Origin of the sequence: Alcaligenes pakistanensis (genome assembly GCF_014652815.1) — a bacterium.
GTDB lineage: Bacteria > Pseudomonadota > Gammaproteobacteria > Burkholderiales > Burkholderiaceae_B > Alcaligenes > Alcaligenes pakistanensis.
In genome coordinates this window covers 842,570-1,073,255 of sequence record NZ_BMZN01000001.1, presented here as the reverse complement: position 1 = coordinate 1,073,255, position 230,686 = coordinate 842,570, and the positions used below count along the sequence as shown (strand labels likewise).

The following is a 230,686-nucleotide window of genomic DNA, read 5'->3' as shown; positions in this document are numbered from 1 at the left end:
CCTGTTGGTGTTGTGCAGCTTGCTCACCCGCTCAGGCTATTTCATGTTTGGTGATTTGCTACCTCTGACCGAACGTATGCGGCGCGCCTTGCGCTTTGCTCCGGTAGCTGCTCTGGCAGCGATCATTATCCCGGAACTTTTGCCTTGGGCTTACGGCGACACCCCCCGATTGGATATTAAAGCTCTGGCTAGCCTGGTGGCTGTGCTGGTGTTTGTCCGTACCCGTAACGCTGTTTGGGTAATTGTGGCCGGGATGGTGGCGTTCTGGCTGATACGTGCCGTGATGCCTTGAAATCCTGACCCGAAAAACTGACTCCGTGTTACTGCTGCACCAGCAGGCGGGTATAAGTTAAAATAGGATTGTTACAAATGCTTGCCGCTCGTGGCAAGCCGACTTTTTGCGTACATGACAGATAAAACTCCTTCGACCTCCAATGACCTTACGTTTGCTGATTTCGGTCTGCACCCTGGAATCTTAAGCGCCGTTACCGACGCTGGGTATTCCAAGCCTACGCCTATCCAGGCTGAGGCGATTCCCGTGGTGCTGGCTGGCCGTGATGTCATGGGAGCAGCCCAGACAGGTACAGGTAAGACGGCAGCCTTTTCCTTGCCTATCCTGAATCGCCTGATGGCGCATGCCACGACCAGCGCTTCACCTGCGCGGCACCCGGTGCGCGCTTTGGTGCTGACGCCTACCCGAGAACTAGCCGACCAGGTGGCTGAGAGCATTGCGCTCTACAGCAAATCGGTCCCCTTGCGTTCGACGGTGGTGTTTGGTGGTGTGGATATCGGCCCGCAGAAAGAAGCGCTACGCCGTGGTGTGGAAATTGTTATCGCTACGCCAGGCCGTTTGCTTGATCACGTCGATCAACGCACGATCAATTTAAGTCAGGTCAGCATTCTGGTGCTGGATGAAGCTGACCGTATGCTGGATATGGGCTTCTTGCCCGATCTGGACCGTATTGTTTCTTTGTTGCCCAAGAGCCGTCAGGGTCTGTTGTTCTCGGCGACCTTCAGCAAAGAAATCCGCAAGCTGGCTCGTAACTTCCTGAATGATCCTGTTGAGATCGAAGTGGCGGCTCGCAATGCCACCGCTTCTACCGTGACCCAGGTGGTCTACCCCATGTCGTCGGACGACAAGCGTCGCGCTGTGCTGCATCTGGTCAAGACCAAAAAGCTGACCCAAACTCTGGTCTTCTCCAACACCAAGATTGGTGCCGGGCAACTGGCCCGCTTTCTGGAGCGTGAAGGCATCAAAGCTGAATCCATCCATGGCAACAAAAGCCAGCTGGAACGGATGAAAGTTCTGGAAGCGTTCAAGAATGGAAGCGTTGACGTGCTGGTGGCAACCGATGTGGCCGCGCGTGGTCTGGATGTGGCAGGTATGCCTTGCGTGATCAACGCAGACTTGCCTTACAACGCAGAAGACTATGTGCACCGTATTGGTCGTACTGGTCGTGCGGGTGCGTCGGGTGAAGCGATCGCCTTGATGTCCCCAGACGAAGAACACTTGCTGCAAGACATTGAAAAGCTGATCGGGACGGCAGTACCACGTTTGAAGCTGGATCTGCCTTCCGTAGCATCGGCTCGTTCGAACTCCAATCGCCCAGAGCGTGGCGAGCGTCGTTCGTATCAGCCGCACACGCCACCAGTGGACGAGTTCTTCCTCAAACCGTACGAGCCATCCACGACGGCAGCATCCAAACCTGCCGTGTCTACCGCTGCCAATACCGCGCGCAAACGCTCTGTAGGTGTGTTGTTAGGTGGCGGCCGCTACTAAGGCGCGCAAATCGCCTGGCCCGGCATCAATGACTGGGCTGCGTTCTGAGATGCTTTGCACCAGACGCTCCAGATGTTCGATATGAGGCAGCATGGGACCGTAAAATACGGTCCCATTTTCGTTTTGAATCAGCAAGGTGGGAAAGTCTTCGATATCTTCGTCGCCCACCAGCTCGGGCTGCTCTTCAATATCGATCCAGATCAGGCAGGCATCAGGAAACTGTGTGGCCAAAGCCTCAAAAGTCGGCTGGTACTGTTGGCAAGTTTTGCACCATTCGGCACAGAAACAGGCAATCAGTAAAGCATCGGGGTCCGCTTGCAGGTGGGCCGTCAGAGCGGATAGATCGTGTTGGGCGTTGAAAAAGGCCATAATTTCATACAGACAAAAAGAAGCGACTGTGTCTATGATACTCGGGTAATTGATTTTGCTTAGCAGGAGCAGTATGTCCGTCTCTTCGTCTGCCCCGTCACGATCGGGCCCTGCTGGCAACTGGGCCAGCGTTTCTACCGCCTTCAGGCGTTCCCTGGTGTCGCAATTTCAGCCACGCATGCTGATTGCCTTGGTCATGCCATTTCTGATCATGTTTGTCGGCCTTATTTTGCTGAGCTGGCTGCTGTGGACGCCTATCCAAAACTGGTTATTAGAGCTGCTGGGAGGCTGGAACGCCTTTGAGTCAGTGGATCAGTGGCTGGTGGGGCTAGGCCTGTTTTCGCTCAAAGTATATTTGGCGCCGCTGCTGGCGTTGGGCATATTGCTGCCTGTGGCCGGCGTGCTAGGTTTGATTATTGCTGCTGTGTTGGTCATGCCTTTGGTATTGGGCCATTTGCAGCAAAAAGACTATCCCGATCTGATTAAGCAGGGCCATAACGCTACGGTCTACAGCGTCTGGAATGCGGTTTGGGTGGGCGCTTTGTTTCTGGTGGGATGGCTAGTCACTCTGCCTTTGTGGATTTTTCCGCCTTTTGCTCTGATTTTGCCTGTGTTGTGGTGGGTCTTTGCTTTGACCCGTATTTTGCGAGTGGACTCCCTGGTGGAGCATGCCAATGTGTCAGAGCGCAAATTCCTGTGGTCCCGCCTGAACAGTCAATATTGGCTGATTGGCCTGATCTTTGCCTTGTTGAACCTGATCCCGCCAGCTTGGCTGGTCTTACCTGTGTTCTCGGCCCTGGTATTTGCTCACTTCTCTTTGGAAAACCTCCGTCGTCTGCGTCAGCAAGAGGCAGCTGCGGTCTCTGATTTGCTTATTGACCATGACAACTAAGGATCAAGCCATCATCCGTCTGATTATCATCGGCGACGAAATCCTGTCGGGACGTCGCTACGATAAACACTTTTCAAAACTGATTGAGCTCTTGGGAGCCCGAGGCTTGCAGTTGGGGGGCGCCCAGATTATCCCTGACGATCTGGATACGATTGCCGCTACCCTGGAGCGCAGTTTTGCGACCCCGGATATTGTGTTTTGCTGTGGTGGAATTGGCGCTACGCCAGATGACCAGACTCGCCAGGCCTCTGCCAAAGCCTTGGGTGTGGCCTTGGAGTTACATCCCGAAGCTGCCGCCTTGATTACTGAGCGTTGTGCCGAAAACGAGCGCAATGGCGTGGGAAGTGCTGATATGTCCCTGCCGGAGAATCAGCAGCGTTTGCAAATGGGTATGTTCCCGCAAGGGGCGGAAATTGTGCCTAATAGCTACAACAAGATCCCCGGGTTTTTTATCCGCAATCACACCTTTATGCCGGGCTTTCCGGTCATGGCCTGGCCCATGATGGAATGGACCTTGGATACCCGTTACCGGGAACTACATCATTTGACTCATCGGGTGGAACATTCTTTTTTGGCTTTTAACTTGCCGGAGTCCCGGATTACACCGGCTATGGAGCACATTGAACTGAACTGGCCGGGTGTGAAAGCATTTAGTTTGCCCAGTGTGGGCGAGTCCGGTGGGCAGCCCCATATTGATCTGGGCGTGAAAGGGGAACCAGAGCCAGCCGCTGAGGCCTTGGCCTATCTGCGGCAGCAAGTTCTGGACCTGGGCGGGAGTCTGAGCCCTGCGCTAAAATAGCGCTTGCCAAGCGCACAGCCATTTCATATTATGGAATTTGTTGCGCTGCATCATAATTCTGCTAATAATGACAACAAATTCCTTTACGCCTTCTAGCGCGTCGTCCAGCAATGGTGGTCAGATGTCGATCCAGGTTCTGGAGCGCGCCATGGTTCTATTGGACGAGCTGGCCAAGCAATCTGAGCCGGTCGCCTTGAAGAATCTGGCCGCCGCAACGGGGCTGCATACGTCGACCACTCACCGTATTTTGAATGATCTGGTGGTGGGGCGTTATGTCGAGCGCGTAGATAGCGGTTTGTACCGTCTGGGCATGCGCTTGCTGGAATTGGGTTCGCTGGTTAAAGGGCGCTTGAACGTACGTGCGGCCTCTCTGGCTCCCATGCGCGAGCTGCATAAATACACCGGACAAACGGTGAACCTGTCATTGCAGCAAGGCGATGAAATTGTCTACGTGGAGCGTTCCTGGAGCGAGAGCTCTGGCATGCAGGTGGTACGCGCGATTGGGGGACATGCACCTTTGCATCTGACCTCTACTGGCAAGCTGTTTCTAGCTTCCTGGGAGCCGCGTCAGGTTCGGGCCTACGTAATGCGTACCGGCTTGGCAGGTGCTACTCGAAACAGTATTACCCAACTGGAATTGCTGGAGCGCGAATTGGCTCAAGTTCGTCGCTTGGGTTATGCCCGCGATAACGAGGAGCTGGAAATGGGTGTTCGTTGTATTGCTGCCGGCGTGTATGACGATACCGGCAAGCTCCTGGCGGGCCTGTCTCTGTCTGCTCCCGCCGAGCGTTTGCACGACGACTGGATTCCCGTTCTGCTCAGCACCGCTGCCAAAATTTCCGAAACTCTGGGATACGACACACAGCGCTAAGTCTGTGTTTTTACGCTGTTTATACGGTTTGACGATAAGCTCAACACTGTTTTGTTGCAATGCAGCAAATCTCGTTGACTTTGCTTTGGATAGCGCTTAAAGTGGAATTGTTGCGGTGCAACATGGAAGGTTTGCCTTGCGTAGTTTCGAATGGGCCGGGCCTTCTTTAGACCCTTGTCTGCTAACACTGACACTAATTTCACGCTGGCTTAACCCAGTCCGCGTATCTCCAAGGAAAACATCATGAGTGCTATTCCCCAAAACGTATTGGAATCCCAACAAGCTACCTTGAACAATCTGTTCGCTGCTCAAGGCCAATTGCTGCAAGGCTTTGAAAAACTGGTTGGTTTGAACCTGAACCTGCTGCGTAGCTCTTTTGAGCAGGCTGCTGGCCAGTCCCAACAAGTTATCAACGCCAAAGACGTGCAAGATGTTGTGGCCCTGTCGCAAAGCGCTGTTAAGCCTAACGCGACCCAGGCTCTGCAGTATGGCAAAAACGTGTACGACATTTTCTCTGATTTGCAACTGAACCTGTCGCGCATCGCTGAAGCCCAATTGGCCCAAGGCCAGCAACAAGCTTCCGAAGCAATTGATCAGTTGGCCAAGAATGCGCCTACCGGCACTGAAAGCGCTGTTGCTTTGCTGAAGTCCTCCTTCGCGACGGCTTCCAACGCTGCCGAGACCGTGGTTAAGGCTGCCCGTCAAGCTGCTGATGCTGCTGAAAGCAACTTCCAAGCCGCTACTAACGCCAGCTTGAAAGCCGCTGCTCAAGCGACTGAAGCCGGTAACAAAACGGTTGAAGCCGCCGCTGCCGCTGCTGCTGCCTCCGTCAAGAAGTAAGCGTTTGCTTGCTGCCTGGATCAGGCGCTAAAAAAGAAGCCAGCTCATTGAGCTGGCTTTTTTATCGCCTGCTGCCCACGCAAGGTGGGCAATCTGCGTTTACAGGGCGCGAATGCACTCGGAAATCAGTGTCGGGCCTTTGTAGATCAAACCCGTATACAGCTGAACCGCTTGTGCTCCAGCCTGAATCTTCTCTTGGGCCTGACGGCCAGATTCAATGCCGCCCACCCCAATAATAGGGAAATCGGGGCCTAGCTGCTCACGCAGGCGGCGGATTACGTTCAAGGACAATTCATGTACGGGTGGGCCGGACAAACCACCTTGCTCCTGGCTATGGGGCAAGCCCTGGACCGCGTCGCGCGACAAAGTGGTGTTGGTGGCAATAATGCCGTCCAAGCCTTGGGAAGGTACGGTGTCCGCAATGGCATCAATTTGCGATTGATCCAGATCCGGCGCAATTTTCACCACGATAGGCACGTAGCGCTTGTGCTCATCTGCCAGCTCGGTGCGTAGTGCTTGCAAAGCACCGAGCAAGCGGGCCAGCTCGTCCTGGGCTTGTAGTGCACGCAAATTTTGTGTGTTGGGTGAGGAGATATTGATGGTGACGTAATCCGCATGAGGGTAGACCGCCCGCAGACACGTCAGATAGTCCTGGTCTGCTTGTTCGATGGGGGTAGTCGCGTTCTTGCCGATATTCAGGCCCAGAATGCCGCCCTGGGCGCGAAACTGGCTGCGGCAGACGTTCTCAATAAAAGTGTCCAGGCCATGATTATTAAAGCCAAAGCGGTTGATCAGGCTGTTGGCTTGCGCCAAACGGAACAGACGCGGCTTGGGATTGCCCTGTTGTGCCTTGGGGGTGACGGTGCCTACTTCTACAAAACCAAAGCCTAAGGCACCCAGGGCATCAATATGTGCGCCATTTTTATCCAGACCAGCAGCCAGACCGACGGGATTGCGCAGCTTCAGGCCCATCAATTCCAAGGGCTTGCTGGGCAGATCTTTCAGCAGCTTGCCTAGAAAGGGCGTCTGGTGGGCACACTGCAAGGATTTCAGAGTCAGTTCGTGAGCGTGTTCAGCATCCAGACTGAACAGCACCCGGCGAGCCAAAGGATAAAGGCTGAATAGGGCAGACATGGGGATCGATAAAAGAGGACGTTAAGCCAGCCATTCCCAACGACCTTTCATTAGGAGTTGGTAGGGGCGAAAGCGGGTTTTATAGGCCATTTTACGGCTTTCTTCGATCCAGTAGCCTAAATAGAGCCAGGGCAGGGATTGTTGACGGCAATAGTCCAGTTGCCAGAGCACCGCATAAGTGCCCAGGCTGCCGGTATCGTCGGGATCAAAAAAGGTATATACGGCGGAAAGCCCGTCTTGCAGCACGTCGATAACCGCCACAATTTTTAAGGTGCCGTCCGGTTCGCGAAACTCCAGCAGGCGTGAGGTCACATGGCTGGCCAACAAAAACTGGGCGTATTGAGACTGGTCGTCTTCGTCCATACCCGCGCCAGGGTGACGGCTGGCCTGATAGCGTCGGTATAGCTCGTAATGCTCGGCATTCCAGTGCAGCGGCAGGTCTTGCACGATGAGATCCCCGTGGCGCTTTTTAACGCGGCGCTGGGTACGATCGGGTTGAAAGTGCAGGGTGTCGCAGCGCAAGGGCAGACAGGCGCGGCACTGATCGCAGTAGGGGCGGTAAGTAAAGGTGCCACTACGCCGAAAGCCCTGTTGGACCAGTTTGGAGTAGACCGTGTCGTTGATCAGGTGCGCAGGGGCGGCAACCAGGGAGCGGGCCTGTTGCTCAGGCAGGTAGCTGCAACGATAGCTGGCGGTGGAATAGAATTGCAGCGTTTGGGGACTGGGTGCTTTGGGATAATTCATGCGACTCTGCCAAGCGTGATAGAGCCATTATGGGATGCTCGCGCCTGCCTAGCAAGTTGGGGGCCAGCCTAACGGTAGAGTCCCACGTGGCCAAACCGGACTGGGCTGGTCTTTGGCCCAGGCCAGGGCGTCTAAGAAATCCTCGCGTGGAATAGGGCAGGCACCCAGGCTGGCCAGATGGCTAGTCTCTTGCTGGCAGTCTATATAGGGCACGTCAGCGAATTTCAGAAAATCCACCAGATGCGCCAGGGCAATCTTGCTGGCGTCCGTGTGCAAGGCAAACATGGATTCGCCAAAAAAGAAGCGTCCCAGATTTACGCCATACAAACCACCCACCAACTTGCCGTCCATCCAGGTTTCTATGCTGTGGGCATAGCCGGTATGGTGCAAATCGGTATAGACCTGCTGAATGTCCGGGCTGATCCAGGTGCCGCTGACGCTGCGCTGGGCAGCGCACTGCGCGATGACCTGTTCAAAGGCCAAGTCGCAAGTCACGCGGATGGCGGGGTTTTCTTGATTTTGCTGGCGCGCGATCTGTCGCAGTTTTTTACCCAGCGAATGTGAGATTTTGAAGTGCTCTACCTCCAGCACCATGCGCGGATCGGGGGACCACCACAACACCGGGTCGCCGGGGCTGTACCAGGGGAACATGCCCTGGCTATAGGCTTCCAGCAGACGGGGAACACTTAAATCCAGTCCAGCGGCGACCAGCCCTTCGGGGCTGGCGTTTTCGGGGCTGGGCAGGGCCTGATCAGGAGCGACCCATACAAGCGTCATGGTCAGTCGTGGTCGCGGGGGGCGATATCAAATTCGTGGATCTGGAAGCGGCCCGCTTTATGATCAGCTACGTAACGCTCCAACGTGGCGGTTACGGTGCGAAAAGCCAGATTGTCCCAAGGGATATCGTCTAGATGGAAAAAGCGTGCTTCCAGGGACTCCGGGCCGGGGTCCAGCACGTCGCTGGTGACTTTGGCCAGATAGTACGCATGTACTTGTTCTGCGTAAGGCACGCTGATCACAGTAAAGAGGGGGCCGGGTTCGACCTGGGCACCGGCTTCTTCAGCCATTTCGCGCAAGGCGCCTTGTCCCAGTGTTTCACCAAGCTCCATAAAGCCGGCGGGCAAGGTCCAGGTGTTGTAGCGCGGCTCGATCGCACGACGGCACAGCAGAACCTGATCGTCTTTCCACATGGGCACTATGCCAACCACATTACGTGGGTTCTGATAGTGAACAGCGCCGCAGTTTTCGCAGACATCGCGCATGCGGTTATCGTCCGGAGGCACCAGACGAGTCAGTTTGCTGCCGCATTGATTGCAGAAGCTTTGCGTGCGGGGTGCGGGAAAGTAAAAGGAGGCAGATGGCTGGGTCATGCAGATTCTGTGAGGGCAGTTCAAGTTGGATCGGGCTCTGGCAAAACAATATACGCCAATTCTTGGGCGGGCGACACGCAGGAAGACCAGACTGTCAGGGTACAGGCCTGGGGGTAGGCCGGTAAGTGCCAGCCTATGCTGTGATGAGGCTGCTCCAGGTCAAGGCTGTCCAGCCCTTCTTGTTCTTGATTGCGTAGCTGGTCGAGCAGGGCGGGTATATCGCGACCTGCCAGTAAGGCTGGCCCTACAGATGTACGCAGGTAAAGCATGCCTTCAGCGCTGATGTACCAGGCGTGGATGTCTTGAATCCGGCGGCCGGTGTGATCTTGCAAATGGACTCGATCCTCGGCCAAGGACACAATCAGGGGGGCGGCGTCCAGGCGGATATAGACTCGCTGCGGGCCGTTTTGTATAAACCAGCGACCGTGCTTATCCGACTGATAATTACGATTGAAAAAATCCAGCAAACCTTGGTGCGCGATGCGCTCGCCCGCTTGTTCCGGATGCTGGTTGGCAGCGCCTGCCGGGTGATGCCGCCAGTGACCGGCCTGATCCAAAGAGATATAGCCGCTGACAGCGGGCACATTAGGCCACTTCTTCATGGCAGCAATAACGGCGGCATCCATACGGTGTTCAGTTTTCCTGGGATGAAAATAAAGGGTGGTCACCGTATCGGTGCCACCCCTGAATATAGAGGGTCAGCCCAAAGGCTGGCCCCTGAGTAAGGCGGGTATCTGCCTTAAGCCATATAGCTGCGCTGACGTATGTCGGGAATCCCGTGTGAGAGGGGCTTTTCAACTTTGATTTCCGGAGTCTTGTCGCCCTGCAGGGCTTTGGACAGTAAATGGGACAATCGTTCGCGCACGTCTTGGGGCACATGGTTAAAGACGCCCGAGAGCCACTCTATGTAATAAGGCAGCAGGTGTTCGCACAGCTCTTGTCCGGCCTCAGTGAGTTTAACAGTGAGCACTCGGCGATCCGAGGTATTGTTTTGGCGCACCAGTAGCTGCTGCTGTTCCAGCCCGTCAAGCAGACCGGTAATGGTGGCGCGGGTGACGCCGGCCTGTTCAGCCAGTAAGGCTGGGCTCAGGCCCGAAGGCTGGCGACTGAGCAAGAAGAGCAGGACCAAACGGCCTTCGGAAAGGCCAAATTCGTTCAAAACGATGCTAGAGGCGCGATTAATGCTGGAGGCCAGCGACAGAACGCGTAAACACAGTTCAATATCCTCGGTTTTAGGATGGGCCTGGCGTTGGGATTCGCCCAGGATAGTTTGATATTTCAGATCGAGTAATTTCATAGTGCTGTGCCGTTGAGTAGTGCGCGGCAAGAGCAGTAGTTATTTAGAAAGAATCAACAAAACCCAATTTAAACGGGTTTGCTTTCTTTTATTACTGAGCCGCTGCTTTTAATGTGGAAATTTATCTTATTTTTTAATTCCATTTTGATTGATTTAAACATCTTTTATTGATCAGGAATTTTCATTTAGTAAAATAAGACGGGTTTTTTTCAGTATAAGCGGCTATGCATTTATAGAATAGTCTTAAAGCCTGTGTATACTCTTTCGCCTTCCTGTTTTTCTCAAACTGCAAGGTTTCCGGACTTCAAACCCCGGTGGGCAAGCTCATGACTTTTGATCGTGTGTTGTGAGTCTTATGGCTTAAAGGCATCAAAATGATGCAAGCACGCAACGCTCGTGCTCAAAGCGCCAGACTCTTGCTACTGACAAGATGAGCGAGCTATATCGGAGATACGCCGTTAAATTAAGCTGCTTTTTCACTGTCAGTCAGCAAGGGCGGGCGGCACAAACCAAGAAAAACCGTAAAACGACGCGCATGGGTGCGCGCCGCGTTTACAATGTTCACAGCGCTTCCCGAGCTCGACGATGCCTTCAAAAAAGGCGGTTGGATCATTCACCCCGCTTGGCGGATTGCAATAGAGGCCCGTTTTTTACGGGCCTTTGCTTTCCAGATTTGGATACAAGCATTATCCAAAGCTTATTAGCGGTATTTGCCAGCATGTCCCCGAGCCCCTGCCCAGTTCGCAAGAAATGGCAGGGCTTTGTTCCGTTTACAGTCCGGGATCGAGTATGAGGCGTATCAGAAAAGTCTTGCTATCGTTATTAAGGAAACGAAGGAATTATGAGTCAGTTCCGTATCGAACATGATTTGCTGGGAGACCGCCAAGTCCCCGCTGAAGTCTATTATGGTGTTCACACCTTGCGTGCCAAGGAGAATTTCCACATTACCGGTACGCCTATTTCAACTTACCCGGAACTGATTAATGCTCTGGCGCTGGTCAAGCAGGCAGCTGCTCAGGCCAATTTCAAACTGGGTTTGCTGGAGCAGGATAAGCACGACGCCATTGTGGCCGCCTGTCAGGCTGTACAAACTGGCCAGTGTCACGAGCATTTCGTGGTAGACATGATTCAAGGTGGCGCTGGTACTTCGACCAATATGAATGCCAACGAGGTCATTTGTAATCTGGCCTTGGAACATATGGGTCACCAGCGTGGCGAGTATCAATATCTTCACCCTAATGAAGATGTGAACATGGCCCAAAGCACCAATGACGTCTACCCAACGGCTTTGCATCTGGCAGCGTACCGTTCGCTGGATCCGCTGTTTGCCGCCATGGAGCGCCTGCGTGATGCCTTCTTGCAAAAGTCCGCGGAATTTTCCACGTACATGAAGATTGGCCGCACTCAGCTGCAAGATGCGGTGCCCATGACCTTGGGTCAAGAGTTCAACGCCTTTGCCACCATGATTAACGAAGACATCGTGCGCCTGAAAGAATCGCGCAAACTGATGTGCGACGTGAATCTGGGCGGTACGGCTATCGGTACGGGTATCACTGCCCACCCCGATTACGCTCAGCTGGCGGTTGCGGCCTTGTCCGATCTGTCGGGTGTTCAACTGCGTGTTTCCGGTGACTTGATCGAAGCCACACAAGATTGCGGCGGTTTCCTGCACTTGTCGGGCGTGCTCAAGCGTGCGGCTGTCAAACTGTCCAAGCTGTGCAATGACTTGCGTCTGCTCTCGAGCGGTCCTCGTGCTGGTATGGGTGAAATTTGCCTGCCTGCCGTGCAAGCCGGTTCGTCCATCATGCCCGGTAAAGTCAACCCTGTGATCCCGGAAGTGGTCAACCAGGTTGCCTTTGAAGTGATCGGCGCTGATATGACCGTGACAATGGCCGCTGAGGGTGGTCAGTTGCAGCTGAACGCGTTTGAGCCTGTGATTATTCACTCCCTGTTGCGTAGCATGGCCTTGTTGAGCAATGCGTGCGACACGCTGACTCAGTTCTGCGTGGTGGGTATTACAGCCAACCGTGAATGCCTGGAAAGCAATATCGAGCGTTCTATTTCCCTGGTAACTGCCTTGAACCCGATTATCGGTTACAAAGCGGCGACCTCGGTGGCCGCCGAAGCCTTCCAGACAGGTGCCAATATTCGTGACGTGGTTCTCAAGCGTGGTTTGATGGATGCCGAGACCCTGAACGAAGTGTTGCGTGCCGAATCGCTGATCCAACCTCGTGATCTGCGTGCTGCTGACCCAGCCTGAACCAATCTGAACCAGGCCTGATCTGGCCCTTCTTGGCCGACGCCGGTTTTAGTTTGGGAAGCCTCCATCTTGGAGGCTTTTTTCTGCCCGCTCGCTGCTGACAAGAGGGATACTGTGGCCTTGTCCACATGTAGGAGCAGCAGGGGAATATGGAGTCGGTTTATTTGGCAGTCGCCTTTGGCGCCATTGTGGCGGGTTTTGTGCAGGGTTTGTCCGGCTTTGCGTTCGGCATGGTGGCCATATCCTGCTGGGCCTGGTTTCTGGAGCCGCAACTGGCCGCAGTGCTGGCGGTGTGCGGTGCCTGGACTGGTCAGATGATTGCCGCCTTTACTCGGCGGCGGACCTCTTACTGGCAGATTCTGTTGCCCTTTCTAGTAGGGGGGCTGGTCGGCGTGCCTTTGGGAACCTATTTGCTGCCGTTTCTGGATGCCGCCGTATTCAAGGCGTTTCTGGGTACCTTGATGGTGATCTGGTGTCCCATCATGCTGATGTCCAGTCGTTTGGGCCACGTACGGGTACGCAGTCGTCTTGCCAATGGTGTGGCTGGTTTGATTGGTGGCGTCATGGGTGGCCTGGGCGGGATGACCGGAGTGATTCCTACCTTGTGGACCACTATGACGGGCCTGCCTAAAGACGAGCAGCGGGCTGTTATTCAGAATTTCAATCTGGCCACCTTGTCCATCACCTTGCTGGCGTATATCGCTTCAGGCGCGATTCTGCCGTCCATGTTGCCCTCGATAGGGTTGGTGATGCTGGCCGTGCTGATTCCTGTATTGGCCGGGGCACGCCTGTATGTCGGCATCAGCCAAAGTACTTTTCGTGCCATTGTTTTAAGTCTATTGACCCTGTCCGGGATTGCCATGCTGGTGTCATCCGTGCCACAACTGCTGGCGCGATAAGCATAGTGGTTTAGGCCTCTAGGGTAATGCTCTATATCGGGTAGGAGGCCGGCCCGCGCATAATAGCTATCGGCATTGGGGACGCATTTCGGGTTCCCGCCCACTGGAGCAGAGCCTGTGAGAGTTCTGGGATTTCAATTGTTGTTTGGTGATCACTTGGCACGCAGTGTGCGCGGGATATCCTGCGCCCCCCCTTGCAAGGCTTAAGTCAAAGTTTCAGGGCGTTTTGACGCCATTTTGATTTGATTACCTGATTACGTTGGAGTCTGCTATGACTGACTTGTTTGAAAATCCAATGGGCCTGATGGGCTTTGAGTTCATCGAATTTGCTGCTCCCCAGCCTGGCATCATGGAACCTGTCTTTGAGATGATGGGTTTCACCAAAGTAGCGGTACACCGCTCCAAGAAAGTCTCCCTGTATCGCCAGGGCGAGATCAACCTGATCCTGAACGAAGAACCCAAGAGCCACGCGGCTTACTTTGCGGCCGAGCACGGCCCGTCGGCCTGCGGCATGGCGTTCCGGGTGCGTGATGCGCAGCAAGCGTATGAACGTGCGCTGGAACTGGGGGCTCAGCCTGTCGATATTCCTACCGGGCCGATGGAACTGCGCTTACCTGCCATTAAAGGCATTGGGGGGGCGCCTTTGTACCTGATCGACCGTTTTGGTGAAGGTAACTCCATCTATGACATCGACTTTGTGTACCTGGAAGGCGTGGACCGTCATCCCGTGGGGGCAGGTTTGAAAGAGATCGATCACCTGACCCACAATGTCTACCGTGGTCGCATGGCGTACTGGGCTCAGTTCTACGAGCACCTGTTCAATTTCCGCGAGATTCGTTACTTCGACATCAAGGGCGAATATACCGGCCTGACCTCCAAAGCCATGACGGCTCCCGATGGCAAAATCCGTATTCCCCTGAACGAGGAATCGTCCAAGGGCGCGGGCCAGATCGAAGAGTTCCTGATGCAGTTCAACGGCGAAGGCATCCAGCACGTCGCTTTCCTGACCGACGATTTGCTCGCTTCCTGGGACAAGCTCAAGGCCATAGGCATGCGCTTTATGACTGCGCCCCCACAAACCTATTACGAAATGCTGGAAGGCCGCTTGCCTGAGCATGGCGAACCTACCGCAGAGCTGCAAAACCGGGGCATCTTGCTGGATGGCACTTCGGAAGGCGGCCACCGACGTTTGCTGTTGCAGATTTTCTCGGAAACCTTGATGGGCCCAGTGTTCTTCGAGTTCATTCAGCGCAAGGGCGATGACGGTTTTGGCGAAGGCAACTTCAAGGCCTTGTTCGAGTCTATCGAGCGTGACCAGCTGCGTCGCGGCGTGCTGCAGGCTGATTAAGCCAGTTCTGTTCTGGCGCCAGACGGCGCTGGCAGCGAATCTGTCCCCACTGTGTGGCATCTTGCCGCACAGTGGGGATTTTTTTTGGCCCGTTTATTCTTGTCTGTTCCGAGACGGCTGCAAGATTCTGAACAGCTCCAGCATCAGGTCCGACTGGGTAATCATGCCCACCAGCTCTTTATGATCATTGACCACCGGCATATGACGATGGCGGCCCTGGCTAAATAAAGGGATCAATTCGGCCACGGACCAGTTTGCATTGGCTGTTACTGCAGGCGTAGTCATGATTTCGGCTACCGTAGGTGCCGAACGCTGCCGGGGATTTAAAAAACGCTTGAGTCGCTGGCGCAGATTATCGGGCTGATCCAGCCCGGCACGCTGTAGAAAGTCTGACAGAGCCAAAATGCCAATTACATGCTTGTTCTGGTCCAGCACCGGTAGCGCTTTGATTTTGCGCTCGCGCATCATGTCCCAGGCTTGCTGTAAAGGTGTGCTGACCTGGCAGGACAGGGGCGAATCATTCATCAGGGTTGCGCAGCGGCGTGTACCCAGATTGCGTCGAAAGGCTGACTGATGCACATAGCTGACCAGCTTTTCCAGATCATCGTGGCTGATGTTCAGCGTCTGGTTGTAATGGCTTAAGGCGGCATCGTAATCCTGATCGGTAAAGCGCGCCGGCGTTGCTGCAGGGCGTGTGGCTAGTTTATGCACCGGTGGATAAGCCACCCCCGTCAGGCGGTTGTACAACATGCCCAACAGAATCAGTACGCAGGAATCAAACAGCACCGGGAACAGCACAAAGTCGTAATTTTGAATGCCATTCAGGGCGGGGAAGACCGCCATCGCCAAGCTAGGCGGGTGGACGCAGCGCAGGGCCAGCATGATGGGCATGGCTACGCACACGGCCATCGTAATGGCTGCAATTGGATGAGGCAGAAAGATGGCGCATGTGATGCCTGTCAGCGCACCCACCAGATTGCCCAACAGAATGTTCCAGGGTTGGGCCAGCGGGCTGGTCGGCACCAGAAAGATCAGCAAGGCGCTGGCGGCCAGAGACGCGACCAACCAGTGATGGGTGTGCGCAAAATCCGACAGATACAGGCTTAGGGAGGAAACAATCAGGACGCTAAGCGTGGCGCCCAGCGTGGCACGCAGCATTTCAGGGCGTGCAATAGCCAGCGACTTGGGGCGCAGGCTATCAAACCAGAGACGAAGTAAAGCAGGCATACCCACCAGGGTGAAGTAGGGAAACAGCCTTAAATAATACTGCTAAAGCCCGCCTCAGGGCTTGGCCACTTGCTGGATACCCGGAATGATCGCGGGGCCTTTGCGCTCAGTGGCGATCTGCTGGGGCACCGCATCGACCGTGATCACAATGTGGTCACGCTGCAGGGAATCCAGCAAGACGCCGGGTGCCAGCTCCTGGCCGGGGCGATACGCGCGTACGGTTTGTTGATTAATGCTGAGCAAGGCTGCGCCATCTGTCCCGTTGACAATCATGCCGTGCAAACGCAGCTCGGGCAGGGCGGTATTGCCACCAAACCACTGCGCCAATTGGTGGGTGCTGATCTGTGCTTGATGATCAACATCCAGGACGGGAGCAATGCGGTCTCCTGACGGTGACCACAAGTTGATCAGCAGGTTGATCAGAGCCAGAGCAATGCCGGCCTGACATAAACGCAGCCAAAGATGTGACGGAAATATGGCGGAAATAATACCCATTTAGACTGCATCGCATAGTGCTTTGGTAGACGGCCGTTGCGGCTGTCTTAAGGGCTCTCATTGTGCGTGTGCAGCATGAAGCCCGTATGACAAGAGCTCGGTTTTTTTTGGGTGACTCATTCCTTTCATGTCTCGATCTACTTTCTCTCGCCGTTCGGCTCCCACGCTGGTCGGATCGGTTCAGTCCCGCGCTCAACAAGGTTTTTCATTGATTGAGGTGATGGTGGTGGTGGTCATCATGGGCATCATGGCCGCCTTGGTCGTCCCCAGCCTCATGGATCGCCCCGATCAGGCCCGCGCCGTGGCGGCACGGCAGGATATCGCTGCGCTGACTCAGGCGCTCAAGCTGTATCGCCTGGATAACGGCCGTTACCCCACGACAGTGCAAGGGCTGTCCGCTTTGCAGCAGCGGCCTGCTCAACCGCCTGAGCCCCGTAACTGGCGCTCCTATATGGACCGTCTGCCTAACGACCCCTGGGGCAATCCGTATCAATATTTGCAACCCGGTGTCCATGGCGAGATTGACGTGTTCTCGCTGGGGGCGGACGGTCAGGCCGGTGGTACGGGCAGCGATGCCGATATAGGCAACTGGGATTGATGTGGCACAGCGGGGCTTTTCCTTAATCGAGACTCTGGTGGTCTTGCTGATCGTGGGCATTGTCAGCAGCGCAGGTTTAAGTGTGCTGGTTTTGGACCGGGATCAGGGCATACAGCGTGAAGCCCGCCAACTGGCCCTACGCTTGGCTGAGCTGCAAAGCTATGTCCGTGAAAGCGGTCGCAGTGTGGCCTGGACTGCGGATCAGCAGGGCTACCGTTTCAGTCTGATGCCGGATGCCAGTGATGGGACCAGCCCTACGCCCGGCTGGGTTCGCGATCAGGCCCGCTTTACTCAATTGTTTCCCCAACGATCATGGACACTGGCGTCGGTGCGCGTGCGTTTGGAGCCACAAGGGCCGTGGGTCTTTGTGAATGAATGGTTGTCTGCACCGCGTCAGCTGGAGCTCGATGATGGTCACGAGGTTCTGTATCTACGCAGCGACGCGACCGGCCGTTTTGATGTGCAGTCATGAAAGAGCGCGGCATGAGTCTGATCGAAGTCCTGATAGCACTGGCCATTGTGTCGATCGCCCTGACGGCAGGTTTGCGAGCCCTGGGCCTGAGCGCTTCGGGCAGCCAGGCCATGCATGAGCGCAGTTTGGCTTTGTTAGCCGCCGATGGGGTGGTGGCAGAAATACGCTTACGTCGCCTGTTTCCCGAGCCGGGTGACACCGTGGTGCCGTGCCCACAAGGTAATTTGGCATTGCAATGCAGGCAGACAGTGCAAGCCACGGCCAACCGTTTCTTTCGCCAGGTGACGGTGCAGGCTTTTGTGCCTAAAGGCCCAGTTCTGGCCGAGCTGCACGCGACAGTGGCGTCCCTGCCATGACAGATCCTGGTCAGGAAGGATTCACTTTGGTGGAAATGCTGGTGGCCTTGACCATTATGGCCTTGATCAGCCTGATGTCCTGGCGGGGCCTGGATGCTGTGCTGCATGCCGATGAGCAGTTAAGCCGACAAGCGCGCCAGACCCAGGCCTTGTTCAATACCTTGTCCCAAATGGGGCGAGATCTGGAGTTGCATCTACCCGCCGCGCCACGCCCTGCTGATCCCTCCGGCGCGATGGCAGTTTTGCCTGCCAGCATTCATTGGCAGGCGCAGGGTGAGGGGCCGGCCATCTTGATGATTGAACGCCGAGCCGAAGCCGGAGCAGGAACTCAGCAGATTCAATGGCGTTTGCAGCAAGGCGTGTTGCAGCGGGCCATTGCTCCAGCGGGCACGGTGTACCCCTTGCCAGAACTGGGGCCCTTACAGAACGTGCTGGAGCAGGTGACTGCCTGGAATGTACGCATCTGGATTCCAGCGCGTGGCTGGCAAAGCTGGCCTTGGCCGGAGCAGGCAGGAGCTGCCGCAACAGGTATAGAGCTGACCGTGCAGCTGGAAGGGCAAGAGCTACCCTACCGCAAAGTGGTGATGCTGCTATGAAACGCGCGTCGCAACAAGGGATGGCGGTCATCAATGCTTTGGTCGTGGTGATGGCGGTGTCGATTGCCACCATGGGTATTGTGCAGCGGCAAAGCGGCTTAGCTATGCAACTGGCCAGCGAACGCGACTATCTGCAGGCGAGCTGGCTGTTGCGTGGTGCGCTGGACTGGGGCGTGCTGGTGCTGCGACTGGACTCTCAGCGTTCAGCCGTAACGCACAAAGGCGGACTGTGGGCCCAGGCCTTGAGCGAATTAAAGATAGAGACTCCGGATAAGAGCCGTGCGGCCTATTTTTCCGGCTATATGCAGGACGAGCAGGGCAAATTCAATCTGGCTTTGTTGCTGCGTGATGGCCGTGTTCAGGCCCGTTATGTACAGGCCTTGGAGCAATTACTGAGAAGTGTGCAGCAGCCACCAGCTTTAGCGTTGGAATTAGCACAGCGGCTGGAGCGGGCGCAGGCTGGGCAGGCTCCATGGCCCTCGCATTTGCAGGACTTCTTTCCCAATGCAGGCCAGCAGGCCAAGCAGTTGGAACCGTATCTGAGTTATTTGCCGCAGGCCAAATCCTTGAATGTGAATACCGCCAGCGCCCCGGTGCTGGCCGCCGTGCAGCCTTCGGTAAGCCTGGTGGAGTGGCGTGGCTTGTTGGAGCAGCGCGACCGAGGGCAATGGTTTCGGGATCAGGCGGATGTGCAGGCCCGTTTGCAGCGTCAGGAGGCCCTGGACGGGCAAGAGCTGACCGTACGCAGTGAATGGTTTTTATTAAGTGGTGAGTTGCGACTTGACCATAGCCGGGTGGCGACCCAGGCCCTGATTAACAGGGCAGCGGACCGCAGCCGGATTGTCTGGATTCGTTGAAGTGATGAGCAAAGTATTGCGTATTTATGTGGACTCCCCGCCCCGGCTGGATCAGCCCTTGGACTATGTGTTGCGGGACAAGCGCGCCAAGGTGTTGCGCCGGGGGCGGGGGAGTGGGCAGGAGCTTAAGTCCTTGGCCCGCTCCTTGGAGCTGGTATTGCCACCGGGTATGGCTACCGTGACCGAAGCGCGGATTCCATCAGTCAGTGCTTCGCGGAGGCAGGCGGTGGCTTGTAGTGCGGTGGAACCGATGTGCTTAAGCCCGATTGAGCAGGTTTGGGTTGCTTGCGCCCCAGCCGGGTCGTCGGGGATGAGCGAGCTGGCCTGGACGGAACGCACGCCATTGCGGGCTTTGGGTGAGCAAGCACGTCAGATTGGTCTGCCAATCAGCGCCGTGTATGCCTGGTCTGCGGCTCATGAGCAAGATAGGCAGGGACTCAGCCAGACGGTGATGATGCCCGCGTGTTCTTTGTTGATGCCGGATATGGCCTCCACGGGGGGCAGCAGTGTGTTGCGACAAGGCGTTTGGTGGACCTTGGCGGCCTTATTGAGCTGGACATTGGTGTTGCAGCAGCAGGCACAAACGGTACGCACGCAGATGCGGCAAGTGCAAGTTCAGATGGAGCAGGCGGTTCGGCAAGCCTTGCCGCATTTGCCCGTTATTGTCGCCCCCTTGACGCAAGCTAGACAGCATCGCGATGCCTTGCTGGCTGAGAAAAGCCCTGCGTCCGCCCCTTTTGATCGTTTGTTGATGGCCAGTGCTGTGCAGTGGCCAGATCTTCAAGGACAGGTACGTGCCTTGAATTTTAAAGATCAGCAATTGGCCTTGAGTTTGGCCAGTGAATTACCCGTCCAGCCTTTGTCGGCCGAATCCGAACTGGAGTGGAAGCAGGGTGAGTCGCCCCGGCAGTGGGAAATTGGTTTTGCCAAGGCGACACCGCCAGCCACCCAGCAGGGGGCGCAGCGATGAGTAAGTTCACTGCCTTGAAACCTATGTGCCTGACCGTGCAGAACAAGCTGGCGATTGCCCGGCAGCATTGGCAGGCCTTGAGTCGGCGAGATCAGCTGGCTTTGTCCTTGTTGGGCGGGCTGCTGGTGTTGACGCTGCTATGGCTGCTGCTTTTGCGCCCGGCGGCTCGTGATCTGGCCTTGGCTCGCCAAGAGCTGCCACGTTTGCAATACGAGTTGGCGCAGCTGCAAACCGTGTTGGAGCAAGTTCAAACCCTGGATAAGGAGCTGGTGGCCCCTGCTGATGCACAAGGGCAGGACAAAGCTTTGCAGCGTAGCTTGCTGACCTTGGGCAGCCAATGTCAGCAGGAAGAAACACAAGCTGAACTGCAGGTGTTGACCTGTCAGGCAGTCGCTGCCCCGGCCTTGATGGACTGGTTGCTACATGCGCCCCGCGTGCTGGGTTTTTCGGTGCAGGAAGTCAGTGTGCATCGTTCGGTGGTCGATAGCCGTGAGCGGGCGGGTTTGCTGGATGGCCGCATTGTGTTGCGAGCAGGAGAGCCATCATGAAGAAACTGGGAAAGATCGCTGCCTGGGTATTGCTGATGGTTTTGCTACTGCTGTTCACCCTCCCGTTTTTACCCGCGCGCCTGATGTTGGCCTGGCAGCCGGAGCAGTCACCTTTGCGGCTGGAAACAGCACATGGAACCTTGGCATCGGGACAGGGCTTGTTGGTGGTGGGCTCGGGCCTGCTGGCCCGTACCGTGCCGGGCCCGATCAGCTGGCGTTGGCGTCTGACGCCCTGGCCACAAATGGAATTAAGCCATGCCTGGCTGGATCAGCCTGTGCGGCTGCAGGTCAGTTGGCAAGGCTGGCGTATCTCAGGACAAAGCCTGACAGTTCCCGCGCCCGTATTAGGGCGTTTGCATCCCTTATTGCAGACCGTCCAGCCGCAAGGTCAGTTGCAACTGCGCTGGCCTAGTCAGGCTCTTGCCTCGGGCACCGGGCCTTTGCTGGAACTGGACTGGCGCGGCGCGCGCTCGGCCTTGGCCGCTCAGGCTGAGCTGGGGGATTACCAATTAGTGCTTAGCCGTCAGGCCAAAGGCGTGCAACTGGCCCTGCGTACCTTGGCGGGGGATTTGACCTTAGCCGGCCAAGGCGAGTGGGGGCCGGGCGGCGGGCAGTTTGAAGGACGCGCGCAAGCCAAGCAGGCCGGCGATCAACGTTTTAACGACTTATTAGAGGCCTTGGGGCCTCAGCGTCAGGGTGTGACCCATTGGCGAATAGCCACAACGATTAGCAAGCAGGAATAACGATATTTTGACTATGAGTATCTTGACTAAGCGACTTCCTGGGCTGCGGCCTCGCTTTCTTCTGAGCCTGGGCGCGGCGGTGCTGTTAAGTGCCTGTGCCAGCAACGGTCAAAAGCCCGAACCTGGGCCAGACCCTTCTTCCTTTTTTGCTTCGGTCGGTAAAGCTCCGGTGCGCAGTACGCAGGCCGATCCGCGCTTTGCCAATAACCCGACTCCCTCGCCCGCCGTGACACGACGGGTTCCTCAACGAGTAGGGGGCAGCGCTGCTCCCATTGATTTACCAGACCCGGCCGAATTCCCCCAAGGCAATGACATTACGCTGAATTTTGTGGATGCCGAGCTGGATGGTGTGGTGGCGGCCTTGGCACGGTTTACGGGCCAGAACTTCATCGTGGACCCCCGTGTAAAAGGCCAGCTGACCTTGGTGTCCGAAGTACCGGTTGATGCCCGTACCGCGTACGAGATGTTGCTGTCGGCTTTGCGTATGCAAGGCTTTGCTGTGCTGCGTAATGGCAAAGTCAGTCGTGTGGTTCCCGAGGCCGAGGCACGCCAACAAGGTGGAGCTGTGCGGGCGGCAGGCAGTGGGGCCAGCGGCAGTGGCGAGCTGGAAACTCGTGTCTTTACCTTGCGTTATGAAAATGCCACCGCTTTGGTGCCCGTTTTGCGGCCCATGATTTCCCCCAACAATCCGATCAATGCCTACCCGTCCAATAACACGCTGGTGGTCACTGACTATGGCGATAATCTGGATCGGATTGCACAGGTGATTGCAGGGATTGATACGCCGGCTGGTTTGAATACCGACATCATTCCGATTGATTACGGTGTGGCACTGGATGTGGCCGCATTGGCCTCGCAAATGCTGGATACGCCTGGCAACGATGTCGCGCAGCGCATTACTGTGGTGGCTGACCCGCGTAGCAATTCAGTGCTGGTGCGCGCCGGTAGTCCCGCCCGTCTGGATTTGGCACGTGACCTGATTCGACGCATCGATAGCCCGGAAAGCAATAAAGGCAATTTGCATGTGGTCTATTTGCGTAACGCTCAAGCCGTTCAGCTGGCCGAAGTGTTGCGTGCTGCGCTGACGGGGCAATCAGGCTCGGACAGCTCTGCGGGCAGTACTCAGCAGTCCAATAGCTTGGCACCTAGCACCAGCCCGACTTCCTCCACGGCCACCAAGGCGATGGATACCAGTGCAACTGCGGGCCAGTCGCAAGGTGAAATGGGTTTGAGCGCAGCCAATAATGCCAGCGGAACCGTCGCCTTTAGCGCTGGTGGTGCCACGGTTCAGGCCGACCCATCCACAAATACCTTGATTATTTCGGCTCCCGATCCGGTTTACCGTAGCCTGCGTGAAGTGATCGATCAGCTGGATCAACGCCGCGCCCAAGTGCTGGTGGAAAGTCTGATCGTGGAAGTGAATGCGGAAGATGCCGCCGAGTTTGGTATCCAGTGGATGACCGGCGGCGGCAATATCGCCGATGGCGGTTCGGGCTTTGTGGGCGGTGCCAATTTAGGCGGTAGTGGTATCACCAAGGCCGGGGCGACCACGCTGGATTCGCTGGCGGCAGGTTTAAGTCTGGGCGTTGTGAAAGGCACGGTGAATGTGCTGGGTCAGCAAGTCGTCAATCTGGGGGTGTTGGCACGCGCACTGGAACGTCAGGGTGGCACCAATATTTTGTCCACGCCTAATTTGATGACACTGGACAATGAAGAGGCCAGCATTATGGTGGGCCGCACCGTCCCCTTTGTGACGGGGCAATACACCACGGCTGCGGATGGCGCCAGCAACCCCTTTCAAACGATCCAACGTGAAGATGTGGGCCTGACCTTGAAAGTTCGCCCGCAGATCTCTGAGGGCGGCACCGTCAAGATGGCGCTTTATCAGGAAGTCAGCAGCATCGATACGGCGATGTCCGTGTCGGCCAATTCCCCCGTTACTCGCAAACGTGCACTCAGCACCAATGTGCTGGTGGATGACGGCCAGATTATTGTGCTGGGTGGCTTGCTGGAAGACTCTATTGAAGACGGCACGCAGTCCGTACCTTTGCTGGGCGATATTCCGCTGGTGGGCAATCTGTTCAAGTACGAAAAACGCAAGCGCACCAAAACCAATCTGATGGTGTTTTTACGCCCCCACATTGTGCGTAATGCACAAGACAGCCAAAGCCTGTCTTTGGACCGCTACAACTATATGCGTGCCGTACAGACGGGCCTGCCGGATCGCTCCACCTGGTTCCATCCTGATGCAGGCCATATGGTTCTGCCACAAGCGGGCGGTGCTGTGGATCTGCGAGAGTCCTTATGACCCGCCTGCCGTACTCCTGGGCACGTCAGCACCGGGCGGTGCTGACGCAACAGCAAGGGGTGGGCACGCTGGTCATTAGTGAGCGCACGCCGGATTGGGCTTTGGTGGAGTTGCGGCGGCGCTATCCCGAACTGGACGTGCGCTCTGTGCCCGATGCAGAGCTGGATACCCTGATTGATGCCAGTTACGCGCAAGGTGATGATGCCGCCAGCGTGGTGGATGCCGCCGCTAATGAGGTGGACCTGGATCGCTTGATGCAGGAGCTGCCTGCGGTCACCGACTTGCTGGAAAACCAGGACGATGCGCCGGTGATCCGCATGATCAATGCCTTGTTCACCCAGGCCGTGCGCGATGGGGCCAGTGATATTCACTTGGAACCTTACGAAACCCATTCCGTTGTGCGCTACCGGGTGGATGGTCGCTTGCGCGATATTGTCAGCCCAAGGCGAGCGCTGCATGGGGCGTTGGTGTCGCGAATCAAGATTATGGCCAGCCTGGATATTGCTGAAAAACGCTTGCCGCAAGATGGTCGTATTGCTTTGAAAGTGGGCGGACGGGCACTGGATTTACGGGTGTCTATCTTGCCGACCGGACACGGTGAACGGGCGGTAATGCGCTTGCTGGACAAGTCTGCTGGACAACTGGAGTTGGAGCGGCTGGGCATGGCCCCCGATATCCTGACGCAACTAGATGAGCTGATTCACCAACCACACGGCATTGTGCTGGTAACGGGGCCTACCGGTAGTGGTAAAACCACCACCCTGTATGCGGCCTTGGGCCGGGTAGATACGGCCCGCAGCAATGTGCTGACGGTGGAAGATCCGATTGAGTATGATTTGCCGGGGGTCGGTCAAACACAGGTCAACCCCCGGATTGAATTGAGTTTTTCACGAGCCCTGCGAGCCATTTTGCGGCAAGACCCGGACATCATCATGATCGGGGAAATCCGCGATTTGGAGACGGCGCAGATTGCCGTGCAGGCTTCGCTAACCGGTCATCTGGTCCTGGCAACCTTGCACACCAACGATGCCGTGTCCGCTGCGACTCGTTTGGTGGATATGGGGATAGAACCTTTCTTGCTGGCTTCGACCCTGCGCGGGGTATTGGCGCAGCGTTTGATTCGCAAACTATGTCGACATTGTCGAGAGCCCGCCGAAGACGGGCGGTATCACGCCAGCCCTGGGGGTTGCGAGCATTGCGCCCACACCGGCTATCAGGGCCGTACCGGCATTCACGAGCTTTATCGGATTGATGAGCGTGCTCAATATTTATTGAATGCGGCGGGGGCGGAGCCCGCCTTGCGTCAAGCGGCGAGGGAGTCCGGCATGCGCAGTTTGCGTGAAGATGCCCAGCGTTGGGTGGAGCAGGGCATCAGCACCTCTGACGAAGTATTGCGCGTGACACGCGAGTTATAGGCGGGTAGCAAACGATGGGTACCTATCACTACGAAGCGGTGGACCAGGCCGGACGCAGCGAGCGCGGCGTGCTGGAAGCAGAGAGCGAGCGTTTGGCGCGGCAGCAGCTCTTGGGCCGAGGCTTGTTGACCGTGTCCCTGAAGGCTGGACGCAGCCGTGCAGCGGCCCGTGCCCGCAGTGCGGGTTTACGGCGCACCGAGTTGTCCTGGATGACTCGTCAATTAGCCAGTCTGGTTGCCGCGGGTTTGTCACTGGAAGCCAGCTTGGGTGTGGTGATAGAGCAGGCTAACCGCCGCCCTTTGGTACAGCTACTGACGGCCTTACGCGCCGATATTCGTGCAGGCGAAAGCTTGAGTGATGCCTTGACCAATCACCCGCGCGACTTTCCAGAGATCTACCGGGCCTTGGTGCGGGCGGGGGAGCAGTCGGGCGAGCTGGAGCAGGTGCTGGACAGGCTGGCCAGTTTCATTGAAGACAGCGGTGCCTTGCGGGGCAAGGTGCTGACAGCGTTTATCTATCCCGCCATCGTCAGCCTGATTTCGGTAGCGATGGTGGTGTTTTTGCTGAGCTATGTTGTCCCCCAAGTGGTGGGTGCCTTTACTCAGGCCAAGCAGCAATTGCCTATGCTGACTCGCGTCATGATCAGTGCCAGCGATCTGCTGCGTGAGTGGGGTGGTGTGCTGCTGATCGCGCTTTTGTTGGCTGCAGCGCTGGCGGTTTTTTTGCTGCGACAGCCAGCCTTCAAGCAAGCTTTTCATCGGCGCTTATTACGTGTTCCTGTTCTGGGGGGATATTTATTAGGTGTTGATACGGCTCGTTTTGCGGCCACCCTGGCGATTTTGGCAGGCAGTAATGTCGCCCTGCTGACGGCCTTGGAAGCGGCCGGACGCACCGTCTCTAACTTGGCTCTGCGTGATGCGGTGAACCAAGCCGCTCTTCGTGTGCGAGAAGGTCTACCTTTGGCCTCGGCCTTGCAACGCAGTGCGTTGTTCCCACCGTTATTAGTGCAACTGATCGCCAGTGGAGAAAAAACCGGTGAACTGGCCCCTATGCTGGACCGCGCCGCGACCACTTTGTCGACCGAGCTGGAGCGCAAAGCGCTGACCATGACCGCCTTGCTGGAACCCTTGATGATTCTGCTGATGGGTGGTTTGGTGCTGCTGATTGTGTTGGCCGTCATGCTGCCGATTATTGAAATGAATCAGTTGGTGCAGTAAAGCAGCTGCGTCATCTATGACGGCTTTGACGAAGGAGAATGCCGCCAGCGCCAGGCTAGGCTAGGCGGCAGTGTTTTTTGTTTGTTAAACCCCTAGGGATATGATCCTTACGGTAAGGACAGGGCCTTGATTCGGCGAATGGTCCTGGGGTGTACGGCATATTTTTCCGCAATGATTTCCAAGGGAACTTGATTGCTTATCGCATCAAGTGCTTCTTTATGTTGTGCAGGAGACAGCGCTGGACGTCTTCCGAGTGGCCTGCCATTGGCACGTGCTGCGGCCATCCCAGCCCGGGTGCGTTCGCTAATCAGTGATCGCTCAAATTCGGCCAATGCAGCCATCATGTGGAAAAGTAATCGGCCCCCTGATGTCGTGGTGTCTATGTTTTCAGTCAGAGAGATGAAATGAATATTCTCTTTTCCCAAGCGATCTATTGTGTCTACCAAATAGCGAAGCGATCTGCCCAGTCTATCTAAACGCCAAACAATCAAGGTGTCTCCGGGTTTCAGTCTTTTCTGAAGATGATTCAAACCGGGGCGCATTGTTTTAGCACCGGATATTCCTTTATCCGTATAGATATGATCACAGTTCACCTTTTTCAAAGCGGCTGTCTGTAGGTCCAGGTTCTGATCCTGTGTTGAAACGCGTGCATACCCATATTTCTTACTCATAATACCCATCTTCCTAGCGCAAAGCGCGGCCCCCTTTCTCGAACACATCTCAGTGCAATCGACGTTAGTAAATTCAAGATGGTCTAGTGGGATTTTGGCCACGCGATGTCAAGTTTTACTAACCACATGCATACCTGCTGCCACGTAAAGGGCGATTAAGGTCGCTCGTACTGCAATAAAAACTATTACGTATATTTCTATTAACGCTGTGTTTCAGATGCAGATACTGATTAAGTGTTAGTGGCCGCCGGATGTGTGTCAACACGCAGCGGGTCCGGGCCGGTGCACTTTCTGAAGAACGTTGCGGGTTGCACAAAGCAAGCGTCAACAATGGTTAAGAAAAGGCATAAATAGGCTTGAGATTTTGACAAGAAGCCTCCTTTTAGTCCCAACCGAATAGCGCATCGAAATGATCCTTTTCAGCGTAGTTTCCACGTAAAAACGTGACTATTTGTTATGGAATGGATGTTGACATAAAGGAGGCTTTTTGGCCGCTTCTGGCTTCAAAGCCAGGCGCTGATTGAGGGCCAGCACCTAGAGTGCCAACTGACGATGCGGAGCGCGTAATGGGCGCTGCATCGCTTGAGTCCTTGTCTTGCTGGTTGCAGCAAGTTACTCCTTCGGGTAATTACCTGCTTCTGGGGCTGCGCAGCTCGGAGTCGTTTGCCCAGGCGTACGACATAGCCCTGTTTCGGCAAGCTTTTTTGTCTGCTATCCAAGAGCGGCTGCGCCCGTATGGTGTCGCGCGCCATGACATTTTGGTGCTTGATCAGGTGGTGCTGATCGGCCTGACTGATTGTCATTTGTCCACCCAGTTTGATAAGGACCTGTTTCTCGAACGGGTCAAAGCGGCGCTGTGCTATGAGCCTGTCAGCTGCGGTTCGGACAAGGTTCTCGTCAATGTCGTGCTGGCTTGGGTAGAGGCATCACGTGATTATCCGGTTTGCCCCGCATATCTTCGTTCGCTGGCCAGTACGATTGCCTTCTCTGAGCTTGAGCCCCAACTGGGCGAACAGACTCGAAATGATATGGATCTGGCAACTCGTTTCTTCGCGGATATGCGAGACGAGAAGGTTGCCCTGTCATTCCAGCCGGTTGTTTTTGTCGAGAATCCTCAGCAAGTTCTGTATTACGAAGTGCTGTTGCGATGGGCAGGCTCTGACGGCTGTATCGAGCCTGTGTCTTGTGCACTGCTTGTCCAGGCCATAGAGCGGCTGCGCTGCACAGAGCGGCTGGATGCCAGCGTTCTCTGGTCCGTTGTGCAGGTGCTTGAGCGTCATCCTGACATTCATCTCGCGTGCAATATTTCTCCCTTGTCTTTGCAGTATTCGCCCTGGTGGCGACTGCTTATCTCCGTACTGGACAAGGCTCCGCAGCTGGCGAGTCGTTTGACCTTAGAGATCACAGAGACAGCCGCTGTATTTGATCAAGAGGCTGCTGCCAGTCTGCTTCGCATGTTGCGAATGTCGGGCTGCAAGCTTGCCATCGATGATATTGGGGCCGGGTTCAACACCCTGGATCTTGCCCGGCAGGTCCGCCCTCACATCATAAAAATTGATAAAGCTCTTGTGCATCAGGCACGAGACAAGGATGGCATCGCTGTCCTGAATTCTTGGGTTCATGCCTCGCGAGGCATAGGCCAATACGTCATCGCCGAAGGAATTGAGACGCCCCTGGATTTCCAGCTGAGCGTCGATGCCGGCGTGCACGCCGTCCAAGGCTACTTAATCAAGCCCCCATGCGTCCAGCCCCCTTGGGAGGGGGCGGAGCCTTGCTGCGTCCGAGACAGTTTCAACCCTAGCCACACCAACTTTGCACTCAACAAATATTCCTCAAAGGATCAGGAACAGAGATGAATCACGTCTATAAAACCATCTGGAATGAGCAAACTGGAACATTTGTTGCCGTTTCAGAGAATAAGAACGCTAGAGGCAAGCGCAGTTCTTCTTGCACCAGCGCAAGCAAGCGACCCTCGTTTCTGGTCCGCATGGGCGTGGCTGCCTTAGCTGCTGGCGCTCTGGCTACGGGAAGTGCTTGGGCAGATGTTGTGACGCCTAACGACGGTCTGGATAACCGGATTGATTTCACGACTCCTGGTGGGGAAATTCGCTTTACAGGTGGTGGCAGCATTGTGGGTTTGACCAGCCTGACGGTTGCCGGTGTCTTGGATGCCGATCAAATTACGGTGGGCGGTGAAAGCGTGGCTACCAACGCACAGCTGAACGCAACTTCTGCTGATGTAGCCGCCAACTCCGGCAAGATCAGCACATTGGAAGGTCAGCTCGCTGGTAATGAATCCACCCTTGCGGATCATGAGAGCAGGATTGCGTCTAATGAGACGGCTGTCGCTGGTCATGGCACCCGAATTACAGAGAATGAAACGGCCATCGCTGCTCATGACAGCAGAATTGTGGCTGTCGAAACAGGGCTTGTGACGGTCAACGAAAGCTTGACGGCATTAGGTGTGGATGAAGCGAATCCGGGCGTTAAGTATTTCCGTGTGAACTCGCAGGAACCCGATTCTGAGGCCAACGGCGAAGAATCGATTGCCATAGGTCCCGATTCCAAAGCCGAGGGTGATCGCAGTTTTGCTGCGGGCCAGGGAGCGTTGGCCGATGGTGAGAGCGCAATTGCGCTGGGCGACGGAGCGACCACCGCCAGCGGGGCAGGGAGACCTAAACCGGATGCGGCGATCGCTATTGGGAAGGACAGCCACAGTAGTGGCGTCGCAGGTATTGCTGTGGGCCGTGAGGCGCAGGCGGCGGGCAATCATGCCCTGGCTCTGGGTACGCAAGCCCAGGCCAGCGGCGCCAACGGCATCGCTCTGGGCCAGGGGGCTCAAGCCGATGCGGAAAATAATATCTCTATTGGTAATGAGGCTGGCCAGGCGACCGGCAATCATTTGCCTGGCGATCGTTCCCACAACATCGCCATTGGTCAGGCCACCGGTCAAAACGTCAAAGGCCAGTTCAATGCGGTGATTGGCGACAACGCCGGCAATAGCGTGGACGGCAATCAGAACGTGGCAATGGGTAAGGGCGCTGGTTCAACCGTGACAGGAGATGACAATATCAGCCTGGGTACGGATGCCAACAAGGGCCGCACGTCGAACCGTGCGGTTGGTATTGGCATGAACGCTAATGCGGAGACAGAAGGTATCGCTATCGGTTATATGGCTGAGGCCGGTAATACTGGCGTAGCAGTAGGTCGTCAGTCGATAGCACAGGGAACGGGCACGGCCATCGGTCCAAACGCACATGCCGATAGTGGTTATGTGGCTTTGGGTTTGAATTCTTATGCCGCTCAAAGCGATGTCTCTGGCACGGGACGGTTTACTAACCGGGCGTTTAACGGTAGTGCTGTTTCCGTGGGTAGCAGCCAGCCGGGCTCTGAGACTACACGTCGAATCGTCAACGTGGAGGACGGGGCCAATGACACCGATGCTGTGAACGTACGCCAGCTGCAAGCGGTTGTGGACCAGGCAGCATTTGGTGGTGCTGTTGATTACGATCAACTGGCCGAGAAGATTGGCGATGACTGGGGGGAACAGATTGCCGAGAGCAAACCGCGTTACCTCAGCATCAATGATGGTGGTGTAGACAAAGGCAACAAGAACAATAACGGTGCTGCCGCTACTGCCATCGATTCGATTGCTATCGGGCCAGACGCCACGGCCAAGGAGCGCGACTCGGTCGCCATCGGGCATAAGGCCGGTGCTGAAGGAGCGTCCGCTGTTGTACTGGGTCACGACATCAAAGGTCTGGGTGCGAATTCAACCACTATCGGTAACTCGCAATCCGAAGCACGTGATGAGAGCGGGGTGGCCATCGGCACTCACGTGGTCAGCCGTGACAAGAACTCCATCGTTATTGGTCGGGATTCCTATTCCGACCGTCAGGCAAATGGTCCCTCTGTAGAAAACTCGATTGTGATCGGTACCGAATCCAGCTCTACGGCAGTGGAAGGGATCGTGATTGGGAAGAACTCGGTGGTGAATGCCGCTCGCGGCATTGCCCAAGGTAGCAACGCAGAGGCAACGGCCAATGATGCCATGGCCTTTGGCACACGCTCGCGGGCTACTGCCGGTAACTCGCAAGCAAGCGGTACGGATGCCAAAGCCTTGGCGACGCGCGGTATTGCAGTGGGCAATAATGCTCGCTCTGGTCAGGCTAATCCTGATGTCGAGAACCAGGACAAGAACCGCGACTCCATTGCGCTGGGCACAGACTCCGTCGCTGAGTTCAATAGCAGCATCGCAGTAGGTCGGGAAGCTCAGGCCACAGCTGACTACGCACAGGCACAAGGTAAGGGAGCTCATGCCTTTGGCGAGGACTCAATCGCACAGGGCCGTGACGCTTGGGCTATTGAACGGCAGGCAATAGCTCTGGGTGCGGATTCCCGCAGCACGGCGGAGCGTGCTGTCGCGATTGGTCAGGGTGCTCGGGCGGGTAACGCACGCTCAGTCGCTCTGGGCGATGGCGCCGAGACGGCAGGCGCTGTGGGCACGCTGAATGCCTCGTTGAACGGGCTGAGCTACGGCAACTTTGCGGGTGATCGTCCTATTGGTACGGTCAGTGTGGGTAAGGAGCAGGAAAAGCGCACTGTGACGAATGTGGCCGCAGGCCGGATCAGCGCCAGTAGCACGGATGCGATTAATGGTAGCCAGTTGTATGCCACCAATCAGGTGTTGGGGAATGTAGCTAACACCACGAAAAACATCTTGGGCGGCAATGCGACGCTGGCGCCGAACGGTAGCCTGAACATGAGCAATATCGGTGATACCGGCGAAAACACGGTTCACGATGCAATTAAATATGCCGCTCAGGGTTGGAATGTCAGCGCCAATGGGGCAACTGCCGAGAATGTGAAGCCTGGTGGTTCGGTGGACTTCAGCAATGACGATGGCAACATCACGGTTGCCCGTACCGGTACTGATCTGGCTTTCAATCTGGCAGATGATCTGACAATCGGCAACAGCATTACCGTAGGTGACACGGTGATCAATGGCGACAGCGTCACTGTGGGCGATACGGTCGTCAACGGCGATAGCATCACGACCAACAACCTGACCGTTCAGGGTGAAACCCACCTGGGCGATAACTTTGTGGTCAACAAGGCGGGCGATGTCATCTACAAGGGCAGCGAAGTCGCGACCCAGACGGATGGCTTGAGCTTTGCAGGCAATACCGGCAGCACAATTGCCAAGACTTTGGGCGATGACACACCGTTGACCCTGTCGGGCGAGTTGGCTGCAGGTGGCGACGCGACAGGTGCAAATTTGCGTGTCGACAGCGACGGTAACAAGCTGAATCTGGTTATGGCTCAGGATCTGACGGATCTGAACAGTATCACCATCAATAACGGTGGTCCGGTGCTCAACAGTGACGGCATCAATATGGGTGGCAAGAAGATCACTGATCTGGCTGCTGGCACTGACGATACCGATGCGGTCAATGTGTCGCAGTTGAAGGATGTTTCAGAGGTCGCTAACGCAGGTTGGAATGTCAGCGCCAATGGGGCAACTGCCGAGAATGTGAAGCCTGGTGGTTCGGTGGACTTCAGCAATGACGATGGCAACATCACGGTTGCCCGTACCGGTACTGATCTGGCTTTCAATCTGGCAGATGATCTGACAATCGGCAACAGCATTACCGTGGGCGATACGGTCATCAATGGCGACAGCATCACGACTACTAATTTGACCGTTGAAGGCGAAACCCACCTGGGCGATAACTTCGTGGTCAACAACGCAGGCGATGTCATCTACAAGGGCAGCGAAGTTGCAACCCAGACGGATGGTTTGAGCTTCGCGGGTAATACCGGCAGCACAATTGCCAAGACTTTGGGCGATGACACACCGTTGACCCTGTCGGGCGAGTTGGCAGCAGGTGGCGACGCGACAGGTGCAAACCTGCGTGTCGACAGCGACGGCAATCAGTTGAACCTGGTTATGGCTCAGGATCTGACGGATCTGAACAGTATCACCATCAATAACGGTGGTCCGGTGCTCAACAGTGACGGCATCAATATGGGTGGCAAGAAGATCACTGATCTGGCTGCTGGCACTGACGATACCGATGCGGTCAATGTGTCGCAGTTGAAGGATGTTTCAGAGGTCGCTAATGCGGGTTGGAATGTCAGCGCCAATGGGGCAACTGCCGAGAATGTGAAACCCGGTGGTTCAGTCGACTTCAGCAATGACGATGGCAACATCACGGTTGCCCGTACCGGTACTGATCTGGTTTTCAATCTGGCAGATGACCTGACAATCGGCAACAGCATTACCGTGGGCGATACGGTCATCAATGGCGACAGCATCACGACAACTAATTTGACCGTTGAAGGCGAAACCCACCTGGGCGATAACTTCGTGGTCAACAACGCAGGCGATGTCATCTACAAGGGCAACGAGGTCGCGACCCAGACGGATGGTTTGAGCTTCGCGGGCAATACCGGCAGCACAATTGCCAAGACTTTGGGCGATGCCACACCGTTGACCCTGTCGGGCGAGTTGGCTGCAGGTGGCGACGCGACAGGTGCAAACCTGCGTGTCGACAGCGACGGCAATCAGTTGAACCTGGTTATGGCTCAGGATCTGACGGATCTGAACAGCATCACCATCAATAACGGTGGTCCGGTGCTCAACAGTGACGGCATCAATATGGGTGGCAAGAAGATCACTGATCTGGCTGCTGGCACTGACGATACCGATGCGGTCAATGTGTCGCAGTTGAAGGATGTTTCAGAGGTCGCTAATGCGGGTTGGAATGTCAGTGCCAATGGGGCAACTGCCGAGAATGTGAAACCCGGTGGTTCAGTCGACTTCAGCAATGACGATGGCAACATCACGGTTGCCCGTACCGGTACTGATCTGGTTTTCAATCTGGCAGATGACCTGACAATCGGCAACAGCATTACCGTAGGTGACACGGTGATCAATGGCGATAGCGTCACTGTGGGCGATACGGTCGTCAACGGCGATAGCATCATGACCAACAACCTGACCGTTCAGGGTGAAACCCACCTGGGCGATAACTTTGTGGTCAACAAGGCGGGCGATGTCATCTACAAGGGCAGCGAAGTCGCAACCCAGACGGATGGCTTGAGCTTTGCAGGCAATACCGGCAGCACAATTGCCAAGACCTTGGGCGATGACACACCGTTGACCCTGTCGGGCGAGTTGGCTGCAGGTGGCGACGCGACAGGTGCAAACCTGCGTGTCGACAGCGACGGCAATCAGTTGAACCTGGTTATGGCTCAGGATCTGACGGATCTGAACAGCATCACCATCAATAACGGTGGTCCGGTGCTCAACAGTGACGGCATCAATATGGGTGGCAAGAAGATCACTGATCTGGCTGCTGGCACTGACGATACCGATGCGGTCAATGTGTCGCAGTTGAAGGATGTTTCAGAGGTCGCTAATGCGGGTTGGAATGTCAGCGCCAATGGGGCAACTGCCGAGAATGTGAAACCCGGTGGTTCGGTGGACTTCAGCAATGACGATGGCAACATCACGGTTGCCCGTACCGGTACTGATCTGGTTTTCAATCTGGCAGATGACCTGACAATCGGCAACAGCATTACCGTAGGTGACACGGTGATCAATGGCGACAGCATCACTGTGGGCGATACGGTCGTCAACGGCGACAGCATCACGACCAACAATCTGACCGTTCAGGGCGAAACCCGTCTGGGCAACAACTTTTTGGTCAACAACGCGGGCGATGTCATCTACAAGGGCAGCGAAGTCGCGACCCAGACGGATGGCTTGAGCTTTGCAGGCAATACCGGCAGCACAATTGCCAAGACTTTGGGCGATGACACACCGTTGACCCTGTCTGGCGAGTTGGCGGCAGATGGCGACGCGACAGGTGCAAACCTGCGTGTCGACAGCGACGGCAATCAGTTGAACCTGGTTATGGCTCAGAACCTGACAGATCTGAACAGCATCACCATCAATAACGGTGGTCCGGTGATCAACGGCGACGGCATCAATATGGGTGGCAAGAAGATCACTGATCTGGCTGCTGGCACGGACGATACCGATGCGGTGAATGTGTCGCAGTTAAAGGAGGTATCAGAGGTTGCTAACGCAGGCTGGAATATCAGCGCCAATGGTGCTGATGCCGAGAATGTGAAACCCGGTGGCTCGGTGGATTTCAGCAATGAGGATGGCAATATCAGCATCATTCGTGATGGCACTGATCTGGCCTTCAATCTGAATAAAGACATTGATCTGGGCTCGGATGGCAGCCTGACCACGGGCAATACATTGGTCAATAACGATGGACTGTCAGTTGATGATGGCGCTGGTAACAAGACTGCCACGACAGCCGCAGGTACCACGGTAAGCAATGCGGCCGGTGATACGACAAGCGTGGGCGCTGGTTCGATCTCTGTGGCGGATGCCGCCGGTAATAGCACCACAATTGGCAGCACGCAGATCGTGGTGGGCGGGGGCAATCCGGTCATCATCAATGGCGATACAGGTCGGATTAATGGCCTGACCAACACCACATGGGACCCCGATAACTACACCAGCGGCCAAGCAGCCACCGAAGACCAGCTCAAGCGAGTCAGCGATGTCGCCAGCGCAGGTTGGAATGTGACTGATGAGCAAGGTAATAGCGCCAATATCGGTCCGAACGGTCAGGTGACTTTTGTAGGCGATAAAAACGTCACGGTTGAGCAGACGGGAACCGAAAATGAAGGTCAGCTTGAAGTCAAACTGAACAAGGATATTGACCTTGGGACTGACGGTAGCTTGAAGACCGGAGACACAGTGGTCAACAACACCGGCGTTGCCGTAGGCAGCGATGTTCATCTGGGTAGCACAGGTCTGACGATTAATAATGGTCCCAGCATGACCTTGGGTGGCATCAACGCGGGTGATCTGCGCATCACCAATGTGGCTGCCGGCATTAATTCTTCGGATGCCGTCAATTACGGACAGCTGCAGCCCATCGAGTCGTTTATCGGCCTGGATGGAAGTGGTTCGTTTGCCTACAACGGTAGCCAGCATACGTCTCTGAAAGATGTGCTCGACAGCATGCACTGGAATGTTGAAGCACCTGCCCCAGGCAAAGAGGACGGTGGTAATGCAGGTGGCTCCGATGGCTCTGGTTCAAGCGGTGGTGGCAATGGTGGCTCAGGTGGAAATACACCGATTCACAATGGCAACACCGTAGGTTTTGTGGAAGGCGACAACATCGTTATTTCCAAGACTGACAGAGTTGATGATGCAGGAAAAACCATTGGTACGGATATCACGGTGGCTGTTTCCCAAGACTTGAAAGTCAACTCGATTACTGCGGTGAATGTTCACGCTGATGAAATTCAGATCAGTAATGGTGGCCCGATCATTAACGAGAACGGCATTGATATGTCTGGCAAGCAGATTACCAATGTGGCGGCAGGCGTGAATGAGACAGATGCGGTGAACGTGGGGCAATTGCACCAAGTTGCCGGCAACCTGCAGGGGCAAGTCAATAACCTTCGTCACGATATCAATCGTCTGGATAAGCGCTTAAGTGCAGGTGTGGCCGCAGCGATGGCAACGGCGTCATTGCCCCAGGCTTATTTGCCGGGCAAACACATGATGTCCATGGCTGGCGGCACCTGGCGTGGAGAGTCGGGGATGGCCATTGGCTTCTCCGGTATTACCGATAACGGTAAATGGGTCTACAAGCTTTCGGGCAATTCAACATCGCGTGGTGATTACGGCGGCGCGGTGGGTGTTGGCTACCAGTGGTAAACCGGCTCTGACCACATGATGCATCGGTCCGCTCGGACCGATGCGCAGCACATACTTTTGAAGGAATTCAGATCATGAAAAGAAATTATTTGTGGGCTGCTTTGTTAAGCAGTCTGGCTCTGGCCGGCTGCGGGACCTTAAGTCAGGTTGACGCTGAGGGTCAGACAGACAAGCCTGTCTTTCCTGAAATAGACAAGACGACTTTTCAAACGGGCTCTTATCCGAACATCGACAACCTGCGCCAGGTTCAAGCCGGTGTGACGCGCGATCAGCTTTATGACTTGCTAGGTCGTCCGCATTTTGCCGAGGGCTTTAAGGTGCGGGAATGGGATTATCTATTCCATTTCAATACCGCCCAGGGCATCAAGACGTGTCAGTTCAAGGTGTTGTTTGACGAGGATATGTTGGGACGCAGTTTTTATTGGCAGCCTAGTGACTGCGCCTCTGTCTTGGATCCCGCCCCGAAAAAGGTATCCATCCAGCCATTCTCGCTGTCCGGGGATGTGGCCTTTGCGTTTGGCAGTGCGGCCTTGACCACGGCGGGACTCAGCACGATTCGCGATATTGCGGGTCAGCTCAAGCAAATGTCTGATGTGGAGCAACTGACGGTTTCTGGTCATACCGATCGGATCGGGAGCGCGGCATCGAATCAGCGTTTGTCGCAGCAGCGTGCCCAGGCCGTACGGAATGCTTTATCGGCCCAAGGCATTCCAGCGGCTGTGATTCAGACACAGGGGTTTGGGCAGGACAGACCTTTGGTGAATTGCGATCAACAGATACGCAGCGATTTGATTGCCTGCCTGGCACCCAACCGTCGCGTTGATATTGCAGTTCAGGGCCAACGCTAAGTTGGATGCAGTAACCATGCAAACACCCAGCGTCGCTGGGTGTTTGTCACGATTGAGATAAAAATGAAGATTCTGCTCAAATTAGCAATATTGGCATTGTCAGCTGGCCTGGCTGCCTGCCAACAGACCGCCCCGCGTCGTGTCCCCGAACCTGTTGATCCAGCGCCCCCTGTCATACAGAGCTCGAACGTGCCGGCGGCACCTACAGCCTCTGCGGCAACCGCATCCCGCACGCAATCCCCAACGGTGATTACCTTGCATCTGGCGCAGGAGAAAGCGGAAGCGCCTTTGGTCGCCGTTGATGTTGGCGGAACCTCGTTGTATGCATTGCCTCAACCTGTTTTGACACAAGCCGATCTGTTGCGGGTCACACCTGTCACGGCCCAAGGACAGCGCACATTTATTTTGTTAGAGATGAATCAACGTGGCCTGTCGAAGCTACGCAGTGTCACGGCCCAAGCGCAAGGCCACTATCTTCTTTTAAGTGTGCAAGGGCAGTTAGCGAGCGTTGCCCGAATCAGTGAAACGATCTCCGATGGACGTTTGATGATTGGGACTCAGAATGCCCAGCATACACAGGCCATTCTTAAATTGATGCAGGGTGGTCAGTGATAACAGGACTGCGTATAGCGCACTATGTATGACTTTGACGTGGTTTTTCTGCTGATTGCACAACCTGCCTCCTTGCGTGTGGGCGATATGCTGGGCCTGCATGATTACCTGGCGGGCTCAGGGATGTGCACGACAGTGGCAACCAGCCCTACTGACCTCGCTACAATCGGAAAACGCCTGCGCATTATCGTCATCGATGGCGAAGGAGACAGCGATTTTGATGTTTATGCTGTGGTAGCGGCGATGCGTCAGTTGGATAATGTAGCGATTGTTCTCTTGGCTGATGAGACTCCCATGGCCAGGGAACGCGGCTTATATGCCGGTGCTGATATTTGTTTGCCTGCCTGGGTTGCTAATGCCGATTTTTTTAGATCTGTCATCGAGCTGGCGAGCGGTCAGCCGCTTACTCCAAGCAGTGATGAGAGAGTGGCGCTTAAAAGAAAGCGACCACGGCGCAGACATTATCTTGGCCTACATCCCCGGTCTCGGTATTACCGATAAATGAAGCAATATGGCTGACTGAAGACTCGCTGCTCAGGCATCACGTAAACGAAAAAAACCCCGATGCCAAATCCAGGCATCGGGGTAAAAACGTGCGCGTGGTGCGCACGCGCACATCGTCAGACTATAGATTCAAAGCATTCAAGATTTACAGATAGGCCGGGATTCCCAGGGCGGGGTCACTGACGCCGTGTTCACCCGACTCCACTCGGCCGGCAAAGCGACGGTAGTAGCTGGGGTCGCTGCTGCTGCGCACGACAAAGTCATACCAGTGGCCGCTGGGCTTCAAGGTCCAGGACTGTTTGGACTGCTTGCCCGGCTCAACCGCCACTTCCCATGGGCCGTCTTCGCGGTAAGCCATGGACTGGATAGTAAAGGTGCAGGCAGACTGGCCGCCGTTCATCATTTCCAGATAGACGTCGCCCTTGGAAATTTCGTAGCAGACGCGGATTTCGGGGCGGGCGGCTTCGGCTTGGCTCAGCACGCTGACATCACCGCGGAAGTGACGGTGAAAACCGTTGGGGCCCAATACCCACAGGTCGTAGTGACCCAGATTATTGGCTTGCACGTCCCAGACATCGTCCAGAATCTGGTCGGGAGAAACCATGTAGCGGCGTGGAATACGGTCCAGGTTCAGCTTGTCGTAGACGTGGAAAACAGCCGCTTCTTTACCGGTGTTGGAGAACAGCAACTGCACGCCTTTTTCGCTGTCGCAACGGGCACTGACGTGCAGCTCGTAAGGCAGGGCGCGGGAAGGGCGCACGCCAGTTTGTTGTACGGGAATGCGCTGGTTGTCGACTGGCTGTGGCACTTGGGCCAGACGTTCCTGGGCGCTACGAATGGAGTCGGCATCCTGACGGCTGCGACGGCCATTTAGCGTAGGCAGGGGTTCGTCGTTCGGGCTGGCAAAGTTGAAAGCGGTGGTCAGGTCACCGCAGACGGCACGGCGATAGGGGCTGATGTTGGGCTCCATCACACCAAAGCGCTGTTCCATGAAGCGGATCACGGAGGTGTGGTCAAACACTTGCGAGTTCACCCAACCGCCACGGCTCCAGGGCGAGATCACATACATAGGGACACGTACGCCGGGACCGAAAGCTTTACCGTCACGGGGTGGCTGACCTGACAGACCCTTAGGGCTGGGGTAGTTGTAGTACTCGAAGGCGAGCTGTTCTTCGCTTAGCGAGGTCTTGCCCGCGGGTTTGCCGGTGACTGGGTCAATGGATGGCACGGAAGGCGAAGGTACGTGGTCAAAGAAGCCGTCGTTTTCGTCAAAGTTGACCAGCAAGACGGTCTTGCTCCAGACCTCGGGGTTGGCGGTCAGGGCGTCCAATAGTTCTTGTGTGTACCAGCCGCCTTGCACGGGGCTTGATGGGCCGGGGTGCTCGGAGTAGTTTGCCGGCGCGACGACCCAGGAGATCTGTGGCAGATTGCCTTCTTCCACGTCCTTGCGCAGCTGACCGAAGAAGCCGCCATCGGGCATGGTGTTGGCGATGCCTTTGTAGAGTGGGTTGCCAGCATCATCAGCGGGCTCGTAAGGCGTGTTGGTAGGTTTGCCGGATTGTTCGTTGGCACGACGATATTGCTTGAAGCCCGCCAGCGAGTTGTCCGTGAAGTTGTCGGGCAGGTTTTGGTACACCTTCCAGCTGATCCCCGCTTCTTCCAGACGTTCGGGGTAGGTTTTCCATTCATAACCCTGCACCGAAGAACCCAGGCTATCCCAGGCATTGTTCACCGTACATTCACCGCTGCCCGAGGGGCCGTTGGTGCCTGTCCACAGGAACATACGGTTGGAGTTGGTGCCAGTGTGCATGGAACAGTGATAAGCATCACACAAGGTGAAGGCATTGGCCATGGCGAACTGGAAGGGCACTTCCGCTTCGCGGTAGAAACCCATGGAGTGGCGATTCTTGTGCTTGGGCCAGAAAGCCATGCGGCCATGATCCCAGGCGGCCTGGCCGTCGGACCAGGAGTGCGGTGTGCCGTTGACACGCTGGGCATTGCCCTTGGTGCTGTCCAGGTGATAGGGCATCACGGTTTCAGTAGAGCTGACGTTTTGCTGCCAGACGTTGCGGCCATTGGGCAACGGAATGGTGAAGCGGTCACCAAAACCACGCACGCCTTTCAGGGTGCCGAAGTAGTGGTCAAACGAACGGTTTTCCTGCATCAGAACAATAATATGCTCGACGTCTTTAATGGTGCCCGTTTTGTTGTTGGCGGGAATAGCCAACGCTTTGCGGATGCTGGGAGGAAAAGCAGCCAGGGAACCTGCAGCCAGGCTGGCGCCTGTCATATTGCGTAGGAAGGAGCGGCGTGAAGTCATTGTGCTTAATCTCTTAGTCAATCAAGGGGCGCATTTGAGTTGCGGCGCAGGTTCGGGATTGGGCTTGCCAGGTTCGGTAGGATCTTCGGGCGAGCCGGGGCCTTCCGAGCCGCCGTTGTCACTGCCGCTACTGCACGCAGCCAGCAGGCCGCAGAACATCAGCAAAACAGACGCGCGTTTTATGCGCTCAAAGGTGAGTGAAGTGTTCTTGGGAGTCATGGAAATTCCTTGCGTGGCGATCAGGGTTGGAGGCTGGACAGAGGCTGGCGCGATTCAAAAATGCTGGTCAGTTCGTCCGTGCTCAGGGCGCGGTCCCACATGGCCAGTTCGCCAAAATCCATATTGATGTCGCTGCGTCCCCAGCGTTTGTAGTACTGGCCGGTAACGTCTTCGTTCAAACCCAATTCACCGGTGCCAGTGCCGCCCAGTGCTTGCAGCGTGCGCGCTTCCAGGGCGACGGAACCGAACTGCGCGCCTTTCTTGGGATCGAAGACGTGGCCCAGCATCTTGCCTTCGGCCTTGTCGATGACCACGGCCACATAAGCCCATTCATCGGGGGTGATGTTGTAGCCTTGGCTCTCGTTGCGGCCACCACCGTAGCCGGTGTTAAAGCGGATGTCGCAACCGTTGGCGTTGAACAGACCCAGCGCAAAACCGGGGTTATTGCCCGAGTCGTAGTTCTTGTTGGCCATGATGGAAGCGCCATAACCCTGGCAGTTGTTGGGGGTGCGCAGCCAGAAACCGATGGTCATTTGCTGCACGCTGGCTAAGCTGAACAGGTCGCGGCTCATGGACAGGCGGTAGCCCCGGTTGCCATTGCTGTCGGCGTTGCTGCCGACGATGCGCAGGCCACCTTTGGGTGTGCTGGGGTCCAGGAAGTCACCGGCAATCAGCTGGCCGGCAGGGATGGCTGGCGTGGCGGTTTGCAGGCTGCTGCCGCCTTTGCTGTCGGTAAAGGGTTGGGCGCTGAAGGTGTAGTAGCTGCGCAGGCCGTTTTTAAGGGTGTCGGCCAGTTTGGGAGGCGGCTGGTAGCCCACTTCTGCTTTCAGGGTAGAGGCGGCTTGGCCCACTTGAACCGAGTAATACAAAGAGTAGGTTTGAGCGGTTTCTGATGCTGGCAGTGGATCGGAGTATTGGGTGGAGCCGGCGGGCAGGGTGGCAATCAGTTTGCCGTCGCGCATTACCTGGATTTCTTGCGAAGTCTCGCCTTGCAAGGCCCAGCTCAGGTCCACCATGTTCTTGTCCGCAGGCTTGCTGAACGCCAGATTGTGCACGCGGCTATCGGCTTGCAAGGACGAGCCACGGAAGCGGTACGGCTCGCTTTGGATGGCCAGGTGCGACAGGACGGTAGGCGCAATATCGATGACTGCGGCCAGGGTATTCATGTCTGTGCTGCTGGTGACTTGGCCGTCGATGGCAGGCAAGGAAGCCAGGGTTTTATTGGTGGCAATAAAGCTGGTCTTGTTGCGGTTGAATTGTGAGCCGGTGGTGCCACCGAATTCGTCCAGGCCGTAGCTGGTGGTCAGTATCAGCAACCAGTCCTCGGAGGCGTCAGCCTGTTTGCGTTGTTCAATGATCGCCAGCAACTTGTCCAGAGCGACCAGCGATTCTTGTACGGCTTGTTGATACGCTGGGCTACCCAATCCGCCTTGGGTTGCGGCGCGGGCTGGGGCCTGGATCTGGGCCAGAATCAGAGACTTGCCTTCTTGCAGGTATTTCTGGGTTTGTTCGCTGACACAGCTGTCGGAGTCCGTACAGTTGGCGGCTTCGATGATGCGGCCTTCCTGAAGGTCCTGGCTCCATAGTGTGCGGTAGTCGGCTGTGCTCAAGGCCATGGCCGCTTGTGGTGGCGTGGAAGCCAAGGCGAGCAGGGTGGGGGCATTCAGCTCGGGGCTGTTGGTGCCCACGCCACGCAGGCCGTGTTGGTCTGCCCAGACGCCGGTAATCAGTGATGCCCAGCCGGGCAGGGGCAAGGTGCGCTGTTCGCTGGGGGTGCCGACATAGCCGCCGGTTTGGGCGGGGGCGATGGTCAGTGATTTCAGGGCTGGATGTTGTCCTGCCTGGCGGGCTTGTAGCAGGGCTTCGTAGCTTAGGCCGTCTATGGTGACGATCAGGGCTTTTTTGCCGCCCAGGGCTTGGGGTTTGTCACCGGGTTCTACGGTGGGGTTTTCTGGGTCTACGCCAGGGGTGCCAGGGCTATCGCTGCCGTTGGAGCCGCTGCCGCAAGCGCTCAGCAGCAGGGCCAGTGACAGTGAGATCCCGGCTTGCTGCATGCGCTGCAAAGCCGGGGACTTGGAAGGACGGGGAGAGAAGGTCATACAGCCACTCGTGTAGAGGATGGGGAAAGAGAGGCCAGACTGTGCGTGGGGTGGGCGGCCCAGTCGGCATCGGATCAGGACAGGAGGCAGTGTAGGAAGGGCGTGTGACTGCCTTGTTAAGGGATGGCTAAATCCGCCGATGATTGGATTGTGTTTTATGGGATGGGGGGCTTGGGGCGGGAGGGACGGGCGGTGGAGGGCTGGCTGGCTGCGGCTTGCCGGAGAGATGGCGGTTTGATGGATGGTTTGTTACGGGAGGTGGGGTGTGGCGTTCTTTAGGCGGGTTCTTATGTTTTAAGTGTGAAGTTGTGGCAGGCAGGTGGGAGATGTCTGTGCGTGATGGGTGGGCGTCTCTTGCCGGGATCGCTCTAAGAGCTCTCCAAGCGGCTCGTAGTCACTTACTGTGAGGAAGGTCGGAATGACTGTTTGTGCCTTCTCTCATAAATAAAAATTAGGTTTTGAGTGTGGGCTGGCTTTAAAAAATCATCCTAAAAGAGGGTTTTTAAAGCCAGCAAGCCAGCAAGCCAGCCAGCCAAGTAAGGGGATGGGGGAACCTGCTGGTCAGCGAGTGGAGATATAGGTCGGCCGGTTCAGCGTGGTCGACGGGGAAGCAGGGTCGGTGTGGGCAGGTTTTACCGTGTTTTCAGTGGCTGTGTTGGAAAAGCCAGCATGGTGGGTTCGGCCAGTCCTGTTAGTACTTGGACAACGGCTCGGGCCTGTTCGATTGGTGCGCTGCTGATGAAGGCGCTGCTACCTGCTTGTGTTTGGCTGTTCAGGCAATGGGCTTGTTCCAGGCGGCGGTATACCTGGGCGGCGACGGCGAAGGAGGGTTCCAGGATATGGAAGCGTGAGCCGCTGATGGCTTCGATAGTAGGCCGTAAAAATGGGTAGTGTGTGCAGCCCAGCACCAGTGTGTCGGCTTGGCTTTGCAGGGCGGGCGCCAAGCGTTCCCGCAGTTCGGCTTCGATTTCGGGGCCCGAAAGCTGCAGGGTTTCGACTCGGTCGGCCAGTCCAGGGCAGGGGATACGGATGATTTCTATATCGTTGGCGTAGCGCTGGATCAGGTTTTGCAGTCCGCTGCTGTCCAGTGTGCGGCTGGTGGCCATCAGGGCGACGCTGCGGCTGCGGCTTAAGGCAGCAGCCGGTTTGATGGCCGGCTCGATGGCGATGATGGGAATGCTCAGTTTGGCGCGCAATGTGGGGGCGGCGACCAGGGTGGCGGTATTGCAGGCAATAACCAGGGCTTTGCAGCCTTGATCTACCAGAATCTGTGCCATGCGCAGGGTACGCTCTACGATCCACTCCGGGGAGCGGTCGCCGTAAGGGGCGCATTGTGAGTCGGCCAGATACAGCAGGTTTTCCTTGGGCAAGGATTGGCGTAAGGCCAGCCAAATGGACAGGCCGCCCACGCCCGAATCAAACAAGCCTATAGGAGCTTGAACAAGTGAAGAGGGTGTGGATGGACTCATGGTGCTGGACGATTCTTGTGGAGCAAAGCTCGTATTATGGCGCTTTTGTTGGGTTTGGAGCAGGGGCTTGAGTGGCTTGGACTTAAGCTTAAGGTATCTAGTGGAAACGAGAGTGCTTGGATGTGGGCAGCTTGAGGCAAGCCGCCCACAACGTGTTTTTAAGCCAGTTGCTTTAAGACGCCGCCTACTGCATCGAACAAGGAACTGATCTGCGCGGGTGTGCTGGTGAAGGTGGGGCCAAACTGCAGGGTGTCGCCTCCGAAGCGTACGTAAAAACCTTGCTTCCACAGTTGTAGACCCGCCTCGAAAGGACGGATGGCAGGGTCGCCATTGCGCGGTGCCAATTGGATTGCTCCAGCCAGGCCGCAGTTGCGGATATCGACCACGTTGGGGCTGTTGCGCAACTGGTGCAGGGTTTGCTCAAAATGTGGAGCCAGCTCGGCAGAGCGTTGCAGCAGGTTGTCTTGTTCCAGCAGCTCTAGCGCGGCCAGACCAGCAGCACACGCTACCGGATGGGCGGAATAGGTATGGCCATGGCTGAATTCGACGGCGTGTAAGGGCAGGTCCTGGCTCATAAAGGTCTGATAGATTTCCTTGCTGGCAATGACGGCACCCATGGGAATGGCCCCGTTGGTCAGCTGTTTGGCCATGGTCATCAGATCAGGGGTGACGCCAAAGTATTCAGCTCCGGTGTTGGTGCCTAAGCGGCCCAGGCCGGTAATGACTTCATCAAACACCAGCAAGATGTTGTGCTGATCACAAATCTGGCGCAGGCGTTGCAGATAGCCGGTGGGAGGGACCAGCACGCCCGCCGAGCCGGAGACGGGCTCTACAAAAACAGCGGCGATGGTGCTGGCATCGTGCAGTTCGATCAGTTTAAGCAGCTCATCGGCCAGGGTAAGACCGCCGGTTTCAGGTTGGCCGTGTGTGAAGGCGCAGTCTGCTTGCAGCACGTGGGGCAAGTGGTCGGCGTCCATTAACTGGCCAAACATTTTGCGGTTGCCGCCTATGCCACCCAGGCTGGTCCCCGCCACGTTGACGCCGTGATACCCACGAGCACGGCCAATCAGGCGGGTCTTGGTGGCCTGGCCTTTGATGCGCCAGTAGGCACGCACCATTTTGACGACGGTGTCCGTACATTCAGAGCCGGAGTTGGTGAAGAACACGTGGTCCAGGCCTTCTGGGGTGAGCTGAGTCAGCTTGTCGGCCAGTTGGAATGCGGCGGGGTGTCCAAACTGAAAGGCGGGAGAGTAATCCAGTTGCCCCAGTTGGCGATGCACAGCCGCCTGGATCTCATGGCGCGCATGGCCTGCACCACAAGTCCAAAGCCCGGACAGGCTGTCAAAAATCTGGCGACCGTCCTGGTCGTACAGCCAGTTGCCTTCGGCTTTGACGACCAGGCGTGGGTCCTGCTGAAAGTGCCGATTCGCGGTAAAGGGCATCCAGTGAGACTGGAGATTGAGTTCACTGGTGATCTGCTGGGGCGCAAAGTAGGGTGAGTTCACGTCGGTCTCCTCAAGGCGGTGAATACCCCCAGTGTAGGGAGCTAAGTTGTTGAGTAAAATACGTTTTTATTCAACTTCACTTATTGTTTTACTCACCTATATGCATCTGAAAGGACTCTTGCAGGTTTCCGATTTTGATTTGCGCCTGCTGCGTGTGTTCAGAACGGTGGTGCAAGTGGGCAGTTTCTCGGCCGCAGAGGGTGTGCTGGGGATTACGCGCTCGGCCATCAGCTTGCACATGAGCGATCTGGAAAAGCGCCTGGGGGGAATACGGCTGTGCCAGCGTGGCAGGGCGGGTTTTGCCTTGACGGAAGAAGGTCGACAAGTGCTGCGGGCCAGTGAAACCTTGATGGCGGCAGTGGAAAACTTCCGTAGCGAGGTTAATCAGCTGCATTCCAGTTTGCGGGGCGACTTGAATATAGGTTTGATGAATAGTTTGATCTCGCAACCACACATGCACATTACTTCCGCCTTGCGTACCCTGCGGCAAAACAGTGATGCGGTGCGGGTACACATCAGCATGAGTACGCCGGGGGAAATAGAGCGTGGCTTATTAGAAGGTCGCTTGCATATGGGCGTGCTACCCGAAACCAATGCGCTAAGTGGGCTGGAGTACCGCACTTTGTATGCCGAGCCTTATTTCCTGTATTGCTCCTGGGAGCATCCTTTGTTCCGCGTGGCGCAACAAGGGGCCGTATCGTCTGCGGATTTGCGCGCTGCGGCTGCTATTGCACCTGCATATCGGATGAGTTCGGAAGCTATTTCCCAGCACCAGGATTTGAATTGTGTGGCGACGGCTAGTGATCGGGAAGGTATCGCCTTTTTGATTTTGACCGGTGAGTACATCGGCTTCTTGCCCGAGCATGTGGCGGCCCGTTGGGTGGAAAAGGGCCAGATGAGGGCGCTGGAGCCGCAGCAGCGTCAGTTCACGATTCCTTTATCGCTGGCCATGCGCAAGGATCGACGCGCGCATGCGATTGTGGATTACTTTTTGAGTGCGCTGGACGCGGTTGCGCAGAGTTGAAATGGCCAGCTTGTAGGCTGGCCCTGTGCTCGTTGGGTGTCCCCGGAGTTTGTGTTTATGTAGGGCCGGCCCGATTCCACAATAAGGTGCCCATGCCCAGTTTGCCACCGACTACCACAGGATCACGGGTGATCAGTTCCAGCGCTCCTTCTGTGAATCGTGCCAGTCTTGGCTGGGGCACGTCCACCCAATCCGGGTATAGGGACATATCCACAAAATGGGTTACACATTGGGCCGCTTCATTTACCTCAAACGTACCTGCATAGGCCAGATAACTGTCTACCAGGCTTTGGCACGGGTCTTGCACTGTTCTGTCACTGCTGCCCAGTTGGGCGGCCATGTAGCCTGTTCCCGTATAAATCAACATGCCAATCGGCTTGGGTCCTAGGCCCGGATAGGAAGGCGAGCCATCCGAGGGCACAAAATTAAACGACATCAGTTTCCAGACACCAATCAGTTTGCTACGTAGGATATGCGACATCAAAAACTCCTGAATAGTCGGTTTTTTTCTGTAGTAAAACCGTTTCATAATGAAGTTTTTGTCTATATATCTCAATGTGTTAGTGATTCTTATTTGCTATCGACCAGCCCTACGGGTCTTTATTTTTTAAGTGGCAATGGCTTGCAAAGATGCCCCAAAATTTCTAAGGCATGACTGCTTTGCTCCGTCCACGGGTGTCCAAAATTCAAACGTAAGCAATGGCTGTAGTGTTGAGTGGTGGAGAAAATGGAGCCCGGTGCCAAACTGATGCCTTGTGACAAGGCCTGGCGATGCAGATCCAGGGTCTGCACGCTTTTTTCCAGTTCTACCCATAGAAAGTAGCCGCCCTCGGGGCGAGTGGCTCGGGTGCCGGCGGGAAAGAAGCGGCCTAAGGCCTTGGAGAACTGCTCATACTGGTTTTTCAGCTGCGTACGCAGGCGGCGCAGGTGCTGGTCGTAGGCCCCTTTTTCCAGATAACTGGCCAAGGCCAGTTGCGTGGGAACGGGGGAGGTCAGCGTCGTGGTCAGCTTGGCTTTGGCGACTTCACGGGTATAGCGTCCTGGCACGGCCCAACCAATGCGATAGCCGGGTGCCAGGGTTTTGGAAAAAGACGAGCAATGCATCACCAAACCTTGGCGGTCAAAGGCTTTGGCTGGGCGGGGGCGTTCGGTGTCAAAGTAAAGCTCGCCGTAGACATCGTCCTCGATCAGGGGAATTTCATGGCGGGCTAGCAGCTCGACGAGCTGTGCTTTTTTGGCGTCCGGCATCAGGCTGCCCAACGGGTTCTGAAAATTGGTCATCAGCCAGCAGGCTTTGGGGGCATGGCGCACGATGGCCTGCTCCAAGGCATCCAGATCAATGCCCTCACGCGGGTGGGTGGGCACTTCCAGAGCCTGCAACTTCATGCGTTCCAGCGATTGCAGCGCCGCGTAAAAGGTGGGGGACTCCACCAGCACGATATCGCCCGGCTGGGTGACGGCCGCCAGGCACAGATTCAGTGCTTCCAGAGCACCATTGGTAATCACAATATCGTTGGCATTGATGGCCATGCCTTGAGCCAGATAGCGCAAGGCAATCTGCCGACGCAAGGCGGCGTGGCCTTGGGTCAGATCATCCAGACTGGCTAAGGGATCTTGCTGCTTCAGGCTGGCCGACAGGAAGCGTCCAAGTCGTTCCAGCGGAAAGAGCAGCGGGCTGGGAAAAGCGGACCCCAAAGGGGCGACAGAGCGCTCTGAACTGGACTGCAAGATCGCCATGATCAGGTCGCTATTGTTGACGCTGGTGGCTTGCAAAGGGGGCTGGGAAGCTGTGTCGGCTTCCAGTGTGTGAGGGGACAGATTGGTACAAACGTAATAGCCCGAGCGTGGCCGGGCCTGGATCAGCCCCTGTGCTTCCAGGCGGTAGTAGGCCTGAAAAATCGTCGAGGCACTGATCTTGTGCTGGTCCATTAGCTGGCGCACAGAAGGCATGCGTTCGCCAGTGGCAACGGTGCCATCCAAGATCGCTTGTGCCAGCTCTTTGGCCAGACTTTCATATAGTTTCATGGGCAGATGTAGTCAATCTGATAGGGTAAATAGTCAAAATATGGTTTTTCTATTATCTGATGGGTAGGCTTCCAAACACAAGCAAATAGCGGTTCAGGCGGTTTTTTGGAAAACTGATAGGGTTTTTGAAGCGTTAACTGATTCTTGGAATGCTCTGTACCGACGGGTAGCCTTGCCGGGTGTTTTCGTCCGTGCCCTCGTGGGGTGCGGCCCTACCTAATCAGAGGAATACCATGAACCCGACGGCACTTTTGCTTGCCGCATTCATCCTGTCGATTGCTGGGCTTTTTGCCTTTATCTGGTCCTTGCGCAAGGGCCTGTTTGATGCTGACGTCAGTGGTGCACGCACTATTTTCAATAAGGGCGAAATTGGCCGGCCCGAAGAACCGTCTGCTGGCGAGGCGCAACGGCAGGCGCTCAGTCTGGCAGCCGCCGACCATCTGGCAGAGAACCATGGCCAGCAAACCAGTGCGGTGGAAATGGCCGCACGCGAACAGGCAGACCGCTCCAGCTCCTTGCCTGCTTTTTTGTTGATTGTCTGTGCGGTGGTCTGGTTGGTGGTGGCCTCTTTTGCCGGACTGATCAGCTCGTTGAAATTGCACTGGCCCGAGTTCCTGGGTGACGTGTCCTGGTTGAGTTTTGGCCGTCTGCGTACCATTCACCTGAATGGCGTGGCCTATGGCTGGGCGCCCATGGGCTTGTTGGGGCTGACGATCTGGATGTTGCCGCGCTTGCTGCAGACGCCTCTTCTGGGTGGCCGTTTGGTAATTGTCGGTGGCCTGGTTTGGAACGCAGCTTTGGTCGCAGGAATTGGGGCTTTGGCTATAGGCTTGAATGCCGGTATGGAATGGCTGGAAATTCCCTGGCAGATCGGTGTGCTGTTCGCCTTTGGCGGCATGATGATTGGTATGCCTTTGGCTTTGATGCTGTCGCAGCGCAAGGTCAAGCACTTGTACGTGTCAGTCTGGTACATCGGGGCGGCCTTGTTCTGGTTCCCGATTCTGTATCTGGTTGCTAAGGTTCCAGGCGTGCACTTTGGCGTGGAGCAGGCCACCATGAACTGGTGGTTTGGGCACAACGTGCTGGGTTTGTTCTACACCCCCATGTCGATTGCGGCCATTTACTACTTCCTGCCCAAGGTGATCGGACGTCCTGTACGTTCCTACAACCTGTCTTTGCTGGGGTTCTGGACGCTGGCCTTTTTCTACGGTCAGGTCGGCGCACACCATTTGATTGGCGGTCCGATCCCTGAGTGGCTGATTACCTTGTCTATTGTGCAAAGCGTGATGATGGTGATCCCGGTTCTGGCCTTCTCGGCTAACCAGCACTTGACCCTGAAAGGTCACTTCAGTGCGCTGCGCCACTCGCCAGTTCTGCGCTTCATTGTCTTTGGCGCCATGATGTACACCGCCGCCTCCCTACAGGGCTCTGCGGAAGCTCTACGCTCGCTGAACTCCATTACACACTTCACACACTTCACGGTGGCTCACGCTCACCTGGGTATGTACGGCTTTGTGACCATGGTGATTTTTGGTGGCGTGTACTTTGCCTTGCCGCGCATTCTGAATACTGCCTGGCCCCGTCCTGCCTTGATCTCCTGGCACTTCTGGTTGGTGGTCGCTGGGTTTGCGGTTTACATGATCACGCTGAGCATTGGCGGTGTGTTGCAAGGTTTGGCTTTGTTGGACCCAACGCGTGGCTTCATGGAGTCGGTAGCTGTCACGATGCCTTGGTTGCAAGGTCGTTCCATCGGTGGTGCCTTGATGACCTTGGGTCACCTGGTATTTGCTCTGCACGTCTTGCTGATGGTTGTGAAGTCGGGTGCTTTTGCGTTGACCGAGTCTCGCTCGGAGACGGTGCGCCGTACCGCTGAGCTGGAGGTCTGAGAACATGGAAAACGAACTGAAGTTGATTGTCGGGTCCATGGTGACCCTGTCCCTGGCGACTGCCGCCATGATTGTGGTGCCCTTTTTGCAACTGAAAGATGAGCCTGCGCCCGATGGCTTGTCGCCCTATACCAGCCAGGAACTGCGTGGCCGGGCGGTGTATCGCGGTAATGGCTGCATTACTTGCCATACGCAGCAGCCCAGCACGACCGGGGCCGGTGTCGCGGACGCCAGCCGTGGTTGGGGGCGCGCCTCGGTAGCGGGGGATTATCACTACGACGATCCACCTTTATTGGGCACCATGCGCACGGGACCTGATTTGTTCAATATTGGTGTGCGTCAGCCAAGTCAGGATTGGCATTTAGGGCATTTGTATGATCCGCGTGCTTACTCACCGGGTAGCAATATGCCGCCCTACCGTTTCTTGTTCGAGGCCAAAGACCCCGATCAGGTGCAGCCCAATGAGCGGGTTGTCAGCCTGCCGCCGGATGTGGCGCCTGCGGGCAAGGTGGTGGTCGCGCTACCAGAGGCTCTGGATCTGGTGGTGTATTTGCAGTCGCTCAAGCGCGTCTACCCGATCTTGAGTGCGAATGCTGTGGAGCGTGAGGAATGAGCAAGCCAGTGCAAAGTCGTCAAAGCGAGAATGCCGATCCTCATGAGCAATACAACCCGGTGCCTCGCATCGTGATTGTGGTGATTTTGGCTTTGCTGACCTGGGCGGTGTATTACATCGTCTCGGCTCAGCCTAATAGCTCTCCGCGTCTGGGAGACCAGCGCCCCTTGGCGGTGTTGGCTCCTGCTCCTGTCAGTGCGTCAGCGGATGGCAAGCAGTTGTATGCCAATGCTTGTGTGGCTTGCCATCAGGCAACAGGACAAGGCCTGCCGGGGGTGTTTCCTCCTTTGGCAGATTCGGAATGGGTGAAGGGGGAGCCTGCGGTTTTGACTCAGCTGGTGCTGCATGGCATTAACGGGCCGATCACGGTGAAAGGGCAGAAGTATGAGGGGGCGATGCCCGCTTTTGCGGAGCAGTTCAGTAATGCGGAGTTGGCGGCTGTGCTGAGCTTCATTCGCCATGAATGGGGCAATGATGTGGAGGCTATCACTCCCGAACTTGTTGCCCAGGCGCGCGCTGCCAGTGTGGATCGCAGTCAGCCTTGGCAGGGGGAGCAGGAATTGCAGGGCTGGATTGCAGCGCAGTAAGACGCTGGGATGCCTTTGGAAGGAATCAATAATTAGAAGCACGTTTTGAAACGGTAGCACGCCGGGAACAGGCCCCCGGCTTTTGAACCGATATCTCGCCCGACCCCAGGGTTGAAGATGTCGGTTCTTTTTTTGTTGTTGAGTGTCTCGGTGAGGGACGCCGCTTGGACTTGACTACTTGCCGATGCAGAGCACCGGCAAGTGCTCTGCCCGATGCCCCGTTGGAGACCTAAGTGGTGGCGTCTCAGAGACCAGTCTCATCATTCAAGGATCGATCTTATCCCTGCTAAACCACACCAAAAAAAGCACCTTAAGTCGCTTTTTTCCGTAACGTCAGCCACAAGCCAGCCAGAATAGCCACCAGCCCCAATCCAGCCCGAGCGGCCAAGGTGTTCCCCAGAACCAGGAAGTCCAACCCGGCTGTCACCACAGGAACCAGATAAAACAGGCTGGTGACATTAACCAGATTTCCACTGCGGATCATGCGATAAAGCAGCAATTGGGCCAACACGGAAATCACCAGACCCAGCCAGACCACCGGCCCCCAAAAGCCCAGCGTGTTTTCCCAGCGTATCTCTTGTCCCAAACCCAGAGACACCAGAACAAACAAGCTTAGAGACAAGGCGTATTGCAAAGGCATGCCCTGCAAGGCACCTACCGGTTGACGCTTTTGAACAATGGTGCCGACCGTAATGCTGAGTAAAGCGGCAATCGCAAAGACCAAACCGATTACGGACAAACGGCTGACAATCAGGCTTTGATACACCACCAGGATCAGACCAGTTAAAGACAGGGCTAAACCGGCCACACGGGTCAGGGAAAAACGCCGCTCTGTCAAAGCCAAAGTCAGAATTGGCTGGACGCCTAAGATTGTGGCCAGCAGACCCGGCGTAATCCCCTGGGCTAGGGTTTCAAAATAGAAAAACGAATACAGCCCGATCATCAGCAAACCACTGATGGCCGGGAGCAAACGTTGCCCTTTCGGTGGCAGCCAGCCGCCATTGAAGTGACCCAGCAGAACCACCATAGGCAGGGCGATGGTAAAGCGCAGGATCAGCATGGCCATGACTGAGCCATGATCTAAACCCACACGCGTGAAAATACCCGCACTGCCCCAAAGCAGCACGAACAAGGCAATAGCACCCCCTTGGGCGCGAGAAGAAGAAATCATGATGTTCTTTATCTGTCTAAATAAATTAGATTTGTCTGCAAAGACATTCCAGGCGCATCAATAGCGCAGGAAAAAAAGAGAAAGTCTTAGGAGCAGACGCTGTAGACGCGTGTGTCGACGACAAGGTCGGACACGACTGCGGCTTGATTGACGACGCCCGGGGCGACGACAGTCAACAGCAAGACAGATGGAGGAGAGCCCGCCCGCAGCGACGCGACCCGCGATAGGGGCAGAGTGCTTAGCAAAGAGGATGCGGGGCGGTTCATGGAATAAGAATCAGATCGTTAAATCGATGAAAGACTGTAGCACAACTTATATTTAGGACGCCAATAGTCAGCCGCTAGGGTAATCGCTAGTACAGACGATAGACCGGGCTATGTAAGAATTGCACCGACCGCGATTTCAGATCGCGGTGACATTTCCGAATTGAAACGACATCTGCTGCCAATGTTGCCAGCGTTGATGTTGGGCAAAAAGGCCCAGACTGGTTCATCCCTTGAATCGGTCTGGGCCTTTTTGTTCGCCCGAAATAAATCCGGTCTCGTAGTTAGGTCGCGAACTATTTTTTGGAGGCTTATGCCATGTTGGGTGTTGCGCTTTTCTTTATTGGGGCTGTGCTGATTGTGAATGGTGTGGGTTTGACTGGACGTATCGAAAGTCGTGACCTGGCCCCCTTTAACTTGCTGGTGGGGCTACTGGCCCTATTCATTAATTTGCTGGGTCTACAGCGCGGCGAACAAGCCGCCGACTACTTTGCCGTTGCCGGCGGCTTGCTGTTCGCTTTCACGTATCTGTATCTGGCTGTTGTGCAGTGGTATGGCTTGAAAGGAGCTGGTTTCGGTTGGTATTGCCTGTTCGTGGCCATCAGTGCGCTGGCTTTTGCCTGGACGGCTAATGATCCGCGTTTGATCGCCATGTGGCTCTTGTGGTCCAGCCTGTGGTTCTTGTTTTTCCTGGCCTTGGGCTTAGGCAAGACCTTACGTATTTTGCCTGCGTACACGATTTTGATTGGTGCAGTGACGTGCTGGTTGCCCGGTACCTTGTTGCTGATGGATGCCTGGTAATCAAAGCCAAAATGGAACGCCAGTTGGGAGCCAGAGTAATGCAGTATTTTGGAGTAACCTGATGCTCGCTCGTAGTGTTTATTGGCAGGTCTGTCGACCTGCGCCTCTACCATGCTAGACAGGAGATGGACTTTGGCTCACAACGACCCCGTACGCGTCGGCGTTCTTTATTCCGCAACCGGCATGACCTCCACCATTGGCCAGTCGCAATGGCAGGGGACCAAACTGGCGATTGACGAAATCAACGAGGCTGGAGGCCTGCTGGGACGCGAATTGGTCGCCGTTTGCTATGACCCGGCTTCCAAGCCCTCATGCTATGCCGAACAGGCCGAGCGGTTGATTGTGCAGGATCGCGTCAATGTGATTTTTGGCGGCTATATGTCCAGTAGCCGCAAGGCGGTGATCCCGATTGTAGAAAAGTGGAACAAGCTGCTGTTCTATCCCACCTTGTACGAAGGCTTTGAGTTCTCAGGCAATGTGATTTATACCGGGGCTGCGCCTAATCAGAACAGTGTGCAGCTGGCGCATTTCATGACCAGTAATTTCGGGGCGCGGGTCTATATGATTGGCTCGGACTATATCTACCCCTACGAGTCCAACCGCATCATGCGCGAGCTGGTGATGCAGCATCCCGACAGCAAAGTGCTGGGTGAGCATTACCTGCCACTGGATGCCAGCGAAAGCGATTACAGCCGCATCATGCAGGACATACGCGACAAGCAGCCGGACTTTATCTTTTCTACTGTGGTGGGGGATTCCACGGCCAACCTGTATCGCGCGTATGCCAATGCTGGCTTTAACCCGCAGACCATGCCCATTGCCAGCCTGACGACCTCGGAGGCGGAAATAGCGCAAATGGGTGCCGAAATTGCCTGTGGGCATTTCACGGCTGCCCCTTATTTTCAATCCATCGAGTCGGATGTCAATGCGCGTTGCCTGGCCAGTTTACGCAAGCGCTTTGGGGCCGACTGCCACCCAAACCTGTGTTGGGAGGCGGCCTATTCACAGATGTATTTGTTTGCCAATGCGTACCGACAATCGGCCAGTGATGCGATCGGGGATTTGCTGCCTTACCTTCTGGGCAGTGAGCTCGACGCACCTCAGGGGCGGATCAAAGTCGATCCCAATAATCACCACACTTGGCTTTACCCACGGATTGGGCGCATTAACGCCGATGGCGAATTTACGATTGTGCGGCAGGCAACGCGCCCCGTCTCGCCCGACCCGTATCTGGTCACCCATTCGCTGGGCGACTGGACTGCCAAGCTGGATACTTTGGAGACATAAAGCGTGGCCAACTCCTCTTCCTTCGGTGATGAGCCGGCAAACAAGCCCCTGCGAGCGCGGAATCGTTTTCCGCACGCCACCTCGCCGCAGTTAAAGGAACTACGGCAATTAACGATGGTGGTCATGCACCCCGATGATAGTGATGGCCGTTTGCTGACCCAGCAATTGCAGCGTATTGGGTGTTCGGTCCAGACCATCTGGCCGCCCACGCAAAACCTGCCCTCTGGGACAGATCTTGTGTTTCTGGCCGTCCAACCGGACTTGTTGCACCTGCGCCTGGATTGGGTGTGTGATGAGGAAGCGCCCACGATTATTGCGGTGGTTAACTATGAGAACCCCACGATTGTGTCAGCGGTGCTGGATTTGAATATTCAGGCAATTTTGCCTTCGCCCATTCGCTCGTTTGGTTTGTTGTCTACGGTCGTGTTGGCCCGGAAATACCATAAGGAACTGCGCCAGCAGCGTCGCCTGATCAGCAAGCTGCAGACCAAACTGGTGGGGCAGCGTCATGTGGCACAAGCCAAGACGATCTTGATGCGAACCCATCAGGTTTCCGAAGATCAGGCTTACGATTTGATCCGTGAGCAAGCCATGAACAAACGCAGCACGATTGAAGATATTTCGATTGCTATTGTGAACGCCAGCGAAGTGCTGTCCCTGGGGCAGAAGCGCGCTTCTTTGTCGGGGAACTAGGTGGGCGGTATTCCTGGTTCGATTGGATGCGGTGGCAGGTAGGCATACCAAGCATCGCGTGTGTGAATCGAGACGCAGCCGCTGCCTGGCAAAAGGTAATCGGTCCAAGGCAAGAAAGTAAAGGCAGAAACATTCCCCGTTTTTTTTATATCTACAATAGCTTTTTTTTGTAGAGCACTCTGCTGCCAAGCGTAAAGATGATGAGCATTCAGCAATATGGACAAACTGGGGCTGCTCCAGCTGTGACCCAGGAGCAGCGCGCGGCCTGGGTTCAGTTGAAAAAAGACCGGGATCAGCTTAGTGAGCAAGTCGGCGTTCTGGAGCGTGGTCACCAGGACTTGCAGAGGTTTTTGCTCAAGGCGCGACGCAACAGTTGGATTGCCTGCACCGTAGTTTCTCTTTGTACTGCCGCTGCCTGGTTTCTGGATGCCTCGGTATGGCTACGCTGGTATGTGTTGCCGATTACTTTTTTCGGCTGTGCTTTATTGTGGTTCGGCGGTAGGTTTCTGGACCGGCTGATGCATAGCAAGATTGCTCGTTTGTCCCTGTTTCTTGAACAGACAGATGAGCGCATAGAAAAGGGGCGGCCCATCTTTGAGACAGACCACCCCCAGACCGATCAGCCTTGAAATTACTCAGGCATGCTCGGCGTAGCAACTCCCCAACCCAAGGCCTGATACAAGGCAATCATGTTCAGGTAAGAACCGGTTTCAGCCATCGCTAGTTCCTGACGAGTCTGGTTCAGACTGCGCTGGTTTTCCAGCACTTGCTGATACGCTCCCGCCCCCACTTCATAGCGCGTCAAGGCACGCTCATGGGCATTTTCCAGATGCGAGGCCGCCCGCGTCAGACTAAGCAGGCTTTCCTGGTGTTGAGTCAGCCTTTGCAAAGAGCCCTGAATTTCTTCCTGGGCCTGTAGCAACACTTGCTGATAGTGCAAACGCGATTCGTCAGCCACGGCTTCCATGCCACGCAAGCGCGCTTTGGCATGACCTAAATGCAGGGCAGGCCACTGCATCGCAGGCGAGACATCGAACGCTCGTGCGGCATTGCCCAGATTGCTGCCCCGCAGGGCAAAAAAGCCAATAAAGCCAGCCAGATCCAAACGGGGATAAAGTTCGGCAGTCGCTGATGCGACCTCGTGCGAGCTTGCCAGGATCTCTTGTCGGGCAGCACGGACATCAGGCCGGTTGAACAGCATGGCATTCACATCACCCAAAGGCAGGGAGGTAGCCAAAGGTGCTTTGGCGCTGGGCAGCGGCGTGTCAATGGGCTCAGCTTCGCCACCGCTCAAGACCTGAATGCGCAGGCGAGCCAGCGCCAGGTCACTGCGTAGTTGCGGCAGCAGGGTTTTAGCCCGCTCCAGACCGGCCTTGGCATTGTCCAGATTCTCGGGCAGTTCCCGGCCCAGTGATACGCCTGCCTGGACCAGCTGGAGGGTATGCTCCCAGCTTCGTACATCGTCCTGCGCCAAGGCAAGCCGTCCTTGCAGGCCTTGGGCCTGCACATATTGGCGCGCCAGTTCTGCGACCATGGCCTGACGAGTCAGTTCCAGTTGATCTGCGCTGGCCTCACTGCGTGCCTGGGCAGAGAGGGCCAATTGTTCCACGCGGCCAAACAAGTCGATCTCCCAGGTGGCTTGCATACCTAAGCGCCAGTTCTCGGTAATCCCGTGGTCAATAGAGCCATCTGCCGCTGTAAATTGGGCACCGCTACGGTTATAGCTGGCCTGGGCGGTCACCGCGGGCAGTCTGTCATGTTGGCGCTCGTCGATCAGGACGCGGGAGGCTAGCCAGCGGGCTTGTGCCTGGGCAATATCCAGATTGTGATTCAGGGCCTTGGTAATCAAGGAGTCCAGCTGCGGGTCTTGCAGTAAAGTCCACCAGTTCTCGCGTTGTTCAGGGGCCTGCGCAAACTGGCTGTTCCAATTGGTTGTTGCCAGAGTGGAGGCGGTGGGGATGGATGTATCCAGCCCTACGGCGCAACCGCTCAGGATCAGGCTGGGGATCACCAGTCGCAGCGCACGCGCCACAGGGGCGAGCCTGTTTGATAAAGCATGTGGCCTCATGATGCGTGTTCTCCAGTGGAAGCTTGCAGGGCTTGAGCCAGGTCGCGCGCTCGCGGGGTATCGGCTTGGCGAGCGTGGTCACGCGCCAGCAAGGTATATAAAGTCGGCAGGATGAATAGAGTGAAGACCGTACCGATCAGCATGCCCGAGACCAGCACAACGCCCAGGCCAAAGCGGCTGCTGGCACCTGCTCCCGAGGCAAACAAGAGCGGCACCAGACCAAAGACCATCGCCCCAGTTGTCATCAGCACGGGCCGCAAACGGATGCGAGCGGCTTGCAAGATGGCTTCTGGTTTTTTCAGGCCCTCTTTGAATTGCAGCTCATTGGCGAACTCCACCATCAAGATGCCGTGCTTACTGATCAGCCCGACCAAGGTCAGCAAACCGATCTGGGTGTAAATATTGAGTGTGCCCAATCCCAGCGCCAAAGGCAGTAGCGCTCCACACAAGGACAAGGGGACGGTGACCAGAATAATGATGGGGTCCACCAGGCTTTCGTATTGAGCGGCCAGCACCAGGTAAATCACTACCAGCGCGGCCAAGAAGGCCCACACCAGAGACTGACTTTCCTGGGTGAACTGGCGCGATTCTGATTGCCAGTCATGCGTGAAACCGGCGGGCAATTGGCTGGCGATTTCATCTAGATAAGTGACGGCCTGACCCAGTGTGACGCCGGGCGCAGGAATGGCCTGCAAAGTGGCTGCGTTTTGCTGATTGAATTGACGCAGGCTATTTGGCTCGACTTCACTGTGAATCTGAACCATAGCCGACAAGGGCACTAACTCGCCATTGGCACTGCGTACAAATTGGCGTGTCAGAGCTTGGGCTGTCAGGCGCAGCTCACGCTGGCTCTGTGGAATGACGTCGTAAGAGCGCCCATCCAACGAGAAGCGGTTCAGGTAGTTCTCGCCCACCAGCACAGCCAGGGAGTCCGCAATGTCGCGCAAACTAATGCCCATGCTGGCGGCTTTGCTGCGGTCAATCTCTACGCGGGAAACGGGCTTGTTGTAGTCCAGGTCGCTGTCCACCACTACAAACAAGCCGCTTTCACGAGCCTGCTGCTTCACTTGTTCCATGGTGTCGTACAGGCTGCGATAGTCGCCGGGGCTACGCAAAACCAGTTGCACGGGCAAACCGCCGCTGGAACCGGGCAGGGGAGCCAGTTGGAAGGCAAAAATACTACTGCCGGCAATGTTGCTGACGCGTCCTTGCAACTCGCCCTGAATGGCGCTGGCATCGCGGTCGCGCTTACCCCAGTCTTCCAGGTTGATTCCGCCAAAGCTGGCGGCGGGGCCATCGGTGCCCACAATCAACCAGGTGCTGGCGGCTTCATCAAGTTGCCGGTAAGTGTCATCCAGCAATTTGGCATCGCGTTCGGCATAGGCCAGATTGGCGTTTTGTGGGGCTTTAACCGCCGTTAAGACGCTGGCCTGATCTTCAATCGGGGCCAGTTCGCTGTGCGTCATTTGGTACAGAACGGGCAGGCTGATAAAGACCAGCAAGGCGAGCGCAGCAGTAATCCAGCGATGCCGTAAGGAACGAGCCAACAAGCTGCCATAACGTTGCGACAGGCCATCAAAAAAGCGCTCTGCCAGATAAGCCATACGGCCCTCATCTTGTTGAGCGGGAAGCAGTAAGGAACTCATCACGGGGGACAGGGTTAAAGCCACCACGCCAGACACCAACACAGCACCTGCCAGGGTCAGGGCAAACTCTTTGAATAACGCACCCGTCAGGCCACCCATCAGGCCAATCGGGGCATACACAGCGGCCAAGGTCAGCGTCATGGCAATGACAGGCCCGGCCACTTCGCGGGCACCTAGTAAGGCTGCCACGACGGGCGAACGTCCAGCACTGATGTGACGGTGTACGTTCTCCACCACCACAATGGCATCGTCCACGACCAGACCGATTGCCAACACCATCGCCAACAAGGTCAGCAGATTGATACTGAAACCAAAGGCCAGCATCAAGCCAGCCGCACCCAGCATGGACAAGGGAATGGTCGCCAGGGGAATCAGCACGCTGCGAAAAGAGCCCAGGCACAGGTAGATAACCAGCACCACAATCAGCATGGCTTCCGTCAGGGTTTTGAGTACTTCATCAATCGAGGCCTGAATAAAACGGGCGGTTTCAAAGGCCAGTGCCACCTCGACACCGGGGGGCAGGGTCGCTTCAATAGCGGGCAGACGGTCTCGGATGCCGTCCACAATGCGTAAAGGGTTGCCGCCGGGAGTGGGGAACAAACCCAGGTGTATCGCAGGCAAGCCGTCCATCAAGGCGCTGGTCTCGGTGGATGCTGCGCCCAGTTCCACCTTGCCGATATCGCGCAGTCGCACCAAAGAGGTGCCGTCTTCCCGCACAATCAGATCCTGGAATTCCGCCACGCTGGTCAGGTCTGAGTTCAGACGGATATTGCTGAGCACATGCTGGCCTTTGACCATGCCGGGGGCGGCTTGGTAGTTATTGGCGCGCACGGCTTGAGCAATGTCGGCGGCCGTCAGCCCGTAACCGGCCATGCGGTCCGAATCCAGCCATAAACGCATAGCTAGTTTCTGACCACCAAAGGTTTGAATCTTCGCCACACCATCAATGGTGGAGAACATGGGCTCCACCACACGCGATAGGTAGTCGCTAAGTTCCGGGATGGAAAGGGTAGTCGTGGAAAAGCCCACATAGGCCACGGCCGTGGAGTCCCCGGAGGAGCGTTCCACAACCGGGTCATAGGCCCCTTCGGGCAGGCGATAGCGCACTTGACTGACCTTGCTCATGACTTCAGTCAGAGCCTGGGTAGAGTCGCGGTTCAGCTCCATGCGCAAAGTCACCACACTGCGGCTTTGCACGGAGTTGGAGGACAGGTAGTCCACGCCTTCCACCGAGGCCAAGGCCTGGGCGATAGGTTGAGTCACAAAGCCTTGCATCAGTTCTGCGGAAGCACCGGGGTACTCGGTGCTAATCGTGATGGTGGAGTTCTCCAATAAGGGGTACTGCCGGATGGGCAGCTTTTGTAAAGAGAACAGGCCCAGCATCAACAGCAAGGCGCTGACCACCAGGGCAAGCACCGGCCGACGAACAAACAAGTCGGTAAAGCCGGGACGGGAAGCGGTGTTCATACGGGCTCCTTATCCTTGGCGGTCTGCACGATGGAGCCGTCCTGAATTTTGATCTGCCCAGCGCTGACGACTTTGTCGTCTGCTGTCAGCCCGTCGGTAATCTCGACGCGTTCGTCCCATTGCTCGCCGGTTTGTACCGAGACGCGCCGTACTTGCCACCGCCCTTGGTCCTGCGGGGTAGCGACAAAGACGGTCTGGCCGTAGGCAGTGTAGGTCAGTGCTGTTTCTGGCACGGTCAGCACGGGGGCTTGGGCGGGTCGTGTCAACTGGACGCGGGCATACATACCGGCTTGCAGACGATGTTCGGAGTTGGCCAGCACGGCTTGCAGACGCACGCTGCGTGAATCACCAATTAACGGGTCGATGGCGTTGATCTTGGCCTCGAAGCTTTCACCGGGCCAGGCATCCACCTGTATGTGCAGCACTTGGCCCAAGCTCAGGTCTGGCAGGCTGTGTTCAGGCACGGTCAGGTTGACGCGAAGCTGGCTGTCATCAACCAGGCTGGCAATGGTTTGGCCCGGTTGTAAATAATGGCCCTGATGCAGACTGGTGATCCCTATGCGGCCTGAGAAGGGGGCGGCAATCTGTTTCAAGGCGAGTTCAGCACGCTGGTATTGCAGTTGCGCCTGGGCTACGGCGTGATCGGCCTGCGCCTGGTCCAGCTGTTCCTGGGTGGCGGCCTGCTGCTCTTTCAATTTACGCACACGTGTCAGTTGAAGAGCGGCCTGTTTTACCTGTGCCTGCTCCCGACGTACGCTGGCCTGTTCCAGTTCATCATTCAGCAACACCAAAGGTTGTCCGGCCTTGACGGTCTGTCCAGAAGTGAAGTCAATCTTGCTAATTCGACCGTTGCTTTCGGCGCTAAGCAGCACCTGCTGCCAGGCTTCCAGTGCTCCCACGGCATGCAATAAACGAGGCGCGGCCTGGGACTCCACGCTGGACAATTCAACGACTGCGGGCGGGTACGCAGCACCTGCCTGGGCTTCTGATGAGGCAGGCAGCACACGCCAGCCTATGGCTATTACGCCGGCCAAAACGGGGATGATGATCCATGTACGACGCGAGTTCATGCTGCCTGCCCTCCCAGAAAGGCAGAGCGCCATAGTGGCAGTTTGTTCGGACGGGTCTGGCTTGATCGCCGGTCCCCTTGCGACCAGTCTTCAGGTTTGAACAAAGCGAGCAACAGGGGCAGAAAGGATTGCAGCAGCCATGACAGGGGTCTGGCAAACAGAGTCCAAATACGAGTAGGCATGGCAGGTTCCTGTGACAAGAAAGACGGCAGCCAATATGGCTTGCCTTAATGAGGTACCTGGACTATAAAACCTCAAGTTAACTTGAGGTCAAGGGGTGGGGGAATGGCAAAAACAATCGATTTCAGCCGTGCGCTAACGGTAGGCGAAGTGGCAAAACGCAGCGGTGTACCTGTGTCCACCGTGCATTTTTACGAGTCTAAAGGCTTGATTGCCAGCACCCGCAACAGTGGTAACCAGCGCCGTTTTGAATCGGTGGTCTTGCGTTACATTGCGATCATCAAAGTGGCGCAGCGCACCGGGATTCCGCTGGAGGAAATCCATGATGCGTTACGTGGTTTGCCACCGGGCAGCAAGCCATCGAGCAAGCAATGGCGGGCCATGTCCAGCCGTTGGCAAGACAAACTGAATGATCGTATTGAGCAGTTGACGCGGCTGCGTGATGAGCTGACCCACTGTATTGGCTGTGGGTGCTTGTCGATGAGTGAATGTCCCTTGCGCAATCCGGCCGATATTCTGGGCCAGCAAGGGCCCGGCCCCCAGATTCTGGAACGAAAACTGGAGGCCGGGGTAGAGGTTTAAGTTGGGTCGGGCGACTGCGCGTAGAGCGCGGTGGCCTCGGAAGTGACCAGAGACTGATAGCGCTCGAAGTGGTTCAGGATATCGTTAATGACCTGGCTGGAAGAGAGGCCCATCAAGTCGTAACCCCGACTGCCATCGGCAAATACGGTCCGCACTTGCCACTCTTGCGGGCGGGTTTGCTCATTGCGAGCCGCTGCTGCCGTAAAGCTGGCAACCCGGCGTGCTCCTAACTCCACACCATAGACAAAGTTACGCTGGTTATCGGCCTGAATGGTCAGTTGGGCTTGATCTTGCGTGCCAGTTTCCAGGTTTACATTCAAGCCACGCTTGCCCAGTTCTTCAGCCACAGCCTCTAGGGCAGGCAGAACCGTCTCGCCCAGAAAACGTCGTGCATCACGTTGGTTGGGAGTGTGCAGAATTGTCGAGAGGCGTCGACGCCAGGACACCTCCGACCCTGGTGCTGGCCCAGATAGCGGCCCTTGTCGGCGCTGGCGTGACATATCCGCCTTCATACCTTTGAATAGCCCTATGATCAATAAGAACATGATCACGGCAAAGGGTAGGGCACTAACTAGCGTGACGGTTTGCAAGGCAGTCAGGCCGCCTGCCAGCAAGAGCAAGGAAGCGGTGGTGCCTTCCAGCGCGCACCAGTAAATGCGCTGCCAGACGGGCGCGTCTTCCACGCCACCGGCGGCCAGTGTGTCGATCACCAGCGAGCCGGAATCGGCCGAGGTCACAAAGAAGATGGCAACCAGAATGATGGCCAGAGTCGAGGTGACATTGGACCAGGGCAGGTATTCCAGAAACTCGAACAAGGCGACCGAGGCATTGGCCGCTGCGTCTTGTGCCAGCTGACCACCCGCTACCGTCATATCCAGGAAGATGGCAGTATTGCCAAATACAGTCATCCAGAAGAAGGTAAAGACCGTGGGTACCAGTAACACGCCCAGAACAAACTCACGTACCGTGCGGCCACGCGAAATGCGGGCAATAAACATGCCGACAAAAGGCGACCATGCAATCCACCAGGCCCAGTAAAACAGGGTCCAGGCTTTCATCCAGCTTTGTCCGCGAAACGCTTGTGTACTAAATGAACGGGCGAAGAAGTTATCGAGATAACCGCCAATATTCTGTACAAAAGCATTCATCAAAAAGGCAGTTGGGCCCACAGCGAGCACAAACAGCATCAAGGCAATGGCGACCAGCAAGTTCAGTTCAGACAGGCGGCGAATACCGACGTCCAATCCACTGACGACTGATAAGGTTGCCAGCGCGGTTACCACCACAATCAGGATGATTTGCAGCCAGGTTTCCTGGGGCCAGCCAAATAGATGCTCCAGACCGGCATTGATTTGAAGCACGCCCAAACCCATGGAGGTTGCAATCCCAAATAGCGTGCCGCAGACTGCAAAAATATCGACGCTATCGCCGATCCAGCCTTCGATGCGCTTGCCAAATAGGGGATACAGACCCGATCGTATGGTTAAAGGCAGGTTGTAGCGAAAGCAGAAATACGCCAGCGACAAACCTACGACCGCATAGACGGCCCAGGCATGAACGCCCCAGTGAAAGAAAGTGATGATCTGCGCCTGATGGGCGGCTTCCACTGTGCTGGCCAGCCCGGAAGGCGGGGCCGAGAAGTGTTGCAGCGGTTCGGCCACGGCAAAGAACATCAAGCCAATGCCCATACCGGCGGCAAATAGCATTGCCATCCAGGTTAGATAGGGGTAATCCGGTTCTGAATCATCCGGCCCTAATTTCAAATTGCCGTAGCGGCTTAATGCCAGATAGATAACGGCAAAGAAAAAGAGGGCGACAGCCAGGATATAGAACCAGCCGAAACTTTTGATGACCCAGTTTTGTAACTGTTCAAAAATAAGTGCGGCGTCTTCAGGGAAAATGATCCCGATCAGCAAGAAGACCAGGACGATAAAGGTAGATCCCCAGAACACCCGTGGATGTAGCGTGCTTTTAAAAGGCAGCCCCATGTCATGCTCCGTTTGTAACTAAGAGGGCAACAGCTTAACGAGAACGACTGCCTGTTGAAAGGTTTGTTAGATTAGGAAATATTTGCTCAGGCTCGGAAAGGATCTATTGGCAAAATCAATTCCTGATGCCCCGCCTGACGAGTTAATTCCAATTGGTGCAGCACACTGGCACTGGCGGTATGCACCGCAGAATGCAGGTCTGCACCCAAAATAAGGTGAGCCAGCAAGGTAGAGGCGAACAGGTCACCGGTGCCTTTGGCAGCGCAATCCACACGAGGATGGCAGAGCAGGGTGTCAGCGCGTGGCTCCTTGCGAGCCAGTAATAATTTGATCTGGCCCTCTTGCCAGGATTCGGGCGCGGCACTGGTGGCAATGACCCATTCAGTGCGGCCATTGAGCAAGGTATGTGCGGCGGCCGAGCTGGCCTCGACAGTGTCGCAAGACTGCTTAGTCAGCAGCGAGAGCTCGTAGTTATTGGGGGTCAAGCCGTTGGCCAGAGGCAGTAAGGTTTCGTGATAAGTCTGAATCAGGGCCGGGTCTACATAGACGCCCACATCCAAGTCACCAATAACCGGGTCCACGATGACCAGTATGTCTGGATGCTGTTGCAGTATCTTTTTGAGCCAACGAGCAATGATGACGGCCTGGTTCGCACTGCCCAGATAACCGATTAGCACAGCCCGCACTTTATCCAGCGCACCGCGCAAAACCAGATCGTCTAGAAAACCTTCCAGCCATTCGTCGGGTACGGCGCCACCGTGAACCGAGGGGTACTGTGGGTTGTTGCTCAGCAACACAGTGGGAACGGCGGCGACTTTAAAGCCGTGTCTACGCAAAGTCGGGCCGGCAACATTGTTGCCCACCCGACCGTAGACGACTTGAGACTGAATGGAAACGACATCCACATGGTAGGGATGTCGTTCCCGATCAACAAAGTTTACTGCTGTGTTCATGCAGCGCAGTCGGCCTTAGTGGCTTGTTTAAGTTGGCTGAGCCAGTTGCTCAGGACCGTGCCAGCGGCGGCGTGCAGACGTTTTTGCACCGCCATGGCTTCCAGACGCAGCATTTGAGGATCGATATCCGCTTGGCCCAACTCGTTGGCATGACCAACCAGCCAGCGTTCCAGCTTGCTGGTGTCGGCTTCCAGGTGAAATTGCAGGCCCAGTACTTGGGTTCCGAAGGAGAAAGCCTGGTTAGCACCGACATCCGTGCTGGCCAGGTGAAGGGCGCCATCAGGAATATCGAATTGATCTCCGTGCCAATGCAGAACCGGAATGCTACCAATAGCGGCCAGCGGCGACTCTTTGCCAGCCTCGCTGAGCTTCAAGGGGGAAAAACCAATTTCCTTCACGCCCAATGGGTACACATTGGCTCCCAGGGCGCGCGCAATCAGTTGTGCGCCCAGACAAATACCCAGCAAGGGTTTGCCAGCCAGCAGGAACTTGTTGATCAGTTCCAGCTCATCGCTTAGGAATGGGTAAATTTTTTCGTCGTAGGCGCCGATAGGCCCGCCTAATACAACCAGCAGGTCAGCGTCCTGTTCACCCACGTGACGCAGTGACTCGACGGATGGGTCAATGTAGTGCACTTGGTAGCCCTGTTCAATCAGAACAGGTTCCAGCGTGCCCAAGTCTTCAAAATGGATATGACGCAGTGCGATGACTTTCTTCATAAGAGTTTCTTTCAATCCAGAGGGTAAGGATGTCAGCTTGTGGTACCGATGTCTACATTAATGGCACCGGATAGTGGGAAGGTGCAACACGCCAAGGCATGGCCCTGAGCCTTGTCCTGATCGCTCAGACAAAAGTCAGGTTCTGCGCGGTATTCACCATCCGAGATCTGTACCCGGCACGCCCCGCAAATGCCTGAACGGCACTGACTGCGGATGGGGACATCGGCGGCTTCCAGCATTTCCAGCAAGCTGCTGCCTGGTTCGGGCGAGATTGTCTGCCCCGTGCTGCGTACATGAAGTTGTAGTGGAGCACTGCCGGCGTCGGGCAAAATCTCTATCCCGGATTTGACGGGCGGAGAGAAGGCCTCGATCAACATATGCGAGATAGGGTGTGCCTGAATGGTGTATTCGCGCAGCGCCTGGGCAAAGCCGTGGCTGCCGCAAATAACCACTGCCTGCGGATCCTGCAACAGCTCCAGGTTTTCAAAAGAGGGTCGGCCCACTTTGAAATGAGCGCTGTCACGGATTTTTTCTTGCGTGACAAACACCGTCAGCGTGAACCAGCTGCTAGTCAGATCCAGTTGCAGCAGTTCGTGCAAGAAGGGGATGTCGGCAATGCGGGCAATGCTCAGCAATAAATGCACGTTGGGGACAGGCAAGCCGTCAGTGGATCGGGCGGCCAGTTCACGCAGCAGGGCAATGGGCAGGGTAATGCCGATGCCACCTGCGATCATGGCGATACGCTCGTAACCCACAATAGAGTCCACCGAGATATCACCCGCCACATATTGCAGGGGCACATTCATGCCCTCGCGCAAGGTGGCGTGCAAGTGATCGGAGACGCTGTTGCGCCCCGATCCTTTGACGGCAATTTCAATCAGGTCTGGATCGGCCATACGGGTGATCGAATACATACGCTGTTGAAGGGTGCCGCCGGTATCGGGGTAGCTCAGGGCGACATGCTTGCCCGCCTGCAAGGCATTCAGGAAATCAAAGTGACCACTTTGCACTCGCAATGTGAATACTTTGACGTTCCCGGCCTCTGGGCGAACGGTTTCGCAGCGCGCCTGAATCATGGCTGTCATTGCAGCGCCTCCTGTTGCTCGGCTTCAGGCTGGGCCTTGCCAGATTTGCTGTTCAGGCCAATGCGCTCGATCAGGCTTTCCACTGAACCGGTGTAGACGCCAATCTCGTTGGAGTCGCCGGTGTCGTGCAAAATGTCGCGAGCGTTCGGGAAGTTCACCATGGAGAAGACTTTTTCCCAGGCGCCCATTTCGTTATTGGCGAACATCTCTACGGTGCGCAAAATAATGGCGCGCATGTGCTCACGCTCTTTCTGGCTCAGGCCGTGAATAATGTCCGAGGCGACAAAGCTGAACACACTGGAATGGCTCCACTCGTCCATGGCGTGGGTGCGGGTGACTTCATGGCACACGGTCTGGATGCTCTTGTCCTCGGCCATGGTCTTCAGATAGTCGGTAATCAACGTCTCGGAGGCGCAGGCAATGGAGAAGCGAGTCAGGCGACGCTCGGACTCAGAACTGCATTGGCTCAGGATGTCATTGCGCCACTGCACCAGGTTGAAATTGGTGAAGTCCAGGGGCTGCAGAGCGCGCATGGAGTAGATGTAGTTGCAAGCCATGATGGACATGCGAGTGTGCAGGGCTTCGTCCAGCAAAGCCTGAGACATCACGTCTTGCAGCAAATTACGGTTGGCACTGGGTGGTGGGGTTTTGATGATGTCTTCGCAAGAAGGCGTCACCACATTGCACTCAACGTAAATCGTTTTCAGGTTGTAGATACCCCAGGCGTAAGACAGGCACTGCGATTTCAATTCCTCAGGAGCTTCCAGCCAAGCCTGATGTTCGCGGAAAGGCAGCAGGCATTCGCTAAAGTCGGCCTTATTGGGATCAAAGGCCAGATTGTTGTAATCGGGCAGTTCCTGATTTACGGCCGCACGGTTTTTCCACAGTACAGACAGCTTTTGCAGCATATTACGTACGGCATCATCGGTTTCGTAGCTTTTGATTGTCATTTCAAACTTCCTTGCTGTTGAGTGCGATCTGTTCGAAATGAGCAGATCGTTTCTTTATTCCGCCTGTCTTTATTTCCATATGGAAATTCGCAGGCTTAAAAGGATCTTCTGATTCTTTATGCGCCGGACCTAAAAAGACCCGTGGCCGGGTCTGTTAAAGCCTGGGGAATCAGCGCGGTTGAACTGCCGTTAAAGCAATTGCGTTTCCTGTAGTCATGGGAAAACTGGGAAAGATGTTTCTCGCGCACAGATTGAAAAAAGTGATAATCTGCTTGAGCGTTTAGAAGTATGGGCGTTGAGTATTCGTTGGCTGCATTCTAATGATCCTATGACAATAAATGACAGACCATTTCAAGATCATTTAACAGACCACTTAATAATAAATATTTGAAGCTTGTTTTAATTCTTGACTGAAATTATCGGGATAGGCTTTGGGCCTGTGTTTCAGCGGGTTTTTAATGTTTTATGCTTTGAATGTTTATTTAAATATAAATAATTAAAAGTGGTCTGGTGAATTAATTTTTAATGGACTGTTTGATAGGACGATAAACAGAATAGGATGTTTATCTTTCGCCCTTGGTAACGTCATGCCAAGGGTTGCGCTTTTGTCCTCGTGTCTGGAAAACGATCACGACCTTGACGTGGCCAATATCGAAACAGGAACTCCCATGAAGAGTCTTGCCGGTGGCGACACCCACCACCTGCCTCTGGTGGGTTCGCAATTTCTGCAGCAAAGCGATCGCAATCTTTGGGACATCATCGAAGCCGAACGGCGTCGGCAACAACACACCATTGAGCTGATCGCGTCCGAGAATTACCTGAGCCGATCCGTGCTGGATGTACAGGGTTCCCTGCTAAGCAATAAACAGGCACAAGGCTATCCAGGGCAACGGATATACGGCGGGTGCGAGCAGGCGGATCAAACAGAAGAGTTGGCCATTGAAAGGGCCAAATCCGTTTTCAGGGCGGCGTATGCCAATGTGCAGGCGCACTCGGGCAGCCAAGCCAATCTGGCGGTGTATTTAGCCTTGTTATCGCCAGGGGATACCATCTTGTCGCTGGATCAATGTGCCGGCGGACACATGAGCCACGGTTCCCATTTCAATGTGTCCGGACGCTGGTTTCAGACCTGCTCGTATGGGGTGGATCGCCAGACACAATGGGTGGATATGGATCAGGTTCGCGCGTTGGCTCACAAGGAGCGACCACGCCTGATTATTGCGGGTGGCTCGGCCTATTCGCGTACCCCTAATTTCGCCGAGTTCCGAAATATCGCCAACGAGGTCAATGCTTATCTGATGGTGGATTTGGCCCATAGTGCCGGGCTGGTGGCGGCGGGTTTGATGGAGTCGCCGGTTAGCCATGCACACGTCACCACGTTTTCTACACATGGCACATTGCGCGGCCCGCGCGGCGGCATTATTTTGTGCAATGAGCCCAAGTTGGCGGAGCGTTTGAATCAGGCTGTGTATCCGGGGCTGCAAGGAGGGCCTTTGCTGAACATCATGGCCGCCAAAGCGGTCGCCCTGGGAGAAGCAATGCATCCGTCCTACAAGGCCTACGCACAATCGGTCATTACCAACGCCCGCAGTTTGTGCCGGCGTCTCTCGGAGGGGGGCCTGACCGTGGTGTCGGGCGGCACAGACTGCCATTTTGGCGTGGTGGATTTGCGCCCCTGGGATCTGTCGGGGCCATTGGTAGAACGGGTGCTGACACAGCTGGGCATCAGCTTGAGCAAGCATCGGGTGCCTTATGAGCAGCTAAGCAGCGCGTATTCCGGTATACGAATCGGTAGCGCTGCCTGTACAACTCGTGGGCTGGGCGAGGACGATTTCAAAGAAATTGGCGACATGATGCTGGCCTTGCTGGGCGGCGTGCGTAGCGGGGTGCGTAACCCTCGAACCGAGAATGCTATTTTGGAAGGGGTCGCCGACCTGAATCGGCGATACCCCTTGATGTACTGATTCTGGCCCGCTCAGCCTTTGCCCTGACGTAGGGCGTTGGCCAGACGTAACATGGCTGATTCAATTTCATAAGCGGTTAAAGAGGCATAACCTAATAACCAGCCTTGTTGTTTTTCTTCCCCAATATACAGACGGCTTAAGCCTGGCAGTTGCACACCTGCGCTTAACGCGCGACGTAAGGTGTGTTCTTCCGACCAGCCGGGCTCCAGAAAGCAGGGGATTTGCAGCCCGCCTTCGGGCCGGGCGGCACGGACGATGCCTTGCAAATGCTGCTCGATTGCTTCCAGCATGATTTCCCGCCTGCCCGTGTAGAGCTTGCGCATGGCACGGATGTGGGAGTTGTAATGCCCATCTTCCATAAAGCGTGCCAGCGTCAGTTGCAGAATTTGTGGCGTATGGCCATCCATGATGCTGCGTGCCTGGGTGAAGGGTTTGACCAGCTCGGGCGGCAGGGCCATATAGCCCATGCGTAGCCCCGGATACAGGGTTTTGCTGAAGGTACCCAGGTAAATTGTGCGCTGGTATTTATCCAGGCCCTGTACACAAGCGGTAGGCAAGCCATCGTAGTGAAACTCGCTGTCGTAATCGTCTTCCAGGATCCAGCGGCCATTTTCAGCGGCCCAGCGTATCAGTTCCAGACGACGTTCGAGGGATAGGGTGGCGCCTGTGGGATATTGATGTGAAGGCGTGACATAAATGCAATTGGCGCCACTGCGATCCTCATGCAGCAGCTCGGTGCGTAAGCCCTGCTCATCCACACCGATAGGCACGACGCGGGCCTCGGCGGCCTCAAAGGCTTTGCGTGCACCAAAGTAGCCGGGGTTCTCGACCAGAATGGGCTTGCCCGCATCCACCAGCAATTGAGCGCAGAGAAACAAGGCTTGGCGCGTGCTGCTCAGAATCAGGATCTGGTCGGCAGAGACCTTGGCGCCGCGTTCCAGATTCAGGTAGACGGCAATCGCTTTACGCAGGGACTCAGTTCCTTGCGGATCACCGTGCAACAGGATATTGGCCCGAAAGTCCTTCATGGCTTGGCGTTGCAAGCGTTCCCACACGTCGGTGGGGAAGTTGCGGGTTTCGGGCAGGCCAGTGGCAAAAGCCTTAATGGTTTGCTGGTCGGCAATGCCGCCACTTTCAAATACGGCGCGGCCGCGACGGCTTAAACCTGTGCCCGGTTCCATAACACTACGTTTCAGGTCCTGGGCCTTGATGCGTCGGTAGGCGCTGCCACGCAGCTCTGTGCCCACCGATTCGGACACATAGCTGCCCGAGCCTTCGCGTCGCACGATAAAGCCGTCGCGGTGCAGCTGGACATAGGCATTTTCAACCGTATCGCGTGCCATGTTCAGGGACTTGGCCAGGGAACGTGTGGCAGGCAGCTTGACCCCTGGTCCCAAGGCTCCATCCAGAATCAGTGCCCGCAAAGCACGCTGAATGCGCTGGTGAAGATCCAGGGATTGAAGTTCGTCATCATTAAGACGCATCTTCAAGGTGTCCAGTTCAAACGAACGCGTCATGCGGTCTGCTCCAGAGAATAATAATGGTCTGACTAGTCAGACCATTGTGCTCGTAGACTTGATTGTCATTGCCGAAATAGGGGGGGCCTGTTCCGGCGTTCAGGTTTGTACAGGATCTCAGCAAGTATGTCCCGACCCTTTAATTTCAGCGCAGGGCCCAGCGCCCTGCCAATGGATGTTCTATTGCAAGTACGCGACGAACTGCTTGATTTTGCCGGCACAGGTTTGTCTGTAATGGAAATAAGTCATCGTTCCCAGCCCTTTATGGAGTTTGCTCAGCGCAGCGAGGCGGCCTTGCGGCGCGTGCTGGGTGTGCCATCGGACTATCACGTCTTACTCTTGCAGGGTGGTTCGTACTTGCAGTTTTCCCAGATTCCGATGAACTTGCTCCATAAAACAAACACCGCGGACTATATCCACACTGGTCTGTGGTCTGAACAAGCCGCCAATGCCGCCAGTCAATATGGAGAAGCAAGAATCATAGCCAGTTCCTGTGACACTGGATTTGATCGTATTCCTGAGATTAATGAATCTAATATTAATCTGGATGCGGCTTACTTGCATTACACAGAAAATGAAACTGCACAGGGCTTGCAGTTTTCAGAACCACCTGCCTCGCCTATTCCTTTAGTCTGTGATGCGTGCTCCAGTTTGATGTCCAAACCGCTTGACATTTCAGCGCACGATTTGGTTTATGCCTCGGCCCAGAAAAATATGGGAATTGCTGGTGTCACCGTGGTTCTGCTTAATCCCGCTATTTTAGACAAACCTTTGCCGGGCACGCCACAAGCGTTGGATTTTTCCATACAGGCAAAAAAACAATCCTTGCTAAATACGCCATCTACCTTTTCCTGGTATGTGTTGGGGCTGACTTTGGAATGGATTGAACGAGTTGGTGGCGTCAATGTATTACATGAAATAAATAAGAAAAAATCAAAATTACTCTATGAGGTTATTGATCAAAGTGAAGGTTTCTATATCAATAATGTTTTGCCTGACTATCGATCTATCAATAACATTCCATTTTATATTTCTGAAAATAATTTAAATATTTTATTTGCTGATACAGCACAGAAAAATGGTTTTCATGGATTGAAAGGGCATCAATCAACGGGGGGCTTGCGCGCCAGCATCTATAACGCCGTCACCTTGGATGCGGTGCAGGCGCTGGGGGAGTTCATGCGCGAGTTCGAGCGCACGCACGGCTAAGGCGTGTGCCTGCTTTTACAGAGCGGCCAGCAGATTGGCTGCGCCTCAGTTTGCAATCTTTAAGGAAAATGTATGTACGACAACACACTCAGCTTGGCTGAATTCGACAAGGAATTGGCCCAGGCCATCCAGGGCGAAGAAAGCCGTCAGGAAGATCACGTAGAACTGATCGCTTCGGAAAACTACGCCAGCCCTCTAGTGATGCAGGTGCAGAACTCGGTGTTCACCAATAAGTACGCTGAAGGCTATCCCGACAAGCGTTATTACGCAGGTTGCGAATTTGTGGACGTGGCCGAGCGTTTGGCCATCGAGCGCCTGAAAGCCTTGTTCGATTGCGACTACGCCAACGTACAGCCCCATGCCGGGGCCCAGGCTAATACCGCCGTGTTTCTGGCCTTGCTCAAACCCGGCGATACCGTCATGGGCATGAATCTGGCCCAAGGTGGTCACCTGACACATGGCAACCCCATCAATATTTCGGGACGTCTGTACAACATCATTCCTTACGGGATCGACACTGAAACCGGCTTGATTGATTACGACGAGATGGAACGCATTGCGATAGAGACCAAGCCCAAAATGCTGATTGGTGGTTTTTCAGCGTATTCACGCGTGAAAGATTGGGCGCGTATGCGACAGATCGCGGACAAGGTGGGAGCCTGGTTCTGGGTGGATATGGCCCACGTGGCTGGTTTGGTTGCAGCGGGTGAATACCCCAGCCCCTTGCCTTACGCGCATGTGGTCACCAGTACGACGCATAAAACCCTGCGCGGCCCACGCGGCGGCGTGATCATGGCCAAAGGGCAGAGCGAGGACTTCTACAAACGCCTGAACTCAGCCGTTTTCCCTGGTGTACAGGGTGGCCCCCTGATGCACCTGATTGCGGCCAAAGCCATTGCCTTCAAAGAAGCCTTGCAGCCCGAGTTCCGTACCTATCAACACAATGTGGTGCGCAATGCTCGCGCGATGGCAGCGGTGCTGGTGCAGCGCGGTCATAACATCGTGTCGGGTGGCACCGATAATCACATGATGCTGATTAATCTGTCGGCCAAACCTTATACCGGCCAGGAGGCTAGCGATGCTTTGGCGGATGCCTATATCACGGTGAACAAGAACTCGGTGCCCAACGACCCACGATCACCGATGGTGACTTCCGGTATCCGTATTGGGACGCCTGCAGTGACGACGCGCGGCTTTGACGTGGCAGATTGTGAGCAGTTGGCACATTACCTGTGCGATGTGCTGGATGCCTATGAAGCTGGTACCTTGGATACGATCAAACACGATATTCGCGAGAAAATCGTTACCTTATGTCGACGTTATCCGGTGTACCAAGTGCAGACGGAACCAGCACAGCTGTGATCCGTGCGCATGTCTGTCCCCGCTTGCTATGAGGATGTTTTTTCTATTTAGGGAAGATGCCTAGTAGTGGCAGGACCGGTTTCATGAAAAAAGCCCAACTATTTGCAGTTGGGCTTTTTCGTGTTGGGCTTGGAGTAGCAAGGTGCGTGGATTTGCTGCGTTTCTAGGCTGCAAGGTGTGTGTTTGCGACGCGGCAGCAGTCGAGTGCAACGCGGCAATACACAGTGGTTTAGCCCCGCTGGCTCCAATCTCCATACCCTTTAGCGCGCAGCTCACAAGCTGGGCAGTGCCCGCAGCCATATCCCCAATCATGCAGGGTTTCCCGCTCATTCTGATAGCAGGTATGGCTGTCTTCGCGAATCAGGTTTACCAAGGCATCCGAGCCCAGCTTGTGGGCCAGTTCCCAGGTATCTGCCTTGTCCAACCACATCAACGGTGTGTCTACTGTTAACGGACGTTCTATCCCCAGGCTCAAGGCCACTTGCAAGGCTTTAAGCGTGTTGTCTCGACAGTCCGGGTAGCCCGAAAAATCAGTTTCGGACATACCGCCCACCAGCGTATCCAGCCCCCGCCGGTAGGCCAAGGCACCAGCCAAAGTAAAGAACAGCAGGTTGCGGCCCGGCACAAAGGTGTTGGGTAGCCCGTCTTCCTGCATGGCGATCGTTATGGATTCGGTCATGGCACTGCCGCCTATCTGGGCCAGAACGCTGGCATCCAGCACATGATCTGTCCCCAGGCGTTGCGCCCAATGCGGGAATTGCTGGCAAAGCTTTTCTCTTAAGGTCTGACGGCATTGCAATTCGACCTTGTTGCGCTGGCCGTAGTCAAAACCTACGGTTTCTACAAAGGCAAAGCGATCCAGTGCCCAGGCCAGGCAGGTCGCAGAATCCTGTCCGCCTGAAAATAAAACCAAGGCTCGGCGGCTGGGGTGCAGCGGCTTCATGCTTTGACCTGTGCGGTGCTTAAGGCGCGGCGCTTCATGGAGCTGATCAGGGAGTTGAGCAGCACGCCATACATGGGCACAAAGAGCAGCAGGCTGACGGCCAGCTTGATGACGTAGTCGACGATGGCGATCTCGCCCCAGTGCTCGGCCATGAAGGGGTTGCTGCTACGCCAGAATGCGATGCCGAAAAAGGCCAGTGTGTCCAGGGCCTGCCCAAAGATGGAGGCCGCCGCAGGCGCAATCCACCATTGTTTGTAGTCTCGGCGGATGCGGTCAAACACCTGTACGTCCAGCAACTGCCCCAATACGTAGGCGGCAAAACTGGCCAAGGCTATGCGGAACACAAAGCTGTTGAATTCGCCCAGTGCCTGCAAGCCGCTGAACTGGCCTTCATGAAACAGCACGGAGACGACATAAGAGGCGATCAACGCCGGAAACATGGCGCGGGTAATGACGCGGCGTGCTTCGGACTTGCCCATCAAGCGGACAGTCAGATCAGTGGCTAAAAAGACAAAAGGAAAGCTGAAGGCTCCCCAGGTGCTATGAAAGCCGAACAGTTCAATGGGGAGTTGAACCAGATAATTGCTGGCAATCACAATAAAAATGTGAAAGGCAATTAGAAGACGCAAATAGAACGACAGCCGTGAAGACGGCACAGTAGGCAGAGTCATGTCTGAACCTTTTTGGTGGATGGGGTGAGGGAACCCATTGAAAATGGACTGCAACCGGCAATTGTACGGGCAGTTGCTGTTCGAGGGAATGCTAGTTGGAAACAAGTGTAGCGCGGCCATCAGCTGCGTTTATATGTTTAGCTTGATGAGGCTTATGGTGAAAGGGCCGACAGGGCAAGCTAAGGAGTGGCTGCGCGGCCCTTTCATTGGCCCGACCATCAGAGCTGCTCGGGCTTGCGCGGCCTGACTCAGACAGGCGCAGGCTGCAGGCGCTCTATTAATAAGCGTTTGTGCAAGAGACGGACTTCTTCCAGCGGGACGGGCGAGTTCTGCGGGCCTAGAACCAGCAAGACCATCAACCACATCAGGGAAGGGGAGGCGGCCAGGGTGTAGTCGGAGGCGCTCACGTCGGGACGGATGAGACCTCGCTCTATGCCCAGCTTAAAAAAAGCCTGATTGGCCGTGTGGTTCTGGTCCAGGAGCTGCTTGCCCCAGTAATGCGCCAGATCAGGCACGCGGCCGCTTTCGGTCATCAGCAGTCTGAACATGGCTTGCACGTCCGGGCTGGACAGACGTTCGTACAGCTGATTGAGGTACTCATCCACGATACAGGACAAGGTGTCTGCATCAGAGGTGTCGGACAGCTCGAAGGTATTGCCATCGGGCGGCAGCAAAGTGCTGTGGAGCATGTCCTCGAACACGTCATCCTTGCTGCTGTAGTGCGCGTAAATGCCGGATTTGGAAATCCCGGCTTTCGCGGCAATCCGTTCCAGGGACGTACCCAGATAGCCTCGGTGTGAGAATTCTTCAAACGCGGCTTTCAGAATTTCGCGTTTACGCTCCGCCGAGGGCAAGTAACGTCGCTTCGTGGTGGTTTCGTTTTTTTGAGGTTTATTTTCGTGCGTGTCGGTCATGTCATCCTGTGGGGATGGGCAGGGCTATGGGGCCTTGCAGTATATCAGGCCGCTTGTCCCAGGCTGGCTCCAGGCCGCGCCAGATACCGCTTTGGCGTCGTGCGTGAGGACAGGCTTGTTTTGTCATCTGCCCGTAGAAATAATAGAGCTGTTGTGTGTTGGATGAGCGGCTTGTTTCAATAGATTGCACGGCCTTTGTTATTTTTTTAAAGCCTGACTTTTTAGGAAAGGTTTATTTATTTTCATGCCGATTTTTTATTTCCCCATTTCAGATCAAGCACGTTATAACAGCTAATGAAGTGTGGTCAGATCATTCTTTATCTGACAAGAGCTTGATCTAACGCAAGGATTTTTTATAGGCCTCTGTTAAACGGCCTGCATGCAAAAAGTTTAGACGTAAACTGGTGTATTATTAAAAAAGACCAAGCAGTCGTATCTGCTTTTTCCTTTATATGTACTTTTTGCGGAGTGGCAATGGTAAGCAGGCAGTCCATCGATCAGACTGAGCATTTAGACGCATCCGCACGAGCCGCCTGGGCACGTATCTGGAGCTCCATCTCCCCCGAATCGCAGCTCCTGGCTTGGATGGATTGGGTACGCCATCTGTCTATCAGCCCCGGCAAACAAGAACAATTACGTCAGTTGGCCCTTAGTCAGTGGGAACAGTTGTTCCGTGATTGGAGCGAGGAACTGGCTGCTTCTGCCCGAACGACTGCTCCAGCATCGACGCCTGCTTATACCGACCGCCGCTTCTCTGACCCTGCCTGGGATCGCTGGCCTTTTAATTTGTTGCGCCAAACGTATCAAGCGCAGCAGCAATGGTGGCAAAGCGCCACCGAGGGCGTGGCCGGTGTCGAGCCCCATCATCAGAAGATGGTTGCCTTCGGTGCCGAGCAATGGCTGAACATGTTTAGCCCCAGCAATTTCGCCCTGACCAATCCATTAGTATGGGATAAAACCCTTGCCGAACAAGGGGATAACTTCAGTCGTGGCTTGGAGAACTGGCAGCAGGATATGCAAGCCCAGTCCGCTGGCGAGCCCCCGGTCGGCACCGAAGATTTCAAGGTGGGACAGGACGTAGCAGCGACGCCCGGTAAGGTCGTTTTGCGTAACGAGCTGGTTGAACTGATTCAATACACGCCCACCACCAAACAGGTTCATCCAGAACCGATTTTGATCGTGCCTGCCTGGATCATGAAGTACTACATCCTGGATTTGTCCGAGCAGAATTCACTGATCAAATACTTGGTGGATCAAGGGCACACAGTGTTTTGTCTGTCCTGGAAAAACCCCGAGGCGGCGGATCATGCGTTTGGGATGGACGACTATATCCGCCTGGGCTGGACAGCTAGCCTGGATGCGGTCAATGTCATTGTTCCCGGTCAAAAAATTCATGCTACAGGCTATTGCCTGGGGGGCACCTTGTTGTCCATTGCGGCTGCCGGCATGGCACGTGATGGTGACGAGCGCCTGGCTTCCTTGACCTTCTTTGCGGCACAAACGGATTTTTCCGAACCCGGCGATTTGTCTTTGTTTATTGATGAAAGCCAGGTAAGCATGCTGGAAGCGCAGATGGCCGACGAAGGGTATTTGCGCGCTAATCAGATGGAAGCCGCATTTCAAATGTTGCGCTCGGCTGATTTGCTGTGGGCGCCCATGGTCAATAAGTATTTATTGGGCGAACGTCGTCCTTTGAACGATTTAATGGCCTGGAATGCAGACGCCACGCGTATGCCTGCCACCATGCATTCGCAATACTTGCGCCGCATGTATTTGAATAATGATTTAAGTCAAAATCGATATCCGCTTGAAGGCCGTATTGTTTCTCTGGCACAAATCAATTTACCCACTTTTTGCGTGGGTACGGTCTCTGATCACGTCGCACCTTGGCGTTCTGTTTACAAGCTGCACTACCTCGTGCCAGCCGAGATCACCTTTGTCTTGACTACTGGCGGGCATAACGCCGGGATTGTCAGCGAGCCAGGCCATCCGCGTCGTAATTATCAGATCAGTACCCGAGCCGCGGGCACTGCTCCCATCCTGGTTGACGAGTGGCAAGCACAGGCAAGCTCGCATCCCGGTTCCTGGTGGTCTGCCTGGGCTGAATGGCTGAAAGCCCGTTCTGGCGCACCCGTCAAACCGCCACAAATGGGTGCCGCCAAACAAGGCTTTGCGCCGTTGGACCCTGCACCCGGCCAATACGTATTAGTGAAGTAAGCAGTCAGGTCATACAAGCTTGCTAAACAGTGGGCTTGTCGCTCTGTTTTATGTCGGCGATAGGCGCGAGCCTGTCGCTGACGTGCTGTTTTGCCTTGACGGCAGTTTCCCTTTTTCTCATTAGGCATTTTTTCCAATGGCCCCACAGACCTACGATTTGAGTATCAAGCACCGAAGCGCTGCGCGTCGCCCTCATTTCGCGCTGGCTGCCTTGCTTGTCACCCTGGCCGGTTGTGCCTCGATGGCACCCGATTACGATCAGCCGGCTTCTCCCGTTCCGCAAACTTATGCAGACCTGTCTGCGGGGCAGGCCAACGCGGTGCGTGCTCGCGATTTGGCTTGGCGTGAGTATTTTAAAGATCCGGTTCTGAACAAGCTCATTGAAACTGCGTTGGCTAGTAACCGCGATATGCGCGTGGCGGTGTTACGGGTGGATGAGGCCCGCGCCATGCTGAATTTGCAGCGTAGCGAACGCTTTCCCGAATTCACAGTAGGCGGTCAGACAGCTCGCTCGCGGGTGCCAGGGGACATGAATGCCAGTGGCCAGCCTGTGACAGGGGGCGATTACCGCGCCCAAGTCGGTTTGACCAGCTGGGAGCTGGACTTGTGGGGGCGGGTGCGCAGTCTGGAAGATGCAGCCTTGCAAGGCTGGCTAGCCACGGAAGCGGGCCGACAAGCGGTGCATGTCGCTTTAGTCTCGCAAGTAGCCAACAACTATATTGTGGTGCGCGAGTTAGACGAGCGCGTACAGATTGCCCGTAAAAGCGTAGAGACTCGTCAGGAGTCCTACCGGATTTTCTCCCGTCGCTATGAAGTTGGTGCCACCTCCAAACTGGACGTCACCCAGGTGCAAACCTTGCTGACCCAGGCCCAGTCCATGTTGGCCCAGCTGGAGCAGCAACGCGCAGTGCAACTGCATGCTTTGCAGCAGCTCTTGGGGGCAGATCCGGGTGTCTCCCCAACCGGTGCCCCCTTGAACGAAAACATCATGCTGGCCGAACTGGCTCCTGGCTTGCCATCGGATTTGATGATGTGGCGTCCCGACATTATTGCGGCTGAACACAAGCTGCGTGGGGCCAACGCCAATATTGGCGCCGCACGGGCAGCTTTCTTTCCACGTATCGCCTTGACTGGCAATTTTGGTACCGCCAGTGCGGAGCTGGATGGTTTGTTTAACTCCGGCAGCAAAGCCTGGATGTTCGCCCCCACCATCTCCTTGCCCATTTTTGATGGCGGACGTCGCAGCGCCAATCTGGATGTTGCTTACGTGCGTCGCGATATGCGTGTGGCGGAGTACGAGAAAGCCATTCAAACCGCATTCCGTGAAGTGTCTGATGCTTTGTCGACACGCCATTGGCTGAGCCAGCAGTTGGAGGTCCAGTTGGTCGCCCGTGGGGCGCAGACCGAGCGCGCCCGTCTGGCACAAATGCGTTACGACAATGGTTCGGCGGCTTACTTGGAAGTGCTGGATGCGCAGCGTGACTTGCTGGATGTTGAGCAGCAAGTGGTGCAAACGCGTCGCGCTCTGCTGGCCAGCCAAATTGCCATGTATAGCGCCTTGGGCGGTGGGCTGGACCCCTCCGATCCCCTGACCAATACCCATAACTCCTCTAATTCGGATCCCTCCTCGAGCCAGCTATGAGCAAACAATCTTCTTCTTTGAAAAAAAATCTTGTCCCTGTCCTGATCATTGCCGGGGTTCTTGGTCTGGGATGGTGGGCATGGCAGAAAATGTCCAATACCGGTCCGGGAGATGGTTTTGTCAGCGGCAATGGCCGTATCGAAGCCACCGAGATTGATATCTCCACCAAGTTTGCCGGTCGTATCCAGAGCATTGCCGCCCACGAGGGCGACTTCGTGAAAGAAGGCGATGTGTTGGCCATCATGCAGCAAGACAGTCTGGAAGCCGCTCGGGATGAAGCCGTGGCCGGTTTGCGCCAGGCTGAAAATAATGTGGCTGCGGCTCAGGCTCAGGTTGTTCTGCGCGAAAGCGACGCTATCGCCGCCAAGGCCATGGTTGGTCAGCGTGATTCGGAACTGGATGCTGCACAGCGTCGTCTGGCCCGCTCAACCACCTTATCTAAAGAAGGTGCCGCCTCGGTACAGGAACTGGACGATGACCGGGCCCGTGTGCGTGGTGCTCAAGCAGCGGTCGCGGCCACTCAGGCTCAGGCTAACGCTGCTGTCGCTGCTATTAACGCCGCCAAGGCTCAATTGGTCGGCGCGCAGTCTGCGGTTGAGGCCGCTACGGCTGCCGTTGCCCGTATCGAAGCGGATCTGCGCGACAGCAAGCTGGTCAGCCCCCGCGATGGCCGTGTGCAGTTCCGTGTGGCTCAACCCGGTGAGGTGTTGGGTGCCGGTGGCCGTGTGCTGAATGTGCTGGATCTGTCCGATGTATACATGACCTTCTTCCTGCCCAGCGAAGTAGCCGGAAGAGTGGCTTTGGGTACTGAAGTACGTCTGGTGCTGGACGCCATCCCCACTACCCCGATTCCTGCCACCGTATCCTTTGTGGCCAGCTCGGCACAGTTCACCCCCAAGAGCGTAGAGACGGCGTCTGAGCGTCAAAAATTGATGTTCCGCGTCAAAGCCCAGATTGCGCCCGAGCTGCTGAAAAAGCATTTGGAGCAGGTCAAGACCGGCTTGCCCGGTGTAGCCTGGGTCAAGCTGGACCCCAATGCCAGCTGGCCCGAGTCGCTGACCTCTACCTTAACGGAGTAAACCATGCCCAAGCAGCAAGCGGCGGCCGTTGCTCGCATTGTTGAGCTAAGTCAGCGTTACGGCGACACGCTCGCACTGGATCGTTTAAGCCTGGATGTTCCTGCCGCTTGCATGGTCGGATTGATTGGCCCTGACGGCGTTGGTAAATCCAGCTTGCTCTCCTTGCTGGCCGGCGCCCGTGTGATTCAGGAAGGCCGTATTGAAGTGCTGGGTGGCGATATGGCTGAAAAAAGCCATCGCGATCAGATTTGCCCGCGTATTGCCTATATGCCACAAGGTTTGGGCAAAAACTTGTACCCCACCCTGTCGGTGGAAGAAAACCTGCAGTTCTTTGGTCGCCTGTTCGGGCATGATGCGGCCGAGCGTCGTCGCCGTATTGATGATTTAACGCGTAGTACTGGTTTGCATCCCTTTCTGACCCGTCCGGCTGGCAAGTTGTCGGGCGGTATGAAGCAAAAGCTGGGTTTGTGCTGCGCCTTGATTCACGACCCGGACTTTCTGTTGCTGGATGAACCCACCACTGGCGTGGACCCCTTGGCCCGCAAGCAGTTCTGGGACTTGATTGAGCGCATTCGTATTGAACGCCCCAGCATGAGCGTGATTGTGGCCACGGCCTATATGGACGAGGCCCAGCGTTTTGACTGGCTGGTCGCCATGGACGATGGCCAGATTCTGGCGACCGGCTCACCCAAGGAATTGCTGGAGCGCACCGAAAGCAAAAGCCTGGAGCAGGCCTTTATTCGCCTGCTACCCGAGGACAAGCGCAAAGGGCATAAAGCGGTAGAAATCCCCCCCCTGGATGTGGATCCTGACGATATTGCGATCGAAGCCGAAGGGCTGACGATTCGTTTTGGTGACTTTACCGCCGTCGATAGTGTGTCTTTCCGCATTCGGCGTGGCGAGATTTTTGGTTTTCTGGGCTCGAATGGTTGCGGCAAGTCCACCACTATGAAGATGCTGACCGGACTCTTGCCTGCCTCTGAAGGCCAGGCCTGGTTGTTCGGTCATGAGGTCAATCCTAAAGATATTGATACCCGCCGTCGCGTGGGCTATATGTCGCAGGCTTTCTCCTTATACAGCGAGCTGACAGTCCGGCAAAACCTGGTGTTGCATGCCCAGCTATTTCACGTGCCGGACGACGAGGTAGAAGGGCGCGTTGCCGAAATGGTGGAGCGTTTTGAATTGGGGCAGATTCTGGATCGCCTGCCCGATGCGATTCCTCTGGGGATGCGTCAGCGCCTGTCCTTGGCCGTGGCCATGGTGCACAAGCCAGAGCTGCTGATTCTGGACGAACCGACCTCGGGCGTGGACCCGGTGGCTCGTGACAACTTCTGGCGCTTGCTGATTGAGCTGTCCCGCCGCGACAAGGTCACGATTTTTATCTCGACCCACTTCATGAACGAGGCAGAGCGCTGCGACCGCATGTCCATGATGCACGCCGGCAAAGTTCTGGACAGTGATACACCGGCCAATCTGGTGAAGAAACGCGGCGCTGCCGATCTGGAAGAAGCCTTTATTGGCTACTTGCTGGAAGCCAGTGGCCCCGAGCCGGAGATGGAGCCCGCTACTGAAAAAACGGTGATTGAAAGCGAGCAAGAGCACACCGAAACACGGTCTCGCTTTAGTCTGCAACGCCTTTTGAGTTACACCTGGCGTGAAACACTGGAGCTTCGCCGCGACCCGGTGCGTGCCACACTGGCGTTGGCCGGATCGTTGATTCTATTGTTTGTGATGGGTTTCGGGATTACGCTGGACGTAGAGGATTTACGCTACGCCGTGCTGGACCGCGATCAAACGTCCATTAGCCAGAACTACACCTTGAACCTGTCCGGTTCACGTTATTTTCTGGAGCAGGCCCCACTGACGGATTACCAGGATCTGGACGACAGGATGAGGCGCGGCAAGATTGCTCTGGCCATTGAAATCCCGTCCGGTTTTGGGCGCGATGTACTGCGAGGTAGCAAGCCGGAAATTGCCGCTTGGGTGGATGGTTCCATGCCAACCCGTGCCGAAACGATTCAAGGCTATGTCAAAGCAATGCACCAGCAATGGCTGGTGACCCAGGCCAAGGAACGTTTGGGGGCAGGAGCTTTGGTGGTACCGGCCACTATCCAGGATCGTTATCGCTACAACCCGGACGTGAAGAGTTTGCCTGCCATGGTACCCGCGGTGATTCCGGTGCTCTTGCTGATGCTGCCCGCCATGCTGACCGCTTTGTCGGTGGTGCGTGAAAAAGAGCTGGGTTCCATCATCAACTTGTACGTCACGCCAGTTACGCGGGTGGAGTTTTTGCTGGGCAAGCAAATCCCCTATATCGGCTTGGCGATGGTCAACTTTTTATGCATGTGCTTATTGGCGATCACGATTTTTGATGTGCCCATTAAAGGCAGTTTCCTGACACTCAGTGTCGCCACCTTGATGTTTTGCGTGATCTCTACCGGTATGGGGCTACTGGCTTCCACGGTGACCCAGAGCCAGATCGCCGCCATGTTCTTTGCCATGATCGGCACCATGTTGCCCGCCACGCAATTGTCCGGTTTGTTGAACCCGGTGTCCTCCATGGAGGGGATCAGCCGTTGGGCGGGCGAGATTTATCCGGCTACGCATATGTTCAATATCAGTCGTGGGGTATTTAACAAGGCGCTGACCTTCTCGGATTTGCATGGTGCGTTATTCGCTTTGCTGTTGGCGATTCCGGTGGTGTTGGGCGCGGCCGTCATGCTGCTGAAAAAGCAGGAGAAGTGAGATGAGAAAACTCAAGAATGTGCTGTTGCTGGGTCGCAAGGAGCTATGGAGTCTGGCGCGTGATCCCATGATGCTGCTGCTTATCGTGTATGTGTTCTCGGTCTCGATCTACACCTCGGCAACCGCCCAGCCAGAAACTTTGAACAATGCGCCTATTGCCATTGTGGATCAGGATCAAAGTCCTTTGTCGGCTCGCATTACGTCGGCCTTTTATCCGCCGGAATTCATTCACCCGCGCATGATTGAGTACGGTGAAATGGACTCAGGCATGGATACGGGGGAGTTCACGTTTGTGCTGAATATTCCTCCTAATTTTCAGCGTGATGTGCTGGCCGGCCGCAACCCCGAAGTGCAATTGAACATTGATGCCACCCGTATGAGTCAAGCCTTTACAGGCAACAACTACATCCAGCAGGTGGTGATGGGCGAGGTCAACGAGTTTGTGCGGCGATATCGCAGCATTGATACCTTGCCGGTGGATTTGGCCTTGCGTGTGCGCTTTAACCCAACACTGGAAAAAGCCTGGTTTGGCAGTATTGCCGAGGTCATCAACTCGGTGGCTATGTTGTCCATCATCCTGACTGGGGCCGCGCTGATTCGGGAGCGTGAGCACGGCACTATCGAACACTTGCTGGTGATGCCCGTCACGCCGGGCGAGATCATGGCATCCAAAGTGACGGCGATGGGCCTGGTTGTGTTGATTGCGACGGCGGCGTCCTTGAATTTTGTGGTGCGCGGTCTGCTGGGAGTGCCCATTGAAGGCTCTATTCCGTTGTTCTTGTGCGGGGCGGTGCTGTGTCTGTTTGCCATGACATCCATGGGTATTTATCTGGCCACCTTGTCGCGCAGTATGCCGCAGTTCGGCTTGCTCCTGATGTTGACTTTGCTACCGATGAACTTGCTCTCGGGGGGGCGTACCCCACGTGAAAGCATGCCGGAAATTGTTCAAAACCTGATGCAACTGGCCCCCACCACACATTTCGTGTCCTTAGGGCAGGCCATTTTGTTCCGCGGTGCGGGTATTGAAACGGTATGGCCACCCTTTTTAGCTTTACTGGTGATTGGGACGGCCTTGTTTGTCCTGTCACTACGGCGTTTTCGTAACACCATCTCTCAGATGGCGTGATGGACCGAGTCCCGTTGTGGGACGTATTTTCCCCTTAAGGAGATTTCGATGAGCATGGAAACACTTCCCCTGGATCTGTACAAGGCCAATGTTGAATTGCAACTGCGTATCACTCGCCTGCTGCAGGAAGGTGGTCATCGCTGGCTGGAGTCTGTACAGAAAAGCAATATGAGAAGCATGGAGCAAACCACAGCTGAAATTGAAGGTTTGCTGCAAACCGGTAATTGGCAGTCCTTGGCCACTTTGCCGGCCGACACCTTCTGGCGTTTGTTCCAGCATGGGGTCAACGATAGCCAGACCATCAATCAGTTGGCAATTCAGAACCAGACCGAGTTCACGACGGGTTTGCAGGCAGCGCTTGAAGCCTGGCAAAAGTCGGTTATTGGCGTTGCAAGCAACACCAGCGCCGCCGTGCCGGTTATGGATATTTTCAAGCAGTGGGGCGCACCGTGGGCAAATGCTGCCGGCGCCTCTGACACTAAAAAGGGAGCATAAGCGGTATGTCTACGGTTAAACGCACGGCGTTGGTGACAGGTGGTATGGGCGGTCTGGGTCAAGAGATCGCCCGCGCTTTGCAGGATGCAGGACATCACGTTTTGGTGACGCATTCGCGTAGCGAGGCGGATGCCCAGGTCTGGCTTAAAGAGCAAGCCGATGCAGGCTATGTGTTTCAGGCCTATCACGTAGATGTTGCCGACTTTGAGTCGTGCCAGCACATGGCGCAGGCCATTGAGAAGGACGGCCTGCAAGTCGATATCCTGATCAATAACGCCGGTATTACGCGTGATGGCACTTTCCGCAAGCTCAGCAAAGACAAGTGGGATGATGTCCTGCGCGTCAATCTGGACTCGGTGTTTAACGTGACCAAGCCCTTTATTGACGGCATGTTGGAGCGTAGCTGGGGCCGAGTAATCAATATCTCGTCCATTAACGGCAGCAAGGGGCAGTTTGGGCAAACCAACTACTCGGCTGCCAAGGCCGGGATGCATGGTTTTACCAAGGCTTTAGCCCAGGAAGTAGCGCGCAAGGGGGTGACGGTAAACACGGTATCTCCCGGTTATCTGGCCACACAGATGGTCATGGCGGTGCCTGAAGAGGTGCGTAACAGCATTATCGCGGGCATCCCGGTGGGCCGTTTGGGCCAGCCCGAGGAAATAGCCGCCCTGGTCACGTTTATTGCCAGCGAAAGCGCTGGGTTTATGACAGGTAGTAATGTCGCCATGAATGGCGGCCAGCATATGTACTAGGCCTGATTCTGATCGGCTGCCACCTGTATCGGCCCGCTTGTCGGGCCTGCGACTAATGAAAGGAATGGATATGCACAAAGATATCGCTATTGTTGCTGCGACTCGTACCCCCATCGGACGCTTTCAAGGGGGGCTGTCCACGGTGCCCGCCCACGACTTGAGCGCACAACTGATTCGCGCCGTGCTCCAGGGCACAGGTGTTGCCGCCGAGCAGATTGATGAGGTTATTTTGGGCCAGATCCTGACAGCAGGAGCCGGGCAGAATCCGGCTCGTCAGGCGGCGGTCAATGCCGGTCTGCCTTATGAAGTTCCTGCCATGTCTTTGAACAAGCTGTGCGGTTCAGGTTTGAAGGCGGTACATCTGGGTGCTCAGGCGATTGCCTTGGGTGATGCGGATCTGGTGCTGGCCGGTGGTCAGGAAAGCATGAGTCTGGCACCGTTTGTGGTGCATAAAGCGCGTACCGGTTTGGGTCTGGGCCACGCCACCATGGACGACACCTTGCTGCGCGATGGTTTGACGGACGCCTTTCATAACTACCATATGGGTATCACCGCAGAAAATCTGGCGGAGCGCTATGGCATCAGCCGTGAACAGCAAGACGCGTTTGCGGTGGAGTCCCAACGCAGGGCGGTGGCGGCAATGGAAGCCGGACGATTCAAGGATGAGATCACTGCTATCGACGTTCCTCAGCGTAAGGGCGATCCCGTTCGCGTTGAAAATGATGAACAGCCGCGTGCGCAAACAAGTTTGGAGTCTTTAGGCAAGCTGCGTCCCGCCTTCAAAAAAGACGGCACGGTAACGGCGGGTAATGCGTCCACCATCAATGACGGCGCAGCCGTGCTCTTGCTGGCCAGTGCCGACAAGGTCAAGGAGTTGGGCCTGCCTGTATTGGCATGGATTCGTGGTTGGGCCAGCACGGGCGTAGACCCCGCCATCATGGGTATTGGTCCTGTGTCGGCCAGCCGCAAGGTCTTGAAGAAAGTGGGTTGGGACATTGACCAGTTGGATCTGATTGAAGCCAACGAAGCCTTTGCAGCGCAGTCGCTGGCTGTGGCTCACGATTTGCAGTGGGACATGAGCAAGGTCAATGTGAATGGTGGTGCGATTGCTTTAGGCCACCCCATTGGTGCATCCGGTGCGCGCGTGCTGGTGACGTTGGTTCATGAGCTGCGTCGCCGTGGTGGGAAAAAAGGCTTGGCAACCTTGTGCATCGGGGGCGGTCAAGGCGTGGCCATTGCCATTGAGGCCGCTTAAGCAATTAGCAGATTGAAGGGAGAAGATGATGACAGATAAGTCTCGTGACGACAGCACGGCTTGGTCCCCATGGACGACGAATCCCTGGAACCTGGGTCAGACCGTCTCCTCGTACTTTGTGGACGCCTGGCAGCGTGCCATTCTGTATGCCGATATCGAGCGTCAGGTTGGGGATCAGTACCAGGCCCAGCGCAAGGTGGAGGTGCCGAATGTGCTCAACTTCCCGGCTGAACTGGTCATGTCGGGTCTGACTCTTCCCCGACCGGTTAACTATCTGATGGTGCGTATTCAGGCACCGGAAGATCAGCCCACCGATCCCAGCAAGCGCCCCTTTCTGGTGGTCGATCCCCGTGCCGGTCATGGCCCGGGGATTGGGGGCTTTAAGTCTGACAGTGAAATTGGTGCTGCGCTACAAGCGGGGCATCCTTGCTACTTTGTGGGCTTTTTACCCGACCCCGTCCCCGGCCAGACGGTGGAGGATGTGATGCGTGCCCACGCGGCTTTTGTCAGCAAAGCGGCCGAACTGCATCCTGAAAGCCAGGGCAAGCCGGTTGTCATTGGCAATTGCCAAGCAGGCTGGCAGGTCATGATGGCAGCGGCGGTATGGCCCGAGTTGTTTGGCCCGCTGATTCTGGCGGGGGCTCCTGTGTCCTATTGGGCTGGGCGAAATCCCATGCGCTATGCCGGTGGTTTGCTGGGCGGTAGCTGGCTAACGGCGATGACGAGCGATCTGGGCAATGGCCGTTTTGATGGCGCCTGGCTGGTCAAGAATTTTGAGAATCTGGACCCCGCTAATACCTTGTGGTCCAAGCAGTACAACGTGTACGCCAAGGCGGACACCGAGGCCGAACGCTATATTGGCTTTGAGAAGTACTGGGGCGGCTATGTGTTTCTGAACGATGTGGAAATGCAGTACATCGTGGATAACTTGTTTATTGGCAACAAGCTGTCTACGGCGCAATTAATGACCTCGGACGGCATCCGTATCGATCTGCGCAATATCCGCTCACCCATCGTGGTGTTCAGCTCCTTTGGTGACAATATCACGCCGCCTGCTCAGGCTTTAGGTTGGATTACTGACCTCTACCTGGACGACGATGACGTGCGCAGTCACGACCAGACCATTGTCTACACCACCCATGATCGGATTGGGCATTTGGGTATTTTTGTGTCGGGCAGTGTGGGTAGCAAAGAACACCGTAAATTCGCCAGCACCATTGATCAGATTGATCTGTTGCCCGCAGGCATTTACCGGGCAACCGTTGAGGAAACGCCCGATGACGATACCTTGTTGAATGACCCCTACTTGATGTCGGTGCGCCAAAGTAATTTGGCTGAAATTGCCGAGATTGTGCAGCCTGATCCCGAATCAGACCGCCGCTTTGCCGCAGCAGCGCGCCTATCGGAAATCAATCTGGCCTTTTACAAGAGCACCGTGCAGCCTTGGGTTAAAGCCTTTTCCACGCCGTATACCGCTGCGCTCTTGGAGGCGGTGAATCCCATGCGGCTGTCTTATGAATCCTGGACCAGTGCCAATCCTTTGGCCGCCACGATTCATGAATGGGCCGAGCGTATTGGCGAACAACGTCAAGCCGTGGAGCAGGACAATCCTCTCCTGGAAGCGCAGGAGAATTTTTCCGATGCGATGGAACGGGTGTTGAACAATTACCGTGACCGCCGCGACAGCATTTACCAGATCTGGTTCGACACGGTTTATGGCTCGCCTTTGATGATGGCCCTGGCAGGCCATGCACCCGGCGAATCCACACCAGCACGTCCACACCCAGGCAGCTCGCCCGAGCATCTGGCTTTTGTACGCCAGCAAATGCATAGGCTGGACGGCTTGCTGAACGAAGGAGGATTGCTGGAAGCTGCACTGCGAGGTTTGTTCCATATCGTCAAGCAGCGTGACAGTGTGGACGAGCGCTATCACCATGCCGCCATGCGCTTGCGCGAGCAGTACGACACCGGCAAGGTGGATATTGAAAAAATGCGTGCGGCTATCCGGGAGCAAGCGCTGGTTCTGGCCCATCACGGTCATAAGGCGATCGAAGCGATTCCGCACTTGTTAAGTGGGCATACCCCTGAAGAAATACGTTTGGTGGCGTCTTTGATCAAGAAGCTGATTACGGCAGTTGATGAGCAGGACGCGCCACCGGAGGCGGTCGTCAAGGCCTCTGAAGAAGTGCTGGGCTTGTTTGAGGCTGCGGCCAAACAGCAAGAGCAGGCTGGCCAGTCGGCTAATGCGGATACTAAGCCGGTAGTTAATACGGCCACCAAGACGGCAGCCAAATCAAAGACGGCTCCATCGGCAGGCAAAACGCAGCCAGCCGCTAAAGCCGCTGCAAAACCGGCCGTGGCAGAGCCAGTGAAACCGGTTGTGAAGTCGGCAGCAAAGCCCTTGGCCCAAACCGCAGCGGACGTTCCCGCTAAAGTCCGTGAGACAACGGCTAAGCCTGTAGAAAAAGCAGAAGCCAAGACCGCTGCGCCAAACAAGGTTCCTGCGGCTCCTGCTAAAGCAGCGGCTGAAAAAGCGGCTCCCGCTTCTGGTGTTTCATCTGTTAGCGCCAAATCGCCAGCTAAAACATCGGCATCCCAGTCTGCCACGGCGAACACCGCAGCAGGCCCCAAGCAGGGCGCCGCAAAGGGCTCGGGGGCCGTCAGCAAGTCAGCCAGCACCGGCGGTGCGGCAGCTAGGAATCGTCAGCGCAAATCCTGAGATTGAGCGCGAGTGAATTTTTGAAGGAGTTTCGACCATGAAGTATTCATTTTCCGGCCAATCTGTTTTGGTGACAGGGGCCGCTTCTGGAATTGGTGCAGCGACGGCCCGCCTGCTGGCTGCTAACGGATTGTCTGTGGTGGTTTCCGATGTGCAGGCGGATGCCGTCCACGCGGTAGTGGCTGAAATCACGCAAGCGGGTGGTCAGGCCGTTGCCAATGTAGCGGACGTAACTCAGCACGAACAGCTTGAAGCCGCGGTTCAATGCGCCATCGAGCATTTTGGTGCTTTGCACTTTGCCGTCAACAACGCTGGCGCCGGTGGCGACTCAGGTCCTGCAGGTGAAATGGATCTGGACGCTTGGCGCCGTGTCATCGACATTAATCTGAATGGTGTAGCTTACGGTATGCGCTATGAAATCCCTGCCATTCAGGCTGCGGGTGGCGGCGCTATCGTCAATATGTCGTCCATTATGGGCGTCGTCTCGAACCCCACCTTACCCGGCTACAACGCCGCCAAACATGGCGTGGTTGGTTTGAGCCGTTCTGCCGCACTGGAGTATTCCTCCAAAGGTATCCGCATCAATACTATTCATCCCGGCTATGTAGATACGCCGATCTTGTCTGGCTTTGATGATGAAGCGCGTGCTGCTCTGGTGGCTCAGCATCCAATTGGTCGTTTGGGCCATGCCGACGAGATCGCACACGTGATTGCTTTCCTGCTGTCTGATGGCGCGAGCTTCATGACTGGCGCTTGCCTACTAGCCGATGGGGGCTATACGGCTCGTTAAGCCTTGGTCTGTCTTTTGCCAGACTCGTCTGTTTATGATTGCTGTTCCTGAGGAGGGAGTTGCGGCGATTTGAGAAAGACCAGCGACGAGCCCAAGAGCAGCAGGCAGATCAGGCCGGACAAAATATTGGTGCCGCTCCAGCCCATGAGACTGAGGAGGAAGGCCGGAGCGAAAGCACCCAGTGTGGCAAGAACGGACACGGCCAGATCATTCAAACCCTGCACTTCCAGAAAGCAAGATTTGCCTTCCAGTTTACTGGTCAACAAGGCGCTGCCGCCTATATAGGTGAAGTTCCAGCCTAGGCCCAGAATCAATAAAGAGATGCTCAAGGCGGTGTAGCCCTGGGCGACGATATTAATGCCGCAGCTTAGCAAGAGCAGCAGAATGCCGCTGATGGCAACGGCTTTCAGGCCAAACTTCTGGATCAGTATGCCGGTGAAAAATGAGGGTGCGAACATGGCCAGCACGTGCCATTGAATGGCAGTGCTGATGTCGGAAAAGTGAACATGGAGGTGAGACAGGTGCATGGACGCCTGGATCATCAGCAGATTCATGATGCCATAGCCAATTGCAGCAATACCGATCACGATCACCAACGTTTTGTCGTGTAGCACTAGTTTCAAGACTTGTCCGCGGCTGGACCGTTTAACGCTTGGGCTACCGGACGGTTTCACATCCTTGATGAACAGATTCAGTATCAGCGTGACGATAGCCAGCACCGTGAAGGCTGCATAGCAGGCAGCAAAATCCTGTGCAAAGCTGCTGGTTTTCAGGTTGCGAATCAGCAAGGGGCCGAGCAAGGCTGCAATTACGCCTCCTGCAACGACCAGAGAAATGGCACGTGGCTTTAACGTAGCGCTCAAGCCGTCGCTTGCCGCAAAACGGTTGAAGTTGGCAAAGGCGATATACATCCCTAACAAGGCATGTGAGGCCACCAGCAAGGAGAACTGCTTCATCTCGATTGCACCGTAGCCGACCACGCCGGAGGCAGCCAGGGGCAGGGTGGCCAGCAGAAAAGACTTTTTCCGGCCTATGGCTGCCATGACTCTGGAGGCGGGCAAGGTGAAGAGCATCACAAACAAGAACTGAAAACCGTAGGGCACGGTCGACTGCCAGGGCTCTGGGGCCAGGCTGCTGCCTACTATTGCCGCCATGGTGACGGACATGACGGCCGTTGTCAGGTTGATGGATTGGGCCAGAAAATAGAGGTAAGTTCTGAAGGGAAGTCGAATGGCTGTCATGGCGCGAGAGTTGGAGAGGTGTGGGAGGGCTCATCTTGGAAGTTTGTGATTTTGTCTCTATAAAAAGCTGCCGTCTCGAACAGTGGCGGTACTATTCTGAAAACTGTTAGTAAATTTCTTCTAACAGTCAGAGAGGGTCGCGGGCATGGATTTTTATGAGCATCTGAAGGCAGGCATTCTCAAAGGCGATTGGGTAGTGGGGCAGCAATTGCCCTCGGTGCGCAAGATGATGAGCCAAGAGGGGTTAAGCCACCACACGGTCGTCAGCGTGTACACCCGTCTGGTGGGTGAAGGGATGTTGGAAGCTCATCAAGGACGTGGCTATTTTGTGGCTCGCTGGAGCGCTTTAAAGGAGCAGCTCCCTATCTTGTCTTCGGAAGCGCCTTTGGACCCCTTGCTCAAATTGCTGCAGGCCAAGCCGGAGCAATGTAAGTTGGGCTGCGGTTGGCTGCCTTTGCCTTGGCGCGATACTGATGCTTTAGCCAAAGCAATACGCAAGACAGCGCGTTCGGGGCGTAGTGGGCTGGTGGAATATGGAGATATTCAAGGCTACCTGCCCTTGCGTAAGCAGCTGTCCATCTTGTTGCGTCAAACTACGTCGATCGAGGTTTCTCCGCAGCAGATTTTGACGACGTTGGGCGCTACCGAGGCGCTGGATTTGATTTCCCGGACCTGGATTAGCCAGGGCGACGCTGTGCTTGTGGATGAGCCTTGCAGCAGCAATCTGATCCAGCTGATTCGTTTATGTGGCGGCGTGCCGATTGGGGTGCCGCGCTTGGCGGACGGGCCGGATGTAGCAGCCCTGGATCAGATTTTGCAGACGCATAAAATACGGGCCTTTTTCTGCAATAGCACCTTTCATAATCCGACAGGCGGGGGCTTAAGCGCCAAGGTCGCATTTGCTGTGCTCAAGCGCGCGGTGGAGCATGATTTTCTGATTGTTGAGGATGATGTTTACGGAGATTTCTTTCCTGGCGTGCGGCAGACTTTTGCTGCTTTGGATGACTTTGGGCATGTTGTTTATATAGGCAGTTTCTCCAAGTCCTTGTCTGCTTCTTTGCGGATCGGGTATTTGGTTTGCGGGCCGCAGTTGCTGGAGCCTTTGCTGCGCTTGAAACTGCTTACCAGTGTGGCTGTACCGGGGTTCTGTGAGCGCTTTGTGAATACGATTTTGGCCGATGGAACCTATGCCAAGCATACGCAGGCAATTCAGCGTCAGTTGATGGCGCATCAGCACATTGCTCAGAAGGTATTGGCGCAGTATGGCTGGGTGTTTGATGTGCAGGCACAGGGGGGAATGTTTTTATGGGTGGGGCATCCTGATTTGCCGGATCTGTCAGCCTATATCGCGCGGCTGGAGCAACAGGGGGTGCTGTTAATGCCTGGGGATGCGTTTGCCGTTGATGCAGATTTCAGGTGTAGGACGCGCTTGAATGTGGCGCATTTGACTGAAAGAGTGTTTGCTTGTCTGGACCTACAAAGATGAATGCTTTTGAATGGTAAGGACGAGGTCAAGGGACTGATCTTCTGAACATGTGGTGACCCTCTCGCCGTATGAGACATAGGCATATGGGTCAAGATGCTTAGATCTAGACCGTTGGCTTGTGATTTAACGTAGTGAACCGGCCCCACCTGCCTATGCAATACAGGAGAGGCCGGGTAGTGCTTAAGGTTTCAGAACGGGTTGGTGTCCTGCCAGTGGTTTCATGTTTTCCACGGCGTAAGCCACGTTCAGGATGCGGGCTTCCTCAAAGGCGGGGCCGATGATTTGCAGGCCTACGGGCATGCCGTCGGAGATACCGGCGGGCACCGTGACGGCCGGCAGACCGGTCAGGTTGCTTGGGCCGGTAAAGCGGATGCCTTCGTCGATGAAGTCCAGGGTTTTGCCGTTGATGTTGACAGTATCGGTGCCGATGTTTGGAACCTGGCAAGGCAGGGTGGGGGCGATGATGACGTCTACGTCTTTGAAGGTAGCGGTGAATTGCTGCTTCAGGGCACGGCGAACTTGCTGGGCTTGCAGGTAGTCGATACCGCTGAACAGTTCGCCCAGTTCAAACAGGAAGCGGATGTCGCCACCAAAGTCGTCGGGGCGTTTGATCAGGTCCTGGTGGTGGATGGTCGCGGCTTCGGTCAGGCTGACCGCCAGTTCGGCCCATTCGGAGTGGCGCAGTGCGGGCACTTTCAGGGGAACGATGGTGGCGCCTTGTTTTTCCAGGTCGGTCAGGCGGTCGCGGATGACTTTTTCAATACCTGAGTCCACGTTTTTGAAGAAGTAGTCTTCGATGATGCCGATGCGCAGTCCTTTGACGTTGCCGTTCAGAGCGCTCAGGTAGGAGCCGACGGGCACGTTGGCGCAGGTGGGGTCGCGGGGGTCAAAACCAGCAATCACTTCCAGCATGGCGGCAGCATCTGCCACGGTCTTGGACATGGGGCCGACGTGGTCCAGCGTCCAGGCCAGGGGGTAGACGCCGAATTTGCTGACGCGGCCGTGGGTGGGTTTCAGGCCGACGATACCGCAAGCGGCCGATGGGATACGGATGGAACCGGCGGTATCAGTACCCAGGGTGTTGTAGGAGCTGTGGGAGGCCACGGCGGCACCTGATCCACCGCTGGAGCCACCGGGCACACGGTCGGCATTCCAGGGGTTGTGGACGGCACCAAAGTGCGGGTTGTTATTGTCGATGCCCCAGGCGTATTCGTGCATGTTCAGCTTGCCGGTGAAGATCACCCCGGCATCGCGCAGCTTGGTGGCCACGGTAGCATCGTCTTTGGAGACAAAGTCTTTGTGAATCTTGGAGGCCATGGTGGTGACCTCGTTCGCAAAGTAAATATTGTCTTTCAGTGCCAGGGGCACGCCGTGAAAGACGCCTTTGTACTTCCCGCCCATGATGTCTTGCTCGGCTTGTTTGGCGCTCTTTCGGGCCCCTTCGGCCGTAATCGAAATATAGGCGTTGGTCTGTTTGTTGGACTGCTCGATGTAGCTCAACAGGTTGTCGGTGACTTCGACCGGGGAGACGGCTTTGCTGCGCAATTTTTCTGCCAGATCAATGACGCTCAGTTCAAGCAATTCTTTATTCATGGTGGTCGCCTCCGGCCAGGTGTTTGATTGCTACGTCTGCATCGTCAAGGGCGATGCCATCCAGATTGCCTTTCATGGCCTGGATCGCGCGCCATTTGGCCTCCAGTTTCTCCAGATGCTGGGGGCTGGGATGTATCCCTTTTGCGGCCAAGGCGTCTTTCACACTTACCGTCATTTGTCTTCTCCTTGTGGTGGTCAAAACAGGCATGCACAAACGACGCGCACAAAAAAAGCCCCACCCCTTTGTGAAAGGGAATGAGGCTTTATTGCCTGCATGTCGCTGGCAACTTTGGCAGCGCATGCATCTGTTTTGGCAGACGAGGATGTCTGCTTATTTAATCTACAAAATCTGTTCCGGGAAAAATACTAGGGTTTTCCAGCGGCTGTCGGTTCGAGCCAGGCGGCTTTTCCTATCCCTAAGCGGGTGTAGCGCACTTTCTCCCAGGGTACTATGCTGCAGTCTGGGGGCAACGCTGAGAATCTGCTTTTCGCATGCCCGTGATAGTGCACACCTGAGGGAAAGGAATAAAAAAGCGGAGCCTGTTGGCTCCGCTTTTTATTGTTGTTCAGGTTTCTGTTGCCAGCGTAAATAGGCGTTGCGGGTCTGGGCAGATACGGACTCCAGCACTTTCTGATGCGTGACTTTGTGGCGTGCCAGCAAACGAGCATCGGCCACTGTGCGGGATTTGCAGAACCAGTGGCAGCTGTGCTGAAACAGATACAGCTCGGCGGACAAATGATAAGCCCGGCTTTTAAGGTCCAACTGCTCGGGATTGTCCACCACATGACGTAGCCCGACGGCATGAATCTGCAAGAGCTGGCGAAAGTCGCGTGTCATGGCAGGTAGAAAACGCTCGGCATAGGGCACGCAAATAGGCAGCATGCCGACACGAGTTTGCTCCGCAGGTTCTTTTTGCAGCAGATCCGCCAGCGACTGGATTTGGGTGGCTACGGCGTGTTCAGTCTGGGAAAACATTTCCAGCACTTGCAATTGACGCGCCGAGTCCTGCTCTCCAATGGCGCGGGTATAGCCGTTGGTCAGCGTTTCCATATGGCGCTCCAGCTGGAAGCTGCTCAAGTGGCGGCCTAAAAGGATAATGCGCCCGCGCTGATACCGTGCCCGCACAAGGTGCAGAGCAATGGCGGCGATCAGAAGAAGTATGACTGTATCCATCTTTTTTTGTCCGTTCGGAGCCTGGCATCTTGTTGTTTAGTTAGCCGCAGGGAAAAGCAAAGCTTGCCCTGTAGAAAAAACACTGCCAAGGAGGGGCGACCATTGTATCCAGTCAGCACATCAGAACGGCCATGCGGTGGACCGTTCTGATGGCTGCCTATGTACCGGTTGCTGTGGCTTTATTTGTCTTCCACAAAGCGCATCCGAAAGAGACGGCCTTTGATATTGGTGCTGGCAATACGGTCAAAGTATTGGCGGGCAATCCGGCGATCCAGTGCCACGTAGGAGCGGGCGTCAGTAATGGCAATCTTGCCGACCTGATCGCCTTTCAGGCCTACATCGCGGGTCAGGGCACCGAGCAGATCGCCCGGGCGCAGCTTGTCCTTTTTACCGCCCTGAATCTCTAGCGTCATCATGGGGGCTAGCAGCGGTTCTTTGGATTGGGCACGCAATGTTTTCAAGTTACCCCACTTCAGGGCGCTGCCTTGGTACTGCTCGATCGCGGTGGCCGAGTGCATTTCATTGCGTGAAACCAGATTCAAGGCCAAGCCTTTTTGATCACCACGACCACTGCGGCCGACACGGTGAATATGGACTTCCGTATCTTTGGTGACGTCCGCGTTAATGACGGCTTCCAGGTTCTGAATATCCAGGCCACGAGAGGCGACATCGGTAGCCACCAGCACAGCACAGCTTTGGTTGGAAAACTGCACCAGTGTTTCATCGCGATCGCGCTGTTCCAGGTCGCCGGTCAGGGCCAGGGCTTTGATGCCTTCGGACTGCAGTTCTTCCACCACTTCCTGACAACGTATTTTTGTGTTGCAGAACACCAAGGTAGAGGCGGGGCGGAAATGCTCCAGCAGCGTAACCACCGCGGACACGCGCTGCTCGGGATGCACTTCGTAAAAGATCTGCTCGATCTGGCTGGAGTCGTGCTGAGCTTCTACTTTGACTTCAGCAGGCCGGTTCAAAAAGCGAGCGCTGAGCTTGCGGATGTTCTCAGGGTAAGTGGCTGAGAACAATAAGGTTTGGCGGCGCTGAGGGCAGTGCGACGCAATCGCCACGATGTCGTCATGGAAACCCATATCCACCATGCGATCGGCTTCGTCCAGCACCAGTGTTTTCAGTGCGGCTAAGTCCAGATTGCCACGCTCCAGATGGTCCTGGATACGCCCAGGAGTACCAACCACGACATGGGCACCGTTGCGCAGGGCTTCAGTTTGGGGGCGCGAGGGCACGCCACCACACAGGGTCAGCATGCGCACATTGGGGATTTGGCGAGCCAGGCGGCGCAGCTCAGTGGTGACTTGGTCAGCCAGTTCGCGAGTGGGGCAAATCACCAGGGCCTGGGGGACGAGCTTGCCGGGGTTCAGCGTTTGCAATAGCCCCAGACCAAAGGCAGCGGTCTTGCCGCTGCCGGTCTTGGCTTGAGCAATCAGATCGCGGCCTTCCAGAATCAGTGGCAGGCTTTGCTCCTGAATGGCCGTCATCTTTTCAAAGCCCAGGCTATCCAGGGTTTCGAGCAAGGCAGGAAGCAGGGGGAGGGTACTGAAAGAGGTAGAGGGCACGATGGGGGAGCTCACAAAAACTGCCTGAAATAGAAAGAATGGCTATTGTAGCTGGGCGCTGGACTGGGCAGGGGCAGTGCTGTGGTTTTTAGCGCTGTAGGGGCTTGCTACTCGGCGTCTGGAGCCGCGTTGGGGGTGGCTGGGATTGCGGGGCAAGCCACACGCAGCAGCTTACGAAAACGCTCGCACTCCATGTGCGAGGGGGCCTGGCATTGGGCAACATGACGCAGCATATGGCTCAGGGTCTTCATACGACGAACCTGGCGATCAATTTCATCGGCGCGTTGTTGCAAAGTGGGGCGTGGGAGATCGGAAGGTGTGTCTTTATTGAAAATTCTGCCTATTTCTTCCAGCGAGAACCCTGCCGCTTTGCCTAAGGAGATCACCGCTAGTTGTACCAGGGTGTCCTCGCTATATTGGCGCCGCAGGCCGTTGCGGGCTGGGGACTGGATCAAGCCAATTTCCTCGTAATAGCGCAGCGTGGAAGTGCTGACTCCACTGGTTTTGGATAAGACCGCAATATCAATGAGTTTCATGCTTGACCTCAAGTTGACTTTAAGTTGCATAGTAGGTGAACACCCCTCTGACAACAAGAAGTTAGACATGAAAAAACAAATGATATGGACGGGCAGCACGGGTTTGCTGCTTGCTTTGGCTGGTTCTATTTTGCTGGCCTCTTTAGGGACCAGCATTGTCACGGTGGCCTTGCCCGCCCTGAGCCGGGTATTTTCAGCGGGTGTCCAGCAGGTGCAGTGGGTCGTGCTGGCGTATTTGCTGGCGGTGACAGTCACGATTGTTCTAGCGGGTCGTCTGGGCGACTTATATGGGCAGAGGCGTGTCTTGTTGACGGGTTTGGCGCTGTTCACCTTGGCCTCGGCACTGTGCGCCGGGGCTCCAGGCCTGGGGTGGCTGGTTGTCGCCCGCGCACTGCAGGGGTTGGCAGCGGCCATTCTGATGTCATTGCCCTTGTCCATGGCTAAAGGTTTGGTGCCTAAAGCGCGGCTGGGAACGGTCATGGGCTTGATGGGAGCCATGTCTGCCATAGGTACAGCTTTGGGGCCTTCCTTGGGAGGGGTGGTAATCGGTGCTCTGGGTTGGCGTGCCGCCTTTGTCTTGCTGGGCCTGGCTGGGTTGGGGTTATGGGTATTGGCCTTACGCGGTATTCCCAAGGTAAAAGCAGCAGGCGACTCTGCTCAAGGCATGGATTGGGCAGGCAGTGTCTGGCTATCCATCACTTTGCTGTGCTTCTCTTTACTAGCCACTGGCGGCAAGGTGGGGCTGGCCATCCAGCCCTGGATGTGGCTGATTCCTGGTGTCGTGTCGCTGTGGCTGTTTATCCGAACCGAGCGGCAGGCGGCTCGCCCTTTGGTGCCTGTCGCTTTGCTGGGGGAACGCGCGTTGGTGAGCTCGCTCAGCATGAATCTGCTGGTGGGGGCCATTATGATGTCTACCCTGGTGGTCGGGCCATTTTTTCTATTTTTTGGGCTGGGTTTGAAAGAGGCTGAAACCGGCATGGTGATGGCGATGGGGCCATTGGCGGCTGCCTTGTCCGGGGTTCCTGCAGGGCGTATTACGGATCGTTTTGGAGTGCATCGAACCCTGATGTTGGGTTTGCTGCAGTCGGGTATGGGGCTGTGCTGCTTTGCCATTTTCCCCCACTTTATGGGGGTGGCAGGCTACGTCATCGCGCTGGTTTTGATCACACCCGGTTTCCAGCTATTTATGGCCGCCAATAACACGGCAGTCATGGCTCGGGCTGCCGAAGAGCATAAGGGGCTGCTGTCGGGTTTGCTGGGCCTGTCGCGCAATTTGGGTTTTATGGCCGGGGCTTCTTTACTCCCGCTGGTCTTTGCCTCTTTATTGGGTGATCAGGTGGTGGCGGACAGCTCTGCACAGGCGATTAGTCGTGCCTTTTCCATTACCTTCCTGATTGCCGCAGGACTCTGCGTATTGGCGATTGTGCTGGCTTGGTGGGGCAGGTCATCGCAGCGCGCCTCGGCGTCTTGTTAACAGGCAAAAGACATCAAGTGATGCTGTTGCTCAGGTCTAACGGCATGGCCGGGCAGCCTTGGCTGCCCCATTATCTGAAAGCGCCGTTTTCCGGCGCCCTGCATCAGGCTTTACGCGATGCGCCTAGGCGTTCTGACAAACGGTTGGCCAGCTTGCGCATGGCTTCACCGGCACGACGCTGTGCAGCTTCATCGGCTTCCTGAGTCAATAAGCTGACGGCCACACCCGCTACCGCTGCCCGGTTATTGGAATCAAATACCGCTGCTCCAAAACAGTGCATGCCATCACGCACGCCACAGGCGTCTACGGAATAACCCAGTCGCTGTACGTCGCTCAATTCCACCATCAAATCATCTTTGTTGCGTGGGCCATGTGCCGTTAGCGGCTCGGGCCAGGAATGGTTCAAAGCCTGTTCCAGATCCTGCCCTTGCAAGGTGCTCAGCATGGCCTTGCCAGTAGCGGTATAGACCGCGGGCAAACGCATCCCGGCACGGAAGGTGAAACCCAAAGGCCGGGTTCCGTTGCGGCAGGCGATATAGACCACATTTTCACCATCCAGAATGGACAGAGTAATGGTCTCCTCGGGCAGGACGCGCATATCGTCCCAGGCCGCAAAAAACTCTTGCGTCAGATCCAGTTGAGACAGGAAGGCATTTGCCCAGCCCATCACGTGTGTTCCCAAGGTGAAACTGCCATTTTCCAACTTACGGATCAGGTGCAGGTCCAGCAAGGTGGTGCAAAGACCATACAAGGAACTTTTGGGCATACCCAGGCGTTTGACCAGGTCCGTAAATGACAGGGGCTCCGGCGAGGCCGCCAATTCGTCCAGCACGGTGACTGCACGTACTACAGCCGGAACCAGTTTCTTCTCTTCCACTACGACTAACTCCATAACAACACACAGGAAGTCCAATAAGCCCGGATGGACAGGGCTGAACTCGGGAACAGGGGTGAGATTTGCTAGCGCTACATTGTGCCCTCAAATACCCCAAAACAAAAAATACGGTGACTGACGGTATGCGGGTAAACCCGTAAGCCGATTCGTTGACGCCACGATTTTTCGGCTCCTATAATTCTATCAAGTTCACTATAAGAGAAACAGGTTCAGCATAATGAACAATATCGCGACATCATTGATTAGCAAACTGAAGGATCCCAGCCTGGCTAAAGATCAGTCCTGGACCGCTCAGGGTTGGGTCTCGGCAGGCGACGGCAACACTTTCGCCGTTCTTAATCCCGCTACGGGCGAGTGCCTGGCCAATGTCGCCAGCCTGGCCACAGCAGAAATCGAATCGGTCGTCAGCGATGCTGAAGTGGCCCAGCGCGAGTGGAAGGCACGCAGTGGGCACGAACGTGCCAAGCTGTTGCGCGCCTGGTTCGATGCCATGGTTGCCAATGCGGATGACCTGGCCACCATCATGACCATGGAACAGGGCAAACCCTGGGCCGAGGCTCGTGGCGAAGTGCTGTACGCTGCCTCCTTTGTGGAGTGGTTCAGCGAAGAAGCCAAACGTGTGTATGGCGACGTGATGGGTCACCCTCAGTCGGACAAACGCATTGTGGTGGTCAAGCAGCCTGTAGGTGTGTGCGCGGCCATTACTCCCTGGAACTTCCCCGCCGCCATGATTACCCGCAAGGTGGCTCCTGCTTTGGCAGCCGGTTGCAGCATTATTGTTCGCCCAGCCGACCTGACTCCCCTGACCGCCGTGGCGTTGGCCGTACTGGCCGAGCGCGTGGGTATTCCTGCCGGTGTATTCCAGTTGGTTACAGGCCAGTCCCGCGTAGTCGGTGCTGTTCTGACGGCCAGCCCCATCGTGCGCAAGCTGTCCTTCACCGGTTCCACCGAAGTAGGCCGTTTGTTGATGGCGCAATGCGCCCCCACCATCAAGCGCCTGTCGCTGGAACTGGGTGGCAATGCCCCGTTCATCGTGTTTGATGATGCTGACCTGGACGCCGCTATTGAAGGCGCCATGGCTTCCAAGTACCGCAACAGCGGCCAGACTTGTGTGTGTGCCAACCGCTTCCTGGTGCAAGACGGTATTTATGATCGCTTTGCCAAGGCCTTGAGCGAACGTGTTGCGACCCTGAAAGTGGGTAACGGCATGGAAGAGGGCGTGGAACAAGGTCCGCTGATCGAACAAAAAGCCGTCAACCGCCTGCGTGAGTTGATTGATGATGCCGTCGAGCACGGTGCCAACGTTTTGCAAGGTGGCACACCTCACGCCTTGGGCGGCACTTACTTCTCGCCCACCGTTCTGGGTGACGCAACGCCCGCCATGCGTGTGGCTCGTGAAGAATTGTTTGGCCCTGTGGCGCCTTTGTTCCGCTTCAAAGACGAAGCTGAAGCGATCGCGATGGCCAATGACACCGAATATGGTCTTGCCGCCTACCTGTTCACCCGCGACAACGCACGTGCCTGGCGCATGGGCGAAGCGCTGGAATACGGCATGGTCGGCGTCAATACCGGTTTGATTTCCAACGAAGTGGCTCCTTTTGGGGGTGTCAAGCAATCCGGTCTGGGTCGCGAAGGCTCCCGCTACGGGATCGACGAGTACCTGGAAATCAAATACATGTGCCAGCAGCTGTAAGTTGATACATACCCGCGCCTAGCGCAGCGAAGGGGCCGCTCTCTCTGTAGAGGGCCCCATCAGCAGAAACCCACAATAAGTTAAATAAGGAGACGCTATGTCTATCCTGTCTGCAACCCCACGTAAATTGACTTTGGCCCTGACACTGGCCACTGCTGGCATCATGGCCAGCACGACAGCCACCGCGGATGATGTCAAACCCATCAAGATTGGTGTGGTCACTTTCTTGTCCGGCGCTGCCTCCGGTCCTTTTGGCGTACCAGCCAAAAACGCCGCCGAGCTGACCGCTGCTCAACTGAACGAAGGCAAACTTCCCGCCCCTTACAACACCAAGGGTCTAGGTGGCGCACCGATTGAACTGGTCTTTATCGACGAGAACGGTGGTACCGCCAAGCAGGTGAGTGAATACCGCAACCTGGTTCAGCAACAGAACGTGGACATCGTGGTTGGCTACATCTCCTCGGGCGATTGTCTGGCCGTGGCCCCTGTTGCTGAAGAGCTGAAAAAACTGACGCTGATTTTCGATTGCGGTACTCCTCGCCTGTTTGAAGATGCCAGCTACCAATACGTGTTCCGTCCCGTGGCCCACGCCACGATGGATAACGTGGCGGCGGCCCGCTTTGTGCTGGAGCGCAACCCTGAACTGAAGAGCTACGCCGGTATTAACCAGAACTACGCCTGGGGCCAAGACGCCTGGCATGACTTTGAAGGCACCTTGCAAGCCCTCAAACCTGGTGTAGAAGCCAAGACTTCGCAAATGCCCAAGCTGGGTGCGGGTCAGTACAACGCTGAGATTTCGTCCTTGATGGCCTCCCGTCCTGAAGTGATCCACTCCAGTTTCTGGGGGGGTGATCTGGAAGGCTTTGTCGTTCAGGCTCTGCCACGCGGTTTGTTCCGCAACACCTTGACCGTGTTGACGGCTGGCGAAACGGCGACTCACCGTGCCAATAACCAGATCCCAACCGGGACGCTGATTGGTGCCCGTGGCCCCCACGCTGCCTTTGCGCCAGACAATGAATTGAACCGTTGGTTGCGTGCCAGCTACCGCGAGCAGTTCAATGCTGACCCTAGCTACCCGTCCTACAAAATGACGCAAACGCTGCTGGGTCTGAAAGCCGCTTACGAAAAAGCCCAGGCTGCCAACGAAGGCAAAGCGCCGTCCACCGAGCAGATTGTTACGGCCTTTGAACACCTGACCTTTGAAAGTCCATCGGGCGATGTGAGCATGTCCTTGGGTAAAGGTCACCAGGCTGTGCAAGGCACCACGTTTGGGGTGGTGAAAAATGACAATGGCGTCATCAGCTTTACCGACCTGCGTCACTTCAAACCTGAAGAAGTAACTCCACCCGAAGGCGTGAAGTCTATCGATTGGATCAAAGGCGGTTTGAAGTACTGATCTGCGCATGCGTCCTGATTAGGACGCTGCGCTGGAAAGCCGGGCATGTCAGTACGTTTTACGTGCCCGTTTCTACCGCCGGGCTGCTTCTACGGTAAACACCTCTCTTAGTTGGGAGGCCAGCCGAAGATGCAGCCCGGGGGTATGTTTTACCGCCGGACCGTTCCTTAGGTTTAACGCTTCCTTCTTGAGGAAGCCAAGCAAAGGCGCGGTGCGGAGGCATTTTTATTCCATTTCCACAGAAACCGACTATGTCTCTTCTTTCTGCTGCCCTAATAGATGGCATCATGTACGCCGCCTGGCTGTTTCTGGTCGCGGTCGGACTCACGCTGATCTATGGTGTGATGAAGATCCTGAACATGGCCCACGGCAGCCTCTATACCATTGGCGCCTATACCGCCGTCACCATGGTGACGCAGTGGCTCTCTACCGATCAAAGCCCTTACGGCAGCTATCTGATGCTGATCCTGGCCGCGGTGATTGCCGGTCTGGTGCTGGGTCTTGTCATTGAATATGGCTTGCTGCGCTTCTTCTACCAGGAAGAACCTGTTGTCTCTTTGCTGATTACCTATGCGGTCTTCCTGATTCTGGAAGATACCGTCAAGCTGGTCTGGGGCGTTGATCCTTACGTGATCGCCGAGCCTTACGGCCTATTGGGTAACGTTGAATTCGGTGACTTGTTCTACCCCACCTACAGCTTTGTGATTGTTGTGGCTGCCATTCTGGCGGGCCTGTTCCTGACCTTGTTCCTGAAGTATTCGCGTCAGGGCCGTATTTTGCTTGCTGTGATTCACGACCGCGAAGTCAGTCAGGCCATGGGTATTAACGTGCAACGTTACTTCTTACTGACTTTTATTGCCGGTGCCACGCTGGCCGCTTTGGGTGGTGCGTTGACGGCTCCGACTATCTCTGTTGCTCCCGGCATGGGTGTCGAGGTCATTGTGATGGCCTTCGCCGTGGTCGTGATCGGTGGCCTGGGTTCTTTGCCCGGTGCCGCGCTTGGCGCGGTAATTGTGGGTCTGGTGCGCTCCTTTGCTGTGCATTACTGGCCTGAAATCGAACTTTTCTCCATCTACGCGGTAATGGCACTGGTGTTGGCCGTCCGTCCTAAAGGATTGTTTGCTGCTGCCGAGGCCCGAAAGATATGAACAAGACCAACATTACGCTTAAGCAGGGCATGATTGCCCTGGTTGTTACGGTGGCCGCCCTGATTGTGGGTTTTGGCTTGCCAACCTGGCAGTTTCTGATCACTGTTGCACTGGCCAAGGGCTTGGTTGCCCTGGGTGTGGTGCTCTTGCTGCGTTCGGGTTTGGCCTCCTTTGGGCAAGGCCTGTACTACTGCATCGGCGCCTATGGTGTCGGTATGGCCATGAACTATCTGGACTGGCGCGAAACTCTGGTCCTGCTGCCGTTCGCTGCGGCCTGCGCGGCTTTGCTGGCCTGGGTGCTGGGTTTCTTGCTGGCTCGCTACCGCGACATTTTCTTTGCCATGCTGAGCCTGGCCTTGTCCATGATCATGTACGGCCTGCTGGTACGTAACCCCAGCCTGGGCGGCAGTGACGGTTTTAACGTGCACGCTCCCTCGTTTATGTGGGGTGCGTTTGCAGAAACCCTGTCGCGTCCCGGTGTGTTTGTGCTGACCGTGGTGCTGGTGGGCGTTGTGCTGTGGGCCATGCAAGGCTTCTTGCGCAGCCGCGCTGGTCGTCTGGGCCCAGCGATCAAAGACAATGAAATCCGTGTTGAATACCTGGGTGCCTCGGCTTACCGCAATATTCACCTGAGCTACGTGCTGGCTGCCGCTTTGGCCGGTCTGGGCGGTGCCCTGTCCTCGCTGAGCATTGGTCACGTTGATCCTGAACTGGCATTCTGGACTACATCTGGCGAGTTCATCTTTATTGCTGTGCTGGGCGGTACTCGCAATGCGTACGCTCCTTTCCTGGGTGCCTTGAGCCTGGAATTGATCCGCACCTTGGCTTACCAATACGCGCCTAACACTTGGCAGATCGTGATGGGTGTCAGCATGTTGGCCCTGATTGTGTTCTTACCCGGTGGCTTGATCAGTATCTTGAACCGTCGCAACACAGCGGCGACCACCACCGATTCTTCTTCACCGACAGGGGCCCGCTAATGAGTCAGTCACCCTTGATTTCTGCTAAAGGTTTGTGCAAGCAGTTTGGCGCTGTCCACGCTGCGCGCGATATGACCGTTGATATCCATGCGCAAACCATTACGGGCCTGATCGGTACCAATGGCGCAGGTAAAACCACCTTTGTGAACATGTTGACCGGCTATATGAAGCCGGACTCCGGCAATATCTTTTTTGCCGGCCGTGAGATCACAGGTTTGCCGCCCCGGGAAGTGACCCGTTTGGGCATCGCTCGTTCCTTCCAGATTCCCCAGTTGTTCACGTCCTTGAACGCCTTGGAAAACGTGGAAATTGCCCTAGGCGTGGCCCGTCAGCCGCTGTCGCAAGCCGGTGAAATTCTGGAACGCTTTGGCCTTAGCGCTTTTGCACAATCCCTGGCAGGTACCTTGCCAGAAGGCATTCGCAAGTTGCTGGATATCGCTTTGGCGATGGTGGCCCAGCCTAAAGTGCTCTTGCTGGACGAGCCCACTAGCGGCGTGGCCAGCGACGAAAAATTTGAAGTCATGGACCGCGTCATGAAGGTGGTACGTGATGCAGGCGTAACCGTTCTGTTCGTCGAGCACGATATGGAAATTGTGCGCCGCTACAGCGATCGCGTGCTGGCGTTTTACGACGGCACCATTTTGGCCAATGGCACTCCTGATGACGTGCTGGCCCATGAGCAGGTCCGTGAATACATCATCGGCGAGCCGGTGGGACGCAATAAACAAGAGGCCGACAATGTTGCTTGATGTCAAAAATCTGGATGTACGTATTGGCCCCACCAGTATTCTGCGTCAGGTGAACCTGCAAGTGCGCCAAGGCCAGATCGTGGGTCTGGCTGGTCGTAACGGTGCGGGTAAAACCACGCTGATGCGTACCGTGATGGGTTTGCTGGCAGTGGACAATGGCTCGATCATGTTTGATGGCCAGGAACTGGCCAAGATGCCTGCCTACCGTCGCACCAGTCTGGGTATGGGCTTTGCTCCCGAGGATCGCAGACTGATCCCCGAGCTGAGCGTGGAGGAGAACATCCGTCTGCCCGCCTGGGCCTTGAACTCCAAGGATATTGAAGAGCGCCTGGATCGTGTCTGGCGCATCATTCCTGAATTGAAAGTCTTCGGTCCACGCCGTGCTTTGCAATTGTCGGGTGGTCAACAAAAGCTGGTCGCGATTGGCCGTGCCTTGATGACTGCCGACAAGCTGCTGTTGCTGGACGAGCCGTTTGAAGGTGTCGCCCCAGCGCTGTCCAAGCGTATTGCAGAAGTCGTGGGTGAGCTCAGCAAAGAAGGCTTTAGTGCTTTGTTGTCCGGTGCTGACTTGCAGCACGCGGGCAATGTGATCGATTACACCTACCGGATGGACCGCGGCCGTATCGAAGTACCGCAGCCCGCCATACCATAAGGAGAAAGCCCATGTCGGCATTCGAGTTCAGAACCACCCCCGCTATTTATGTTGAAAGCGGAGCCGCTGCCCGGCTCGGTCAAATCCTGCGCAAGCGTTTCTCGCAAGAACGCGTTTGTCTGGTGACCGACCGATTCCTGCACGAAAGCGGCTTGCTGGATCCTGCCCTGGCTGATCTGAAAGCCAATGGCTGGACCGTGGAAGTGATTGACGATGTTATTGCCGATCCTCCAGAGCACATTGTTTTGCAGGCGACCGAACGCGCCCGCCAGGCCAAGACAGAAATCGTCGTGGGTCTGGGTGGTGGCTCGTCTATGGACGTAGCCAAATTGTTGGCTGTCCTGCTGGCTTCGGATCAGCCCCTGCAAGAGATGTACGGTATTGATAAGGTGCGCGGCTCGCGTCTGCCGCTGGTGCAGATCCCGACCACGGCGGGAACCGGCTCAGAAGTAACGCCGATTTCTATCGTGACCACCGGAGAGACGACCAAGTCTGGCGTGGTGGCTCCCGAGCTGTACGCGGATCTGGCCATTCTGGACTCGGAACTGACCTTGGGCCTGCCACCGCGTATCACAGCGGCGACCGGTATCGATGCCATGGTGCACGCCATCGAGGCTTACACCAGCCGCATCCTGAAAAACCCGCTGTCGGACAACCTGGCCAAGCAAGCCCTGCGCCTGATTGGCAACAAGCTGGTGCATGTTTGTCGTAACGGCCAGGATGCCGCCGCACGTCAAGACATCCTGCTGGGTGCAACGTTGGCTGGTCAGGCTTTTGCGAACGCTCCTGTGGGTGCCGTGCACGCATTGGCGTACCCGATCGGCGGTATTTTCCACGTGCCACATGGTTTGTCGAACTCGCTGGTTCTGCCTCACGTGCTGCGTTTCAACGCCTCGGCTGCTGCGCCGCTGTATGCCGAGCTGGCCGAAGTACTGATGCCCGGCATTCAGGGCGATGACACGTCCAAGACCGAGGCCTTCATCAACTTCATGGAACAGATCGCCATTGATACCGGCATCGAGCGTCAGCTGCGCGAAGTGGGTATTAAAGAAAGCGACCTGCGCCATATGGCTCAAGAAGCCATGAAACAAACCCGGTTGCTGGGTAATAACCCCCGCGACGTGACCGAAGAAGACGCTTTCGCGATTTACAGCGCCGCGTTCTGATAAACCGCTAACAGCGGAAACCTTTGCCTGAGTCTGGTGTTGTGCCGACTCAGGTTTTTTTTGCGGGTTTGTTTTAGCCCTTCAGCTTCTAAGTCTCAAATATTATATTTTTAAGGGTTGATGATTGCTTGAACGTTTGCTGATTTGTCAGCAGTCGACTGAGACTTGAAGGTAAATGCTGACAGAGTGAGGGCTATAGGAAATGGTGATAGTTTGAAGTGGTGAGGAACTTGCTGCATCGGTAGATGAATCGGCCAGAGCCTAACGTCTGCTTACAAGAGCGGGCCGTACGCTTCAGCTCAATGCGGGTCTGACGCGCATTGAGCGTACTAAACTATTTGGGTTTTGCAGGGCATAGCCTAGTTTTTTTCCGTGCCTTGACGCTGTCAGCGATGGTGATTTTCCATATGCTGTCATTGTTGAATCGACTGCTTTTTATTCACCATGATTGCGATACCTCTTTCTTCTATACAAAATCGGCGGACTCTGACGTTATGTCTGGCCGGCGCGGTGCTGGGCCTGCTTGAATGGGGTTCGTTCATCAGCTTGATGGACTCAGATCTGCAGCAAGAGCACATTTGGATCTCCTTGCTGTTAGGGATGGGGATCTTTGGTGTGGCGGCCATGTCGTTGTTGATGCACTTGCCCTTGTCTAAGTCCTTGGCAGCAGCGTTGGGATTAGCGGTGGGCGGCGTTGTTTTGTCCTTGCAGGGCTTAGGCGGATACGCGGATGTAGACAGTTTTTTATTGGCGCCGCAGATGGGGGTTGCGCTCAGCTTGTTGTCGAGCATTACGCTGCCCTTTATAGCCGTGATGGTAGAGCGTCGTCGGGATTGGCGTAATTACCGCCGCCTGTTTGAGGTCAGCTGGTCTATGGTGTGTTCCTGGGCGGTGGCGATGCTGTTTTGCGGCCTGGCCTGGGGAGTGTTGATGGCCAGCCACGTATTGCTCAGTTTTGTGGGCATTACCTTTCTGGCAGATGTTCTGCTGGAACCGGCTGTCGCGGCTGTGGTGTCTGGAGCTTTGGTAGGAGCGGGCCTGGCGATATCGTCCGAGTCGGATGGCTATCTATCGCCGCTTATTTTGCTGAAACTGCTGCGTTTGCTGACTCCCGTCTTGCTGGTGGTGATGGTGGTCTTTATTGTGGCCCTGCCTTGGCGTACAGGTGAAGGCCTGCCCTTGGCGGCGATATGTGTAGCGGCGGTATTGGGGGCGTCTACCTTGGTATCTGCCGTGGTGGCCGATGAAGACGCCAATGCCAGTGCAACGCCCTTGTTGCGTGCTTCGGCTCGCTTGCTGGGCATGGTCATGCCCGTTGTGGCGGCGGCGGCTTTGTGGGCGGTGGTGGCACGCGTTGCCCAGTACGGCTGGACGCCTGCGCGAGTCAGTGCGATGACAGGGGCGCTTGTCGCTGCGGCTTATGGTTTGAATTATTTTTGGGCAGCTTGCCATACCAAGGATTGGATGGCCCGAGTGCGTCGCTCCAATATTTGGATGGCGATAGCCTTGATCGTCCTGGCGGTGCTGTGGCTGTCTCGTATTTTGTCTCCCGAGTCTTTGTCAGTTACCTCGCAGTTGGAACGTTTTAAGTCAGGTGAACTGGCCGCCGCCGATTTCCCTGAGGTGGAAATGAGGTTTAGATGGGGCTTGCCGGGACAAGAGGCGCTGCGCTCTCTGGTGGAGCAAGGTTTGCTGGACGTAGAGTTAGAGGAGGAGGAGTCTGGGCCTCCATCCCCGGATCAGACATCTGAGGTCTGGGAGTTCAGCGAAGAGCAGGCCAAGCAGATTTTGCTGGAAACCATGCCCAGCTCACCGGCCAATCACCCCTTGCTCAAACCTTTTATTGAGCAATACCCGGGGTGGGACATCGCCTATCTGGCCAGATCCTGCCTGAGCAAGACTCCTGCAGGCCACCCGGATTGCTTGCTGGTATTTGCGGACTTGCTGCCTTCAGTACCGGGAGACGAGGCCATCATCCTGGCTAGCGATACCATGGTGAATGGCGTGACGTTTGCCATGGCAGAGGATGGCAACTGGAAGCGCGCTACCGCCTTTAATCCCGGTTTGATCGAGGAAAAAATGGCCACTGTTATTGATGGCATTCATGCGCACGGGGCGGTGATTCAACCCGCGCCTTTCAATGTCTTGAAACTGCCTGGCGGCGCTATTCTTGGCGTGACGGAGAGCCCTTGATGGGCTGCTCGGATAAGGCTGACAGCCTTGGTGTCTTTATATAAGAAACATCACGGCTGGGCAGCGATGCGCAGCGCAGGTTTTAACGACGCGGCCAGCATTTGTCCGTGGTTCAGTTCGGTAAAGTTTTCATAGCTGACGTTCAGGCCTGCATCCTGCAAGTGTTTCGCATAATCCTGCGTTGACCATTGAGTCGCCGCATTGTTCATGGATGTATTTCTGCGTTGCCCACCTACCATGATGGCGATTTGCTTGTCTTTGGCCAGTGCGGTATCAAAAGCCTGGGCGGTCTTCACCAACATGCCGTCGTGCCACCACAGGGAAGGGTCGCCCGCGACGTAACGCTGGTACAGATCCGGATGGGTAAAGAGGGTGTGCAGCGTGAACAGGCCACCATAAGAGTGACCCCATAGCGTTTGGCGCGAACGATCAATAGGCTCACGTTCTTCTACGGCGGGCTTGATATGCGTTTCTATATAGTCCAGAAAAATATCCGCACCGCCACCTAAACGGCCCCGCACTTCCACTGTTTTGCTGACGCCGTTTTCCGTGACGGGAGGTGTGTAGTCGAAGGAGCGGGCGAGCACATCGTGACGGGCTTCGGTGTCGTAGCCAATGGCCACTAGTACCGGAGCTGACAGCGCGTCTATGGTTTTCAGATCGTCCACATCAATGCTGGCCATGGCGGCATTGCCGTCCACCATATAGATCACCGGAAAACCGCGGGCAGGGGCCGGGCGGTTTGGGGTGCCTATCTGTATTTTGTAATGCCGCTTGCCGTCTTCCGAGGCCATGACCAGCGTTTCAAAACGATAAAGGCTTTGTTGCTGCTCCACGATGGTGGGCCCCACGGTTTCGTTCCAGGGCCGGGTGCTTTGGCTTTGTTGGGCGTGGGCGGGTAACGTGAACGCCAGGCAGAGCGTGGCGGCACTGATCAGAAGGCGGGGCAGGGAAGTCTTCATCAAGGTCAAATCATAGAAGTCTAAACGGGAATGATTCCCATTATAGGGCTTGATGAAGAATAGGAAACAAACGCTCGGAAAACAAATCGTATCTAGATCATTAGGCGGCCTAGGGTTTATCGGCACAGGCAAGCAGCGGCCAGCCTGCTGTCTTCTGGCAGCAGGGTAAAAAGCGAAAAAGCCTGAGTCTGCATTGAGCAAACCCAGGCTTTGATATCTGCCTGATTCTTTATCTATAGAGCCTGATCTGGAAGGGCAAAGGGATTGAGCCCCGTGCGTCCATAACCTTCTTCCGTGGCTGCATCATCCAACACTAGTGTTGCCAAATCATCTGCAACAGCTTCAGCATTGGGATCACGTTCCTGCGAGATGACTTTCAGATAGCTATGGCAGTGGCCGCAGCTCTCAGCACGTACGATGGCTTCTGTCGTGTCAAAGCTTAGGTAGTCCAGATCACCGGCGTCGGCGCAGTTAGTGCATTTGGCACGAACCATATGCCAGTCGCACTCGCACAGGGAGCAATGCAAATAGCGCAGGCCTTGGCGGCTGCCTTTGTGGATCAGGCTGGCTACAGGCGCACTGCCGCAGACCGGGCAACTGGCGGATTCCTCGTCATTGATGATGGGCAGAGGCACTGCCCGTGCAGCCAGTGCCACTTCCAGAGACAAGGCGGCCCAAAGAAAGGGAGCCAGTGCCGGGGAAACGGCATCAAACTGATTTTGGGCCAAAGCCAAACCTGCATCCAGACGAGCCTGAGAGCTCATGGCGCGAAGGGCATCCAGATGCGGGCTAATAGCGGCCGAAGCATCGGGAGCAAGCTGGGCAAGCAAGGCATTTACATGGGTTTCCCAGGTGCCCTGACGGGCAATTTCTACGGGATCAACTGCCGTGGCATCCGAATGGCTTTGTTGTGAAACCGTTGCCTGTGCCTGGGCAATAGTCGCAGCCAGGAGCAGATATGCTTGCAGCTCGTGTCCTTGTGCCAACTCGTGTAATCGGGCAGCACGAGCGGTGTAGATTTCATGCAATTCGGGCTGCAAGATCGGATCAAAATGCCGGGTTGATTCTTCCGATGGAACGCTGCGGCTGATAGGGACTTCCTTCATGCTTTGCCTTCCTTAACGTCGGTGTCTTTAGCCTTAAGTTCTTCATGCCAGCGGTCATGGTGATGACGGATCCAGGCCTTGGAGACATAGCCTGTCACCATGCCAGTGATAGAGCCACGCACCCAGATAGCCAGATAGATATGACCCAGGATCAACAGAATCAAACCAATTCCGGCCACTGAATGAATTAGGATAGCCAGCCGCAACACAGGGATGGAAAAGAACTCTGCAAAGTAAGCCCGCCACATGATCAGGCCCGATACCAACAGCGTGACAATCGAGAGCATGATCAACCAAAACAGCACTTTCTGGCCGGCATTGTATTTACCGATTCTCAACGGCTGTGTGGCATTGTTCAGCACCACGCTTTTGACGTTGCGAAACCAAATCAAGTCGGTTTTTGCGGGCAGGTTGTACTTCACAAAGCGCACAAACATATAGCAAAGCCCGGCGAAGACCGCGATACCCAGGAAGGGATGCAGCACTCGAGCTAGTTGCGGTGTGCCCAGAAAGGAGCTCAGCCAGGAAAAGGACGGGTAAAACCAGGACAGCCCCGATGTTGCTGCCAGGAAAAAGCACAGCACGACCGCCCAATGACACAGGCGCTCGGGAAACTTGGTGCGCAGAACAAGATTATTTTTCTTGGCCATGGTCGCCTCCTTCAATTGCTTTGCTGTCCTGTTGCGGCTCGTCTGCGTGTGCTTCTTCGTCTTCGTCGATGCTATTGGGGCCGACACCGATAAAGTGGGCGGCCATACCGGCTACGGCAACTGCTCCGGCGATGGCAGCAGCGGGTTTGAGTACGTCTTTCCAGCCACCAACGACAGAGCTGATTTGCGGGTCTTTGGGCAGACCGGCATAGCGTTGGGGGTCATCAGCGTGTTGCAGCACATACATGACGTGGGTGCCGCCTACTCCTTGAGGATCGTAGAGACCGGCGTTTTCATAACCGCGCTCGTTCAAGTCCTCAATACGGCTTAGCGCCAGATCCTTCATTTCCTCTTTGGAGCCAAAGGCAATGGCGCCGGTCGGGCAGGTTTTCGCGCAAGCAGGTGCTTGGCCCACGCTAACGCGGTCCGAGCACAGCGTGCATTTGTAGGCTTTATTATCTTTCTTGGAAATGCGCGGCACATCGAAAGGACAGCCAGCCACGCAGTAACCGCAACCCACACACAGGTCCGACTGGAAATCCACAATGCCGTTGGCATATTGAACAATCGCGCCTGGAACCGGGCAGGCTTTCAGGCAACCGGGGTCTTCGCAGTGCATGCAGCCGTCTTTGCGGATCAGCCACTCCAGCTTGCCGGCCTCGTCCTCGTGTTCGGTGAAACGCATCAAGGTCCAGCTGTCGGGGCTCAGATCGCGGGGGTTATCGTAGACCCCGACGTTCTCTTCCACTTCGCCACGCAAGTCGTTCCACTCATTGCAGGCAACCTGACAGGCTTTGCAGCCGATGCAGATGGACACGTCAATCAGCTTGGCGACTTCCATCTGGTGGTCACGTATCTGCGGTGCAGGCGTGACGGAGTTGGTGGCCGAGCGGCGCACTATGTTTTGCGAATTCATGCCGTGGCTCCCTGCATTTTCTCGACGTTGACCAGAAAGGCTTTGAACTCCGGTGTTTGCGTATTGGCATCGCCCACGCCGGGAGCCAGAGTATTGGCCAGAAAGCCTTTGCGGGTTTCACCTTCAAAGCCCCAGTGACAGGGGATACCAATTTGCTGCACTTGCTGACCGGCTACGGTCAAGGTGCGCATGCGTTTGGTGACCACGGCCTTGGCGGTGATGTAGCCGCGTTTGGTCGTTATTTTGACGGTGTCGCCGTGCTTAATGTCTTTTTCAGCGGCCAGTTGCTCGCCAATTTCCACGAATTGTTCAGGCTGCAACATGGCATTCAGGTAGGAGTGCTTGGTCCAGTGCCGGAACAACTCGGTGATGGAGTAAGTGGTGGCTACATAGGGGTAGTCGTGACGATTCCCCATCCGTTCAGCATCGTTGGACAGAATCCGCGCCGTCGGGTTATGCGTCACCTTTTCATGCAGCGGGTTTTTGGCGATGGGGCTTTCTACCGGCTCGTAATGCTCTGGGAAGGGGCCATCATTAATGCCTTTTTCCGAGAACAAGCGGCCCAGACCTTCAGGCAGCATGATGAAGGGCGTAGCAGGACTGCCAGGAGGCAGGTTGGCCGGAAAGTCAGGTACATCGGCTCCGGTCCATTGCTTGCCATCCCAGTGCAGGATTTGACGTTGAGCATCCCAGGGGTTGCCCATTTCATCCATAGAGGCGCGGTTGTACAGAATGCGCCGGTTGGCAGGCCAAGCCCAGGCCCAGCCGGGGGTGTTGCCCAGGCCAGTATCAGTATTGTCCCGGTTGGCCATCTGGTTACCCTTGTCCGTCCAGGAGCCGGCAAACACCCAGCAATAGCTTTGCGTGGTGCCGTCGTCGCGCAATTGCGCGAAGCTGTCCAACAATTGGCCCTTGCGCAGGATCTGCTTGCCACTCTCGTCAAAGACATCAGCCAGCGCATAGCCATTGGCTTCTTTGGCGACTTCTTCCGGATGCGGGAAATGGGGGTCGTGATAGGTATCCGTGTCCCACGTCATGCTCAGAACTTGCTCAGGACAGGCTCCGCCTTCTTCTTCGTACAGGCGGCGTAGTTCCATCATGATTTCGCCCAGAATATTGGGGTCGTGACGAGCAATACCTGGAGGCTCTTGTCCAGCGTAGTGCCATTGCAACCAGCGGCCCGAGTTCACGATGGAACCGTCTTCTTCCGCAAAGCAGTTAGATGGCAGGCGGAACACCTCCGTCATGATTTCTTCGGTCTTGACGTCGTTGAACTGGCCTTCATTGCGCCAGAAGTTCGAGGTCTCGGTGACCAGCGGGTCCACGATAACCAGGAATTTCAGCTTGGACAGCGCCTTGGAGGTCTTGTTCTTGTCTGGCATGGCGGCCAGCGGGTTGAAGCCTTGCGCGAAGTAACCGTTGACCTTGCCCTCGTACATCATGTCGAAGTAGGCCAGCATGTCGTAGCTGCGATCCCATTTGGGCAGCATGTCAAAGGCAAAGTCGTTGTCTGGTGTGGCGTGCTTGCCGTACAGATTCTTCAGCAAAGAGATGAAGAACTTTGGCGTGTGCTTCCAGTAATTGACCTGTCCGGGCAAGACATCTTTGGGCGTGGTTTCGTCCAGATATTGCGCTAGAGTTTGCTGGCTGTCTGAAGGCAGATTCATATAGCCGGGCACACGCAAAGACAGCAGGCCCAGGTCGGTATAGCCCTGAATATTGGAGTGACCGCGCAGGGCGTTCACGCCGCCCCCCGCCATGCCAATATTGCCCAGCAACAGCTGAATCATGGCCGCACCACGAATAATCTGTGCACCGCCGGTGTGGTGTGTCCAACCCAAGGCATAGAGCCAGGTCAGGGTTCTGTTTTTGGCCGAACAGGAGCCGATGACTTCGGCAATCTGCAGGAAGTCGGCTTGTTTGACACCGGTAATGTTTTCCACCACTTCGGGGGTGTAGCGATCCACGTGCGCTTTCAATAACTGCAGCACGGAGCGGGGATGCGTCATGCTCATGTCGCGCATCACCTCGCCGCTTTCATCCAGGGCGTAGGTCCAGGTGGATTTGTCGTACACCTTGGTTTGTGGGTTAAAGCCGGAGAACACGCCTTCGTCGAAGGCGAAGTCGTCACGCACAATCAGGCTGGCGTTGGTATAGGAGCGCACGTAGTCGTGCTGAATCTTGTCGTTCTCCAGCAGCCAGCGCACCATGCCCATCAAAAAGGCCGTGTCGGAACCGGCGCGGATCGGCGAAAAGATGTCCGCAACCGCAGCAGTACGGTTAAAGCGCGGGTCCACCACGATGACCTTGGCCTTGTTCTTGATCTTGGCCTCGATCACCCATTTGAAGCCGACCGGGTGTGCTTCGGCGGGGTTACCGCCCATCACAATCACCACGTTGGCGTTCTTGATGTCCACCCAGTGATTGGTCATGGCACCGCGCCCAAAGCTGGGCGCTAAAGCCGAGACTGTGGGAGCGTGACAGAGCCGCGCCTGACAGTCGATCCCCAACATACCCAGGGCACGAGTGAATTTGAAATCCAGCAAGCCGGTTTCATTGGATGCGGCAGAAGAGGCCAGAAAGCCCGAGGACAGCCAGCGGTTTACCACTTGGCCTCGTTCGTTCTTGGCAATGAAGTTGGCGTCGCGGTCGTCTTTCAAGAGGCGGGCAATCCGTTTGGTTGCGTCGTCCCAGCTGATCTTGACCCATTCCTTGGAACCGGGCGCCCGGTATTCGGGGTGCAGGAGTCGGTTCTTGGAATGGATCATATCCAACAGGCCTGCGCCTTTAGGACAGAGTGAGCCACGGCTGACCGGGTGATCCGGGTCGCCTTCTATATGAAAGATACGGGGTTTCGCATTCTTGGAGCCATCGCCCATCGAGTACATGAGGATGCCGCAACCGACCGAACAGTACGTACAGTTGTTGCGAGTCTCTTTGGCGCGCAGGAGCTTGTAAGGCCGAACGGCTGCGGGAACTTGAGCGGCGGCTGTCGACAGTCCCATCGCGGTCGCAGACAGCGCAGCTGCCCCAGCACCAAGAATTTTGAGAAACTGACGCCGACCAAAACTTGGCACGGTGTTATTCATGAATGATTTTCTTGAAAAAAGTGGTATGGCAAAAGGATCACTAATTGCCGGGTCGCATTATAGCAGGATGCATATAAGCTGATTGTGCGGGCCTAATGCTCTGGTTCTAAGCGCAGATGGTTTTTCGGACAGATTGGAATAAGGCGTTACGGGTACCGGGCCTAGTGCTGGCGAATTACTCTTGCCAGGTAGTAAAGTGCGAGGCCGCTAAGAAGCATGGCCGGGGCAGCCCATAGCATGCCGCCACTGGTCAGGTTGTCTCCCTGTGCAGTCAGGCAGCTGGAAGCGGCTGCTTCTATGCACTCTTTATATTGGTAATAGCGCTCGTAAAAAAGCCACCAGAAAAAACCTGCCAAGATAGAAACAATAATCAGAATAAGGATGGCTTTAAAGTGGCAGGCAGGGCTGGGATTCATGCTTGGAAATACGGAGCGATAAGAGGGCTGAAAAAAGGTGGTTGTATCTTTCCGCTGTTTTACTTGATTCTTGCTGTATTGATAATAAATCGTTTGGAAATAGAGGTGGATCAGTGTGTGGATCACTGATGCAGTGGCCAGCCTTAGGGCTGCGGTGGCGGAATAAAACCGTGTTAATTCAAGGCTGTTGTAGGGTGTTCTCAGCTTTTGAAAGTCGTCATATAGTTGATAATGTGTGCTATTCTCAATTGGCTTTTTATACTTTACAGTCGCAATTCACTCTACTGCCTTACACCTGGTACGAGCTTGGTAAGGGCAGCTTTCTGTCTACACTCCCATGATCAGATTCACGGTATCGGACTTTGACCGACTCGGCAGTCCTGCTGGATTCCGCTATCGTCTGCCCTATTACGAAGGCCCGGATCGGGGTAGGGAGCAGCTCTGCATTGCCGAAGGGCGAGTGCAGCACTATGAGGTCCGGCCGGGTATCAAACTCGTGCTCTCGGATATTGTGGCGCACCATCATTACGAGTCCAGTTCGATCACCGCCCCGCAGTTCTCTACCATTGTGATGCTGCAAGGCCGGGCGCAAGCTCAGCTTGCCAGCCAGGACAAGCTTAGTCTGGTGGCGCAAAGCGGGGTCAGTATTGCACATAGCGATGCGGTCACCATGACGGGCGTGCATCCTGCCGGGCAGCGCCTGCGCAGCATCAATATTTCCTTGGGCTCAGCGGAAAGTGTGGATGACCCGCGCTTGGTCGATATGCTGGCCAAACTGATGGGACCGTCCGGGCTGCGTATGCAGCAATGGACAGTCCCCCCTCATTTGCTGAATACGCTGGAGCAACTGATAGACAGCCCTTGGCAGGGCGCTATGCACCATCTGCTATTGGAAGGTGTCAGCCTGCAAGTGCTGGCCCATGCTTTGGATGGTATGACCTACAAGCCAGCCAAAGATTCTCCTGCAATGGCCCGTGATCGACAGCTGCTGGAACGGGTACGAGAGCGTCTCTATAACGCGCCGGGTGAAGATCACAGCTTGGCGGATCTGGCCAAGTTGGCTTGCATGAGCCCAAGTACGTTGCGGGTGAAGTTTCAGGCGACGTATCAATGTTCGGTATTTGCTTGGCTGCGTGAACGTCGCTTGGAATTGGCGCGAGACTACTTGGCTCAAGGTTGGAGCGTGCAGCAGGCGGCTCATTTTGTGGGATACCGCCATGCCACCAACTTTGCCACGGCTTTTCGAGAACGCTACGGTATTTCTCCCAGCGAGTTGAACTGAGGCGGCTGGGCCGCTTTGTCATTGCTCAAAGCTCTTTAGGCATTTGGCATTCCCCAGCCCGACTCGCATCAGTCATTCTGAAAGAGGGTCGCTCTTTATAGGGTATTTTTTTCCGTTTCAGACTGAGCCGTATTGCCTTCCTCACTACCCCCATATCCCGTGATGGTGTTGATTTTGGGCCTGCTGGCCTGCGTTGCTCCTGCCACGATTGACGCTTATCTACCTGCTTTCAGCGCCCTGGAACGAGAGTTCAATGTGCCGCCGGAAAGCGTGCAACAGACCCTGGGCGTGTACATGTCCGCCTATGCAGCGATGTTGTTGCTGCACGGTACCTTGTCGGATGCCTGGGGACGCAAACCTGTGATCCTGGCGTCGTTGCTTGTGTATATCGCCGGTTCGGTGATGGCCGCTTTGGCTCCTGAATTGAACTGGCTGATGGCTGGCAGGGTGCTGCAAGGCGCGTCCGCGGGTGCCGGTTTGGTAATTGGGCAAGCCATAGTACGGGATTGCTACCAAGGCGATCTGGCGCGGCGAACCCTGTCCTATATCGTCGTGGTTTTTAATGTGTCGCCCGCATTGGCACCGATTGTGGGCGGGCAGTTGATTGCACATTGGGGCTGGCGCCCTGTGTTCTGGATGCTGGCAAGCTTGGCGGCTTTGGCTTGCTGGCTATGCCTGCAGCATTTGCCGGAAACGCTAGCCAGTGCGAAACGTCAGCCCCTGGCTTGGCCTCAGTTGCGTACCGAGCTTGGGCTCTTGCTGCGTGATCTTCCTTTTATGGGAATGAGCTTGGCCTTAAGTTTGCTGGTCGGTGCGCAGGCCTTTCTGATTGGTGCAGCCCCCGACTTTATTTCTCATACCTTGAAGCTGCCCGAAACCGCCTTCGCCGTGCTGTTTGTACCTTTGGTGATTGGTGCCATGTTAGGTGCCTTGGCTTCTGCCCACTTGGCTAAGCGTTGGAGCGACACCAGAATAATATGTTGCGCCTATGGTTTGATGCTGGGTAGTTGTGTGGCCTATACCCTGTATCTGACCAGCTCGTCTTTACCTACACTGCCGTGGGCTGTCCTGTTGCCTGCTTTTTTTACAACGGGTCTGGCCATGCTCATGCCGGTGGTGACCCTGCGTATCTTGGTTCAAGTGCCAAGCCGGGCAGGGCTGGCAGCGTCCTTATTGGGGTTTTGCCAGATGGCCACGTTTTCCTTGGTCAGCGGCTGGCTGGTGCCGTGGGTCTATGGCCAGCCTTTGCGTATGTCAGCGGCTATGCTTGTCAGCGTGCTTCTCAGTCTACTGAGCTGGTTATGGCTGCAACAAGGTGCTGATCGACGTCGCGCCTAGGAGGAAAGCGGCAGGATTGATATTTGGCATAGGGTTTCTGCGTTTAGGAATACGCTCTTGCAAACTTCGTAGATGATAATTGTTCGCATCTAAAACCTATCTAGAGATCTACGTTCATGTCTGCTGTTTCTGCCCGTTCCGCTAGAGTCAGGTTGCGCCTGTTTACTCCATTAACTCGTTCAGCCATGTTGTTGGCGGCTGCGGGTAGTCCAGCTTGGGCCCAGGAGAAAGCAGTGGCCGATGCTCCCGTGGAGTTGTCCACCATTACGGTTAAAGGTAATCGCGATCCGGGTGTGACAGAAACCGATCCGTCCTACACCACCAAGGCCATGAGCACGGCGACGGGGCTCTCTTTGTCCATTAAGGAAACGCCGCAATCGGTCAGTGTAGTGACCCGGCAGATGATGGATGATCGCGGCATGCAAACTACGGCTGATGCCTTGCAAAGTGCGCCTGGCATGTCGGTGACGCGCAGCGATACCAATCGCTATTCTTTTTCAGCGCGGGGTTTTGATGTTGATAACTATCAGTTTGATGGCTGGACGCAGCCCGTGTTGTCTCCCTGGGCTTTTGGGGAAAGCAATCTGGATTTGGCAGTATTTGACCGGGTTGAAGTTGTCCGTGGGGCTACCGGTTTGATGACGGGAGCAGGCAACCCCTCAGCGGCTGTTAACTATGTGCGTAAACGCCCTTTACGTGATTTTGCTGCCTCTGCGGGTGTGAATGTAGGCAGTTGGAACTTCGCACGAGCGTATGCCGACATTTCTACTCCCATCACTAAAGACGGCCGTATTCGTGGGCGTTTGGTCGGTGCTTATGGCAAGGCTGATAGCTATACCGATTTACAAGACACTAAGACCCGCACGCTATACGGCGTCATCACCGCCGACCTGATGCCCGGCATGGAACTGACAGGTGGTGTGGCCTACCAATCCAGTTCTAATAATGGCTTTGGCAGTGGCTTTCCTTTGTTCTATAGCGATGGCACCCGCACAGACTTTGGGCGTTCTGTGTCCAACAATGCCGAATGGTCGCGTGTTGAAAACGACACTACCACGGGATTTGTAGATTTAAGTCATCAGTTTGCCCATGATTTGAAGCTACGCATCACCTACAACCAGTCTGTGACGGATGCCTCCATGAAGCAGATTTATCGCGGGGGCTATCCGGACAGAAACACAGGTCTGGGTACGGCAAACTCTTACTCGTATTACAAGGGCGATGTGCGTCGCAAGGCCTTTAACGCATCCTTGTCGGGGCCGTTTGAACTGTTTGGCCGTGAGCACGAGTTCTCCTTAGGCTGGATGCGCTCCGAAGACCGCGTAGATTTTCCGCAATACCGGGCCTTGGTGCCTGTGCCCAACGCGGGCAGCTTCTATGAGCCAGGCCGGGTGCCCGAGCCGAATTGGTCCAGCACATCAAGCCAGGCGGACGATATGCTCAGCAAGCAGTCCGGCGCCTATGCCGTAGGCCGCTTTGCCTTGATGGACAATCTGCGTTTGATGGTGGGGGGGCGCATCAGCAATTGGGAAACCGATCAGACTTACTTTGGTGCCAAGCGTCAGTATCGCCACAAAGATCAGTTTGTTCCTTATGCCGGACTTATTTACGATTTCAACGATACCTATACGGCCTACGCCAGCTATACAGAGATCTTCAAACCGCAAAATACTCGGGATGAACAAGGCCAGATTCTGGACCCTATTACTGGCAAGAGTTATGAGCTGGGCATAAAAGCCGCGTGGCTGGATGGACGAGTGAATGGTGCCCTGTCCCTGTTCCAGACCCGCCAGGACAATCTAGCCGAAGCCACGGGCAATAACGTCATCGGTGCGCCGCCTAACACCCCCGCGTATCGCCCGGTGTCTGGTGCCAAGGTGGAAGGGGTTGAGCTGGAAGTTGGCGGTGAACTGCTACCCGGTTGGCATCTGGCCAGCAGCTTGACGACCTTCACCGCCAAAGACGCCCAAGGCAAGCCCATCAACACCAGCAAACCGCGTACCTTGTTCAAGCTCTACACCACCTATCGCTTGTCGGGGGACTGGCAGGGGCTGACCGTAGGTGGCGGTGTCGATTGGCAAAACCGCATGTATCAGAACGCCACTGCGCCTGATAAACGTGTGGTCAAAGTAGAGCAGGGCAGCTATGCGATCGTTAACCTGATGGCACGTTACGACTTCAACAAACGAGTCTCGGCTACCTTGAACGTGAATAACCTGTTCGACAAAAAATACTATTCGCAGATCGGGTTTTATAACCAGGGCTGGTACGGTGCGCCGCAGAACGTGATGCTGTCTTTGCGGGCACAGTATTAAGTGGAGAAGGTGTGGGCAGTAGTGCCTGATGCAAAAGCCTACTTGGTGATGACAAGCAGGCTTTTTTCATGCGAAGCGGATGTGCCAGTTGCTGTATCTCAGACACAGAAATCTTGTAGCTCAAGGGCTACAAGCACAGCGCTATCCGGCTGTTTGGAAGCTTGCAGGCTACAAAACTCAGGACACCAAAGCCAACAAATCCGTCACCCCAATATCCACACCGGCCTGATACAACAAGGTGCTGGCCTGACCGCGGTGGTGAGTCTGGTGATTAAAAAAGTGCGTCACCAAAAGTGCGAAATCCTTCTCCATGTCCTGGCCCGCCATATTGCTATAACGTAGCGTTTGGTCCAGTTGTTCCGCTGTCAGTGTGGCTGCCCAATCAATAATGATCAGGTCCAGCTTGCGGCGATACGGGGCCAGTTCTGCCAAGGTACCGAACAACTGCTGGTTCAGTGCATGGGGCTTGGCAAATACTCCGATTTCTTCGCGCAAGGCGTGGGCATCAGGATGCTGGGCAAAGCGATGCAGCCAGACGGTGTCACCAACTGCAATGTGCATCATGGTCTTGAACAGCGAACCAAAGAAGGCCCCACGTTCCTGATGCAAGTCCTGCGCAGAAAGACTCGCAGCCGCATCGTAAAGACGTTGGTTCATTTGGCTGTTGTACGAGGCCATGCGGATGGTGGTTTGGGGTGTCATGTTTTTTCCATACCTGGGTTCAGTACAAGGATTATTTAATTAAAAAGGGGCATGGATCAAGATGGGTGTGCTCCTTCAAACCTTTGCCGTATTAAATCCACTTGACCTACATATAGGTAGTCAGCTACATTTCAGCCATGATGATTATGTGGCAGCGCGATGTTTGAACTCAAGGACCTTCCTAGCTACGACACGCTGGTAAAGATGGGCGTCGAGTACAGTAACCCGGATGTTGATGGGTTGCAGGCTTGGCTTATCTGGGCTTCGGCGACCAGTGAAATGTTGTCGGCTTTTGAGGCCAATCTTGATCGTACTTCCGGCTTGTCGCAGACGCAGTTTTTTGTGCTGATTCTGCTTAAGCGCAATCCGGATGGCTTGAGCATAGGTACGTTGGCAGATGGGGTGTCGGTAACGTCGCAGACGATGACTCGTATTATTGATCGCATGGAAGTTGCTGGTTTATGTGATCGGGAGCAGCACCCTCAAGATCGTCGTGCCTGGTTGGTTCGCCTGACAGAGCATGGGACCGAGGTTTTGGGTAAAGCCTTGCCGGCTCACTATGTGTGGGTTGCTGAACTGATGAGCCATTTCGACGCGCAAGAACGCGATGTGCTTGTGCGCTTGATGCTCAAGCTTAATCAACAAGGGATCTTGCCCAAGACAAACGGCGGCTGACTGTCGGCCGTTTTTTTAAACAAATATGTAGCTTGCTGCATAACAGCCAAGAACATTTATTATGAAAGTATCTGCGAGTGATCCGCAAGCTGTCGGGACAGGTTTGCGTGCCTTGATGGTTGTCTGCGCTTTAGCGGTTGTTTCGCTGCTTTACCTGCCTTTGCCCATTCTTGACGTTTTGAAGCAAACGCATGGCATTGATGCGACAGGCATGGTGAGTAGCTTTGGATTTGCTTACGCAGCCGGATTCTTAATTTTTGGCCCACTTTCGGATCGTTTGGGTCGTTGCACCGTCATGGTCGCAGGCCTGCTGGCCCTGGTGGGCGCGACGGCGGTGTTGGCCGTAGCAAGTACCTCTTTGTCCTTAATGATCGGTCGCGTGTTGCAGGGCTTGGCGGCTTCTTCTTTCCCTCCCGTAGCGATTGCCTATCTGGCAGAGCGAGGCAACCCACGCCAAAGAGTGTGGAGTGTGGCCTGGATGAGCACGGCGTTTCTTTCCGCTGGTTTGCTGGGGCAGATTTATGGCGGACTGGTTGCTGGACCTTGGGGCCTTGCGGCTGCCTTTTGGCCGCTGTGTCTTGTATTCACCTTGACGGCCTGCTGCCTGTGGAAGAAACCCGCTGATACGCAGGCAGGCCAAGGGTTAAGCGAATTTTTCGGCAATTACAAAGCCATAGGCAATTTGTTGGCGGATGCACGATTGCGCCGTGTTTACTTGCCCGCATTCTTCCTGCTGATGTGTTTCGTTGCTTTCTACATGACCCTGGATAGCAAACTTGGAATGCAATTTGCGCAGTTGGGGATTTCTCCTTTGATGACACGGGGCGTGGTGGCGCCTGCTTTTTTGATGCCTTTGCTGGTTGCGGTCGTAATGCCGAAGCTAGGGCCGCAGCGAACGTTGTGCGCTGCATTAGTTTGTGCTGCCACCGGCTTGGCCTTGAGTGCATGGGCTGGGGCGGAGCACCTGACGGCTTTGCTTGGCTCCAGTTTCCTGTTTGTGGCCGGACTGGGCATCAGCGTTCCTAGCCTGATTGCCCGAGTAGCAGGAGTCAGCGATACCTCGGTGCGAGGATTGGCCGTATCGCTCTACACCTTTGTGCTGTTTATTGGAGCAAGTCTGGGGCCATGGCTGGCTCAACAGACTGCGGATATGGCCTTGCAAGATGCCTGTCTCTTGTTTTCCGGATTGTTATTTGGCTGCGCGATCTATGCCTTTACAGGTGTAAAAAAAATGCCGGCCATCGTCAGGACAGGATAAGAAGTTTGAGCAATTTGCTCAGAATGAAAATTTGCTTCTTTATGAGCAGTTGTTAGGCATGTTGCATTTAAGTTTGATTTTGATCGGTCTGTGTGCCTTGAATTTTGTTCAGAACCTTGCAGTGATCCCGATCGCTGAGCGGGTTTTTCGATTCAGTGGGACAAGAGTCGTAAGCAGTCAGGGAGGGTTTTGAGCCTCCCTGATGCTTACTGTTTTGTTGCCAATTAGGAGTTTGCAACGATGCGAGTTCATTTTTCTCTTCCTGCTGTGCTTGCTGCAGTAACGCTGCAAGCGGTTTGGCTTGTTCCTGTGCAGGCACAGACCAGTCCCTCTTCTACGGAGAATGTCATGAGTACCACAATCAGTAATCCCGCCGCAGCCTTTGTTCCTGCGACTCATGGTCAGATAGCCCAACGTGCCGTCAATGTAGACGGAGAGTCGGTTGTCTTGACCCGCTATGAGCGTGAAGATGGCCGTAATGCCGGGCTGGAAGGGGAGCATTTCAGTTCCGTTGTGTCTGAGTCCGGACGTTTGAAAGGTTTTGCCAATATCTCCTTGGACTTGGTGGGCCGCCCTTTACCGAGTGCCGAACGCAGTGAGGAAATCGCGCGTGCTTTCTTGCAAGAGCATGCTCCTGATTTACTGCCGAAAATGGAGATTCATTGGGTCGATACCCATGATGAGCCGATTCACATAGAGCGAAATGGTCGTACAGAGACGGTGACCTTGACCGGGATGAAGGTAAAGGCCCGCAACCTGGAAGATCGTTTGTGGTTTTGGGTGATTGTTGGGCCCGATGAGCAGCCCATGGTGTTTGAGCGCGACATTACCTGGATCACGTTTCCCGGTCATCGTAAAACCGAGAAGTGGTTGCACGATAGCTGGCTTAAGCAGCACAAGACCAGCCTGACGGGGGGCAACAAGCTGGTTTAAAAGTCGGTGCAGCGGTTTGTTTGACTCACGGGTGACAAGCCCGTTGCTATGAATTAGATAGCTGTTTCAAAAGAGCAGTGTTGGTCATTCAGACCAAGGCTGCTCTTGTTTATTTTAAGCAGTGTTCAGCTTTTATTTCATACATGGAATATCGTTTCTTACCACTATTTTAATCTCGCCCCTTTTTAAGCGGACAAAACTGTCCGTATAATTTCGGAATGAAAAACCGGAATTTACCTAATCGTTCGGATGCATTAGAGCGGCGGGAACTGTTGTTGGCTGCGGCTAATACAGTATTTAGCAAGTATGGTGTCACGGCCCCTTTGGATCAGGTCGTGTCCCAGGCTGGCGTTGGCCGGGCAACCTTGTATCGCAACTTCCCCGACCGGGCCGCTTTGATGGAGGCGCTGCTGACACGCGCCGCAGACCGGATCGAGGAGCGTTTTCTAAGCAAGCGCAAAGGTAATGCCCAGGACTTCAAGGTCCTGATGCAAGTGCTGGCTGGATTCGCGCTGGAGTCCGCTCCCATGTCTGATTACTGGAAGGCCATTGATCCGGGTCACCCCGCGATTGTGGGGGTTCGGGCGCGTCTGGTTGAACTGGCGCGCGAGCCGCTGGAGAAAGGGCAGGCCGCCGGTCAATGCAATCCCGCTTTACAGCCTACGGATATTCCTTTGTTGATTGGAATGCTCGCTGCCAGCTTACGGGGGCGTACGGACAAGGAACGCCTGTTGTTTGTAAAGCGTTCGCTGCAGTTCTTGTGCGAAGGCGTGCTTGTGCAAGTGGATAGCCATGCTCCTGAATGGGAGCCTGAATGAGTCAGTACATCAAGCCGCACCCGCATTGGGAGGACCACGAAAAGCCTTTCATGCCGGGCTCTCCATCGGCTCCTCATCATGAGTCGCATATACGGGTGGCGTATGGTCTGGTCGCGATACTGGTTGGTCTAACGGGCGGTTTGGGCAATGCCTTGGTGTCGGTTAATTTGCCGACGTTGCAAGGGGAGTTGGGACTGACTCCGTCCGAGGTCGCCTGGTTGCCTGCTGCTTATGCGATGGTCAATATCACCGCCAATCTGCTGGTGTTCAAGTTTCGGCAGCAATATGGCATGCGTCTGTTTGCTGAAATTGGCTTGGGGCTTTATGCCGTTCTGGCGCTGCTGCACTTGTCTATTGATAGTGCCGAGTCATTGATTCTATTGCGCGGTGCCAGCGGTTTTTCTGGGGCGGCTGCCAGTACCCTGGGTGTTTTGTATATGTTGCAGGCTTTTCCCAGACGCCTGCTGGGCAAGGCCTTGGTGTTAGGAGTCAGCATCACGCAGTTGGCAACCCCCTTGGCCTGGGTCTTGTCGCCGTCGCTGATTGAGCTGGGGAACTGGCATGGGCTGTATAGCTTTGAAGCGGGGATGGCCTTATGTGCCTTTGCCGCGGTTGTGCTGCTGAAACTGCCCCCTGGTTATCAGATCAAGGCTTTTGAGAAACTGGACTTTCTGGCCTTCGCCTTATTTGCTCCGGCGGCTGGTTTATTGATTGCGTTTTTAACGCAGGGTTATATCCGCTGGTGGTTTAACGATACGAACTTGGCCTGGATGGCGATAGGTTCTTTGTTCCTGTTCACCCTCTGCTCGTTCCTGGAATATCACCGCGTTAATCCCCTGGTCAAAGTGCGTTGGTTGGCTCAAGGCTCAACGATTTATTTTGCGGTGGGCGCCATGATTTTGCGCTTCATCACGACCGAGCAGAACTATGGCATGGTCAATATGCTGCGCACGCTGGGCATGGGCTCGGAGCAGATGCAGCCTTTGTTTTGGGTCGTTTTTTTGGGCATTGTCTGCGGCATTGCGCTGAGCGCAGTGACCTTTGGCCCCAGGACGATTCTGGTGCAGGTATTTACTGCCATCTTACTGATCGGCATTTCCAGCTTCATGGATTTTGGGCGTACCAGCATGGACCGCCCGCATGACTTTTTCTATAGCCAATTTGTGCTGTCTATTGGCGCAGGCATGTTCATGGGGCCTTTAGTGATGATTGGCTTTAAACAAGCCTTCAAGTACGGCCCCGACCATATCGTGACTTTTATTGTGCTGCTTAATGTCACCCAGACCTTGGGCGGCTTGCTGGGCACAGCCACCTTGAGCACGTTTGAACAGCAGCGCCAGCAGCATCATTACGCGGCCATTGTCAGTCATTTGAATGTGGCTGATCCCCTGGTGGCTAACAGGTTAAAGCAGCAGCAACTGGCTGTGGGCTCCGTCATTACAGACCCGGTCTTGCGGGCAGCTACAGGTACGGCCCAGCTGGCCCAAACCGCCCGCCGAGAGGCCAATGTCCGGGCTTATAACGATGTTTTCTTATTGATTGGCATCTTGGCTACCGGCTTTTTATTGTGGCCGGTGCTGTTGGCCGCAGGCCCCGCTATTCAGTCCAGACGCGCGAACGCGGCATCTGGCACTTCTTCACATTCTTCAACGTAGTCCGTATTTATGAGCCAAGACACTTCATCTGAAAATCAGGATCGCAGCACTGAGCTTGCCGCACCGACAGACTCAGATAACGATGGCAAACTGGGTCCGAGCAATGCCTCTTCATTGCCGCCCAAGGTCATTAAACCCAGCAAACGTAGCGTCATTGTGATGGTCTTTGTCTTGCTGGGTGGCTTGCTGCTTATTTTGTGGGCCTGGAATCTGGGGCCTTTCAAAACTACTCGTATCACCACAGACAATGCGTATGTACGCGGACAAATGACGGTGCTGGCGCCCCAGGTCAGTGGTTATGTGTCCGAGGTGCTGGTCCAGGACTTTGAGCGGGTTCAGGCTGGCCAGCCTTTGGTGCATATCGATGACCGTATCTATAAAGAAAAGCTGAACCTGGCACAGGCGCAGTTGGATGCCGCGTTGGCTGAGCTGGCAAATCTGGATCAGGCGCAGGCGCAAAACCAGGCCAGCCTGGATGCCCGCAAGGCGGTCTTGGTGTCGGCCCAGGCTGAAGCTCGCCGTGCCGAGGTGGATCGTAATCGGGCGAAGGAGTTGGCCGGTAAAGGTTCGATCTCGGTGCGCGAGCGTGATCAGGCGGTTGCAACGGCAGAACTGGGGCGCGGCAATATGCTGCAAGCCAAAGCGAATATTGCTATTGCGGAAGAAACCATCAAATCGACACAGGTGTCACGAGCCAATTTGCAGGCCAAGGTGAAGTCGGCCGAAGCCTCGCTGGGTTTGGCTCGTATTGATATGGAAAACACCGTGGTGACCGCTCCGGCAGATGGTCAAGTCAGTGAGGCGACGGTGCGCCAAGGTCAGTATGTGACAGCGGGCTCGCAACTGCTGTTTCTGGTTCCAGATGTCCGTTGGGTGGTGGCGAATTTCAAGGAAACGCAGACGGCGAGGATTCATGTTGGCCAGCTGGCACGCTTTACCGTTGATGGGCTGGATGGCGCAGAGTTTCAGGGCCATGTAGAGCGTATTGCCCCGGCGACCGGTTCTGAGTTTTCTGTTCTGCGCGCGGACAATGCCAGCGGCAACTTCACCAAAGTGGTTCAGCGCTTGCCTGTACGGATTGCCATTGATGCCGATCAGCCGGGCAGTGATCGTTTGCGGCCCGGCCTGTCCGTGATTGCCAAGGTGGATATTGCGGCGGAGCACGATACAGCCGGGGAGCGCGGTCAATGAGTTTATCTGCAAGAATCTATGGCATCGCAGTATTGAGTGGTGTGACGCTGTTCTCTGGTTGCATGCCTGCCTACCGGGCTGCGCCAGAGCAAGCGCAGATAGCCGCGCCATCAGGGTGGATAGGCTCGTCTTCCGAAGGTAGCGTTGTCGATTCTGCCTGGTGGAACGCTTATGGTGATCCGGCTTTGAGCGCTGCCGTAGAAGCCGCATTGGCGCGTAATAACGATATCTTGGGTGCCGCTACCCGTATAGAACGGGCCAGGGCCGAGCTGCAGTTGGCGGACTCATCATTCGGCCCTTCGCTGTCTTTTGATACTGGCGCACATGCAGAGCGGGCCTTGGGCCCCAGCGGGATGGCGATCAGCCGGGCGGTACAGCCAGCCGTGCAGTTGAACTGGGAGCTGGATTTATGGGGACGCTTGAGCTCTCAGGCCAAAGCGGCGGAGTTGAGTTTGTCTGCCACTCAGGCAGATTACGATGCCATCGCCTTGAGTGTTGCGGCCGAGACGGCCCGTACCTATATAGGTCTGTTGGGTTTGGATGCGCAATTGCAGCAGGCCAAAGCTACTTCTGCATCAAGGGCTGAGGCTTTGCGATTGGCGCAAGAGAAGTTTGATGCGGGCTATATCTCTCAGTTGGAGCTGACCCAGGCGCAGTCTGAACTGGAAGCCGTGGAGCAGCACATTCCTCAGCTGGAATTGGCGATCAGCCGCCATCACAATGCTCTGCGTTTGCTGTCTGGGGAATTGCCTGCGGCATACGAGCAGAACACGGGTTCTGGCTTGTCAGGCTTGTCCTTACCGGCGCCGGGCTCAGGTTTACCGTCCGAGCTACTGCGCCGCCGTCCTGATATTGCGCGCGCAGAGCTGGGCTTGGCCTCCAAGGACGCAACCCTGGCTGCAAGCCGGGCTGCTTTTCTGCCGCAGCTTGCTTTGTCGGCACGGGCAGGGGCCTTATACGTCAGCGCGTTAAGCTACGACCCAAGCAAAGTCTGGAGTTTAGGTGGCAGTATTTTGGCCCCTATCTTTGACCGTGGGCGTTTGCAGGCGCAGTTTGACTCCGCAGCGGCTCAGCGTGATGAGGCCGCCTTCGCGTATCGCGGTGTTGTTTTGACTGCTTTCTCGGAAGTAGAAAATGCCTTGGCGGGGCAGCGTCGTTTTGCGGAAGAATTAAGCCATGTGACGGCGCGACGCGATGTGTTGAAACGCTCGCTGGAACATGCGCGTAATCGCTATGAGGCGGGCTATGCCTCGTATCTGGAACAGTTGGATGCGCAGCGCAATCTGTACGAGGCAGAGAACCAGGTTATCGCCGTGCGCGAGAGCCAGCTGCAGAATATGGTGGATCTGTATAAGGCGCTGGGCGGTGGTTGGGATTATGCAAAGACGGTGAAGCCTGAGTAGCTGGGTTCCCGCAACAGCAGCTCCAGTAGTTGCGCCACTCCCTGCTACTGTGCCTGCACCTACAATTATTGCTCCCGCAGAATCCGTCGAATTTCCAGAATCGCTTCCGGCGTCTCCTGCACACTATGCGAGAACGGAATCACCAGTTCCGACGTTGCTCCTGGTAGGTGGGCGCTTTGATAAGGCACCAACCCGTCATCGGAATACAGCAAGTCTTTCTTGGGCGTGTCGTTGGCAATAATGCTGTGATAGCGCACCTGCGTGGAGATCGCCATTTTGGACGTAATCTGGATGAAGGGATCGCTGTCGCGCAGGCTCTCCACTCCATTGGGCAGAATCAGCATTTCCTCTTTGGCAGGCGTATTGCCGACGGCTACCTGGCTGAGTTTATTGAGCTGAGTCACCACCGTCACCGGTAAGGTAATCAAGGCCGCCGCCAAGCGTGAAATCCGATTCCCCGCAAACGGTGTGCCCTTGTGAGGAGCCGCAATGAAAATGGCGGTCGTTACGCCGGGCAAGGGTGAAAAATGCACAACACTGCCAAACTCTTTGTTCATCTGGGCGACGCTGACATCATCCAGTTGATAGCGGTCTCTGGCTGCATCTTCCAAAAGATTGTCCGATGACGAGACCAGTAAACGACCGAGCACCCCACCCATGCTGTGGCCGATGACCACAATATTGTTCGAGGCAATAGCTGTTCGATTCGGGTCGAAGTGCTGGAAAGTCTCCTTCAAGGCTTTCCGAATCTCGGCATTGTTGTAGGGCAGCGGTAGGTTGGTCGGGTAGTAGACCTGCCAGATTTGATAGCGGCTGCGTAGTTCCTCATCACCCAGCACTTCATTGGCGACATTAATCCAGGCTTCGGGGCTGCTGGCCAAGCCGTGCAACATGATGATGACGCGACGATCAGGGTCATAAGGTTGCAGCAGAAAGACATGTGGGGACTCAATCCCACCATCACGCCCCAATACCGTACGCAAAGCCTGGGTCGAGAAGTCCGAGCGTGCCAGCCAGAGTCCATAGGCTGACGTAAAGTTAGCGGCTAAGGGAACCTGTACATCCTTTAACTGAACGCTGTTCTGCTGGTAGGGGTCATAGCCAATAATTGTCGCGTCTCGGGTTTGCAAAACCTGGGACAGCGTTTCTCCAGGGAAGGTAATGATCCCCGTCACAGCTTGAAAGGGTGGTTCGCTATAGGTGGTCTGGAAGATGGATGGGGTGATGTTTTCAGAGTCGTTTACCACCACCATCTCGGCCCCAAAGCCGTCGCGTCGGTAAATGCTGCGCACCCCGCGAAAGGTCAACTGTGAGGCCGGGATCAGTTCATGAGGCGGAGGGGCAGAATCACCCCGCACCTGGGTCAGATCACCTCGAATACGCCACTTGCCAATCTCAATGGTTTTCTGGAAAGCGAAACTGGTGTCGTGATACTTGGCGAACAGCAGCATGGTTGCTTGCTGAACCGAGTAGTTGTAGTAGTCACGAACTTGGGTCTGGCGATCCTCAAACGCCCGGTCGCCCGGCCTGCGATCCGTGAAGAACAGGTAGGCGTAGGCATAGCGTGCGCTTTGCAGATAGGCATCGAACAGCTCGACCGCGAACTCTGGTCGGGCATTGCGCCGTCCCTGCAAACGTAAGGCTTCTTGCGTCCAGATCTCGGCCAGCGTGGCCATGCGCTGTTCGGTATCCAGATTCCACAGCTCTGTTAGCCGGGTCGTGCAATGGGGGATGTCTTTGGCGCATTGCTCGGGAACGATGGCTAGACTGGTCAGCGTGTCGCGTGCAGAAGCACTGAGCTTGCGGGTGGTAAGAATATCGCCACGACGCTGGGCAATGTAATCCTCGGTGCTGACCGTGGCTATTTTGACGCCAGCGCAGCCGCTAAGCAGTAGGGCCAGGAAAGTAAGAACCCCTACCGTGTAGAGCCTACGTCTGTACCCACCAGATATAAGCCGCATAAGGCTGGCTGTGATGGCTTGTACCGGTGCAAGGTCAAGCAGCGTGGTCCGTACAGGATTGATCAAGGCCATCACTTTATGGAGTGTATTTGTCGGTATGTTTGGGAGGGGGGCGCTGAGCGCCGTGATACGGATTCAAGCAGCGGAGTGGCTATTCAGGACCGGCCGCATATAGAGCGGCAATCAACTATTTAGCTGATCATATCCGTGTTCGCTGTGTGCGAAATGCGATATTAACCTATAGGCGTGGCGGCTGGCAGCAGCCAGGCTTTGGCTGTGCAAAGAGGTTTTAGCCTTCTTTGATGCGAGCCCGGTAGGCGGCCGGAGGCAAGCCGAAGAACCGTTTGAAGGCGCGTGAAAAGTAGGCAGAGTCACTAAACCCCCACTGGCACGCGATATGCGCTGCCGGTGTATCCCATTTGTCTGGAGAGCTCAGTTCGGCGGCGCAGCGTTCCAGGCGTCGTCGCAAGGTATAGCGTTGCAAGGTCTCGTCGCCTTGCTCAAATTGTCTATGTAGCTGCCTGACAGAGATTTTCAAGCGGCTGGCCAGTTCTTTGGGGCTGAGAGGCTCGCGCAGGGTTTGCTCAATCATGCGCTCTACTAGACTACGCAAATCATGCTTGTCGGGCGTTGGACCGTTCTTTAACAAGGGGGCCAGAAGCGTGATCAAGGTGTTTTGCAGCGACGTGCCGTGTTGTGGGGCAAGCGGGGCATAGGCCTGCGGGGTCATGACGCTTAGCTGACGCAGCAAAGATTGCAGCAGTTGCCCATGAAAATCGTTTTGCTCCAGCTTGCCGAAACGGTTCGCGTAGAAAGGCACGTACTGGTCAAAGGCTTGGCGGTCCAGATGTACCGATAGCTGATTAATTATGTCCGGCGATCGCATCTCGTATGGCTGGGCGGAGTCCAGCAAGGCCAAGTCTCCGGGACGCAAAATGAATTGCTCGCGATCGGTGCGAATGGCCATGGTGCCCTGACGCTGCAGGACTAAAAAATAAAAGCGGTCATCGCCGCGAGTAAGGCTGCCGTGTTCGCAGCGGACAAGGTTGGCGTTGGTGCGGATGTCAGCGATGTCCAGTCCGCCGAAGTCATGTACCTGAAAATTCCCAAAAAAGGGCTTGTCCTTACTGGGACGGCACGTCACCAATCGGCTACATACTGCCTGGACCAAATCGTTCCAGTGCTCGAAAGCATGCCGGTTTTGAGTAGTCATGGATGATCGTCTCGAGAGATTGCATTCCTCTTGAAATATTCTACCGATCAGCGGGGGGCTTGCTCCTATGGTTTTCACTTAGTTTGGCAGGCAGGGTCAAGCCTGTGTCTTGGGGAGTCAATCGGCTCGTTGTATGTGCTTCTAGAATCCTCAAAAAATGTCTTTTTAATTGAGGCTTCAATATGTCCAGACAAGAGTACGACTATATTGTGATAGGGGGCGGCTCGGCCGGCTGTGTGGTGGCAACGCGCCTGATTGAGCAGAATGCCGGCACTGTGCTGTTGCTTGAGGCGGGCGGGCCCGATAGCAGCCTGTTTCACACTATCCCGGCAACGGTTGTTAAGGTGTTCCAGCAAAAGTCTTGGCCGTATATGACGATTCCCCAGCCTCACTGCAATGGCCGTGAAATGATTATTGCGCAAGGCAAAGTGCTGGGTGGAGGCAGCTCGGTTAACGGGATGATTTACATCCGTGGTCAGCAAGAGGATTTTGATGAGTGGGGTGTGCCAGGGTGGGGCGCTCGGGATGTCCTGCCGTATTTCAAGTTTGCTGAAGACAATGAAAGTTTGAGCGGTGAGTATCATCAGGCAGGCGGCTACTTGGGTGTCAGCGAGAACCGTTTCCGCCATCCTATGACACAGGCTTTTGTGCGCGCTGGCCAGGAGATGGGGCTTGCGTATGTCAATGACTTCAATGGGGCATCCCAGCAAGGGGTAGGCTACTACCAGACAACTACGCGTTCCGGAGAGCGTTGCAGCACGTCCAAAGCGTATTTGAAACGCGTGCGGGGCAATGACAAGCTGACTGTGATCACGGGAGCCTTGACGCATAAGGTGCTGTTTAGTGAAGGTCGTGCGGTAGCGGTGGAGTTCAGCGAAAAGCAGGGGAGTGTGCAAACGGCCTGGGTGCGCAAAGAGGTCGTTATTAGTGCGGGCGCCTTTGGTAGTCCTAAGATTTTGATGCAGTCTGGTATAGGCCCTAAAGAGCATTTATCCGTGTTGGGGATCGATACCTTGATCGATCTGCCGGTTGGCAAAAATCTGCATGATCATCTGCATTTGTCCCTGAATGCGACTACTCATGCCAGCAATAGCCTGCTTGGCGAGGATAAAGGCCTGCGCGGCATTAGTCATATGTTTCAATGGGCGGCGTTTCGTAGCGGCTTGCTGACCACGAATGTCCTGGAGGGTGGGGCCTTTATTGATAGCCTGGGTGTGGGCCGCCCGGATATTCAATTAATGTTCTTGCCCGTCCTGGATAACTTTGACAATACGCCGGGAGAAAAGCCACCTGCCCAGGAGCATGGCCTGACCGTCAAGACGGGGCACGTTCGGCCCGAAGCTCGAGGGCAACTGCGCTTACGCAGCAAAGACCCCCAAGAACAGCCCCTGATTGATCCCAACTATTTGGGTACACAGGCTGACTTGGAAGGACAGATTCGGGCGGTACAGGTAGGGCTTAGGCTGATGGAGCAACCGTCGCTTAAAGCCTTGATCAAGAAGGTGACTGCGCCGGAGGAGATGGACTGGCGAGACACCCGGGCGCTGGAAGTGTTTGTACGGCAAAACATCAAGACGGTCTATCACCCAACTGGCACATGCAGATTGGGCCACGATAGCGCTACCTCAGTGACGGATTTGGATCTGCGAGTTCATGGGGTGCCTAATCTGCGCGTGATCGATCTGTCGGTTTGCCCCATGGTGACCAGCGGCAATACCAACGCGACGGCCATCATGATCGGAGAACGCGGAGCGGCTCAAATATTGGGTCGGCCTTTAGCAGCTTCCAACCCAGGGCCTATCCGTGAGCCAGCGTCCTGGCTGAGAGAGGGTTAAGCGTTTAGCCAAGGAACTAACAGCCATGGAATTATGTTTTTGTGGCTGTGTAAGCACTAGCAGCAGACAAGAAAAAGCCCAAACCGAAGTTTGGGCTTTTTGAATTTGGAGCGGGAGACGAGTCTCGAACTCGCGACCTCAACCTTGGCAAGGTTGCGCTCTACCAACTGAGCTACTCCCGCATTTTTTACTGCACTACCGACTTGTGACCAGAATTACTGGAGGCGCAAGCCGGAATCGAACCGACCTAGACGGATTTGCAATCCGCTGCATAACCACTCTGCCATTGCGCCGTGGTCGATTAAAAAGGGAAGCCTGGGCTTCCCTTAGGAATCTGGAGCGGGAGACGAGTCTCGAACTCGCGACCTCAACCTTGGCAAGGTTGCGCTCTACCAACTGAGCTACTCCCGCATATCTGCTGTGCAGATGGTTTGCTTTAAGCAGATGTTAATCCGTTTTCAGCGTTTTACTTGGTAAGTACTGCTTACTAAGTAAAGAAAGCTAGTTTAGAGTGGCTGTATTTGTTTGTCAAGTGTTTTTGGTTTTTTGCCGAAGCTTTTTACCAGTGGCGCTTAACAAACTTGCCTGTCTTTAAACTGCCTGCGCTGCGAAACTGACGCTGCCTTCAAGCAAGAACGTAACTATAGATGGGGCTCATTGAGCTTGTCAATAGATCCTGCAATTTTTCACGGGAAATCTCCCGACCGAGCTATGCTTATTGCTTTCTTTGATCGTGGACAGAGCCGTGGACAGGCAGCGTAATGTGGATTTGAGCTCTTTTAATACCTTGGGCCTAAGCAGTCGTGCCCGCGATCTGCTGGTGTATGACGATGTTACCCAGCTGCCCGCGTTGCAAGCCCTGGTTGAACAAGGGGAGCGCATCTTTGTGCTGGGTGGCGGCAGCAATGTCGTGCTGGCCGAGCAAGTGGACGCCTTGGTGGTCAAAGTTGAAAGCAAAGGCATTCGTTTAGTGGCTCAGCAAGATGATGCCTACATTGTGGAAGCGCAGGCTGGTGAGTGTTGGCATGACTTCGTGCAGCACTGTTTGAATCAGGGCTGGCCCGGGCTTGAGAACTTGGCTTTAATTCCCGGCACCGTGGGTGCGGCGCCTGTTCAGAATATTGGGGCTTATGGTTTGGAGCTAGAGCAGCGCATTCATAGTGTGCTGGCCTGGAGCTTTACAGAAGGCCAGGAAGTGGAGCTGTCTGCGGCGCAGTGTGGCTTTGCGTATAGAGACAGCCGTTTCAAGCGCGATCCAGCAGGTAACTGGTTGATTCTGGCAGTGCGTTTTGCCTTGCCGCGTCAGTGGACGCCAGTGCTGGAGTATCCCGATTTAAACAAGCAAGCGTATTTGGCGGGTGAACCCGATCCACAAACGATTTTCCAGGCGGTTTGTGATATTCGTCGTCAGAAACTGCCTGACCCCCGTGTCTTGGGGAATGCCGGGAGTTTCTTTAAGAACCCCGTTGTGCAGGCTGAGCAGCGCGACGCTTTGAAGCAGCAATGGCCGAATCTGGTGTCTTACGAGGTCGGACAGGGCCAGTGCAAACTGGCGGCTGGTTGGCTGATAGATCAGTGTGGCTGGAAAGGGCGGCGCGATGGTGCCGTGGGCGTGCATGATCGCCAGGCTTTGGTGCTGGTTAACCATGGTGGCGGAACCGCGCATGACATCGCACGCCTGGCACAAGCAATTCGGGCTTCAGTCCGGGAGCGCTTTGGAGTAGAGCTGGAACAAGAGCCCGTTGTGGTGACTTAAGCGTCAGCTGCTCCCCACCAGCGCAGTGTTTGTGCAAGATGGTGGCGGACGGCGTGCATGGCCGCTTCGGGATCGCCAGCCTGAAGCGTATCCAGAATCTGCAGGTGTTCTGTCATGGCTGGCACAATGCGCTCGGGTAAAGGGCGGCGCGAGTGTTGCAGTACATTGATGCGATCACAGTTTTCTTCATAAATTGTGATGGCCGAGCGGTTGTGCAGCGCCTGGGCCAGATAGCGATGTAAAGCCCAATCCACTTCCATGGCCTGAATCTGCAAGGCAGTCGTCACGACGCCGCTTTGTGCCTGTTCAAGAATCTTCTCGTGCTTGCTACGCAAGCTATCCAGTGCCGATTCCTTGGCACGGCCTGCCAATATCCTGGCTCCCTCCTGATCGAATACACAACGCAGCTGGAAGCATTCCCGCAGCGCTTCGCTGGTTGCTTCTAGGACCAGAACGCCTCGCTTGGGCAGTATCGACACCAGGCCGGCGGCGGCGGCGCGTTTAACGGCCTCGCGCACGGGAGCCAAGGGAAAGTCGCTTAGTTTCATGAGTTCAGCCATCGATACCATCTGCCCCGCACGTACCTGCCCTGTAGCCAATAAGTGACGAAATGCCTGGAATGCCTGGGTGGCCAGCAAGGTGTCATCAGAGGAGGAGGGAATACTCATTTAGCGTCTCCGTTTTGTACTTATAGGGGTTTTGCGGCTGCTTTTGTTTATCCGGTTTTAATTATAGTTGGTATTTCATATGTAATATATTTTGAAATATTAGATGGAATGTTAGTTTGCTTGGCGGAGTTCTAACAGGTGCTGGTTCTGATAAAACACAGGAGGCGACTACGTGGTTTTTATCCAGAGTTCTCTATGGTCTGGTTTTAGTGCCATTGCCTTGACTGGTTCATGGGAATGGCGCGGGCATTGACCCATTTGATTGGCAATTGCGTAGGAACCGTCGTTGTTGAGGCCGGGGAGGGCAAGGTGGATCGTGAGCGGGCGCATGCTGTGCGGGATGGTCGAGTACAGGTTGATCTGAGTGGGGATGGCAAGGCTAATTGAGGTCAGCCATTTAGAGGTTAAAAACCCGTATCAGCGTAAAAGGCTGATACGGGTTTTTTATTGTCGGGGGCTTGGCCCCGTGGGCGACAAGCTATCGCTTAGCCGTGTTACGCCGAGACTTCCTCCAGGGATCGCCCCTTGGTTTCTACGCCCAGAGCGATCACCACCAAAGCAGCGATGGAGAAGGAAATAGCCCCTAGCGTGAAGACACCGGAATGTCCGGTCCACGGCAAGATAAAACCCACCAGCAAAGGCCCGAGCAAGGAGCCCAGTCGGCCAATAGACGAAGCAAACCCGGCCCCGGTGCTGCGTGTGCGGGTGGGGTACAGCTCGGGGGTGTAGGCATACAAGACCGACCACATGCCAAACATAAAGAACTGCATGCACAGACCAGCGCCGATTAGCTGGGCTACGGGGGCTTGGCTGGTGGCGACATGACCATAAATAAAGGCACACAAGGCACTACCGAACAGCATCAAGACCATAGTCGCTTTGCGGCCCCATTTCTCCAGTAACCAGGCTGCGAAGATAAAGCCTGGAATCCCCGCCAGAGAAATGTAGATGGTGTAGGTCACAGACTTGGTGACTTCATAACCGGCTTGCTGAAGCAATGCACCCAGCCAGGTAGTCAGGCCGTAATAACCCAGCAAAGAGAAGAACCACAACATCCACAACATCAGGGTGCGGCGAGCGTATTGGCCTTGCCACAGCTGAGAAAACAAGGCACCACGGTTCAGCTTCTCGCGAGGGGTGGGTGGCAGGGGTGAGGGCAGGGCTTGGCCGCCATTGGCTTGAATGACTTTGCTTTCAAACGTGCTGGTTACCAGTTCAGCGCGCTCGTTATGGCCTGCTTCTTCCAGCCAGCGAGGGGATTCGGGTACGCAACGACGAATGACAAAGACAAACAGGGCAGGGATGGACAAGGCAATGAAAATGCCGCGCCAGCCTATGTAATCCAGACTGAAAAAAGTCAAAATGCCGGCGCAGATAAAGCCCAGGGGCCAGAAGCCTTCCAGAATCGCAATGTAGCGACCGCGGCTTTTGGCGGGCACGATTTCGGAGACCATGGCCAAGCCGATGGGAAACTCCATCCCCATGCCAAAACCCAACAACACCCGGAACGCCATTAACTGTTCGATGTTTTGAGACAGGCCACAGGCCAGGCTGCCTACGCCCCAGAAAATCATGCTCCATTGGAAGACGGGCTTACGGCCGTATTTATCTGCCAGAATGCCGGCAATGGCAGCGCCTAAAAACATGCCCAGAAAACTGGAGCTGGCCAGCATGCCCGCTTGCGCGGTGCTCAAACCCATTTCTGCTTTGATGGAACCTAAAACGAACGTCATGATGCCCAGGTCCATAGAATCAAAGAACCAGGCGGTTGCGATAATACCGAACAGCATGCGTTGATAGCGTGTCATGGGTAATCGTTCAAGCCGATTAGCCACATTGGGGGAAAGCTGGGCTGTCATAGGTGTCTCCTGTCGTTCCGCTCTGGTGGCGGGTTTTATGTGTAGGTGACCTGCCATCAGACTAAGGCAGGCCTTTTTTCTTCTACTGATATATTACATGGATACTAGTGGTATTTATTTCAGGATTGAATAATGGTATGTACTTAGCTGGCTAATTATTTATGTTGACTGCGCCAGCTAAGGTGCCTTCAAAAGCGTGTTGAATAATGCGTGCGTAAGAGCGGGCGCAGTCGGCAACGGGAAAGGCTTTGGCCAGTCGAGTCACTTGCAAGGCATCGGTTCGCAAGCGCTCCAGTTGATGCTCTTGCACACCGCACTGACTCAGGTCGGAAGGAATATCCAACTGCTCGACTAGCGAGCGTATATAGGTGGGTAGTGCCAACAAAGTGTCATCGGGATGGCCTGGTGGCATGCCCAGCAATTGGGCAACTTCCAGCAACTCCCGTGCGCGGGTTTCACGTAGTTCATCCAGCACATAGGGCAGCAGGACGGCATTGGTGGTGCCATGCGACTGATGCGTCAAACCGGCCAGCGCGTAGGCAATGCCATGCACGGCATTCAGGCCGGCAGTGCCATAGGAAAGCGCTGCATAGTAGCTGGCGCTGGCCATGCCATCACGGGCTTCGGTATCTGTGCCGTTACGGTAAGCGCGCAACATGAAGGCTCCGCACAGGCGTATGGATTCACGTGCAAACATCATGGTCAGGGACGAGCGGCCGCTATAGCCGGGGTCCGGGCTGCCTGCGCGATCGAAGTCGCTGGCGTCTTGTGTGACAAAGGATTCGATAGCGTGGGTCAGGGCATCAATTCCGGCGTCTGCAGTGACGCGCGGTGGGCAGCTATCGCTAAGTTCGGGGTCTATGACTGCAATGGCAGGGCGCAAGGTATTGCCCATCACAGCGATTTTGGTCGCATTGTCCGGGTCGAGCAGAATGGCGCCCGGCGTGGCCTCTGAGCCTGTGCCGGAGGTGGTAGGTAGGGCAATCAATGGCAGGACTTGGGTATGGGCAGGCCAGACGTTGCTGTATGCGCGAACTGACGCTCCCGTTGGCACGGTCAGACACAATGCCTTGGCCAGATCTATATTGCTGCCACCTCCCAAAGCCAGGACGTGATCGACAGGATGCCCAGCCAAATGGGCCCGTATTTGCACAGTGGCCTGATCGCACAAGGTGGTCGAGGGGTCAGGTTCACCGCCATCAAAAACCACGACTTCGATGCCTAATTCCCGACAGGCGGCAATATGGTCCTGGACCCAGCTGGTTTGAATCGTAAAAAATCGATCTGTGACGAGCAGACCGCGACGCCAGCCTAAATGGGCAATCAGTGCAGGCAGCTCATGGCGGCAGCCACGACCCATCAGAGTGCGTGGGGGAGGGCAAAAGAAAACGTGCTTGTTCATGTAGGAGTCCTTGCGGTGTGAAGGGAGCAGAAGTGGTCTATCAGGGAAGCAATCAAGCTGCTGTGGGAGCCCAGAATGCTGTGACCGGCTTGGGGCAGGCTATGCAAGGTGGCTTGCGGCAAGGCTTGAGCCAGCAGGCGGGCGTGTTCAAAGGGGCAGTCCTGATCTTGCTCGCCGTGAATAATTAAGGCGGGCAGGGAAAGTCGGGGTAGCTGCGCGTACAGATCGTGCTGGCGATTGGCCAACCAGGTCCAGGCAACATCTTGATGACCCGCTGCGTCGCTCAGGCCCAGTCTTTGTTCTCGTTCGGCAATTTCTTGCAACAGGGCAGGGGTGTCTTGCGCCTGAAACCAGTGGGTTTTGTTCAAACTGGCCGTGCCTGATAACAATACGAGGGCCTGAGGGAGCAGGGCCTGTTCGTCGAGCAGTGTCAGACAGGCTTGTAGAACGACGGAGGTCCCCAGGCTCCAGCCTGCCAAGATATATGGGGTGCCTTTGGGCAGCGCCTCGATGTTGGCGCGCAAATCCTGTACGTAGCAAGCCAGGGCATAGTCTTCCTGGCACGTGCCGCGCACTGCAGCAGCCCGGCCACGCAAATCGGGGGTATGCCAGTCCAGCTGACTTTGGCTGGCCTGCACAACAGGTAGCCAGCTGCGGTGGGTGCCTTGAATCCCATGAACGGTAATGATGGCGCCTTGTTTTGAATTGGGGGCAATGCTCATGTGGCTTCCTGGAGTAGATAAATACAACTAAGATATGAGGTTGTTGCCTAGACTTAGCCTCATCCTCAACAGGTTTCAGCGGGCGTCAGGTATCGGGTGTAAGCAGCAAGTGCTGCGTTTTAAAGGCAGGGTCAGCATGGTTACAAGCAAGCGGAAGGTAGCGGGAAAGGCGAAGGGGCAGATTCTGGATGAAGCCTTGGAGATCAAGGCGTTGGCAGAACCCAAGCCCAAGCTCACGGACATTGCTTACGAGCGTCTGGAAGAGGCCATCATCACGCTGAAGTTGCCACCCGGCAGCATCGTCTCGGAACTGACCTTGAGCCAGATGTTCGAGATTGGCCGCACCCCGATTCGTGAGGCCATTCAGCGTTTGGCGCGTGAGCACCTGATGCTGGTATTGCCGCAGCGTGGGCTCTTGATTCCAGAGCTGGATATGCCTAAACAGTTGCGCCTGATCGAAACGCGACGGGAAATCGAACGCTTGATCTGCCGCAGTGCGGCACGCCGAGCGAATCGAGATCAACGCGAGCAGTTCAAAAGCTTGCATGACGCTTTCCTGGAAACGGCCGCCCAGAATGATGAAGTCAGTTTTATCCGGGCGGATCGGCGTTTGAATGAGCTGGAAATTGAGGCCGCACGCAATGAATTTGCGGAAGGGGCCATGCGCCTGACGCATGGCCTGTCCCGACGCTTCTGGTTCTGCCACTATCAGCAAAATCCGGATTTGTCGGAGATGTGCAGGCTACATGCCGATTTGGCGATGTCCATTGCCGGGGGCGATATGGACCAGGCCGGACAGAGCCTGGATCGCTTGATGGATTACATCGAAGAACTCGCCCGCACGACCTTGATCTCCAGCTTGTAGAGAAACCGCGGGGCTTAGCCGGTCAGGCCACGTTGCAAGGCGTGGGCCTCGTCGCTTTGCAGGGCTGGGCCATCCGTGGTGTCACCCGTGTCCTCAAAGCGGAAGCGGCGAATAATGGGCTTCAGCTCTTCCTTGATGTGCTTTTCGCTATAGCCGTTGAACAGGTGACCCAGCAGACCGCGGCGCAGATCTGTGGTGCCCATGGCCCAATCTGCGATAGGGAAAGTCAGGTTCATGTTGTACTTCATCATGATGCCCTGATTGTGATGAGCCGTATGGTGACGACGGATGGTGTTGATAAAGGGCATATTGCGCACAAAGCTGTTTTCATGCACATGACAGCAGTAGTGAAAGGCTTCATACACCAGGTACTGCGCCACCATAGTCATGAACACAAAATAGCCTGCATTGGGGTTGATGACCGTTGCGGCCAACCAGCCCAGGATTCCACCCCCCACTCCCAGCGTGGCCAATACGCGCCAGGGGAAAAACACAATCCGAAATTCCTTGCTGGAATCAATGGTGGCCTCATTGTCCGTGAAGTACTGATGGTGCTGACGGGTGTGGCGTTCGTAGATTTCTCGCAGGCCCACGATATTGATGCGTCGGTGCATGACATAGCGATGCATGGCCCATTCAACAAAATTACCTGTCAGAAAAACGGGGATGACAATCAGCCATTCCCAGCCCACCGGCCCCAATTGAGTGATGCTGTAGTAAATCGCGGCTAGCCCGACTATGTAGGTCACAACAACGTGAAGAACGCCGTTGTAGGCCGGGCTGATATTGGATTTGTACTCTTCGCGAAATTTGCGTTGGCGTTCGCTCATCATGTCGTGTGTCTCCACCAGAAAGGTTTATTCTTTAAATATCCAACTGACATATTAGTGATATTTTTCTTTGAGTCAAGCAGGGAAAATAGGGAGGAGGCGAATTTTTGGAGAAAGGTCTGAGGAAGAATCGCTGTTTAGGGCTGGGTCAAGCTAGGTGTTATTGGGAGGTAGAAGGCGGGTTTCCGGGTGTGCCTCTGAGCGTGTGCAAGAGTTGTGCTGCAGGGAAGCGACGAGAGGTGGGGCTTACGGCAGTAAGGTGTAAACAGACAGGAGTTTGATTCCAGCCTGAGCAAGAGTCGCCAGAAAAAGGGGGGGAAAGACAGAGACGAGTTTGTTGGGATATAAAAAAAGCCGGCTCGAAAGCCGGCTTTGCTTGCTTATGTGCTAGTAGGCTTATAGGCCCAGCACATCCTGCATGCTGTACAGACCTGTACTTTTATCGCCCAGGAAACGAGCGGCACGCAGGCTGCCATTGGTATAACCGGCACGGCTGCTAGAACGATGCGAGATCTCGATGCGTTCGCCTTCACCGCAGAAAAACACGGTGTGGTCGCCCACAATATCGCCGCCGCGTACGACGGAAAAACCAATGCGGCCGTCTTGACGAGCACCGGTATGACCGTGACGAGCCCAGTCGGCCACATCGTTCAGGGACTCACCCCAGGTTTTGGCAATTGTCTCGCCCATCGCCAAGGCGGTGCCTGATGGGGCATCCACTTTGTTGCGGTGGTGGGCTTCAAATACTTCAGCGTCGTAGCCTTGGTTGAGCAAGGCGGCAGCCATTTCGATCAGCTTCAGGGTGGCATTGACGCCCACGCTCATATTAGGAGCGAAAACAAGGGCGATCTCGCGGCCAGCCGCCATAATCTGCTGTTTTTCTGCTTCGGAAAAACCTGTGGTGCCAATGACCAGACGGGTGCCGTGCTGCAGGCAGGCATCCAGATGGACTAGCGTGCCTTCCGGACGGGTAAAGTCGATCAGGCAATCGGCTTGGGCCAAGGTGTTGAGGTCGTCGGTAATCTTGACGCCGGTGTCCTTACCCAGAAAAGCACCTGCATCTTGGCCGATAGCCTTGGAGCCATTACGGTCCAGGGCAACGGCCAGCGTCAGGTCAGTACTGTTCAAAACAGATTCAATCAGCATCCGGCCCATACGGCCGTCTGCGCCAGCAATGGCAATGCGCATGTATCCTGTGTCCTTAACTTAAAGCGTGGGCTGGGTGCCGGTAACGGTTGGCGTTGGGGCAGCATTATCAGCGTCTGCAGGCGGTGGTGTCTGCTTTTTGCCGGTATCGCTGCGCTCAAAGGGTTGGCGGTCTGGCTGTTCGTCGCCTTCCCAGCGAACCAGGGTGTCACCCTCGAACCAGACGGTGAAAGTGCGCTGCTCGCTCTTGCCGTAGCCAGGCTGGTTCAGGTAAGGATAGTCCCAGCGGTCGGCGTTGAAAATGTCCTGCAGGGTGGGCGAACCCAGTAGATAACGGACTTGCTCGCGAGTCATCCCGGCTTGCAGGCGGGCTACTTGCTCGGCAGTGATCCAGTTCCCCTGCTGAATGTCGGCGCGGTACGGGAAGCCCCATTTAGAGGATCCGCAAGCGCTCAAGGCTGCGGCAGCCAAGGTAGCGGCGAGTATGGCGCGAATGACAGGAGTGAATGAATTGGCCTTCTTCTGCACGAAATGCCCCAGTAGGAATAAAATCGTTATCATATAAGGGTTTAGGAAAAAGCGCATGAATTGCGCATTGAACCGCCTCAAGACGGCCTGGTTTTGTTCCAGAACGGACTTGGGATTCATCCCCATCAAGATGCGATAATTTAGCCATGAACGATCAAAATGAACTGAAGAACATGGGGCTTAAGGCGACGTTTCCGCGCCTGAAGATTCTGGATATTTTTCGCCGCTCCGATCTGGACGGTCAACGCCACCTGAGCGCTGAAGACGTTTATCGTCTGCTTATTGCCGAGGAAGTCGATATTGGTTTGGCCACGGTATACCGTGTGCTGACCCAGTTCGAGCAAGCCGGCATTTTGGTGCGTAGCCAGTTCGATGGCGGTAAAGCCGTGTTTGAGCTGAATGACGGCGATCACCACGATCACCTGATTTGCACCAATTGCGGCGTCGTGGAAGAGTTTACCGACAGCGATATCGAAGCCCGTCAGCACCAGGTCGCCAAAGACCACGGTTTTGTGCTGGAGAGCCATACGATGCTGCTGTATGGCATTTGCCCTAAATGCTCGGAAGCGGGCAAACAGGCTAAGCCTACTCTGCGCAGCTAAATCTGGTTTGATAAGTCCTGCTGGCGTAGGGTCTGATGATTGGGGGCAGGATAGCCAGGATGGCATCCTGAAAAATCAAAGAATAATCAGATCCATGCCACAGGGCCGATCCGGACTGGACAAAAACCACCAGCCGCATAAGCGCTGGTGGTTTAGTCTGCGTTTTTAAAGGCTTAGCGCTGGCGTGCCAGCATTTCTCGCGCATGCTCGCGCGTTGTTTGCGTAATTTCCAGGCCACCCAGCATCCGGGCGATTTCGTCCACCCGTTCGTCTTGCGTTAAAGGGCGAATCGAGGAGAACGTCTGGCCTTGCTCGGTTGTTTTCTCGACTTTCAAATGGTGATTGCCGCAGGCCGCAACCTGAGGCAGGTGAGTCACACATAAGACTTGATGGCGTGCGCCTAATTCTTGCAGTAAACGTCCCACCACTTCGGCGACAGCACCGCCCACACCGGTATCGACTTCGTCAAAAATCAACGTAGGCACACGGGCTGCCTGACTGGCAATGACTGACAGCGCCAGCGAGATTCGGGCCAGCTCACCGCCAGAGGCCACTTTGGCTAGCGGGCGTGGTGTCACCCCTTCATGGCCCGCCACCAGAAACTCGACTTGCTCAAGCCCGTGAACCTGGGGCGCGCAAGCGGTTAGGGCGACCTCAAAACGACCACCTTGCATCGCCATCGATTGCATGGCTTGGCTGACTTGTTTGCTTAGCTGAACACTGGTTTTGCGGCGTGCGCTGCTGAGTTTGCCGCTTAAGTCCTGATAGTGTTCTTCGGCCTGCTGGGCTTTGGCTTGCAAGGCTTCCAAGTCAAAAGATTGTTGCAACTGCTCCAGTTGTTCCTGCCAGCCTTCCAGCAGGCTAGGCAAGGCTTCGGGCTCTACCTTCAATTTGCGGGCGGCGTTGAAAATAGCCGACACGCGCTCTTCCGCCTGGGCCAGACGTTCCGGGTCCAGCTCCATATCGCTTAAATAGCTGTTCAGGTCCGAGGCGGCTTCGGTGATGGCAATCTGTGCTGATTCCAACGCATCCACAATGGCTTGTAGGCCAGGATCATGGCGCAGCAAGGCGCTCATTTCGTGGCTGGCTTTCGCTAGTAGCTGCTGGACCGATGTTTCCTCGCCATCCAGTGCGGTCAGAGCCAAGGCGCTGCCATCAATCAAGGCTTGGGCGTGAGACAGGCGGGTGTGCTCCTGCTGCAATTGATCCCACTCACCAGCGCGCAGGCTCAGGCTGGACAGCTCGTTGATCTGCCATTCCAGACGCTCTTGCTCGCGTCTACCCTGTTCAGCGCTTTGGCTGGCTTGTTCGACAGCCTTACGGGCTTGGCTCAATTGCTGCCAGGACTGGGCCACTTGACGCGCCAGCGGCAAATGACCGCCCTGGCTATCGAGCAGATCGTACTGGCTTTGAGGATTCATCAGGCTTTGGTGGGCGTGCTGGCCGTGAATATCCACCAGCAGTTCGCCCAGCTCGCGTAGCTGAGTCAAAGTAGCGGCACTGCCATTGATGTAGCTGCGATTGCGGCCCTGTTGATCAATCAGACGACGCAAAATCAGTTCGTCCGAGACATCGAAATCGCGCTCGCTTAACCAGGTTTGAATGTCTTGCTCGCAATCGAAGTGCGCGCTGACTTCGGTGCGCGCACAGCCTTCGCGTATCGCCTTAGCGTCGCCGCGTGCCCCTAAGACCAGGGAGAGCGCGTCGATCAGAATGGATTTACCAGCGCCAGTTTCACCAGAAAAGACGGTGAAGCCGGAGTCGAAATCAATCGTGGCTTGATCCACGATGACAAAATCTCGAACGTGCAGGGTACGAAGCATAGGGATGGTTTATTCGGTTTCGTCGTTAGGCAAGGGGATATGGTTCCAACCCAGCTTCTGGCGTAAGGTGGAAAAAAAGCTGTAGCCCTTGGGGTGAATAAAGCGAATGGTGTTTTGGGCGCGCCGCACATCAATGCGGTCGCCCTGCTGACAGTCTGACCAGGTTTGCATGTCAAAGTGCACACTGCCACCTGATTCCACCCGGCCCAGAGCTGTAATGGTCAGATTCAAGGTACCGGTATCGGGCAGCACAATAGGTCGGTGCGACAGGGTTTGCGGCGCCACCGGCACCAGCAAAAAAGCCTTGAGTGAAGGGTGCAGCAAAGGGCCGCTGGCGGCTAGCGCATAGGCGGTGGAGCCCGTCGGGGTGGAGATGATCAGGCCGTCGGAGCGCTGGCGGTACATGAACACGCCGTCAAGCTCTACGCGCAGCTCGATCATGCCACCGCGGCCTGCACGGTTGATCACCACATCGTTCAGGGCCACGCCTGAATACAGCACTTCGCCGTCTCGCACGACGCGGCCTTCCAGCAAGGAGCGCTCTTCAATATCGTATTCGCCCTTTAAAACGCTTAGCAAAGCGTCATTGGCGTCATTTAGGGAAATATCGGTAATAAAACCCAGGCGCCCATGGTTAATTCCGATCAAGGGCACCTTGCTGTGGGCTAATTCGCGAGCAGCGCCTATCATGGTGCCATCTCCGCCCATCACGATGGCCAGATCAGCACGTTCGCCAATTTGGGCATAATCGCCAATAGGAAATTCGGTAATGTCGGCATTCTGGGCGGTTGTGGCTTCAAGCAGCACCGAGCAGCCAGTGTCGACCAGGGTTTTAGCCAGCGATCGGATGGGCGCATCCAAGCCGGAGTCCTGGTATCGGCCAACAATGGCAACCGTTTTGAAATGCATGGGGCGAAAACCTTATGTTTAATGAAATAATGGCGATCAGTGGATTATAGAGTTGCCACTCTAGGCTTGGCTGTAAGATTCTCCCCTTTATCATGCAGAGCTGGTGTTTTTAAGTGACGTACGCGACATGGATGACAGAGCAAATGCCTTGTTGAAGGTGCTGATCGAACGCTACATTGCGGACGGTCAGCCGGTAGGGTCTCGCACCTTATCAACTATTTTTGAGTTTTCTCCGGCCACGATACGTAATGTGATGGCGGAGCTGGAGGGCCTGGGCCTGATTCACAGTCCCCACACCTCGGCGGGGCGTATTCCTACGCCTAAAGGCTACCGTCTGTTCGTGGACCGGCTGTTGGCGGCAGAGCGTTTCGAGCGGCCTGATTCCCTGAATCTAAGCCAGTACCTGCCGTTTGATGAGCCGAACCGCGCGGTCAGTTCAGCTGCTTCGCTGCTATCGAACCTGTCGCAGTTTGCCGGAGTGGTGCTGGCCCCCAAAAAAGCCCAGACCTTCAGGCAGATTGAATTTATTCGTTTATCCGACAAGCGCGTGTTGCTGATTATCGTCACCCCGGATGGTGACGTGCAAAATCGCATCCTGTTTGTGCCACGCGACTATCTAGAGCAGGAACTGGTCGAGGCCAGCAATTTTTTCAATCAGCACTTCTCGGGTATGTCCTTTGAGTCGGTCAAGCTGGCTCTGTCGCAAGAACTCAGTTCCTTGCAGGTAGATATTTCACGGTTGATGCAGCAAGCGGTGGATGTGGGCAGTCATCAGCCCGACAGCGAGGACGCTGTTGTTATTGCGGGCGAGAGCAAATTGTTGAACGTCACGGAAATGGTGGCGGACATGGATCGCTTGCGACGTTTGTTTTCCCTGTTCGAGAAAAAAACCGATCTGCTGCATCTGCTGGATGTGTCCAGCCAAGCCGATGGCGTGCAGATTTATATTGGTGGGGATTCCCAGCTTTTGCCAGTAGATGATGTGTCCGTCATTACCGCGCCCTATGGCGTAGACGGTAAGGTCGTGGGCACGCTGGGCGTGATCGGACCATCGCGTATGGCGTATGATCGTGTGATTCCCATCGTGGACATTACGGCCCGGCTATTGTCCAATGCCTTGAGCCATCACTCAGCCAGTTGATGTATCTCGTGTCGGCCTGTTGCTGGGCCCGAGACGATCTGGCTGTCTAACGCACTAATCATCATGCCCAAGTTGTTTGCCTCTCCTTATTTGCCCGAAGCGCAGGATGCCGATCTGTTCAATCCCCAGGCTCCAGTGCGCGAGGTCGGGCCTATCGGTATTTTGCTGGTTAATCTGGGTACTCCGGATCAACCTGATGCGGCGTCCATTCGACGTTATTTGGGTGAATTCCTGTCCGACCCACGGGTTATTGAGATCCCGCAGCCGGTCTGGCAAATTATTTTGCGCTTGTTCATCTTGCCGCGTCGTCCCAGCAAGCTGGCACCCCGCTACAAGGACATCTGGCTGCAGGACGGTGCGCCTTTGTTGGTCTATAGCCAGGCGCAGGCAAATGGCTTGCAGGAACTGTTGCAGGCGCAAGGCCACGATGTAAACGTGGAGTTGGGCATGCGCTATGGCAATCCCTCTATTGCCAGCGGCCTGGATAAGTTGAAAGCGGCCGGTTGCGAGCGTATTTTGACCTTGCCCCTGTATCCGCAATATGCGGCCAGCACCACGGCGACAGCGGTAGATTGTGTGGCCGCGCATCTTGGCAAACAGCGCAATCAGCCCGAGCTGCGTTTCATCAAGCGTTATCACACTCACCCCGATTACATCGGTCCTTTGGCGGCGCAGATACGCCGCTATTGGGACGAGCACGGCAAGCCCGAGCGTCTGTTACTTAGTTTTCATGGTTTGCCACGTCGTTGCGTGGAGTTGGGCGACCCCTACTACCGCGATTGCCGTGAAACCGCTGATGCCTTGCGTGCTGCGCTGGATGAGCCCGCGGTAGACGTGCATTTGGCGTTTCAAAGCCGCTTTGGTGCACAGCGCTGGCTAGAGCCTTATACCGAGCCGACCTTGCGCGAATGGGGCAAGCAGGGCGTGGGACGGGTCGATGCTATTTGTCCCGGTTTCCTGGCCGATTGCCTGGAAACACTGGAGGAAATTCAGGTGGAGTGCCGCGATGCGTTCCTGGAAGAGGGGGGGGGCGAGTTTCACTACATCCCTTGCCTGAATGCCGATCCACAATGGATAGAGGGTCTGGGACGGCTGGCCGTGCAGCATCTGGGTGGCTGGTTACCGGCTCGTCTGGTACCGACCCGATAATAGCGATGGCCGGGCTTTTTTAAGGGCCGGGTCCGCAAAATACAAATGCAGGTCTTGAACTGGGGGCAGATGCCCCCATTTTCATGCGATCAACGAATTCATGTAGTGGAGATCAATCGAATGGCTACACATGCCGATCCTAATAAGCCTCTGGACGGGGAAATGACAGAAAACACGCCTGAACAGGCACAACACAACACTGTCGAGCAAGACCAGCCAGAGATTTTGGCCCAGCAGCCTGAAGAGAGTTCGGCCGATCTGGCCACGGAACTGGCTCAGGCTCAGGACAAAGTGTCGCAGTACTACGATCAGTTGCTGCGTGCCAAGGCCGAAATGGAAAACATCCGTCGCCGTGCGGAAGATGATGTCTCTAAAGCCCGCAAGTTCGGTACAGAGTCCTTCGCAGAAAGTCTGATCCCGGTGCGTGACAGTCTGGAAGCGGCTTTGGCCCAAACAGAGCAAAGCACGGATGTCTGGAAAGAAGGGGTGGAAACCACCTTGCGCCAGCTGAACAAGGCCTTTGAGCGCAACAGCCTGAAAGAAGTGGCCCCGCAAGCAGGTGACAAGTTCGATCCGCACCTGCATCAAGCCATTTCGGCGGTGCCTTCGGAGTTTGAAGAAGGCGCTGTTGCCCAACTGCTGCAAAAGGGCTACACCATTTCGGATCGCGTGTTGCGCCCCGCTTTGGTGATGGTCTCAGCACCCAAGTAATTGAGCCAGCCGGACTGTGCAAGCAGGCCGTCCAGCGTTGAAATGCCTTAGGGCTTATTTCCGGGACTTGCCGCTTGCATCGTTAAAAAAATAAGGCTGCTGCTCTTGAAATGTACGTGGAGTTCCCCATATGCATTTCATCAAACAATTTGCTTTCGCAATCAATCTTTTAGTCAGGTAAAAAATCATGGGCAAAATCATTGGTATTGACCTTGGAACCACCAATAGCTGTGTATCGGTGTTGGACGGCGACCAGGTTCGTATTATCGAAAATGCCGAAGGCGGTCGCACGACCCCTTCCATCGTGGCTTACATGCCGGACGGTGAAATCCTGGTTGGCGCTCCTGCCAAACGCCAGGCGGTTACCAATCCAGCTAACACCATCTTCGCTGTCAAGCGTCTGATTGGTCGTAAGTTCACCGAAAAAGCAGTTCAAACGGACATCGACCACGTGCCTTACACCATTGTTGCCGCCGATAACGGCGACGCTTGGGTGGAAGCACAAGGCAAAAAGATGGCCGCTCAGCAAGTGTCTGCCGACATCTTGCGCAAAATGAAGAAAACAGCCGAAGACTACCTGGGCGAAGAAGTAACCGAGGCCGTCATTACCGTGCCTGCTTACTTTAACGACAGCCAGCGTCAGGCTACCAAGGATGCGGGCCGTATTGCCGGTCTGGAAGTCAAGCGCATCATCAACGAGCCAACCGCTGCGGCTTTGGCCTTCGGCTTGGACAAGGCTGAAAAGGGCGATCGCAAGATTGCCGTGTATGACTTGGGCGGCGGTACCTTCGACGTTTCCATCATCGAAATCGCTGATATCGATGGCGAGAAACAGTTTGAAGTGCTCTCGACCAACGGCGACACCTTCCTGGGTGGCGAGGACTTTGACAAGCGCATCATCGACTACATCATTGCCGAGTTCAAGAAAGAAAGCGGCGTGGATCTGTCCAAAGACGTGCTGGCCTTGCAGCGCCTGAAAGAGTCCGCTGAAAAAGCCAAAATCGAGCTGTCCTCGACGCAGCAGACCGAGATCAACCTGCCTTACATTACGGCAGATGCCTCCGGTCCTAAGCACTTGAACCTGAAAATCACCCGCTCCAAGCTGGAAGCGCTGGTTGAAGACCTGATCGAACGTACGATCGAGCCTTGCCGCGTTGCCATCAAAGATGCCGGCGTGAAGGTTTCGGAAATCGACGACGTGATCCTGGTCGGCGGTATGAGCCGTATGCCTAAGGTACAAGAACGCGTTAAAGAGTTCTTTGGCCGTGAACCACGTAAAGACATCAACCCGGACGAAGCAGTGGCCGCTGGGGCTGCTATTCAAGGTTCCGTGTTGTCGGGCGATCGTACCGACGTTTTGCTGCTGGATGTGACTCCTCTGTCCCTGGGTATTGAAACCCTGGGTGGCGTCATGACCAAGATGATCCAGAAGAACACCACGATTCCTACGCGTCATTCGCAAGTGTTCTCCACGGCTGACGATAACCAGCCTGCGGTAACCATCAAGGTGTTCCAGGGCGAGCGCGAAATCGCTGCCGGTAACAAGGCACTGGGCGAGTTCAATCTGGAAGGTATTCCACCAGCAGCACGTGGCTTGCCCCAGATTGAAGTGACGTTCGACATCGACGCCAACGGTATCTTGCATGTGTCCGCCAAAGACAAGGGCACAGGTAAAGAGAACAAGATCACCATCAAGGCAAACTCCGGTTTGTCCGATGAGGAGATCGAGCGCATGGTGAAAGATGCCGAGGTCAATGCGGCTGAAGATCACCGTATCGCTGAACTGGCTGTGGCACGTAACCAGGCTGAAGCCTTGATGCACTCCACCCGCAAGTCGCTGACGGAATACGGCGACAAGCTGGAAGCAGAAGAGAAAGAGGCTATCGAAAAGGCTATCGCTGATTTGGAGGAAACTCTGAAGGAAGGCGATAAGGAAGCCATCGACGCCAAGGTTGAAGCGCTGGGTGTGGCCTCGCAGAAAATGGGCGAGAAGATGTACGCCGATATGCAGGCCCAGGCCGCAGCACAAGAAGGTGCTGAAGGTACGGCTCAGCAGCCCGCCGACGAGAACGTGGTTGACGCTGATTTTAAAGAAGTCAAACGCGATCAGTAATTGCGAGCCTGAATAAGGTTCCCTGGCCCGATCTTTGGCGGTTTACGCTGGAGATCGGGCATTATTATTCAAACAGCGGCGTTTAGACGTCGTTAATCAACTATGGCAAAACGCGATTTATACGAAATTCTCGGTGTGGCCAAAAATGCGACGCAGGATGAACTCCGCAAGGCGTATCGCAAGATGGCCATGAAGTTCCACCCTGACCGTAATCCGGATAGCAAGGACGCCGAAGAAAAGTTCAAGGAGGCCAAGGAAGCGTACGAAATCCTGTCCGACGAACAGAAACGCGAAGCCTATGACCGCTATGGTCATGCCGGAGTCGATCCCAATGCTGGCATGGGCGGTATGGGTGGCGGCATGGGCGGGGCCGGATTTGGAGACGCCTTCGGTGATATCTTTGGCGAAATCTTCGGTGGCGGCGGACGTCGTGGCGGTGGCCCTCAGGTTTATCGTGGCGCAGATCTGCGTTACGCGCTGGATATCAGCCTAGAGCAAGCGGCAGCCGGTTTTGATACTGAAATTCGGGTGCCAAGCTGGGAAAATTGCGAAACCTGCTCGGGTTCGGGTGCCAAACCCGGTACCTCTGCACAGACTTGCCGCACCTGTCAAGGCAGTGGCGCAGTTCGTATGCAGCAGGGCATTTTCAGCATGCAGCAAACTTGCCCGACCTGTCACGGTAGCGGCAAGGAAATTCCAGACCCTTGCGTGGCGTGTCACGGCGAAGGCAAGGTCAAGAAGACCAAGACTTTGCAGGTTAAGATTCCAGCCGGTATTGACGATGGCATGCGCATTCGCTCCAGCGGCAATGGTGAACCTGGTGTTAACGGTGGTCCAGCCGGTGACTTGTATGTGGAAATCCGCATCAAGCCACATGGTATTTTCCAGCGTGATGGTGAGGACCTGCACTGCGAGCTGACTATCCCGTTTACGACGGCTGCCCTGGGCGGAACGGTGGAAGTGCCGACCCTGAACGGGCGTGGCGAGATCACTATTCCTGAAGGCACCCAAGTGGGTAAAACCTTCCGTTTGCGCGGCAAGGGTATCAAGGGTCTGCGTTCCAGCTACCCCGGTGATTTGTACTGCCACATTCAAATCGAGACGCCTGTACGTTTGAACGATGAGCAAAAAACATTGCTGCGTCAGTTTGAACAGGCCTTGAGTGATGGTGGTGTGAAGCATTCGCCCAAAAGTGAATCCTGGACGGACAAGGTTAAGAGCTTCTTTTCCTGAGTCCTGACAAGGATAGGCAATAAAAAACCCGGTACCTAGGTACCGGGTTTTTTTACGCCAGTTTGAACAGGCCTTGGCTAACTGATCAAGGCTGAGCCTCTAGTGGAGCAGGGGCTTGTTCTGCTGCCTCTGGTTCTGGTGTTGCTGTGCCTTGTTTTTGGCGTTCCTGATCCGCCGCAATGGCAATTACCATCTCTTTGGGTTTCAGGTATTTGCGCAAGGCTGCATTAACCTGTTCAGCATTGAGCTTTTGCAGATCCTGGTCCATCTTCTCTGACCACTCGAAGCTGCGGCCCAAGTCCAGGTAGTTCAGCCATGCGCTGCTGACAACCGTATCCTGGCTACGTGACAGACGACGGTAGTTCAGCAAGGCATTGACGCCTTCCTTGACCTCTTGCTCGCTAAAGCCATCTTTCAGCGTTGTCGCCAATACTTCTTCAATAGTGTCACTCAGCTTTTGGCTGTTGCTGGGAGCGTGGATGGCGTAAACCGACCAAGAGCCATGGGGCTCAAAGCTGGAGGCATCCACTTGGCTGCGTACGTTGTAGGACAGGCCATCCTCCACGCGCACACGGTTCCACAGGCGGGAGGTTTCAGACAGGCCCAGCAAGTAGTTGGCCAGATAGACAGCCGGGAAGTCGGCATCACTGTCTTGTAGCTTCAGGCCCAGATCGGCCAGGTAAAAAGCGTTCGCCTTGTCTGGGGTGTTGATGTCAAACAGCTTGGGGACCACCGTTTGTAGTGGGTCGTCGGGACGCTCATAAACGGGGGCTTTGCGCCAGCCGTTCAAACCATCAGACAAGGCTTTGCGCACCTGTTCTTTATCAAAATCGCCCACGGCGCTAAAGGCAACATCGCCAGTGCCGTAGAATTTTTGATGGAAGTCCCGCACTTGCTTGATCGTCACCGCCTGCACCCGCTCTATGCCTTCTTCAAAGCTGGGGATGTAGCGGATGTCGTCTTTGGGCCAAGGGTTGGTATAGCGCTCGATAGCCTGATTCGCCAAGGCGGCAGGTTCGGTGCTGGCCGATTTCAGCTGGGTGACGACTGCTTGCTGGTACTTCTGCAATTCGTCTTCCGGGAAGTTGGCGTTGCGCAGGACATCCAGTGCCAGAGCAATGGCCTTGGGCAGGTTCTCCCTGGTGGAAGACAGGCTCAGATACAGGCGGCCATTGGAACCGCTGGTGCTGAACTGGGTTTGCAGGGCGGTGAACTGGTCGGAAATTTGCTCCCGATTCAGCTTTTTGGTGCCGGTTGTCAGCAGGCTGGCGACGGCCGCAGCGGCGGCTGTCTGGTTTTTGAGCTGATCGGGTGAACCAAACTTGAACGACAAACGGGCTTCGACACGTTCAGCACGGGTGCCTTTGGGCAGCAGCGCCATTTTTACCTCGCCTAGACCTTTGCCCAGCGACAGGGGTTGCAGATCCGTGCGGGCCATAATGTTGGCCGGGCTAGGATCAAATGCCTCTACCGCTTTGCCTGTGTCTTTGCCACTGTAGTCTTGAACGAGCTTGGCCACATCAACTGTGTTGGCTTCGGGAGCACGCACAGGTTTTTCAGTGGGGATGTACAAACCATTGCTGCGGTTGCTGGCAACCAGCCAGGTTTCCAGCGCTTTTTGAACTTGCGGTAGTTTGGCCGCTTCTACGCGGTCACGCTGCAAGAAGAACAAGCGCCAGTCACCGCTAGCGCTGGCTTCGGACAGGGCGCTGGCCAAGCTGGCGGGGTTGGCATAGGTTTGTGTCCAACCCGTCATCCATTGGCTGCGAATACGTTCTAGATCACTCTCTTTTAGCGGTGATTTGGACAGGCCTTCGAGCGTGTCATTCATCGCTTTCAAGGCTTTTTGCTGATCCATGTCCGGCTTCAGCTCGGCACCAAACAAAGCATAGCCGGGGTCGTGGCTTTCCGAGTCAAAGCTAAAGACACTAGTGGCCAAGTTCTTGTTGACCAGGTTTTTGTACAACTGCCCGCTTGGGGTGTCGCCTAGCGCGCTGACTCCCAGGCTCAGGTCCATATAGTCAGGACTGGCGGCGCTGGGTAGGTGGTACAGCGACATGATCAAGGGTGTGCCGCCGTGGCGACGCAAGGTGACGGTGCGAGTGCCATCCTGTACCGGTTCAACCGTGTATTCGGGACGCAGGGTACGGGCGGGTTTGGGGATAGAGCCAAAGGCCTTGGCAATAGTTTCCAGTGTCTGTTCGGTATCGAACTGCCCGGTCACAAAGAGCACGGCATTATCGGGTTGATAGTAGTCATGGTAGAACTTACGCAATTGCTCAATATCTACATTTTCTACATCCGAGCGGGCACCAATCGTGGTCTTGCCGTAGCTGTGCCATTGGTAGGCGGCGGCTGTCAGCTTTTGCATCAGAACCCGAAAAGCGCTGTTTTCGCCGCTTTCCATTTCATTGCGCACCACAGGCATTTCTGCCACCAGATCTTGCTTGTCGATCAGGGCGTTGACCATGACATCCGCTTGCCAATCCAGATACCATTTCAAGGTTTCAGGGTCAGCAGCAAAGCTGGCAAAGTAGTTGGTGCGATCGCTGGAGGTGGTGCCATTGGCTTCCAGGCCGCGCTTGGAGAATTCGCCCAGCGCATTGCGCAAGGTAGGCGTACCGCGAAACAGCATGTGCTCCAGCAGGTGGGCCATGCCAGTTTGCCCGTAGTTCTCGTGTCGGGAACCCACCAGATACGTCATATTGACGGTGGTGGTGGGCTTGGAGTCGTCGGGGGCCAGAACAAGGCGTAGGCCATTGTCCAGAGTGTATTGAGTGACGCCTTCGACAGAGGGGCCTTGGGCCAGGCCTACGGGCAGCGCATAGACAGCCAGCGAGCTAGACATCAATGCGGCCCCTGCCAGATGACGCAAGCGCAGGGCGGCAATCAGTACAGAGAGTTTCATGAACACATCCTTACGGTTTTAGCGATAAAAAGCCAGCTAAGCCGACCACTGTCTTTTGTAGCATGGGGCCGTTTAGCTGGGTAGGCAGTGCTCCCTGCAAATGTCCTGCTCCACCAAAAAAAAGCCCACCAGGGGTACTGGTGGGCAAAACAGCAAGAAAACGGTCTGGCTTTTACGTGGGTTTGCGTTTGAGCCTGTGCAAGGCATCTTCACGCAAATGCCCCAGGCTCTTGAGCAAAAAATCATAAAGAGCGCTGAGCTGGCTGGCGTTGTAGTGTGCCGTTGCATCAATAATGTAATGGGCAGGCTCGTCCATGCTGGCAATCAGGCGTTTGCACCGTTCGTGATTCGGATACAGGCTGGTCATGCGTCCATCGCGTGGATGGGGTTTGCGCAGCAGGTAACCTGCACTTTCCAAACGTGTAATCAGGGCGTGCGTACCGCTGGGGCTTAAATTTAGTAATTGAGCCAGCTTGCCAGGGGAAAGAGGTTTAAGTTCCAGCACAAACTCCAGTGCTTTGTACTCGTTCAGGCTCAGTCCCGCTGTTCGTGCCAACTGGTGCTTGTTCGCTTCGATATACACATCAAACTGACGAAGCATCATGCGCACAATGTCGCTTTGCATATGCCCTGACAAAACATCGTCTTTAGCTTCGGCTTGGGTCCAAGTTGTTGTCAGGGGCTGTTTATCGGGCATACACAAAGGTCCTTAACGTGGTGGGCCGTTCAACAGTCCGCTGACCAGTCCAGTGACGGGGGCTAGCAGGCTTTGTTTAGTGCTTGTGTCTGTGGGGAGGCTGTTGTTAAGCCCACTTACCGGATTGGCTGCAGGAGCGAGTAAGCCTGTGGCGGACTCATTGCCAATCAGTCCACCACCAGTGGGTGAACCGTGCAGAGATTGCAGTGGATTGTTGCCCTGAAAGAGAGTGCCAGTCGCCGCCGCAAGCCCACCTGTCGCGTGACTTAGTGCGGAGCTCAGCGGATAGGGCTGGGCGGGATCGTCATAAAGCACGGCGCCAGCACTGCCAATCGTGTTACCGACACTATTAAGTAAAGCCGTGGATGTCTGCCTTAGCTGTGGCGGGAGATTTGATTGTTCGACGACTCGCCCTAGTGCATCTATAGATTCAGGTATTAGAAGAGTGATTTTTTCGCCCATCGATGAAACGACATAGCCCTTATCAAGAGCCTCCTTGATGCGTGCTTCGTAGACCGTGATCTCTTCAAGTGCTTCTATAAAAACAGGCTGTTCAAGATGAAAGTAGGGGGGGCGTGTTGGAAGTACATTGTTTATGGTCGCATCTAGATTGCGCAGCGTTGTTTCTGCAGGGCTGGGCGAAGAAGTGACCAGTGCCGCCGCAGTGACACTTTGTGCTGTATTCAATATGGCGGAGGTAGGCATGTGATCCATACCTATCCCTTCTGACTGAGCCGATGTTGCGAGCATGGGACCCAGCAGGCTGAACAAAACAATGCCACCAGATGCAAAATGCTTACGTGGATTGGTAGTCATGGCTTACTCCAGATGGTCATCAGGATTGTTCAGCAGCGTTAGCCGGGGAGGGGAGAGGTCTAGTGTTAAAAGCTTGGGGCGCGTACGCCCCAAGCTGTTTCTTAGCGGCGACCGCCCAGTAAACCGCCGAGCAGGCCGTTAACTGGAGCGAGCAAGCCACCGTTGTTCGCGCCTGCAGCGGCTTCACCACCCGCGTTGGCCGAAGCATTCACATCAACACTGACCGTTGCTGTGCCTAGCAAGCCACCAACCAGGCCAGTTACGGGGGACAGCAAGCCGCCACCGTTCGCAGCGTCACCGCCACCCGTCAAACCGCTAACTAAGCCAGTGACAGGAGCGAGCAAGCCACCGCTTGCAGCATCACCACCCAGGCCGCCTGTTACACCGCCCAGCAAGCCGGTTACAGGAGCGAGCAAGCCACCGTTAGCAGCATCACCGCCCAGGCCGCCAGTCAAACCACCCAGCAAACCGGTTACGGGGGCGAGTAGGCCGCCGTTTGTGGCATCACCGGCACCGCCCAGGCCGCCAGTCAGACCACCCAGCAAACCGGTTACGGGGGCGAGTAGGCCGCCGTTTGTGGCATCACCAGCACCACCCAGACCGCCAGTCAAACCGCCCAGCAAACCGGTCACGGGGGCGAGCAGGCCACCGTTTGTGGCGTCACCGCCGCCGCCCAACCCACCTGTTAAGCCACCCAGCAAACCGGTTACTGGAGAGAGCAGGCCACCCTCACCATTACCTGTCAGCCCGCCGGTCAAAGAAGCGACTGCTTGCGTGGCGTGATTCAGGGTATTGCCCAGCGGGTTGGTGTTGGCCTCTGTCTTGTGCAGTAAGCCGCCGGTCGAGGTCACGGCCTGACCCAAGTTACTTACGAAACCACCCAGTCCTAAAGGAGCAGCATTGTCCAGCTTGCCACCGACATTGCTCAAGGCACTGCCTACGCCGCCCAGCAAGGCATTGATAGGCTGGCCAACGCCCAGGCCGTCACCTACTTGTTGAGTGACCAGAGTCACAGTGGCGCCGACAGGAGCAACCACGGTATCCAGTGCTTCGCCTACATTGCCCAGGATTGGGTTCAACCCGATAGGCAAGATGTTGTCGACAGTCTGGCCTACGTTTGCCAGGGAAGGTTCAAGGATGGGAGCGGCATCCGCACCGCTCAGCAAACCATCTAAGCCCAACTGACCTGTCAGCGGATACAGCAGGCTGCCTTCGCCCAGTAGGGAGCCCGTCAATGCAGCAACGCCGCCTGTAGCGTGACCCAGAACAGCAGTCAATGGATTGGGATTATTGGGGTCAGCATGCAGCAGGCCGCCCGTGCTTCCCACTGCATTGCCCAGACCGGTCAGAAGACCGCCTACGCCTTGGCCCAGATTCAATGGCAAGCCACTATTACCCAGTTGCTCACCCAGGTTGGCAACAACACCGCCAGTTTGTCCCAGCAGGCTATTAACAGGTTGACCCAAGCCGGTAGCACCACCGATTTGCTGAGTCAGGCCGGTTGTGGTGTCGATGATTGGGGCGACAACTGTATCCAGCGTCTTGCCCAGTTTGCCGCCAGTATCTTGCAGACCGACTGGCAGGACGTTATCAACGGCCTCACCTACATTATTCAATGTGGTTTCCAAGGGGCCGGGAGTGCGAGTGGGCGGGTTGCCGCCGTTGTCACCACCGCCGTTGTCGCCGCCGCCGTTGTCACCGCCGCCGTTATCGCCACCGCCGTTGTCACCGCCGCCGTTATCGCCACCGCCGTTGTCACCGCCGCCGTTATCGCCACCGCCGTTGTCACCGCCGCCGTTGTCACCGCCGCCGTTATCGCCTCCGCCGTTGTCACCGCCGCCGTTATCGCCGCCGCCGTTGTCGCCACCGCCGTTATCACCGCCACCCGTTCCACCGCCGGTGCCTGGGTTCGTGGGGACAGAGTTATCAGATCCAGAAGACCCGCCACCGGAGAGGCTGCCGCAGGCGGTCAAGGCCAAGGTGCTGACCATCAAGGTGGCCAGGAGAGTCAGGCGCAGGCCTGGTTTCTTGCTGTCTGTATTCTTATGCATTGCTTGCTCCAATTAATGATCGGGTATTTGCTTGCTTCCTGAATCTATTGAAGCAATTCTCGTGCCAACTTATGAGTTGGTCTGTAAGCCGCATTCAGATTGGTGATGAGCGAAAATGCAAGAAAAAAAGAGGGCTATTTGTTACGGGTTTTGGGCACGGGGCGGAACGTGTTACGTAACAAAAAAAGAACCGCTGGCAAGCAGCGGTTCAGTGTGATCAGACTAGACGTTCAGGAGGCCCGTGGCACCAGTGCCTTGGCATCCAGCCAGGCTTTGGTGTTCTGCCTGAAGGTGCTCATACTATCGACCAGAAAGTCGTACATGGCGATCAGTTGGGCAGGGTTTTGACTGGCCGCTGTGTTGATCGCCTGGTTGATGGCCCGTTCTTTGACAGCAAGAACCTCACGGCACTTGTCTATGACCGGATGCAGGGCAATGACTCGTTTGTCCAAAGGATGGCGACCACGAGTAATGTAGCCCCGGTGTTCCAGGCGGTTGATCAGGGCACTGACTCCACTGGCGCTGAGATCCATCAGATGGGCGAGCTGGCCGGTGGGCAAGGCATCGAACTCCATGATGTATTCCAGTGCTTTGAAGTCATTCAAGGGCATGCTGGCTTGTTCGGCCAAACTGGCTTTCAGGGCCTCTGCGTAGATGGTGAACTGACGACCCAGCATTTTCCCCAGGTCCATCAACATCTTTTCTGACAGCATGGCGTTTTCATCGGTGTGAGAGGACCAGTTGGCCCGTGCCCCTGCGCTTTGCGCACCAGGGTGAAAATTCACGGGCAGGCTGACCGGATTCATGACCTTATTCATCATTTTCTGCCACCTCCCAGCAGGCCGCCGAGCAAGCCGTTCACAGGGGCCAGCAATCCACCATTAGCTTGTCCTTCACCGGCTGCACCTGCGTTGGCCTGTACGTTGACACCCCCGGTCAAGCCACCCACCAAGCCACCCACCAAACCAGTGACAGGTGCCAGCAGACCGCCACCGGCCTGTCCTTCAGCTGCAGCGCCACCGCCTATCGAGACGCTGCCAGTAATTCCACCCAAGAGCCCGGTTACTGGTGCGAGTAAACCACCGTTGCCAGCATCACCGCCAGCCAAGCCGCCGGTCAAACCACCCACCAGATTGGTGACTGGAGCCAGCAAGCCACCACTAGCTGCGTCGCCACCGCCCAAGCCGCCGGTCAAACCACCCACCAGATTGGTGACTGGAGCCAGCAAGCCACCACTAGCTGCGTCACCACCGCCCAAGCCGCCAGTCAAACCGCCCACCAGATTGGTGACTGGAGCCAGCAAGCCACCGCTAGTCGCGTCACCACCGCCCAAGCCGCCAGTCAAACCGCCCACCAGATTGGTGACTGGAGCCAGCAAGCCACCACTAGCTGCGTCGCCACCGCCCAAGCCGCCGGTCAACCCCCCCACCAGATTGGTGACCGGGGCCAGCAAGCCGCCGCCCTCACCACCCGTAATGCCGCCCAGCCCGCCCGTCAAGGAGGCGACGGCCTGTGTAGCGTGATTCAATGTATTGCCCAGTGGGTTGGTGTTGGCCTCTGTCTTGTGTAGCAAGCCGCCGGTCGATGCCACAGCCTGACCCAGGTGACTCACGACACCACCCAGCCCCAAAGGAGCTGCATTGTCTAGCTTGCCGCCTACATTACCCAAGGCGCTGCCCACACCGCCCAGCAAGGCATGGATTGGCTGGCCAACTCCCAGGCCATCGCCCACTTGCTGAGTCACGTTGGTGACGGTAGCGGCGATGGGTGCCACGGTATTATCTAATGCCCCACCGACGTCACCTAGAATGGGATTCAAACCCAGGGGCAGAATGTTGTCTACGGTTTGGCCGACATTGCCCAGTGCAGGTTTCAGCACAGGTTCACCGCTGTCAGCCAGCAAAATGCCACCTAAACCCAATTGCGCAGTCAGTGGGTGCAGCAAACTGCCTTCACCCAGCAATGCACCTGTCAGCACTTCTACGCCTTTGGTAGCGTGGTGCAGGGTATTACCCAGAGGGTTTGGATTCTTGGGGTCGTTGACCAGCAGGCCCCCGGCCGAACCGACTGCCTGGCCCAGATGAGAGAGCAGGCCACCAGCGCCTTCACCCAGATTCAGGGGTAGGCCAGTCTTGCTCAGTTGACCGCCTAGATTGGTGACAACACCACCGACTTGCTGGGTCAGGCCATTGACCGGTTGTCCCAGCCCGGTGACACCGCCCACAGTGCGCGTTGTGTCTGTGACGATGTTGGTGACAGGTTTCAGAACGCCGTCCAGTGTCTGGCCCAGCTGATTGCCGGTTTTGCCCAGGTTAAGAGGGATCACGTTGTCCACTGCCTGGCCCAGATTACCCAAGGCATTTTGGGTCAGACTATTGTCTTTGCCGCCACCGTTGTTACCGCCGTTATTACCGCCGCCATTGTTACCACCACCGTTGCCGCCGTCACCGGGGTTAGGCAGACCGGGGTCAACAACGGGTGGGCGCACGGACACCTCCAGACCATCGCGCACCCCGCCGCGCGAGGAGCAACCGGCCAGGACGGCGGCGCTGATGACCAGTGTGGCCACAACAGTACGTTGCAAAGTGCGTTGTACCGAGGCTTTTCTTGCTGAATTCCTTGCTTTCATGTCTGACTCCGATTTGAAGTGTAAGCACGCCCTCAAGGGGCTGTTGATAGACATTAAGCAAATGACATGCCAAGTTTTTTATTTGGCTATGTTATTTATTTTTGTTCTTATAAAACATAGTGTTGTCTTGGTTTTTGTGTTTTTTAGAATTGCCATCCTTGTCTGTTTTGGGATTGAGTTAAGCCTGTATGGGGCTGTTTGTGCCCGGTGTTCCGTTCCTGTTACGTAACGTTTTTCGTAACACCTAGGGCTCGAATAGGCTTGGATAGAACACAAAAAAGGCCATCTTGCGATGGCCTGGAGGAAAGATAAGCGCTGAAACGCTGTCGAAGTGGTGCTTAAAAGCCGTCGTAGAAGAACAGGAAGTTGGTGTTCAACCGTAGTTTGCGCTCATCAGAGTTGACGGGCAGATCGCCCAATGGCTTGGCGACGTTGATATCAAACAGATAATGCTTGTTGTTGGACAGGCGAACCCCAATAGCGGCGGAGCGCAAACTGCGGTTGTTGTAACTATTGAGCCTGTCCAGGTTGTACCAGGCACGTGCCCAGTCATAGGCAATGTAAGGCTGGATGTTATTGAGCCAGCTGGACGAGTTCGTAAAGCGCCGGTTCAGTTCTAGGGTAGCCCCCACCCCTTTATCGCCCGCCATTTCCCCTTGTGGATAGCCATAACCGTGGCGCCAGGCTCCAAAAGAGACTTGCTCGGAATTGGGCAGTACGTTCGAGCTGTACTGACCACTGGCCGAAAAACTCATACCAAACTGGCCGGGCAAGGCTAGGTTTTGCTTGATCGATGCCGTCCAGCGGGTGAAGTTCAGATCCATGTCTGATTCGAGGTCGCGCTGCAAATAGGTATTCAAGGTTTTACGCGCGCCCATGGCGTCCAGACCTTTGTAGGCCCCCAGGTTGATCTCGCGGGATTGGCGCGGCGAGGCATCGGTGTAACGAAGCTCGGCTTTCAGGGCGCGTACGTCTGTGGTGTTTTCAATCCAGACGTTATCTAGGGTTTTGTGCGTGTAGTCATCCAGGGAGCGGCTGGCGTAAAAGCCCGCTGTCCCTTTCAGGCTGCTTTGATTATTCAGAATAAAGGGGTAGCTGATCGCTGCCCCAATGCGCTCGTTAATGACTTTACGATTCCAGCCCTGGCTTTCCAGGACTTCGTCGCGTGGCGTGGAACGATAGTGATAGCCATCAATCTCCAGAGCCAGACCATCGCCATTCAGAGGAATAGTCAGATTACCGCTGATGTACTTGACGTCCTCGGAACTGGTGGGAATGGCAGCGGTTAGTTTCAGCTCCTCCCCTAAGGGAGTCAGGCTATTGGCACTGAGCTGTACCAGCGCTTGTTTGCTGGACCCCATTTCTGCCACGCTGGCATTGGCACTGAATGATTTGTGCTGTGCATTGATGAGCAGTTCAGAAGCCCCGTCGGTGCGAACGGGCATGTCCAGCTTGGGATCGATTTTCAAACCAGGCACCGTACGCAGCAGGTTCATGGTGCGCTCCAGCGTACGCTGGGTCAAAGGCTTCTCATCCACCATGGCTTGGGCAATGCGTTCAATACGAGCCTGACTGCGGCCGGGGTCACCCTCAATGCGGACACTGCCGACATGACCTTCGACCACCGTCACTTTGATGTGCCCCTGCGAGAAATCCTGTTGCTGCAAGATGGCAAAGGACAGGGGGTAGCCCTGCTGCTGGTACAGCGCGGTGATCTTGTTCACCTCATTGATCAACTGCGCGATGCTAACCGTTTTACCGGCCAGGGGTTCCAAAATGGCAGTGATCTGCTCAAAAGGAACACTGCGACTGCCACTGACATCAAAGGTACGCACGACCAGTTGTAGTTGAAGCTGTTGTTGTAGCTGGCTCTGAGCTGCCGCAGGTGGAATATTGAGTGAAGGAGTGCGGGTACTGGGGGCGGGTGCGTTGATAGGGGGCAAGGAGTCAACGGGGTTTCCCCGTAATGGGGCGTCTGCCTGACTATTCAGGCTTACGGTAGCCAGACCCATAAACAATCCCAGGCTCGCAATCAGGCTGGGATTTTTTTTTCTAAGACAGGCCAGTGGCAAGTAGTGCTTGGGATTCATATTCATTAATCATTATTAGCTGAAAATCGGGCGCTTTTTTCTACTGTGCCGTAGTTTATCTTCTCTGTCACTTTTTGCTGTTTGAAAGGGTCTTGTTTTGAGTTGCGGTTTTAAAAGACCTTAACTATTACATTTTGAAACGTAAAAAAATTAGCCCTGATTTAGTGCGTGAACAAACAGTCCTTTATCGCTGTATTCGTGCTTACTTCGCTCTACAGGGGTTTTCCCTTGCTTGTAACAGGGGATCGGAAAAAAACTACTTTCTATCAAGTAATTAAAGCAGTGGCTTCTACCGTCTTCATAGGTAAAACGGAGTGTCTATTGTTGCATTTTGAAATGATAGAAACAGTAACATTAGCAAACTTAGACACAACTTAGGTAAGTAAAGGTTTCAAATTAGCTGTTTTTTGGTCTTTTTCTATGGGGAATTCGCTGTTGTAAATACACAATCATGCGTTTTTCGTATCTTTGAGCTAGAATTCGTTTGTGTATTTGACGTGTGTTACACGTAAACCCTAGTAAAAACATATACATACCTGGGTTTAAGATGATTTCATCTCAAAAATACAAAAATTGATAACGGTTAGTAGTGGAAGTTGCCAAAGTTGGCAAAGTGTTGTGCCCCGCGGGGCCTTTAATCCTCGCCTTTGAGGATGATTCTTTCTTTTTAAATGGGGACTGTCATGAAGACTCAACTACAGCAATTCTGGAACGATGAAGACGGTGCAACGGCGATTGAATACGGCCTGATCGCCGGGCTAATCGCTGTGGCGATTATTGCCACGCTGACAGCAGTGGGAACGGACCTAAAGGCGATGTTCAAAGCAGTGTCAACCGCTGTTACTGGCGCAACAACAGCAGCTGGAACAAATTAAAATTTTATCTTTGTTTGAGCATCAGCCAATTCAAGCTTGGCTGTGCCTTTTGGCTTGAATGGCTGATGCTTATGCACGATTTAATTAATCTTTCTTTTGTTTTTATTCTGCTTTTCTTTTCGGCTCAGATTGCTTATAGCGATCTGAAACTCCGGAAAATCCCTAATTCGTTACTGGTTTTTTACTGTTTGGCAGTACTGCTGCATAAGGTAGCTGTCAGTGTGTTTTATGGCTTGCCCTGGGGATGGGTGGCGGGCTGGGGAGACTCCCTGATCGGTTTTGCAGCGGCTTTGCTGGTGTTTTATCCAATCTGGTTATTACGTTTGATGGGCGCAGCAGATGTGAAGTTGATGGCCGTGCTGGGCCTGGCCTTGGGGTGGAAAGAAGCAGGGATGGTGGTGTTGTTTGCCACAGTACTGGCGGGTTTGCATGCCTTAGTACTAGTGCTGATACCGTCTTTGGAACGTAAGTACGGATTCGCTTTGCCGGGGACCCGAGTCAAAGCGCGTAGTGTGCCCTTAGGGGCTTGGTTATCCCTTGCAACAATGGGGTGGGTATGGATGCAAAATCAATAATGCCCCCACGAGAGGGCCAATTACCGACGCGGCGTGGCGTAGATAAAAAATATCAATACGGAGCCTACGCGCTGGAGTTTGCATTGGTGTTCCCATTGCTGTTTCTCTTCATTTATGGATTGCTGACTTTCGGTCTGATCATGACCGCGCAGCAGTCTTTGAATTTCGCCGCCGAGTCCGGTGCGCGCGCTGCCTTGATCGATCCGGGTACTGGTCCTGTCGCAGGCCTGGAGCGCTTGCAGGCGCGTGCAGATAGAGCGCAGGCAGTAGCGGCCGATCAGGTTCAATGGTTAAGCAATTGGGTAGGCAGCGAGCATGTGAGAGTCAGCGCTACCTTGCAGCAAGACGACGTGCTGGTGGGCATTGAGTACGACTATCTTCAAGCTCCACTGATTCCTCGCTTTGCACCCGACACCTTATTTGCGCTGGTCGTCCCCGAACAGTTGAAAGGCCGTGCCCAGATCAATCTGATGGTTGCCGGGGAAATGGGAAATAGGGGGGGCACGCCATGAGTCACCGCCTTCTTCCCCCCACATCTGCAGGCCGTCAGCAAGGTGTTGCCGCTATTGAGTTTGCTTTGATGGTGGGAATTCTCTTGCTGGTTTTCAGCGGCATCATCACGTTTAGCTCGCTGTTTTTGGCACAACAAAAAATGAGTCATTTAGTGGGCGACTTGTCCCGCCAAGTGACCATGCATGTCAAAAACGCGGATGAGATTGAGCCCTTTGTAAATAAAGAGCTGGCAGAAAACTATGGCAAGGGCAAAGCCAAGAGTGATTCGTTCCTGCATTGGTTTGGCGATCTCAGCGCGAATGTCCAGTCCCAAGCCTGTGCGGCGGAGCCTCAGTACGACTGCGCCCAACTGTCCCTGAAGCTGGACATGGAGCCCGGAATTCTTTCTCAAACCCTGGATCTGCTCAGTTCTGAGCCAGATGAAGAAGATCAACTGCGCACGCTAAGTGCCAAGACATTACTCGTACTACGGAGACGACCTCAATGAGCGGCATTATGAAGGGGGCGGCAGTCCTTTTATTGCTGATAGCAGCTGTATTGGTTGCATTTGCCCTGTACTTGGGCATGAAACCTGAACCCGTTGTGGTTCAGCCTGTGGCCAGCGCGTCAAACCAGGAGCCGGCAGCTGCTTTGCAGGCTGTGGTGGTCGTTAAGCGCGATCTGAAAGCCGGGGAAACCTTGCAGGCAGACGCCTTGCAATTGGCTCAGTGGCCAGCTGCTCCGGCCCAGTCTTTCAATACCTTGGAGGCTTTGGCAGGCAAAACCTTGCGTTTTGATCTGGAGCAGGGGCAGCCTGTCTTGAGCAGCTTTATCGCCAAAAGCCTGGCCAGTTATCTGGAAACCGGTGAGCGGGCGGTCAGCATCCCAATTGACTTAATCTCGGGCGCCAGTCACCGCGTCGAGCCGGGTGATCTAGTGGATATCTTCATCACCTTCAATAGCAATAACGAGGTCAAAGACACTCAGGCCCGTTTGTTGATGCCGCGCGTACGTGTATTGGCTTATGGCGGTGCGTCCTTGTCCGGGCCGGATCCGGCAGAAGCCAGCGCCACTCGTGCAGATACCCAAGCGCGTCACGCCATGCTGGCAGTTCCCCTGGAGTCGGTGAACGAGCTGTTGCTGGCCAGCCGTAGCGGCAGTCTGCAATTGGTCTTGCGTGCACCGATGGACGAGAGTCTGCCTGACGCCTCTTTATTCCCCGAGTTTGCCGGGCTGATCCCTGCTCGCGCCAGCCTGGATGCTGAACAGCGCGACGCCTTGAAATTGCCAGATAACCGGGCCATGGCCGGTTTGGGCTTGCGTGAATTCTCGATCAGCCAGACGGAAAAAGAACAGGTGCAAGCACGGGCCCTTGCCGGTGGTGAGCCGCATGCCGCCCCACCACGCCGCACAGAGGTGATTCGCGGGGGGCGCGTGGAAGTCATTCAGTATTAAGTAATCAAGAGCTTGTTGTGGGGACGGGTCAGCCTGCTGGTGGCGGTTGACGGGAAGCGACGCAAGGCAGCATGGATTAAACACATGAGACAGAAAATCAAAAAAGCAGGTCTGGGTTTGGGGTGCTGGTATGCGCTCTGCTTGTCAGGTTTGGCGCCCATGCCAGTTATGGCGCAAACGGCTCAGACCAGCGCCAGCCAGAAGGTGATTCGGCTGGTGGCCAACGATCAGGATATTTTGCGTTTGCCGCAAGTTCCACAGCGTGTGGCAATCAGTGATGACAGCGTGGCGGATGTACAAATCCTGTCCTCGTCGTCTGGGCAGCGGGGCGAGGTGCTACTGATCGGTAAGCGGGCTGGTACAGCGGATTTGCGCGTCTGGATGCCGGGTCGCAGCAATCCCGAGCGCTGGACAGTGGAAGTGACTAGTCAGGTGCAGCAGCAACTGGCGCAATCGGGCCGCCCCATGTCGGCCCAGGTGTCCAGTGCAGGACAACAGTCCTTGATCACGGGCAGTAGCCCTTCCTTGCTGGATCATCAAGATGCCATGGCCGCCGCACGTTCTGGTGCAGGTCCAGATGCTGCTGTGCTAGACCTGTCCGAGGTCAGCACCAGTGGCATGGTGCAAGTGGAAGTCAAAGTGGTGGAAGTCTCGCGCGATGTAGCGAAAGACATTGGTTTGAGTGCCAATGCCATCGGGGGGAAACCTTGGTCCGGCGGCATGAATTTGTTACCTCAGGCCTTAAGCGGTGGTTTGAGCTTGGCTTACAACTCGCGTAACTTCAGCGCCGCTTTGAATCTGCTGGAGCAAAACGGCCTGGCTCGTGTGTTGGCGGAACCGACCTTGGTCGCCATGTCTGGTCATAGCGCCAGCTTTCTGTCCGGTGGTGAAATTCCTATCCCTAGTTCGGGCGGTTTGGGCACGACCACGGTGGAATACAAACCCTTTGGTATTGGTCTGACGGTGACGCCAACAGTTTTGTCCCCTGACCGCATCGCTTTGAAGGTCGCCCCTGAAGCCAGTGATCTGGATTACTCGCGGGTGGTGGAGATGCCCGGTGGCGGTGTGATGCCTTCCTTACGAACCCGCCGCGCCGACACCACGATTGAGTTGGGTGATGGCGAGAGCTACATCATCAGCGGTCTGGTGTCGCGTCAAACGGCAGCCTCCGTCAATAAGATTCCCTTCCTGGGTGATTTGCCCATTTTGGGTAGCTTCTTTCGCAACGTGCAGTACAGCCAAAAAGAGTTGGAACTGGTCATTGTTGTGACACCGCGTCTGATCAAGCCGATTCAGAAAGGGGCCACGATTGCCTTGCCCGGTGGACGTCAGGAAAAGTTGGATGACGCGCCTAATGCCTGGGGTTACTTCTTGCTGGGCCGTCATGGTTACGAGCAGATGCCAGGATTTTCGCGCTAAGCGCGAGGAGTGGTGACGTGCAACGATATCGGGAATATCTCTTGTGTACAGAGCACCCCGAGCTGGCTGTGATGATCAACACGGCCGCTGCCGGCCTGTTGACGGTGCGAGCTATTGAACCGAGCACCGAGAGCTTGCGCCGGGAGTTGGCCCAGCAAGCGGAACCTTTGGTGTTTTTTGATTTTGCCCATGGGCAGCATGGTGAAGAGAACGGACAGATTGTGACTCTGGTTCGCAGTCTGGCCCGTTTGGATGCCAGTGTGCAGCGTGTGGCAGTAGGGCGTGCTTCGGTGCCGCAAGGGCCGGTTAACGCCTTGCGAGCGGGAGCCAATGAGTTTCTGAATCTGGATACCAACGAGGACCTGCAGCAGCAGTTGCAGATTTTGATCGAAAGGCTGGGCCAAACCCAACACAGTCCTTTGCTGGACAAGCCCTTTCGCAGCGTCTTGCTGATGGGCGCGCGTATCGGTGTGGGGTGTAGCACTATCGCCAGCAGTTTGTCCTGGTTGTTGCAGCAAGAGATGAATCGCTTGGGCAAAGAGGTACGGGGCTTGTCCTCGGCTAAACCCCTACCTGTAGAACTGGTGCCTCTACCCGAACGAGTAGGTTTGCTGGACTTGGGCGCCCCTACTGGCGACTGCGCTTTGTACATGGGATTGGGGTCGGACTTTGACTTTATCCAGGCTGCTTCGCAACGGCACCGTATGGACGACACCATGCTGCACTCTGCCTTGGCGCAACACAGTAGTGGGCTCAACCTCTTGTCCCTGCCCGCCGATGTGAACACCCTCAATCAAATTAGTCTGGAAGATTCGCTGGGGCTGTGCAGCTATTTGCGTGAACGCATGGGCTGCCTGGTGATTGATGCGGGTGGTTTTCCCAATCCTCGTTTTCTGGTGGAACTGGAGTCGCTGGTGGACGAGGTGCTGGTGGTGACAGATCAAAGCATGGGCGCCTTAGTGTCGCTGGCTGAGTTTCTGGCTCTGCGGGCCCAGTTTGATGCCTTGGCCAATGTGCGTTTGGTGGTTAACCAATTTGATCCTGCCTACGGTTTTTCCGGGCAGGCCATTGCGGAGCGTTTTGGCCTGGAGCTGGCGGCTGTCTTGCCGGACCGACGCTTGGGCCATATGCGTAGCGCCAGCTTGGGCAAGATTTTGGTGCAAGTCGATGAGAAGGACCCGTATACCCGTGCCCTGCAAAGTCTGGCAACGGGTTTGACGGGACGCAGACAGGGGCTGTCACAAAACAAGGTCAGTACAGTTTTGGGACGGTTGAAATTCAGGTTCGGGGGCTGATCAGGCCCAAGCATGGAAAAGTAAGGCATGAACAATACTTCATTGCTCGGTGGGCGTCCCGACCTGATTCAGGTCCGGGAGCAGGCCCATGAACATTTGCTGGCTCGCATCGAAGAGTTGGGGGCCGAGTTTGGCCGCTGGACCCGGCAGGCCATTCAGGACTTTGTGGGTATCGAGCTGGCCAGTTTCGTTCGCTTGAAACGGGTGCCGGTTAACGAACAGGAAGTTCGGGAGATCGTGCAGGCGTTGACGCGCGAGCTGGCAGGCCTGGGGCCCTTGGAAGACCTGCTGGAAGACCCGGCCGTTGAAGATATTTTGATCAACGGTTACGACAAGCTGTTTGTGTCGCGTGGCGGTATTTTGGGCCCAGAACCCAGCGGCTTTACCGATGACCAGCACGTGCTGCGCATCGTGCGCCGTATTCTGGCTCCCTTGGGGCGCAGGCTGGATGAGTCCGTGCCTATGGTCGATGCCCGCCTGCCCGATGGTGGCCGCCTGAATGTGGTCATTCACCCTTTGGCGGTGGATGGCCCCATGGTCTCCATCCGTAAGTTTCGCAAGGACCCGCTCAAGCCTCAGGACCTGATGCGTCTGGGCGCCTTTGATGAACCTGTGGACCGTTTGCTGCAAGCCGCTGTGTCCTCGCGCTGCAATATTCTGATTTCAGGTGGAACCAGCTCGGGCAAGACGTCGTTGCTGAATGCCTTGGCCTTTTACATTCCCAAAACCGAGCGGGTGGTGACGGTAGAAGATACGGCTGAACTGGCCTTGAATCACCCACATGTGGTGCGGCTGGAAGCGCGTCAGGCTGGTTACGACGGCAGCGGCGAGATCTCCATTCGCGAGCTGTTGCGCAATAGTTTACGGATGCGCCCGGACCGAGTGGTGGTGGGGGAGGTTCGCGGTGCCGAGGTAATCGACATGCTGCAAGCCATGAACACCGGCCATGAAGGGTCTATGGCAACCATCCACGCCAACTCGCCGCGTGAATGTGTGTATCGCGTTGAAATGCTGGCTGGTTTCGCCGGCTTTCAAGGCAGTGAGGACAGCTTGCGCCGACAAATTGCCAGCGCACTGGATTTCATTATTCAGATTGGGCGTCTGCCCAATGGCAAGCGACGCGTGCTGTCCATTACCGAAATCACGGGGATGGGCGATGGTGTGATTGCCATGCAAGAGCTGTATCGCCACGAATCCTATGTGCTGGACGATGGCACGGAGCAAGACCGCTGGGTCAGCCTGGGTATTCACCCGCATACACGCAAGCTGATGCAGTATCGCGATCAATTGGCGAATGAGCAGGTTCAGGCTCAGGAGAATCCGTCTAAAGATGGCGGTGGCTTCTGGGATTGGAGACGCTAAATGATCGCTTTGTATATCGCTTTGGCGGCTGTCATTCTGACGCTGGGTGCCTTGCTCTTGTGGGCTAAAGGCGCTCAGCGCCAGCAGGCCCAACGTTCGGCGCAGGTGCTGGAGCAGCAACTGGCTTTGCGCCCGGCGGTACAGAGCAGTGTACGGATGCAGCCAGCCGTTCAGGATGCCTGGCTAAGTGCGCCTAAAGGGTGGCGGGAATTCATGTTGCGCACCGGTATTCAGCCGTCGCGCCGTTTTTACCTGTTTCTTTTGCTGGGAACGCTGGTGCCACCTGCAGTCTTACTGGCTTTGGTGGGCCCCGTGGCGGGCGTGGCAATGCTGGTCGCCACTTTATTGGGGGCGTATACCTTTTTGTGGTTTCGCAGCGATAAGCGCCACCGCAAGATTGTGTCGCAAATTCCTGATTTTCTGGATTTGATGGTGCGCTTGATCACCATTGGCAACAGCATGGGCGCAGCTTTTCTGAATGCTGCCGAAAATACCCCGCAGCCTTTAGGGCATGTCTTGCAAGATGCCAATTCCCTGCATCGTTCAGGCCAGGATCTGGATGTGGCCTTGCGCGCGGTATCGCGCCAGCATGGTTTGCATGAGCTGTTTTTGGTGGCGGCGGTAATTAGTGTGGCGATGCGTTTTGGTGGCCGCAGTGATCAGACCATGGAGCGTATGGCTGGTTTCATGCGTGACCGGGAAAACGCGCGCAGTGAACTGGTAGCCCTGTCGGCGGAGGTGCGTTTGTCGGCCTGGATTCTGGCTTTATTGCCGATCCTGATTGGTATCTACATCCTGATTTTCAATAACGAGTTGTTCTTGACCATGTGGAACGACCCGGTGGGGTTTCGCATGCTGCTGTTCGCTGCAATCTTGCAGGGGGTGGGGTGTTATTGGCTGTATTGGATGGCACGCAATGTCTAGGAGCAAGACATGATGGCCTTGGAAGCACAAACCGTTCTGGTCTGGGGAGCCCTTGCTTGCGCCCTGGCTGGTCTGATCCTGTTTGCCTTGTGGTTTCACAACTACTGGCAGCAGCGTCAGCAAGCCTCGCGTTTGAGCCAGGTGGTGGATGAGCGCCTGAAAGGTGTTCCACACATGACGCAGGCAAGCAGCCAGTCTCGCCAGACGGTGGAACAGATCAAGATGCAGGCAGGCAGTCTGGGCGAGCGCTGGCTGAAAGGACGCTTTGGCAGCAGCTTGCTAAGCGAGGAGGACCGCCTGCTAATTATGAATGCAGGCTTCAAGCACATTGATGTGGCGCGTCAGTATTTCGTACTGAGTCGGGTGGGTTTAAGCATTGCCTTGATTGTTCTGTTCAGCCTGCTGCCCATGACACGCCGCTTGAACGAGTTCGTACCCTTTGTCTCCGTTTTCATCGGCTTCGCCGTGGGTTGGATGTTGCCTAAATGGTGGCTGTCACGGCGGGTGGCCCAACGTCGTGTACGGATTGCGTCTGAACTGCCGTTGTTCGTGGATTTGCTGCGTCTGTTGCAAGGGGTGGGCTTGTCCATGGATCAGACCTTGCACACCATCGAACGAGAGTTTCATGACGTGATTCCAGTCATGGGATCAGAGCTGACCATTGCGGTCGAGCAATATGCTCGAGGCCGGACTCGGGAGCAATCGCTGGAGCGTCTGGCCAGTGGCTTTACCAATGAGGACCTGGCCGTCATCTGCCGTCTGATTGTGCAGGTGGACCAGCACGGTGGCGCGATGCAAGAACCCCTGCACCGATTTGGTGTGCGGTTACGCGAGCAACGCCGCCTGGAGCTGAAAGCCAAAGTGGGCAAACTGACCGTGAAGATGACCGGCGTGATGGTGCTGACCCTATTGCCCGCCTTATTAATTATTACCGCAGGGTCAGGTTTTCTGGCCTTGTTCCGTGGCTTGAGCCAAGTGGCCGGAGGATGACTTTGATGAAAACGTCGACATGGATTCGTCCCGTGATGCGCTGGGTGGCACTGGGTTTAGGTAGCTCTTTGCTGGTGGCTTGCTCCACCACGGAGTCGGCCTACGAACTGGTGCGCCAGCAGCAGGAACAAGAGGCCTTTTTGCAGAGCAAAGAGATTGAACAGTGGGAAAAGCGTAAACCCAGTGACAAACAAATGGCCGTGCGCATGCTGGAAGAAACGCAAAAGCAGGGTCGGTTCTTTGCTTCTTTAGCGTATGCCGAGGCCATGGAAAAAGAATATGGAGCAGACCCGGAAGTCATGGTGCTGCGAGCCGAGGCACTGCGCCAAACTGGGCAGCTGGAACAGGCGGCACAGACCTTTAATGCGCTGATCAAGACTCCGGTTGCCGGGCGGGCGTATCAAGGCCTGGGTTTGATTGCCGGCTCGCAACAACACTTTGATCAAGCCGCGCAGTATTTGAAGCTGGCCGCTCAGCAAGACCCGACCAATGCAATTTTGCAAAGCGATCTGGCCTATGCCTACTTGCGTTCCGGCCAACCTCAGTATGCGCGGCTGGCCTTGGGTAAGGCGGCCGAGCTGGCCCCGGATAACCCCAAAATTCTCAGCAATATGGCCTTGTATCTGTTGGTTAGCCAAGAGCCGCAGCGCGCCACTTTTGTAATGCAGCAAGCCGGCATGGACCCGGCTACTCAGCAAGCGGTTGCACAGATGGCCCAGCAGATTGGTCAAGAGTTGGAGCAGTTGCATGCGCACCAGCAACAGCAAAAACAGCAGGAGCTGCGTATGGCGGCGGCTGCCCAGGATGAGCAGGCTAGAGCCCAGGTGCTGGCTTTCAATCCCACGCCATCCGGCAACGTCACTCAGACAGGGATGAATCGTTCGGCTCAAGCCCAGAATCCGGTGGTAAATCCGACTCGAGGCCGTGCTGTGGTTTCCGCTACGCAAGCAGGACTGAACCGGCCTTTGCTGGAGAGCCTGGGCCCTGTGTCCTCGTCAATGAATTGATTGCCGTTTTTTCAAGGATATCGAAATGAACCGATCCCGCATTTTGGCCTGCTGCAGCTTGCTGCTTGTCAGCGGTGCCTGGGCACAGACACAGCCGCCACTGACAGGGGCGATGGTCTCTGGCACCAATACGTACCCGGTTAGTACCAGCCCGGCAGCGGCCAGTAATCAAGGTGTGCATACACCTGCTGCTTCTGCGGAGCCAACTGAACGCCAGCCCTACGAGAAGTACCGTTTGAGTGATGAACAAGTACATCCCTGGCCTGAAGTGGAGGGCTTGCCTGTGCATGTGCAAAACGAGCGCCGTCATATCCCACCACGTCTGGAAATAGGGCCGGATACCCGCAGTTTGCTCAGTATGCAGGCTGACCCTGACCGTGAAGGCAAGGCCTTGCCCGTGCATGGCGCGGCGGCCAATCTGGTTTGGGAGCGCTATTTGGATAGCTTCAAGCATCCTATTCCTGAATACATGAAAGAGCGCGTCAAAACAAACGGTAGTGATTAAGGCCCACTGGGGTAGAGCGGGTTAGGAGATCGACATGAAATGGGCAAGAACTCGAACCCAGAGTGAACAGGCACACAAGCAGCAGGGTTCCATTATTGTGCCGGCGGCAGCGGCTTTGTTTGTGGGGCTGGTACTGCTGGGTGCTGCGCATTTGGGGCATAACTTCTACGTCAAGCGAGATCTGCAAAATGCAGCCGACTTGGCCGCTCTGGCTGGTGCTCAGGCCTTGGGTTCCGGGGATGCACTGGGCTGCCAGCAAGGGCAGGATATGGCCCGGTTCAGCTTGCGCAGCCAGCCGAACTCCCCCGCTGCAGGTTTGACGGGCGATGGTGCCAAAGTGCTTTGCGGTAAATGGAGTAATGGCCAAAGCGACCCGAACCAGCGCTTTGCGCCGGTATTGCCTGCTGATGCCGTGCGAGTGCATTTGAGCTATCAGCCGCCTTCCTTATTTCCCTTTTTTACCTCATCGGTGATCGAGGCCGTTGCCACGGCTAAGAGTAGTGAGCCAGTAGCGACTTTTTCCGTGGGCAGTCGTTTGCTGTCCTTGAAGCGCAATGGCCTGGTCTATAACCTGCTGCGTGGGGTGGGTCTGCGTCCGGACCAATTGACGGTACTGGATTCGGCGGGTTTGGTGAATGCCAAGATTACCCCTTCAGGTTTATTGAATGCCTTGGGGTTACCGGCAACCGTTATTGCAGGGGTAGGCACGCCTGAGGAATTAGCACGCCTGGAACAACTGACTCTGGCTGATTTGCTAAGCGCCAGTTTGGAGTTGCTGGATCAGCAGAAAACACTGGGCCTGGATGTGGGGGCCTTGCAGGAGTACATCAAACTCTTATTGGGCGTGGGGCCTCTGGATCTGCCTGTCAAACTGCTAGGTGATGGTGGCATTTTGGCCATAATCAATGGCGTGGACCCCTTGTCCGCGCTGAACGTAAATCTGGATGTGTTGCAGTTGGTCAACACGGGCTTGGTGGTGGCGAACGGCAAGAATCTGATTGACCTGAACCTGACGGCGCTGCCTTCAGGTTTGACGAATATGTTCAATAACGCTCTGGATCTGCGGGTTCGGGTGGTTGAGCCTCCCAGTATTGCAATGGGTGGAATAGGGACGAAGGCGAACTCGGCTGGTGTACGGGTGTATTTGAATCTGGACACCTCCAAGATTCCGCTGGCGGGTCCGATTCTTAAAGTATTGGGGACAGAGGTCAGCTTGCCCATCATTATTGAGCTGTCCCAAGCCACAGGTGAACTGGTCAATGTTTGTCGTCCTCCCATTGCCGATAATCAGGCCACGATTGCCGTCAGCTCTTCGCTGGTAAATGTGTGCCTGGGCAAATTCCCGCACTCGGATTTCTTCTCGACCAGCAATAGTTGCAAGGACGAGTCCTTTGGCCTGATTCAGCGCCATCGGGTGATTAATGTGCTGGGTATTTTGCCCTTGACGGCCAAAGTCACTTTGCCTTTGATCGATACCAAAAACCCGGTCCATGTCACGTTGACAGCCCCACCGGGCGAACCTTCCGAAAAGACCGTTAATGCTACGCAGCTGGATTTGACTCGTAGCGTGAGTCTGCTCTCGGATGCCGTTTTATCCGGCATTTTGGGCGACTTGCTGAACACCCCTTGGAGCGGTGCTTCGGGCAAGCGCCAGATGGCGGAAAGTCTGGTGGGCGATGGAGCGGGCCGGTCGGTCTCGGCGGTTGTCAACGAGATGAACTGGTCCAAGGAACGGATGGAGCAGCTGTCCCGCACGATGAGCCAGAACGGTTTAATAGGTGTTTTGGGTGGGACTTTGGGCTTTGTCGATAATTTGTTGACCACGCTGCTAGGAGCTCCTTTAAGTGATGTGGCGTGCGTTGTTGCTGGCATTGGTGGCCCGAAAGCCATGCGTGATTGCCGCACGGGTGCAGTGGAGACCTTGGTCTTCAAGGACTCCAACCTGGTTGGGGCTGTGCTCAGTCTGGTCATTGCTTTGCTGGACCCTGTTTTGCAAGGCTTGAGTGCGCTGTTGGAAGAGTTGCTGAAGCTCTTGGGCTTGAGCCTGGTCGAGGCCGATGTGAAACTTCATGATGTGCAGTGCGGTACTGCCTATCTAGTGCAGTAGGGCGGGAGGCGAACACAGCGATGAGTGTCAGCTTTATGGGTAACGAACCTGTTTTATACGTATGGGAGGGCAGCTCCGACTTGGTGGTGCGCGCCGAGCGCGCCATGGAACCCAGTGAGGTAGCGGTGATGCGTGTGGAGCCTACGGTGGTCTTGGATGCGGAACACCATCCAACCCGTCATGCTGTGGCGCTGGTTTCAGTCAGTGTGATGGCGCAAGGGCGTTTTGAGCAGCACCAATGGCTGGTGGAGCACGCTATTCCTGTGATCTGGGTGGCTTCGGAAGATAGGGGCTACGACCCGCGCTTTTACCCTTCGGCCTACTCCTATACCTTGCCGTTGTCCTTTAGCCAGTCAGAGCTGCGCACCCTGGTCGCCAAGCTGGCGGGTTTGACCGCCCAGGTCGAGCGTGAGGGGCAAGGTGGGCCTCAGCCATTAGTGGCCGTATCGCCGGTGATGCGAGCCTTGATCGCCGAAGCGGATATGTATGCCGATAGCGGTGCCAGTGTCTTGATTCATGGTGAAACCGGAGTCGGTAAAGAACGTATCGCTCAACTGCTGCATGAGCGCTCTTCTCGCGCACAAGGCCCCTTTGTGCCGGTGAACTGCGGAGCTGTTCCTGAGGGCTTGTTCGAGGCACATTTTTTTGGTCATGCCAAAGGTGCTTTTACAGGGGCGATTGGTGCCCATAAAGGCTATTTTGAACAGGCCGACCAAGGCACGCTATTCCTGGATGAAATCGGGGATTTGCCGTTGCACCAGCAGGTCAAACTACTGCGTGTTCTGGAACAACGTTCCGTTACGCGTTTAGGATCGACCCAACAGATCCCGGTCGACTTTCGTATGGTGGCAGCTACCAATAAGAACTTGCTCGGTCTGGTGCAACAGGGTTTGTTCCGTGCGGACTTGTACTATCGCTTGGCCGTGGTGGAACTGTTGATTCCCAATCTGGAACAGCGTGGTTCGCAGGAAAAAATTGCTATCTTCTGCGCTTTGCTGGAACAGGCCTTAGAGTGCGATGTCGAGGATATTCCGCAGTGGGTGCTGGATGCGGTAGGCAGCATGCGCTTTAACGGTAATGTGCGCGAGCTGGCTAATCTGGTCGAACGCGTGGCCGTAATGAGTAAACAGTTTGGTGCCTGGGAGTCGGTGCAGCTGCGGCAAGTGCTGGAGCGTTTTAATGCGCCTGTCATGGCTCCTGTGATGGCTTTGCCCGAAGGCGTGCCCATTTTGGAGCGGCCAGAACCGGTCATCAGCCTAAGTGCACAGGAACAAGAAGAACGTGCCCGCATCATCACCGTTTTGGATACGCAGAACTGGCGACGTCAGGATACCGCTGCCGTATTGGGGATATCTCGTAAAGTCTTGTGGGAAAAGATGCGCAAATTCAACATAAAGGCACAAGATGCGACAAGCCGCGTTTAGAATACGGGCTGATTCTGTGTATCAAGCTAATCACAAAAAATTGATTATCAAGGGATGGGTATGGTGAACCTTAGTCAGAAGACGGCGGTGTTGCTGTCCTTGGGGGGACTTCTTTTATTGTCAGCGTGCAGCTCGGTGTCTTTGGTACAGGAGCCAGAGCGGCCCGTGGTGGCGCAAACCCAGGAACAGGAAGTTGAAGAAGTGGCCGCTGTTGCCGCTCCGGCAGCGGCGCCTGCAGCGACCCCGGCTTACCAGAACACCACCGTGGCTCAGTTGCAGCAACTGATTCAGGCTCGTTCAGTACAAGAACTACGCACTGCGTACAACGGCCGTTTTGGTGCCAGCCTGCTGTTCGCCGCTGACAGCATGACTTACTACGTGGCCCTGTTCCAGCAACGTGAGTTCTGGCGCGTCTTCAAGACCACCGACGAGTCTCTGGCCGAGCGCATGTACACCCAGTATCGTCAGGACACGGTGGACTACGCCGCTGCAGATCTGGATCGCATCAAGCTGCAGGCGGAAGTGGCTAAAGCCGAAAAACAATTGAATGAAAGCGCAGACCAGTTGACTGTGTTGCAAAACGACTTGGCCTTGCAGCGTCAGCAAGAAGCCTTGGCCATTGCCCAACGTGAAGAGTCCCGTCGTGAAGCTCAGGCACTGGCCGAGCAGGAACGCGAAGCTCGCGAGCAGTTGCGTGAGTTGCAGCGTCAGATCAAAGACCTGGAACAGCAACGCGCCGGTATGTTGCAGCGCCAAAAAGGACGTTGATTGTTTTGAAATGATCAATGAAAACCCGCACAGTCCTAAGACTGTGCGGGTTTTTTTGATGGCCGAATGATTTTCGGTTTGGCGGCTGAGCTGTCCTGGTGTCGGTACAGCGTTGTTCTACCGAGACAAGTACCGCATCGCTTCTTCAAGCCCGGCACTGGTGACGGGGTACATACGATCCGACATCAGGTTTTGAATGATGGCGATGGACTGACGGTAGGGCCAGTAAGCCTGGGGTTCAGGATTGAGCCAGGCAATACGCGGCCAATGGTCGTTCAGCTTTTGCAGCCAGGCTGCACCCGTTTCTTTGTTGTAGTGCTCCACCGAGCCACCCGGTGCCATGATCTCGTACGGACTCATGGTGGCGTCGCCCACAATAATGATGCGCCAGTCCTCGTTGTACTTGCGCAGCAAATCCCAGGTGTCCAGCCTTTCACTCTGACGGCGTGAGTTATGCCTCCACAGCGACTCATACACACAGTTATGGAAGTAATAGGCTTCCAGATGCTTGAACTCAGAACGAGCGGCGGAGAACAAGGATTCAACCTGAGCAATGTGGTCGTCCATGCTGCCGCCCACATCCAGCAGCATCAGCACATTGACGCGGTTTTGCCGCTCGGCCTGCATTTGCAGATCCAGCATGCCAGCGTTGCGGGCCGTTTCGCGTATGGTGCTGTCCAGGTCCAGCTCGGTGGGGGCACCTTGGCGGGCAAAGCGGCGCAGACGTCGCAAGGCCATTTTGAAGTTGCGTGTGCCCAGCTCTTGTTGATCGTCGTAGTCGACAAACTCGCGTTTTTCCCAGACTTTGATGGCCGTACGATTACCCGCAGAAGGGCCGCCGATACGGATGCCTTCTGGGTGATAGCCGCCGTGCCCAAAGGGCGAAGAGCCGCCGGTACCAATCCACTTGCTGCCACCAGCATGACGCCCTTGCTGCTCTTGCAGACGTTCTTTGAACATTTCCAGAAGCTTGTCCAGGCCATGTTTCTCCAACGCGGCTTTTTGTTCCGGGCTTAGATTGCGGGTCAGGGTTTTGCGCAGCCAGTCTTCTGGCAAGGTTTTATCCTTGGCCAGCGCTTCCAGCTGGGGTTGGTAGAACTCGCCAAAGGCCAGATCAAAACGGTCGTACAGCGTTTCGTCCTTGATCAGGACCAGTCTGGACAGGTGATAAAAATCATCCAGCGTGGGCGGCATGATGCCTTTGCACAGCGCATCCAGCAGCGTCAGGTGCTCCTGTATGGAAACCGGCAGGCCACGTTCGCGCAGGTGATAGAAAAAATCAAGCAACATGGCTGTGCTGCCTTAATTTGTCGAGCAAATGGGCACGGGTATCGGGCCACTCGCCGGCCATCAAGCTATAGAACATGGTGTCGCGGATGGTGCCGTCGCGGCGGATGGCGTGGTGGCGGATACGGCCATCGAAACGGGCACCCAACCGGCTGATTGCCTGCTGGGACTTGAAGTTCAAATGGTCGGTGCGCCAGCCTACGACGCCAGCTCCCAGGGTCTCGAAGGCATGTTGCAGTAAGAGCAACTTGGCCGCAGTATTGACGTGGCTGCGTTGGGCGCTGCGAGCATACCAGGTGTAGCCGATTTCCAGACGGGCCACTGGCGCGACAATATCGTGGTAACGCGTGGTGCCTACTGCTTGGTCTGTGTTCAGATCGCGGACCAGAAAGGGCAGCATATGACCCTGCTGCTGGCCGTCCAGGGCTGTTTGTACATAGTGCTGGGCCTGACCGGGGGCGGGAACGCTGGTGACACGTACATTCCAAAGCTCGCCATCGGCCGCGGCGGCTTCCAGCAAGTCCACATGAGCCAGTTGCAAAGGTTCCAGGCGTACTCCCCATCCTTCCAGGACAAGGGGAGCAAGCGGCTGGGAGAAAGCGCTGGCGTTCATATCAGCTCCGGCGCTGGCTGCGTTGGCTCATGGCGGCCAGACGCTGCATCAAGGACAGATCCTGCTCATTTTTCAGCAAGGCACCGGCCATGGGCGGCAGGCCTTCATCTAATTCGTGCAGGGCATCGGCAGGAATGTCGTTGGCCAGCAGCAGACGCAGCCAGTCCAGGAATTCGGATGTGGAGGGTTTCTTCTTCAGGCCAGGTACGTCACGCAGGGCAAAGAAGGTGTCCAGGGCGCTGGATAGGATGTCGCTACGCAGATTGGGGTAGTGCACCGCCACAATCTGTTCCATGGTCTCGCGCTCAGGGAAGCGGATGTAGTGAAAGAAACAGCGGCGCAAGAAGGCGTCGGGCAGATCTTTTTCGTTATTGGAGGTAATGATAATCAGGGGGCGATGGCGTGCCGTGACGGTTTGGCGAGTTTCATAAACATGAAATTCCATGCGGTCCAGTTCTTGCAGCAGGTCATTGGGAAATTCAATGTCGGCCTTGTCGATTTCATCGATCAGAACCACCGTGGGTTCTTCAGACTCGAAGGCTTGCCATAAGGTGCCCTGGACAATGTAGTTGCCAATATCGCGGACTTTTTCATCGCCCAGCTGGGAGTCACGCAGACGCGATACTGCGTCGTACTCGTACAGGCCCTGGTGGGCTTTGGTGGTGGACTTGATATGCCATTGCAGCAGGGGGCGTCCCAGTGCGCGGGCGACTTCCACCGCCAGTAATGTTTTCCCGGTACCGGGCTCACCTTTAATCAACAAAGGGCGTTGTAGCGTCAAGGCTGCGTTGACAGCCAGCTTCAAATCATCGGTGGCAACGTACTGATCGGTGCCTTCAAAACGGGTCGCAGTAGTCATAAGTCGGCTCAAACTTGTACTTAAAATGTTGATCTGTCAAGAATAGAAACTCGGGTATAAATACTAGTATCAGTCATCCTTGGCAATTATCATACAATCGACTCAGTACTCGTCGGTCAGCATCACAGAGCCAGGTGTCGCGTTGTTTCACCTTTAGCTGCAATAGACGCAGATCCTGACCCGGACCGTTTTCAACTCCAGAACAAAGCGAATAGCGATGATGAAGTTGCAAATGAAGCGGTATGTCTCTTTCTTTATTGTGGCCTCCAGCGCCTGTCTGCCCTGGGCTGCGCAGGCTCAGGATGCTGAGCCTATCAAGGCCAATCCCGAGGCTGCGCGCGACAAGATCTCCATGTGCATAGGCTGTCATGGCTTGCCCGGTTACAAGGCAAGCTTTCCCGAGGTCTATCACGTTCCCATGATTGCCGGGCAGGGAGCCGCCTACATCGAAGCGGCGCTCAAAGAATATGCCAGTGGCGCCCGAACCTTCCCGACCATGCAGGCCATCGCGCTAAGTCTGTCCGAACAGGACATGGCTGATATTGCGGCGTATTACGCCGGCAACAAACCTTAAAGACGGGGGAGGCAAGCATGAAAAAAGCAGTATTGCTGGTGGCAATGGGGCTGATGGCGGGCGTGGCAACGCAGGTAACAGCCGCTGAGGATCTGGTCACGGCAGGCGGCCAAGCTTGGAAGAATCTGAATTGCGCGTCCTGTCATGGCGAAGATGCCAAAACGCCTTTGAATCCGGAATATCCCATTCTGGCGGGGCAGCATGCGGACTATCTGCGGCAGGCCTTGATGGCCTATCAACGGGGTCAGGCCGGCGCACCTGCCACCGCTAATATCCGCAAAAATGCCGTCATGGGAGCCATGGCAACGACCATGAGCCAAGCCGACATCGACAGTGTTTCAGTCTGGCTGTCACGCCAGCCCGGACCCTTGAGCAATAGAAAGTAGAGCGGCTTGCAGGTTTAGTCGCGCGTGCTGTGGCGCAAAATCAATTCGATATAGCGCTCGTTGTTCAGCGGTGTGCCCAGACGTTGCGCCTCCCAGATCACCTCGCCCAGCGCTTCCATGATGGTATGTGCTGCGGCGTGCGGATCGTGCGTGGTTAATAGACGCTGATACGCGCCCTTGATGCCGGGGGGCTGGTCTATGGATAACTGTTCATTAATGGCCAGATGCATGGACAGGTGCAAGAAGGGATTGCTGCGTCCTTGCTCCACTGCGTAATCCTGATTGACGGCGTCGGCGTTACGCAGGTCTTCGTGGTATTCAGGGTGCTGTTGCACCAGATCCACCGCCATGGTTTCCAAAGCGGTCAGCAGATGACCACTTTGGTGCTTGTCCCAAGCTTCAATGAAAAATTGGCGAACCTGCTCGCGAGAGGGGTTGAACATGGTGGAGTAGAGAAAAAATAGTCAGAAAACGCGAATCTGCGGGGCGCATTTTACGCTGGCCTGTGCAAGAGGGAGTACAGGTACAAGCTGCAAAAGGGGCCGTGTAGAATGGATAAGCGGTCAAGAATGCAGGCATTTTTGGCAAGCTTTTAGTTTACAGGTGCCTGAATACGCGCGAATTAAGTTAAACTCTTATATAAGACTTCGGAAACGCAAAAGCGTTCCGTGTTTAGCTATCCCTAATATTGGAGCACAACTGGAGCATCCATGTCCTATCAGCATATCAAGATCCCCGCGTCGGGGCAGAAAATTACAGTTAACGCGGATTTTTCCCTGAATGTTCCCGATCAACCCATTATTCCTTACATCGAGGGTGATGGTACGGGCGTGGATATTTCGCCAGTCATGATTAAAGTGGTCGATGCTGCTGTTGCCAAAGCTTACGCTGGCAAGCGCAAGATCGAATGGATGGAAGTGTACGCCGGTGAAAAATCCACCAAAGTGTACGGTTCCGACGTGTGGCTGCCAGAAGAAACTCTGAGTGCCGTTAAAGACTACGTCGTCTCCATCAAAGGCCCTCTGACTACTCCTGTTGGCGGTGGCATCCGTTCCTTGAACGTGGCCCTGCGTCAGCAACTGGACTTGTACGTCTGCCTGCGCCCAGTGCGCTACTTCAAGGGTGTTCCTTCGCCTGTGCGTGAGCCAGAAAAGACCGAAATGGTCATTTTCCGCGAGAACTCCGAAGACATTTACGCTGGTATCGAATTTGCTGCTGAGTCCGAAAGCGCCAAGAAGCTGATCGACTTCCTGCAAAACACCCTGGGCGTGAACAAGATCCGCTTCCCCAATACCTCCGGTATCGGTGTTAAGCCTGTTTCCCGCGAAGGTACCGAGCGTCTGGTGCGCAAGGCCATCCAGTACGCTATCGACAACGATCGCTCTTCCGTGACCATCGTTCACAAGGGCAACATCATGAAGTTCACCGAAGGTGGCTTCCGTGATTGGGCTTACGAGCTGGCACAAAAAGAATTCGGCGCTGAATTGATCGACGGCGGCCCATGGTGCAAATTCAAGAATCCTAAGACTGGTCGCGAGATCACTGTTAAGGATTCGATTGCTGACGCCTTCTTGCAACAGATCTTGCTGCGTCCTGCCGAGTACGACGTTATCGCCACACTGAACCTGAACGGCGACTACATCTCCGACGCTCTGGCCGCTCAAGTGGGTGGTATCGGTATTGCTCCCGGCGCCAACTTGTCTGATTCCGTCGCCATGTTTGAAGCGACCCACGGTACCGCTCCTAAGTACGCTGGCAAAGATTACGTGAACCCAGGTTCGCTGATTCTGTCCGCCGAAATGATGCTGCGTCACATGGGTTGGACTGAAGCGGCTGATCTGATTATCGACAGCATGCAAAAATCCATCACGTCGCGCAAAGTGACGTATGACTTTGCCCGTCTGATGGAAGGCGCGACTCAAGTGTCTTGCTCCGGCTTTGGCGATGTCATGATCGAAAATATGTAATGACAATCGGCTGCTAAAGCCTGTTATCTACATAGAAAACCGCCGACCTTCGGGTCGGCGGTTTTTTTATATTTCTATATTAGAAGGTGATCGACTGTCACTGCCTTCCTGCCTCACTTTGGTTGTGTGTAGGTTTTCTCAGGTAAGCAATGTGCAACTCAATATTCTCGTTAGTGAGGCTTTCGGCTGCCTTAATGGAGTTTGAGGGGCTCGTCAACCTTGCTGCTATTGGTATGGTTTGAGTAGTGGCCTTTTGGACAGGGCACTACGTACTTGTCATATAATTGAAATAAATGGGGTGTACTGACTGGACGTAAGGTTCGGTCTCAACAAGACCTTTGAATCCATACTAGAGGGGCCTATGGCCGAAGAGATAGACGCCGTTATTATGTGGGTGGATGGGGAAGATCCAATTTTTCGCAGACAGTACGAGAATTATGCGGGAATAGAGAAAAAATCAAGACTCAATCACGAAGGGAAAGGTAGGCATAGAAATACTGGTGAGTTGGTTTATTGCTTGCGTGGTATTAGAAAAAATGCTCCTTGGGTCAGAAAAATACACGTCGTTACCTCAGGTCAAATTCCAAGTTTTGTGGATTTTAATTTGCCAGGGGTGGAACTGGTTATTCATAGTGATATTTTCCCTGATCTAGCTTATCTACCTACATTTAATTCATTTGCGATTGATTCGTGTTTGCATAGAATTCCAGGGCTGACAAAGAAGTTCATCCGTTTTAGTGATGATTTCATTGTGTTGAATCCTGTTACTCCAGAGGATTTTTTAGGTGCTGACGGACAGGGGGTTTATTACCTTGGCCCTAATGTTCCTGACTTATCAAAAAATGAAATCCCCACCTCGAATTATCTGGAAACTTTGGCTTATAACCGTGCGCTGCTTGCCACCCGCGGGGTGATCGCAGCACATGCTCCGCAGCACGTTCCTCAGATGCGTGATATTGATGTGTGTATGCAGATTGAGCGTGAGTTTTCTGACGAAATCAGGATGACTCGCGAGGCTAAGTTTCGACAAAAAGACAACATTAATATGTTGTTTCTATACCCGCATTTTGTAGCGGGTAATAAAAAGTTAGAAGTTAATTCAAAAGGTTGGCACGTAGAGCCCAGTTCTTTTGTCTATTACACATGGTCAAGAGTCCGACAGGCTTTGGTGGGGCACCAAACCAAAGATTGGCGAGAAAATATACGCCAAGCAGTTGCTGACAATGTTTTGTTTTTAAACATCAATGATCATTTTGGGGAAAACCCTAATGAGGTTGATGTGTTGGATTATAGCCGGTTGATGTCTGAAGTATTAGCCGCACCAGCATCTTTTGAAATTTCAAAATAATTAAAAAAACTTAGGTGTTATCCAAGCTAATAGTTATTTTTTTTGTATATCAGTCGGGAAACTAAAATGAAAATTATTGGTTATACAACAGGGGTTTATGATCTCTTTCATGTGGGTCATTTGAATTTGCTTACGAAAGCACGGGCTGAGTGTGACTATCTGATTGTGGGCGTGACTTCTGACGCTCTTAGTTTGTCTCGAAAAGGGAAGGCTCCAATTATCCCGCAAGAGGAAAGAATGGAGATTGTTAGGGAATTACGCTGTGTAGATGAAGTTGTCATACAGGACAACATGAATAAGTTCGAGGCTTGGGAGAAATGCCGTTTTCATCGTATGTTCGTTGGGGATGATTGGAAGGACTCTCCAAGCTGGATTGCTCTCGAAGAACAGTTCAGCGCTGTCGGAGTTGAAATTGTGTATTTCCCCTATACGGCCCACACTTCGAGTACGCATCTTCGTGAAGTACTTGATTTGCTAGTCGCATCTTCGGTCGGTCCGCATGGTTAATCCTGAATGTGGCCGAACTCCAGAATTCATTGATTTTCAGAGCAAGTTTCGTCTTGATGAGTTGGAGATCGCTACTGTCCATGGCTGGCGACTGTCATTGCGACCGAAACAGTTGACATTAGGGTCAATGGTTTTGAGCGTCGTTTCGGGGGTATGTAATCATGCCGACTTGACCCCTGACGAAGGTGCGGGTCTAGTGGACGGGTTTGCTTTGTCGGAGCTTCTTGCTCGAGAAGTATTTGGCGCAGTTCGGATTAACGTCTTGTGTCTGATGATGCAAGATCCAATAGTTCATTTTCATATTTTGCCGCGCTATGATCGCCCCCGGACTTATGCGGGTCGGACGTGGATCGATGTGGATTGGCCGGGGCCACCGGTTGTCGGGGCGGGAGAGGATGATCTATCAGTGTTACAAGTGTTAGGTCACGATTTGCGGTCAGGGGTATTAAGACTTCGCGGTTAAAAAAACATGGTCAGGAATTTGCCTGTATATGGGCGGCACCTTGGAGTCTCATCCCGTCTGCTTGAGCCGGTAGTTGGTAAAGAATAGTGTGTATTTGCCATATTTCACGGATCTGATTTTTTTAGAAAAGAATTCGCCTTGTAAGTAGCCTCTTTGCTGTGATGAAACCCAAAGCTTCGAGCACGATTGATAGTCGTGTTCGGAGCTTTTTTTTGGCCTTTTTCTGTAGTGCTTGTTTTAGCTGTTGAGAGTGTTTCACATGGCAGCTTTAACGTGTCGGTTGGAACTCCAGTTTTTCAATGCTCCGTGCTCGGGATGGGGTAGAGATTCTTGTTGGCGACACATGTTGCTCTGGTGTGTTGCTTAGTGGATTCCTGCGCAGATCTACTAGGTGTAAACCCTTTTTTTATTTGAAATTTGATTATTGCTCTGTTTTTTTATTGCGTTTTTTTTACGATAGTTATAAATTTGCCATATCAAATAATTCTAAGGAGCAGTTATGACGATCACAGGAGCAACAGCTGTGGCCGAGTGTGAGCGGATCACCGTTACCCAAGCGCCTTCTCGCCAAGAGACAGAGGAGATACTGGGGCGCATCCACGAGATTGGGCCGCTGCTACGTGAGTTGGCCCCTCAGGCTGACCGTAATCGCATGTTGTCAGACGAGGCGGTTCAAGCTTTGGAGTCCACCGGGGCCTGGCGCATTTCGGCCTTGAAGCGCTATGGCGGTTATGAGGGTGGCGCCGATATGCTCTTGCAGTGTGCCAGTGCCGTGGGCTACTACGACCCGGCCGCCGCCTGGTGTGTGGTGATCTCCAATGGTTCAGTTATGTTGGCTAATCGCTTTAGCGACGTCATGCTGGATGAAGTGTTTGCCGATGGCCCTATCCGTGCGGCTTCCATTTTTGCTCAGCCCCAAGGTACCGCCACGCCGGATGGCGATGGCTGGCGTATCACCGGTAAATGGCCTTTTGCTTCTAATAGCAATCACTCGGATTGGGCTCTGGGTATTTTGTTTATTAAAGAAAGCGAGCTGGTCGAGCCTACCGTGGGCTTTGTGTTGATGCGTCGTGACGAGTTTGAGATTCAGGACACGTGGTACACCATTGGTATGCGCGGTTCAGGTTCCAACACCATGGTGGCTGAAAATCTGTGGGTGCCTAAAGAGCGTTTGATTACGTTCCAGCAACTGATGGGCGACGTGCAAGAGCAAGATCCTTTAGCAACATTTGGCCGTCGTCTGACTCCGCACTTGACCATGTCGACCTGCATTCAAGCGCCTTCCTTGGGCGCAGCACAAGCGGCGGTGGACTTCACCAGTGGTGTCAGTGGCAAGCGTGGCATTACGTATACCCACTACAAAAAACAGTCCGACTCAGGTGCATTTGTGCAGAACCTGGGGACGGCCAGTATTCAGGTGGACGGAGCCCGCCTCTTGTTGGAGCGCGCGGCGGCGCAGGTTGATGCGGCGGCCTCTGGTACGGTGCCCATGCCTCTGGAGCTACGGGCTCGTCACCGTGCCGGGATTGGTCATGCCGGACATGAGCTGGTAGAGGCAGTGAATAATTTGTGCTGGTTGCACGGTACGGCATCGTTTGCGGAAAACAGTTTGCTGGGCCGGATGTGGCGCGATATTAATACCGGTACACGGCATGCGTCGATTACAGCTCCTATGGGTTACGAGCTGCATGGCAACGGCATGACGAACACGCCCTATATTTCCAACAAACTTTAAGTGATGGTGACGAACGTGCGGCTCTGTGCTCCTTCGCATCGTTGTCAGGCCGACGGCATAGCCGTGCACGCTTGGTATGGCCTGCGTTACGCCCAAGGCGCTGGCCGTTTTGAGGCGGCGCGGGCTGCCAGCGGAACAATGGGGGCGACCCGCTTGAGTCAGGTTCCCATTTTCCCGCAGCGCCCGAGTCGTTTGGCAGCGGTGATGGGGGCGGGCAGTCCCAACCCGCAGTCCGAAGATGCCTATTTCCTGAACGTATGGGCTCCGGCTCAGGCGCAAGGGCTACCCGTCGTGTTTTTTATTCATGGCGGTGCCTGGATGAGTGGTGGTGGGGCGTTGGATTGGTATGACGGTACTCGCTTGGCGGCCCAGGGAGTAATTGTCGTTAATGTGAATTATCGCCTGGGGGCGTTGGGGCACTTGGGAGATGCGCAGGCCGATGCCTTGCCCTTGCCTGCGGCGGATCTGGTATTGGCCTTGCAGTGGGTCAAGGATCATATCCGGGCGTTCGGTGGTGATCCGGACAAAACTACCTTAATGGGGCAGTCAGCAGGCGGCTGGTATGCGCATTTGCTTAGCGTCCTGGATTCGACAAGAGCTTGGATTGACCGGCTTGCTTTGCTCAGTATGGGAACTCGGGCGCCGTGGCTGCCAGAGCAGCAAGCCAGAATTAGCGAGCGGACCCGTAGCGATCTGGACGAGGATTGGCGCAAGGTCAATGTGGATGTTTTGATGCAGCAAGCCATGGCAGCTTTGGATAAAGAGCCGCCACGCTTGGGGCATGCTCCATCAGCTTTTCTGCCAGTTGCCAGCGCTGATGTGCCGGAGGACTTATTAAGTCCGGACTGGGCGGCGCAAGCTTGTCATGCGCAGGCAGTTTATCTGCGCTGTGCTGCTCAGGAATCCTCCGTTTTCTTTTTTGATGTGCCCTTTCATAGGCAAGCGACTCAGGAGCAGGTTGATCTGGCTTTGGGTCTATGGCCTTTGCAGGATTTACCGGCCAGTCTGGTTCGGTCTGGCGCTTATTGCGGTGGGGATTCCGGCTTGACGCCGTATCAGCAAGTGGTGGCTGCGTCGTCCTGGGTGCAGTTCCAGCGCTTTCCCACTCAGTATGCCGCTAGCCTGGAAGCGGCGGGGCGTGCGGTGCAGTGGAGTGATTTCACAGAACAAAGCCCGCTTGAAGCGGTGTTCAGCGGGCATTGTTTTGACTTGCCATTTCAGTTTGGCCAGTTTCAGGCTTGGCACGATGCGCCCATGATGCAGGGTGTCACACAGGAGCAATTTGAGCCTGTTGCACAGCGTTTGATGCAAGAAATCACCCGCTTTGTGGGAGCCTGATTCTGGTTTGGCGGTTTAGTCCGTGCTGCGGGTTTTCCAGTCTGGGATAGCCTGCTGCACGTGCTGCAAGCTCAAGGGGCTCAGCAGCCGATGCAGGTCACCAAACAGCTTGCGGGCCGTATTTCCTACCCAGTGGTCCGGCAGCAGTTCGGGGGCCAAACCTGGATCCAGAAAAGGCAACCTGCGCCAACGGGTAATCATGGGCATATAAAGTCTGAACGCTTCCAGCGGATCGCCTGCGCCTTGGCGCAAGGCGGTCTGCCAGCCTTCCACTTCGTGTTGATACGAGTTCAGAAAAGACTGGTACTCATTGGCAAGCTTGTCCCAATTCCACCAGCGCGAGATTTTTTCCTGGATGTCGCTCAGGCCACTGGGCTCACAGGTAAAGAGTTCGATATACGGCCAGAGCTGGTGCTCGCGTATGTATTCCACCGCTTCGGCTTGTAAGCGAGCCGGGCCTATATACAGGCCTGCATTCACGGTACCAAAACCCATGCGGGCTAGCCCTGTGCGGATTTTGTGGCGGTTCTGACGCTCGCTTTCTGGAACGGAGAAAGACACCAGCAACCACGGGTCCCGAATGTTCATGGAGGGGGAGGAGAAAATGCGCTCGTCACCGGCCTGCATATGGGGCTCTAGTTCAGCGGCCAGGGCATAGCCTTTGCCTGAACCTGTCTGTTGGCTGACCAGCACGCCTTTTTTTTTCAGGCGGGAAATGGCGGAGCGCACGCTGGAAGGTTCAGCCCCCAGATCGGCCAGCAGTTGAACCACGCTGGCCACTGGAATGGTGACGCCCGTTGGACGGGCGAACAGACCATAGAGCGTCAGAATGTAGTGGTGCGGGGCGAGTTGCTCGTGCTCGCCATGGTCTCGGCTGGCGATGAACTCATCAATCGCGACGCTTGATTTCATTCTGTATTCCGGTGCTGGGGCGGATCGCTACCCATTTTTGACAGTAGGTGTGTAGCGGGCCATTTTACCGTGCGAGTCGTGGCGGCGCCAGCACACAAGCTGTGCGTGGCTTCCGGAGGGCAGCAGCTGCGCAAAGCCCTAGGCTACAGACTTTCTTCCAGCAGGCTATCAAGCACCACGATGTCCTGAATGTGCGGGGCGATGGCATCAAGCATGGCTTGATGAGCCTCGCTGCTTCTATAGGTATCCAAGGCTGTTTGGGTGGTAAAGACAGAGAGTAGTGCATGACTATAACGTGAGGAGCTCTGTGAAAAATTAGGCACCCATTCAAAGCGCTCTATACCAGAGCATTCCTTGCGTATGCGCCTAAAGGCTAGATTCAGCTTGGGCAGGAACTCGGGGCTGATGGGCGTATGGGGTGCCATCAAGACGATGTGCAGATACATGATTTCCTTGTGTGGAGAGAGGGGGGGAGTGTCTCGTAGATCGGATTTCTGGCCTATTTAGTGGCTAATTTATTGCAAATAAATAATCACAGAATATAAAAAGCAATAAAATTTAGATGAATTGTATAGGCCTATAGCTTTTAAAACGACGATTTTTCATAGGGTTAATACCTAAAATTAGCATAAAAAAGCTTGTTTTCTCTTTTTTCTTATTGCAAATAAATGACGATCGAAACAGAATTGAGTCCAATTAGGGGCTTGGCTAGTGTCCAGCCTTAATGTTGGTTTTGGGTCTTTAACGCCTGAGCAGGGTCATCGTCATGAAAGAAAACATAAGTGGGTTGGGAACCAGGGCGGTACGCGAAGCCTTCGGACACTTTCCATCGGGAGTTGCCGCCATTGCCGCGGTACTCGATGGCATGCCGCAGGTCATTGTTGCGTCCAGTTTTTCTGTGGGGGTTTCACTGGCCCCGCCCTTGGCCGCCTTTTTTGTCCAGAAAAGTTCGTCGACCTGGGGGCTGCTGTCACGCGCCTCGCGTCTGGGCGTGTCTATTTTGAGTGCGGAACATGCGGCTATTTGTCGCCAGCTGGCTGGGCCGGACAAAGACAGCCGGTTCAGCGATATCGACGTTGAGCTGACCGAGGAGGGGGCTGTCCATATACAAGGGGCATCCGTCTGGTTTGATTGCAGTGTTTTTCAGGTGCATCCGGCTGGAGACCACGATGCCGTGCAGTTGCTGATTCACGATGTACAGATCGAGCGTGAAGTCTCGCCACTGATCTTCCATCGTTCCCGTTTTACGCAGTTGGTGGCCTAGGCCGCCCGATCATCAAGAAAAAACAAAACGTAATAACTAAAACCACAGTGAAGGGGACATCTTTTGGACGCACATACACCATCTTTGCGCGAGCAGCCCATGACTGCCGTGCAGCGTCGACGCGTTATTTTGGGGGTTGGGGCAGGTAATGCCCTAGAGTGGTACGACTGGACGGCGTACTCGATTTTTGCGGCCTATTTTGCCAAGCAGTTTTTTCATAGTGCGGACCCATTGGCGGCCCTGCTGGGCACACTGGCTGTTTTTGCAGTGGGCTTTTTCATGCGTCCATTGGGCGGCATCTTTTTTGGCTGGCTGGCCGATCGCAAAGGGCGCCGCTACACCATGACCTTGTCCATGCTAATTACCGCACTGGGCAGTTTGGTGATCGGGGTTGCGCCTACCTATGACATGGTTGGTCCGATGGCGGCGCTATTTTTATTGATGGGTCGTTTGCTACAAGGTATCGGCCACGGTGGGGAAGTGGTCTCTTCCTTCACCTATGTCACGGAGATGGCGCCTGCTCACAAGCGTGGTTTGTGGTCTTCGTCGGTGTTTGTTTTTGTCACGATTGGGGTGCTGGCAGCGGTTCTATTGAGCGCTTGCCTGACCAGTGTGTTGGGCGAAGACGTGGTCCGCGCCTGGGCGTGGCGTGTGCCCTTTGTATTGGGCGGTGCTTTGGGTGTGTATGCCTTGTACCTGCGCAGACAGCTGGATGAAACACCGATGTTCAAGGCACGCCAAGCAGCGGCCGCTGCTGGCAAGGGGGCTCGTCCAGGTGCGCGTGCGTTCTGGGCCGAGGTCTGGAAATACCGCAGTGCCTGCCTGCGTGTGTTTGCCTTGTCGGCGGGCGGCACGGTGCTGTATTACGTCTGGGCAATTATGGCCCCTACTTTTGCTATCACCTCTTTGGGGATGCCAGCAGCCAAGGTGATGTGGGTAGGAGTGGGAGCCAACCTGTTCCTAATCCTGTGCCTGATTTTCTGGGGTGCATTTTCAGATCGTTTTGGACGCAAGGCGAACTGGTACTTTTTTTCCATCGGTTCAATCATCTGCATCATTCCCCTGACCATGGTGCTGACTGGTGGCCAGGGCGAGATCTGGCGTCTGGTGGTCTTTATGGCTGGCGGCATGCTTTTGATCTCAGCCCCGACGGCGATCATGCCGGCTTTCTTCCCCGAGCAGTTTCCCACCCGCATTCGTGCCGTAGCGATGGGCTTGCCCTATTCGATAGCGGGTGCCTTGACGGGTGGAACGGCTCCCTACCTACAGGCCTGGCTGCACTCCATTAATCAAAAGCAGATTTTTGATTGGTATCTGATCGGCCTGTGTGTTCTGGCTTTGTGGGCCACCATTGCCTCGCCCGAAACCAAGGGCAAGGACCTGCACGACTAAGCGATAGGCACGGGCGCGGGCTGGCTTGATGAGCAGCTTGGCGCCTTTTTGGGTTTTCAAGGAGTAGTGAGATGTTGCGTGAACATATTGAAGGCAAGTGGATTGCTGATTTTGTAGAGGTATTCGGGTTGTGCAAGGTACAGCCTGGTGAAATGGCGGTGGTGCTGTCCGAGACACAATCCCGCTCTGTGTTGGCCGAGCTGGCTGAACTGGCCCTGACGCAAATGGGTGCTCGGGTTTGCCACGTCAAACTGGTCTCGCCACGCCTGAAGAGCAATATCGCCTTGCGTTCTACAGGTACCTCTCTGGCCTTAGAGGGGATGGACCCGATTGTTCAGGCTTTGGCCGGTAGTCAGTTCATCGTGGATTGCACCGTAGAGGGGCTTTTGCATTCCCCCGAGCGTGCAGCATTGCTCGCTAAAGGAGCTCGCATCATGATGATCAGCGACGAACATCCGGAAATTCTGGAGCGCGTCAAACCCAGCCCGTACTTGCAAGGCAAATGCGATATTGGTGGCAAGCTGATTAGCGATGCCAGCCTTATGCATGTCACCTCCGAAGCAGGAACGGATCTGACCATTAGCCTGGCCGGTGTGATCGGTCGCGGTAGTGCGGGAATTGCAGACAAACCAGGTAGCTTTGGTTATTGGCCTGCTGGTTTGTGCATTTGCTATCCCAGCAATGGCAGCGTGAATGGCACTCTGGTCCTGGATAGCGGGGATGTAAACCTGACGTTCAAGCGCTATCTGGAGTCGGCGGTGACTCTGCGTATCGAAAACGATTATGTGGTGGCCATTGAAGGTAAAGGCGTGGATGCGGATTTGATCCGTTCCTACTACGCCAGTTGGAATGACAAAGATGCTTATGCGGTCAGCCATGTGGGCTGGGGCATGGCACCGGCGGCTCGCTGGGACTCCATGGCCATGTACGACAAGCGCGATACCAACGGGACGGAGCTGCGTGCCTTTGCGGGTAACTTCCTCTTTTCCACCGGAGCCAATCCTGCCGCAGGTCGCTTTTCTGATTGTCACTTCGATTACCCGATGCGCAATTGCACGGTCAGCCTGGATGGCCGGGAAGTGGTCAGCAAAGGTGTGTTGCTGGGTGATCTGGCTTAAGCGTCGGCCCTGACTAGCCTCATGGGGGCAATGCGCCTATGGGCCCTGTTCGCTGACGCTATCCTTTGATGTTCCGTGGTACAAAACGAGGCTCAACGGTTTATAGCTGCTGCTTATGAGGAGCGGTGGCCATAAACGTGTTCAGGTTTGGGTGTGCAGGTGTTCAGTCAGGCTTGGTTGAATGCCGCCACCCCAAGACCTGATTTGTTTTAAAGGGTACGGAATATGCGCGCAGGATTGGAGAAACTACTGGCAGCAGGGAAGGATAATGCTTTGCTGCGCTTTGGCTTGGGAAATGCTTGCATGGGCGAGGGCGATTTGGAAGCCGCCCAGGAACATTTTTACAAAGCGGTGGAAATGAATCCGCGTTACACCGCTGCCTGGAAGCTGTTGGGTCGCACACTGGTCCAGCTGGAAAAATTCAAACAGGCTCGGGAAGTGCTGGAGCAAGGCATTGAGATTGCCCAGGAGCAGGGCGATAAACAGGCAGAGAAAGAAATGCAGGTGTTTTTGAAGCGCGCCTTGAAGGCTTTGGACGAGTCAGCATAGTGAAAGCTGAAGATAGGCGACTGACATTTTCTTACCATGCGGGTATCAGTGCATTCCCTAAGTGTGACAGCTTTATAAATGGGGCACAATACGTTTCATGCAGGTGAGGAGACATAGCCCGCGAAGCTGGGCAATAAAGACCGAAGTACAATGGTCACTATTATAAAAGCAATAGGCAGTACAACATAACAACAACAAAAAAAGGCCAGCGAAAGCTGGCCTTTTTTATACCTGCACGAAATGCAGGAAAATCAAACGCTTGTGTCAGGTATCGCCTGCAACACCAGTTTGACCGCACCTTGGCCGCCTTCATTAGGTGCACATTCCATAAAGGCCAGAACGCTGGGTAACTGAGTCAGCCAGCGACGCACAGCGTGGCGCAAAACGGGTTCGCCATTACGCGAGCCATAGCCGGTGCCGTGCACAATACGTACACAGCGCACACCGTGCTCCAGACAGGAGCGCAGAAAGTTATCCAATCGTTCACGGGCCTGCTCCAGATCGGCACCATGTAAATCCAGGCTGGACTCGATCGGCCAGCGATTACGCTCCAGATCGCGTAAGACATCCGGGCCACAGCCGGGCCGCAGGTGCTGCGCATCATTGGCTTCACCCTGCACACTGACGTATTGATCCGAAGCCTGCGGCAGAGCAGGGGTATTGATGGGGGCCCCTATGGCATGACGACGGCGCAGTTCCAGCTGTTCTGCACTGGCTGCTGGTCGAGACGGCGCGAGATTTTGCGCCTGTTTCTTCAAAGGGGCGACATCGCGTAGTGAATGGCGCAGCCAGGCTCTATCGCTAGGGTCCAGGGAAGAAACAGCTTCTTCAGGAATGCTTGTCTTATTGGTCGCCGGGGTAAGTAGTTTGCCACCAGGGTCCGGCGGACGGGGACGCTTGCGAGCCTGGGGGCCGGCTGGAGCCGGGACCGGGCTAAGATCCTGGCGGACCCGATGCTGCAATTTTTTCAGGTCTGCCAGGCTACGGCCTACAGTTTTAGGCTTACTTGTTTTCATCCAACCAGCGCTGTGCGTCCAGGGCAGCCATACAACCGCTGGCTGCGCTGGTAATGGCCTGACGATAAATATTGTCTTGCACGTCGCCGGCTGCGAACACGCCGGGCACGGAAGTCATGGTGGCCATGCCTTGCAAACCGCTGCGAGTAGTGATGTAGCCATCATGCATATCCAGCTTGCCGTCAAAGATCCCGGTATTAGGTTTGTGGCCGATAGCAATAAACACGCCGGTTACGGCCAGGTCTTCGGTAGCTTGAGTTTGTTTGTTGACGATGCGGGCACCGATTACACCGGAGGCATCGCCCAGCACTTCTTGCAATTCGCTATGCAGTTGCAGGCGGATATTGCCGTTCTTGACGCGATCCATCAGCTTGTCGGTCAAGATGGGTTCGGAGCGGAAGGTGTCGCGACGGTGAATCAGGGTGACCGTTTTACAAATATTGGACAGGTACAGAGCTTCTTCAACGGCAGTATTGCCGCCGCCGACCACGGCCACGTCCTGGTTCTTGTAGAAGAAACCATCACACGTTGCACAACCCGACACACCACGACCCATAAATTCCTGTTCCGTAGGCAGACCCAGGTATTGAGCAGAGGCACCTGTCGCAATAATCAGCGAGTCGCAGGTGTAGACTGTGCCACTATCACCATTCAGGGTCAGTGGACGGGTGGACAGATCAACCGAGGACACCATGTCAAAGATTAATTCTGTTTCGAATCGTTCCGCATGAGCCTGGAAACGTGCCATAAGATCAGGTCCCTGGACACCTTGGGCATCGGCTGGCCAGTTATCTACATCCGTGGTGGTCATCAGTTGGCCACCTTGCTCCATGCCAGTGACCAAGACGGGGTTGAGGTTGGCGCGGGCTGCGTAGATCGCTGCGGTATAGCCGGCCGGGCCTGAGCCCAGGATGAGTACTTTTGCGTGCTTAGTAGTCGACATCACAGAAAATCCGAAAAAGACGATCTCCAATTATAATGAGTCCATGGCAAGAATACCTGCAACATCCCCTCGTTCGTCCCGGTCATCCAAAAATGTGCGTAATGGGCCCTCAGCCCTGCAGCAGCGCCTGACGGGACTGCTGCGCGAAGCACGGTGGATTATCTTCGCCGCCTTGGCGGCTTGGCTTGGTCTGGTACTGGCGACCTGGGACCCGGGTGATCCCGGCTGGTCGCATTCCGTGCATTCGGGGCTAACCCAAAACGGCGGGGGCATTTTTGGTGCCCACATCGCCGATTTTCTGTTGTTCTTATTTGGGCTGACGGCCTGGCTCTGGGTCGTGCTGCTGGTGCAGCGCGTAGCTGTGGGCTTTTACCGTCTGACGGCTTTGCTATTACCCAGCACTAAAAACGAGGACGTGTTGCCTCGGGTGCACTGGGAAATTGGCATCGGTTTCTTCTTCTTGTTTCTGGGCAGCATGGGCCTGGAAGCCCTGTTTTTTAAAGACCTGGGCCAGCAATGGCAGCTGCCAGCCGGGGCCGGTGGGCAGTTGGGCCAATTATTATCGCAACTATTAGTAACTTCGATAGGCTTTGGCGGGGCCACTTTGGTGCTGATAGGCCTGCTCGCCGGTGGGGCCAGTTTGTTCTTTGGCTTTTCCTGGCTGACGCTGGCTGAACGCCTGGGCGGTCTTATTGAAGGGGCCATTCGCCGTGTGATGACGCTCTGGTCTGCCCGGCAAGATCGCCGTGTGGGCGAGGTCAAGCGCGCCGAGCGTACGGAAAGTGTGGTCGCCAAGCAAGAGCAATTGGTACATGAGCAGCCTGTGCGTATCGAGCCGGCTTTCGTTGCCGTGCCTAAATCTGAACGCGTCGAGAAAGAAAAGCAGCAGACACTGTTCAAGGCACCGCGTCAGGCAGGAGAGGCTGGAGACTTGCCGCCCTTGTCCCTGCTGGATCCAGCGACAGACAATGTAGAGACCGTGTCGCAGGAAACAATCGAATTCACCTCGCGCCTGATTGAAAAGAAGTTGTCCGACTTTGGTGTCGCGGTGACTGTGGTAGCCGCTCAGGCGGGGCCTGTGATTACGCGTTACGAAATCGAGCCAGCCACGGGCGTGAAGGGCAGCCAGATCGTGAATCTGGCCAAAGACCTGGCCCGTGCCTTGAGTCTGGTCAGCATTCGGGTGGTAGAAACCATTCCCGGTAAAAACCTGATGGGCCTGGAACTGCCCAATCCTCGCCGCCAAATGGTGCGTCTGGAGGAAATTGTTGGCTCCCAGACCTATCACAGCAGTGCATCGCTTCTGACCATGGCCTTGGGCAAGGACATCGCAGGCAAGCCGGTGGTGGCCGATTTGGCCAAAATGCCTCACTTGCTAGTGGCGGGTACGACGGGCTCGGGTAAATCGGTGGGGATTAACGCCATGATTCTGTCGCTGCTTTATAAGTCAGACCCGGCGGATGTGCGTTTGATTCTGATTGACCCCAAGATGCTGGAAATGAGTGTCTATGAAGGCATTCCTCACCTGCTGGCACCTGTGGTCACCGATATGCGTTTGGCTTCCAATGCCTTGAACTGGTGTGTGGCCGAAATGGAAAAACGCTACCGCTTGATGAGCAAGCTGGGTGTGCGCAATCTGGCCGGTTACAACACCAAGATTCGCGATGCGCAAAAGCGCGAAGAGCCAATCCCGAATCCCTTTTCCTTGACACCGGATGCGCCCGAGCCCTTGTCGGTCTTGCCCATGATTGTCGTCATTATTGACGAGCTGGCCGACCTGATGATGGTGCAGGGCAAGAAGATCGAAGAGCTGATTGCCCGTTTGGCACAGAAAGCCCGTGCGGCTGGTATTCACCTGATTCTGGCTACGCAGCGACCTAGCGTGGATGTCATTACAGGTCTGATCAAAGCGAACATCCCTACGCGTATTGCGTTCCAGGTGTCCTCCAAGATCGACTCGCGCACCATTCTGGATCAGATGGGGGCGGAGACCTTGCTGGGGATGGGCGATATGCTCTATTTGCCTCCTGGTACGGGTCTGCCTAAACGTGTGCACGGCGCTTTTGTCAGCGACGAAGAGGTTCACCGCGTGGTCGAGTATCTGAAAGAGCATGGCGAGCCCGATTACATTGAAGGCCTGCTGGAAGGGGCGGTAGAGGGTGAGGGCGGAGAGGGTGCCAACCCGATTACAGGGATGGCCGATGCCGAGGCTGATCCGCTCTACGATCAGGCTGTACAGGTCATTATTAAAAATCGCCGCGCATCTATTTCTTCGGTGCAGCGTCATTTGCGTATCGGTTACAACCGGGCTGCGCGGCTCCTGGAACAAATGGAGCAGGCTGGTCTGGTATCGGCCATGCAGCCTAACGGCAACCGTGAAATTCTGGTTCCCGCAGGAGGTGCCAACGATGAAGATTAAGACACTGCTTGCCAGCATGCTGCTGGCCGCTAGCCCTGCTTTGACGATGGCAGCCTCCGCCAGCGAGCAATTGCGCTCTTTTGTGCAGGATGTTCATGCTGCCAAAGGCGAGTTTTCCCAACGTACCGTGGACAGTAACGGCCAATCCAAAGGCGCGCCGCAATCAGGCCAGTTCGTGTTTCAGCGCCCAGGTCAGTTCAAGTGGCATGTCCAACGCCCTTACGAGCAGTTGATTGTGTCTGACGGCAAGCTGCTCTATCAATACGATCCCGATCTGGCTCAAGTCACCGAGCGTGGGGTCGATCAATCGATAGGGGCATCGCCCGCGGCTATTTTGTTCGGTACAGGTAACCTGGAAGAGTCCTTCCGTCTGGTGGATCAGGAAGCACGCGACGGCTTGGAGTGGATACGGGCAACTCCTTTGCAAAGCGATGCGGGCTTTGCTTACGTGGATATCGGTTTTAAGGGCCGTGAGCCGCGACGTCTGGAGTTGCAGGACTCCTTTGGGCAAACCACATTTATCGATTTCACCGGTCTGGAACCTAATCCTCGTATTACCTTGGGTAGCTTCAATTTCAAGGCACCTGCCGGTGTTGATGTGGTGTCCATGCCTTGAGGGACGGAGCCGATCTGGTCAGGGTCAGCCTTTTTCTGGCCCAAACCAATCAAGTTTTCAATACAGACCTGGTCCGTTTGACCAGGTCTTGCCATTTTAGGAAGGGCGATCGCCATGCGTGATCTGTTCGCTCAAGAACCCTCCGCACCTTTAGCCGAAGCCTTGCGTCCCAAAACCTTGGATCAGGTGGTGGGACAGTCTCATTTGCTCGGAGAGGGCAAGCCACTACGTTTGGCTTTTCAGTCCGGCAAACCGCACTCCATGATTTTCTGGGGGCCGCCCGGCGTGGGTAAAACCACTTTGGCCCGACTGACGGCCACTGCCTTCGAGTGCGAGTTCATTGCGTTGTCTGCTGTCTTCTCGGGCGTCAAAGATATCCGTGCCGCGATGGAGCAGGCCCAGCAAAACTTGGCGATGGGCAAGCACACCATCTTGTTTGTGGATGAGATTCATCGCTTCAACAAGTCCCAGCAGGATGCGCTCTTGCCTTACGCTGAAAGTGGCTTGGTGACCTTTATTGGTGCCACCACGGAAAATCCCTCCTTCGAGGTGAACTCCGCCTTGCTGTCGCGCGCACAGGTGTATGTGCTCAAGTCCCTGACTGACGATGAACTCAAGCTGCTATTAAGCCGTGTACAAGAGCAAAACGTGCTGGATGGGCTAGAGTTCGAGGATCAGGCTGTCGACACCCTGATTGGCTATGCAGACGGCGATGCCCGGCGCTTTCTGAATTTGCTGGAGCAAAGCAGTACCGCTGCCAAAACCTCGGGTACAGCAGTGGTCACCACCGACTTTCTGCAGAACGCACTGACCTTGAATTCCAGGCGTTTTGATAAGGGGGGCGACAATTTCTACGATCAGATATCAGCCCTGCATAAATCCGTGCGTGGTTCCAACCCGGACGCTGCCTTATATTGGCTGACCCGGATGCTGGATGGTGGTGCCGACGCGCGTTACTTGTCGCGCCGTATTGTACGTATGGCCTGGGAAGATATCGGTTTGGCCGACCCTCGGGCCATGCAAATTGCCAACGATGCCGCTTTGACCTTTGAGCGTCTGGGCAGCCCCGAGGGCGAACTGGCGTTGGGGCAGGCCGTGATCTACCTGGCGATCGCGGCCAAGAGCAATGCAGGCTATATGGCTTACAACCAGGCTCGGGCCTTTGTGAAGCAGGATAAAAGCCGCGAAGTACCTGTGCATTTGCGTAATGCGCCCACCAAGCTCATGAAAGAGCTGGGGCATGGTCATGCTTATCGCTATGCGCACGATGAACCCAATGCTTACGCGGCTGGCGAGACCTATCTGCCGGAAGGCATCCCAGATCCGCATTGGTATCAGCCTGTGCCTCGGGGCCTGGAAATCAAGATTGCTGAAAAACTGGAGCGCCTGCGCCAGCTTGACGAGCAGGCAGGTAAAAAAGACCGCTAAGACAGGGCAGGCTACGTCGTAGCCTGCCACCCCCTGATTCCCTGATCGGTCCCAGGTCATTGCGCCGTGCTGCGCTTGGAGTGGCTTGTGGTTAAAATCACCAGATCAATCGGGATTGAACCATCACCTATATGGCTATTAAATGTTAGATCTGAACCAATTACGCAAAGACTTGGAGCCGCTGGTACAGGGCTTGGCGAAACGTGGCGTGCAATTTGACACTGAGCGTTTCCAACAGCTGGAGGCCCGTCGCAAGGCTGTGCAGGTGGAAACCGAGACCTTGCAAGCCGAGCGTAACGCTCTGGCCAAACGTATCGGCCAGCTCAAGTCCAAAGGCGAAGATGCCAGCGAGGCATTGGCTCAATCCCAGCAGATTCCTGTGCGCTTAAAGCAGTTGGAGCAGGACTTGTCTCACGTACAGTCCGAGCTGTCCTCCTGGTTCGCGACTATTCCTAACCTGCCGCACGACAGCGTGCCGGTAGGCGAGTCCGAAGAAGGTAACGTAGAAGTGCGTCGCTGGATTCCGGGTCCTAAAGATGATCAGGGCAAGCCTGCGCATATCACCTTCGAGCCCAGGGATCACGTTGATCTGGGCGAGAAACTGGGTCTGGATTTTGAAGCGGCTCGCAAACTGGCGGGCGCGCGTTTCATGGTTTTACGCGGCCCTCTGGCCCGTTTGCACCGTGCTCTGGCCCAGTTCATGCTGGATACGCAAGTTGAAGAGCATGGCTACACCGAGTGCTACACCCCTTACATCGTGAATGCCTCCACCTTGTACGGCACGGGTCAACTGCCCAAGTTCAAGGACGATATGTTCTGGGTCACCAAAGGTGGTCAAGAGAACGAAGCTACCGATCCCGCTGAGTCCAAACCAGAAGATCTGTACCTGATTTCGACTTCCGAGATCAGCCTGACTGGCATGGTGCGTGACGAAATTCTGGCCGGAGATGAGCTGCCTATTCGCTTGACCGCCCATTCGCCTTGTTTCCGTTCGGAAGCGGGCAGTGGCGGTCGTGATACCCGTGGCGTGATTCGTCAGCACCAGTTCGACAAAGTGGAAATGGTGCAGATTGTTCATCCTGAACAGTCCTACGAAGCGTTGGAATCCATGGTCGGCCATGCTGAACACGTTCTGCAGGCTCTGGAGCTGCCCTATCGTGTGGTGCAGTTATGTACCGGCGATATGGGGTTTTCTGCTGCCAAGACCTACGATCTGGAGGTCTGGTTGCCCGCACAAGATACTTTCCGCGAGATCTCCTCGGTGTCGAATTGCGAAGCTTTCCAAGCCCGCCGTCTGCAAGCGCGCTTCCGTGCTGACAGCAAATCGCGTCCTGAATTTGTACACACGCTTAACGGTTCCGGTCTGGCCGTAGGCCGTGCCTTGGTGGCTGTGTTGGAAAATCACCAGCAGGAAGATGGCAGCGTGATCGTGCCCAAGGCGTTGCGTCCGTATATGGGCGGTCTGGAACGTCTGGTACCTGCGCAGTAAAGTGGCTGCTTGAATACAAAAAGGGCTGATGACCGTTATGGTCCTCAGCCCTTTTTTATTGCCTGGCTCGTACAGAGTTATCAATCATCCCAATCGCGCTCCTGCTGCTTGCGCCAGCGCTTGTGGGCGCGCCGCTGCTCTTTGCGCCATTCTTTGTTAGAGCGCCCATACTCCACATAACCAGGACGGTAGACATAGCGTGGAGGATGGTAGACCACCGGTGGTGGAACCACGTAAACCGGACGTTCCACAATCTGCGCAGGTGGGTAGTAGATGGGGCCGTATCCAATGCCCGGAATACCGACATTGATATCCACATTGACACCACCTGCGAAGGCTGTGCTGGTGCTCAAGGCCATCAAACCGGCTAATAGTAGCTTTTTCATATGCTGCACCTCTAGTGATTCAAGCTGCAGCGATTGTTGCGCAAAATCTATGGCTCAAACGTTAGGCAATCCTGGCAAAGCACTTCCAAACGCAACACAAACCAGACGACCCATACGTACGGTTAACCTTTCTTAACACATGCGGACCCCGCCCGGAGGGATAGGGGAGGTGGGGAGCATGGGTTTAGAACGTATGGCGTTCGACCTGTCGGTGACGAATAGGACGACGGTTGTAGTTGGCGTGCAATTGTCGGCCGTGCACCGAATCCAGTTGCTTGTGCAGATGCGGGGTTTGGCGTGCTTTACGTTGCGCAGGTTCAGCCATGGGCTTGGAGTTGCTCTCAAGAAACCAGAGGCACAAAATCGCCCAGAAAAACAGCGACAGAATACTGACCAGGCCGCCGCGTAGAGAAGCATAGCCAGTGGTGTCAGAGGCTTGAATACGCAAGACATCAGAGAGGACGGGGATGGAGCCTGCTGCCTCAATCACCAGGCTGCCAGGTATCCGAAAAGCCCAGCGCATGGTTTGAAAGATTTCGTTCAGGCTATATATGCCGTCGCCGTTGGCATCAATAATCCATTGGAAGGTTTGCATGACAATTCCTTTTCTCAAGTTCAGCAAGCGGCGCTGAAATTACAAGGACTGCCCCAAAGGGCAGGGCTGCAATGCGTCAAGGTGTGCTTTCAATATAGGCCTGCCAAACAGAGCAAACAAGTGAATTGGACTGAAATGAAGGGTAAACCCCTGATTGAAAAGAGTTCTTTGACTTGGGTTTGCGGGCTAATCAATAAATCGGTATGTCTGGTGCAGGTGCTATAACTCTTTAGTGCTTGTCAAAATAGGTTCTTTCCTCTATATTTATGGGCTTGCTTGTAACCATATGAGCAATCGCGGACAGGTGGCAGAGTGGTCGAATGTACCTGACTCGAAATCAGGCGTACGTGCAAGCGTACCGTGGGTTCGAATCCCACCCTGTCCGCCACCTAAAATCTTAAAAGCCCTTGATTATTCAAGGGCTTTTTTGTTTTCTAGCGGGTTTGCTTCTTACCCCAGCTCCCGTCTGCGCTCCGTTTTGTCATATAGCCGCGTTAAGGTGAAATAAGGCTCGCTTTGCTTCGCAGTCCTTGAGCATTCCGGACAAAATCCTCCCTTTGCATTTCCCGGCATCGCAGAGCGGCGAGTACACTTGGAGTTTCAGTTCTCTGTTGTCAATACTCACGAGGTATCTATGCTGAAAGGTAAAAAAGCGGTCGTAACAGGATCCACCAGTGGTATCGGTCTGGCCATGGCCACCGAGTTGGCGAAGGCGGGTGCGGATATTGTGATCAATGGTTTTGGTCAGCCCGAAGACATCGAGCGCGAGCGCAGCACACTGGAGTCCAAGTTTGGTGTCAAAGCCTATTATCTGAATGCAGATTTGAGTGACGCACAGGCGACGCGTGATTTTGTTGCCCAAGCAGCAGAGGCTTTGGGCGGTTTGGATATTCTGGTCAATAACGCCGGTATCCAGCACACGGCACCGATTGAAGAATTCCCGGTAGACAAGTGGAATGCCATTCTTGCTTTGAACCTGTCCGCTGTGTTTCACGGCACAGCAGCTGCGTTGCCCATTATGCAAAAGCAGGGTTGGGGGCGCATTATCAATATCGCCTCGGCTCATGGCCTAGTGGCATCGGTCAATAAATCGGCTTATGTGGCCGCCAAGCATGGCGTGGTTGGTTTGACCAAGGTAACTGCCCTGGAAAATGCGGGTAAGGGTATAACGTGCAACGCGATTTGCCCCGGCTGGGTACGTACTCCCCTGGTGGAAAAACAGATTGAAGCGATCAGCCAGCAAAAAGGCATTGATATTGAAGCGGCCGCTCGTGAACTGCTGGCTGAAAAACAGCCTTCCCTGCAGTTTGTGACTCCCGAGCAATTGGGTGGTGCTGCTGTGTTCTTGTCCTCTGCCGCTGCAGATCAAATGACGGGTACGACGCTAAGCCTGGATGGCGGCTGGACGGCTCGCTAATCGTTGCCAAGACGTGTTGTGTAGATAACAGATAAAGGGCGTGGCCCTTTATCTGTTTGGATAGAAAGGATATAGGCGCATGTTGTTATTGCTCTCGCCAGCGAAAAAGCTGGATTACGATTCCCCTGTACGCACAGAGCTGGATTCCCAGCCTTTGTTCGTGGAACAGGCGCAAGGCTTGATTGATATTTTGCGCACTCAGTCCGAGCAGGATATTGCCGGCTTGATGAAGCTTAGCGACGATTTGGCACGTCTGAACGTGCAGCGCTATCAGGAATGGGAACCCAAGTTTGACCGCTCCAATGCGCGTCAGGCCATTCTGGCTTTCAATGGCGATGTCTATGAAGGCATGGCGGCTACGGATTTGTCGGACAAGGAACTCAAGTGGACGCAAGATCACATTGTGATTCTTAGCGGTTTGTATGGGGCGCTGCGTCCGCTGGATTTAATGCGTCCTTACCGTCTGGAAATGGGCACACGTTTGAAGAATCCGGGTGGAGCGAATCTGTACGCTTATTGGGGCAGTCGTATTGCCAACTATTTGAACGAGCGCCAGGAAGGCGAATCTAAGCCAGTTGTCTTGAACTTGGCCTCAGAGGAATATTTCAAAGCGGTGGATCAGAAAGCACTGCGTGCCCGTGTGGTGCAGTGCGTGTTTCAGGACGAGAAAAACGGTGTTTGGAAGATCATCAGCTTCTTTGCCAAGAAGGCCCGTGGTTTGATGGCTCGCTTTGTGATCGACAAGCGTATTCAGACTGTGGAAGGCTTGAAAGCCTTTGATCGTGAAGGCTATGTGTTCCAGCCAGAACTGTCCAGCCAGGACAAGCTGGTGTTCCGTCGCTCTGAACAGGATGCCAAGACGCGATAAGCATTGAGTCTGGTTTCTTGTGCTGCAGACACGGCTGTTTTCAGCTGAGTTGCGGCCTTGTGGGGTTGATTAAGAAAGGCAAGGGCATATTGCTCCTTGCCTTTCTTTTTTGCTTTCAGGGCTTGGTGTTCTCTGCCTTGCTGGTTGTAGTCTTGATGGGGCCCATCCTGGTTTTTGACCCGTTAAGAGGTCTGATGCTAGTTAGGCTCCCTGCTGTTTTAATTCCTGTTTGCGCTCTGGAGGCAGTTGTGGGCCAGCGCTGTACTCCAGGCCCCGCATATCCTGACGGATCAGTTGGGCGGCCTTGCTCATTTGGCGGATAGGGTAGGCCAGCATGGCCAACTCGCCTTCCGTCTCAATCGATGCCGGCGGCTCGGCGTCTTTGTCATTGATTAGGTCGCCAATCGCATCCAGCGAATTCTGGATGCCGGGTGGAATCTGGCTGAGGTTCGCTAATAGGGGCGCTGCGGCACTGATCTGTGAGGCCAGTACATGGTTTTGAATCAGCAGATTATTCAACAAAGACACATTGGCCTGACGACTGACCGGCTCATCCATCATGCGATAAAAGGCCGATGCAAAGTTGCTGAAGGCAATGTGCACGTTCTTGTTGGCAACTTGCCAAGCGGTATCGGCTTCCATCAAATCCAAATCCACTTGGGCTTTCTGCGTGTCCGTCATGATGGGCTCGCCATCTTGTGTGTTCTTGATAATTTGATTGTGCAGTCGACTTAGACGGGCAAACTCCATACCAGCGCGCCAGAACTCCTGATTTGCTGCCAGCGCTGCGCGAGCCAGCCCTGTCATGGCGCTGGACTCCCAGTTGGGCAGCAGGTAACTGGCAGCCATGGCGATACCGCAGCCAATCAGCGTATCAACCAGGCGCTCACCAATAATGAAGGAGCCGCCTGTGGACAGGAATTGGAAGGACAGGATCACGAAGATCGTATTGAACAGGGCGGACAATAAGAAATTGAGCTGGACCAGGCTGTTGCCCAAGAGATAGGCCAGCAGCATGGCAATCAGATACAACTCGCGGTTATCCGTCAGCTTCAAGAGCAGGAAGGCTGCTGAGCAGCCTAGCACCGTGCCAAACAAGCGCCAGCCATTACGTTGGCGAGTGATGGCAAAGCCCGGTTTCATGATCACCAGAATAGTCAGGATGATCCAGTAGCTGTGAGCGGTCAGGGCACTGACCAAGCCGAGTTCGTTTTGGAAGTGAGCACTAAGACCGCCGACTCCCAGCGCCACCATGGAGGCAATACTGACGCGAGCGGCATAGCGGAAGTGCGAAGACTTGCGCTTTAGATTGCTGGTCAACATACCCAGACGCAACTCTTCACGCGAGAGCATGCGGCTTAACGATTTGTTCAGATACTGGTCTACCGGCAGGTTTTGACTGGCGCGGTGCGACAGGCTGGCCATATTGTCCACAATGCGGTTCAGATTCCGCAGGCGGCGCACGACCTGAACCAGCAGGGCATAAGTTTCAGGATCACTTTGCGACATACCCTGGCGTTTGTATTTTTCCAGCTCATATTCCATGGCGCGGATTTCGGCTTTGACGCTGGAACGGCGCTTAGTGCTGTTGCTGCGCGAGACATTCATGGCAATCCGACCAATATCCAGGGACAGTTTGTACAAACCATCGCGGGCAAAGATCATGAAATCACTTTCGGCCAGTTGTCGGCGCAAGACGGTGTAATCCGTATAAGTTGCTACCAGGGAATCCAGAATGCTGACCATATTCAGAAAAACAGTCAGCAAGGCTCGCCGGTGATGATCGCCCCGTCCATACCCACGGGGTAGTTCACGCAGTACCACGTCCCGTGCGGCCTGGTGTTTTTCAGTCATATTGGACTGTAGATTGATCAGACGCCGGTAGCAGGCGTCCAAGTCTGAGGTGGAGTCGTAGAACTGGGCACGGGCCTCCATGTACTCGGCAGTTGCAAACAAGGCGACGGCCAGGGTCTGACGTTCTTCCCGATACCAGAACAGCCGCCGGAACAGCGTGCTGAACAGGTAATAAGACAGTCCCCCGGCAAAAGAGTAGAGGGTATGCGCCAAGACCTCATGGGGCTCCATGGGGAAGCGCATCGTCAAAGTCATCAGCAGCAAAGCGGCAAAACCAATCAAGCCACCGCGACGGCCGAAGACGGAAAACATGCTGTACAGAAAGCACAGCAGTGGGACGCACAGAACCAGCAAAAGAGGGGAGCTGGAGGCAAACCCGGTCAGGCCGACGGTGACCGTGCCAAGCGCAATGCCACCAAGCATTTCATTGTTGCGATAACGGCGCGGTCCACCGGGCTGATCAATAATCGCCACGCAGGTGGCGCCCATGGACGCAATTACGCCAATGTCATAGTGGCCAAAGAAACGGCCCAGAATAATGACCGGCAACAGGACGCCGATGGACTGGCGCAGTCCACCGAAGAAGTAGTGGCTATACAGGAATTGTTTTAATTGTGGGATGGGCGATGCCATAAAATACCCGGACAGCTCGTCATAGGTAGACAGTATATCGTTTTACGTATGCAAGCTTTAAGCCTGTTTTTTTGCACTTTACCAACAATCACAGTTGCTCGCTTTGTGCAGTCAAGGTAAAGTAACTAGGTGTTTTTGCTCCTTATCCGAGCAAATTGTAGCGAGGCACTGTTAACCGGGCCATCCGCCCGGTTTTTTGCGCCTAAAAACTTTGTTGCTGGCCGCGTCACAAGCGTGAGATGCCAGGACTTCCGTTTCAAGCTAACGCATACGTTTTTGTATGCACGCACTGAGTGTCGAAGAGTGCAGGCCGGACGGTAATGTGTCTGGGTGGTGTGGTCCTGTGGGCCATGAAGCGCCAGATCATGTTGCTGACATCGGTTCAAGCTCGGACCGTCGTGGTCGATCGATATTGCAGAGCAAGACTGAAAGGAAAACTCATGTCTGAATTAAATGGCGCAGATATTTTGGTGCGCACGCTCGCGGACGAAGGCGTAGAACACGTTTTCGGTTATCCGGGCGGTGCCGTTCTCTATATCTACGATGCAATCTTTAAGCAGGACCGCTTCCAGCACATTCTTGTGCGTCATGAACAGGCTGCTGTTCATGCTGCGGATGCCTATTCCCGTTCGTCCCAAAAAGTTGGCGTGGCACTGGTAACCAGTGGCCCGGGCGTCACCAATGCCGTTACGGGTATTGCGACCGCTTACCTGGACTCCATTCCGATGGTCATCATCAGTGGACAGGTCAGCACCCAGGCAATTGGCGAAGATGCCTTCCAGGAATGTGATGCCATTGGTATCACTCGTCCTTGCGTCAAGCACAACTTCCTGGTGCGCGATGTTCGGGATTTGGCCGATACTATTCGCAAGGCATTTTTCATTGCCACCACAGGCCGTCCCGGTCCTGTGCTGATCGATGTGCCTAAAGATATTACAACCGCAATCTGCAAGTACACGCCCAAGCGTGGCGAGGTCAAGATGCGCTCTTATGCGCCGGTGACCAAAGGCCATCAGGGGCAAATCAAGAAAGCGGTACAGATTCTTAACAGCGCCGAGCGTCCACTGATTTATGTCGGTGGTGGTGTGGTGCTGGGCAATGCTGAAAACGAACTCAGTGAACTGGTTAAGTTGACAGGCGCACCTTGCACAACAACCTTGATGGGCCTGGGCGCCTATCCTGGTACGGCGGACCAATATATTGGTATGCCCGGCATGCACGGTACCTACGAAGCCAATATGACCATGCAGCATTGCGACGTCTTAATCGCAGTCGGTGCACGTTTCGACGATCGCGTCATTGGTAATACCCGTCACTTCAGCCAGAACCCACGCAAGATCGTTCATATCGATATTGATCCTTCCGTGATTTCCAAGCGCGTGAAAGTAGATGTGCCTATTGTGGGCTGCGTCAAAGACGTGTTGGTCGAATTTAACGAGCTGTATGCGCAAAGCCGTCAGGAATCGCCTGGCAATCAGCCCGCTTTGAACGATTGGTGGAAGCAGATCAATATCTGGCGTGGCAAGAACTCCTTGTCCTACGCTAAGTCTGACGAACTGATCAAGCCGCAATATGTGGTGGAGTCCCTGTGGGAAGTGACTGGCGGCAACGCTTTTGTGACTTCTGACGTGGGTCAGCACCAGATGTGGGCGGCGCAGTACTACAAATTCAATAAACCACGTCGCTGGATCAATTCCGGTGGCCTGGGCACGATGGGCGTGGGCTTGCCTTACGCAATGGGTGTGCAAATGGCCAACCCAGGCCAGGATGTTGCCGTCATCACCGGTGAAGGCTCCATCCAGATGAACATCCAGGAACTGTCTACATGTAAACAGTACCGCTTGAGCCCCAAGGTTCTTTGTCTGAACAATCGTTATTTGGGCATGGTGCGCCAGTGGCAGCAGATCGACTACGGCTCGCGTTATTCCGAGTCCTACGTGGATGCGCTCCCCGACTTTGTCAAACTGGTGGAAAGCTATGGTCACGTGGGTCTGGAAATTGATAAGCCAGCCGATGTGGTACCTGCTATTCGCGAAGCCTTCACCACGCACAAAGACCGCCTGGTATTTCTGAACTTCATCACGGATCAAACCGAAAACGTGTTCCCGATGGTGAAAGCAGGCCGCGGCCTGACGGAAATGCTCTTAGGCCCGGACGATCTGTAAGGAGAGAACCATGAAACACGTCATTTCTATCCTTCTGGAAAACGAACCGGGCGCACTGTCCCGTGTGGTGGGCCTGTTTTCGGCCCGTGGCTATAACATCGAGACCTTGACGGTTGCCCCGACTGAGGACGACACCTTGTCTCGTATGACGATCGTCACCCAAGGGTCAGACGACGTCATCGAGCAGATCACCAAGCACTTGAACCGTCTGGTTGACGTGGTCAAGGTGGTGGATCTGTCCGAAGGCCCGCACATCGAGCGTGAACTCATGCTGATCAAAGTGCGCGCCGTGGGCAAGGAACGTGAAGAGATGAAGCGTATGGCGGATATTTTCCGTGGTCGCATCATCGATGTTACGGACAAGACATACACCATCGAATTGACCGGTGTTCAAGACAAAATTGCTGCTTTCATCAATGCGCTGGATCGTACGGCCATTCTTGAAACAGTGCGCACCGGGGTCTCTGGTGTCAGCCGTGGCGAACGTGTCTTAAAGCTGTAAGCCAAGGCTTTTTCAGGACATAATTACCGCTTTTATCAAGGGGCTGCTTTTTTAAAGCAGTTCCACATAAAGGGTAAGCACGGCCTGACGCTGTGTAGACCGCGGTGGCCCTGTTCTGGAAGTAATGAGTCAAGGTCCTTTTTTGTGCCGCTGCAACACGAGCGGCCATTCTCGAATTGCTGTTTAAGCGAAATTATTAAATTTGGAGCACCTGAAATGAAAGTTTTCTACGACAAGGATTGTGATCTTTCCCTGATCAAAGGCAAGACCGTTGCTATCATCGGTTACGGCTCGCAAGGCCATGCCCACGCCCTGAATCTGCACGAATCCGGCGTGAACGTGGTTGTTGGTCTGCGTAAAGGCGGCGCTTCCTGGAGCAAAGCTGAGAACGCTGGCCTGAAAGTTCAGGAAGTGGCTGAAGCCGTTAAAATCGCTGACGTCGTCATGATCTTGTTGCCTGACGAAAACATTGCTGAGGTTTACCGCAACCAGGTTGCCGAGAACATCAAGCCCGGCGCCGCTCTGGCATTTGCTCACGGCTTTAACGTTCACTACGGCCAAGTCGTGCCACGTGACGATATCGACGTCATCATGATTGCTCCTAAGGCTCCAGGTCACACTGTTCGTGGCACCTACAGCCAAGGCGGCGGCGTTCCTCACTTGATCGCTGTTTACCAGGACAAGACCGGCGCTGCTCGCGACGTAGCTCTGTCCTACGCATCGGCTAACGGTGGTGGTCGTGCCGGTATCATCGAAACCAACTTCCGCGAAGAAACTGAAACCGACTTGTTCGGTGAGCAGGCTGTTCTGTGCGGTGGCGCTGTTGAACTGATCAAGGCGGGTTTTGACACCCTGGTTGACGCAGGCTACGCCCCTGAAATGGCTTACTTCGAGTGCTTGCACGAGCTGAAGCTGATCGTGGACCTGATCTACGAAGGCGGTATCGCCAACATGAACTACTCGATCTCCAACAACGCCGAATACGGCGAGTACGAGACCGGTCCTAAGATCGTTACTGAAGAAACCCGCAAAGCTATGCGTCAGTGTTTGGAAGACATCCAGACCGGTGTTTACGCCAAGAACTTCATCCTGGAAAACGCCGCTGGTGCGCCTACTCTGATTTCGCGTCGTCGTATCAACGCCGAATCGCAGATCGAGCAAGTGGGTGGCAAACTGCGCTCCATGATGCCTTGGATTGCCGCTAACAAGCTGGTTGATAAGTCCAAGAACTAAGTTTGATATCGGGGCGGGCTATTTACTCGTCCTGGTCTTGAACAAAAAACCGGCTGGCGTCTTCTGGCGCCAGCCGGTTTTTTTTATGCTTGTTTGGATGTGCTTGGTCTTGATTCGGCGTGTGATTATTTAAGTGACCCTTCAAGCGGGGGATTTTCTTGAGAGCCGTCCCACCTATATTGATGGTCAGCGTGTTGGAAATCATTGAAATGTGCTGGGTCTGATTCTAGCCTTTGTATTTGCTATGGCTCTGTCCGTCAGAAAGCCCTCAAGAAATAGCCGGGGGGCAGGTTACGGTAGATATCATCGAATCCGGCTCAAACTGTCCCTGTCCCTGTCCCTGTCCCTGTCCCTGTCCCTGTCCCTGTCCCTGTCCCTGTCCCTGTCCCTGTCCCTGCTGTCTTTCTGTAGACGACTGCCTGCTGTTTGCTTGGGCTTTTTGCGTTCTGTAGCGTGGCTTACAATGCTACATTCGAGTGTTCAGTCCTTAGCAACAATTCTTAAAGCATAAATTATGCCCACTTTGCCCAATGATGAAACCCGTCGCCGGCGTAGCATCTATCTTCTGCCCAATGCATTTACCACTGCCAATTTGTTTGCGGGGTTTTATGCCGTTGTGCAGGCCATGAATGGTCGTTTCGAGGCGGCTGCCATCGCTATTTTTCTGGCGTTGGTGTTTGATGGTATGGATGGACGCGTGGCACGTCTCACCAATACACAGTCGGCTTTTGGTGAGCAGTACGACTCCCTGGCGGACATGATTTCCTTTGGCGCGGCACCTGCTCTGGTCATGTATGTCTGGGCTATGCAAGGTTTGGGGCGTTGGGGGTGGTTGGCCGCCTTTATCTACGTAGTGGGTGGGGCATTGCGCCTAGCCCGTTTCAATACCAATATTGAGGTCGTAGACAAACGCTTTTTCCAGGGTTTGCCGAGTCCTGCCGCCGCCGCGCTGGTCGCGGGTTTTGTCTGGTTGGCCGTGGATAACAAGCTGTCCTTGCAGGTCAATGCCATTCCCTGGGTGGCTTTTGGTTTGACCATCTACGCCGGCTTAGCCATGGTTTCCAATGCACCTTTCTACAGCGGCAAGTCGTTCGCAATCAGCCGCAGCGTCCCTTTTTGGGGCATGTTGCTCTTTGTGCTGGTCTTTGTGTTTGTTTCTACCGACCCTCCCGTCGTGTTGTTTGGGCTGTTTTGCCTGTATGGGCTGTCGGGCTGGGTGGTGATGGCGTGGCGTTGGCGTCGCGCTCGTGCTTTGGCGCGACTTCGGCGTGGAAACAACTAAAATCCTGGGGCTTGATGGGCACTCAAGCCGAAATGCTTAACGTCTTCCCCGGTTTTTCGTTATAATCGTTTGCTGTGCTTGGCCCGCTGGGTTCGGCGCACTCAATCTCATTTTCAACACGTTAGGGCACCTCGGTCCTAACGCAAGTCTTAGAGGCTAAATAAAATGGCAGTTGCAGATATCAAAAAAGTCGATATCGTTTCCGAGTTTCAGCGTAAACAAGGCGATACAGGCTCCCCAGAAGTACAAGTGGCTTTGCTGACCGCTCGCATCAACGAATTGACCGGCCACTTTAAGGCCCACAACAAGGATCACCACTCCCGTCGTGGTCTGTTGCGTATGGTTAGCCGTCGCCGCAAATTGCTGGATTACCTGAAAGGTCGTAATCCAGAAGCTTACCGTGCTTTGATCGAAAAACTCGGTCTGCGTAAGTGATACCGGGGCTGGCTCCCCGCTAAACAACCGTGCATTCGGCGAACTGGTTTCGCGGTGTGCACGGTTTTTTTATTGTAAGGATTCTCCTAATGTTCAATAAAGTCACCAAGTCTTTCCAGTACGGCGAACATACCGTTGTGCTGGAAACCGGCGAAATCGCACGTCAGGCGTCAGGTGCCGTGCTGGTTTCGATTGAAGACACTGTTGTGTTGGCCACCGTTGTGGGCAAAAGCGAAGCGAAAGCAGGTCAGGATTTCTTCCCTCTGACCGTTGATTACGTCGAAAAAACTTACTCCGCTGGCAAGATCCCTGGTGGTTTCTTCAAGCGTGAAGGCCGTCAGTCCGAGCGCGAGATTCTGATCTCCCGCCTGATCGACCGTCCACTGCGTCCGCTGTTCCCTGAAGGTTTCTACAACGAAGTCCAGGTCATTATTCACACGGTATCGGTCAATCCTGAAATTGATCCTGATATCGCTGCCATGATCGGTGCCTCCGCTGCTTTGGCTATCTCTGGTATTCCTTTCAACGGTCCTGTGGGCGCTGCGCGCGTCGGTTACGTTGATGGTCAGTACGTGCTGAATCCTTCCGCCACGTTGCTGAAATCCTCTGCTCTGGATTTGATTGTGGCCGGTACCGAAGAAGCGGTGCTGATGGTTGAGTCCGAAGCCAAGCAATTGTCCGAAGAAATCATGCTGGGTGGTGTGGTGTTTGCTCACGAGCAAATGCAAGCTGCCATCAACTGCATTCACGAACTGGTTGAAGAAGCTGGCAAACCCGAGTGGAACTGGCAGCCTGCCGCTGTTAACGAAAGCCTGTTGGCTACGGTGACAAGCGCTGCGCAAGACGGTTTGCAACAGGCTTACCAGACACGCGAAAAGCAGGCTCGTACTGAGCAGCTGCGTGCCGTGTACGCTCAGGCCAAGGAAGCGGTGCTGGCTCAGGCTGCCGCCAATGACCAAGACAAGCCTGATATGGTTGCTGTCGAAAACATGATGTTCGATCTGGAAAGCCAGATCGTGCGTTCGCGCATCTTGGGCGGCGAGTCCCGCATCGACGGTCGCGACACTCGTACAGTTCGTCCTATCAGCATTCGTTTGGGCGTTCTGCCTCGTGCGCACGGTAGTGCTTTGTTCACGCGTGGCGAAACCCAGGCTTTGGTGGTCACCACCTTGGGTACCAAGCAAGACGAGCAAATCATTGACTCGATCATGGGCGAGTACCGTGATCGCTTCATGATGCACTACAACATGCCTCCTTTCGCTACTGGTGAAGCGGGCCGTTTCGGTGCTCCCAAGCGTCGTGAGATTGGTCACGGTCGTCTGGCCAAGCGCGCTTTGATGCCTTTGTTGCCTGCTGCTGAGGATTTCCAGTACTCCATTCGCGTGGTGTCTGAAATTACCGAATCCAACGGTTCTTCCTCTATGGCATCGGTGTGCGGTGGCTCCTTGTCCATGATGGATGCCGGTGTTCCCGTGCAAGATCACGTGGCTGGTGTGGCCATGGGTCTGATCAAGGAAGGCAACAAGTTTGCTGTGCTGACCGACATTCTGGGTGACGAAGATCACCTGGGCGATATGGATTTCAAGGTTGCCGGTACCGAGAAAGGTATTACTGCTTTGCAGATGGACATCAAAATCCAGGGCATTACCAAAGAAATCATGCAGGTTGCATTGGCTCAGGCACATGAAGGCCGTATGCACATCCTGGGCAAGATGAAAGAAGCGCTCGACGGTTCCCGCACTGAGATGTCTGAATTTGCTCCTCGCATGTTGACCGTGAAGATCAACCCCGAGAAGATTCGTGACGTGATTGGTAAGGGTGGTGCCACCATCCGTGCCCTGACCGAAGAGACCGGTACACAGATCGATATTTCCGATGATGGCACTATCACTATTGCTAGCGCCGATCTGGACAAGGCACGCGAAGCCGAACGTCGTATTAAAGAGCTGACCGCTGAAGTTGAAGTGGGTCAGGAATACGAAGGTCCTGTGATGCGTTTGCTGGACTTTGGTGCGATTGTGCAAGTTCTGCCAGGCCGTGACGGTCTGCTGCATATCTCCGAGATCGCCAACTACCGTATCGCTAACATCAATGACGTACTGAAAGTAGGTCAGGTTGTTAAGGTCAAGGTCATTGAGGCTGACGAGAAAGGTCGTCTGCGTCTGTCGATCAAGGCTATTGGCGGTATTGAAGCTCAAGGCGGCCCTGCTGCTCCTGCTGCTTCTTGATAGCGACTGTAGTTTAGCTAAAGAAAGACCCGCCTTTTGGCGGGTTTTTTGTCTCTGGTTCTGTGCTTTTTTGGACTAAAGCCAGGCTATTGTGCTTTCAAAAGCTGGTTTATCTAGTTATGGATATTCAGGCTTGTGTTGGGCGGGGGAGGGCCTTGACTGAGCCCGTTGCTTCTAGGAAGGTCTGGTAACCCAGATATCAGTGTGAGCGGGGGTATGGGGCAGGGAGGGGTATACAAAAAAGCCCACTAAAAGTGGGCTTTTCTGGGGTGGTCGATGTCTGTCTGCGATCAATAAAAACTCTGGTTTTTATTAAGAGGCAGAAATATTCGCCAGTCATTACAAGTACTTGGTGCATCCAGCCGGAATCGAACCGGCACGATCAAAGATCGAGGGATTTTAAGTCCCTTGCGTCTACCAATTCCGCCATGGATGCAGCGGGAGATGATGGCGGAAGCGGTGAGATTCGAACTCACGGATGGGTTACCCCATCGCCGGTTTTCAAGACCGGTCCATTCAACCGCTCTGGCACGCTTCCTATCAGTTGGGCTTTTCTCGGCAAGCCACGCGAGACAAAAAGCGTTGCGGCCAGGAAAGCCTTAAAGTGTAACGTATAAATTTGCCAGCGTCATGGAAATAATATGTTTTCATTGCAGGAATAGGGCGCTGATGCCAGTGCCTATGATAGATTGCAGCAAGTAAGGCGGCTGGCTACGTGTTGATCGTTAGGCTAGGCCGGGCAACTATATTCGATATCTGGGAGTAGGTATGCGCGCAGTTGAAATCACAGAATTTGGAAAACCAGAAGTATTGCGGGTGGGCGAACGGCCTATGCCGCAAGCGGGGCCAGGTGAGGTCTTGGTCAAGGTGATCGCTGCGGGGGTGAATCGCCCCGATGTATTGCAGCGGGCGGGTGCCTATCCACCCCCGGCAGGTGCGTCTGATATTCCTGGCCTGGAGCTGGCGGGTGAGATCGTGTCCGGTGATGTGGCGGGTAGCGCTTTTAACGTGGGCGATCAGATCTGTGCTTTGGTGACCGGCGGGGGCTATGCCGAGTACTGCGTGGTTCCGGTGCAGCAATGTTTACCCATTCCTGCCGGATTTAGCCTAATTGAAGCGGCTGGCTTGCCAGAAACCTTCTTTACCGTGTGGAGCAATGTGTTCGACCGTGGCCAATTAAGCAAAGGGGAGACCTTACTGGTTCATGGTGGTGCGAGCGGGATTGGGACAACAGCAATTCAGTTGGCTGTGGCTTTGGGGCATACCGTCTACGCCACTGCGGGAAGTGATGAGCGGGTGGAAGCCATTAACCGCCTGGGCGGGATTGGCATCAACTACAAAACCCAAGTCTATGAGGACGTCATCAAGAGCAAGACAGGGGGCCGTGGGGTTGATGTCATCCTGGATATGGTCTCAGGCGACTACATCAATCGAGACCTGAGTTGTCTGGCAGATGATGGTCGTATCGTTATCATTGCCTTGTTGGGCGGGGTGAAAGCCACAATTAATTGTGGTGAGATCCTGCGCCGTCGTCTGACCATTACGGGTTCTACGTTGCGTTCTCGTCCTGTTGAGTTCAAGGCGCAACTGGCGCGCGCTTTGCGCGAGCGTGTCTGGCCATTATTGGAGGCTGGTCAGGTGCGGCCTTTGATTCACGCTACTTTCCCTCTGGAGCAGGCCAGCGATGCCCACGCCATGATGGAGGCGGGCGAGCAGGTGGGTAAAATCATTCTTGTTCCCTAAAAGCAGCAAGGGGTGGCATGGCCACCCTTTTTCTTTCGGGCATAAGACGAATTTTCTGCCAAATATGCGCGAAAAGGATTGGCTCGCGCTACAATAGCCGGTTAGCTGCGTCCCGATTGTGGGCGTTGGTGTAACTTTTTGACTGGCATCAAGGGAGCAATGAGCGTACATTCTTCGCGTAAACGACTGGTTGCGGGTAATTGGAAATTAAATGGCTCGCTTGATGGCAACAGCCGTCTGCTGCAAGAACTGCTCGTTCAGCCTGATGCGCAGGCAGATTGTGATGTGCTGGTATGCGTTCCTTATGTGTATTTGCCTCAGGCGGCAGATATCTTGAAAGGCTCAGCCATTGCTGTTGGTGCCCAGGATGTCAGCGTACATGTCAAGGGTGCGTACACCGGTGAAATCTCGGCGGCCATGCTGGCGGATGTGGGCTGCCGTTGGGTGATTGTTGGGCATTCCGAGCGCAGGCAATATCACCAGGAAAGCAGTGCTCAGGTTGCTGCCAAGGTTGTGGCAGCGCTGGATGCGGGCTTGACGCCTATTGTCTGTATTGGCGAGCAGTTAGCCGATCGAGAGACGGGGCAAGAAACCTGTGTGGTGCAAGATCAGCTCGAACCGATCAAAGCCCTGGGTGCAGAGGTGCTGACTAAGTTGGTGTTGGCTTATGAGCCGGTCTGGGCAATTGGTACTGGTCTGACGGCAACGCCAGAGCAAGCGCAGCAAATGCATCAACAGATTCGCGCCTATATGGAGTTGGATCAGTTGCGTATTTTGTACGGTGGCAGCGTGAAGGCGGATAATGCCGCAGAGCTGTTTGCTATGCCGGATATTGATGGTGCCTTGGTGGGTGGTGCATCTTTGGATGCGCAGGAATTTTTACGTATAGTGGCCGCTTAAAGGGTCTGGAGTCTTTAAATGCAAGATTGGATGTCTTCCGTTCTGATGGCGGTGCAGGTTATCTCCTCGCTGTTAATTATTGGTCTGGTTCTGTTGCAGCAAGGCAAGGGCGCCGATATGGGCTCGGCCTTCGGCGGCGGCTCGGCGGGTAGCGTGTTTGGTGCGGCGGGTGCGGCCAACTTTTTGTCGCGTATGACTAAATGGGCGGCTATCGTCTTTTTTGTGTCTACCGGTGGTTTGGCTTGGGTAGCTCACCACCCCGCTCAGAAAGTTGAGGCGGGTGTGATGCAAGGTTACGAATCCTCTGTGCCTGGTGCTGCTTCGGTGCCGGCTCCAGCGGCTGTGCCGGGCGCCGTGCCTCCGGCTGCTCCTGCGGGCCAGGAAGTGCCTGCGGTTCCTGCTGCTGAGTAAGTTTGGCTGATCTGCCTATTTGGTTCTGCTCTCTATATTAGATTAGAGGCAACAAATATCTCCAGAGAGCTGGTAACGCAGCATGACAGCAAAGCCCGTCTTTATGGCGGGCTTTGCTTATTTAGTGGTGTTTGTGCCGCGTAGTGCTGAGTCCCTGTTTTTTTAAGGGTTTTGGGCTGTTTTGTACTGACAGTATTGCTTTTGTCATGCTAATATCGCTGTCTTGATTGCTTGCCGACGTGGTGGAATTGGTAGACACGCTATCTTGAGGGGGTAGTGGCGAAAGCTGTACGAGTTCGAGTCTCGTCGTCGGCACCAAATAAAATAAAGCGGGAACGCTCTGTGATTGCAGAGCCTGGAAATAAAACCTGATCCTGAAAAGGACAGGTTTTTTTTTCGTCATTGTTGGGCATCGAGGGTTCTATATAAGAGCCTGGCTTCTAGCCTCGTTTGCTTTTTTCGGGCTCACTTGAAAAGTGGATAGACGTGAGCGCATGGGTATTCGAGGTGCTGGTTTCTTTATTCTCACAATATGAGAAAAATTAAAGCTAGTTGATTGGAGCTTGGAGTGCTCAAGAGTGATTGAGGTGGCTTTGAGTTGATTCTGGAGGTCGACTTGGGTTTCTGTCTGATTTGCGAAAAACCAGCATTGGCGACCGATTGCTCGCAAGACTTAAAGCAAGTTCTTAAGAAGATTCTGACCGTAGCCCGCTAATTAGCACTGCTGGCCTAAGCCGCCTGGAAAGCCCCTTTAAGTGGCTTTTTGTTGTGTATAGCCAACAGGCTGTGCACAAACATTCACGTTTCCGAAGGCTTTCGTAGTCAAGCGACGGGAATTTTGATGCAATAACGTTAACTTCCCATCGCGGAGTTAGAAAGAGCAGCAGCACTGTTGTAGTTGGGCTGCTCTGATTTACTCAAATCTACGGAGATTTCTTACATGAAAAAGACTCTGCTCGCTGCTGCTCTGATGGCCGGCTTCGCTGGCGTCGCACACGCAGAAACGTCTGTCACCCTGTACGGCATTCTGGACGCTGGTATTGGTTACCAAAAAGTTAAGGGTAGCGAAGGTTACGGTCAAAGCACTAACCCTACAGCTATCAACTCCAAGCGTACTGGTCTGATCAATGGTATTCAGTCCGGCAACCGTTGGGGCCTGAAGGGTTCCGAAGATCTGGGTGATGGCCTGCGCGCTGTGTTCGTTCTGGAAAGCGGCTTTGATCTGGGTACTGGTAACTCTGCTCAAGGTGGTCGTTTGTTCGGTCGTCAAGCCACTCTGGGTCTGGCTGGTGACAGCTGGGGTCAACTGGACTTCGGTCGTCAAACCAACATCACTTCCAAGTACCTGAGCGCTATTGCTGATCCTTTCGGCGGCGGCTTTGACCAGGCTAACATCGGTGGCGCATTCACATCCGCTAACACCGTTCGTTACGACAACATGGTCATGTACCAAACCCCTAACTTCTCCGGCTTCCAGTTCGGCGTTGGTTACTCCTTCAACGGTGACGGCAAACAGTCGTGGGACAAGGATCTGCCATTGGTTGGTGGCGGTACCGCTAACTCCAAAGACTTCAACAAACAAGCTATCACCACCGGTCTGCGTTACGCTAACGGCCCAGTCGGCGTTACTGTTACTTATGACCAGATCCGTAAGCGTGGTCTGAACCCAGCTACGATCGGTGGCCAGCCTGCTGCTACCTACAACGGTGCGCAAGATACCACTGTTAAGTCCTGGAACATCGGCGGTAGCTACGACTTTGAAGTCGTGAAAGCTTACTTGGCATTCGGTCAAACCCGTAACGGTTTGTTCGAAGGTCAGTCCTACGGTGAACTGAACCAGCAAGCTACGCTGGGTAAAGGTCTGAAAGTTAACTCCTACCTGGTTGGTCTGTCCGCACCTGTTGGCGCCGGCACCATCATGGGTTCTTGGACAATGGCTGACCCAAGCTCGGCTCCTGACAGCTTTGCTAACAGCACAGGCCCATGGGAACTGAAGAAACAGCACACTTTCAGCCTGGGTTACAGCCACCCACTGAGCAAGCGCACGAACGTGTACGCAATTGGCTCCTACGCCAAGAACGTATACTTCATGCCTGATGCTAAGTCCACACTGATCGGTGTTGGCCTGCGTCACCAGTTCTAATCGTTTCGCGTAGCTTGTCTACGCGTTGCGATCAGCAAACCTTCGGGTTTGCTTGAGCTGAAGAAGTATAAAAAGCCATCCTTCGGGATGGCTTTTTTATTGCTTGTTTGTGGGGTGTACTTGGTTTGTTTGTTTCGCCCGGGTATGTGAGTTAAGGCGTGGGCCGCTTACATGCTTATTGGCTTATGGCTGCTTTGGTGGTGTGGTCTCTCGTTTTATGTGGTGGTCACTGTAGTGCTCGTAGGGGTGGTAGGCGCTGCTGATGTGATTGTTTTTTGCCTCTTCTATGCTGGGCTGTGTGTATGGTGGATTTCTTTCGGGCTCGTGCACTGTTGTTCCGACCCTCTGGTCGTGTTCGTCTTGCTTACAAAATAAGTATAAAAAATCGATTTTTAATTCTTAATAGCTGACATTCTCCTTACAAAAGCGAGTAAGATAATTAATTAAAGCTTCAAACCACAACCCTTAATAAAGTAAATAATCAATAGTTGAAGGGTTTTCGGTCAGGTAGCTGACAGTTTTTGCGGCATGGGTGCAACACCCACGCCTAGATGTAATGGTTTGGGGTTATCCCTCAAAACTGTGCTCTCAAAATGCTACAATCCAAGAGTTTATTTACTGCGATTGGATGCTTTGCATGAACCTGCAAGAGTACTTTCCCGTTTTGCTATTTATCATCGTCGCCACTGGGATTGGCTTGGCACTGCTTTTGGTTGGTCGAGTGTTAGGTCCAAACCGCCCCGACCCTGAAAAGCTCTCTCCTTACGAATGCGGTTTTGAGGCATTCGGCGATTCGCGCATGAAGGTGGATATTCGTTACTACCTGATCGCGATCCTGTTCATCATGTTCGATCTGGAAATCGCTTTTCTGTTTCCCTGGGCTATGGCCAATGGGACAGTAGGCCTGGTTGGTTTCTGGACGGTTATGGCGTTCTTGGCCGTTTTGACGGTCGGTTTTATCTACGAATGGAAAAAAGGCGCTCTGGACTGGGAGTAACCCATCCATAGAGAACCCCAACACGGGTTTTCGCGTCTGCTGCTGGGCATAAGGGGCACGAGGATGCGTCTTGATGACAGCGGGTTTGGTCAGCAACAGGATAGGCCGGGTCTTCCCAGTGCCTGATCCGGCAAAAGGCAACTACTATGGCTATCGACGGCATTCTCAAAGAAGGTTTTGTGACGACCAGTGCAGATAAGTTTCTGAACTGGGCAAAAACAGGGTCTATGTGGCCCATGACATTTGGTCTGGCCTGTTGTGCAGTGGAAATGATGCACGCTGGCGCGGCTCGTTATGACCTGGACCAATTCGGCATTATTTTCCGTCCCAGCCCACGTCAATCTGACTTGATGATTGTGGCGGGTACCCTGTGCAACAAGATGGCACCTGCCTTGCGCAAGGTGTACGACCAGATGGCCGAGCCTCGTTGGGTTGTATCCATGGGCTCCTGTGCCAACGGTGGCGGCTACTATCACTACTCCTACTCGGTTGTGCGCGGCTGTGATCGCATCGTGCCGGTAGACGTGTATGTGCCGGGCTGCCCTCCGACCGCTGAAGCTTTGGTTTATGGCTTGCTGCAAATGCAGAACAAGATCCGTTTGACCAATACCATCGCACGCTGAACGGTTAGAACAGGCTAAACAAGACTATGACACGGCTAGAAACTTTAAAAACCAACTTGTTCTCTATTCTTGGTGAGCAGGCTGCGTTGACGCAAGCGCGCAATGAGCTCACTTTGGAAGTGCCGGTTGATGCGTGGGTCGATACCTGCACCTTGCTACGCGACCATGCTGACCTGCGCTTTGAAACCTGTATAGATTTGTGCGGAATTGATTATTCCGCCTGGAAGGCACCTACTTACCAGGCTGCAGCGGGTCAGTTCCCCCATCGCTTTGCCGTTGTGCTGCACCTGATGTCCTTGACGCACAATTGGCGCCTGCGTGTGCGCTGCTTTGTGCCTAACGACGATTTCCCCGCTTTGCCGACGCTGTTCGAGGTCTGGCCTTCGGTGAACTGGTTCGAGCGCGAAGCGTTTGACCTGTACGGCATTATTTTCGAGAACCACCCTGATCTGCGTCGCATTCTGACCGACTACGGTTTTATCGGTCATCCTTTCCGCAAAGACTTCCCTATCTCCGGTTACGTCGAAATGCGCTATGACACCGAGCAGAAGCGGGTCATTTACCAGCCCGTCACCATTGAGCCGCGAGAAATCACGCCGCGTGTGGTGCGCGAGGACGATTACGGAATTGGGCGATAAGCATCATGGCAGAAATTCAAAACTACACCCTGAACTTTGGTCCTCAGCATCCAGCCGCACACGGTGTGTTGCGTCTGGTGCTTGAGCTGGACGGCGAAGTCATTCAGCGTGCTGACCCCCATATTGGTTTATTGCACCGTGCCACTGAAAAGCTGGCGGAGCACCGCACCTTTTTGCAGACTTTGCCTTACATGGATCGTCTGGACTATGTGTCCATGATGGTCAACGAGCACGCCTACTGTATGGCGATTGAGCGTCTGGTCGGTGTCGAGGTTCCGCTGCGTGGTCAATATATCCGCGTCATGTTTGACGAGATTACCCGCATTCTGAATCACTTGATGTCGATTGGTTCGCACGCGCTGGACGTGGGCGCCATGGCAGTCTTCTTGTACGCTTTCCGTGAACGTGAAGACCTGATGGACTGTTACGAAGCCGTCTCCGGTGCTCGCTTGCACGCGGCCTACTATCGTCCTGGTGGCGTCTACCGCGACCTGCCCGGCACCATGCCTCAGTACAAGGCTAATAAATACCGTTCCGACAAAGAACTGAAAGCCATGAACGACGCACGTTCGGGCTCTTTGCTGGATTTCATCGAAGACTTCACCAATCGCTTTCCCGCGTGTGTGGACGAATACGAGACCCTGCTGACTGATAACCGTATCTGGAAGCAGCGTCTGGTGGGCGTGGGCGTGGTTGATCCTGATCGCGCCAAGGCGCTGGGCTTTACTGGCCCTATGCTGCGTGGTTCGGGCGTGGAGTGGGATCTGCGTAAGATGCAACCCTACGAAGTCTATGATCGCGTCGAATTTGATATCCCTGTGGGTCGCAATGGTGACTCCTACGACCGCTACCTGGTTCGTATCGCTGAGATGCGCGAGAGCAATCGCATCATCCGTCAGTGTGTGCAGTGGCTGCGCAATAATCCCGGCCCAGTCATCACAGATAACCATAAAGTGGCACCGCCGTCGCGCGAAGGCATGAAAACCGGGATGGAGGACTTGATCCACCATTTCAAACTGTTCTCCGAAGGGATGC

Annotated in this window: 199 protein-coding genes and 7 tRNA genes (2 of these 206 cut by a window edge); 125 read left to right on the top strand and 81 right to left on the bottom strand. The window is 55.1% G+C overall.

Annotation, left to right across the window (positions count from 1 at the left end; all coding sequences use genetic code 11):
- Both IE156_RS04900 and IE156_RS04895 read left to right on the top strand, forming a co-directional pair.
- Nucleotides 1–292: the 3' portion of an AzlD domain-containing protein gene (locus tag IE156_RS04900; protein WP_189391319.1), read on the top strand. It extends 44 nt beyond the left edge of the window; only the last 292 of its 336 coding nucleotides appear in the window; its start codon lies off the left edge, out of view; it ends in the stop codon at nucleotides 290–292.
- 114 nt (nucleotides 293–406) lie between these two features.
- Nucleotides 407–1,780 (top strand): DEAD/DEAH box helicase, encoded by a 1,374-nt coding sequence (locus IE156_RS04895; protein ID WP_189391318.1) that lies wholly within the window; start codon nucleotides 407–409, stop codon nucleotides 1,778–1,780.
- Here IE156_RS04895 and IE156_RS04890 read toward each other — a convergent pair.
- Entirely contained in the window at nucleotides 1,760–2,149 is a 390-nt protein-coding gene (locus tag IE156_RS04890; protein WP_189391317.1) for a thioredoxin family protein, read from the bottom strand. The genes IE156_RS04895 and IE156_RS04890 overlap by 21 nt on opposite strands.
- A gap of 73 nt (nucleotides 2,150–2,222) precedes the next feature.
- On the opposite strand from IE156_RS04890, the gene IE156_RS04885 reads away from it, so the two are divergent.
- From IE156_RS04885 to IE156_RS04870, 4 genes are all read left to right on the top strand, one after another.
- Nucleotides 2,223–3,041 (top strand): EI24 domain-containing protein, encoded by an 819-nt coding sequence (locus IE156_RS04885; RefSeq protein WP_189391316.1) that lies wholly within the window; start codon nucleotides 2,223–2,225, stop codon nucleotides 3,039–3,041.
- Nucleotides 3,031–3,840: a competence/damage-inducible protein A gene (locus IE156_RS04880; protein WP_189391315.1), complete on the top strand. Its 810-nt coding sequence runs from the start codon at nucleotides 3,031–3,033 to the stop codon at nucleotides 3,838–3,840. The genes IE156_RS04885 and IE156_RS04880 overlap by 11 nt, the downstream gene beginning before the upstream one ends.
- 121 nt (nucleotides 3,841–3,961) lie before the next feature.
- Nucleotides 3,962–4,711: an IclR family transcriptional regulator gene (locus IE156_RS04875; protein ID WP_373296493.1), complete on the top strand. Its 750-nt coding sequence runs from the start codon at nucleotides 3,962–3,964 to the stop codon at nucleotides 4,709–4,711.
- 243 nt (nucleotides 4,712–4,954) lie between these two features.
- Complete coding sequence (locus tag IE156_RS04870) at nucleotides 4,955–5,551, top strand: phasin family protein (RefSeq protein WP_189391313.1); 597 nt, start codon at nucleotides 4,955–4,957, stop codon at nucleotides 5,549–5,551.
- 99 nt (nucleotides 5,552–5,650) lie between these two features.
- Here IE156_RS04870 and IE156_RS04865 read toward each other — a convergent pair whose 3' ends face one another.
- The 6 genes from IE156_RS04865 to IE156_RS04840 all read right to left on the bottom strand — a co-directional run bounded on the left by IE156_RS04865 (nucleotide 5,651) and on the right by IE156_RS04840 (nucleotide 10,096).
- Nucleotides 5,651–6,685: a quinone-dependent dihydroorotate dehydrogenase gene (locus IE156_RS04865; RefSeq protein ID WP_189391312.1), complete on the bottom strand. Its 1,035-nt coding sequence runs from the start codon at nucleotides 6,683–6,685 to the stop codon at nucleotides 5,651–5,653.
- A 21-nt stretch (nucleotides 6,686–6,706) separates the two neighbouring features.
- The gene (locus tag IE156_RS04860) at nucleotides 6,707–7,429 is read right to left on the bottom strand and encodes an arginyltransferase (protein WP_189391311.1); all 723 of its coding nucleotides are present in this window, start codon (nucleotides 7,427–7,429) and stop codon (nucleotides 6,707–6,709) included.
- Nucleotides 7,430–7,477: 48 nt separating this feature from the next.
- Nucleotides 7,478–8,206, bottom strand: a complete 729-nt coding sequence (aat, locus tag IE156_RS04855; protein ID WP_189391310.1) for a leucyl/phenylalanyl-tRNA--protein transferase — start codon at nucleotides 8,204–8,206, stop codon at nucleotides 7,478–7,480.
- A 2-nt stretch (nucleotides 8,207–8,208) separates the two neighbouring features.
- Complete coding sequence (locus IE156_RS04850) at nucleotides 8,209–8,799, bottom strand: NUDIX hydrolase (RefSeq protein ID WP_189391309.1); 591 nt, start codon at nucleotides 8,797–8,799, stop codon at nucleotides 8,209–8,211.
- Between the two features lie 20 nt (nucleotides 8,800–8,819).
- Nucleotides 8,820–9,425 carry a DUF2946 family protein gene (locus tag IE156_RS04845; protein WP_189391308.1) on the bottom strand — a complete coding sequence of 202 codons (606 nt, stop codon included), beginning with the start codon at nucleotides 9,423–9,425 and terminating at the stop codon, nucleotides 8,820–8,822.
- Nucleotides 9,426–9,538: 113 nt separating this feature from the next.
- Nucleotides 9,539–10,096, bottom strand: a complete 558-nt coding sequence (locus IE156_RS04840) for a MarR family winged helix-turn-helix transcriptional regulator (protein ID WP_189391307.1) — start codon at nucleotides 10,094–10,096, stop codon at nucleotides 9,539–9,541.
- An 841-nt stretch (nucleotides 10,097–10,937) separates the two neighbouring features.
- On the opposite strand from IE156_RS04840, the gene IE156_RS04835 reads away from it, so the two are divergent.
- The 3 genes from IE156_RS04835 to hppD all read left to right on the top strand — a co-directional run bounded on the left by IE156_RS04835 (nucleotide 10,938) and on the right by hppD (nucleotide 14,603).
- Nucleotides 10,938–12,356, top strand: a complete 1,419-nt coding sequence (locus IE156_RS04835) for an aspartate ammonia-lyase (RefSeq protein ID WP_189391306.1) — start codon at nucleotides 10,938–10,940, stop codon at nucleotides 12,354–12,356.
- Between the two features lie 149 nt (nucleotides 12,357–12,505).
- On the top strand, nucleotides 12,506–13,255 hold the full coding sequence (locus IE156_RS04830) for a sulfite exporter TauE/SafE family protein (protein WP_189391305.1): 750 nt from the start codon (nucleotides 12,506–12,508) through the stop codon (nucleotides 13,253–13,255).
- 271 nt (nucleotides 13,256–13,526) lie between these two features.
- Nucleotides 13,527–14,603, top strand: coding sequence for a 4-hydroxyphenylpyruvate dioxygenase (gene hppD, locus IE156_RS04825; RefSeq protein ID WP_189391304.1), 1,077 nt, complete (start codon nucleotides 13,527–13,529; stop codon nucleotides 14,601–14,603).
- Nucleotides 14,604–14,696: 93 nt separating this feature from the next.
- On the opposite strand, the gene IE156_RS04820 is transcribed toward hppD, so the two are convergent.
- A complete protein-coding gene (locus IE156_RS04820) occupies nucleotides 14,697–15,830 on the bottom strand; it encodes an HPP family protein (RefSeq protein ID WP_189391303.1) in 1,134 nt (377 codons plus the stop codon).
- Nucleotides 15,831–15,884: 54 nt separating this feature from the next.
- Nucleotides 15,885–16,325 carry a hypothetical protein gene (locus IE156_RS04815; protein WP_189391302.1) on the bottom strand — a complete coding sequence of 147 codons (441 nt, stop codon included), beginning with the start codon at nucleotides 16,323–16,325 and terminating at the stop codon, nucleotides 15,885–15,887.
- Nucleotides 16,326–16,452: 127 nt separating this feature from the next.
- Between IE156_RS04815 and gspG the strand changes: the two genes are divergently transcribed.
- Genes gspG through gspF form a run of 11 tightly spaced genes read left to right on the top strand, consistent with a single transcriptional unit; the run spans nucleotide 16,453 to nucleotide 26,405 of the window.
- Entirely contained in the window at nucleotides 16,453–16,923 is a 471-nt protein-coding gene (gspG, locus tag IE156_RS04810) for a type II secretion system major pseudopilin GspG (protein WP_189391301.1), read from the top strand.
- 1 nt (nucleotide 16,924) lies between these two features.
- Nucleotides 16,925–17,395, top strand: a complete 471-nt coding sequence (locus tag IE156_RS04805; RefSeq protein ID WP_189391300.1) for a prepilin-type N-terminal cleavage/methylation domain-containing protein — start codon at nucleotides 16,925–16,927, stop codon at nucleotides 17,393–17,395.
- Between the two features lie 11 nt (nucleotides 17,396–17,406).
- Nucleotides 17,407–17,751 (top strand): type II secretion system minor pseudopilin GspI, encoded by a 345-nt coding sequence (gspI, locus tag IE156_RS04800; protein WP_229840985.1) that lies wholly within the window; start codon nucleotides 17,407–17,409, stop codon nucleotides 17,749–17,751.
- Nucleotides 17,748–18,347, top strand: a complete 600-nt coding sequence (locus tag IE156_RS04795; RefSeq protein WP_189391298.1) for a PulJ/GspJ family protein — start codon at nucleotides 17,748–17,750, stop codon at nucleotides 18,345–18,347. Before gspI ends, IE156_RS04795 begins: the two co-directional genes overlap by 4 nt.
- Nucleotides 18,344–19,204: a type II secretion system minor pseudopilin GspK gene (gspK, locus tag IE156_RS04790; RefSeq protein ID WP_189391297.1), complete on the top strand. Its 861-nt coding sequence runs from the start codon at nucleotides 18,344–18,346 to the stop codon at nucleotides 19,202–19,204. Before IE156_RS04795 ends, gspK begins: the two co-directional genes overlap by 4 nt.
- A 4-nt stretch (nucleotides 19,205–19,208) precedes the next feature.
- A complete protein-coding gene (locus tag IE156_RS04785) occupies nucleotides 19,209–20,174 on the top strand; it encodes a GspL/Epsl periplasmic domain-containing protein (RefSeq protein ID WP_189391296.1) in 966 nt (321 codons plus the stop codon).
- The gene (locus tag IE156_RS04780) at nucleotides 20,171–20,722 is read left to right on the top strand and encodes a type II secretion system protein M (protein WP_189391295.1); all 552 of its coding nucleotides are present in this window, start codon (nucleotides 20,171–20,173) and stop codon (nucleotides 20,720–20,722) included. The genes IE156_RS04785 and IE156_RS04780 overlap by 4 nt, the downstream gene beginning before the upstream one ends.
- Nucleotides 20,719–21,465: a type II secretion system protein N gene (gene gspN, locus IE156_RS04775; RefSeq protein WP_189391294.1), complete on the top strand. Its 747-nt coding sequence runs from the start codon at nucleotides 20,719–20,721 to the stop codon at nucleotides 21,463–21,465. The genes IE156_RS04780 and gspN overlap by 4 nt, the downstream gene beginning before the upstream one ends.
- A 13-nt stretch (nucleotides 21,466–21,478) precedes the next feature.
- On the top strand, nucleotides 21,479–23,773 hold the full coding sequence (gene gspD / locus IE156_RS04770) for a type II secretion system secretin GspD (protein ID WP_189391293.1): 2,295 nt from the start codon (nucleotides 21,479–21,481) through the stop codon (nucleotides 23,771–23,773).
- Nucleotides 23,770–25,188: a type II secretion system ATPase GspE gene (gene gspE, locus IE156_RS04765; RefSeq protein WP_189391292.1), complete on the top strand. Its 1,419-nt coding sequence runs from the start codon at nucleotides 23,770–23,772 to the stop codon at nucleotides 25,186–25,188. Before gspD ends, gspE begins: the two co-directional genes overlap by 4 nt.
- A 14-nt stretch (nucleotides 25,189–25,202) precedes the next feature.
- Nucleotides 25,203–26,405, top strand: a complete 1,203-nt coding sequence (gene gspF / locus IE156_RS04760) for a type II secretion system inner membrane protein GspF (RefSeq protein ID WP_189391291.1) — start codon at nucleotides 25,203–25,205, stop codon at nucleotides 26,403–26,405.
- Between the two features lie 107 nt (nucleotides 26,406–26,512).
- On the opposite strand, the gene IE156_RS04755 is transcribed toward gspF, so the two are convergent.
- Nucleotides 26,513–27,076: a recombinase family protein gene (locus IE156_RS04755; protein WP_189391290.1), complete on the bottom strand. Its 564-nt coding sequence runs from the start codon at nucleotides 27,074–27,076 to the stop codon at nucleotides 26,513–26,515.
- 602 nt (nucleotides 27,077–27,678) lie between these two features.
- Between IE156_RS04755 and IE156_RS04750 the strand changes: the two genes are divergently transcribed.
- From IE156_RS04750 to IE156_RS04730, 5 genes are all read left to right on the top strand, one after another.
- Nucleotides 27,679–28,932: an EAL domain-containing protein gene (locus tag IE156_RS04750; protein WP_189391289.1), complete on the top strand. Its 1,254-nt coding sequence runs from the start codon at nucleotides 27,679–27,681 to the stop codon at nucleotides 28,930–28,932.
- Complete coding sequence (locus tag IE156_RS04745; protein ID WP_189391288.1) at nucleotides 28,929–36,833, top strand: YadA-like family protein; 7,905 nt, start codon at nucleotides 28,929–28,931, stop codon at nucleotides 36,831–36,833. The genes IE156_RS04750 and IE156_RS04745 overlap by 4 nt, the downstream gene beginning before the upstream one ends.
- A gap of 74 nt (nucleotides 36,834–36,907) precedes the next feature.
- Nucleotides 36,908–37,681: an OmpA family protein gene (locus IE156_RS04740; protein ID WP_189391287.1), complete on the top strand. Its 774-nt coding sequence runs from the start codon at nucleotides 36,908–36,910 to the stop codon at nucleotides 37,679–37,681.
- Nucleotides 37,682–37,744: 63 nt separating this feature from the next.
- Nucleotides 37,745–38,293: a SecDF P1 head subdomain-containing protein gene (locus IE156_RS04735; RefSeq protein ID WP_189391286.1), complete on the top strand. Its 549-nt coding sequence runs from the start codon at nucleotides 37,745–37,747 to the stop codon at nucleotides 38,291–38,293.
- Between the two features lie 24 nt (nucleotides 38,294–38,317).
- Entirely contained in the window at nucleotides 38,318–38,794 is a 477-nt protein-coding gene (locus tag IE156_RS04730; protein ID WP_189391285.1) for a hypothetical protein, read from the top strand.
- 148 nt (nucleotides 38,795–38,942) lie between these two features.
- Here IE156_RS04730 and IE156_RS04725 read toward each other — a convergent pair whose 3' ends face one another.
- From IE156_RS04725 to aptA, 5 genes are all read right to left on the bottom strand, one after another.
- A complete protein-coding gene (locus IE156_RS04725; protein WP_189391284.1) occupies nucleotides 38,943–41,117 on the bottom strand; it encodes a phosphocholine-specific phospholipase C in 2,175 nt (724 codons plus the stop codon).
- 21 nt (nucleotides 41,118–41,138) lie between these two features.
- Nucleotides 41,139–41,336, bottom strand: coding sequence for a hypothetical protein (locus IE156_RS04720; RefSeq protein ID WP_189391283.1), 198 nt, complete (start codon nucleotides 41,334–41,336; stop codon nucleotides 41,139–41,141).
- A gap of 20 nt (nucleotides 41,337–41,356) precedes the next feature.
- Complete coding sequence (locus IE156_RS04715; RefSeq protein ID WP_189391282.1) at nucleotides 41,357–43,435, bottom strand: LamG-like jellyroll fold domain-containing protein; 2,079 nt, start codon at nucleotides 43,433–43,435, stop codon at nucleotides 41,357–41,359.
- 632 nt (nucleotides 43,436–44,067) lie between these two features.
- On the bottom strand, nucleotides 44,068–44,904 hold the full coding sequence (gene murI / locus IE156_RS04710; protein ID WP_189391281.1) for a glutamate racemase: 837 nt from the start codon (nucleotides 44,902–44,904) through the stop codon (nucleotides 44,068–44,070).
- Between the two features lie 158 nt (nucleotides 44,905–45,062).
- Nucleotides 45,063–46,409 (bottom strand): omega-aminotransferase AptA, encoded by a 1,347-nt coding sequence (aptA, locus tag IE156_RS04705; RefSeq protein WP_189391280.1) that lies wholly within the window; start codon nucleotides 46,407–46,409, stop codon nucleotides 45,063–45,065.
- 118 nt (nucleotides 46,410–46,527) lie between these two features.
- Here aptA and IE156_RS04700 point away from each other — a divergent pair, with 118 nt between their 5' ends.
- A complete protein-coding gene (locus tag IE156_RS04700) occupies nucleotides 46,528–47,433 on the top strand; it encodes a LysR family transcriptional regulator (protein ID WP_308430466.1) in 906 nt (301 codons plus the stop codon).
- A 55-nt stretch (nucleotides 47,434–47,488) separates the two neighbouring features.
- On the opposite strand, the gene IE156_RS04695 is transcribed toward IE156_RS04700, so the two are convergent.
- On the bottom strand, nucleotides 47,489–47,914 hold the full coding sequence (locus IE156_RS04695) for a lipocalin-like domain-containing protein (RefSeq protein ID WP_189391278.1): 426 nt from the start codon (nucleotides 47,912–47,914) through the stop codon (nucleotides 47,489–47,491).
- Between the two features lie 119 nt (nucleotides 47,915–48,033).
- The gene (locus IE156_RS04690) at nucleotides 48,034–49,458 is read right to left on the bottom strand and encodes an aminotransferase-like domain-containing protein (protein WP_189391277.1); all 1,425 of its coding nucleotides are present in this window, start codon (nucleotides 49,456–49,458) and stop codon (nucleotides 48,034–48,036) included.
- Nucleotides 49,459–49,691: 233 nt separating this feature from the next.
- On the opposite strand from IE156_RS04690, the gene IE156_RS04685 reads away from it, so the two are divergent.
- From IE156_RS04685 to IE156_RS04675, 3 genes are read left to right on the top strand one after another with little or no spacing between them, the layout of a single operon-like run.
- Nucleotides 49,692–51,344: a cbb3-type cytochrome c oxidase subunit I gene (locus tag IE156_RS04685; RefSeq protein WP_189391276.1), complete on the top strand. Its 1,653-nt coding sequence runs from the start codon at nucleotides 49,692–49,694 to the stop codon at nucleotides 51,342–51,344.
- A gap of 4 nt (nucleotides 51,345–51,348) precedes the next feature.
- A complete protein-coding gene (locus IE156_RS04680) occupies nucleotides 51,349–51,957 on the top strand; it encodes a cbb3-type cytochrome c oxidase subunit II (protein WP_189391275.1) in 609 nt (202 codons plus the stop codon).
- Complete coding sequence (locus tag IE156_RS04675; protein WP_189391274.1) at nucleotides 51,954–52,544, top strand: c-type cytochrome; 591 nt, start codon at nucleotides 51,954–51,956, stop codon at nucleotides 52,542–52,544. The genes IE156_RS04680 and IE156_RS04675 overlap by 4 nt, the downstream gene beginning before the upstream one ends.
- A 310-nt stretch (nucleotides 52,545–52,854) precedes the next feature.
- Here IE156_RS04675 and IE156_RS04670 read toward each other — a convergent pair whose 3' ends face one another.
- Entirely contained in the window at nucleotides 52,855–53,715 is an 861-nt protein-coding gene (locus IE156_RS04670) for a DMT family transporter (RefSeq protein WP_189391273.1), read from the bottom strand.
- A 581-nt stretch (nucleotides 53,716–54,296) separates the two neighbouring features.
- On the opposite strand from IE156_RS04670, the gene IE156_RS04665 reads away from it, so the two are divergent.
- From IE156_RS04665 to IE156_RS04650, 4 genes are all read left to right on the top strand, one after another.
- Nucleotides 54,297–54,779, top strand: a complete 483-nt coding sequence (locus tag IE156_RS04665; RefSeq protein WP_189391272.1) for an AmiS/UreI family transporter — start codon at nucleotides 54,297–54,299, stop codon at nucleotides 54,777–54,779.
- Nucleotides 54,780–54,911: 132 nt separating this feature from the next.
- Nucleotides 54,912–56,066: a transporter substrate-binding domain-containing protein gene (locus tag IE156_RS04660; RefSeq protein WP_229840984.1), complete on the top strand. Its 1,155-nt coding sequence runs from the start codon at nucleotides 54,912–54,914 to the stop codon at nucleotides 56,064–56,066.
- A gap of 3 nt (nucleotides 56,067–56,069) precedes the next feature.
- Nucleotides 56,070–56,759: an ANTAR domain-containing response regulator gene (locus IE156_RS04655; RefSeq protein WP_189391270.1), complete on the top strand. Its 690-nt coding sequence runs from the start codon at nucleotides 56,070–56,072 to the stop codon at nucleotides 56,757–56,759.
- Nucleotides 56,760–56,956: 197 nt separating this feature from the next.
- Nucleotides 56,957–57,388: a hypothetical protein gene (locus IE156_RS04650; RefSeq protein WP_189391269.1), complete on the top strand. Its 432-nt coding sequence runs from the start codon at nucleotides 56,957–56,959 to the stop codon at nucleotides 57,386–57,388.
- A 2-nt stretch (nucleotides 57,389–57,390) separates the two neighbouring features.
- Here the strand turns inward: IE156_RS04650 and IE156_RS04645 are convergent, their stop codons facing one another.
- The 4 genes from IE156_RS04645 to IE156_RS04630 are packed head-to-tail and all read right to left on the bottom strand — an operon-like array spanning nucleotide 57,391 to nucleotide 63,192.
- On the bottom strand, nucleotides 57,391–58,827 hold the full coding sequence (locus IE156_RS04645) for an efflux transporter outer membrane subunit (RefSeq protein ID WP_229840982.1): 1,437 nt from the start codon (nucleotides 58,825–58,827) through the stop codon (nucleotides 57,391–57,393).
- Entirely contained in the window at nucleotides 58,824–61,940 is a 3,117-nt protein-coding gene (locus tag IE156_RS04640; RefSeq protein WP_189391268.1) for a MexW/MexI family multidrug efflux RND transporter permease subunit, read from the bottom strand. Before IE156_RS04640 ends, IE156_RS04645 begins: the two co-directional genes overlap by 4 nt.
- A complete protein-coding gene (locus IE156_RS04635; protein ID WP_189391267.1) occupies nucleotides 61,937–63,010 on the bottom strand; it encodes an efflux RND transporter periplasmic adaptor subunit in 1,074 nt (357 codons plus the stop codon). The genes IE156_RS04640 and IE156_RS04635 overlap by 4 nt, the downstream gene beginning before the upstream one ends.
- Nucleotides 63,007–63,192 carry a hypothetical protein gene (locus IE156_RS04630; protein WP_189391266.1) on the bottom strand — a complete coding sequence of 62 codons (186 nt, stop codon included), beginning with the start codon at nucleotides 63,190–63,192 and terminating at the stop codon, nucleotides 63,007–63,009. Before IE156_RS04630 ends, IE156_RS04635 begins: the two co-directional genes overlap by 4 nt.
- 103 nt (nucleotides 63,193–63,295) lie before the next feature.
- Between IE156_RS04630 and soxR the strand changes: the two genes are divergently transcribed.
- Nucleotides 63,296–63,772, top strand: a complete 477-nt coding sequence (gene soxR, locus IE156_RS04625) for a redox-sensitive transcriptional activator SoxR (RefSeq protein WP_189391265.1) — start codon at nucleotides 63,296–63,298, stop codon at nucleotides 63,770–63,772.
- Here soxR and IE156_RS04620 read toward each other — a convergent pair.
- The 5 genes from IE156_RS04620 to IE156_RS04600 form a co-directional block, all read right to left on the bottom strand.
- Nucleotides 63,769–65,760: a BCCT family transporter gene (locus IE156_RS04620; RefSeq protein WP_189391264.1), complete on the bottom strand. Its 1,992-nt coding sequence runs from the start codon at nucleotides 65,758–65,760 to the stop codon at nucleotides 63,769–63,771. The two genes, soxR and IE156_RS04620, sit on opposite strands and share 4 nt — an antisense overlap.
- Before the next feature lie 86 nt (nucleotides 65,761–65,846).
- Nucleotides 65,847–66,713: a pyridoxine/pyridoxal/pyridoxamine kinase gene (gene pdxK, locus IE156_RS04615; protein ID WP_189391263.1), complete on the bottom strand. Its 867-nt coding sequence runs from the start codon at nucleotides 66,711–66,713 to the stop codon at nucleotides 65,847–65,849.
- A complete protein-coding gene (locus tag IE156_RS04610) occupies nucleotides 66,710–67,432 on the bottom strand; it encodes a glutamine amidotransferase (protein ID WP_189391262.1) in 723 nt (240 codons plus the stop codon). The genes pdxK and IE156_RS04610 overlap by 4 nt, the downstream gene beginning before the upstream one ends.
- 32 nt (nucleotides 67,433–67,464) lie before the next feature.
- Complete coding sequence (locus IE156_RS04605) at nucleotides 67,465–68,517, bottom strand: 2Fe-2S iron-sulfur cluster-binding protein (RefSeq protein ID WP_189391261.1); 1,053 nt, start codon at nucleotides 68,515–68,517, stop codon at nucleotides 67,465–67,467.
- The gene (locus IE156_RS04600; protein ID WP_189391260.1) at nucleotides 68,514–69,467 is read right to left on the bottom strand and encodes a diiron oxygenase; all 954 of its coding nucleotides are present in this window, start codon (nucleotides 69,465–69,467) and stop codon (nucleotides 68,514–68,516) included. The genes IE156_RS04605 and IE156_RS04600 overlap by 4 nt, the downstream gene beginning before the upstream one ends.
- 668 nt (nucleotides 69,468–70,135) lie before the next feature.
- Between IE156_RS04600 and glyA (IE156_RS04595) the strand changes: the two genes are divergently transcribed.
- Nucleotides 70,136–71,431, top strand: a complete 1,296-nt coding sequence (gene glyA, locus IE156_RS04595) for a serine hydroxymethyltransferase (protein ID WP_189391259.1) — start codon at nucleotides 70,136–70,138, stop codon at nucleotides 71,429–71,431.
- Between the two features lie 11 nt (nucleotides 71,432–71,442).
- On the opposite strand, the gene pdxR is transcribed toward glyA (IE156_RS04595), so the two are convergent.
- On the bottom strand, nucleotides 71,443–72,948 hold the full coding sequence (pdxR, locus tag IE156_RS04590) for a MocR-like pyridoxine biosynthesis transcription factor PdxR (protein WP_189391258.1): 1,506 nt from the start codon (nucleotides 72,946–72,948) through the stop codon (nucleotides 71,443–71,445).
- A 126-nt stretch (nucleotides 72,949–73,074) separates the two neighbouring features.
- Here pdxR and serC point away from each other — a divergent pair, with 126 nt between their 5' ends.
- Nucleotides 73,075–74,157 carry a 3-phosphoserine/phosphohydroxythreonine transaminase gene (serC, locus tag IE156_RS04585; RefSeq protein ID WP_189391257.1) on the top strand — a complete coding sequence of 361 codons (1,083 nt, stop codon included), beginning with the start codon at nucleotides 73,075–73,077 and terminating at the stop codon, nucleotides 74,155–74,157.
- Nucleotides 74,158–74,229: 72 nt separating this feature from the next.
- Nucleotides 74,230–75,519 carry a serine hydroxymethyltransferase gene (glyA, locus tag IE156_RS04580; protein WP_189391256.1) on the top strand — a complete coding sequence of 430 codons (1,290 nt, stop codon included), beginning with the start codon at nucleotides 74,230–74,232 and terminating at the stop codon, nucleotides 75,517–75,519.
- 229 nt (nucleotides 75,520–75,748) lie between these two features.
- On the opposite strand, the gene queC is transcribed toward glyA (IE156_RS04580), so the two are convergent.
- From queC to IE156_RS04565, 3 genes are all read right to left on the bottom strand, one after another.
- Nucleotides 75,749–76,462 carry a 7-cyano-7-deazaguanine synthase QueC gene (gene queC, locus IE156_RS04575; protein ID WP_189391255.1) on the bottom strand — a complete coding sequence of 238 codons (714 nt, stop codon included), beginning with the start codon at nucleotides 76,460–76,462 and terminating at the stop codon, nucleotides 75,749–75,751.
- Nucleotides 76,459–77,133 carry a 7-cyano-7-deazaguanine/7-aminomethyl-7-deazaguanine transporter gene (locus IE156_RS04570; RefSeq protein ID WP_189391254.1) on the bottom strand — a complete coding sequence of 225 codons (675 nt, stop codon included), beginning with the start codon at nucleotides 77,131–77,133 and terminating at the stop codon, nucleotides 76,459–76,461. Before IE156_RS04570 ends, queC begins: the two co-directional genes overlap by 4 nt.
- Before the next feature lie 248 nt (nucleotides 77,134–77,381).
- The gene (locus IE156_RS04565) at nucleotides 77,382–78,047 is read right to left on the bottom strand and encodes a TetR/AcrR family transcriptional regulator (RefSeq protein WP_189391253.1); all 666 of its coding nucleotides are present in this window, start codon (nucleotides 78,045–78,047) and stop codon (nucleotides 77,382–77,384) included.
- Between the two features lie 474 nt (nucleotides 78,048–78,521).
- Here IE156_RS04565 and IE156_RS04560 point away from each other — a divergent pair, with 474 nt between their 5' ends.
- The 10 genes from IE156_RS04560 (at nucleotide 78,522) to IE156_RS04515 (ending at nucleotide 92,867) form a co-directional block, all read left to right on the top strand.
- On the top strand, nucleotides 78,522–80,264 hold the full coding sequence (locus tag IE156_RS04560) for a PHA/PHB synthase family protein (RefSeq protein ID WP_189391252.1): 1,743 nt from the start codon (nucleotides 78,522–78,524) through the stop codon (nucleotides 80,262–80,264).
- A 136-nt stretch (nucleotides 80,265–80,400) separates the two neighbouring features.
- Nucleotides 80,401–81,906, top strand: a complete 1,506-nt coding sequence (locus tag IE156_RS04555) for an efflux transporter outer membrane subunit (RefSeq protein WP_189391251.1) — start codon at nucleotides 80,401–80,403, stop codon at nucleotides 81,904–81,906.
- Nucleotides 81,903–82,985, top strand: a complete 1,083-nt coding sequence (locus tag IE156_RS04550; RefSeq protein ID WP_189391250.1) for an HlyD family secretion protein — start codon at nucleotides 81,903–81,905, stop codon at nucleotides 82,983–82,985. The genes IE156_RS04555 and IE156_RS04550 overlap by 4 nt, the downstream gene beginning before the upstream one ends.
- 3 nt (nucleotides 82,986–82,988) lie before the next feature.
- A complete protein-coding gene (rbbA, locus tag IE156_RS04545; RefSeq protein ID WP_189391249.1) occupies nucleotides 82,989–85,730 on the top strand; it encodes a ribosome-associated ATPase/putative transporter RbbA in 2,742 nt (913 codons plus the stop codon).
- Nucleotide 85,731: 1 nt separating this feature from the next.
- Nucleotides 85,732–86,856 carry an ABC transporter permease gene (locus IE156_RS04540; RefSeq protein WP_189391248.1) on the top strand — a complete coding sequence of 375 codons (1,125 nt, stop codon included), beginning with the start codon at nucleotides 85,732–85,734 and terminating at the stop codon, nucleotides 86,854–86,856.
- Between the two features lie 54 nt (nucleotides 86,857–86,910).
- Nucleotides 86,911–87,351: a phasin family protein gene (locus IE156_RS04535; protein WP_229840981.1), complete on the top strand. Its 441-nt coding sequence runs from the start codon at nucleotides 86,911–86,913 to the stop codon at nucleotides 87,349–87,351.
- A gap of 5 nt (nucleotides 87,352–87,356) precedes the next feature.
- Complete coding sequence (phbB, locus tag IE156_RS04530) at nucleotides 87,357–88,103, top strand: acetoacetyl-CoA reductase (protein WP_189391246.1); 747 nt, start codon at nucleotides 87,357–87,359, stop codon at nucleotides 88,101–88,103.
- Nucleotides 88,104–88,173: 70 nt separating this feature from the next.
- On the top strand, nucleotides 88,174–89,358 hold the full coding sequence (locus IE156_RS04525) for an acetyl-CoA C-acetyltransferase (RefSeq protein ID WP_189391245.1): 1,185 nt from the start codon (nucleotides 88,174–88,176) through the stop codon (nucleotides 89,356–89,358).
- A 25-nt stretch (nucleotides 89,359–89,383) separates the two neighbouring features.
- Nucleotides 89,384–92,077, top strand: a complete 2,694-nt coding sequence (locus IE156_RS04520; protein ID WP_189391244.1) for a DUF3141 domain-containing protein — start codon at nucleotides 89,384–89,386, stop codon at nucleotides 92,075–92,077.
- 37 nt (nucleotides 92,078–92,114) lie between these two features.
- Nucleotides 92,115–92,867 (top strand): SDR family NAD(P)-dependent oxidoreductase, encoded by a 753-nt coding sequence (locus tag IE156_RS04515; protein WP_189391243.1) that lies wholly within the window; start codon nucleotides 92,115–92,117, stop codon nucleotides 92,865–92,867.
- Nucleotides 92,868–92,899: 32 nt separating this feature from the next.
- Here the strand turns inward: IE156_RS04515 and IE156_RS04510 are convergent, their stop codons facing one another.
- Nucleotides 92,900–94,108, bottom strand: coding sequence for an MFS transporter (locus IE156_RS04510; protein ID WP_189391242.1), 1,209 nt, complete (start codon nucleotides 94,106–94,108; stop codon nucleotides 92,900–92,902).
- Nucleotides 94,109–94,253: 145 nt separating this feature from the next.
- On the opposite strand from IE156_RS04510, the gene IE156_RS04505 reads away from it, so the two are divergent.
- A complete protein-coding gene (locus IE156_RS04505; protein ID WP_189391241.1) occupies nucleotides 94,254–95,594 on the top strand; it encodes an aminotransferase-like domain-containing protein in 1,341 nt (446 codons plus the stop codon).
- A 180-nt stretch (nucleotides 95,595–95,774) separates the two neighbouring features.
- Here the strand turns inward: IE156_RS04505 and IE156_RS04500 are convergent, their stop codons facing one another.
- From IE156_RS04500 to IE156_RS04480, 5 genes are all read right to left on the bottom strand, one after another.
- Nucleotides 95,775–97,187: an amidase gene (locus tag IE156_RS04500; RefSeq protein ID WP_189391240.1), complete on the bottom strand. Its 1,413-nt coding sequence runs from the start codon at nucleotides 97,185–97,187 to the stop codon at nucleotides 95,775–95,777.
- Nucleotides 97,180–97,362, bottom strand: a complete 183-nt coding sequence (locus IE156_RS04495; protein ID WP_189391239.1) for a hypothetical protein — start codon at nucleotides 97,360–97,362, stop codon at nucleotides 97,180–97,182. Before IE156_RS04495 ends, IE156_RS04500 begins: the two co-directional genes overlap by 8 nt.
- 381 nt (nucleotides 97,363–97,743) lie before the next feature.
- On the bottom strand, nucleotides 97,744–98,361 hold the full coding sequence (locus IE156_RS04490; protein ID WP_189391238.1) for a hypothetical protein: 618 nt from the start codon (nucleotides 98,359–98,361) through the stop codon (nucleotides 97,744–97,746).
- 179 nt (nucleotides 98,362–98,540) lie between these two features.
- The gene (gene dbpA / locus IE156_RS04485) at nucleotides 98,541–99,929 is read right to left on the bottom strand and encodes an ATP-dependent RNA helicase DbpA (RefSeq protein WP_189391444.1); all 1,389 of its coding nucleotides are present in this window, start codon (nucleotides 99,927–99,929) and stop codon (nucleotides 98,541–98,543) included.
- Between the two features lie 107 nt (nucleotides 99,930–100,036).
- Nucleotides 100,037–100,465: a helix-turn-helix domain-containing protein gene (locus IE156_RS04480; protein ID WP_189391237.1), complete on the bottom strand. Its 429-nt coding sequence runs from the start codon at nucleotides 100,463–100,465 to the stop codon at nucleotides 100,037–100,039.
- Nucleotides 100,466–100,532: 67 nt separating this feature from the next.
- Here IE156_RS04480 and IE156_RS04475 point away from each other — a divergent pair, with 67 nt between their 5' ends.
- Nucleotides 100,533–101,939, top strand: a complete 1,407-nt coding sequence (locus IE156_RS04475) for an MFS transporter (RefSeq protein ID WP_229840979.1) — start codon at nucleotides 100,533–100,535, stop codon at nucleotides 101,937–101,939.
- Nucleotides 101,940–102,042: 103 nt separating this feature from the next.
- On the opposite strand, the gene IE156_RS04470 is transcribed toward IE156_RS04475, so the two are convergent.
- Nucleotides 102,043–102,816 carry an IclR family transcriptional regulator gene (locus tag IE156_RS04470; RefSeq protein WP_189391236.1) on the bottom strand — a complete coding sequence of 258 codons (774 nt, stop codon included), beginning with the start codon at nucleotides 102,814–102,816 and terminating at the stop codon, nucleotides 102,043–102,045.
- A 235-nt stretch (nucleotides 102,817–103,051) separates the two neighbouring features.
- Between IE156_RS04470 and IE156_RS04465 the strand changes: the two genes are divergently transcribed.
- The 8 genes from IE156_RS04465 (at nucleotide 103,052) to IE156_RS04430 (ending at nucleotide 112,811) form a co-directional block, all read left to right on the top strand.
- Entirely contained in the window at nucleotides 103,052–104,527 is a 1,476-nt protein-coding gene (locus tag IE156_RS04465) for an NAD-dependent succinate-semialdehyde dehydrogenase (RefSeq protein ID WP_189391235.1), read from the top strand.
- A gap of 97 nt (nucleotides 104,528–104,624) precedes the next feature.
- Nucleotides 104,625–105,923: an ABC transporter substrate-binding protein gene (locus tag IE156_RS04460; RefSeq protein WP_189391234.1), complete on the top strand. Its 1,299-nt coding sequence runs from the start codon at nucleotides 104,625–104,627 to the stop codon at nucleotides 105,921–105,923.
- A gap of 251 nt (nucleotides 105,924–106,174) precedes the next feature.
- On the top strand, nucleotides 106,175–107,071 hold the full coding sequence (locus IE156_RS04455; protein ID WP_035272061.1) for a branched-chain amino acid ABC transporter permease: 897 nt from the start codon (nucleotides 106,175–106,177) through the stop codon (nucleotides 107,069–107,071).
- A complete protein-coding gene (locus IE156_RS04450; RefSeq protein WP_189391233.1) occupies nucleotides 107,068–108,051 on the top strand; it encodes a branched-chain amino acid ABC transporter permease in 984 nt (327 codons plus the stop codon). The genes IE156_RS04455 and IE156_RS04450 overlap by 4 nt, the downstream gene beginning before the upstream one ends.
- A complete protein-coding gene (locus IE156_RS04445; RefSeq protein ID WP_189391232.1) occupies nucleotides 108,051–108,800 on the top strand; it encodes an ABC transporter ATP-binding protein in 750 nt (249 codons plus the stop codon). The genes IE156_RS04450 and IE156_RS04445 overlap by 1 nt, the downstream gene beginning before the upstream one ends.
- Nucleotides 108,790–109,452: an ABC transporter ATP-binding protein gene (locus IE156_RS04440; RefSeq protein ID WP_189391231.1), complete on the top strand. Its 663-nt coding sequence runs from the start codon at nucleotides 108,790–108,792 to the stop codon at nucleotides 109,450–109,452. The genes IE156_RS04445 and IE156_RS04440 overlap by 11 nt, the downstream gene beginning before the upstream one ends.
- An 11-nt stretch (nucleotides 109,453–109,463) precedes the next feature.
- On the top strand, nucleotides 109,464–110,618 hold the full coding sequence (locus IE156_RS04435) for an iron-containing alcohol dehydrogenase (protein ID WP_189391230.1): 1,155 nt from the start codon (nucleotides 109,464–109,466) through the stop codon (nucleotides 110,616–110,618).
- A gap of 510 nt (nucleotides 110,619–111,128) precedes the next feature.
- Nucleotides 111,129–112,811, top strand: a complete 1,683-nt coding sequence (locus IE156_RS04430) for a DUF4153 domain-containing protein (protein WP_229840977.1) — start codon at nucleotides 111,129–111,131, stop codon at nucleotides 112,809–112,811.
- Nucleotides 112,812–112,861: 50 nt separating this feature from the next.
- On the opposite strand, the gene IE156_RS04425 is transcribed toward IE156_RS04430, so the two are convergent.
- From IE156_RS04425 to IE156_RS04400, 6 genes are all read right to left on the bottom strand, one after another.
- A complete protein-coding gene (locus IE156_RS04425; protein WP_189391441.1) occupies nucleotides 112,862–113,773 on the bottom strand; it encodes an alpha/beta hydrolase in 912 nt (303 codons plus the stop codon).
- Nucleotides 113,774–114,006: 233 nt separating this feature from the next.
- Nucleotides 114,007–114,879 carry a formate dehydrogenase accessory protein FdhE gene (gene fdhE / locus IE156_RS04420; RefSeq protein ID WP_189391228.1) on the bottom strand — a complete coding sequence of 291 codons (873 nt, stop codon included), beginning with the start codon at nucleotides 114,877–114,879 and terminating at the stop codon, nucleotides 114,007–114,009.
- Nucleotides 114,876–115,529: a formate dehydrogenase subunit gamma gene (locus tag IE156_RS04415; RefSeq protein ID WP_189391227.1), complete on the bottom strand. Its 654-nt coding sequence runs from the start codon at nucleotides 115,527–115,529 to the stop codon at nucleotides 114,876–114,878. The genes fdhE and IE156_RS04415 overlap by 4 nt, the downstream gene beginning before the upstream one ends.
- Nucleotides 115,513–116,445 carry a formate dehydrogenase subunit beta gene (fdxH, locus tag IE156_RS04410; protein ID WP_189391226.1) on the bottom strand — a complete coding sequence of 311 codons (933 nt, stop codon included), beginning with the start codon at nucleotides 116,443–116,445 and terminating at the stop codon, nucleotides 115,513–115,515. The genes IE156_RS04415 and fdxH overlap by 17 nt, the downstream gene beginning before the upstream one ends.
- A complete protein-coding gene (gene fdnG, locus IE156_RS04405) occupies nucleotides 116,442–119,522 on the bottom strand; it encodes a formate dehydrogenase-N subunit alpha (RefSeq protein WP_505601016.1) in 3,081 nt (1,026 codons plus the stop codon). Before fdnG ends, fdxH begins: the two co-directional genes overlap by 4 nt.
- A 173-nt stretch (nucleotides 119,523–119,695) precedes the next feature.
- On the bottom strand, nucleotides 119,696–120,076 hold the full coding sequence (locus tag IE156_RS04400; RefSeq protein ID WP_189391224.1) for a hypothetical protein: 381 nt from the start codon (nucleotides 120,074–120,076) through the stop codon (nucleotides 119,696–119,698).
- Between the two features lie 211 nt (nucleotides 120,077–120,287).
- Between IE156_RS04400 and IE156_RS04395 the strand changes: the two genes are divergently transcribed.
- The 3 genes from IE156_RS04395 to fauA all read left to right on the top strand — a co-directional run bounded on the left by IE156_RS04395 (nucleotide 120,288) and on the right by fauA (nucleotide 124,885).
- Entirely contained in the window at nucleotides 120,288–121,232 is a 945-nt protein-coding gene (locus tag IE156_RS04395; RefSeq protein ID WP_189391223.1) for a helix-turn-helix transcriptional regulator, read from the top strand.
- A gap of 162 nt (nucleotides 121,233–121,394) precedes the next feature.
- A complete protein-coding gene (locus IE156_RS04390; RefSeq protein ID WP_189391439.1) occupies nucleotides 121,395–122,570 on the top strand; it encodes a multidrug effflux MFS transporter in 1,176 nt (391 codons plus the stop codon).
- Between the two features lie 116 nt (nucleotides 122,571–122,686).
- Nucleotides 122,687–124,885: a TonB-dependent alcaligin siderophore receptor FauA gene (gene fauA, locus IE156_RS04385; RefSeq protein ID WP_189391222.1), complete on the top strand. Its 2,199-nt coding sequence runs from the start codon at nucleotides 122,687–122,689 to the stop codon at nucleotides 124,883–124,885.
- Between the two features lie 177 nt (nucleotides 124,886–125,062).
- On the opposite strand, the gene IE156_RS04380 is transcribed toward fauA, so the two are convergent.
- The gene (locus tag IE156_RS04380) at nucleotides 125,063–125,587 is read right to left on the bottom strand and encodes a DinB family protein (protein WP_189391221.1); all 525 of its coding nucleotides are present in this window, start codon (nucleotides 125,585–125,587) and stop codon (nucleotides 125,063–125,065) included.
- A 159-nt stretch (nucleotides 125,588–125,746) separates the two neighbouring features.
- Between IE156_RS04380 and IE156_RS04375 the strand changes: the two genes are divergently transcribed.
- Nucleotides 125,747–126,262: a MarR family winged helix-turn-helix transcriptional regulator gene (locus tag IE156_RS04375; RefSeq protein WP_189391220.1), complete on the top strand. Its 516-nt coding sequence runs from the start codon at nucleotides 125,747–125,749 to the stop codon at nucleotides 126,260–126,262.
- Between the two features lie 61 nt (nucleotides 126,263–126,323).
- Complete coding sequence (locus tag IE156_RS04370) at nucleotides 126,324–127,520, top strand: MFS transporter (protein WP_189391219.1); 1,197 nt, start codon at nucleotides 126,324–126,326, stop codon at nucleotides 127,518–127,520.
- A 67-nt stretch (nucleotides 127,521–127,587) separates the two neighbouring features.
- Here the strand turns inward: IE156_RS04370 and IE156_RS04365 are convergent, their stop codons facing one another.
- The gene (locus tag IE156_RS04365; protein ID WP_189391453.1) at nucleotides 127,588–127,839 is read right to left on the bottom strand and encodes a hypothetical protein; all 252 of its coding nucleotides are present in this window, start codon (nucleotides 127,837–127,839) and stop codon (nucleotides 127,588–127,590) included.
- Between the two features lie 29 nt (nucleotides 127,840–127,868).
- Between IE156_RS04365 and IE156_RS04360 the strand changes: the two genes are divergently transcribed.
- The 5 genes from IE156_RS04360 to IE156_RS04340 all read left to right on the top strand — a co-directional run bounded on the left by IE156_RS04360 (nucleotide 127,869) and on the right by IE156_RS04340 (nucleotide 133,520).
- Nucleotides 127,869–128,453 (top strand): hypothetical protein, encoded by a 585-nt coding sequence (locus IE156_RS04360; RefSeq protein ID WP_229840976.1) that lies wholly within the window; start codon nucleotides 127,869–127,871, stop codon nucleotides 128,451–128,453.
- Nucleotides 128,454–128,671: 218 nt separating this feature from the next.
- Entirely contained in the window at nucleotides 128,672–129,271 is a 600-nt protein-coding gene (locus tag IE156_RS04355; protein ID WP_189391217.1) for a TetR/AcrR family transcriptional regulator, read from the top strand.
- On the top strand, nucleotides 129,268–130,926 hold the full coding sequence (locus IE156_RS04350) for an MFS transporter (protein WP_189391216.1): 1,659 nt from the start codon (nucleotides 129,268–129,270) through the stop codon (nucleotides 130,924–130,926). Before IE156_RS04355 ends, IE156_RS04350 begins: the two co-directional genes overlap by 4 nt.
- Nucleotides 130,927–130,935: 9 nt before the next feature.
- Nucleotides 130,936–132,117: an HlyD family secretion protein gene (locus tag IE156_RS04345; protein ID WP_189391215.1), complete on the top strand. Its 1,182-nt coding sequence runs from the start codon at nucleotides 130,936–130,938 to the stop codon at nucleotides 132,115–132,117.
- On the top strand, nucleotides 132,114–133,520 hold the full coding sequence (locus IE156_RS04340; protein WP_189391214.1) for an efflux transporter outer membrane subunit: 1,407 nt from the start codon (nucleotides 132,114–132,116) through the stop codon (nucleotides 133,518–133,520). Before IE156_RS04345 ends, IE156_RS04340 begins: the two co-directional genes overlap by 4 nt.
- 65 nt (nucleotides 133,521–133,585) lie before the next feature.
- Here IE156_RS04340 and IE156_RS04335 read toward each other — a convergent pair whose 3' ends face one another.
- On the bottom strand, nucleotides 133,586–135,481 hold the full coding sequence (locus tag IE156_RS04335) for an esterase/lipase family protein (protein ID WP_229840974.1): 1,896 nt from the start codon (nucleotides 135,479–135,481) through the stop codon (nucleotides 133,586–133,588).
- Nucleotides 135,482–135,770: 289 nt separating this feature from the next.
- Nucleotides 135,771–136,694, bottom strand: a complete 924-nt coding sequence (feaR, locus tag IE156_RS04330) for a transcriptional regulator FeaR (RefSeq protein WP_189391212.1) — start codon at nucleotides 136,692–136,694, stop codon at nucleotides 135,771–135,773.
- Between the two features lie 182 nt (nucleotides 136,695–136,876).
- Between feaR and IE156_RS04325 the strand changes: the two genes are divergently transcribed.
- A complete protein-coding gene (locus IE156_RS04325) occupies nucleotides 136,877–138,529 on the top strand; it encodes a GMC family oxidoreductase (protein WP_189391211.1) in 1,653 nt (550 codons plus the stop codon).
- A gap of 106 nt (nucleotides 138,530–138,635) precedes the next feature.
- Here the strand turns inward: IE156_RS04325 and IE156_RS04320 are convergent.
- From IE156_RS04320 to IE156_RS04310, 3 genes are all read right to left on the bottom strand, one after another.
- Nucleotides 138,636–138,711 (bottom strand) — tRNA-Gly (locus IE156_RS04320).
- 37 nt (nucleotides 138,712–138,748) lie between these two features.
- Nucleotides 138,749–138,822: transfer RNA gene (locus IE156_RS04315), tRNA-Cys, on the bottom strand.
- 42 nt (nucleotides 138,823–138,864) lie between these two features.
- Nucleotides 138,865–138,940: transfer RNA gene (locus tag IE156_RS04310), tRNA-Gly, on the bottom strand.
- 334 nt (nucleotides 138,941–139,274) lie between these two features.
- Between IE156_RS04310 and murB the strand changes: the two genes are divergently transcribed.
- Nucleotides 139,275–140,285, top strand: a complete 1,011-nt coding sequence (gene murB, locus IE156_RS04305; protein WP_189391210.1) for a UDP-N-acetylmuramate dehydrogenase — start codon at nucleotides 139,275–139,277, stop codon at nucleotides 140,283–140,285.
- On the opposite strand, the gene IE156_RS04300 is transcribed toward murB, so the two are convergent.
- Entirely contained in the window at nucleotides 140,282–140,953 is a 672-nt protein-coding gene (locus IE156_RS04300; protein ID WP_189391209.1) for a GntR family transcriptional regulator, read from the bottom strand. The genes murB and IE156_RS04300 overlap by 4 nt on opposite strands.
- Nucleotides 140,954–141,190: 237 nt before the next feature.
- Between IE156_RS04300 and IE156_RS04295 the strand changes: the two genes are divergently transcribed.
- Nucleotides 141,191–141,340 (top strand): hypothetical protein, encoded by a 150-nt coding sequence (locus IE156_RS04295; protein WP_189391208.1) that lies wholly within the window; start codon nucleotides 141,191–141,193, stop codon nucleotides 141,338–141,340.
- A 107-nt stretch (nucleotides 141,341–141,447) separates the two neighbouring features.
- On the opposite strand, the gene IE156_RS04290 is transcribed toward IE156_RS04295, so the two are convergent.
- From IE156_RS04290 to IE156_RS04280, 3 genes are all read right to left on the bottom strand, one after another.
- The gene (locus tag IE156_RS04290; protein ID WP_189391207.1) at nucleotides 141,448–142,812 is read right to left on the bottom strand and encodes an MFS transporter; all 1,365 of its coding nucleotides are present in this window, start codon (nucleotides 142,810–142,812) and stop codon (nucleotides 141,448–141,450) included.
- Nucleotides 142,813–142,963: 151 nt separating this feature from the next.
- On the bottom strand, nucleotides 142,964–144,214 hold the full coding sequence (locus IE156_RS04285) for an iron-containing alcohol dehydrogenase (RefSeq protein WP_189391206.1): 1,251 nt from the start codon (nucleotides 144,212–144,214) through the stop codon (nucleotides 142,964–142,966).
- Nucleotides 144,211–144,936 carry an alpha/beta fold hydrolase gene (locus IE156_RS04280; RefSeq protein WP_189391205.1) on the bottom strand — a complete coding sequence of 242 codons (726 nt, stop codon included), beginning with the start codon at nucleotides 144,934–144,936 and terminating at the stop codon, nucleotides 144,211–144,213. The genes IE156_RS04285 and IE156_RS04280 overlap by 4 nt, the downstream gene beginning before the upstream one ends.
- Before the next feature lie 136 nt (nucleotides 144,937–145,072).
- Here IE156_RS04280 and IE156_RS04275 point away from each other — a divergent pair, with 136 nt between their 5' ends.
- Nucleotides 145,073–145,801: a GntR family transcriptional regulator gene (locus IE156_RS04275; RefSeq protein WP_189391204.1), complete on the top strand. Its 729-nt coding sequence runs from the start codon at nucleotides 145,073–145,075 to the stop codon at nucleotides 145,799–145,801.
- Between the two features lie 14 nt (nucleotides 145,802–145,815).
- On the opposite strand, the gene IE156_RS04270 is transcribed toward IE156_RS04275, so the two are convergent.
- From IE156_RS04270 to IE156_RS04260, 3 genes are all read right to left on the bottom strand, one after another.
- Nucleotides 145,816–146,634, bottom strand: a complete 819-nt coding sequence (locus tag IE156_RS04270) for a sterol desaturase family protein (protein WP_189391203.1) — start codon at nucleotides 146,632–146,634, stop codon at nucleotides 145,816–145,818.
- Between the two features lie 393 nt (nucleotides 146,635–147,027).
- The gene (gene dapB / locus IE156_RS04265; RefSeq protein WP_189391202.1) at nucleotides 147,028–147,819 is read right to left on the bottom strand and encodes a 4-hydroxy-tetrahydrodipicolinate reductase; all 792 of its coding nucleotides are present in this window, start codon (nucleotides 147,817–147,819) and stop codon (nucleotides 147,028–147,030) included.
- 18 nt (nucleotides 147,820–147,837) lie between these two features.
- On the bottom strand, nucleotides 147,838–148,305 hold the full coding sequence (locus tag IE156_RS04260; RefSeq protein ID WP_373296482.1) for an outer membrane protein assembly factor BamE: 468 nt from the start codon (nucleotides 148,303–148,305) through the stop codon (nucleotides 147,838–147,840).
- 146 nt (nucleotides 148,306–148,451) lie between these two features.
- Here IE156_RS04260 and fur point away from each other — a divergent pair, with 146 nt between their 5' ends.
- Nucleotides 148,452–148,907, top strand: coding sequence for a ferric iron uptake transcriptional regulator (gene fur / locus IE156_RS04255; RefSeq protein ID WP_189391200.1), 456 nt, complete (start codon nucleotides 148,452–148,454; stop codon nucleotides 148,905–148,907).
- Between the two features lie 173 nt (nucleotides 148,908–149,080).
- On the opposite strand, the gene recN is transcribed toward fur, so the two are convergent.
- Both recN and IE156_RS04245 read right to left on the bottom strand, forming a co-directional pair.
- A complete protein-coding gene (gene recN / locus IE156_RS04250; RefSeq protein WP_189391199.1) occupies nucleotides 149,081–150,730 on the bottom strand; it encodes a DNA repair protein RecN in 1,650 nt (549 codons plus the stop codon).
- A gap of 9 nt (nucleotides 150,731–150,739) precedes the next feature.
- Nucleotides 150,740–151,639 carry an NAD kinase gene (locus tag IE156_RS04245; RefSeq protein WP_189391198.1) on the bottom strand — a complete coding sequence of 300 codons (900 nt, stop codon included), beginning with the start codon at nucleotides 151,637–151,639 and terminating at the stop codon, nucleotides 150,740–150,742.
- Between the two features lie 127 nt (nucleotides 151,640–151,766).
- Between IE156_RS04245 and hrcA the strand changes: the two genes are divergently transcribed.
- From hrcA to dnaJ, 5 genes are all read left to right on the top strand, one after another.
- The gene (gene hrcA, locus IE156_RS04240) at nucleotides 151,767–152,780 is read left to right on the top strand and encodes a heat-inducible transcriptional repressor HrcA (protein ID WP_189391197.1); all 1,014 of its coding nucleotides are present in this window, start codon (nucleotides 151,767–151,769) and stop codon (nucleotides 152,778–152,780) included.
- 63 nt (nucleotides 152,781–152,843) lie between these two features.
- Nucleotides 152,844–153,929, top strand: coding sequence for a ferrochelatase (hemH, locus tag IE156_RS04235; protein WP_189391196.1), 1,086 nt, complete (start codon nucleotides 152,844–152,846; stop codon nucleotides 153,927–153,929).
- A gap of 120 nt (nucleotides 153,930–154,049) precedes the next feature.
- Nucleotides 154,050–154,640: a nucleotide exchange factor GrpE gene (grpE, locus tag IE156_RS04230; protein ID WP_189391195.1), complete on the top strand. Its 591-nt coding sequence runs from the start codon at nucleotides 154,050–154,052 to the stop codon at nucleotides 154,638–154,640.
- Nucleotides 154,641–154,827: 187 nt separating this feature from the next.
- The gene (dnaK, locus tag IE156_RS04225; protein WP_189391194.1) at nucleotides 154,828–156,753 is read left to right on the top strand and encodes a molecular chaperone DnaK; all 1,926 of its coding nucleotides are present in this window, start codon (nucleotides 154,828–154,830) and stop codon (nucleotides 156,751–156,753) included.
- Between the two features lie 102 nt (nucleotides 156,754–156,855).
- Nucleotides 156,856–157,986 carry a molecular chaperone DnaJ gene (gene dnaJ / locus IE156_RS04220; protein ID WP_189391193.1) on the top strand — a complete coding sequence of 377 codons (1,131 nt, stop codon included), beginning with the start codon at nucleotides 156,856–156,858 and terminating at the stop codon, nucleotides 157,984–157,986.
- 85 nt (nucleotides 157,987–158,071) lie between these two features.
- Here dnaJ and IE156_RS04215 read toward each other — a convergent pair whose 3' ends face one another.
- From IE156_RS04215 to IE156_RS04185, 7 genes are all read right to left on the bottom strand, one after another.
- Nucleotides 158,072–160,894, bottom strand: a complete 2,823-nt coding sequence (locus IE156_RS04215) for a M16 family metallopeptidase (protein WP_189391192.1) — start codon at nucleotides 160,892–160,894, stop codon at nucleotides 158,072–158,074.
- 172 nt (nucleotides 160,895–161,066) lie between these two features.
- Nucleotides 161,067–161,591, bottom strand: coding sequence for a MarR family winged helix-turn-helix transcriptional regulator (locus IE156_RS04210; RefSeq protein WP_189391191.1), 525 nt, complete (start codon nucleotides 161,589–161,591; stop codon nucleotides 161,067–161,069).
- Between the two features lie 12 nt (nucleotides 161,592–161,603).
- Nucleotides 161,604–162,407 carry a hypothetical protein gene (locus tag IE156_RS04205; protein WP_189391190.1) on the bottom strand — a complete coding sequence of 268 codons (804 nt, stop codon included), beginning with the start codon at nucleotides 162,405–162,407 and terminating at the stop codon, nucleotides 161,604–161,606.
- Nucleotides 162,408–162,508: 101 nt separating this feature from the next.
- Nucleotides 162,509–164,458 carry a collagen-like triple helix repeat-containing protein gene (locus IE156_RS04200; RefSeq protein ID WP_229840972.1) on the bottom strand — a complete coding sequence of 650 codons (1,950 nt, stop codon included), beginning with the start codon at nucleotides 164,456–164,458 and terminating at the stop codon, nucleotides 162,509–162,511.
- Between the two features lie 230 nt (nucleotides 164,459–164,688).
- Nucleotides 164,689–165,279: a MarR family winged helix-turn-helix transcriptional regulator gene (locus tag IE156_RS04195; RefSeq protein WP_229840971.1), complete on the bottom strand. Its 591-nt coding sequence runs from the start codon at nucleotides 165,277–165,279 to the stop codon at nucleotides 164,689–164,691.
- Nucleotides 165,276–167,087, bottom strand: coding sequence for a collagen-like triple helix repeat-containing protein (locus IE156_RS04190; protein WP_229840970.1), 1,812 nt, complete (start codon nucleotides 167,085–167,087; stop codon nucleotides 165,276–165,278). Before IE156_RS04190 ends, IE156_RS04195 begins: the two co-directional genes overlap by 4 nt.
- A gap of 338 nt (nucleotides 167,088–167,425) precedes the next feature.
- Nucleotides 167,426–169,177, bottom strand: a complete 1,752-nt coding sequence (locus IE156_RS04185) for a ShlB/FhaC/HecB family hemolysin secretion/activation protein (protein WP_229840969.1) — start codon at nucleotides 169,175–169,177, stop codon at nucleotides 167,426–167,428.
- A 683-nt stretch (nucleotides 169,178–169,860) separates the two neighbouring features.
- Here IE156_RS04185 and IE156_RS04180 point away from each other — a divergent pair.
- The 15 genes from IE156_RS04180 (at nucleotide 169,861) to IE156_RS04110 (ending at nucleotide 184,375) form a co-directional block, all read left to right on the top strand.
- A complete protein-coding gene (locus tag IE156_RS04180; RefSeq protein WP_189391189.1) occupies nucleotides 169,861–170,052 on the top strand; it encodes a Flp family type IVb pilin in 192 nt (63 codons plus the stop codon).
- Nucleotides 170,053–170,066: 14 nt separating this feature from the next.
- Nucleotides 170,067–170,627: an A24 family peptidase gene (locus IE156_RS04175; RefSeq protein WP_229840968.1), complete on the top strand. Its 561-nt coding sequence runs from the start codon at nucleotides 170,067–170,069 to the stop codon at nucleotides 170,625–170,627.
- Entirely contained in the window at nucleotides 170,627–171,139 is a 513-nt protein-coding gene (locus IE156_RS04170) for a TadE family protein (RefSeq protein WP_189391188.1), read from the top strand. The genes IE156_RS04175 and IE156_RS04170 overlap by 1 nt, the downstream gene beginning before the upstream one ends.
- Nucleotides 171,136–171,627 carry a TadE/TadG family type IV pilus assembly protein gene (locus IE156_RS04165; RefSeq protein WP_189391187.1) on the top strand — a complete coding sequence of 164 codons (492 nt, stop codon included), beginning with the start codon at nucleotides 171,136–171,138 and terminating at the stop codon, nucleotides 171,625–171,627. The genes IE156_RS04170 and IE156_RS04165 overlap by 4 nt, the downstream gene beginning before the upstream one ends.
- Entirely contained in the window at nucleotides 171,624–172,574 is a 951-nt protein-coding gene (gene cpaB, locus IE156_RS04160) for a Flp pilus assembly protein CpaB (protein ID WP_189391186.1), read from the top strand. Before IE156_RS04165 ends, cpaB begins: the two co-directional genes overlap by 4 nt.
- 84 nt (nucleotides 172,575–172,658) lie before the next feature.
- Nucleotides 172,659–173,993 carry a type II and III secretion system protein family protein gene (locus tag IE156_RS04155; RefSeq protein WP_189391185.1) on the top strand — a complete coding sequence of 445 codons (1,335 nt, stop codon included), beginning with the start codon at nucleotides 172,659–172,661 and terminating at the stop codon, nucleotides 173,991–173,993.
- Nucleotides 173,994–174,010: 17 nt separating this feature from the next.
- The gene (locus IE156_RS04150; protein WP_229840967.1) at nucleotides 174,011–175,288 is read left to right on the top strand and encodes a CpaE/TadZ family protein; all 1,278 of its coding nucleotides are present in this window, start codon (nucleotides 174,011–174,013) and stop codon (nucleotides 175,286–175,288) included.
- A 27-nt stretch (nucleotides 175,289–175,315) separates the two neighbouring features.
- Nucleotides 175,316–176,650, top strand: a complete 1,335-nt coding sequence (locus IE156_RS04145; protein WP_189391184.1) for a TadA family conjugal transfer-associated ATPase — start codon at nucleotides 175,316–175,318, stop codon at nucleotides 176,648–176,650.
- Nucleotides 176,651–177,574, top strand: a complete 924-nt coding sequence (locus IE156_RS04140; RefSeq protein ID WP_189391183.1) for a type II secretion system F family protein — start codon at nucleotides 176,651–176,653, stop codon at nucleotides 177,572–177,574.
- A gap of 9 nt (nucleotides 177,575–177,583) precedes the next feature.
- Nucleotides 177,584–178,564 carry a type II secretion system F family protein gene (locus IE156_RS04135; protein WP_189391182.1) on the top strand — a complete coding sequence of 327 codons (981 nt, stop codon included), beginning with the start codon at nucleotides 177,584–177,586 and terminating at the stop codon, nucleotides 178,562–178,564.
- 5 nt (nucleotides 178,565–178,569) lie between these two features.
- On the top strand, nucleotides 178,570–179,571 hold the full coding sequence (locus tag IE156_RS04130) for a tetratricopeptide repeat protein (protein WP_189391181.1): 1,002 nt from the start codon (nucleotides 178,570–178,572) through the stop codon (nucleotides 179,569–179,571).
- Between the two features lie 25 nt (nucleotides 179,572–179,596).
- Nucleotides 179,597–180,076: a DUF3613 domain-containing protein gene (locus IE156_RS04125; RefSeq protein ID WP_189391180.1), complete on the top strand. Its 480-nt coding sequence runs from the start codon at nucleotides 179,597–179,599 to the stop codon at nucleotides 180,074–180,076.
- 34 nt (nucleotides 180,077–180,110) lie between these two features.
- Complete coding sequence (locus IE156_RS04120) at nucleotides 180,111–182,183, top strand: pilus assembly protein TadG-related protein (protein WP_189391179.1); 2,073 nt, start codon at nucleotides 180,111–180,113, stop codon at nucleotides 182,181–182,183.
- A gap of 20 nt (nucleotides 182,184–182,203) precedes the next feature.
- Nucleotides 182,204–183,607, top strand: coding sequence for a sigma 54-interacting transcriptional regulator (locus IE156_RS04115; RefSeq protein ID WP_189391178.1), 1,404 nt, complete (start codon nucleotides 182,204–182,206; stop codon nucleotides 183,605–183,607).
- 60 nt (nucleotides 183,608–183,667) lie between these two features.
- Complete coding sequence (locus IE156_RS04110) at nucleotides 183,668–184,375, top strand: DUF2968 domain-containing protein (RefSeq protein WP_189391177.1); 708 nt, start codon at nucleotides 183,668–183,670, stop codon at nucleotides 184,373–184,375.
- Nucleotides 184,376–184,492: 117 nt separating this feature from the next.
- Here IE156_RS04110 and IE156_RS04105 read toward each other — a convergent pair whose 3' ends face one another.
- From IE156_RS04105 to IE156_RS04095, 3 genes are read right to left on the bottom strand one after another with little or no spacing between them, the layout of a single operon-like run.
- Nucleotides 184,493–185,665, bottom strand: coding sequence for a vWA domain-containing protein (locus tag IE156_RS04105; protein WP_189391176.1), 1,173 nt, complete (start codon nucleotides 185,663–185,665; stop codon nucleotides 184,493–184,495).
- Nucleotides 185,655–186,275 carry a GNAT family N-acetyltransferase gene (locus IE156_RS04100; RefSeq protein ID WP_189391175.1) on the bottom strand — a complete coding sequence of 207 codons (621 nt, stop codon included), beginning with the start codon at nucleotides 186,273–186,275 and terminating at the stop codon, nucleotides 185,655–185,657. Before IE156_RS04100 ends, IE156_RS04105 begins: the two co-directional genes overlap by 11 nt.
- Nucleotide 186,276: 1 nt before the next feature.
- A complete protein-coding gene (locus tag IE156_RS04095) occupies nucleotides 186,277–187,134 on the bottom strand; it encodes an AAA family ATPase (protein WP_189391174.1) in 858 nt (285 codons plus the stop codon).
- A 232-nt stretch (nucleotides 187,135–187,366) separates the two neighbouring features.
- Between IE156_RS04095 and IE156_RS04090 the strand changes: the two genes are divergently transcribed.
- Nucleotides 187,367–187,708 carry a c-type cytochrome gene (locus tag IE156_RS04090; RefSeq protein WP_189391428.1) on the top strand — a complete coding sequence of 114 codons (342 nt, stop codon included), beginning with the start codon at nucleotides 187,367–187,369 and terminating at the stop codon, nucleotides 187,706–187,708.
- 17 nt (nucleotides 187,709–187,725) lie between these two features.
- A complete protein-coding gene (locus IE156_RS04085) occupies nucleotides 187,726–188,094 on the top strand; it encodes a c-type cytochrome (RefSeq protein WP_189391173.1) in 369 nt (122 codons plus the stop codon).
- 14 nt (nucleotides 188,095–188,108) lie between these two features.
- Here IE156_RS04085 and IE156_RS04080 read toward each other — a convergent pair whose 3' ends face one another.
- A complete protein-coding gene (locus tag IE156_RS04080; protein ID WP_189391172.1) occupies nucleotides 188,109–188,537 on the bottom strand; it encodes a DUF1841 family protein in 429 nt (142 codons plus the stop codon).
- 267 nt (nucleotides 188,538–188,804) lie between these two features.
- Here IE156_RS04080 and icd point away from each other — a divergent pair, with 267 nt between their 5' ends.
- The 5 genes from icd to IE156_RS04055 all read left to right on the top strand — a co-directional run bounded on the left by icd (nucleotide 188,805) and on the right by IE156_RS04055 (nucleotide 195,452).
- Nucleotides 188,805–190,061: an NADP-dependent isocitrate dehydrogenase gene (gene icd / locus IE156_RS04075; protein WP_189391171.1), complete on the top strand. Its 1,257-nt coding sequence runs from the start codon at nucleotides 188,805–188,807 to the stop codon at nucleotides 190,059–190,061.
- A gap of 361 nt (nucleotides 190,062–190,422) precedes the next feature.
- On the top strand, nucleotides 190,423–191,409 hold the full coding sequence (locus IE156_RS04070) for a stealth family protein (RefSeq protein WP_189391170.1): 987 nt from the start codon (nucleotides 190,423–190,425) through the stop codon (nucleotides 191,407–191,409).
- 66 nt (nucleotides 191,410–191,475) lie between these two features.
- A complete protein-coding gene (locus tag IE156_RS04065; protein ID WP_189391169.1) occupies nucleotides 191,476–191,916 on the top strand; it encodes an FAD synthase family protein in 441 nt (146 codons plus the stop codon).
- Nucleotides 191,917–192,878: 962 nt separating this feature from the next.
- Entirely contained in the window at nucleotides 192,879–194,114 is a 1,236-nt protein-coding gene (locus IE156_RS04060; RefSeq protein WP_189391168.1) for an acyl-CoA dehydrogenase family protein, read from the top strand.
- A 3-nt stretch (nucleotides 194,115–194,117) separates the two neighbouring features.
- Nucleotides 194,118–195,452 carry a carboxylesterase family protein gene (locus tag IE156_RS04055; protein ID WP_189391426.1) on the top strand — a complete coding sequence of 445 codons (1,335 nt, stop codon included), beginning with the start codon at nucleotides 194,118–194,120 and terminating at the stop codon, nucleotides 195,450–195,452.
- 15 nt (nucleotides 195,453–195,467) lie between these two features.
- Here IE156_RS04055 and IE156_RS04050 read toward each other — a convergent pair whose 3' ends face one another.
- Both IE156_RS04050 and IE156_RS04045 read right to left on the bottom strand, forming a co-directional pair.
- On the bottom strand, nucleotides 195,468–196,364 hold the full coding sequence (locus IE156_RS04050) for a PaaX family transcriptional regulator (protein WP_189391167.1): 897 nt from the start codon (nucleotides 196,362–196,364) through the stop codon (nucleotides 195,468–195,470).
- 143 nt (nucleotides 196,365–196,507) lie between these two features.
- Nucleotides 196,508–196,810, bottom strand: coding sequence for a Dabb family protein (locus IE156_RS04045; RefSeq protein WP_189391166.1), 303 nt, complete (start codon nucleotides 196,808–196,810; stop codon nucleotides 196,508–196,510).
- Between the two features lie 320 nt (nucleotides 196,811–197,130).
- Between IE156_RS04045 and IE156_RS04040 the strand changes: the two genes are divergently transcribed.
- From IE156_RS04040 to IE156_RS04025, 4 genes are all read left to right on the top strand, one after another.
- Complete coding sequence (locus tag IE156_RS04040) at nucleotides 197,131–197,628, top strand: flavin reductase family protein (protein WP_189391165.1); 498 nt, start codon at nucleotides 197,131–197,133, stop codon at nucleotides 197,626–197,628.
- A 63-nt stretch (nucleotides 197,629–197,691) separates the two neighbouring features.
- Nucleotides 197,692–199,020 (top strand): MFS transporter, encoded by a 1,329-nt coding sequence (locus tag IE156_RS04035; protein WP_229840966.1) that lies wholly within the window; start codon nucleotides 197,692–197,694, stop codon nucleotides 199,018–199,020.
- Between the two features lie 71 nt (nucleotides 199,021–199,091).
- On the top strand, nucleotides 199,092–200,138 hold the full coding sequence (locus IE156_RS04030; protein WP_189391164.1) for a 2,5-dihydroxypyridine 5,6-dioxygenase NicX family protein: 1,047 nt from the start codon (nucleotides 199,092–199,094) through the stop codon (nucleotides 200,136–200,138).
- A 225-nt stretch (nucleotides 200,139–200,363) separates the two neighbouring features.
- Nucleotides 200,364–200,687 (top strand): tetratricopeptide repeat protein, encoded by a 324-nt coding sequence (locus tag IE156_RS04025; protein ID WP_189391163.1) that lies wholly within the window; start codon nucleotides 200,364–200,366, stop codon nucleotides 200,685–200,687.
- A gap of 251 nt (nucleotides 200,688–200,938) precedes the next feature.
- On the opposite strand, the gene IE156_RS04020 is transcribed toward IE156_RS04025, so the two are convergent.
- Both IE156_RS04020 and trxB read right to left on the bottom strand, forming a co-directional pair.
- Nucleotides 200,939–201,703, bottom strand: a complete 765-nt coding sequence (locus IE156_RS04020) for a Smr/MutS family protein (protein ID WP_189391162.1) — start codon at nucleotides 201,701–201,703, stop codon at nucleotides 200,939–200,941.
- Entirely contained in the window at nucleotides 201,690–202,646 is a 957-nt protein-coding gene (trxB, locus tag IE156_RS04015) for a thioredoxin-disulfide reductase (protein ID WP_189391161.1), read from the bottom strand. Before trxB ends, IE156_RS04020 begins: the two co-directional genes overlap by 14 nt.
- Before the next feature lie 43 nt (nucleotides 202,647–202,689).
- On the opposite strand from trxB, the gene IE156_RS04010 reads away from it, so the two are divergent.
- The 4 genes from IE156_RS04010 to serS all read left to right on the top strand — a co-directional run bounded on the left by IE156_RS04010 (nucleotide 202,690) and on the right by serS (nucleotide 208,598).
- Complete coding sequence (locus IE156_RS04010; protein ID WP_189391160.1) at nucleotides 202,690–205,065, top strand: DNA translocase FtsK; 2,376 nt, start codon at nucleotides 202,690–202,692, stop codon at nucleotides 205,063–205,065.
- Nucleotides 205,055–205,681, top strand: coding sequence for an outer membrane lipoprotein chaperone LolA (gene lolA / locus IE156_RS04005; protein WP_189391159.1), 627 nt, complete (start codon nucleotides 205,055–205,057; stop codon nucleotides 205,679–205,681). The genes IE156_RS04010 and lolA overlap by 11 nt, the downstream gene beginning before the upstream one ends.
- A gap of 114 nt (nucleotides 205,682–205,795) precedes the next feature.
- Complete coding sequence (locus IE156_RS04000) at nucleotides 205,796–207,109, top strand: replication-associated recombination protein A (RefSeq protein ID WP_189391158.1); 1,314 nt, start codon at nucleotides 205,796–205,798, stop codon at nucleotides 207,107–207,109.
- Between the two features lie 142 nt (nucleotides 207,110–207,251).
- Nucleotides 207,252–208,598 (top strand): serine--tRNA ligase, encoded by a 1,347-nt coding sequence (gene serS, locus IE156_RS03995; protein ID WP_189391157.1) that lies wholly within the window; start codon nucleotides 207,252–207,254, stop codon nucleotides 208,596–208,598.
- An 80-nt stretch (nucleotides 208,599–208,678) separates the two neighbouring features.
- Here serS and IE156_RS03990 read toward each other — a convergent pair whose 3' ends face one another.
- On the bottom strand, nucleotides 208,679–208,984 hold the full coding sequence (locus IE156_RS03990) for a hypothetical protein (protein ID WP_189391156.1): 306 nt from the start codon (nucleotides 208,982–208,984) through the stop codon (nucleotides 208,679–208,681).
- Nucleotides 208,985–209,168: 184 nt separating this feature from the next.
- Nucleotides 209,169–209,579 (bottom strand): hypothetical protein, encoded by a 411-nt coding sequence (locus IE156_RS03985; RefSeq protein WP_189391155.1) that lies wholly within the window; start codon nucleotides 209,577–209,579, stop codon nucleotides 209,169–209,171.
- Between the two features lie 298 nt (nucleotides 209,580–209,877).
- Here IE156_RS03985 and IE156_RS03980 point away from each other — a divergent pair.
- From IE156_RS03980 to yaaA, 3 genes are all read left to right on the top strand, one after another.
- Nucleotides 209,878–209,967 (top strand) — tRNA-Ser (locus IE156_RS03980).
- A 246-nt stretch (nucleotides 209,968–210,213) separates the two neighbouring features.
- Nucleotides 210,214–210,996, top strand: coding sequence for a 3-hydroxybutyrate dehydrogenase (locus IE156_RS03975; protein WP_189391154.1), 783 nt, complete (start codon nucleotides 210,214–210,216; stop codon nucleotides 210,994–210,996).
- 79 nt (nucleotides 210,997–211,075) lie between these two features.
- Entirely contained in the window at nucleotides 211,076–211,864 is a 789-nt protein-coding gene (gene yaaA / locus IE156_RS03970) for a peroxide stress protein YaaA (RefSeq protein WP_189391153.1), read from the top strand.
- A gap of 201 nt (nucleotides 211,865–212,065) precedes the next feature.
- Here the strand turns inward: yaaA and IE156_RS03965 are convergent, their stop codons facing one another.
- Nucleotides 212,066–214,351, bottom strand: a complete 2,286-nt coding sequence (locus tag IE156_RS03965) for an FUSC family protein (protein WP_189391152.1) — start codon at nucleotides 214,349–214,351, stop codon at nucleotides 212,066–212,068.
- A 440-nt stretch (nucleotides 214,352–214,791) separates the two neighbouring features.
- Between IE156_RS03965 and ilvB the strand changes: the two genes are divergently transcribed.
- The 3 genes from ilvB (at nucleotide 214,792) to ilvC (ending at nucleotide 218,251) form a co-directional block, all read left to right on the top strand.
- The gene (gene ilvB / locus IE156_RS03960) at nucleotides 214,792–216,516 is read left to right on the top strand and encodes a biosynthetic-type acetolactate synthase large subunit (protein WP_189391151.1); all 1,725 of its coding nucleotides are present in this window, start codon (nucleotides 214,792–214,794) and stop codon (nucleotides 216,514–216,516) included.
- A 10-nt stretch (nucleotides 216,517–216,526) separates the two neighbouring features.
- Nucleotides 216,527–217,018, top strand: coding sequence for an acetolactate synthase small subunit (ilvN, locus tag IE156_RS03955; RefSeq protein ID WP_189391150.1), 492 nt, complete (start codon nucleotides 216,527–216,529; stop codon nucleotides 217,016–217,018).
- 216 nt (nucleotides 217,019–217,234) lie between these two features.
- The gene (gene ilvC / locus IE156_RS03950) at nucleotides 217,235–218,251 is read left to right on the top strand and encodes a ketol-acid reductoisomerase (RefSeq protein WP_189391149.1); all 1,017 of its coding nucleotides are present in this window, start codon (nucleotides 217,235–217,237) and stop codon (nucleotides 218,249–218,251) included.
- Between the two features lie 22 nt (nucleotides 218,252–218,273).
- Here the strand turns inward: ilvC and IE156_RS03945 are convergent, their stop codons facing one another.
- Nucleotides 218,274–218,456 carry a hypothetical protein gene (locus IE156_RS03945; protein WP_189391148.1) on the bottom strand — a complete coding sequence of 61 codons (183 nt, stop codon included), beginning with the start codon at nucleotides 218,454–218,456 and terminating at the stop codon, nucleotides 218,274–218,276.
- A gap of 309 nt (nucleotides 218,457–218,765) precedes the next feature.
- On the opposite strand from IE156_RS03945, the gene pssA reads away from it, so the two are divergent.
- The 3 genes from pssA to pnp all read left to right on the top strand — a co-directional run bounded on the left by pssA (nucleotide 218,766) and on the right by pnp (nucleotide 222,196).
- Nucleotides 218,766–219,533 (top strand): CDP-diacylglycerol--serine O-phosphatidyltransferase, encoded by a 768-nt coding sequence (gene pssA, locus IE156_RS03940; protein WP_189391147.1) that lies wholly within the window; start codon nucleotides 218,766–218,768, stop codon nucleotides 219,531–219,533.
- Nucleotides 219,534–219,698: 165 nt separating this feature from the next.
- Nucleotides 219,699–219,968 (top strand): 30S ribosomal protein S15, encoded by a 270-nt coding sequence (rpsO, locus tag IE156_RS03935; RefSeq protein ID WP_189391146.1) that lies wholly within the window; start codon nucleotides 219,699–219,701, stop codon nucleotides 219,966–219,968.
- An 89-nt stretch (nucleotides 219,969–220,057) separates the two neighbouring features.
- Complete coding sequence (pnp, locus tag IE156_RS03930; RefSeq protein WP_189391145.1) at nucleotides 220,058–222,196, top strand: polyribonucleotide nucleotidyltransferase; 2,139 nt, start codon at nucleotides 220,058–220,060, stop codon at nucleotides 222,194–222,196.
- A gap of 350 nt (nucleotides 222,197–222,546) precedes the next feature.
- Here pnp and IE156_RS03925 read toward each other — a convergent pair.
- Together IE156_RS03925 and IE156_RS03920 are read right to left on the bottom strand one after the other, a co-directional pair.
- Nucleotides 222,547–222,632: transfer RNA gene (locus IE156_RS03925), tRNA-Leu, on the bottom strand.
- A gap of 12 nt (nucleotides 222,633–222,644) precedes the next feature.
- A tRNA-Ser gene (locus IE156_RS03920) sits at nucleotides 222,645–222,734 on the bottom strand.
- Nucleotides 222,735–222,964: 230 nt separating this feature from the next.
- Between IE156_RS03920 and IE156_RS03915 the strand changes: the two genes are divergently transcribed.
- From IE156_RS03915 to IE156_RS03875, 9 genes are all read left to right on the top strand, one after another.
- Nucleotides 222,965–223,939, top strand: a complete 975-nt coding sequence (locus IE156_RS03915; protein ID WP_189391144.1) for an NAD(P)H-quinone oxidoreductase — start codon at nucleotides 222,965–222,967, stop codon at nucleotides 223,937–223,939.
- A gap of 159 nt (nucleotides 223,940–224,098) precedes the next feature.
- The gene (gene tpiA / locus IE156_RS03910; protein ID WP_189391143.1) at nucleotides 224,099–224,839 is read left to right on the top strand and encodes a triose-phosphate isomerase; all 741 of its coding nucleotides are present in this window, start codon (nucleotides 224,099–224,101) and stop codon (nucleotides 224,837–224,839) included.
- Nucleotides 224,840–224,857: 18 nt separating this feature from the next.
- Nucleotides 224,858–225,250, top strand: coding sequence for a preprotein translocase subunit SecG (secG, locus tag IE156_RS03905; protein ID WP_189391142.1), 393 nt, complete (start codon nucleotides 224,858–224,860; stop codon nucleotides 225,248–225,250).
- 233 nt (nucleotides 225,251–225,483) lie between these two features.
- Nucleotides 225,484–225,568, top strand: a tRNA-Leu gene (locus tag IE156_RS03900).
- Between the two features lie 622 nt (nucleotides 225,569–226,190).
- A complete protein-coding gene (locus IE156_RS03895) occupies nucleotides 226,191–227,393 on the top strand; it encodes a porin (protein WP_189391141.1) in 1,203 nt (400 codons plus the stop codon).
- 637 nt (nucleotides 227,394–228,030) lie between these two features.
- The gene (locus IE156_RS03890; protein ID WP_189391140.1) at nucleotides 228,031–228,390 is read left to right on the top strand and encodes an NADH-quinone oxidoreductase subunit A; all 360 of its coding nucleotides are present in this window, start codon (nucleotides 228,031–228,033) and stop codon (nucleotides 228,388–228,390) included.
- A gap of 146 nt (nucleotides 228,391–228,536) precedes the next feature.
- A complete protein-coding gene (locus IE156_RS03885; protein ID WP_003801059.1) occupies nucleotides 228,537–229,013 on the top strand; it encodes a NuoB/complex I 20 kDa subunit family protein in 477 nt (158 codons plus the stop codon).
- A gap of 26 nt (nucleotides 229,014–229,039) precedes the next feature.
- Complete coding sequence (locus IE156_RS03880) at nucleotides 229,040–229,651, top strand: NADH-quinone oxidoreductase subunit C (protein WP_189391139.1); 612 nt, start codon at nucleotides 229,040–229,042, stop codon at nucleotides 229,649–229,651.
- Nucleotides 229,652–229,656: 5 nt separating this feature from the next.
- Nucleotides 229,657–230,686: the 5' portion of an NADH-quinone oxidoreductase subunit D gene (locus IE156_RS03875; RefSeq protein WP_189391138.1), read on the top strand. Its footprint extends 224 nt past the window's final position; only the first 1,030 of its 1,254 coding nucleotides appear in the window; the start codon lies at nucleotides 229,657–229,659; the stop codon falls past the right edge of the window.

Coding starts and splice junctions, on each gene's coding strand:
- IE156_RS04895 (WP_189391318.1), top strand. CDS start 407: ATGACAGATAAAACTCCTTCGACCTCCAATGACCTTACGTTTGCTGAT.
- IE156_RS04890 (WP_189391317.1), bottom strand. CDS start 2,149: ATGGCCTTTTTCAACGCCCAACACGATCTATCCGCTCTGACGGCCCAC.
- IE156_RS04885 (WP_189391316.1), top strand. CDS start 2,223: ATGTCCGTCTCTTCGTCTGCCCCGTCACGATCGGGCCCTGCTGGCAAC.
- IE156_RS04880 (WP_189391315.1), top strand. CDS start 3,031: ATGACAACTAAGGATCAAGCCATCATCCGTCTGATTATCATCGGCGAC.
- IE156_RS04875 (WP_373296493.1), top strand. CDS start 3,962: ATGTCGATCCAGGTTCTGGAGCGCGCCATGGTTCTATTGGACGAGCTG.
- IE156_RS04870 (WP_189391313.1), top strand. CDS start 4,955: ATGAGTGCTATTCCCCAAAACGTATTGGAATCCCAACAAGCTACCTTG.
- IE156_RS04865 (WP_189391312.1), bottom strand. CDS start 6,685: ATGTCTGCCCTATTCAGCCTTTATCCTTTGGCTCGCCGGGTGCTGTTC.
- IE156_RS04860 (WP_189391311.1), bottom strand. CDS start 7,429: ATGAATTATCCCAAAGCACCCAGTCCCCAAACGCTGCAATTCTATTCC.
- aat (WP_189391310.1), bottom strand. CDS start 8,206: ATGACGCTTGTATGGGTCGCTCCTGATCAGGCCCTGCCCAGCCCCGAA.
- IE156_RS04850 (WP_189391309.1), bottom strand. CDS start 8,799: ATGACCCAGCCATCTGCCTCCTTTTACTTTCCCGCACCCCGCACGCAA.
- IE156_RS04845 (WP_189391308.1), bottom strand. CDS start 9,425: ATGGATGCCGCCGTTATTGCTGCCATGAAGAAGTGGCCTAATGTGCCC.
- IE156_RS04840 (WP_189391307.1), bottom strand. CDS start 10,096: ATGAAATTACTCGATCTGAAATATCAAACTATCCTGGGCGAATCCCAA.
- IE156_RS04835 (WP_189391306.1), top strand. CDS start 10,938: ATGAGTCAGTTCCGTATCGAACATGATTTGCTGGGAGACCGCCAAGTC.
- IE156_RS04830 (WP_189391305.1), top strand. CDS start 12,506: ATGGAGTCGGTTTATTTGGCAGTCGCCTTTGGCGCCATTGTGGCGGGT.
- hppD (WP_189391304.1), top strand. CDS start 13,527: ATGACTGACTTGTTTGAAAATCCAATGGGCCTGATGGGCTTTGAGTTC.
- IE156_RS04820 (WP_189391303.1), bottom strand. CDS start 15,830: ATGCCTGCTTTACTTCGTCTCTGGTTTGATAGCCTGCGCCCCAAGTCG.
- IE156_RS04815 (WP_189391302.1), bottom strand. CDS start 16,325: ATGGGTATTATTTCCGCCATATTTCCGTCACATCTTTGGCTGCGTTTA.
- gspG (WP_189391301.1), top strand. CDS start 16,453: ATGTCTCGATCTACTTTCTCTCGCCGTTCGGCTCCCACGCTGGTCGGA.
- gspI (WP_229840985.1), top strand. CDS start 17,407: ATGAGTCTGATCGAAGTCCTGATAGCACTGGCCATTGTGTCGATCGCC.
- IE156_RS04795 (WP_189391298.1), top strand. CDS start 17,748: ATGACAGATCCTGGTCAGGAAGGATTCACTTTGGTGGAAATGCTGGTG.
- gspK (WP_189391297.1), top strand. CDS start 18,344: ATGAAACGCGCGTCGCAACAAGGGATGGCGGTCATCAATGCTTTGGTC.
- IE156_RS04785 (WP_189391296.1), top strand. CDS start 19,209: ATGAGCAAAGTATTGCGTATTTATGTGGACTCCCCGCCCCGGCTGGAT.
- IE156_RS04780 (WP_189391295.1), top strand. CDS start 20,171: ATGAGTAAGTTCACTGCCTTGAAACCTATGTGCCTGACCGTGCAGAAC.
- gspN (WP_189391294.1), top strand. CDS start 20,719: ATGAAGAAACTGGGAAAGATCGCTGCCTGGGTATTGCTGATGGTTTTG.
- gspD (WP_189391293.1), top strand. CDS start 21,479: ATGAGTATCTTGACTAAGCGACTTCCTGGGCTGCGGCCTCGCTTTCTT.
- gspE (WP_189391292.1), top strand. CDS start 23,770: ATGACCCGCCTGCCGTACTCCTGGGCACGTCAGCACCGGGCGGTGCTG.
- gspF (WP_189391291.1), top strand. CDS start 25,203: ATGGGTACCTATCACTACGAAGCGGTGGACCAGGCCGGACGCAGCGAG.
- IE156_RS04755 (WP_189391290.1), bottom strand. CDS start 27,076: ATGAGTAAGAAATATGGGTATGCACGCGTTTCAACACAGGATCAGAAC.
- IE156_RS04745 (WP_189391288.1), top strand. CDS start 28,929: ATGAATCACGTCTATAAAACCATCTGGAATGAGCAAACTGGAACATTT.
- IE156_RS04740 (WP_189391287.1), top strand. CDS start 36,908: ATGAAAAGAAATTATTTGTGGGCTGCTTTGTTAAGCAGTCTGGCTCTG.
- IE156_RS04735 (WP_189391286.1), top strand. CDS start 37,745: ATGAAGATTCTGCTCAAATTAGCAATATTGGCATTGTCAGCTGGCCTG.
- IE156_RS04730 (WP_189391285.1), top strand. CDS start 38,318: ATGTATGACTTTGACGTGGTTTTTCTGCTGATTGCACAACCTGCCTCC.
- IE156_RS04725 (WP_189391284.1), bottom strand. CDS start 41,117: ATGACTTCACGCCGCTCCTTCCTACGCAATATGACAGGCGCCAGCCTG.
- IE156_RS04720 (WP_189391283.1), bottom strand. CDS start 41,336: ATGACTCCCAAGAACACTTCACTCACCTTTGAGCGCATAAAACGCGCG.
- IE156_RS04715 (WP_189391282.1), bottom strand. CDS start 43,435: ATGACCTTCTCTCCCCGTCCTTCCAAGTCCCCGGCTTTGCAGCGCATG.
- murI (WP_189391281.1), bottom strand. CDS start 44,904: ATGAGTCCATCCACACCCTCTTCACTTGTTCAAGCTCCTATAGGCTTG.
- IE156_RS04695 (WP_189391278.1), bottom strand. CDS start 47,914: ATGTCGCATATCCTACGTAGCAAACTGATTGGTGTCTGGAAACTGATG.
- IE156_RS04690 (WP_189391277.1), bottom strand. CDS start 49,458: ATGAAACTATATGAAAGTCTGGCCAAAGAGCTGGCACAAGCGATCTTG.
- IE156_RS04685 (WP_189391276.1), top strand. CDS start 49,692: ATGAACCCGACGGCACTTTTGCTTGCCGCATTCATCCTGTCGATTGCT.
- IE156_RS04680 (WP_189391275.1), top strand. CDS start 51,349: ATGGAAAACGAACTGAAGTTGATTGTCGGGTCCATGGTGACCCTGTCC.
- IE156_RS04675 (WP_189391274.1), top strand. CDS start 51,954: ATGAGCAAGCCAGTGCAAAGTCGTCAAAGCGAGAATGCCGATCCTCAT.
- IE156_RS04670 (WP_189391273.1), bottom strand. CDS start 53,715: ATGATTTCTTCTTCTCGCGCCCAAGGGGGTGCTATTGCCTTGTTCGTG.
- IE156_RS04665 (WP_189391272.1), top strand. CDS start 54,297: ATGTTGGGTGTTGCGCTTTTCTTTATTGGGGCTGTGCTGATTGTGAAT.
- IE156_RS04650 (WP_189391269.1), top strand. CDS start 56,957: ATGATGAGCATTCAGCAATATGGACAAACTGGGGCTGCTCCAGCTGTG.
- IE156_RS04645 (WP_229840982.1), bottom strand. CDS start 58,827: ATGAGGCCACATGCTTTATCAAACAGGCTCGCCCCTGTGGCGCGTGCG.
- IE156_RS04640 (WP_189391268.1), bottom strand. CDS start 61,940: ATGAACACCGCTTCCCGTCCCGGCTTTACCGACTTGTTTGTTCGTCGG.
- IE156_RS04635 (WP_189391267.1), bottom strand. CDS start 63,010: ATGAACTCGCGTCGTACATGGATCATCATCCCCGTTTTGGCCGGCGTA.
- IE156_RS04630 (WP_189391266.1), bottom strand. CDS start 63,192: ATGCCTACTCGTATTTGGACTCTGTTTGCCAGACCCCTGTCATGGCTG.
- soxR (WP_189391265.1), top strand. CDS start 63,296: ATGGCAAAAACAATCGATTTCAGCCGTGCGCTAACGGTAGGCGAAGTG.
- IE156_RS04620 (WP_189391264.1), bottom strand. CDS start 65,760: ATGGGGCTGCCTTTTAAAAGCACGCTACATCCACGGGTGTTCTGGGGA.
- pdxK (WP_189391263.1), bottom strand. CDS start 66,713: ATGAACACAGCAGTAAACTTTGTTGATCGGGAACGACATCCCTACCAT.
- IE156_RS04610 (WP_189391262.1), bottom strand. CDS start 67,432: ATGAAGAAAGTCATCGCACTGCGTCATATCCATTTTGAAGACTTGGGC.
- IE156_RS04605 (WP_189391261.1), bottom strand. CDS start 68,517: ATGACAGCCATGATTCAGGCGCGCTGCGAAACCGTTCGCCCAGAGGCC.
- IE156_RS04600 (WP_189391260.1), bottom strand. CDS start 69,467: ATGACAATCAAAAGCTACGAAACCGATGATGCCGTACGTAATATGCTG.
- glyA (WP_189391259.1), top strand. CDS start 70,136: ATGAAGAGTCTTGCCGGTGGCGACACCCACCACCTGCCTCTGGTGGGT.
- pdxR (WP_189391258.1), bottom strand. CDS start 72,948: ATGACGCGTTCGTTTGAACTGGACACCTTGAAGATGCGTCTTAATGAT.
- serC (WP_189391257.1), top strand. CDS start 73,075: ATGTCCCGACCCTTTAATTTCAGCGCAGGGCCCAGCGCCCTGCCAATG.
- glyA (WP_189391256.1), top strand. CDS start 74,230: ATGTACGACAACACACTCAGCTTGGCTGAATTCGACAAGGAATTGGCC.
- queC (WP_189391255.1), bottom strand. CDS start 76,462: ATGAAGCCGCTGCACCCCAGCCGCCGAGCCTTGGTTTTATTTTCAGGC.
- IE156_RS04570 (WP_189391254.1), bottom strand. CDS start 77,133: ATGACTCTGCCTACTGTGCCGTCTTCACGGCTGTCGTTCTATTTGCGT.
- IE156_RS04565 (WP_189391253.1), bottom strand. CDS start 78,047: ATGACCGACACGCACGAAAATAAACCTCAAAAAAACGAAACCACCACG.
- IE156_RS04560 (WP_189391252.1), top strand. CDS start 78,522: ATGGTAAGCAGGCAGTCCATCGATCAGACTGAGCATTTAGACGCATCC.
- IE156_RS04555 (WP_189391251.1), top strand. CDS start 80,401: ATGGCCCCACAGACCTACGATTTGAGTATCAAGCACCGAAGCGCTGCG.
- IE156_RS04550 (WP_189391250.1), top strand. CDS start 81,903: ATGAGCAAACAATCTTCTTCTTTGAAAAAAAATCTTGTCCCTGTCCTG.
- rbbA (WP_189391249.1), top strand. CDS start 82,989: ATGCCCAAGCAGCAAGCGGCGGCCGTTGCTCGCATTGTTGAGCTAAGT.
- IE156_RS04540 (WP_189391248.1), top strand. CDS start 85,732: ATGAGAAAACTCAAGAATGTGCTGTTGCTGGGTCGCAAGGAGCTATGG.
- IE156_RS04535 (WP_229840981.1), top strand. CDS start 86,911: ATGGAAACACTTCCCCTGGATCTGTACAAGGCCAATGTTGAATTGCAA.
- phbB (WP_189391246.1), top strand. CDS start 87,357: ATGTCTACGGTTAAACGCACGGCGTTGGTGACAGGTGGTATGGGCGGT.
- IE156_RS04525 (WP_189391245.1), top strand. CDS start 88,174: ATGCACAAAGATATCGCTATTGTTGCTGCGACTCGTACCCCCATCGGA.
- IE156_RS04520 (WP_189391244.1), top strand. CDS start 89,384: ATGATGACAGATAAGTCTCGTGACGACAGCACGGCTTGGTCCCCATGG.
- IE156_RS04515 (WP_189391243.1), top strand. CDS start 92,115: ATGAAGTATTCATTTTCCGGCCAATCTGTTTTGGTGACAGGGGCCGCT.
- IE156_RS04510 (WP_189391242.1), bottom strand. CDS start 94,108: ATGACAGCCATTCGACTTCCCTTCAGAACTTACCTCTATTTTCTGGCC.
- IE156_RS04505 (WP_189391241.1), top strand. CDS start 94,254: ATGGATTTTTATGAGCATCTGAAGGCAGGCATTCTCAAAGGCGATTGG.
- IE156_RS04500 (WP_189391240.1), bottom strand. CDS start 97,187: ATGAATAAAGAATTGCTTGAACTGAGCGTCATTGATCTGGCAGAAAAA.
- IE156_RS04495 (WP_189391239.1), bottom strand. CDS start 97,362: ATGACGGTAAGTGTGAAAGACGCCTTGGCCGCAAAAGGGATACATCCC.
- IE156_RS04490 (WP_189391238.1), bottom strand. CDS start 98,361: ATGGATACAGTCATACTTCTTCTGATCGCCGCCATTGCTCTGCACCTT.
- IE156_RS04480 (WP_189391237.1), bottom strand. CDS start 100,465: ATGAAACTCATTGATATTGCGGTCTTATCCAAAACCAGTGGAGTCAGC.
- IE156_RS04475 (WP_229840979.1), top strand. CDS start 100,533: ATGAAAAAACAAATGATATGGACGGGCAGCACGGGTTTGCTGCTTGCT.
- IE156_RS04465 (WP_189391235.1), top strand. CDS start 103,052: ATGAACAATATCGCGACATCATTGATTAGCAAACTGAAGGATCCCAGC.
- IE156_RS04460 (WP_189391234.1), top strand. CDS start 104,625: ATGTCTATCCTGTCTGCAACCCCACGTAAATTGACTTTGGCCCTGACA.
- IE156_RS04455 (WP_035272061.1), top strand. CDS start 106,175: ATGTCTCTTCTTTCTGCTGCCCTAATAGATGGCATCATGTACGCCGCC.
- IE156_RS04450 (WP_189391233.1), top strand. CDS start 107,068: ATGAACAAGACCAACATTACGCTTAAGCAGGGCATGATTGCCCTGGTT.
- IE156_RS04445 (WP_189391232.1), top strand. CDS start 108,051: ATGAGTCAGTCACCCTTGATTTCTGCTAAAGGTTTGTGCAAGCAGTTT.
- IE156_RS04440 (WP_189391231.1), top strand. CDS start 108,790: ATGTTGCTTGATGTCAAAAATCTGGATGTACGTATTGGCCCCACCAGT.
- IE156_RS04435 (WP_189391230.1), top strand. CDS start 109,464: ATGTCGGCATTCGAGTTCAGAACCACCCCCGCTATTTATGTTGAAAGC.
- IE156_RS04425 (WP_189391441.1), bottom strand. CDS start 113,773: ATGAAGACTTCCCTGCCCCGCCTTCTGATCAGTGCCGCCACGCTCTGC.
- fdhE (WP_189391228.1), bottom strand. CDS start 114,879: ATGAAGGAAGTCCCTATCAGCCGCAGCGTTCCATCGGAAGAATCAACC.
- IE156_RS04415 (WP_189391227.1), bottom strand. CDS start 115,529: ATGGCCAAGAAAAATAATCTTGTTCTGCGCACCAAGTTTCCCGAGCGC.
- fdxH (WP_189391226.1), bottom strand. CDS start 116,445: ATGAATTCGCAAAACATAGTGCGCCGCTCGGCCACCAACTCCGTCACG.
- IE156_RS04395 (WP_189391223.1), top strand. CDS start 120,288: ATGATCAGATTCACGGTATCGGACTTTGACCGACTCGGCAGTCCTGCT.
- IE156_RS04390 (WP_189391439.1), top strand. CDS start 121,395: ATGGTGTTGATTTTGGGCCTGCTGGCCTGCGTTGCTCCTGCCACGATT.
- fauA (WP_189391222.1), top strand. CDS start 122,687: ATGTCTGCTGTTTCTGCCCGTTCCGCTAGAGTCAGGTTGCGCCTGTTT.
- IE156_RS04380 (WP_189391221.1), bottom strand. CDS start 125,587: ATGACACCCCAAACCACCATCCGCATGGCCTCGTACAACAGCCAAATG.
- IE156_RS04375 (WP_189391220.1), top strand. CDS start 125,747: ATGTTTGAACTCAAGGACCTTCCTAGCTACGACACGCTGGTAAAGATG.
- IE156_RS04370 (WP_189391219.1), top strand. CDS start 126,324: ATGAAAGTATCTGCGAGTGATCCGCAAGCTGTCGGGACAGGTTTGCGT.
- IE156_RS04360 (WP_229840976.1), top strand. CDS start 127,869: ATGAGTACCACAATCAGTAATCCCGCCGCAGCCTTTGTTCCTGCGACT.
- IE156_RS04355 (WP_189391217.1), top strand. CDS start 128,672: ATGAAAAACCGGAATTTACCTAATCGTTCGGATGCATTAGAGCGGCGG.
- IE156_RS04350 (WP_189391216.1), top strand. CDS start 129,268: ATGAGTCAGTACATCAAGCCGCACCCGCATTGGGAGGACCACGAAAAG.
- IE156_RS04345 (WP_189391215.1), top strand. CDS start 130,936: ATGAGCCAAGACACTTCATCTGAAAATCAGGATCGCAGCACTGAGCTT.
- IE156_RS04340 (WP_189391214.1), top strand. CDS start 132,114: ATGAGTTTATCTGCAAGAATCTATGGCATCGCAGTATTGAGTGGTGTG.
- IE156_RS04335 (WP_229840974.1), bottom strand. CDS start 135,481: ATGCGGCTTATATCTGGTGGGTACAGACGTAGGCTCTACACGGTAGGG.
- feaR (WP_189391212.1), bottom strand. CDS start 136,694: ATGACTACTCAAAACCGGCATGCTTTCGAGCACTGGAACGATTTGGTC.
- IE156_RS04325 (WP_189391211.1), top strand. CDS start 136,877: ATGTCCAGACAAGAGTACGACTATATTGTGATAGGGGGCGGCTCGGCC.
- IE156_RS04300 (WP_189391209.1), bottom strand. CDS start 140,953: ATGAGTATTCCCTCCTCCTCTGATGACACCTTGCTGGCCACCCAGGCA.
- IE156_RS04295 (WP_189391208.1), top strand. CDS start 141,191: ATGGCGCGGGCATTGACCCATTTGATTGGCAATTGCGTAGGAACCGTC.
- IE156_RS04290 (WP_189391207.1), bottom strand. CDS start 142,812: ATGACAGCCCAGCTTTCCCCCAATGTGGCTAATCGGCTTGAACGATTA.
- IE156_RS04285 (WP_189391206.1), bottom strand. CDS start 144,214: ATGAACAAGCACGTTTTCTTTTGCCCTCCCCCACGCACTCTGATGGGT.
- IE156_RS04280 (WP_189391205.1), bottom strand. CDS start 144,936: ATGAGCATTGCCCCCAATTCAAAACAAGGCGCCATCATTACCGTTCAT.
- IE156_RS04275 (WP_189391204.1), top strand. CDS start 145,073: ATGGTTACAAGCAAGCGGAAGGTAGCGGGAAAGGCGAAGGGGCAGATT.
- IE156_RS04270 (WP_189391203.1), bottom strand. CDS start 146,634: ATGATGAGCGAACGCCAACGCAAATTTCGCGAAGAGTACAAATCCAAT.
- dapB (WP_189391202.1), bottom strand. CDS start 147,819: ATGCGCATTGCCATTGCTGGCGCAGACGGCCGTATGGGCCGGATGCTG.
- fur (WP_189391200.1), top strand. CDS start 148,452: ATGAACGATCAAAATGAACTGAAGAACATGGGGCTTAAGGCGACGTTT.
- recN (WP_189391199.1), bottom strand. CDS start 150,730: ATGCTTCGTACCCTGCACGTTCGAGATTTTGTCATCGTGGATCAAGCC.
- IE156_RS04245 (WP_189391198.1), bottom strand. CDS start 151,639: ATGCATTTCAAAACGGTTGCCATTGTTGGCCGATACCAGGACTCCGGC.
- hrcA (WP_189391197.1), top strand. CDS start 151,767: ATGGATGACAGAGCAAATGCCTTGTTGAAGGTGCTGATCGAACGCTAC.
- hemH (WP_189391196.1), top strand. CDS start 152,844: ATGCCCAAGTTGTTTGCCTCTCCTTATTTGCCCGAAGCGCAGGATGCC.
- grpE (WP_189391195.1), top strand. CDS start 154,050: ATGGCTACACATGCCGATCCTAATAAGCCTCTGGACGGGGAAATGACA.
- dnaK (WP_189391194.1), top strand. CDS start 154,828: ATGGGCAAAATCATTGGTATTGACCTTGGAACCACCAATAGCTGTGTA.
- dnaJ (WP_189391193.1), top strand. CDS start 156,856: ATGGCAAAACGCGATTTATACGAAATTCTCGGTGTGGCCAAAAATGCG.
- IE156_RS04215 (WP_189391192.1), bottom strand. CDS start 160,894: ATGAAACTCTCTGTACTGATTGCCGCCCTGCGCTTGCGTCATCTGGCA.
- IE156_RS04210 (WP_189391191.1), bottom strand. CDS start 161,591: ATGCCCGATAAACAGCCCCTGACAACAACTTGGACCCAAGCCGAAGCT.
- IE156_RS04205 (WP_189391190.1), bottom strand. CDS start 162,407: ATGACTACCAATCCACGTAAGCATTTTGCATCTGGTGGCATTGTTTTG.
- IE156_RS04200 (WP_229840972.1), bottom strand. CDS start 164,458: ATGCATAAGAATACAGACAGCAAGAAACCAGGCCTGCGCCTGACTCTC.
- IE156_RS04195 (WP_229840971.1), bottom strand. CDS start 165,279: ATGATGAATAAGGTCATGAATCCGGTCAGCCTGCCCGTGAATTTTCAC.
- IE156_RS04190 (WP_229840970.1), bottom strand. CDS start 167,087: ATGAAAGCAAGGAATTCAGCAAGAAAAGCCTCGGTACAACGCACTTTG.
- IE156_RS04185 (WP_229840969.1), bottom strand. CDS start 169,177: ATGAATCCCAAGCACTACTTGCCACTGGCCTGTCTTAGAAAAAAAAAT.
- IE156_RS04180 (WP_189391189.1), top strand. CDS start 169,861: ATGAAGACTCAACTACAGCAATTCTGGAACGATGAAGACGGTGCAACG.
- IE156_RS04170 (WP_189391188.1), top strand. CDS start 170,627: ATGCCCCCACGAGAGGGCCAATTACCGACGCGGCGTGGCGTAGATAAA.
- IE156_RS04165 (WP_189391187.1), top strand. CDS start 171,136: ATGAGTCACCGCCTTCTTCCCCCCACATCTGCAGGCCGTCAGCAAGGT.
- cpaB (WP_189391186.1), top strand. CDS start 171,624: ATGAGCGGCATTATGAAGGGGGCGGCAGTCCTTTTATTGCTGATAGCA.
- IE156_RS04155 (WP_189391185.1), top strand. CDS start 172,659: ATGAGACAGAAAATCAAAAAAGCAGGTCTGGGTTTGGGGTGCTGGTAT.
- IE156_RS04145 (WP_189391184.1), top strand. CDS start 175,316: ATGAACAATACTTCATTGCTCGGTGGGCGTCCCGACCTGATTCAGGTC.
- IE156_RS04140 (WP_189391183.1), top strand. CDS start 176,651: ATGATCGCTTTGTATATCGCTTTGGCGGCTGTCATTCTGACGCTGGGT.
- IE156_RS04135 (WP_189391182.1), top strand. CDS start 177,584: ATGATGGCCTTGGAAGCACAAACCGTTCTGGTCTGGGGAGCCCTTGCT.
- IE156_RS04130 (WP_189391181.1), top strand. CDS start 178,570: ATGAAAACGTCGACATGGATTCGTCCCGTGATGCGCTGGGTGGCACTG.
- IE156_RS04125 (WP_189391180.1), top strand. CDS start 179,597: ATGAACCGATCCCGCATTTTGGCCTGCTGCAGCTTGCTGCTTGTCAGC.
- IE156_RS04120 (WP_189391179.1), top strand. CDS start 180,111: ATGAAATGGGCAAGAACTCGAACCCAGAGTGAACAGGCACACAAGCAG.
- IE156_RS04115 (WP_189391178.1), top strand. CDS start 182,204: ATGAGTGTCAGCTTTATGGGTAACGAACCTGTTTTATACGTATGGGAG.
- IE156_RS04110 (WP_189391177.1), top strand. CDS start 183,668: ATGGTGAACCTTAGTCAGAAGACGGCGGTGTTGCTGTCCTTGGGGGGA.
- IE156_RS04105 (WP_189391176.1), bottom strand. CDS start 185,665: ATGTTGCTTGATTTTTTCTATCACCTGCGCGAACGTGGCCTGCCGGTT.
- IE156_RS04100 (WP_189391175.1), bottom strand. CDS start 186,275: ATGAACGCCAGCGCTTTCTCCCAGCCGCTTGCTCCCCTTGTCCTGGAA.
- IE156_RS04095 (WP_189391174.1), bottom strand. CDS start 187,134: ATGACTACTGCGACCCGTTTTGAAGGCACCGATCAGTACGTTGCCACC.
- IE156_RS04090 (WP_189391428.1), top strand. CDS start 187,367: ATGAAGCGGTATGTCTCTTTCTTTATTGTGGCCTCCAGCGCCTGTCTG.
- IE156_RS04085 (WP_189391173.1), top strand. CDS start 187,726: ATGAAAAAAGCAGTATTGCTGGTGGCAATGGGGCTGATGGCGGGCGTG.
- IE156_RS04080 (WP_189391172.1), bottom strand. CDS start 188,537: ATGTTCAACCCCTCTCGCGAGCAGGTTCGCCAATTTTTCATTGAAGCT.
- icd (WP_189391171.1), top strand. CDS start 188,805: ATGTCCTATCAGCATATCAAGATCCCCGCGTCGGGGCAGAAAATTACA.
- IE156_RS04070 (WP_189391170.1), top strand. CDS start 190,423: ATGGCCGAAGAGATAGACGCCGTTATTATGTGGGTGGATGGGGAAGAT.
- IE156_RS04065 (WP_189391169.1), top strand. CDS start 191,476: ATGAAAATTATTGGTTATACAACAGGGGTTTATGATCTCTTTCATGTG.
- IE156_RS04060 (WP_189391168.1), top strand. CDS start 192,879: ATGACGATCACAGGAGCAACAGCTGTGGCCGAGTGTGAGCGGATCACC.
- IE156_RS04055 (WP_189391426.1), top strand. CDS start 194,118: ATGGTGACGAACGTGCGGCTCTGTGCTCCTTCGCATCGTTGTCAGGCC.
- IE156_RS04050 (WP_189391167.1), bottom strand. CDS start 196,364: ATGAAATCAAGCGTCGCGATTGATGAGTTCATCGCCAGCCGAGACCAT.
- IE156_RS04045 (WP_189391166.1), bottom strand. CDS start 196,810: ATGTATCTGCACATCGTCTTGATGGCACCCCATACGCCCATCAGCCCC.
- IE156_RS04040 (WP_189391165.1), top strand. CDS start 197,131: ATGAAAGAAAACATAAGTGGGTTGGGAACCAGGGCGGTACGCGAAGCC.
- IE156_RS04030 (WP_189391164.1), top strand. CDS start 199,092: ATGTTGCGTGAACATATTGAAGGCAAGTGGATTGCTGATTTTGTAGAG.
- IE156_RS04025 (WP_189391163.1), top strand. CDS start 200,364: ATGCGCGCAGGATTGGAGAAACTACTGGCAGCAGGGAAGGATAATGCT.
- IE156_RS04020 (WP_189391162.1), bottom strand. CDS start 201,703: ATGAAAACAAGTAAGCCTAAAACTGTAGGCCGTAGCCTGGCAGACCTG.
- trxB (WP_189391161.1), bottom strand. CDS start 202,646: ATGTCGACTACTAAGCACGCAAAAGTACTCATCCTGGGCTCAGGCCCG.
- IE156_RS04010 (WP_189391160.1), top strand. CDS start 202,690: ATGGCAAGAATACCTGCAACATCCCCTCGTTCGTCCCGGTCATCCAAA.
- lolA (WP_189391159.1), top strand. CDS start 205,055: ATGAAGATTAAGACACTGCTTGCCAGCATGCTGCTGGCCGCTAGCCCT.
- IE156_RS04000 (WP_189391158.1), top strand. CDS start 205,796: ATGCGTGATCTGTTCGCTCAAGAACCCTCCGCACCTTTAGCCGAAGCC.
- serS (WP_189391157.1), top strand. CDS start 207,252: ATGTTAGATCTGAACCAATTACGCAAAGACTTGGAGCCGCTGGTACAG.
- IE156_RS03990 (WP_189391156.1), bottom strand. CDS start 208,984: ATGAAAAAGCTACTATTAGCCGGTTTGATGGCCTTGAGCACCAGCACA.
- IE156_RS03985 (WP_189391155.1), bottom strand. CDS start 209,579: ATGCAAACCTTCCAATGGATTATTGATGCCAACGGCGACGGCATATAT.
- IE156_RS03975 (WP_189391154.1), top strand. CDS start 210,214: ATGCTGAAAGGTAAAAAAGCGGTCGTAACAGGATCCACCAGTGGTATC.
- yaaA (WP_189391153.1), top strand. CDS start 211,076: ATGTTGTTATTGCTCTCGCCAGCGAAAAAGCTGGATTACGATTCCCCT.
- IE156_RS03965 (WP_189391152.1), bottom strand. CDS start 214,351: ATGGCATCGCCCATCCCACAATTAAAACAATTCCTGTATAGCCACTAC.
- ilvB (WP_189391151.1), top strand. CDS start 214,792: ATGTCTGAATTAAATGGCGCAGATATTTTGGTGCGCACGCTCGCGGAC.
- ilvN (WP_189391150.1), top strand. CDS start 216,527: ATGAAACACGTCATTTCTATCCTTCTGGAAAACGAACCGGGCGCACTG.
- ilvC (WP_189391149.1), top strand. CDS start 217,235: ATGAAAGTTTTCTACGACAAGGATTGTGATCTTTCCCTGATCAAAGGC.
- IE156_RS03945 (WP_189391148.1), bottom strand. CDS start 218,456: ATGATTTCCAACACGCTGACCATCAATATAGGTGGGACGGCTCTCAAG.
- pssA (WP_189391147.1), top strand. CDS start 218,766: ATGCCCACTTTGCCCAATGATGAAACCCGTCGCCGGCGTAGCATCTAT.
- rpsO (WP_189391146.1), top strand. CDS start 219,699: ATGGCAGTTGCAGATATCAAAAAAGTCGATATCGTTTCCGAGTTTCAG.
- pnp (WP_189391145.1), top strand. CDS start 220,058: ATGTTCAATAAAGTCACCAAGTCTTTCCAGTACGGCGAACATACCGTT.
- IE156_RS03915 (WP_189391144.1), top strand. CDS start 222,965: ATGCGCGCAGTTGAAATCACAGAATTTGGAAAACCAGAAGTATTGCGG.
- tpiA (WP_189391143.1), top strand. CDS start 224,099: ATGAGCGTACATTCTTCGCGTAAACGACTGGTTGCGGGTAATTGGAAA.
- secG (WP_189391142.1), top strand. CDS start 224,858: ATGCAAGATTGGATGTCTTCCGTTCTGATGGCGGTGCAGGTTATCTCC.
- IE156_RS03895 (WP_189391141.1), top strand. CDS start 226,191: ATGAAAAAGACTCTGCTCGCTGCTGCTCTGATGGCCGGCTTCGCTGGC.
- IE156_RS03890 (WP_189391140.1), top strand. CDS start 228,031: ATGAACCTGCAAGAGTACTTTCCCGTTTTGCTATTTATCATCGTCGCC.
- IE156_RS03885 (WP_003801059.1), top strand. CDS start 228,537: ATGGCTATCGACGGCATTCTCAAAGAAGGTTTTGTGACGACCAGTGCA.
- IE156_RS03880 (WP_189391139.1), top strand. CDS start 229,040: ATGACACGGCTAGAAACTTTAAAAACCAACTTGTTCTCTATTCTTGGT.